Source organism: Nonomuraea sp. 3-1Str (assembly GCF_031570565.1).
GTDB lineage: Bacteria > Actinomycetota > Actinomycetes > Streptosporangiales > Streptosporangiaceae > Nonomuraea.
Genome location: NZ_JALHBK010000010.1, coordinates 56,617 through 278,362, shown reverse-complemented (window position 1 = coordinate 278,362; position 221,746 = coordinate 56,617). Strand labels below are relative to the sequence as shown.

Sequence of the window (221,746 nt, the reverse complement as noted above, 5' to 3'; positions counted from 1 at the left end):
GATCAAACTCTCCAAAAAAGGTCTGAACCTAACTGAAAAAAGGAATCCGTCACCGAAATGACGGGGTTGTGCATCATGCACTGGCTTTTAACACACTGTTGAGTTCTCAAGAAACGGACGCGTACTCCCCAGAACTGCGAGAGGCGCTTTTCGCTTCGGTCTTTCGTTGTGTCTTTATTCTTTCAGCGACCCGATTTACTGTCAAATTCGGCGCTTCCGGAATTCGGACTCCGCCCCGTCTCCGAGGCAACTCTCCAACCCTACTCCGACATCTGACCGATGTCAAAGCCGCTGTCCAGAGGCACCGTGCAGACGCACAGTGATCCGCCGGATGGCGATGGGACTGGGGAGAGGCCCTGAGCGAGGCCGGCGATCACCGCCGTCCTCGTGGGACTGGTGAACTCTATGCAGCCCTTCCCGAACCGTCAAATCAACGGATTCACGAGCCCTTTGCGGTGTTCCCGCCCAGCCCCGGGTAGGTACATGACGTGCGCGATCAACCTGCCCTACCCAGAGCGCTCATCGTCCTGCTGGGAATCGCCGGGGCGGTCATCGCCCTGTTCGGGATGCGTGAGGTCGCGTCCATCCTCGGCCCGGTCGTGCTCGCGCTCGTCCTCGTCATAGCCGTCTCGCCGGTGCGCCGGTGGCTGCAGCGGCGCGGCGCGCCCGGCTGGTCGCAGGTCCTCCTGCCGTTCCTGATCGTGGTGCTCGTCCTTCTCGGCATGGTCGCGGTCGCGACGTACTCGGTGACGCAGCTCGCCACGCTGCTCCCCACGTACGCCCCGCAGTTCCAGAAGCTCCTCAGCGACGCGCAGAGCTTCGCGGCGGCGCACGGCATCAGCAACAGCATGATGAACGACGCGGTCAAGGCCATCGACGTGGACAAGATCGTGGGCGTCGTGCAGAGCCTGCTGTCCAGCCTGGTCGGCGTCCTGTCCAGCCTGTTCCTGATCGTGGTGCTGCTGCTCGCGATGTGCCTGGACGCGCCCGTGACCGCGAGGATCCTGGCCGCCGGGCACGCCCACCAGCACCGGCTGGTGGCCGCTCTGGACACGTTCGCCGACAAGACCCGGCGCTACCTCATCGTCTCCACGGTGTTCGGACTGATCTGCGCGGTGCTGGACACGGCGGCGCTGTCGATCCTCGGCGTGCCGCTGCCCGTGCTGTGGGGCGTCCTGGCGCTGATCACGAACTACATCCCGAACGTCGGCTTCGTCCTCGGTCTCATCCCGCCCGCCCTGCTGGCCCTGCTCGACGGCGGCGTCAAGCAGATGCTGCTGGTCATCGCCGCGTACTGCGTCATCAACGTGGTGATCCAGTCGTTCATCCAGCCGAAGTTCCTGGGCGACGCGGTGGGGTTGTCGACGACGATGACGTTCCTGTCGCTGATCCTCTGGGCGTTCGTGCTCGGGCCGCTGGGGGCGCTGCTGGCGATTCCGCTGAGCCTGTTCGCGCGGGCCCTGCTGGTGGACAGCGATCCGCGCGCCACCTGGGCCTCCGCGCTGTTGTCCGGTACGCCGCCGGACGAACCGCCCGCCGCCGCGCCGCCCGGCACCCCACCTCCGACGGAGTCGCGCGCGCCGGCCGCGACCGGAGACCCGGTGACCGAGAACGCCAAGGCGGCCGGAAGTCCGGTCCAGCGGCGGCGATGACGCCGGGGCCGGGCGGACTCAGGTGAGAAGGCGGCCCAGCGGGACGCCGCTCAGCCGCTTGACGTCGTGGGACAGGTGGGCCTGGTCCGCGTAGCCGGACGCCGCCGCCACCTCCGCCAGGGCGACACCCGAGCGGGCCAGCCGCAGCGCGTGCTGGAACCGCACGACGCGCTGGAGCGTCTTGGGCGGGTAGCCGAACCCGGCCACGCTCCTGCGGTGGAGCTGCCGCTCGCTGAAGCCGAGCTCCCGGGCTGCCTCCCGAACGCTCGACCCCGACCGCAGCGCCGCGACCAGGGCGGGGGCCGCCGGGTCGGCGGGCGCCGTCTCCCGGATGCGGGCGGTGACGGCGGCCCGCATGAGGCGCAGGCGATCGGCGAGTGCGTTCTGCGGAGAGTCCGGTGACAGGACGGGGCGCCAGGCCGGGGCGTCCAGCGAGGCGAGGGTGACGCGCTCGTCGCGCAGCCAGTGGACGGGCACGCCGAACACCTCGCCCGTCGCGCCCGGCCGGAACCGGATGCCGGCGTACCTGTCGCCGGGCAGCATGGGCGCGGGCATCGGCCCCGTGTCCGGGCCCGCCACGAAGAGCCCGCCGGGCCCCCAGATGAGGTCGACGCAGCCGTCCGGCACCACGAGCTGTGTGCCTCCGGCCTCGCTGACGTGCGACCACTCGCACACGACCCGGCCGGCGAGCCCGGGCGCGGGCGGCCGTTCCTCGTACATCCCTCCACGCTAGGCCACGGCACCGACAGCGTGGAGTGAGGGCTCAGGCGTTCAGGCGGCCGTACGCGCGCAGGGTCTTGAGGCGTTCGACGGTCACGTAGCCGCCCCACTCGTGCTCGACCAGCGGCGTCCACATCGTCCAGTTGCCGTTCCACCCGCCTTCGGGCGACTGGGCGGCGGCCAGCGCGTCCAGGTGCCGGTCCAGCAGCCCGGCGTCGAACAGCGGCAGCCGCAGCGGCGACGGCGCGAAGTCCAGCGGGAAGTGCGCCTCGCCGGAGGCGTCCGGGTCGAGGGCGACGGTGTCCAGGATGGCGGGCCGCAGCCGGGCGAACTCGGCCTCCGCCCGCTCGCGGTCCGGCGCCTGCTCCAGGAAGGCGACGACGGCCCGCGCCTCGTACGGCGTGGTGCGCTCGACGGCGGCGATCCGCGTCCAGCAGAACCCGGTGGCCGGCTCCAGCCAGGGATGGCGGACGCGGTGCTTGTGCAGGAGCGCGACGATGGAGGCGGTCGGCACGAGGTTGCCCGGCGGGTCGTCGCCGGTCTCCCACCAGGGCGCGCGGGCCATGCCACGCACGCTGGGGAGCACGAACGGCACGCCGCCGTCCCCCGCCGTCACCGACAGCAGGTAGTCGCACGCCGGGGGCACCATCGGGTCGGCGAACGCGTCCAGCTCGTCGAGGATGTGGAAGGCCACCTCGACCGGCTCGGGCTGGCTGGCGGCGCCGCGCAGGTCGGGTTCGAGCGCGTTGCCGAAGCCGCCGTCGGCGTTTCGGTAGCAGCGCAGCGCGTCCAGCACCGGTCGCGCCTGTCCGCCGGCGAACAGCGCGGCGAAGCGCAGCCGGTCGATCAGCCTGCCGTGGAGCTCCAGGTAGGCGGCGGCACGGGCGAGCATGCCGTCGCCTGTCGTGTTCGTGTCCATGGGCGGACGCTATCCGGCACGGCACGCCCGGCTCTTGTAGGAAACGGACGTCCTAGACGGCGGAGGTGACGCGTGCCCTGCCTGTGGCCTCGTCCGGGGCGGCCGTCAGGCGGGACGCGACGCGGCGGCCCCACGGCATGGCGACGAACAGCAGCGGCAGCAGCACGATGGACGCCCGCGACCACTGCGAGTGCAGGAACCACCAGGTGTCGACGTCGAACTGGGTCATGTACAGGTAGCCGTAGGCGGCCCACGCCGACCCGCCGATGATCGCCGGCCACGCGAACCGGGTCGGCCGGGCGATCAGGAACGGCATGAACCACAGCAGGTACTGCGCGCCGAGCCGCGGGGTGACGACCATGAAGATCAGCAGGATGGCCGTGGTCATGTCGATCGGGTCGGCCCGCCGCCAGAGGAAGATCACGCCGACGACGCAGGCGTAGATGAGGTTGGTGCCGAACTTGGCGAGATCGGCCCGCAGCTCCCAGTTGCCGCCGGTGAACCACGGGGTCCAGCCCCATTCGCCGACGATCGGGCGGATGTCCTGGATGGTCTTGATGACCTCAGGGATCTGCTGGAGCGTGGTGCCCGCGAAGACGGGCAGGGTGACCAGGAAGAACAGCGGCACCAGGCCGGTCATGAACAGCGCCGCCACCCGCGCGCGCAGGTGCGGCAGGAGCAGCAGCATGCCGGGGACGAGCCAGATCGGCCAGCTCTTCGCGCACAGGGCGAGGCCCATGAGCAGGCCCGCCAGGCAGGCCCGCTTGAGGTCGGCGCGGTCGGTCGGGCCGGGCGTCAGCGCTCGCCGGAGCATGCCGCCGGGGCCGAGCACGCGGTACACGGAGGCGCGCCAGCCGTAGGCCGTCACACCACGGCGGACGCGGGCGACGACCCGGGTGGTGACGCCGGCGCGGTCGTGCGGGCCCGGCCCGCGCGCCACCACGAACGCGGCCACGCCGAAGACCAGCGCCACCGGCTCGACCTGGCCATGGATGCAGGCCACCAGCAGCGCGAGCGGGTTGAGCGCGTACTGCAGGGCGCGCAGCGACGCCTTGGGGCCGCCGGCCAGCTTGGCCACGAGCGGGATCAGGACGATGTCCGCGACGACGGTGACCAGCCGCCCGGCGTACTCCCACGGGATGCCCAGCCACAGCAGGATGCCGTAGACGTACGGGATCGTCGGCAGGAAGTGCCAGCCGCCCTCGCTGGCCAGCACGGGGTCCTGGCCGTTGAGCACGGCCTCGCCCGCGGGCTTGAAGCTCTCGACGAAGTCGACGGGCTGCCACGAGTCGTGCGCCGCGGTGAACAGCAGCAGCACGCGGACGGCGACGCCCACGACCACTGCGACGACGATCGGCGGCCGCCAGTCACGCCACTGGGCGATGACGGCGAACACGACTCCTGCGACGAGGACTGTCCCGGTGAGAAATGCGTATTCCATGGCGGGTCTAGCCTGCCGTACTCGCCTGGATGCTGCTACTTGCGAGGGCATTCTTATCCCCGACATGGCGGGTCGTACCGCGATAGACCGTGACCGTCTGTGTTGAACTCTTTCCATGGGGGGATCGCAGGTCAACCGGGCTCTGGCCCGGCTCTACTTCGAGGTGAAAGATGAGCTTCGCGACCCGGTCGCCGCCTGGGCGAAACTCACAGCAAATTCTGAGGTGTACCGTCGCGCCCGGGGCGGGCGGCGCGTGCCGCTGGACGACGGGACGGCGGCGGAGCTGACGGCCGCGGCCATCGTGCACACGGTCGCCGAGCACGGCGCGGACCGGGTGGCCGCGCTCGCGACCTCGCCGCTGGCGGGGCTGGTGGGCGCGCTGGGCGGCGCGGTCCTGACCGAGCAGCCGAGCGCGCCGCGGCAGGTGCTCGGCCCCGGCTTCCGCGGTCCGGAACCGGACGACTGGCCGCGTGTCGCGTACGTGATGCTCTGGGGTGAGAACAACCGGCTGACCCGCACGCCCGGCACGCCGTCGGTGATCGCCGGACGGTACAAGGGGCAGAAGGTCGTCGCGATCGGGCCGCATCCGACGCGGCTGTCGGACGAGACCCTGGTCGTGCGGCCGGGCACGGACGGCGCGCTGGCGATGGCGATGGGGCATGTGCTGCTCAGCGAGTTCCTGGTGGAGCGGCCGGTGTTCGCCGAGCACGCCCTGGACCACACCGACCTGCCGTGTCTCGTGCGGCTGCGCGAGGTGGGCGGGTCGTGGGTGGCGGGCTGCGGCATCGGGCGGCGCGCGGACCGGCTCAGCGTGTACGGCGGGCCGCGGGGCGAGGCGGTGGAGGTGCTGCTGCCGCGCTTCGACGACGGGCCGGGCGCGCTGCGGCGCGGGGTGCCGGTGCGGCGCTACGGGGATCTGCTGGTGACGACGGTGTTCGACCTGCTGCTGGCGGTGTACGGGGTCGCCAGGGAAGGGTTGCCGGGCTGCTGGCCGGGCGGCTACGACGACCGGGGCGAGCCGTACACACCCGCCTGGCAGGAGCCGCTGACCGGGGTGCCGGCCGCGCGGGCGGTCAAGGTGGCGCGGGAGCTGGGTGCGACGGCGGAGCGGACCGGAGGCCGGTGCGTGATCGTGCCGGGGCGGCTGGAGACGGCGCACGCCGACACCGCGTACCGGGCGATGCTGGCGCTGCTCGTGCTGGCCGGGTGCGGGCGCGGGTGGGCGCAGGAGGAACGGGGCGACGAGGTGGCGCTGGTGCCGTACCTGTGCCTGCACGCCCTGGGCGAGGACGGCGCGAACGTGGGGAAGCTGTGCTGGCCGCTCGCCGACGGCGTGCTGAGCGGGCGCACGGCGCGGTCGGTGCTGGTGGAGGCGGTGCGCGACGGGCTGCCGATGGCTCCCGCGCCGCGGGTGCTGGCGCTGCCGCGGCCGATCTACCCGGTGCCGCCCGAGCTGGACCTGCTCATCGGACCGGACGACAGGTGCGACGTGGCGCTGCCGGACGCGGGGCTGGTGGCCGACGCGGTGGCCAAGCTGGCGGTGGGGCGCGTGGACCCGGTCCCGGCGCGGGCGGAGAGTTCGTCCGCGCCGGGACCGATGCGGCTGATGGTGGACCACGCGTGGATGCACGAGTACGGGGAGGCGCTGCCGACCTACCGGCCGCCCGGGCCGGGGCTGCCGGTGAAGCCGACCGAGCTGGTGCCCTACCTGCCGCTGGTTCCGTTCATCCCCTGAGCTCTCTCAGCCCGTGAAACCTTTGAAGATGCCGGTGAACTCGTAGGCCGACTGGGCGATGCCGCTGCACGTCGGCGAGACGCCGCCGCCGGGGCAGCCGCCGTTGTCGCGGCCGGCGGACCAGAAGCCCATGAAGCCGATGTGGTTGGCGTTGGCCCAGTCGCGCAGTTCGCGGGCGTCGGCCTGGGTGGTGGTCATGCCGGTGTCGTTGCGGCCGATCATCGGGGTGACGCCGAGCATCCGCCTGAGCTGGGCGTCGGACCGGGACGGCCAGACAGTCCTCATCTGGGCGAGGGTGGCCCGGGCCGCCGAGATCATGGCGTCGCCCCAGTCGCCGGTGTGGCCGAAGTTCATGAGCATCGGGTTGACGACGACCTCCAGCCCGCGGGCGGCGGCGTCCTGGAGGATCTGCAGCGAGAACGGGTCCACGCCGTAGTCCTGGCCCTGCACCCGCAGCGTGTAGCGAACCGTCGTGCCCCGCTCGGCCTGGAGCTGCCTGAGCGCGGTGTTGACCTTGGTCACGTCGATGGACGCCTCGACGTCGACGTCCAGGTGGTTGGTGCCGACGGTGTCGAGCACCTTCTTGTACGCGGCGAGCAGCGCGGCCGCGCTGCCGCAGGCGTGCTCCAGGTAGGGGCCCATCGCGCCGCCGCTGGCCACGACGACCTGGCCGCCCTGGGCCTGGAGTGCCTTGACGTCGCCGATGATCCGCGGGTCGGCGAGCGGGATCGTGCCGCCCCAGGCGGGGTTGCAGCCGGTGCTGTCGCCGAGGACGAAGGCGAGCGTGTAGTTCTTGACGCCGGTGGCGGAGGCCGCGGCCGTCAGGGAGGGCGTGGTCATGGTGATGTCGATGTACGGGGCGTACCGGATGGCTCCCGTGGGCGGCGGCGTGGTCCCGGTCGTCCGGGCGGTGGCGGTGGCGCTGTAGGCGGAGCAGTTGCCGGCGGCGTCGCAGGCGCGTACGCGGAAGCCGTAGGCCGTGTCGGCGCTCAGGCCGGTCGCGGTGTAGGTGGTGGACGTGACGGAGGCCGGGGCGCCGTTGTCACGGGAGACCTCGTAGCGGGCGACACTGCCGGAGTCGTCGGTGGAGGCGTTCCAGGAGAGGGTGAGGCTGGAAGCGGTCGCGCCGGCGGCGGACAGGCCGGCGGGCACCGTGGGCGGCCGGGTGTCGGGGGCGCCGCCGGGGCCGTCGAGGACGACGTCGTCGGCCAGGTAGGCGGACTGGCCGTACCAGCCGTTGACGTACACCGTCACGGTACGGGTGCCGGCCGGGGCGGTGAAGGAGGTCGTGAGCTGTGCCCACTGCGAGCCGGGTGCACCCCAGGTGCTGACCTCCACGCCCGTGCCGGTGGCGCCGAGGAAGACGTACGAACCCTGGACCCAGGCGGACAGGCGGTAGGTGGTGCCGGGCTGGACGGTCACGGTCTGCCCGCAGCGGGCGTAGTCGCTGCCGGCCGGGGTGCCCTGGAGGGCGCGGGCGCCGCCGTGGACGGGCGAGGAGACGGCCGCGGCGGTGCCGGAGCAGGTCCAGCCGGCGAGGTCCGACTCGAAGCCGGGGTTGGGGAGGATGTTGGCGGCGGCGGCCGGGGCGGCGTTCAAGACGGTGAGGCCCGTCAGACCGGTGGCGAGCGCGACGGCCGCCACGAGTCCCCGGATGCGGAGCTTCATGGGGGGTGTCCTTTCGTGGGAGCGCCCCACCGCGCGGGGCGCGCGGTGGGGCGGTGGTACGGCGGGCTCCTGGTCCGGCGGGTCAGAAGCCGGCGGTGATCCGGGTGAACTCCCAGTCGGCCTGCGAGATGCCGCTGCAGTTGGACACGACGCCGCCGCCGGGGCACGGGCGGTCACGGTTGACGGCCCAGTAGGCGAGCCTGGTCAGGCCCTTGCCCTTGGCCCAGTCACGGATCTGCGTCCACGTGGCCGGCGAGGTCAGCTCCTGCTGGTCGGACAGTCCGTTCATGCCGGAGATGCCCATGTGCGCGTATGCCTGGGCGTCGCTCCAGCCGAAGGCGTTCTTGAGGGCGTTCTTCAGGCCCTCGGAGGCGTTGACGGTGTCCTGGTAGATGTTGGTGCCGCCGAAGTCGAACGGCATGATCGTGTAGTTGTCGATCGGCACGCCGAGGGCCTTCGACTGGTTGATCAGACGGACGCCATGCGCGTTGGGACCGGTCTTGGTCGTGCCGAAGGTGACGACGACCTTGACGCTCGGGTTGTTCTGCTTGACGATCTTCAGGCCGTTCAGGATGCGGTCCTGGACGGTGTAGTTCTCGAACTCGTCGGTGTTCTCGATGTCGAAGTCGACCACGGCGGGGCCGACGGCGTTGATGACCTGCTGCACCGCGCCCGCGAACGCCTGCGGCGTCGAGCAGTTCGGGCCGAGCTTGTTGCCCTGCCAGCCGCCGAAGGAGACCTGGACGCTGCCGCCCGCGGACTTGACGGCCGAGATGGCCTGCGCGTCGGCGCCGCCGGTCAGTGGGCGCTGACCGTCCCACGCGGGAGTGCAGCCGCCGCTGGACAGGATGAACGCCATCGTGAACGACTTGACGCCGGTCGCGCTCATCACCGAGGCGGGGGCGGGCGGGTTGCCCCAGCCCATGTAGAGGTAGGGGGCGCCGGGCATCTTGGTGCCGCCGCCCGTGCAGCCGCTGGTGGTGCCGGTCACCGAGGCGCCGGCGGACTCGCCGGCCGAGTTGTAGGCGCGGACCGTGTACGTGTGCGTGGTGCAGGTGCCGAGCGAGCCGATCGTGGCCGTGGTGCCGGTGACCGTGGCGCGCACCGTGGAGCCCTCGTAGACGCGGTAGCCGGTGACGGTGCCGGTCGAGGCGGTCCAGGACACGGCGATCGAGCTGCTGGTGGTCGAGGTCACCCGTGGGGAGCCGGGGGTGGAGGGGGCGCCCGGCGTGCCCGGGTCGCCGCTGACGGGCTTCCACAGGGCCGGCACGATGGGCGGCTCCCAGCCCACCTGCGAGGTGTGGGCCTGGATGCACTCGTAGTCGACGCCGTTGTAGGTGACGCGGGCGCCGACGGCGTAGGAGACGTTCGGCTGCCACTGGGCGGCGAACGCCGCGGAAGTGCTCGGGACGGCGGTGGCGCCGGCGGCGGGCACAGACGTGGCGGCTCCGGCGCCGATCATGGCTACGGCGGCGAGTAAGGCGAGGAACATGCGACGGAATCTCATGGCATTTCCCTGGAAGTGCGGCTTCACGGGTGGGGGGTGCGCGGGGCGCCCGGTCCGGCGCCTTCCGCCCGAGGTGCCGTACGGCTCGCACCGGGGGGTGAAAGCGCGAGCCGTACGGCACGGCCCGCACGGGTGGGGCGGGCTCCTGGAGAGGCGGGGTGGTGGCTCGCTGGGGGTGTCAGGTCAGGGCGGGGGGTGGCGGCGAGCGGGTCATGGCTCCCCGATTCAAGATTTCTTTTAGGAAAGTTTCCTAAGAGTTGGGGTGATCGTAGCCTTGACACCCGGTCCTTACAAGACCCAAAGAAGGACAGACATGCGAAGGCGCCGCGGCCCGGTCGGCCACGGCGCCGGTGGTCCCGCGCCCCAGGGGATCAGGGGCGGCGGGTGATGCGGACGTCGTCCACGCCCGCCTCGACCAGCGAGGCGCCTGAGACGTCCGCCGCGTCGATCACGACGCGGACCGTCTGGCCCGCGAACGCCGTCACGTCCGCCGTCGCCGCGCTCCACGAGCCGTTGCGGTTGGCCGCCGCTCCCGCCTGCTGCAGGACGGTCGCGGTGGTGTCGCCCACCACCCGCACGCGCAGGTAGTCCGCGCTGGAGCTGTTGGAGCCGTGCGCGAGGTACCACGACAGCGACAGGCTCAGCGTGCCGCCCGAGGGCAGCGCGATCGGCGGCGACTGGATCGAGGTGACGCCGCCGTCGACGTCGTGGTCACCGGCGGCGGTGCCGGCGAGCCGGCCCGTCACCAGGTCGTTGGCGCCGCTGACGGTGGTGCCGAGCTGCTTGGCCCCGGACGAGGTGGTGTCCGCGGGGTCGCCGCGCTCCCACTGCCCGGCCGTGGCCGTGTCAGTGCCGGACGGGTCGGCGGTCCAGGCCGTGGCCGACTCGAACGTGTCGGAGTACACGGTCTCCCCCGGGGTGCCGGTGCCGCAGTACTGGGAGTCCTTGCCGATGATCCGGTAGACGCAGTCGGAGTACTCCAGGAAGCGGAGCACGGCCTCGCGGTTGCGGGTGGTCTGCGGGCCGATCTGCTCGTCGGGCGGGTAGAAGCCCGGGCTGGTGCCGGTCGGGTACATCTCGAAGGTGAAGCTGAAGATCTTGTAGACGCCCCACATCCAGTCGTCGATGGTGCCGTCGGTGATGTAGAGGTCGCTGGCCTGCTCGGGCGTGTAGCCGTTGGAGGAGGTCATGCTCCTCCCCAGCGCCGCGTGGGCGTCCCGGTCGTCCTGGGTCAGGCCGGGCGCCGTGTCGGCGTAGGTGTAGCCGTACGGCCACAGCACCAGCTCGCTGTAGGTGTGCCAGTCGAGGTGCGCCTTGATCTGCTGGACACCGCCCACGACCCGGCCGCGCACCCAGTCGGCGACCGCCCTCACCTCGGTCGCCGACTCGCCGGACGAGCCGCGGTACGTCTCGCTGGACGTGGAGCCGGACGAACCGCCGCAGCAGCCCCAGTTGTAGGCCCAGTTGCGGTTGAGGTCGGTGCCCACGGCCGAGGAGCCGCCGTTCGGCTGCCGGTTCTTCCGCCAGGACCGGTAGGAGCCGGTCGCGATGTCGTACTCGCCGCCGTCGGGGTTGAGGTCCGGCATGATCCAGATCTCCCGGGTGTTCACCAGGTCGGTGATCCGGCTGTCACTGCCGTAGTTGTCGGCCAGCAGGTGCATGATGTACAGCGCCATCTCGACCGTGAGGTGCTCGCGGGCGTGCTGGTGGGCGGTGAAGAGCACCTCGGGCTCCGCCTCGTCCGTGCCCACGTTGTCGCTGATCTTGACACCGACGAGCTTCCTGCCCTCGTACGACGTCCCGTACGTGAACGTGCTGGCGATCCCGGGATGGGCGGCGACCAGCGCGTTCACGTCGGCGGTCATCTCGGCGTAGGTGTGGTAGCCGGAGTCCGACGGCGGGAAGTCGGCGGTCCCGGCGTCGGACCGGGGTGCGGGGCGCGGCACCTCCGTCACCCGGTAGCCGAGGCGCGTGATCGCGGTCACCTCGGCCTCCGTGGCCGTGACCAGGACCGAGTTCTTCGTCACCTCCTCGATCGCGGCGCCGGTGGCGGCGACGGCGCTGCGCTGCCGCGCGTCGGACGGGCCCTGTACGCGGTACTGCCGGTTCGGCGGCGGCTCGGCGGAGGCCCCCGCCCCGGTGGCGCCGGTCAGGCAGAGCAGTCCCAGGACGGCTAACAGGATGACAAAACGGCGTTGCACCTCGTCCTCCTCGGACGCGTGGGCTGGATGTTGACACGCGCCTGAACTGAGAGTGAGGACAGTCCCTTGCCAGGAGAAGGCCCAATTCTCCGCCCAGGGCCGCGCGCCTGCCGAAGCGGTGCGAGCATGGCAGACGCGCGGCGGCTGAGCTGGCGTCATTCCAAGAAGTTGACCGGTCAGAAGTCGTCGGCCGTCCGGATCCGGTCACGCACCCACACGCCCGCCGGCTTGAGCCGGAAGGTGCCGGTGAAGGGGCCGCCCGGGCAGGTGCCCTCGGTGAAGACCGCGCCGGAGCGCTCGTCGTCGGAGTAGTTCCAGTTGACCCAGCTGATCTTCTTCTGGGCCATCAGGTCGAGGTACTGCTGCGCCCGGGTGAAGTTGTTCGAGCCGTCGCCGGAGGCCGTCTGCGTGCCGTACTCGGTGACGAACATCGGGATGCGGTCGGCGGCCCGGCTCAGCGCGTTCAGGTACTCGGAGCCGTGGGAGGCCGCGTAGAAGTGGAACGTGTACATGATGTTGGTGGCGTTGACAGGGTTGTTGACGACCTCGCTCTCCGTCGCCCCGTCGGAGACGCCCAGCGAGGACCAGGCGCGGGTGCCGACCAGAATGGGCGCGTCGGGGTCGTACTGGCGGATGACCGGGATGATCTGGTGGGCGTAGTTGCGGATCGTGGACCAGGAGACGCCGCTCGGCTCGTTGGCGATCTCGTACAGGACGTTGTCCTTGGCGTTGTGCCGCTGGGCGATCTCGGTGAAGAACGTCTTGGCGCGTGACAGGTTGTAGGTGGGGTCGCCGGGGTCGAGCATGTGCCAGTCGACGATCGCGTACAGGCCGCGGGAGGTGGCCTGCTCGATCAGGTTGTGGACCCGGTCGGTGAACAGCCGGGGATCGGTCTCGTACCCGTCCTCCTGGATGTACATGGAGATGCGCAGGACGTCGGCCTTCCAGTCGGTGGCCAGGGCGTCGAGCGAGGCCGTGTTGAGGCACTGGTAGTACCACTGGAGGCCGTGCGTGCTCATGCCGCGCAGCTGGATCTGCTTGCCGTTCTTGTTGCACAGGCGCACGCCGCACACGCTGAGCCGGCCGTTGGCCTCGACCGGGGTGCCGGTGGCGGGCGGCGGGGCGCCGTCGGTGACGGTGAGGCGGTCGAGGTTCGGTCCGCCGTTGGCGGTGGTGGCCGAGGCGCGGACGGTGTTGGCGCCGGCCTTGAGCGTCGCGGCGACGGTGACGTCCTGCCAGGTGGTCCAGGCGCCGGTGCCCGGGAAGTCCCTGGAGACGGAGGCGCCGTTGACGGTGATGGACATGGGGCGGTTCGCGGTGGTGCCGTTGGCGAACCGGAGGACGAGGGAGGCGGCGCCGGCGGTGGCGGCGTTGACGGTGAACTCCACGGATGAGCCGGTGACGTTGTCGTAGTTGACGAAGCCCGTGCCGGTGTAGCCGGCGTGGTTGGACTCGACGACCCCTTGGGAGATCGTCGCGCTCTCGGCCTGGTACTCGGTGGCGGCCCTCGCCTGGGCCTGGGCGGGGGCGGCCTGGAGACCTGCCGCTATCAGCGGGATCAGTACGGCTGAACGTGCGAATCGGTGCATGGGGGGTGCTCCTACTCGTTTATTAGGAAACTTTACTAACGAGTATGGGGAGCATAGATCGGCCCCATTTCGCGCACAAGACCCAATCTGACTGGAGTCGTCAAGTCGCGTCACGCGAGCTCGAACGTTTGTACGTCACTCCGAGTACGGACGCGGTAGCTTTCCCGCAGCCCTGGACACCGTAGACACCCGAACCGCCGGATACTTCGCCGAGTTCACCGAGGTAGGCCTCGGTGACACCGACGCCCGATACCTGTGGAGAGACTTGATGTCCACGAAGACGTACCGCTACCAGTCCGAGTACGCCCAGCAGATCCGCGCCGAAGGTGTCGCCGTCGGCAAGGTCGAGGGTGAGGCTGTGATGCTCATACGCGTCCTCGAAGCGCGGGCCGTGGAGGTCACGCCGGCCGTACGCGAGAAGATCATGAGCTGCACCGACACCGACGTCCTCGAAGCGTGGGCCGCACGCGCCGTGAGCGTCACCACCGCCGACGAGCTCTTCGACTGAGGGGTCAGCCCAGAGACGTGGTCGCCAGTTTGGCGCCGAAGCCGAGGAAGAGGGCGCCGACGCCGGAGGTGAGGCCGGCGCTGAGGCGGCGGCGGGAGCGGAACTGGGCCGCCAGGAAGCTGCCGCCGAAGATCAGGAACGTCAGGTACAGCAGGCTGAAGACCTGGACGATCGCACCCAGGATGAGGAACGACAGCGCGGGCGTCCCGTAGTCCCGGTCCACGAACTGGATGAAGAACGAGACGAAGAAGAGGATGGCCTTCGGGTTCAGCAGGCTGATCGTCAGGGACTTGCGGAAGGGGCGCGGACGCCGGTCCGCCCGCTCGGCGAGGGCGGCGGTGCCGGTGCCGGCACTGGCGGCGGCGGTTTCCGGGGTGGTGGGTGAGGAGGAGGCGCGCCAGGCCCGCCAGGCGCCGCGGAGCATCTGGAAGCCGATCCACGCCAGGTAGCCCGCCCCCGCGTACTTCACCACCGCGAACAGCACCGGGTTCGAGCGCAGCAGCGAGGCCGCCCCGGCCGCCGCGAGGGTCATGAGCACCGTGTCGCCCACGAACACGCCCGCCGCCGCGCGGTACCCCTGCCTGACGCCCTGCTGCGCCGCGAGGCTGAGCACGTACAGGGAGTTGGGGCCGGGCAGGAGAACGATGAAGAACGCGCCGATGACGTAGGTCCAGACGTCGGTGATGCCGAAGAACATGCCGATGACTCCCGCGAGATGGTGACATATCACGGTATCGCGTGCTCAGCCGGTCGAGGGGCGCCTTGACGGTTACGGTGCCGCGTTCCGGATCGTGTACGTCCGGCCCGCCCGGGCGTCCCAGCTCAGGACGTCGCCGTCGCGGCGCGCGCCGGGTTCGTGGCCCCGCTCGTCGTGGACGCGGTGGCGCCCGGCGACGACGGACGACCTGACCTTGATCGGCCCGGTCCTGCCGGTCCGCACGGTGATCGTGTCGGGGGCGCCGTTCGTCCAGGTGGCGCCCACGGTGACGTCGCCGCGGGCGCGCAGTCCCGTCACCGAGCCGTCCTTCCACGCGGCGGGCAGCGCGGGCAGCACGTGGACCACGTCGTTCTGGCTCTGCACCAGCATCTCGGCGATCCCGGAGGTGGCGCCGAAGTTGCCGTCGAGCTGGAACGGCGGGTGGGTGTCCCACAGGTTGTCCAGGGTGGAGGTCTTCAGCTGCTCGGCGAGCATCCGGTGGGCGTGGTCGCCGTCCAGCAGCCGGGCCCAGAAGTTGATCTTCCAGGCCTTGCTCCAGCCGGTGCCGCCGTCGCCGCGCCCGGTCAGGGAGACCTCGGCCGCGCGGGCCTCCGGGGTGCCCGCGACGATCTGGTGTCCCGGGTGGAGGGCGTACAGGTGGGAGACGTGCCGGTGGGTGTCGGTCGTCGCGTCCCAGTCCTCCTTCCACTCCTGGAGCTGCCCCCAGGAGCCGATCCGGATTCCCGGGTCGAGCTTCGCCAGCGCGGCGGCCGTCTCCGCCTGGAAGCCCTCGTCCACGCCGAGGGTCTTCGCCGAGGCCAGCGCGTTGGTGAGGAGCTCCCGCACGATCTGCTGGGACATCGACGCCCCGGCCGAGAAGTCGCCGTGCTCGGGCGAGTAGCTGGGCGAGACGACGAGCCTGCCGTCACGCGGGTCGGTGTGCAGGACATCCAGCCAGAACTCGGCCGCCCCCTTGATGACCGGATAGGCGGTCTCGCGCAGGTAGTCCACGTCGCCGGTGAAGCGGTAGGTGTCGTAGAGGTGCTGGGTGGTCCAGGCGGCGGCCTCCGGGAACCAGAACGCGGTGGCCCAGTCGTGCACGCCGGTGAAGCCGAACGGGTTGGTCTCGTTGTGCACCACCCAGCCGCGCGCGCCGAACATCTCCCGCGCCGTCCTGCGCCCCGGCGCGACCAGGGCCGTGATGTAGCGGTCGTAGGGTCTCGTGGTCTCGTGCAGGTTGGTCTGCTCGGCCGGCCAGTAGTTCATCTGCAGGTTGATGTTGACGTGGTAGTCGGCCGACCAGGGCGGGCTCGTCGAGTCGTTCCACACACCTTGCAGGTTGGCGGGCAGGAGGTCGTTCTCGCGGGAGGAGGAGATCAGCAGGTAGCGGCCGTAGGCGAAGAACAGCGCCTCCAGGGCCCGGTCGTCGGCGGAGGAACCGCCGGTGTAGTTCGCGCGGAGCCGGTCGGTGGGGATCGCCGGGGCGGCCTGGCCGAGGTCCAGCCGCACCCGGTCGAACAGCTCACGGTAGTCCGCGACGTGCGCGGCCCTGAGCTCGTCGTAGCTCCTGGCGGCGGCCGCGTCGACCGCCGCGGTGACCTTGGCGTGCGGGTCCTCACCGCGGTACGCCGGGTGGACGTCGGCGTAGTCGGTGCCGGCCGACAGCACGAACACCGCGCTGTCGGCGCCGGTGACGGTGATCCTGTCGCCCGCGTCCGTACGGGTGCCGCCCTCGGCGATCACCTGCACCTGGGCCTCGAACCTCATCCCGTTGTCCGGCAGCCTGCCGCGGATGGTGAGCCGGCCGCACGAGGCGGTGACCGTCTTGTCCTGGTGGGGCGAGGTGTGGCGGAGCGTGAACGAGATGCCGCCGCCCCGGTCGGCCGAGAGGCGGCCGACGATCACGTTGCCCGGGTTGCCGGCGAAGTACTCGCGCGTATGGGCGACGCCGTCGGCGGTGTAGCCGACCCGGGCCACGGCCTCGCCCAGGCTGAGCTCGCGGCGGTAGCCGGTGGGGCTCCCGGGAGCGCCGGCCATGTCCAGGTACAGGTCGCCGAACGTCTGGTAGGCGCCGAACCCCGTCTTCGGCCGGCCGAGCGCGGCCGCCACCTCATCGGGCGTCACCCTGCCGTCGCGGTCGATCCGCCGCCGGACCTCCGCGACGGCGTCCGGGCGCGGGCTCGTCCAGTTGCCGGAGTCGTAGCCGCCGTGGCCGGGGCCGCCGGTCCACAACGTCTTCTCGTTGAACTGGATCCGCTCCGTGGCCACGCCGCCGAACACCATGGCGCCGAGCGGGCCGTTGCCGATGGGCAGGGCCTGGGTCTCCCAGTCGGTCGCGGGCTCGTCGTACCAGAGGGTCAGGCTTCCTGACGGGGGGTGGACCATCCCTAGGGAGTTAGCACCCCGAGGCGCCCCGCGGCAAGAGGCGGGAGTTCGAGGCCGAACGCGTCAAAAGAGGCGGTCCCATTCCGGTGCGTCAGGTACGGTAAGCCACCGGCGCCGGGTCGCGCGGCGCCGGGGTAAGCAGCAACTCACCCCGAACGGTCCATCCGGCACGCCTGGTCGCGCGAGGCGCGGGTAGTCGCCGGTCAACGGCCTACCTGCGGAGCAACCCGTGAACCATCCTGCGGTCACCCTGCCACGCCTCACCTCTCTGGCCCGCCAGGCGGTGCCCCGGCTGCTGGAGGGCGTGGTGGCGCCGCTCGCCGTGTTCTACGCGGCTCTCGCTCTGCTCGGGCTGACGGGCGCGCTGGTGGCGGCGGTGGCCTGGGTGTACCTGGGGGTCGCCTGGCGGCTGGTCCGCGGTGTCCGGGTGCCCGCCACGATGGTCCTCGCGGCCATCGCGATCACCGCGCGGGCCGCGGTGGGCCTCTGGACGGGGAGCTGGGTGGTGTACTTCATCCAGCCCGAGCTGGGCACGATCTGCATCAGCATGGCGTTCCTGGCCTCGGTGCGGCTCAACCGGCCGCTGGTGCAGAAGCTCACCCTCGACTACATCCACCTGCCGTCGGCCGTGCTCAAGCACGAGCGGATGCGCAGGTTCTTCGCCCGGATCACGCTGCTGTGGGGGTTCGTGCTGCTCGCCAACTCGACGGTGAGCATCTACCTGGCGCTGCACGAGTCGCTCGGCACGTTCATGCTGCTGCGCACCTCAGCCGTGGCCGCGATCAGCGGGCTGGCCGTCGCGTTCTCGATCTTCGCGTTCAAGCGGGTCCTCCGCCGCCTGCACGTGTCCCACGCCTGACCGCTCGGCCAGCAGGAACGCCCCGCACATCCCCATGACGAGACCTGTCAGCGTCTCGAAGAGCTGCACCAGCCCGAGCGCGCCGCCGGGCTCCCCGCCGAGCGGGGCACCCGTGACCGTGATGATCATCGCGTACAGGCCCCAGCCGAACATCGTGCCGCTGCCGAGCCAGGCCACCGCCACGGGCCGCCAGATCGGGCCGCGCCCCCGCGCCCGGACGACGACGAGCAGCGCCACGCCCGCGCCGATGGCGAGCAGGCCCTTCAGCCCGTCCTGGACGGCGCCGACGAAGGAGCTGGGAGCACCCGCCACGGCGGCCGGCAGCCCGGCGTCGCCACCGAACGCCCAGTACAGACGCGCCCCGCCGAGCAGGACCGTCATCCCCAGCGCCCCCACGGCCACGACCCGCTGGAACGACGCCGATGGGCCGGCGTGACGCCGGAGGGACGGGGCCGACAGCGGGTACGCCCAGCGGTCGCGGGCATACAGGGCGAACGCCGTCAGCAGGCAGACGCCCTGGCCGATGAACCCGCCGTACACCATGGCGTACACCCACGGCCGGATCGGGCCGCCGGTCTCCAGCAGGGACGGGCCCTCGACGAGGAGGGCGAGCGGCACCGTCGCGACGACGATGCCGAGCAGGCCGGACGCCACCCAGAGCGGCAGGAGCACCAGCCACGCGGGCAGACGCCTGCCCCAGCGCATGGTGAACGACAGGGCCAGCACCAGGGCGACGGCGTCCATGGCGAAGGTCATGGCGTTCAGCCCCACCATGGCCGGGTCGTCCAGGAACGCGGGGTCGTCGACGCCCACCGCACGGCCGGTCAGCCAGAGGGTCTTGATGGTCAGGTACGGCAGCGTGGCCGCCATGGCCACGATCGCGGCGGTGATCCGCCCGATCCCCGGCGTCCTGGGCCTTCCCGGCGCGCGGTGGTGATCGGTCGTGGGCTGTGTCATGGCTCCAGGCTCCCGGCCGGCGTGGGGCCGGACCTCCCGGTGTGAGGGGATCGCCCTCCCCCGCCCGGGGGAGCCGGTCAGACGGGGGGAAGCCGCTCAGGGCAGCTTGACGGTCAGCTCGAAGCCGGTGTCCTCGCGGGGCCCGGCCGTGAGGGTGCCGCCCGCCAGCCGTACACGCTCCCGCAGCCCCGCCAGGCCGAGGCCGCCCGGCACGGCGACGGGACGGGCCCGCGAGGGCCCGTTGCGCACGGTGACACGGCCGGGCGAGACCTCGACCGTCACCGGGGCGCCCGGCGCGTGCTTGGCCGCGTTCGTCAGCCCCTCCTGGACCACGGCGTGCGCCAGGGCGGGCGCCGCCCCCTCCGCCGGCCGCAGGGTGATCACCATGCCGGAGGCGCGGGCCCGCTCGACCAGCGCCGCCACGTCCTCCCCCACGGGCGTCAGCGGCGGCGGCCCGGCGTCGTCGCCGAGCAGCCCGATGATCTGGCGCAGCCGCTCGGTGGCGTCCGCCGCCGCGACCCGCAGCTCGCCCGCCGCCCTGACCTGGGAGCCGTCCAGGCCGGGCGACATCTCCAGCCCCGCGGCCCGCACCGCGATGAGCGCCAGGTCGTGGCCCAGCGAGTCGTGCATGTCACGGGCGATCCTGGCCCGCTCGCGCAGCCGCGCCTGCGCCGCGACCGACAGCGCCGCCTGCTCGCGCTGCTGGAGGAGCCGCCACCGCACCAGCCCCAGCGTGTACGGCAGGGCGTAGGTGCCGAGGAGCCCGCTGGCCATCGTGATCCATGTCGCCGCCCCGCTCCCCCGCGAGACCGCGAGCCCCGCGCCCACGAGCGCCACCACCGCGAACACGGCCAGGACGCGCCCCCGCCGCACCGGCCGCCGCCCGCACAGGTACGCGTACCCCATCACGAACGGCGAGGCCGTCACGAAGGGAAAGATCTTCACGCCCGGCAGCGCCAGCGGCCAGACGAGGTCGGAGGTGGCGAGCCCCTGCTCGAAGTGCCACGGCCCGAAGGGCAGCAGCAGCAGCACGGCGATCTCCGGCCGGCGCCTGCCGGCGGCCACGGCGAGGGCGGCGAGTGCCATCCGCGGCACGGTCTGGAGGCCGAACGCGCCCGCGTCCTCCAGCGGGTCGGGGCCCGCGGCGGCGAGCGCGACGGACAGCAGCGACCAGAGCAGCACGCTGGAGACGAGCCGGCGGCGGCTCTCGTGGCGCTGATCCTTCACGGGGACGACCGTACCCGCCGCGCCCGGGACGGCGGCCCCGCCGAAAGGCGCGCGGGCCCCCTGACGAAAGTCGGGGTAGGGCGCGGGCCCCCGCGGGGGTGGGGCTGGCACCACCTCGGATCCGGATACCCACCCTGCTGTCTTCCGGCCTCCCGGCCGCTTTGATCGTAGGTGTCAGCGGCGGTCGCACCACCGACCCCCACGAAAGTCGGGGGCCCGGTGTGCCGATCGTCGGATGTGCCGTGACCTGCGGGCTTCCTATCGTGCCTGGGGTGCGGGCCCTACCCCGTCCCAGGGACATGCCCGCGCCGGACCGGGGGTTTCCCCGATGTCCCACGGCTCCTCCCGCCACCAGGCTGTGAGGCACGACGATCGGAGTCCCACGCATGTCGCACGCCATCCTCGACCTGGTCCAGCAGGCGATGTCCTCACCCTGGCTGTACGCCGCGCTGTTCGCCCTGGCACTGCTCGACGGGTTCTTCCCGATCGTGCCCGCGGAGACGTCGGTGATCACCGCCGGGGTGTTCGCCGCGACGGGCGAGACGAACCTGGCGCTGGTCGTCCTGGTGTCCGCGCTGGGGGCGTTCGCCGGTGACCACGTGTCGTACCTGATCGGCAGCAGGGCCGCCGGCCGCCTGCGCGAGCGCAGGGCGCTCGTGTGGGCGCGGCGGGCGCTGGCCGAGCGGGGCGGGCTCGTGCTGGTGATCGCCCGGTACATCCCGGGGGGACGCACCGCGACCACGCTGACCATGGGAGCCGTACGGCACCCGCTGCGCTCGTTCACGTTCTTCGACGCGATCGCCGCCTCCTCCTGGGCGGTGTACTCCGCGCTGATCGGGTTCTTCGGCGGGATGGCGTTCGAGAACGACCCGGTCAAGGGGCTGCTGCTCGGCCTCGGGATCGCCCTGTCCGTCACCGGGGTGGTCGAGCTGGTGCGCTGGGCGCGGAAGCGACGCGCCATCCAGCCTTCCCCGGAACGCCTTCCGGTGGACACGTCCGTTTGACCCTGCCCAGTGACCATCCGAAGCGAGAGGTGAGGACATGACGCTTCTGGCCGCGGTGACAGCCCTGGTCGGTTCGCTGTTCTTCGCGCTGGGCGCCGCGCTCCAGCAGTTCGAGGCGGCCGGCGCGCCCGGCGCGCGAGGGCTGCTCGCGCTGCTGCGCAGGCCGCGCTGGCTGGCGGGCGGCGCGAGCATCCTGGTGGGCGGCGGCCTGCACATCGTGGCGCTCGGCCTCGGACCGCTGACCGTGGTCCAGCCCATGGGGGTGGCCAGCCTGCTGTTCGCGCTGCCCATCGCGGCCACGCTGCACGGCCGCCGGCCCTCGCGTGCCGAGTTGGGCGCCGCCGGCCTGGTGGCGGCGGGGCTCGTCGGCCTGGTGCTGCTGGTGCCGGAGTCGGCCGGGCCGACCGCGCTCAGCCCGGCCGGGGTGGTGACGCTGCTCGCGGTCTCCGGGCTGGCGGCGGCGCTGCTGTGGGCGGGCTCCCGGATCGCCTCTCCGGCGGGCCGAGCCGCCCTGCTCGCCACCAGCTCCGGAGTCCTGTACGGCGCCACCGCCACGCTCATGCGGGTGCTGGTGGACGGCGCGTGGAACTGGTGGTACCTGCTCGCGCTCCCGGTGCCGGCGCTGCTGGCACTGGCGATGCTCCAGCGGGCCTACGCCGTCGGCCACTTCGGCGTCTCGTTCGCCTCGTTGCAGATCGCCGACCCGCTCACCGCGGTGGCGTTCGGCGCGCTGCTGCTGGGCGAGCCGCTGCCGACGGGGCTCGCCCCGGTCGCCGCCGCCGCGCTGACCGCGGCGGGCACCGTCGCGCTGGCCAGGACCACTCCCCTGGAGGCGCGCCCCTGACGCACCTCGTCCCCTGCCCTTCCTCCTTCCCTCCCTCGACGACCGTCCCCCTGAAACGGAGCTTCTCCCCATGGCCATGCCCCTCTCCAACGCCGCCACCATCACCCACAGCGCCGACGTCGCCGAGGCCGGGCTCGCCCCCGTCGCCGAGCGGCCGCGCCGCGTCCTCATCTCCACCGACACCTATCCGCCCGACGTGAACGGCACGGCGTACTTCACCCACCGCCTGGCCACCGGCCTGGCCGCGCGCGGCAACGAGGTGCACGTGATCTGCCAGTCGGACGCGGGCCCCGCCGGCGCGGACGTGGTCGACGGCGTCATCGTCCACCGGCTGCGCTCCGCCCCGCTGGTCGTCCACCCCACGATGCGGGTCACGGTCCCCACGCGCCTGGACCGGTTGATGAACTCCATCGACCCCGACGTGCTGCACAGCCAGGGCCATTTCGTGGTGGGGCGCGCCGCCATCGCCGCCGCCCGCCGCCGCGGGGTTCCCGTCGTCGCCACCAACCACTTCATGCCCGACAACCTCTTCCAGTTCGGCCACGTCCCCGCCGGGCTGCGCGAGCGCGCGGGCCGGCTCGCCTGGCGCGACTTCAACCGGGTCTTCCGCCGGGCCGACCGCGTCACGACGCCCACGCCGCTGGCCGCCGGGCTGCTGCGCGACCAGGGCTTCACGGGCGACGTCGAGCCGGTGTCGTGCGGCATCGACCTGGCCCGCTTCCACCCTCACAGTGAGCCGAAGCAGTGGGCGCGCAGGCTGTTCGACCTGCCGGACCGGCCCACCGTGCTGTTCGTCGGCCGCCTGGACGAGGAGAAGCACCTCGGCGAGCTGGTGCGGGCGCTGCCGCACGTGCTCAACACCACCGACGCGCAGGTGGCGCTGGTGGGCCGCGGCAACCAGAGGGAGGTGCTGGAGCGCCTGGCCGGGCGGATCGGCGTGGCCGAGCGGGTGCGCTTCCTCGGGTTCGTGCCGGACGAGAACATGCCGCAGGCGTTCGCGGCGGCGGACGTGTTCGCGATGCCGGGCGTGGCGGAGCTGCAGAGCATCGCGACGCTGGAGGCGATGGCCTCCGGGCTGCCCGTGGTCGCCGCGAACGCGATGGCGCTGCCGCACCTGGTGAACGGCAACGGCTACCTGTTCGAGCCCGGCGACGTCGCCGGGCTGGCGAGCCACCTGACCGCCATCCTCACCGACGGCGAGCTGCGCGCCCGCCTCGGCCGGACCAGCCGCGAGCTCGCCCGGACGCACGACCACCAGGTGTCGCTGGCCCGCTTCGAGCAGATCTATGACGAGGTGACGCGATGAGCGAGCCGTCCCGGGCGACGCTCGGCGGTGCCGTGGCGGCCACGGTCGCCGCCGCCGGGGCGCTGGCCTACACGGAGGTGGCGCTGCCCGCGCAGCCGCTGGTCAGCGACTACGCCCTGGTGCCCGGGGGGACGATCCCGGTGCTGGGCGGCATGCTGGCCCTGGCCGTCGCCTGCGTCTTCCTGGCGTACGGGCTGGCGCAGCGCGAGCCGTCCCGCTCCGCCGCCGCCCGGGTGCTGCTGGTGGCCGCGGCGGGCGGCCTGATGCTGGGCGCGCTCTTCCCGACCGATCCGGCCGCCTCGGAGATCTCCTCGATGGCCGGCGAGATCCACCGGTGGGCGGCCGCCGTCGTCTTCACCGCCCTGCCGGTCGCCGGCTGGACCCTGGCCCGCGACGCCTCGGCGCCGCGCCGGCGCTCAGGCCCGCACGGCTCCGGCGCGTCCCGGTGGAACGCCGTCCGGGCCGTGAGCGTCACGTCCGCGCTGGTGCTGGCCGCGTTCCTGGCCGCCCACCCGGCCTCCTTCCTGTCTCCGCTGATCGGCGGCGACGCCTACTACGGGCTGCTCGAACGGGGGCTGGTGGTGTCGGAGATCGCCCTCGTCGCCCTCATGGCGGTGGCCGCGGCCCGCCGCGAGCGCACCGCCGTCCCGGACAACGCCTCCTCCCTGACCTCCTCACCGGCTGAGCCCACCCTTCCTGAGCCCGTCGTCCCCCGCGTCCCCGAGACCGGGCGTGATCGGGGCGGCAGCGTGGCGGCCTGACCTTCTCCGGCGTCCCCGGGCGCGCGGCATGCTTCGGCCGTGGTCGAAGGATTCCACGCCTAACGTGGAGCGCATGGTCATCACACGTCACGCCGAGGCCCGGGCAGTGCTCGCGGACACCCGGTACGTCCCGCCGCCCGTACGCCAGGACGCGCCGCCGTACACGCTGGGCTGGCTCAGGGCGCGGGTGTCGCGGTTCAGCAGCGGCGAGACGCACGCCGAGCGGCGCCGGGCCCTGGAGGAGCGGCTCGCGGAGCTCGACCCGGCCGCGCTGCGGAGGCGGGCCCGCGAGGCGACGCTGGAGCGGGGCGGCGAGTGGAGGGGCGTGCCCACGCGGGTGCTGGCCGCCGCCCTCGGAGTCCGCGCACCGGTCCCGCTGGTGGAGGCGGTCGCCGCCGGCTACCTGTCCGGCGAGGAGAGCCCCGCGGCGGACGCGGCGGTGGCCGAGCTGGCCGGGCTGCTCGGCGACGGGCCGTCCGTGATCACGGACCTGACGCTGTTGCTCCAGGCCCACGCCGCCACCGAGGGACTCATCGCGAACACCCTCACCCGCCGCGAACCCGCTGGCGTCGAAGGGCTGCTGCGCGAGACGCTGCGTCACGACCCGCCGCTCAGGGCGACCCGCCGGGTGGACCGGGCCACCGGTGAGGAGATCGTCATCGACCTCGTCGCCGCCAACCGAGACCCCGCCGTGTTCGCCGAGCCGGAGCGGTTCGACGCCGCCAGGGATGAGACCCCGCATCTGACGTTCGGCCACGGCGTGCGGCCCTGCCCCGCCTCGGCCCACGCGCTCGCGCTCGCGGCGGGCGTCCTCGACGCGCTCCGCCCCGCGCCCACCGCCCCGGCGGCGTCCCCGGCCCCGTTGCCCGCTTCCGCGCCCAAGGAGAACTCGTGAGCTTCCATGACCTGCACCGGCCCGGCGACCCGCTGCTGCTCCCCAACGCCTGGGACTACGGCTCCGCCGCCGCGCTCGCCGCCCAGGGGTTCGCCGCGATCGGCACCACCAGCCTCGGCGTGGCCGCCGTGCACGGCCGGCCGGACGCCGCGGGCGCCACCCGGGCGGAGACCGTCGAGCTGGCCCAGCAGATGTCGGGCCTGGATGTCATGGTGACCGTGGACATCGAGGGCGGCTTCAGCGACGACCCGGCCCAGGTGTCGGACCTGGTGGCGTCGCTGGCGGCGCTCGGCGTGGCCGGGGTGAACCTGGAGGACGGCCGGCCCGACGGGACGCTCCGCCCCATCGCCCTCCAGCAGGAGATCATCGAGGCCGCGCTGGGTCACGGGGTGTTCGTCAACGCCCGTACCGACACGTGCTGGCTCAAGACAGGCGACACGCGGGAGCGCGTGCGCGCCTACGGGCACGCGGACGGCGTCTTCGTCCCCGGACTGGGCGACCCCGGCGCGATCGCCGAGGTGGTCGCCGCCACGCCGCTGCCGCTCAACGTCCTTTACCAGCCCGGCGGGCCGTCGCTGGCGCGCCTGGCCGAGGCGGGCGTGGCGCGGGTCAGCACGGGGTCGCTGCTCTACCGCGCCTCCCTGCAGGGGGCGCTGGCCGCGGTGCTGGCCGTCCAGGGGCGGCCGAGCCCGGCCGTGCCGTCGTACGCGGACGTCACCGCGCTGCTCCCGCGGTCCTGACGCCCGTAGGAGACCGGCCACGGCGGTCGGCCGGTCCTGAGGGGCCCCGCCGTCGCCGGGTCCGGCCGCGATAATCGGGGTATGCGCTTCGAGATCCTTGGCCCGGCGCGGGTCCTGGGCGAGGACCGGGAGCCGGTCCCGCTCGGCGGCCCCCGTCTGCGGGCGCTGCTCGCACTGCTGGCGCTCGACGCGGGCCGGGTCGTCGGAGCGGACCTGCTGGTCGACGGCCTGTACGGCGAGCTGCCCCCGGAGGGCGTGGCGAACGCGCTGCAGTCCCAGGTGTCGCGGCTGCGCCGGGCCCTCGGCAGGGAGCGGGTGGAGTTCCACCCGGCGGGCTACCGGCTGGTGGCGGACCCGGAGGACGTGGACGCCCACCGCTTCGCGCGGCTCGCCGCCGAGGGCAGGCGGGCGCTCGCCGCCGGGGACGCCCGCGGCGCGGCCGGGCTGCTGCACGAGGCCCTGGGGCTGTGGCGCGGCAGGCCCCTGGCCGACGTCCCGCACGCCGGGCCCGCCGCCGCCGGGCTGGAGGAGCTGCGGCTGGCGGCCACCGAGGACCGTATCCAGGCAGACCTGGAGCTGGGGCGGCACCGGGAGCTGGTGGCCGAGCTGCGCCGGCTCACCGCCGCCCATCCGCTGCGCGAGCGGCCGCACTCCCAGCTCATGCGCGCCCTGTACGGCGACGGGCGGCAGGCGGAGGCGCTGAACGCGTACGAGCAGGTCAGACGGGTCCTCGATGACGAGCTGGGCGTCGAGCCCGGCCCGGAGCTGTCGGCCACCCACGTGGCCGTCCTGCGGGGCGACCTGTCCCTGACGCCGGCCGCGGGTCACCCCGTGGCCGGACAGGTGCGCGCCGGGGAGGGGGGCGAGGCCGGAGAAGGACGGCGGTACGGGGTGCGGGCGCAGCTCACCAGCTTCGTGGGCCGGGCCGAGGAGCTGCGCCAGGTCGGTGCGTACCTGCGGGAGACGCGGCTCGTCACCCTGGTCGGCGCGGGCGGCGCCGGCAAGACGCGGCTGGCCCAGGAGGCCGCCGGCCGTGCGGACGGCGACGTCTGCGTCGTGCAGCTCGCGCCGCTGGCGGTCGGCGGGGACGTGCCGAAGGCGGTGCTCACGGCCCTGGGCGTCCGCGAGCCGCTGCTGTCCGGCCCGGGGCGCCCGGCCGGTGACCCGGTCGCCCGGCTGGTGGCCGCGCTGGCGGGCCGGGACCTGCTGCTCGTCCTCGACAACTGCGAGCACCTCATCGAGGCCGCCGCCGAGCTGACCGACGCGCTGCTGGCCGCCTGCCCGGCGCTGCGGGTGCTGGCGACGAGCCGCGAGGCGCTCGGCATCACCGGCGAGCGGGTGCTGCCCGTGACGCCGTTGAGGCTGCCGCCGCCCGGCGCGGCCGGCCTGCTCGGCCACCCCGACGACCTGCTCGGCTACCCGGCCGTCCGGCTGTTCGCCGACCGGGCGGCGGCGGTGCGGCCCGGTTTCGCCGTGGACGTGGGCAACGCTGCGGTGGTGGCGGGCGTGTGCCGGGCGCTCGACGGGCTGCCGCTGGCGATCGAGCTGGCCGCGGCCCGGCTGCGCACGATCAGCCTGAACGACGTCGCGGCGCGGCTGGACGACAGGTTCCGTCTGCTGGCGAAGGGCAGCCGCACCGCACTGCCCCGGCACCAGACGCTGCGCGGCGTGGTCGCGTGGAGCTGGGACCTGCTCGGCGAGAGCGAGCAGCGGCTGGCCAGGCGGCTGGCCGTGTTCGCCGGAGGCGCGACTCCCGAGGCCGCCGAGCGGGTGTGCGGGGTGTCCGAGGAGGTGCTGTTCGCGCTGGCCGACAAGTCGCTGGTCGAGGTCGTGGACGGGCGCTACCGGATGCTGGAGACGATCCGGGCCTTCTGCGCCGAGCGGCTGGCCGCGGCGGGTGAGACCGAGACGGTGCGCGCCGCCCACGCCACGTACTACCTGGACCTGGCGCTCACCGCCGACCGGCACGTGCGCCGGGCCGAGCAGCTCGCCTGGCTGGCCCGGCTCGACGCGGAGAGCGGCGACCTCGACGCGGCCGTGCGCTGGGCCGCCGAGACCGGCCACACCGAGCTGGGCCTGCGGCTGCTGGCGGCCGCGGCCTGCTACTGGTGGATGCGGGGACACCGGCTGACCTGCGCGGAGCTGGCCCAGGCGGTGCTGGCCGCGGCGCCCGCGCGGGCGCCCGAGGGGCTGGAGGAGGAGTACGGGATGTGCGTCCTCGTCGCCGCGTGGGGCGGCGAGCCGGACACGTCGCTCCAGGCGCGGCTGGCGGAGCTGCGGCTGCTGCTGCCGCCGGACCTCCTGCCCGCGCGGGTGGAGTTCCTCGCCCTGGTGCTGCCGATGTTCGTCGGTCCGCCGGAGGACGTGGAACGGTTGCGGGAGCTCTGGGCCGGCGCCGGGCAGTCGATGACGCCCTGGTCGCGGGCGCTGTCGTACTGCGGGATGGCGCTGGTCGAGCAGTTCGCGGGCCACCTGGACGAGGCGAGGACGGAGTTCGAGCGGGCGCTGGCCGCCTTCCGGGAGCTGGGCGAGCGCTGGGGGACGACCCTGGTGCTGTCCGGGCTCGGGGACCTGGCGTTCGCTCAGGGCGACTACGCCACCGTGTACGAGCTGGCCGGGCAGGCGCTGGAGACGGCGCGTGAGCTGGGCGCCGTGCCGGACGTGGCGCAGAGCCTGTGCCTGCGCGCGGACGCGGCGGTACGCCTGGGCGACGCCGAGGGGGCGCGGGCCGGGTACGAGCGCGCGGACCAGCTGGCGCGGCGGGTCGCCTCCAGCGAGACGACGGCCCGGGCGCAGGTGGGGCTCGGGGAGGTGGCGATGCGGCGGGGCGACCTCGCCGAGGCGCGGGCCCGCCTGGAACAGGCGCTGGCCGAGTGCCCCCACGGCTGGTACAGCGCCGAGGACACCCGCGCCCGCATCCTCGCGAGCCTGGAGGAGCTGGGCGAGCTGGAGCGGTCGCCGGCCCCGCCGAGGCACGTGACGGAGGCCGCCGAGGCGGCGGGTGCGTAACCCGGGGTAGCTCATGGGGCGGCGCCGGCCGGGCAGGTGTGGGCGCGGAAGGGGGTGAGGAGGTGCAGGCGGCGGCCGATCGTCCGGGCCAGCCCCTCGATGGCCTGGATGCCCTGCCCCTCGCCGGCCTGCTGGTCGGTCTGCACGGACAGGAGCAGGTCGCGGCCGTCCCCGGTGATGCGGCCGTAGCTGGTGACGGCCCACGTGTCGTGCACGAACGGCCGCGCCGTCCAGCCGTTCTTGAGCGCCACCCGGTCGTGCGGACGGGCGGCGGCGCTGACGCCCCACGCCTGGTCGGCCTGGACGCGGCCCATCAGTCCGAGGATCGTCCGGCGGGCCGGCGGGGCGAGGTCCTTGCCTCCGTCGACGAGGAGCCTGAGCAGCCGGAGCCGGTCGGCGGGGCTGGTGGTCGTGCCGCCCCAGTACCTGCCCGGTCCCGGCACGGTCTCGCGCAGGCCGACCCGGCGGTAGAAGGCGCTCATGCCCTCGCCCGCGCCGACCCGCGCCCACAGCGCGTCGGCGGCCAGGTTGTCGCTCTCCCTGATCATGCGGGAGGCGAGGTCCTGCTCGGCGGCGTCCAGGCTCGGGCGGCGCAGCATCAGCGCGGTCAGGATGTCCACCTTGGCGCCGCTGGCCGTGATGATGTCGTGCTCGTGCTCGCCCTGGCCCAGCCGGACGCCCGTCACCAGGTCGTGCGCGGCGAACACCACCCGCCCCGGGCGTCCGGCCACGTGGCGGCGCGGGTCGGCCGTCAGCTCGGCGCGGGCCGCGGCGCCCGCCACGGGGTCGGGAAGCCTGAGCAGGCACCGCGCGGCCCGGACCCGCTCGCCGGCCGCCTCGACCACCGGCGGCAGAGTCCTCGCCGGCTGGTCCTCGCAGCCCGCGAACCACGGCGGACCGAGCAGCAGCATGGCAGCCGCGGACCATGTCACGCGCACGCGCCCCACCCCCTGTGAGATCACCGGGGGTTCAGCCGGTCTTCTCCCCGCGCGCCCGCCTCGCCACACCTCCACCTCGCCACACCTCCCGCCGCTCCACGGCAGGAGCGCTCAGAGGTGAGCGTCGAGGAACGCGGCGGTGGCCTCCACGGCCTGGGTGACGTAGGGCTCCTGGTCGTAGAGGTCGATGTGCCGCTTGGCGTCCAGCCAGACCAGCCGCTTCGGCTCGTCCAGCCTCCGGTACGCCTCCTCGGCGCCCTCGGGCGAGCAGAACCGGTCGACCACCCCGTGGACGATCAGCGCGGGCTTGGGCGACAGGAAGTCGGCGCCCATCATGTTGTCCACGGTGATCAGCTCCCGCACGCTGGCCCGCGTGACCTCGTTGGACCAGTGCGGGGAGGCGCCGCGCGGGCCGCCGTAGTAGGCGTACGGCTCGTCGCCGGGCATGGCGGCCTCCCCCTCCTCCGCCACAGCGGGGAGGTACTCGACCGGACCGCCGTGGTCCTGCCGCTCCAGGGTCTCCCCCAGAGTGGCCAGCGCCGCCTGGTAGTCCATGCCGGAACGCATCGTGTACGGGTTGTTGTACGCCCCGGCGATCCCGGCGAAGACCTTCACCCGAGGCTCGAAAGCCGCAAATTTCAGGGCATATCCGGCGCCAAGGCAGATGCCCACGGCCCCGATCCGCTCCCCGTCCACCTCCGGCCGCGACCGCAGCAGCGACACCGCCGCCCGCAGGTCGTGCAGCTTGCCTTGCGGGTCCTCGTGCCGCCGGGGCCGCCCGCCGGACTCGCCCCAGTTGCGGTGGTCGAAGGCCAGCGTGACGTACCCGAGGCGGGTCAGCCGCTCCGCGTACAGCCCGGTCACCTGGTCGCGCACCCCGGTGAAGGGGCCGGTGAGCACCAGCCCCGGACGCGGCCCCTCGGCCTCCGGCACCCTCAGCTCGCCGGCCAGCGTGACCTCGTCGGCCCGGAAGTCGATTCTCATGCCCCCAGTGTGCGGGCCGCGGGGATCGCCCGCGGCCCGCGCAGCGAGCGGATCAGGAGTCGAAGCCCAGCCCCATCCGGTCGAGGGCGCGCAGCCACAGGTTGCGCCGGCCCTCGTGCCGGTCGGCCTGCGCGATCGACCAGCGGGTGAACTGGATCACCCCCGACCGCATCGGCTCCGGCGGGAACGGCACCGGCTTCTCCTTGACCATGCGCAGCTCGGTCCGCTCCGTGCGCTCGCCCGACAGCAGGTCCAGCATCACGTTGGCGCCGAACCGGGTGGCTCCCACGCCCATGCCGGTGTAGCCGGCCGCGTACGCGAGCCGCCCGCCGTGCGCCTGCCCGTAGAAGGCGCTGAACCGGCTGCACGTGTCGATCACGCCGCCCCAGCGGTGCGTGAAGCGCACCCCGGCGAGCTGCGGGAACGTGGCGAAGAAGTGCCGCGCCAGCGTGGCGAAGGTCTCGTCGCGCTGGTCGTACTCCGGCTTGACCAGGCCCCCGTTGTAGTAGACGGCGTCGTAGCCGCCCCACAGGATCCGGTTGTCCTCGGTGAGCCGGTAGTAGTGGAACCGGTTGGCCGAGTCGCCGACGCCCTGCCGGTTGCGCCAGCCGAGGGCGCCGAGCTGGGCCGGGGTGAGCGGCTCGGTCATCAGCGCGTAGTCGTAGACCGGCACCACGAAGTGCCTGAGCCGCCGCAGCAGCGGCGGGAACACCCCGGTGCCGAGCGCGACCCGGCGCCCGGAGGCGACGCCGTGCGGAGTGCGCAGGCTGAGCGTGACGCCGTCGTCCTCCAGCGAGCGCACCGGGCTGCGCTCGTACACGCGGACGCCGAGCCGCAGGCACGCCTCGCGCAGCCCCCACGCCAGCCGGGCGGGGTCGAGCATGGCGCAGCCCCTGCGGTCCCACAGGCCGCCCAGGTAGGTGGGCGAGTCCAGCTCGGCCCGCACCTGGTCGCAGTCCAGCGGGACATGGTCGAGACCGAGGTCGGCGATGAGGCCGAGGTGCTCGTTCAGGCCCTCCAACTGCCAGGGCTCGGTGGCGACGTTCAGCTCACCGGTGCGCTCGAAGGCGCAGTCGATGCCGTAACGCCCCAGGGTCGCCTCGATCTCGTCGAGGTTGTCCACGCCCAGCCGTTCCAGCCGGGCGATCTCGTCCGGCCACCGCTCCAGCCCGTTGGCCAGGCCGTGGGTGAGGGTCGCCATGCAGAACCCGCCGTTGCGGCCCGAGGCCGCCCAGCCGATCCTGCGCCCCTCCAGCAGGACGACGTCCTGCTCCGGGTCCCGTTCCTTGGCCATCAGGGCGGTCCACAGCCCCGAGAAGCCTCCGCCGACGACGACCAGGTCGGCGCTCGTGTGTCCGAAGAGCCGCGGCAGCGGCTCGGGTCTGGCCGGGGTGTCCAGCCAGTACGGCTTGCGCTCCGCGTCAGCAAGCGCCTTCAGCGGATCCACAAATCCCACTTCCCTACGAAAGTCAGAGTTCTATGAAAAATTGCGGGATCTCAAAGGGTTGATCACCGCGCGGGTTCCCCCCGCCGGTATCCGATCTCGCCTCCCTGTTCTTGGCCGGAGTACGCCGAACCCCCCGCGGGACCGCGGGGGGAAGCCTGGTGAAATGGCAGGGTCAGGTACGGCGGCGGGCCGCGACCGCGTTGGCGATCGCGATGAGCACGCCGATCCCGAAGATCAACGTTCCCATGACGTTGACCTGGGGCGGGATGCCCGTCTTCACCGACCCGATGATCCACAGCGGGAACGTGATGGTGGAGCCGTTGACGAAGCTGGTCACCACGTAGTCGTCGATCGACAGCGCGAAGGCCAGCATGGCGCCCGCCAGCACGCCGGGCAGCACGGCCGGCAGCGTGACCTGCCGGAAGGTGCCCCAGCCCGTGGCGCCGAGGTCCCTGGCCGCCTCCTCCAGCGACGGGTCGAGGGTGACGACCCTGGCCCGCACGGTGACGGTGACGAAGGACAGCGAGAACAGCACGTGCGCGATGATGATCGTGCCGGCGTCACGCGGCAGGTTGGCGGAGACGAACAGCGACAGCAGCGACGCCCCCATGACCAGCTCGGGCGTGGAGATGGCGGCGAAGACGAGGAAGTTCGTCACCCCGCGACCGCGGAAGCGGTGGCGGCCGAGCGCGAGACCCAGCATGGTGCCGATGACGACGGTGATGACCGTGCTCACGACCGCGACGACGAGGGAGTTCTTCAGCGCCGTGGTCAGGTCGGAGATGCCGAACAGCTCGTGGTACCAGCGGAGCGTGAAGCCCTGCCAGCTCGTGTTCGACTTGCTCTTCTTGTCGTTGAACCCGAACAGGATCATTACGGCGATCGGCGACGACAGCCAGACGATGATCAGCCAGGTGTAGGCGTGCAGCAGGCGGTCGCCGATCCGCCGCCGTGGCCCGGCCGTCAGGGTGGCGCTCATCGGGCCGCCGCCTCGAGGACGTTCTCGGTGCCGAGCGCCCGGGCGTAGATGAAGATCCCGACCAGCAGCACCGCCATGAGCGTGAACGACAGCGCCGAGGCCGTCGGGTAGTCGAGGTTCGTGAGGTACTCGGTCTGGATGATGTTGCCGATCATGGTGTTGCCGGTGCCGCCGAGCACCTGGGCGTTGACCGGGTCGGCCGTGGCCGGCACGAACGTCATGAGCACGCCGGCGAACACCCCGGGCAGCGACAGCGGCAGCACCACCCGCCGGAAGGCCGCCGCCCGCGAGGCGTACAGGTCCTGGGCGGCCTCGACGACCCGGGGGTCCACCCGCTCCAACGCCACGTAGATCGGCAGGATCATGAACGGCAGGAAGTTGTACGTCAGCCCGCCCACCACGGCCACCGTGGTGGCCAGCACGTGGAACTCGGGCGGCAGCAGCCCCCAGCCCTTCAGGGTGCCGAAGACGATCCCGTCGTCGGCCAGCAGGAACCCCCACGAGATGGTCCGCAGCACGAACGACACGAAGAACGGCAGCAGCAGCAGGAACAGGTACACCGACTTGCGGCTGCCGCCCTTGAAGGCGATCCAGTACGCCACCGGGTAACCGATGACCAGCATCGCCGCCGTGGCCAGGCCGCCGTACCAGAGGGACCGGACGAGCTGGGTGCTGTACCTGCTCAACGCGTCGGTGTAGTTGGAGAAGCTGAACGTCATCGCGAAGCCGTCGATGGCGTTGCCGGTCTGCAGCGACACCGAGGCCATCGCGGCCAGCGGCACCACCAGGAAGACCGCCAGCCACATCCAGCTCGGCAGCGCGAGCAGGTAGGGAGTCAGCCGCTTCATCGTCTACGCCTGGGTGATCGACTGGAAGATCGGGTTGAACACCTGCTCCTGCTGGGTGGTGAGCTTGGTGTAGGTGCGGAGCTTGGTGTAGTCCGCCTCCGACGGGAACATGAGGGGGCTGTCCACCATCTCCTCCAGCGCCTTCTTGTCCTCGCCGGTGGCCTTGGCGGCCTTCTCCCGCAGGAGGTCCTGGACGGCGGGCACCGGGGTGACGAACTGGATGAACTCGTCCAGCTCGGCGGCGACGGCCGGCTGGTAGAGGAAGTCCATGAGCATGAGCGCGTCGACCGGGTTGGCGGCGCCCTTCGGGATGAGCATGTTGTCGGTCCAGATGGTGCCCCCCTCCTCGGGCACCACGAACTTGACGGGCTCACCGGCGAGCTGGCGCTGGAAGACGTCGCCGGACCACGCCATGCTCAGCCAGACGTCGCCCTTGGACACCGCGTCGATGTACGACTGGTCGTAGTACTTGCGGACGATCCCGGCGTCGCGCTGCGCCTTGAGCTTCTCCCCGGCCTTCTTCCAGTCGGCCTCGGAGGAGTTCTCCGGGTCGATGCCGAGGGAGATCATGCCGAAGTTGGCGATCTCCTGGGCGTCGCCCATCATGCCGACCCGGCCCTTGTACTTCGGGTCGAACAGCGCCTCGATGCTGGTGATGTCGTCCTTGACGTACTTGGTGTTGTACGCGATCCCGGTCACGCCCGAGGTGTACGGGACCGTGTAGGTGCTGCCCGGGTCGTAGGAGCGGTTCTTGTACTTGTCGCCGGCGTTGGCCGCGAAGTTCGGCAGCTTGGAGTGGTCCAGGGCGACGCAGTAGCCGAGGTCGATCATGTGCTGGAGCTGGACGCCGTTGGTCATGACGACGATGTCGTAACCGAGCGACTGCCCGGCCCGCAGCACCGGGTCGGCCTTGCCGAAGAACTCCGCGTTCTCCTGGATGACCTCCTTGTACTGGTAGGAGATCCCGGTCTCGCTCTGGAACTTCTTCAGCGGCGCCTGGTCCTCGGGCATGTACTCGGGCCAGTTGGCGAACACCACGCGGCCGTGCTTGGTCTGCTGCGACCAGTAGTCCTTGACCGCGTCGGCCTTCGGCGGGGCCGCCTTCTGACCCTGCACGCCGCAGGCGGCCAGCGCCAGGCCGGCGGCGGACAGGCCCGCGAGGCGGAAGGCGTCGCGGCGGGTACGGGGCCGGGTCATGCCCCTCAGCAGGGCGGGGTCGTGCTGGTGGTCCATGGGGTGGTTCAACTTCCTATCGCGTAAGAGTGCTGCGCCGGCCACGACAGCCAGACCGGGTCGCCCCGCTCGGCCGTGGTGGTCGCGTCGTGCGCGTTCTGCTGGAACACCGTGACCTCGGCCCCGTCCCCGACGCGCACGGCGTAGCTGTTGTACGTGCCCAGGTAGACCACCTCGCTGACGGTCCCCGGCACGACGCTCACGTCGCCGTCCGGCTTGTCCAGGGTGATGGTGATCTTCTCCGGCCGGACGGTGAGGGTGACGTCCCCGTCACGGTCCGGCACGAGGACCCGGCCCCCGCCGACCTCCAGGACCCCGCCGGCCGCGGTGCCGGTGAGCAGGTTGGAGGTGCCGATGAAGCCGGCGACGAACGCGGTGGCCGGCCGCTCGTAGATCTCCCTCGGCCCGCCGAGCTGCTCGACCAGCCCGTCGTTCATGACGGCGATCCGGTCGCTCATGGTGAGCGCCTCGTTCTGGTCATGGGTGACGTACACGAAGGTGATGCCGACCTCGCGCTGGATCCGCTTGAGCTCGATCTGCATGGCCTGGCGCAGCTTGAGGTCGAGCGCGCCGAGCGGCTCGTCGAGCAGGAGCGCACGCGGCCGGTTGACCAGGGCGCGGGCCAGCGCGACCCGTTGCTGCTGGCCGCCCGACATCTCGCGCGGCCGGCGCTTCTCCCTGCCGGTCAGGTCGACGATCTCCAGCATCTCGCCGACCCGCCGCCTGATCTCCTCCTGCGGCGTGCGCCGCTGCTTGAGGCCGAACGCCACGTTGTCCCACACGTTCATGTGCGGGAACAGCGCGTACGACTGGAAGACCATGTTGACGTCACGCTTGTTCGGCGGGACGTTCGTGACGTCGTGGCCGTGCAGCCTGACCACGCCGCTCGACGGCTCCTCGAAGCCGGCGATCATCCGCATGGTCGTGGTCTTGCCGCACCCGGACGGGCCGAGCAGGGAGAAGAACTCCCCTTCGGCGATGCCGAGCGTGACACCCTTCACCGCCTGAACGACCTCGCCGTGCGAGAGGTACTCCTTGACGACGCCGTCGAGTTCGATCGCGTTCAGCTCGGCCATGTTCCGGATCTGTCCTTGTCGCGCTTATTCGCCGATGTAGTGCATGACGTGCTTGACCCTCGTGTAGTCATGCAGACCGAACACCGAGAGGTCCTTGCCGTAGCCGGAGTGCTTGAAGCCGCCGTGCGGCATCTCCGACACGAACGGGATGTGCGTGTTGACCCACACCACGCCGAAGTCGAGCCGGTTCGACATGCGCATGGCGCGGCCGTGGTCGGAGGTCCACACCGAGCCGCTCAGGCCGTACCTCACGTCGTTGGCCTTGGCCAGCGCGTCGGCCTCGTCGGTGAACGTCTGGACGGTGATGACGGGCCCGAAGACCTCGTTCTGCACCATCTCGTCGTCCTGCCGCAGCCCGTCGACGATCGTGGGGGCGAAGAAGTAGCCCTTGTCGCCGACGCGGTGGCCGCCGGTCAGCACCTTGGCGTGCGCCGGGACCCGCTCGACGAAGCCCTGCACCTTGGCGAGCTGGTCGGCGTTGTTGAGCGGGCCGTACAGGGCATCCGCGTCGGACAGGTCGCCCGTGACGGTGCCGGCCGCGGCCTCGGCGAGCGCGGCCACGAACTCGTCGTGGACGCTCTCCTGGACCAGCACGCGGCAGGCCGCGGTGCAGTCCTGGCCCGCGTTGTAGAGGCCGGCGATCGCGATGTCCGAGGCGGCCTTGCGCAGGTCCTTGACGTCGTCGAAGACCACGACGGGCGCCTTGCCGCCGAGCTCCAGGTGGACGCGCTTGAGGTCGTCGGCCGCGCTCCTGGCCACCGACATGCCCGCGCCGACCGAGCCGGTGATGGCGACCATCGCGGCCGTCGGGTGGCCGACGACCAGCGCGCCGGTCTCCCGGTCGCCGGTGACGACGTTGAAGACACCGGCGGGCAGCACGTCGCCGAGGATCTCGGCCAGCTTGAGCGTGGAGGCCGGGGTGGTGTCGGACGGCTTGAGCACGACCGTGTTGCCGGCGGCCAGCGCGGGGGCGATCTTCCAGACGGCCATCATCATGGGGTAGTTCCACGGCGTGACCTGACCGACCACGCCGATGGGCTCGTGCCGGATGACGCTGGTGTGGTCGGCGAGGAACTCACCGGCGGTCGGCCCCTCCAGCGTGCGCGCGGCGCCCGCGAAGAACCGGAAGTGGTCGGCGGCGACCGGGGTCTCGTCCTCGGCCATGCGGGCGCGCGGCTTGCCGGTGTCACGGCACTCCGCCTCGTTGATCTCGTCGGCCCGCGCGTCGATCGCGTCGGCGACCTTGAGCAGCAGGTTCGCCCGCTCGCCCGGGGTGGTCCGGCCCCATGACTCGAAAGCGGCAGCCGCGGCGGCGTAGGCAGCGTCGACGTCCTCGGCTCCGGAGATCGGGGCCTGGACGTAGGCCTCGCCGGTGCACGGGTCGATGATGTCGGAGAATCGGCCGCTCTTGGCGTCCACGAACTCACCGTTGATGAAGTTCTGCAGACGGGTGGTCAAGGTGATGACCTCCTGGTGAGGTGGCTGAGATGCCGCGACTCTTACAGAGTGGTTGCATCCGGGACAAGGGATTTCGTGGCGAAGATACCAAATTGCTACGAATTCGCTTGACAGGGCGTCGAGAACTGACAACATGTCGCACCAGGACGGCAATGGAACGGGAACGCGCCCGTAACGCGCGCCGCTAGGAGGACTCGCTCGCGATGACGACCCCGCCACGCGCACGCCGCGGCAGTGACACGGCGCCCGGACAGTTCACGCTCGACGACCTGTCCAAGCGGATCATCGAGCAGCTCCAGATCGACGGGCGCATGCCGTACGCGGCGATCGGCAAGGCCGTCGGCCTGTCGGAGGCGGCCGTCCGCCAGCGGGTGCAGCGCCTCCAGGACTCGGGGGTCATGCAGATCGTCGCGGTGACCGACCCGCTGACCCTGGGGTTCCCGCGCCAGGCCATGATCGGCGTGAACATCGAGGGCGACCTGGAGTCGGTCGCCGACGAGCTGGCGGCCATCGACGAGATCGACTATGTCGTCCTCACGGCGGGCTCCTTCGACGTGATCGTCGAGGTCGTGTGCGAAGGCGACGGCCACCTCCTCGACATTCTCAGTAAAATTCGGGCAATTCCTGCGGTCCGCGCCACGGAGTCGTTCGTCTATCTGAAACTTCGGAAGCAGACGTACTCCTGGGGCACCCGCTGACCTTTTGTCACAGGGGTCCCAACCGCGCCACCGCTCTCACCGGTGCGCCGTCGGCCGCGGGCAGTCGCAGCGGCATGAGCCAGACCTCCACCGCCCTGCCCTCCACCTGAGCCGCCAGCACGCGGTCGAGCCCGGTCAGGTTCTCCGCGATGACGGCATGGGCGCCGCACAGCACCCGGTGCGCCGGGAAGTCCTCCGCGGGCGTCGGGTCGACGCTCAGCGCGTCCACCCCGACGGTCCTGACGCCCCGCTCCACCAGCAGCCGCGCCGCCTCCTCCGTCAGGTACGGGTGCGCCGCGTAGGCGCCGGTGCCCCAGTGGGCCGACCAGCCCGTCGCCACCAGCACGATCGGCGGGACCCCGCCGGCCGGCACCGCGCCGAACGCCGCCGGCTCGATGGCCGCGCGCGGCTCCAGTCCCCGGGCGTCCACCACGACGGCCGGGCCGGCGAACCGCTCCAGCGGCAGCTCGTCCAGCGCCGGCAGCGCGTCGTCGATGTGGAAGGGGGCGTCCACGTGGGTGCCCGACTGGGAGCCCAGGTGCAGCGCCAGCACGTTCACGCCGTCACGCGCGGCCGTGAGCGCCGGGCCGACCGTCACCTCGGGGTCACCGGGGTAGACCGGCATCCCGGTGACGATCGGCACCGACAGATCCACGAGTTCAGCGGTCATGGCGCCATCGTCACACGGGCCGCTCGGCCGCCGCGCCGACGATCGGGGACCGGGCGTGTCCGCCGCCGCCCGCACCAGGCGCGGCTCCTTCACATTCAGTTGCCGAGCTGGATCGTGGCGATCTCCCAGGGCCGGAGGGGGAGGCGCACGGTGCCGTCCGTGACCGGGAGCGGGTCGCCCGGGCGGCCGCGGAGGTCGGCGTGGCGGGCGTGGGTGAAGGAGCCCTCCACCACGGCCTCCGTCGGCTCCGGGGAGAGGGCGACGATCCGCAGCTCCCTCCAGTCGTCGCGCAGCCGCAGGGAGGTCATCACCACGCCGTCGCCCGTGACCGACAGGCCGGGGGCGGCCGGGGGCAGCGCGAGCGACGGGTCACCCGTGCCGGGCACCGGGAGCAGGTCATGGCGGAAGGTCTCCGCCGCCGGCGGCACCGCCTCCCAGCCTCCCTCCTCCCCGCCGCCCTCGTACGGCATGAGCGCCAGCGTGACGGAGCGCAGCCCGCGCGACTGGGCGGCGGGCGTCGGGAGCTGGGGACCGGCGGGCTCGGGGCGCAGGGCGTGGCGGTTGCGCGACAGGTAGCCGATGGAGCGGAGCAGGGTCAGCGCCAGCTCCGTGCCTTCGCCCTGTGCCGCGCCGCCCCAGGCGGAGCCGTCCACGAGCTCGTACTCCGTGACGTGCTCCAGCAGCGCCGCCACTCCCCCGGCGGCCACCCACGACGAGGCCGGGAAGGTGGGCAGCGGCTCCTCGCCGCAGCCGCCCTCGGCGGTCAGGCCGCGGGTGACGACCGCGAACTGGCCCTCGGCGTGCGAGGCCGTCGCCGGCGCGGGCAGCGGCACGTGCAGCCTGACCCGGTGGTCGTCGCAGCGGTTGTCGAATGCCACCCGCAGGCGGACGAACGGCTCGCCGGTCCGGAGCTCGACGCGGGTGTCCACGACGATCTCCTCGGTGGCGCCGGTCCGAGCGGGCGCGGGCAGCTCGGGCGTGCCCTCGATGCCGGCTCCCGCCGCGGGCCACCGGTACGTACGGCGCACGTCCAGGGCGGCGACCAGCGGGCCGGAGCAGACCGTGACGACCTCGACGGTCTCGGGGGCAGAGACGATCCGGTCCTGGGCGGGAGGCGCGTGGTTGTAGCTGTCGCCGACGTCGCCGCCGTCCACGACGCGGGCCGCGCCGGTGAGCGTGACACCGCCGGCGGAGGTCAGCGTCAGGGTTCCGTCCTCGGCCACCTCGACGCGGAGGAGCCCGTTGTCGAGCGCCCCGTCCTCGATCCGTACGCCGTCCGGCGCCTCGTGGGTCAGCGGGGCGACGGCGGAGCCGTTGGAGCCGGCCCGGACGGCGACCGGCGGCTCCGGGCGCAGGCTCGTGTGGCCGAGCGGCGGGACCTCCACCAGGGCGGCCACCTTGCGGCGGGGCTCGGCGACGATGCGGACCCGCGTCACTCCCTCGACCGCGTCCCGCACCTCGGCCACGTTGAAGGCGGTGCGCGGCTCCCGCGCCACCTCGAAGGTGAGCACCCCGTTCTCGACCGACCAGCCCGTGATGTGCTGGCCGTACAGCTCGGTCCCGTGGACGAACGTCAGCGCCGTGGCCGGGTCCATCTCCTCGTCGAGCAGCAGCGTGGGGGCGTACTCCAGCGGCTGGACGGGCACGGGGGCGCCCGTGGCGTCCACCAGCGGGTCGTGCCCGGCGATGTCCACGTGGACGACGCCGCGCCGGGTGGCGGGCGTGGGGTTGACGACGAGCACCCCGCCGGAGGGGACCGCGGCGGCCAGCTTGGCGGTCACCATGTCGCGGACGGCGTGCCCGAGGTGCTCGGCCTCGGCGATGCGCGCGGCGACCTGCTGGGCGGTCTCGTCCACGCCGCAGCCGGTGACGGAGTCGTGGCCGCTGGCGTCGACGAGCCGCCACCACGCCATGTCGAGGAACCGGCCGGGCCACGCGTCGCCCCAGAGGGCGGCCAGCGGCTCGGCGTAGCGCTCGACCATGCGCTCGGCGCGGCTCATGGCCTGCTTGACGTGAGCGCGGACGGAGATGACGCCGGGCAGGATGTTGGCGCGGGCGTGGGAGCGCAGCTCACCCTCGACGCGCGGCAGGCCCTCGACGGACCCGCCGTCGCCGTACGCCGTGACGTAGCCGGACAAGGTGTCCATGCGGGCCCCGATCGCGGACACCATGCCGGGCAGCCCGCGTACGGGCGCCGAGTGGTCGGTGCCGTACATCGCGAGCAGCGCGCCCTCGGGCCCGTGCCACTCGCGCATGCGGCGGGTGAACACGGCCGCCCGCTCGGCCAGCCGCTCCGGGTCCTCGAACAGGTGGGCACCGTTGCCGTAGCCGCCGATGGGCAGGTACTGGGCGCGCACCGCGGTGCCGTCGGGAGCCGTCCAGGCGAACGCGTCGGACACCACGGACGACGGCACCCCCCGGTAGACGCAGGCGTACAGGAGCCCGGCCTTTCGCAAGATCTGCGGCATCTGCGCGGTGTGGCCGAACATGTCCGGCAGGTAGCCCACGGGCATGGCGCCGCCGAGCTTGTCGGCCCGGTCCATGCCGAGCTCCAGGTTCCGGATGATGTTCTCGCCGGAGCACAGGAACTCGTCGAGCAGGATCTGCCACGGTCCGACGGCGAGCCGCCCCGACTCGACCAGTGCCGCCACGCGGTCGCGCTGCTCGGGCCGGACCTCCAGGTAGTCGTCCACGCAGGCGAGCTGCCCGTCGAGGGTGAAGTGGTAGCCGGGCTCGCGCTCCATGGTGTCGAGCACCTCGTCCAGCAGGGCCACGAGCCGCAGCCGGAAGCGCTGGAACGGCTCGTACCACTCGCGGTCCCAGTGCGTGTGCGGGACCACCACGATGTCGTTCGAGCCGGTCACGCTGCTTCCCCTCCGATCGGCAGTCCGTGCTGTACGGCGTAGCGGGCGGCGATCCGCTGGGCCGTGACGATGTCCTCCAGGGCGCCGGCCGCGCCGGTGAGCGGCGGCTCGCCCTCGGTGACGTAGGCGTGGAAGGCGGCGAGCTGCGTCTCGAACGCCTCGGTCACCTCCCGCCACTCGGTGCGTCCCTCACCGCCGGGATCTGCGCCCGGCGTGACGACGGTGAGCGTGGTGGGCGCGTTGACCAGGTACGGGGCGGGGAAGGCCAGCTCCAGGGTGCCCCGGTCGTGGTGGATGGCGACCGTCTCCCGGTAGGCGGGGTAGTCCTCCAGGTAGTGCCAGCGGATGGAGAAGCGCCCGGCGGCCGGGAGCGTGCCGGCGATCTCCACGGAGCCGGGGGCGGGGCCCCAGGTCTCGACGTGGGAGATCTCGGCCGGGGAGCCGGTGAACCTGCGCAGCAGCGACAGGTCGTGGCAGACGGAGCCGAGGGCCACGCCGTAAAGGGCGCGGACGGACTCGGGGGCCTGCTCGCCGAGGGCGCGGGAGACCAGGGCGTCCTCCTCGGCGCGCAGCGAGGCGAGCAGCGCGGGGTCCAGGTCGCCGGCCCGGGTCAGGCTCGCGAAGGCGAGCTGCGACCCGGCGCTCGGGTGCAGGACGGTCACCTCGACGGACCGGACGGCCTCGGGCCCGCCCAGCTCGGCCAGCAGCCGCTCGGCCCGCCGCACGGCGGGGTCGTACTGCTTCATGTAGCCGACCATGAGCCGCCCCTCGGGCAGCGCGGCCACCTCCGCCCGGGTCAGTGCCAGGGGCTTCTCGCACAGCACGGCGTGACCGGCGGCCAGCGCCTGCCGTACCGGCTCGCCGTGGGAGCCCGAGGCGAGCATGACCACGGCCTCGAACCCGCCGCCGGCGAGCATGTCCTCCAGGGACGTGTAGCGGCCGGGGGCGCCCAGGCGGTCGCCGACGGCGCCCGCGAGCGTGGGCGACAGGTCGCACACGGCGGTCACCTCGAACAGGTCGCGGCGCCTCGACAGCAGCGGCGCGTAGACCGCCTGCGTGACGGCTCCGCATCCGACCAGCGCGATCTTCAGAGTCACAGTCCCAGCTCTCTCAGCTTCTCCCGGTTGGCTGCCTGGTCGGCGATGTTGCGCTCGACCGTGCGGCGGCCGGGCAGGGTGTCCTGCTCGATGATCACCCAGCCCTGGTACCCGATGTCGTCCAGCGCCCGGACCACTCCGGGCAGGTCCAGCTCGCCCTCGCCGAGCTGGGCGAACCCGCCGCGGCCCATCAGCTCGCGCAGGTCCGCGCCGTCGGCGATCGCCTGGGCGAGGATCTCGGTGTCGCCGTCCTTGATGTGGACGTGCCCGACGCGGCCCGCCCAGTCGCGCAGCGCCGTCACCGGGTCGCCACCGGCGAGCAGCAGGTGGCCGGTGTCGAGGCAGAGCGGCACGTCGGTCAGCTCCAGCAGCCGCTCCACGTCCTCGGGGGTCTCGACGTACGTGCCGAGATGGTGGTGGAAGACGGGTTCGAGGCCGCGGTCGCGGCAGCGCTGGACCGCCTCCTGGACGCGGGCGGCGTACGCGGGCCACTCGGAGGCGGGCAGCCCTGGAGCGTTCCCGCCGGGGCGGGCGAAGCGCTCGGGCGAGCCGGAGCAGGCCAGCGTCGGCCGGGGCGCGAGGTGCGCCGGGGCGGGTGGCGCGGCGGCGAACACGTCGAGCGTGGCGTCGAGCGTGACCAGGCTGCGCCGGAACGCCTCCGCGTCGTGGTAGGCCAGGTCGGCCCAGCCGCCGGCGAGCAGCAGCCCGCCGAGCCGGTCGGCGATGTCCCCGGCGGTGCCGAGGTAGCCGAGCGGGCCCAGGTCGATGCCCTCGTAGCCGGCGTCGGACAGCGCGCGCACCATCTCGCCGGCGCTCAGCGGCGGCGCCTCGGTGGCCAGCTCGAACACCCCGAAGCTTACGGGGGCGTTGGCGACGCTGATCATTCGCGTGTTCATGGCTGCTCGTTCACTCGCATAGCGCGATCACCTCGTTCTCGTAGGTTTCCAGCCGGTGCCGGCCCTCGCCGGCGGGCACCAGGGTCCGGGGGCCGCGGATGACCTGCCGGGCGCCGCCGGGGCGGACCAGGACGAGGCCGTCGGCGTCCAGGGCGAGCAGTTCGTCGCCGAGCCGGAGCAGCAGCGGCTCCCCCGGCCCCGCCGAGATCGCGGTGCGGCCGGCGGCCACGGCGCCGAACGCGGCGGCCGGGTCCTCGGCCAGCACCCACGTGGTGGGCGAGCCGGGCAGGCCGTCGTCGCCCGGCCGGTGGAAGTCGCTGGCCCCGATCGCCACCAGGTCGTCGCGCCAGGCGTCGGCCCAGGCCAGGGGCGCGCCCCAGCGGCGGTCCCACCAGCCGGAGTGCCACACCTCGGCCACGTGCGGCCGCTCGGCGAGCGGCTGCAGCCAGGCGCAGTCGCCGCCGAGCGGATGGTTGATCGACATGAGGCCGCCGTGGTCGCGGGCGTGCCGGGCCCAGGAGTCGGCGGGCCGGCGGAAGTCGACCCAGCCGACGTCGCCGAACACGTTGGCGTGGCCGCGGTCGGTGGTGACCTCCTGGCCGGGCAGCAGGGCGATGCCCCGGTCGGCCGAGGTCAGCTCGGGGTGGTGGCTGACCGTGTTGTGGTCGGTGACGGCCAGGAAGTCGAGTCCCCGGCCGCGGGCCAGCGCGGCCAGCTCGCCGACGGTCAGCGAGCCGTCGCTGTGGACGGTGTGCGAGTGGAAGTCTCCGGCGTACCAGCGCAGGCCGTCCACGGCGGGGATGTCGCGGCGCGGCGGGCGTTCGGCGACGGGCGGCTCGGCCGTGACCGGGGCGGGCGGCGCCGTGTCCGCGACGGTGATCTCCAGCGTGTAGTCCAGGCCCTCGGGAGGGACGCGGTGCAGCCGCAGCCACACCTGCCACGGGCCGGGCTCCAGGGGGCCGGGCAGGTAGCCGGGCGTCGCCCACTCCTCCGTGATCATGTACGTGTCCCGGGCGCCGCCCGACCAGCCGCGGAACCCTCGCGGGCTCCCGCCGCCGAGGTCGAGCACGCCCCGGGACCGGTCGTAGGACAGCGCCACGGTCACCGCCGCGGCCCCGGCCGGCACCTCGAACGGCACTTCCCGGAGCATGCTCTCCAGCCGGTCGTCGAGGGTCCAGTGCCCCCGGATCACGCTCATCCCACCAGCTCCCCGTCGCGGTAGACCAGCGCCCGGTCGCGGCGCGGCACGGCGAAGCCCTCGTCGCCGACGGCCGGCTCGCTGCCCTCGGGCACGACGGCCTGCACGGTGACGTCGTTGACGTCGAGGGTCACCAGGTGGGAGGCGCCGAGGTTCTCCACGATCACCACCTTCCCGGCCAGCGAGCCCTCCGACGGGCCGTCCGCGGGCTTGGCCGCGTAGGCGTTGTACTCGGGCCGTACGCCGTAGACGACCTTCTCGCCGTCGGTCAGCAGCCCGGCGGCCGAGGTGGGCACGGGCACGGTACGGCCGGCCACCTCCAGCGTGTCACCGCGGACGACGGCGTCGAGCAGGTTCATGGGGGTGGAGCCGATGAAGGATGCGACGAACGTGTTGGCGGGCCGCTGGAACACCTCGGCCGGGGTGCCGATCTGCCGGATCACGCCGGCCTCCATCACGGCCATCCGGTCGGCCATGGCCAGCGCCTCGGCCTGGTCGTGGGTGACGAAGACGGTGGTGACGCCCAGCTCGCGCTGGAGCTTCTTCAGAAACGTGCGGGCCTCCAGGCGCAGCCGGGCGTCCAGGTTCGACAGCGGCTCGTCGAACAGGAACGCCTGCGCCTGGGTCGCCATGACGCGGGCCAGCGCGACGCGCTGCTGCTGGCCGCCGGAGAGCTGGCCGGGCCGCCGGTCCATCAGGTGCTCCAGGCCGAGCCGGGCCGCTACCTCGCCGGCCCTGCGGTGGCGCTCGGCCTTGGGGACCTTCTTGATGCGCAGCGGGTAGGCGACGTTGTCGGTGACGTCCATGTGCGGGAACAGCGCGTAGTCCTGGAAGACCATGGCGATGTCCCGGGCGCCTGGCTGCACCGAGGTCACGTCGCGCTCGCCGATGACGACCGAGCCGCCGGTGGCGGTCTCCAGCCCGGCGATCGTGCGCAGCAGGGTGGTCTTGCCGCACCCGGAGGGGCCGAGCAGCGCGAAGAACTCGCCGTCGGGGATGACCAGGTCCAGCGAGTCGAGCGCCTTGACGCCGCCGGGGTAGACCTTGGTCAGCCCTCGCAGTTCGATTGCCGCCATTACCGCTTGATCCCTCCGTGGAAGCGGAAGCCGTACTTCTTGCTGACGAACAGGTACATGAGCACCACGGGCACCGAGTAGAGCAGTCCGAACGTGGACAGCAGCCGCAGGTTCGCCTGGCCGCCCTCGGTGTAGAGCGTGTACATGATGACCGCCGCCGGCTGCTTCTCCACGTCGCTGAGCAGCAGGTACGGCATGAGGAAGTTGCCCCAGACGTTGGCCACGGCCCACACCGCGATCGTCGCCAGGCCGGGCCGTACCAGGGGGACGACCACGTGCGCGACGATCTGCAGCGGCGAGGCGCCGAAGACCCGCGCCGACTCCTCGTACGACTTCGGCGTGGAGTCCATGAAGTCCTTGAGCATGAAGATCGCCGCGGGCAGCAGGCCGCCGGCCAGGATGAGGATCAGCCCGAACTGCGAGTCGATGAGGCCGAGCTCGACCGCGAGCTGGAACAGCGGCACCATCGCGGCCGTGCCCGTGATGATCGACGAGAGCAGCAGCAGCGCGTAGAGCAGCGCGTCCCGGCCGGGCAGGCGCACGCGGCTGAGCGCGTAGGCGGCCAGCGCCGACAGCAGGACCACGAGCAGGGCCGTGCCGACGGACAGCAGCAGCGAGTTGTACAGCGACGGCAGCGCGTACGGGTGATCCAGGATGGCCTGGAAGTTGTCGAAGGTGAAGTCCGGCAGGCGGACCTCGTAGGTGGGGTCGCTGGTCAGCGGCGCCGACGCCAGCCACAGCAGGGGGATGGTGAAGAAGGCGAGCAGCACCGCGGTCAGCGTGTAGAAGCCGATCCGGCCCAGCACGAAGCGCGTCATTTCTTGCTCCTGAGCAGGCGCAGGTAGAACACCGCCACGACCAGGTTGATCAGCAGGATGGCCGTGGAGACCGCGGCGCCGTAGCCGAGCTGGCCGCCCTGCAGGGCGACCTTGTAGACGTGGACGGCCAGCACCTCGCTCTTCCCCTCGGGGCCACCCGCGGTGATCATGAACGGGGTGAAGTCGTTGAACGTCCAGAGGCTGATCAGCAGCAGGTTGGTGAGAATGTGCCCCTTGATGTGGGGGAAGACCACGTCCCTGAGCTGCTGCCAGCCGGAGGCTCCGGCCAGGCGGGCGCTCTCCAGGTGCGAGGGCGGCACGTTCCCGAGGGCCGCGCCGTACAGCATCATCGAGAACGCGGTGCCGCGCCAGGTGTTGAAGATGACGATGGACAGCATCGGGTGTTCGAGCAGCCAGGCGTAGTCGCCGGTGGCGAGCAGCGCGTTCAGCGTGCCGCCGTCGGCGTCGAGCAGGGCCACCCAAAGGAACGACACGACGGCGCTCGGCAGGATCCAGGCCAGGATGACCAGGCCCTCGACGATCCGCCTGAGCGGCCCGCGCCTGTCGCGCAGCAGCCAGGCGATCGTGAACCCGAGCCCCACCTGGCCGATCACCGCCGAGCCGAGCACGAACTGGACGGTCAGCCAGGTCGAGTTCCAGAACGACGGGTCGCCGATCGCCGACAGGAAGTTGTCGAGCCCGACCACCTTCGGGTCGGCGGCGGCGACGCCGGTCAGCCGGTAGTCGGTCAGCCCGAGATAGAGCACCCACAGCGCGGGGAAGACGAGGAAGACCGCGATGAGCAGCAGTGCGGGGGCCACGAAGGCGCCCGCACGCCACCGGCCCAGGCCCGCCGCGTCGACGCTGTAGCGGCGGGCCGTGGAGTCCGTGGCTTCCCCGGCGAGGTCAGGAGGAGACGTTACCTGCGCCACCGACGATTCCTTCGAGCTTCTTCTGGTACTCGGCGGCCGCCTCGTCCGGCGTCTTGCCGCTGACCACCGCCGAGGTGGCTTCCTGGAGCGCCACCGACACCTGCGGGTAGACGGCGACCGGCGGCCGGTAGGCCGTGAGCGGCAGCACCTTCTCCGAGATGAACGTCAGCAGCGGCTCGCCGGCCAGGATCTCCTTGTTGACGTCGGTGCGCGGGGTGATGCGCACGTTGCCATCCTTGGTCTCCTCCTTCAGCGCCTCGGGCGACAGCGTGAAGGCCAGCAGCTCGAAGGCCTCCTTCGGATGCTTGCTGTTCGGGTTGACCGTGCGCAGCGCGCCGCCGGACATGCTGACGAAGTCCTGGCCGCGGATGCCCTTGCCGGGCTCCATGGCGGGGATGAGGGCGTAGCCGACGCTCTGGTCGCGGTCGGCCATCTTGGCGACGCCGTCCTTGGGGTTGACGACGCCGCGCCAGAAGTAGTCGCCCTCCAGCAGGATGCCGATCTTGCCCTGGGCGAACTGCTGGAACGACTTGTCACGGCCCTTGGCCTCCTGCTGGAGCCGGGGGTCGCCGAGGCCGCTGCCGCCGTAGATCTTCTGGTAGAGGCCGAGGACGTCCTTGACCGGCTGCGAGGCGCCGGCCCACTTGCCGTCCTTCTGGACCTCGCCGCCCGCCCCGGCCAGCAGCGGCAGCACGCCCTGCATGGTGGTGGCCTCGCCCATCGCGGTGCCGGCGTTGACCTGGATCGGCACGGGCACGCCGGCCGCCTTCAGCTTGGCGCCCGCGTCGAGGATCTCCTGCCAGCTCTTCGGCTGCCAGTCGGCCGGCAGGCCGGCCTTCTGGAAGAGCGGCTTGCTGAAGTAGAGCACGCGGCCGTCGGTGCCGACGGGCAGCGCGTACTTCTTGCCGTTGAAGGTGGCCAGGCCCTGCACGGACTCGGGGATCTGGGCCCAGCCGTCCCAGCTCTCCGCCTCGGGCCCGACCAGCTCGGCCAGCGGCTTGATGTAGCCGGCCTCGGCGAACTCGCCGGCCCAGATGCCGTCGATGTCGATCACGTCGGCGCCCTTGCCGGACTTCAGATCGAGGGAGAGCTTGGTCTTGTACTGCTCGTCGTCGACACCGCTGGGGACGAACTTGACCTTGACGTCCTTGCCCTTGGCCTTCTGGGCCTCCTCGAACTTGGGAACCACCCAGTTGGCGACGAAGTCCGCCGCCTTCGCGTTCTTGCCGCCGGCGATGGCGTTCTGCGCGATCGTCAGCTCTATCGTGCCGCCGTCACCGCCACCGGACGACCCGCCGCACGCGGTCAGCGCCAGACCGGACGCGGCCAGAACCGCGACCACGCTCACCGATCTTCTCCGCAATCCCATCGATACCCTCCGACTCATCCGTAACGGAGCCCACGCCAATATGTCATGACATCTAGATGACGTAAAGGTTTGGCTATATTTCAGGGATGTGTCGACAGTACTCCGTGGCCCCGGCCCGCTGACCGGTGAAGACGGCCCGGGTTCGGACGATCCGGTGGTGGCACCTACCCAGCAGGGATTCGGACTGGCAGAATGCACGACTGAACGGACATCGGTATGTCAGGACAATAGATCATACTAGGGAGTGGGACTCTCACTGGAGGTGCGTTGTTCGACCTGATCACGATCGGCCGCTGCGGCGTCGACGTCTACCCCCTGCAAACAGGCGTGGGCTTGGACCGCGTCGAGACCTTCGGCAAGTTCCTGGGCGGCAGTCCGACGAACGTCGCCGTGGCGGCGGCCCGGCACGGCCTGCGCCCCGCGGTGATCACCGCCACGGGAGCCGACCCCTTCGGCGCGTACGTACGGCGGGCGATCCGCGACTTCGGCGTGGACGACACGTTCGTGGCCACGGTCGAGGGTTCGCCCACGCCCGTCACGTTCTGCGAGATCTTCCCGCCCGATGACTTCCCGATCTACTTCTACCGGGGCGAGCATCCACCCGACCTCCAGGTCGGCGCGGACTCGCTGGACCTGGACGCGATCCGCGCGGCCACGGTGTTCTGGTTCACCGCCACCGGCCTGAGCCAGGAGCCGAGCCGCTCGGCCCACGCCGCGGCGCTGGCCGCCCGCGGCTCCGGGTGGACCGTGTTCGACCTCGACTACCGGCCCGTGCTGTGGGAGTCGCCCGAGGCGGCCCAGAGGGGCGTGCGCGAGATGCTGCCCCACGCGAACGTGGCCGTCGGCAACCTCGACGAGGTCGAGAACGCGGTCGGCACACGCGACCCCGAGGCCGCGGCGCAGGCGTTGCTCGACGCCGGGATGCGGGTCGCCGTGGTGAAGATGGGACCCGAAGGCGTCCTGGCCCGCTCCGCGGACGAGCGGGCCGTGGTGGAGCCGGTCAAGGTCGAGGTGGTCAACGGCATCGGCGCCGGTGACGCCTTCGGCGGCGCCCTGTGCCTCGGGCTGATCCGGGGCTGGCCACTGGAGCGTACCGTCCGCTTCGCCAACGCGGCCGGCGCCTACGTGGCCGCCCGCCTGGCCTGCGCCGACGCCATGCCGACCACGGACGAGGTGCTTGCCCTCCTATGAGTGACGTGATCCTGCCCACCGACGCCGTGTCGAACGGCTCCCCTGCCACCACCGACTCCCGCTACGAGCAGCTCACCCGCATCCGCTCCACCCGGCCCGGCGAGATCGCGCGGGCCGCGGCGCGGCGACGCCGGCGCGGGCTGCCCGCCGAGGACGAGCGGCTGCTCGTCATCGCCGCCGACCACCCGGCCCGCGGCTCGCTGTCCGTACGCGACCAGCCGCTCGCCATGGCCAGCCGCACGGACCTGCTGGACCGGTTGTGCACGGCCCTGGCCAGGCCCGGCGTGGACGGCATCCTCGCCTCCCCCGACGTGCTGGAGGACCTGCTCCTGCTGGGAGCCCTGGAAGGCAAGCTGGCCTTCGGCTCGATGAACCGGGGCGGCCTCCAGGGATCGGTGTTCGAGGCCGACGACCGGTTCACCGGCTACGACGCCGCCTCCATCGACGCCATGCGGCTCGACGGCGGCAAGATGCTGTGCCGCATCGACCCCGACGACCACGCGACCGTGTCCACGCTGGAGTCGTGCGCCCACGCCATCACCGACCTGGCCCGGCGGCAGCTCGTCGCCATGGTCGAGCCGTTCTGGTCGAGGCGCTCCGACGGCGGGCCGCTGCGCAACGACCTGTCGCCCGACGCGGTCATCCGGTCGATCAGCGTCGCCCAGGCGCTCGGCGTCACCTCCGCCTACACCTGGCTGAAGATCCCCGCGGTCGCGGAGATGGAGCGGGTCATGGCGGCCACCACGCTTCCCGCGCTGCTGCTCGGCGGCGACCCGCCCGACATGGACGCCGCCTACGCCGATTGGGGGCGCGCGCTGCGCCTGCCCGGCGTGCGCGGCCTCGTGATCGGCCGCGCCCTGCTCTACCCTCCGGACGACGACGTCGCCACGGCCGTGGACGGTGCGGCCGCGCTGATTCGAGAGGTTGGCTGATGACATACCTTCCGTACGGCAAGGCCGCCAACGGGCCCTGGTCGGTGGAGATCACCCCGGACGTGGCCGGCTGGACGTACTCGGGGCTGCGGGTGGTCGAGCTGGGGGACGAGCCGGTGTCGTTCGCCACGGGCGGGGAGGAGATGATCGTCCTGCCGCTGGCGGGCTCCTGCACCGTGCGGTGCGCCCCCTCGGGCTCGGCCGAGGCCGTGTGGCGGCTGGAAGGGCGGGAGTCGGTCTTCCACGGCCCCTCGGACTTCGCCTACCTGCCGATCTCCTCGGAGGTGACGCTGGAGGGACGGGGCCGGATCGCGCTGCCCTCCGCCCGCGCCGGCCGCGCGCTGGAGCCGCGGTACGTGCCCGCCTCGCGGGTGCCGGTGGAGCTGCGCGGCGCCGGCCAGGCCAGCCGCCAGGTCAACAACTTCTGCGCGCCCGGCGTCTTCGACTGCGACAAGCTGGTGGCCGTCGAGGTGCTCACCCCGGGCGGCAACTGGTCGTCCTATCCCCCGCACAAGCACGACACGCCGGGCGAGGGCGAGGCCGTGCTGGAGGAGGTGTACTACTTCGAGGTGGCCGGCGAGGGCCAGGGCTACCAGCGGGTCTACTCCTCCGAGCGGGGCCGCGTCGACACCCTCGCCGAGGTGTCCTCCGGTGACGTGGTGCTCGTGCCCTACGGCTACCACGGCCCGTCGATGGCGGCGCCCGGCTACGACATGTACTACCTGAACGTACTGGCCGGACCGGCCGAGGAGCGGACCATGGCCTTCTGCGACGACCCACGGCACGCCTGGATCCGCGCCACCTGGCAGGACCAGGCCATCGACCCGCGCCTGCCGTTCGGGGGCGGGCGATGACGCGCCTGACCGTCGCCCAGGCGGTCGTCCGCTTCCTGGCCGCCCAGTGGACCGAGCGCGACGGCGCCGAGCACCGGCTGTTCGGCGGCTGCCTCGGCATCTTCGGCCACGGCAACGTCGCCGGGCTCGGCCAGGCCCTGGCCACGTCGGAGGAGGACCTGCCCTACCGGCTCAGCCGCAACGAGCAGGCGATGGTCCACACGGCCGCCGCCTACGCCCGGGCCGCCAACCGCCTGTCCACGCTGGCCTGCACCACCTCCATCGGCCCCGGCGCGACCAACATGATCACGGGCGCGGCGGGCGCCACCATCAACCGGCTGCCCGTGCTGCTGCTGCCCGGCGACGTGTTCTCCACCCGCGTGGCGAACCCGGTGCTCCAGGAGCTGGAGGACTCGCGCTCGTACGACGTGTCGGTCAACGACTGCTTCCGGCCCGTGTCCCGCTTCTGGGACCGCGTCAACCGGCCCGAGCAGCTGCCCTCGGCGCTGCTCGCGGCCACGCGGGTGCTCACCGACCCGGCCGAGACCGGCGCGGTGACGCTCGCGCTGCCGCAGGACGTCCAGGCGGAGGCGTACGACTGGCCGGACGAGCTGTTCGAGCGGCGCGTCTGGCACATCCCGAGGCAGCGGCCGGAGCGGGCCGCCGTGGCCAGGGCCGCCGAGCTGGTCAGGTCGGCCGCCCGGCCGGTCATCATCGCCGGCGGCGGCGTCCTCTACAGCGAGGCCGCCGAGCGGCTGCGCGAGTTCGCCGAGGCCCACGGCATCCCGGTGGCCGAGACGCAGGCCGGCAAGGGCGCCCTGCCGCACGGTCATCCGCTGGCGCTGGGCGCGGTCGGCGCGACCGGCACGACGGCCGCCAACACGCTGGCCCGCGAGGCCGACCTGGTCATCGGCGTCGGCACCCGCTACAGCGACTTCACCACGGCCTCCCGCTCCCTGTTCGGGGCCGGCACGCGGTTCGTGAACCTCAACGTCACCGCCTTCGACGCGGCCAAGCTGTCCGGGCTGCAGCTCGTGGGCGACGCCCGCGAGGGCCTGGCCGACCTGGGCGAGGCGCTGGCCGGCTGGGACACCGGCGCCGCGTACCGCGAGCGGGCCGCCGCGCTGATCCGCGCCTGGGACGCCGTGGTGGACGCCACGTACGGGCCGGACCGCTCCGGGCAGGACGGATCGCCGCTGCCGCAGGGCGCCGTGCTCGGCGCGGTCAACGCCGCCGCCGGCGACGACGGGGTGGTGGTGTGCGCGGCCGGCTCCATGCCGGGCGACCTGCACAAGCTCTGGCGGCCCAGCGGCCCCGGCTCCTACCACGTCGAGTACGGCTACTCCTGCATGGGCTACGAGATCGCCGGCGGCCTCGGGGTCAAGCTGGCGGCGCCCGAGCGGGAGGTGTTCGTCCTGGTCGGCGACGGCTCCTACCTCATGATGGCCCAGGAGCTCGTCACGGCCGTGGCCGAGGGGATCAAGCTGGTCGTGGTCCTGGTCGACAACTCCGGCTTCGCCTCGATCGGCGCCCTGTCGGAGAGCGTCGGCGCCGAACGGCTCGGCACGTCGTACGCCTACCGGGGCGCCGGCCGCTACGACGGCGGGCCGCTGCCGGTGGACCTGGCCGCCAACGCCGCCAGCCTGGGCGCCACCGTCCTGCGCCCCGACTCGGTGGAAGGGCTGCGCGAGGCGCTGCGGGAGGCGCGGGCGGCCACGGCCACCACGGTCGTGTACGTCCGCACCGACCCGCTCAGCCAGTCGCCCTCGTCGGAGGCGTGGTGGGACGTGCCGGTGGCGGAGGTCACCACGACGGCCGCCGGCGAGCAGGCGCGGCAGGCGTACGAGTCGGGCAAGAAGGAGCAGCGGCAGCACCTGGCGCCCCTGGAGTGAGTGGTTGCCCGGAGAGATCCGGGGAACGCCTCTGACCGAGCACGACGTCGGGAGGCGGGGATGGCCGGGAGCCGGGCATGAGGGTGTGGCGCGTGCTGGGATGGATCGCGCTCATCGCGGTGGGGCTCTACCTCTTCTCCGTCCTGCGCACCGTGGCCCTCTCGATCATCGTCGGCCTCCTCCTGACCGCGCTGCTGCACCCGCCGGCCGAGTGGCTGCGGCGGCGCGGCCTGAACCGCGCGCTGGCCACCACGGTGGTCTTCCTCGGCGGCTTCCTGCTCGCCGGGGCGTTCGTGGCGCTCGTCGTGCCGCCCACCGTGGCCAGCGTCGCGGAGCTGCACGACAGCGTGGGCAAGGCCGTCAACGACCTGAACGGCCTGGCCTCCCGGCTGGGCCTCAGAGGCGGGTCCCTGGCCACGCAGGTCAGGGACTACCTGTCCACGCAGGGGCGGCAGATCGCCAGCGGGGCGCTCACGGGCGTGCGGACGGCCGGGGAGATCGTCGTCGGCGCCGTGGTGGCCGTCGTCCTGGCCATCTACTTCATCCACGGCGGCGACCACCTGTGGCGGTGGCTGGTCGAGCTGCTGCCCGTCCCGGCCCGCCCGCGCGCCGAGCGGACCGGAGAGCTGATCTACGGCATCGTCGGCCGCTACATCCGGGGCGTCGCCCTGGTGGGGCTGGTGGACGGGTTCTTCATCGGGCTCGCGCTGTGGATCCTGGGCGTGCCCATCGCGCTGCCGCTCGCGGTGCTGACGTTCGTCGGAGCGTTCCTGCCGGTGGTGGGGGCGTTCGTGGCGGGGCTGCTGGCCGCGGTGGTCGCGTTCGTGGCCAAGGGCTGGGTGGTGGCGCTGATCGTCGTCGCGGTGACCGTGCTCGTGCAGCAGTTGGAAGGGCACGTGCTGGCGCCACAGATCTACGGCCGCGCGCTCGACCTGCCGGCCCCGGTCATCCTGATCGCCATCGCGGTGGGCAGCCTGGTCGGCGGGATCACCGGCGCGTTCCTCGCCGCGCCGGTCGCGTCGGTGATCGTGGCCCTGCTGCACGACCGCGGCCACGACGCCGCGCACGAGCCGCCCCCGGCTCTGCCCCCCGCTCCACCCCCAGCTCAGGCCGCCGCCCGGCCGGCCGAACCGGCCGGAGACGCCTGAGACGGGCCATGATGGTCACCATGCGATGGGTGACGTTCGACTGCTTCGGCACGCTGGTGGACTGGCGGCACGGCATCGCGACCAGCGCCGAGCTGGTCGCGCCCGGACACGGCGGGCGGCTGCTCCACGCGTACGGCCCGCACGAGCGCGCGGTCCAGCAGGAGTCCCCGCGCCTGCGCTACCGCGAGGTGCTGGCCGAGGCGCTGCGCCGCGCCTGCGCCGAGGAGGGTGTCGCGCTGCGGCCCGACAACGCCGGGATTCTGGCCGCCACGCTCCCCTACTGGCCCGTCTTCCCCGACGTCGGCGCCGAGCTGGCCCGGCTGCGGGAGGCCGGCTGGCGGATCGCGCTGCTGACCAACTGCGACCGCGACCTGATCGCCGGGACCCGGCGGCGGCTGCCCGTGCCGTTCGACGCGGTCGTGACCTCCGAGGACGCCGGCGCCTACAAGCCGGACCTCGCGCCTTTCACCGTGTTCAGGGACTCGTTCGACCCCGAGCGGTGGGTGCACGTGGCGCAGAGCTACGTCCACGACCTGGTGCCGGCGCACCGGCTGGGGTTGCGCCGCGTGTGGATCAACCGGCAGGGTGAGCGGCCCGCCGACCCGTCGGTGCCGCAGGACGTCCTGCCGGACCTGCGCGGCCTGGTCACCCTGCTCTGACCGGCCTCAGGGCTGCCCGCGCTGCTCCAGCACGTCGGAGATGCCCGCCAGGAAGGCGTCCACGTCCGAGATGAGGTAACCCGACCTCAGCAGCACGGTCGAGAACTTCGCCTCCCGCACCTCCTTGGCCGTCACCGGGTACTCGGTGGTGCCGCGCAGCGTGGCCACGATCCGGTCGAGGAACGCGTCCACCTCGTCCTCGTTGTAGCCGGTGCCCATCCGGCCCGGCCGGAACGCCACCCGCTCCACCCGCGCCGCCTGGGTCTCGAACCACTCCTCGCGCAGCATCTCCCCGGTCGGCTCCGCCAGGGCAGCCAGCCTGACGGGGCTCCTGGCCTGTGTCTCCAGCGCCACGACGAACGCCTCCAGGGCGAAGTCCACGGCCGTCTCGTGGTAGCCGCCGCGTCTGGGGCGGAACGTGGCCCGGCGAACGTCGTCGGCGGTCACGGGCTCCGCCTCACCCGCTCCCCGGCCCAGCGCCGACTCGATGCGCCCGATGAGGGCGTCGACCTCGGCCGGGTCATATCCGGAACGCATGCCCATGACGCGCGGAAAGCGGTTCAAGCCCACTCCTCCCGGAAGCTGCTGAGGGGTATCGATCTCTATTGTGGGGTTCTTTATCCCGATGATGCGAGCCGCCTTATACCGTTACAGCACCATGTGGCTCGCTCAGGTCTCATTCCGCTACCGAAGACACGACCGTTACGTCATCGAGGCCGCCGAGGCCCGCCTCGCTCCCGGTGACGTGGTGGAGCTCGTCGGCTCGAACGGCGCGGGCAAGTCCACGCTGCTGCGCCTGCTGGCCGGTCTCACCCGGCCCACCTCCGGGACCGTCACCGGACGGCCCGGCGTCGTCGGGTACGTCCCCGACCGCTTCCCCGCCGGTCAGCCGTTCACCGTGGCCGGCTACCTGGGTCACATGGCGCGCGTGCGCGCCGGCGCCCGCTGGGAGCCCTGGGCCGAGCGCCTCGGCCTGGACCGGTTCGCGGGGGTGCGGCTGGGCGAGCTGTCGAAGGGCACGGCGCACAAGGTCGGCCTGGTGCAGGCGCTCATGGCCGAGCCTGGGCTGCTCGTGCTGGACGAGCCGTTCGCGGGCCTGGACCGGGACACCCGCGACGCGCTGCCGGGCATCGTCACGGAGGTGGCCGAGCGGGGCGGCGTCGTCGTGGCGAGCGACCACCAGGGCGGGCTGCGCGCGCTGGCCGGGCTGCGCCTCTGGTCGTTACGCGACGGCCGCCTGAGCGAGCACGCCGGCCCACCGCCCGTGCCCTCCCCCGATGCCGCTTCCTGGAACGGGGACGAGGAGAGGACGGTGACCGTCGAGGTGAGCGTGCCGGCCCGCGACCTGGAGGCGTTCCTCCGCCGGACCCGCGACGACGGCTACCGGGCCCGCGCCCTCACCGGCGAGGAGGCCCCGTGATCGCCCTGGTCGTCTTCCGCCTCGCCGCCTACGTGCGCTCCCACCGCGTTCACCAGGCCCTGCTGCCCATCATCATCACGCTCTCGATCGTCTACGCCAGCCGCGCGCCGCGCGGCTCCGAGGCGGCCGCGCTGACGGACGGGGCCGTGCTCATCATCCCGTTCCTGGCCTGGGCGGCGCGGAGCCTGCTGGACACCGAGCCCGACGAGCAGCGCGCCATCTCGGCGACCGCCGTGGGCGGGCGCGGGCGCGAGACGGCCGCCGGGCTGCTGGCGGCCCTGGTCGCGTGCGGCGCGTTCGCGACGCTGGCCCTGGGGTGCGGGCTGGCGCTCGGCCTGTCCGCCGCTCCTCCGCCCGGGGTCTCCGTCGCCGGCGTGGTGGTCCACGCCCTCGCCGCCCTCGCCGGGGTCACGCTCGGCGCTCTCACCAGCCGGGCCGTCGTGCCGTCACCGGCGTTCTCGATCATGGGGCTCGTGGGCGGGTTCCTGGTGATGCTCGTGCTCAGCGTCTCTCCGGCGTACTGGCTGACAGTGCCGGTGGCGGCCTGGATGAAGGCGGCGGCGGCGGGTCGGCTGGTGGCCGAGCTGCCGGGGCTGAGCGCCATCTCGCTGGCGTGGTGCCTCGTGGGGCTAGGCGTGTACGGGTACCTGCGGCGCACGCGGCCTTGAGGACCCCGGCCGGGGCGCCCCTGGACTGAGGCGCCTCGGGTCCATCCGGTGACGCGGACGTCTGGGACGGGTGAGTCAGGCGTCCGCGGCGGCGAGCTGGCCGCAGGCGCCGTCGATCTCGCGCCCGCGCGTGTCGCGGACCGTCACCGGCACCCCGTGGAACTGCAGCCGGCGCACGAACGCCCGCTCGTCCTCCGGGCGCGAGGCCGTCCACTTGGAGCCCGGCGTCGGGTTGAGCGGGATCAGGTTGACGTGCACCAGCTTGTTGCGCACCAGCTTGCCGAGCAGGTCGGCCCGCCACTCCTGGTCGTTGATGTCCTTGATCAGCGCGTACTCGATGGACACCCGCCGCTTCGTCCTGGCCGCGTACGCCCACGCCGCGTCGAGCACCTCGGCGACCTTCCACCGGGTGTTGATCGGCACCAGCGTGTCGCGCAGCTCGTCGTCCGGCGCGTGCAGCGACAGCGCGAGCGTCACCGGCAGCCCCTCCTCGGCCAGCTTGCCGATCGCCGGCACCAGGCCGACCGTGGACACCGTGACCCCGCGCGCCGAGATGCCGAGCCCGTGCGGCGCCGGCTCCACCATGCGGCGCACCGCGCCGATCACCTGCTTGTAGTTGGCCAGCGGCTCGCCCATGCCCATGAAGACCACGTTGCTGACCCGGCCGGGCCCGCCCGGCACCTCGCCGGCCGCCAGCGCCCGAGCGCCCGACACGACCTGCTCGACGATCTCGGCGGTCGACATGTTGCGGGTCAGCCCGGCCTGGCCGGTGGCGCAGAACGGGCAGTTCATGCCGCAGCCGGCCTGTGACGACACGCACATCGTGACCCGGTCGGGGTAGCGCATGAGGACCGACTCCACCAGCGCCCCGTCGAACAGCCGCCACAGCGTCTTGCGGGTGGTGCCGGCGTCGGTCGTCAGCTCCTTGACCGGGGTGAGCAGCGACGGCAGCAGCGACGACAGCTTCTCGCGCGAGGCCGCCGGCAGGTCCGTCATCGCGTCCACGTCGGCGGTGAGCCGCTCGAAGTAGTGGCGTGACAGCTGGTCGGCGCGGAACGCCTTCTCCCCCAGCTCGGTCACCGCCGCCCGCCGGTCGGCCATGGACAGGTCGGCCAGGTGCCGGGCGGGCTTGGCCCTGCGCGGCGCGACGAACGTGAGCTGACCTGGCTGCTGGGACACGGGACTGCCTTCTGCTAGAGGGGGTTACCGACCAGGGTAATGAACGCTCGGCGTGAAGGCGTCATTCCAGGGGTCATCTGTTCTGGCGCGGTGCGCCGAGGGGAGCTCCCGGTCGCGGTACCGCTCGCACAGGGGCACTCCGCCGATCTACAGTCGTCTCGTATGACGATTTTCCGGTCGGCGTCTGGCGAGGGGCGGGCCGAGGTCGTCCTCACCGCCGTCAACCCGTACGGCAGCCGCGAGCTCGTGGTCGAGCGCGACGAGGGCGCCTCGGTGGCTTACCTGCGCGCGCCCGGCGGCACCGTGCACGGCGCGGTGTGGCTGGCCAACCACCGCGCCGCCCCACCGGTCATGGACCTGGCCCGCGTCAACTCCGGCCGGCCGCCGCTGATGCCGAGCCCCGGCACGACGCACCCCGCCGGGCGCGGCCCGCTCGGCAGGCTGGCCGTCCTGTGGTTCGAGGAGGGGGACGGCGTGGCCCTCTACGAGGACGACGACCTGCTGGCCGTCATCCCGGGCTGGGCCGACATGAGCAGGGGCATGCCCGGCTACGCGCGCGACGCCGTGGGCGAGTCACCGTTCGCGTGGGCGCTGTCGGAGGCGCTGGAGGGTCTGGCGCCGCGCATCTCCAACGCCCGCTCCTACTGGCTGTGGCGCCACTCGGAGGGGTCGTGGCCGTCGTTCCAGCAGTTCGCGATGAGCCACCTCGACGCGGTTCTGGGCCGGGCCGGGCGCTACTGGGAGGCGAGCGGCGACCGGCTGCCGACCGTCGGCATCACCGAGCGTCCGCCGCGCGAAGGTCGGCCGTTCAGCGTGCTGTCCACGGTCGGCATGAGCTGCCAGCGCATGCCCACGGTCGAGCAGTGGATCGACCAGCCCGGCGCGTACGCCCGGATCGAGCTGGCCGTGGCCACCCGCGACGACCCCCGCGAGGCGGCGCTGCTGCTCGTCTGGCTGGCGCAGTACCCCTGGCACTCGGTCACCTGGCTCGGCCACGGGCACACCGCCAAGTGGTACCACGAGCCGGCCACGTTCCCGCTGGGACCGCAGTACGCGGGAGTGCTTATGCTCGCCGATCCCCCCGACATGCCCGCCTTGTCGGGATTCACGTTCGGGGGTGAGGCGGTGCGCTGGCTCTGGCTCACGCCCATCACGGCCGGGGAGCTAGAAGAACACCGTCATTAGCAGCCACACCGGCACCAGCGTGGTCACCAGCGAGTCGAGCCGGTCCATGAGGCCGCCGTGGCCCGGCAGGATGGTGCCGAGGTCCTTGATGCCGAGATCCCGCTTGATCATCGACTCGATCAGGTCGCCCACGGTCGCCAGCAGCGCGGCCAGCGCGCCGATCAGCGCTCCCTGCCAGAGCCGCCCGTCGAAGAGCCAGGTCACCAGCCACGCCCCGACCACCGTGCAGGCCACCACCGACCCGGCCAGGCCCTCCCAGGTCTTCTTCGGGCTGATGACGGTCAGCTGGTGCTTGCCGAACAGCACACCCGCGATGTAGCCGCCGATGTCGCTGGCCACGGTCACCGCGATGAACACGATCACCCGGTCGCGGCCGTCGCCCGGCGCCAGCAGCAGCGCCACGAAGCCCGCCAGCAGCGGCGGGTAGACGAGCAGGAAGGCGGAGCCCGTCGCGTCACGGACGTACCCCGCGGTGCGCCCGCCCTCGCCCTCGCCGTCCCCGCCCGTGAACATGCGCCAGATCAGCAGGACGAACACCGACACCACGAACACGCCGAGCAGCCAGACCGGCCCGCCCCAGTACGCCCCGGCCTGCATGGCGGCCATCGAGACCAGCACCGGCACGACGGGCACCCGGATGCCGCGGGACGCGAACGCCTGCGTCATCTCGACCACGCCGACACCCACGGCCGCCACGACCACGACCAGGAACAGCTCCTTGACCGTGTAGAGGGAGGCGATGACCAGCGCGCCCAGCCCCACGCCCACCGCGATCGCGGCGGGCAGGTTACGTCCCGTACGGCCGCCGCCGCTCGGGCTGCCGCCAGCCGTACGTTCTTCCACAGAGACTCTCCATAAGCCACGGCCCCCGCCATCGGGCGAGGGCCGTGCGGCGGGCGCCGCTCAGACCTCGAGCAGCTCGGCTTCCTTGTGCTTGAGCAGCTCGTCGATCTTCGCGACGTGCTTCTGCGTCACGTCGTCGAGCTCCTTCTCGGCGCGCCGGACCTCGTCCTCGCCCGCCTCGCCATCCTTGATCATCTTGTCAAGGGTCTCCTTGGCGGAGCGGCGGATGTTGCGCACCGACACCTTGGCGTGCTCGCCCTTGTTACGGGCCACCTTGATGTACTCCTTGCGGCGCTCCTCCGACAGCTCGGGGAACGACACACGGATCAGCTGGCCGTCGTTGCTCGGGTTGACGCCGAGGTCGGAGTCGCGGATCGCCTTCTCGATCGCGGCCATCGAGCCCTTGTCGTAGGGCTGGATGATGACCATGCGGGCCTCGGGCACGTGGAACGAGGCCAGCTGCTGGATCGGGGTGGGCGAGCCGTAGTACTCGGCACTGATCTTGTTGAACATCGAGGGGGTGACACGGCCCGTGCGGATGGCCGCGAAGTCCTCCTTCGCGACCGACACGGCCTTGTCCATCTTCTCCTCGGCTTCGAGGAGGGTTTCGTCGATCACAGCGGCTCCCTGTCTTCTGGCTGGCGGATCGGGCTCGCTCACTTGCCTGCGGGACTCACCAGCGTGCCGATTTTCTCACCGCGGACCGCTCGCAGGATGTTGCCCTCACCCATGAGATCGAAGACCACGATCGGGAGGTCGTTGTCCTTGCACAGGCTGATCGCGGTCGCGTCCATGACCTGCAGGTCCCGGATCAGCACCTCGCCGTAGTCGAGGTGGTCGAACCGCACCGCGTCCGGGTTCTTGCGCGGGTCGGAGTCGTAGACGCCGTCGACCTGGGTGCCCTTGAGCAGCGCCTCGGCGCCGATCTCCAGGGCACGCTGCGACGCGGCGGTGTCGGTGGAGAAGAACGGCGAGCCGAGCCCCGCCCCAAAGATCACCACGCGGCCCTTCTCCAGGTGCCTGATCGCCCGGCGCGGCAGGAACGGCTCGGCCACCTGCTGCATGGTGATGGCCGTCTGCACCCGCGTCTCCACGCCGCGCCGTTCCAGGAAGTCCTGCAACGCCAGGCAGTTGATGACCGTGCCCAGCATGCCCATGTAGTCGGCGCGGGCCCGGTCGATCCCCTGCTCCGACAGGGCGGCCCCGCGGAACATGTTGCCACCGCCGACCACGACCGCGACCTGCACGCCCTCACGGACGGCCTCGGCGATCGAGTCGGCCAGGTGGTCGACCACGAGCGGGTCGATCCCCAGCGGGTCACCGCCGGCGAACGCCTCACCCGACAGCTTCAGCATCACCCGTTTCCAGCGCAGCGGACTCTGCGGCGAACCCGGACGCGAGGAAGCCGCCGGCGTGGCTGGCTCCTGATTGTCCTGCACGGCGGCGGCCTCCTTCTTAGAAGTTTCGGTGAGCTGAGGGTTCGCTCAAGCCTAAGCCTGACCGACCTTGAAGCGGACGAACGAGAGCACCTCGGCACCGTTCTCCTCGGCGTACTTCGCCACGCTCTTCTTGTTGTCCTTGACGAACGCCTGCTGGAGCAGCGTGAAGTCCTTGTACCAGCCGTTGACGCGACCCTCGACGATCTTGCCGATGGCGGCCTCGGGCTTGCCCTCCTCGCGGGTCATCTCCTCGAAGAGCTTGCGCTCCTTCTCGACGACCTCGGCGGGCACGGAGGCGGGGCTCAGGTACTGCGGGGCCATCGCCGCGGCGTGCTGGGCGATGTCCTTGGCGACCTCGGCGTTCGGCTTGTCGAGCTGCACGAGCACGCCGACGGCCGGCGGCAGGGCCGGGTCGGTGCGGTGCATGTAGGCGCCGATGTAGCCGCCCTCCAGCACCGCGAAGCGGCGGACCTCGATCTTCTCGCCCAGCGCGGCGTTGGCCACGTCCAGGTGCTCCTTGACGGTCTTGCCGTCGAAGGAGGACTCGAGCAGGGAGGCCACGTCGGCCGGCTTGGTGGCCAGCACGTGGTTGACGACCTGGGCGGCCAGCTCCTGGAAGCGCTCGCCCTTGGCGACGAAGTCGGTCTCGCAGTTGAGCTCGAGCAGCGCGGCGGCGGAGTCGCCGTCCTGCTTGAGGGCGACCAGGCCGTTGGAGGCGGTGCGCGCCTCGCGCTTGCCGACGTCCTTGGCGCCCTTCAGGCGCAGCAGCTCGATGGCGCGGTCGAAGTCACCCTCGGACTCCTCCAGCGCCTTCTTGCAGTCCATCATGCCGGCAGCGGTGATCTCGCGAAGCCGCTTGACGTCGGCCATGTTCACGGAAGCCATTGCTTTTTCCTCGTGGGATTTCGTCGTGGATCGGATGGGCGCCGGGTCCGGCACCCACCCTGGGGTGGAACGGCCGGCGCGTGCCGTGCGGAAGCTTGGCCTTGCTCGGTGTGTAACCCGAGCCGGTGGGCGCTAACCCGGGCGGCGGGCCCGGTTTGGCGTCCTTGTGCTGCTGGCCAGGTGCGGTGCCTCAGGCGCTCTCCCGGCACGTCGCCCGGAGGCGCTTCCTGGGAGAGGTGTCCCCGGCGGTGCGGCGGCGGTGCGCCGGCACTGCCCCGGGGAGGCTCGCATCTCACCGAGGCGATGTCCGGAAACCTCGCCCCTCACCGAAGCGACGTCCTGAAACCTCGTCCCGACCGGAGTGACGTCCGAAGAGACGCCCAGCCGGAGCGGCGGCGTCCGGCGGTGCGATGCCGGCCGGAGTGGCGTCCGGCGGCTCGGCCCGGCCGCCTCGATCGGTTCGCCCGTCGAGGTGCCCCGGCCGAGCTGCTGCCGCTTCGTGACGCAGGGGGCGTGGATCTCCCCCCGCGTCGCCATCGCACCGACGAACACGCGCTCACCGGCGACGCCACCTGTGGCCCTCACCCCGTCCGCCCCGTGGAGACGGCCGGGGTGGGAGCCAGGCGACTCGGTCGGTCAGGCCTGCGGCTGCTCGGTGCCGGCCTCGGGCGCGTCGGCCTCAGCCTCAGCAGCGGCCTCGGTCGCAGCGGCCTCAGGCGCGGCGGCCTCAGCCTCAGGAGCGGCCTCAGCCTCGGGCGCGGCCTCAGCCGGGGCGGCGGCCTCGGCGGGAGCGGCCTCGGCCTCAGGAGCTGCCTCGGTCGCGGCGGCCTCGCCGGTGCCCTGCTCGATGAGCTCGCGCTCCCACTCGGCCAGCGGCTCGGCGGCGGCGGGCTTCTCGTCACCACGGGCGGCGCCCGAGCGGGCCATCAGACCGGCGGCGACACCGTCGGCGACGACCCGGGTCAGCAGGCCGACGGCGCGGATCGCGTCGTCGTTGCCGGGGATCGGGTAGTCGACCTCGTCGGGGTCGCAGTTGGTGTCGAGGATCGCGACGACAGGGATGCCAAGCTTCTTGGCCTCGCTGATCGCGATGTGCTCCTTCTTGGTGTCGACGATCCACACCGCGCTGGGCACGCGGCCCATGTCACGGATGCCGCCGAGCGTGCGCTCGAGCTTGTCCTTCTCACGCCGGCGCATGAGGAGCTCCTTCTTGGTGAGCCCCGAGGCGGCGACGTTGTCGAAGTCGAGCTCCTCGAGCTCCTTCAGGCGCTGAAGCCTCTTGTGCACGGTGGAGAAGTTGGTGAGCATGCCACCCAGCCAGCGCTGGTTGACGTACGGCATGCCGACACGGGCGGCCTGCTCGGAGATGGCCTCCTGAGCCTGCTTCTTGGTGCCGATGAACAGGATCGTGCCGCCGTGGGCGACCGTCTCCTTGACGAAGTCGTAGGCACGGTCGATGAACGACAGCGACTTCTGCAGGTCGATGATGTAGATGCCGTTGCGCTCGGTGAAGATGAAGCGCTTCATCTTCGGGTTCCACCGGCGAGTCTGGTGTCCGAAGTGAACGCCGCTCTCGAGCAGCTGTCGCATGGTGACGACGGGGGCCATCTGCTGGTCCTCCAGGTCAGGGCGCCCGGCAGGCGGGCGCGATTCTCGGTTGTGACGCGGCGGCCAACGGCCACCGCCCTGATGCCCCGAATCACGCCAGCCGGGCCAGGCCCGGACCGATGGTGTGATCCGTGACGGGGCATGCGAAGTCGGCCTGTGGTGACAGGCCACCGGAAAGTCTACCTTGCATGCCGCCCCCGCCTGACCGCCCCCGGTCAACCGGTCGCCTCACCCGGCTCCGTGGTCCTCCGTGGGGAGACCCGGCACCGGCCTCCGCACATGCGGAAACAGGTTGAACTGCGCCTCCGCGACCCGGGCCCCCGCCGGCGCCGCCTCGGGCGGCCGGTGGCGGGCGACGTACGGCCGAAGCAGCTTCTCGATCTCCTGCGCGAGCCGGGCGAGCTCCGCGGCGTCGACACGGAGAATGGTGCGCGCGAAGGTGGTGGCGTCACGCCACTCCGGCGGCTCCTGGTCGTGGTTGGCCAGAGCCCGCCGCGCCTCCTCGTCCGCCTCCTTGCGCAACGCCTCGATCAGCAGGTCCTTGGCCTCACGCACCTCCGGCCGGTCGTCGGGCAGCCGGCCGATGGCGAAGGACTTGTCCACCGCCTTCCACAGGCGCTCCCTCCCGTCCCCCCGAGGCGGCGCGTCCTCCACGAATCCGTACTTGGCCAGCATGCGCAGGTGATAGCTGGCCGCGCTGGGCGTGATACCCGCCCCCTCGGCGACGTCGGTGGCCGTGACGCTGCCTCCGGCGCCGAGCCGGTTGAGGATCGCCAGCCGTGCCGGATGCGCCAGAGCCCGCATCGCCCTGGGATCGCTGAGGCTCTCCATCTCCCGCGTCATGGGCACAAGGTACCCGGATCTGATGTGAAGCATTGCCTTCAGGACTGTGAAGCGTTACTTTCACATAGTATGAAGCGTTCCCTTCACACTTTTCCCGCTGTGACGCCCCTCCGGAAGCAGCGCGACTACCGCTTACTGTGGGGCGCCCGGACCGTCTCGGTCACCGGCTCGGAAGTGTCCAAGCTGGCGATCCCCCTCACCGCCGTCACGCTTCTCACGGCCTCTCCCGCCGAGATGGGCCTGCTCACGGCCGCCGCCTCGGTCCCCGCCCTGGTGTTCGGCCTCCAGACGGGCGCGATCGCGGACCGGCTCACCCGGCACCGCCCGGTCATGATCGCCTGCGAGCTGGTGGCGGGCCTGGCGGCGGCGACCGTTCCGGTGGCGTGGCTGCTGGGAACGCTGAACGTGATCTGGCTGATCGCCGTCGCACTCGTCGTCGGCACCGCGTCGGTGCTGTTCCGAGCCGTGAACTTCCCGCACCTGGCGGTCATCGTCTCCCCGGACCAGCGCACCGAGGCGATGGCGGGACTGCAGGCGTCCTACTCCGTCGCCTCGGTCGCCGGCCCCGGCCTCGCGGGGCTGCTCGTCCAGCTCGTCACGGCCCCGCTCGCCGTACTGGCCGAGGCCCTGTCGTTCCTGACGTCAGCCGTGCTGCTGCGCTCCATCCGCACCCCGGACCGTCACGAGCCGGCCCCGTCACGGGGCATGTGGCGTGACGTGACCGAGGGACTCCGCGTCAGCGCCACCCACCCCGTGCTCCGTGCCCTGCTCGGCGCGGGGGTCACGATCAACTTCTTCGCGATGACGTACATGGCCGTCCACATGCTCTACATGGTCAACACCCTCGGCATCCCCCAGGGCCTCATCGGGGCCCTCATCGCCTTCAGCGGTCTCGGCGGCCTGCTCGGCGCCTGGGTCACGACCCGCTTGGCCGGCCGCTACGGCGCGAACCGCGTCCTGCTCGTGTCCGTGCTGTTCTTCCCGGCGGAGGTCCTCATCGTCGGCCTGCTGAGCGGTCCGCTGTGGTGGAAACTGGCGGTGCTCGCCGTATCGGGAACGGTCACCGGCGGCATCGTGGTGGCTTTCTCCACCTGCATGGGCGCCATCATGCTCAACGAGGCCACGCCCGAGCTGAGGGGCCGCGTCAACGCCACGACGACGTTCGCGGTGCAGGGCGTCATGGCGCTGGGCGGGCTGGCGGGCGGCCTCCTGGCGGAGTGGGTGGGCCTCCGCGCCGTCATCCTCATCTCGGCCGCGGGCATCGCCCTCAGCACACTGTGGATCTGGGCCTCCCCTCTACGCCCGAGCCGTCGCGGCGCCCCCCACGGATCACATGACGCCACCTCGTCGACGGCCCGCCTGGACGGGCCTGCTGTGTGAGCGCCCGGGCCGGCGGTGAAGGCCCGCCCGGCTGCAGGCGCCCACTCCGCAGTGGTTCCGGCGGCGGCGCCACCACCTGGCCCGCATGCGCGACTGGCCCGCATGCCGCGCGTCTCACCGGCGGCGGCAGGCCGCACGAGGGCCGATCCGCTCTCCGGCCGCAGACCTCAACCCGGGCGAGCGCCCAGCGGTGTTCTCAGCCCGGCGCCTGTGCATAACCCACAGCCATCCACAGAACCACGTTCACCAGCTCGAACCGCGCCGTGCCCCCGCCAAACTGCCGGGCATGCCGACGCCTCCTCCCTCACACACCTCGCACCACACCGCCTCCAAGAGCGCACACCACAGGGGACCCAGTACGGCCGCCGCCGCTGCCGCCCCCCACCGCAAGACTGACGCACATCCCCAGCAGCGCAATGTCCGGCCAACCCGCGAACGCCACCTTCGCCACCTTCGCCCTCTTCGCGCCGTTGGCCCCCTCCGCCCCATGAACCGAAAGAGCACCGACCCTCCACGCCGATCAGGTGCCACGCCCATCCCCAGAAGCGACCACCCCCTGTGGCAGTACGAGATCTCGCGCGCCTCCGGAGCACCGGAGCACGAAGAGCCGCTCCACGACACGACCGGGCCTTCCCATGCTCACTTCGCTCCTGCGCAGACCCGGAACCGCGGCATACCGACCCGCCCGTTCCGGATATCCGGCAGGACCATGACCTCCGGCCGGATGGCCATGACCCTGGTGCTGCTCATCGTCCTCGTCTTCGTCCCGCTCCTCCCGGCGTCGCCCGCGGCAGCCGCTCCTGCCGTCTGGCGCTGGCCCCTGGACGGTCGCCCGCGGATCGTGCGCCACTTCGCCCCGCCCCTCGAACGCTGGCTGGCCGGCCACCGCGGCATCGACCTCGCCGCTCCACCCGCGGCCCCGGTCCTGGCCGCCGGCGCCGGCACCGTCCGTTACGCCGGCCGTCTCGCAGGCCGAGGCGTCGTGTCCGTCGAGCATCCCGGCGGCCTGCGCACGACCTACCTCCCCGTCACTCCCTCGGTACGGCGCGGCGAACACGTCTCCGCAGGGGATCCGCTCGGCGTATTGGAGGCTTCGGCGGAAAGCCATTGCGCAGAATCCTGCCTGCACTGGGGCCTCCTCCGGCCGCCCCACTACCTGGACCCCCTCCTGGTCCTGGGACAGGCCCGCGTTCGACTGCTCCCGTTCTGGGATCCCGCAGCACCGGGGGTGAACGTACGGTTCCCGCCCGACGCTCCCTCCGGAGCACGCCCGGAGACTCTCGACATGGGAGGAGAAGACACGCACGACGGATTGCCCCGTGCGACGCCGCCGCGCACCACCACCATGGGGCCGACCTGGCCGCACGACACCACTCACACCGAACCAAGCGGCCCGGCCGCCCTGCAAGCCCTCACCACCACACCGAGGGCCAACCGGGGAAGCAGTTCCCCAACGAGAACCCGCGCTGCCGCCGCCTCTCAGACCCTCATCACCCTGGCGCATCGGGAGCAGAGACGCACAACAACCACCAAGAACCACAAGCACACCGACACCCCCACCGAGGCGCACACCGCCACCCATGCCGTCACTGATCCAGTCGCCTCCACCGCCACCGACGCAGAGACTGACACCGGCACCGTCGTCGCTGAGACCGCCGCTGAAGTCATCCGGAGCGCCGACGAGGTCCGGGATAGCGCGGAGGACTCAGAGAGCGCGGAGAACTCGGTCAGCGCTGAGGTCGCCGACGGTGGGCGAGTCCGTAGCGCCGGGGCCGGCGCGTCCCCGTTCGTTCCCGAGCATCCCCGCCTGCTCTTCACCGCACTGGACAACCCGTTGCCGTGCACATCACCACACAACACACCTCAAACGCCGAGTTCGGCCTCCACCGTGTGGTCTCTACGGTTCCCGCACGGTCCCGCCGCAGCCCCCGCCGCGGCCGCCCTGGGCACGGCCATGTTCCTCGCCTGCATCCTCCTGGTCGTACTGCTGCGTCATCGCAAACCAAGCCGCCAAAGGAAGCCACGGCAGAGACCGGCACGAGGCACTCACCGAAAGCCTCAACGCGCGCGAACGAACAGCACCGCACGAAGGTGAGGCAACATCCCGCTCACCAGCAACGCTGCGAGCGACCCCCATGCCAGCGGAATGGCCATGGCCGGCCCTCGACTCCCCTCCCATGCGCTGTCCCCAACATGGCTCCGCACGCCGCACACCCCGTGGACGCAACCCTCGGGCGGCTGCCGGCGGCCTCCCGTACCCGTTTCCACCGCCTGCCGCAACGCTGCCTCCGCCACAACACCACCGACGCCACCTGCCCGAAACCCACCCCCACCCACCGCGAGCGGTGAGGCGGAGAGGCGGTGAAGCGATCGACGCAAGCAGGTCGGCGCGGAGCTGGCCGACCTGGGTGTACGGATCTCCAGGATGATGGGGAGTCCCGCGCTCAAAGATCAGGCGGGGAAGGCGTTCGCGAGCCTGCAGCGCGACGGCGCGATGGTGTTCCGGCTGGTCAGGGACACCCCCGAACACACAGCCGCGCTCCAGCTGGCCGGGGCGTCCCTGTTCGACCCCTCGGGACAGGGCAGGACGGTGAAGGACTGTGTGGTCGCGCCCCACTCCTCGGCCGGAGAAATGGACGGATCTGGCCGAGGCCGCCCTCAGCCGCCCACGCTGATCAGTAGGCCACCTCGACAGTGTGGCGGTGGGTGCCTGCTTCGGGCAGGACGCGGAGCACGGCGTCGGCGAGCCAAGGTAAGCCCAAAAGCCGCGGCCGTCATGAGACTGGCCTTGCTGGACGCAGGCTAACCGCGCGCGGGAGCCCAGATCGAAAGTCGAGGCGGACGCGCCCGTTCGATCAAGGCCGCCTTCTCACCGGGTAGCCCCGTGCGGCCTTCCAGCGATCGGCCGGGCTAACGCCGCCTGAGGAAGAACGCCTGCGCATTGTCTGTCTTTCCGTTGATGGTGCCCACCGACCACAGGTCAGATGTTCCCGGGATCGTGGTGGTGTTGACGTTGCTTTCAGCAGCGCCGCGGCGGTCCTCGCGCGTCCACTTCTCGCCGTCGTAGTGAAGGAAGACGATCTCATCGGCCGGGCCGATGCCGCTTGCCCACATATTGTTCTTGCCCCCGGCTGTGACGCTGGTCAGGGAGACGTTCCAGGCGGGCAGTTTCACGCGCTTCCAGGCGACGCCGTCCCAGTGCATGACGAGCGGAACAGCAAGGACATTACTTCTGGTCTTCTCAATACATTCGCCCGACTGGCGGTCCCGCTCTTCTTCGCTTGGGGAGATCTCTCCGACGGCCCACACGTCCTCGGGGTCGGTCTGCCAGACGCTCTTCAGTACCCCGCCGCGTATGTGGGGGATGTTCCCGTCGTTCATGTTCCAGTTCGTGTGCGCCGGACCCGTGTGCCAGATCTCCGGTGTGACCCCCTCGCATTTCAAGTGGTCTGTGGCGCCGACGATCCACTCGTGACCGCTCTTGAACGAGACCGCGTTCATCCTGGTGCCGTCACCAACCGAGTCCATCGAGAACTTCCTGCCGTCCCAGTGGACGACGAAGGGGAGTTCGGGGCCGTCACCGAGCAGCACCGCACGGCCTTTGTCTACGGCGATGTCCCTGAAGAAAAAGTTCTCGGCGATTCCGAACGGCTCGAAGGTCGTCCAGCGGCCGCCGCTTCGTCGGGCGAGCTTGGAACCAGCGGAAATCCATACGTCATCCTGGCCGTCCACGTCGAGCGCGCTGAGGAATTCCAACTTGTGCCACGGCAACGGAATGCGGGCCCAGGTCGAGCCGTCCCACCGCATGAGGACGCCCCAGCCCAACTCGTCGTCCGCGCTGTCTTCGAACCCGATGGCCCACGCGTCACGCGATCCAAGCGCCTTCACCTCGATCATCCCCGAGCCCCGCGTGAGCGTTGGGACCTTGATGTCCTTCCACCGCCTGGACTGCTCGATCGGGTTACCCAGTGTTGGCGATGTGATGGGCGCGGCAGAAGCGGTGGCCGCCGGAGAGATGGGAGGAGTGGGGGACAGAACGGCCCCGGGCGTCTCACCCGAACATGCCGCCAGCACGCCCAGGAAGGCAACCATCGCCGCCATACGCCACATGATCGTCATGCTCGGGCATTCTTCCTGCCCGCGATGACGCTCGCCCCGCATTAGGCGCGTGGGTGGGCCTGACGGTAGGCGGCGCGCAAGCGGTCGATGGAGACATGGGTGTAGATCTGCGTGGTGTTGAGTGACGCGTGGCCGAGCAGTTCCTGGACACTGCGGAGGTCGGCGCCTCCTTCCAGCAGGTGGGTGGCTGCACTGTGTCGAAGGCCGTGGGGGCTCAGGTCGGGCGTGCCCTCCAACATTCTCAGCCGTCCGTGTACGGCTCTGCGGACTGTGCCGGGGTCGATGCGGCCGCCTCGGATTCCCAGGAAGAGCGCCGCCCCCGAGTGGGTGCGGATCCACAACGGCCGACCGTGTACGCACCAGCGATCCAGGGCCCGCAGGGCGGGGCCGCCGAAGGGTACCGACCGCTCCTTGCGACCTTTGCCGAGCACCCGGATGACATTGCGATCGCGGTCCACGTCGTCCACGTCCAGCGCGCACAGTTCGCTCACCCGTACACCCGTCGCGTACAGCAGCTCCAGGATCGCCTGGTCCCGGAGTTCTTTGGGGTCGTCGGTCGTCGGCAGGTCCAGAGCGGTCCGCGCTTGGCTCTGGTCGAGCACCGCGGGGAGGGTACGAGGCGCCTTGGCACTGCCGAGCAGCAGACCCGGGTCATCCGGCAGCCAGCCTCGGCGGTGACAGTAAGCGGTGAACGTACGGGCGCACGCGGTACGCCGCGCGAGAGTCGCCCGCGCCTTTCCCTCGGCGTGCTGGCCGGCCAGCCATTCCCGCAGCGTGGCGATGTCCAGACAGTCGAGCCGGCCGTCGAGGTGCGCCATCAAGGAAGCGACATCCGACAAGTAGGCCCTGACCGTGTGCGGTGAAAGGTCTCGTTCGAAGCGCAGGTACCTGTCGAATTCGGCGACGACTTCGTCGAGGTTCGCTTCCTGACTCACTTCATCCCCATGGTCAGCATCGGACGCATCGGCAGCTATGGCACCCATCATCGCGCCTCGTGCCCGATCCGGGCCAATACTCACCGACCCGGCGACCCAGCTGAGACAGCGCTCGACTCGTCGCCCCCAGGGTGGCTCAATCCTGGTGGGCCGATCCTGGCGGGCCGATCCTGGCGGGCGGCCAACACGGGAGAGGACCCGATCCTGGCGGGGGACCAACACGGGAGAGGACCCGATCCTGGCGGGAGACCAACACGGGCGAGGACCCGATCCTGGCGGGAGACCAACCCTGGCGAGGAACCGGTCGTGATGGATGGCTCGATCCCGGCCGGCCCCAACCCTCACCGAGCCCCACCCTACGAGCCTGAATCCCCGGCTCAGCCTGACTTGGGGACCTGCATCCTGGCGGATGGCTCGGAGTTGTGTCAGCGGGAGTGGCCTACGAATTTGGCCTGGTGGCAGCCGTGGCGTTGTGAAATGAAGACGGCCATCGCGTGATCCTCCGAAGGGCAAAGTGAAGATCGAAGGAGACGGCGATGGCCGCGGACACCAGTGTGACGCCTGAGCGATGGCCGCCCAGGCAGAACGAGACCGGGGACCCCCACTTGTTGCGATCCAGGGTGAAGCCATGGGTGCGTTGATGTCGGCCGAGGCCGAAAGCCTGCGCGGGGCCGCACGTGGCTGGCGCAGCAACGAGCTAGCCAAACAGCCGCAACAGATACAGGGGCCGGAAGTGGACACCCGCACCTCCACGATGGCGTCCGCAATCTGAACACTGCGCCAGGGCTCCTACGCGTCAGTGCTCAACCTGCGGGCAGGCTCGCCTCACACGAGTCGCTCAACCCTCGGGAACGGCTCAACCTTCCCGAGCAACCCCACTTTCGCGCGGAGGCGCGCCCCTTGGGGTGGATTCGACATTCGGGGGCAAATCAACACGCGCGGCCAGTTCGACGCTCGTGGGTGGCTCGACGCCCGATGCCGGTGCGACGCTCGACATCGGTACAACGCTCGACATCGGTACGACACTCGACGCCGGTACAACGCTCGACGCCGGAACGACGCTCGACGGTGGCTCGATGAAAGTGTCTGCGCCTGTGGAATCGGCCGGGTCGGGGAGGGTGGTGTCCGCTTTGCGGTACGAGGCGGAGGCTCGGCGGAGGCGCCAGCCCTTCTCCACGCGTTCGATGTAGCCTGCTGCGGCCAAGCCGCCGAGGGCGCTGAGGGTCGCGTCCAGCGAAACGCCCGCTGACAGGGCGATGCCGGCCGGGCCGGTGCCGCCCCTGGACGGGACGGCGTCCAAGACCTTTCGGGTGACCTCGCTCAAGGCGTCTCTCGGAACGGCTGGGCCGCGCGCGCAGGGAGCGAGGTCGCCTCCGATCGTGCCCACCAGCTCGATCACTTCCTCGGGCGTCGTGACGCAGGTCGCCTTACGTTCGCGCAGGAGATGGTGGCATCCGGCGGACAGCGTGGACGTGACCGGGCCGGGCACGGCGGCGAGGTGGCGGTTCAGCCCGAGGGCATGGGTGGCCGTGTTGAGGGCGCCGCTTCGGAGCGCCGCCTCCACGACCACGGTGCCGCGTGAAAGCGCGGCGATCAGCCGGTTGCGGATCAGGAAGCGGGCACGCGTGGGGTGTACGCCGGGCGGGCACTCGCTGACGATCACCCCTTGGTCACGGACGGCCGCGAACAGCTCGTGGTGACCGCGGGGGTACGAGATGTCGACACCGCAGGCCAGGACGACGACCGTCGGGGTGTCCGAGGCGAGCGCCCCCGGTGGGCCGCGCCGTCCACGCCGTAGGCGCCTCCGGAGACCACGGTCCAGCCGTCCTCTCCCAGTCCGAGTCCGAACTCGGCTGCCACGTGCACCCCGTACGGCGTCGCCGCCCGGGCGCCGACGATCGCCACGGAGCGCAGGCAGGAGAACCGCAGATCCACCGTGCCGTGCAGCCACAGACCCAGTGGCCTGGCGGCGCCGAGCTGGTCAAGTTGGGTGGGCCATTCCGGGCTCCCGGGCACGATCAGCCGCGCTCCGAGCCGCTCACCCGCCACCAGGTCGGCCTCCGGCGCCCCCGCCGCATCCGCCGCGGCCAGGCGGGCATGCCAGGTGCTCAGCCGTTGATCGAGTTTGGCCGGGGGCTGATGCTGTGCCTCCTGCGCCGCAAACTCCGGAGGTATCGTCCGCTCGCGGATGGCACGGACGGCCGCTGGTGTGCCGGAGTGGGCCACAAGGCGGCCCATCATCGTGTCTCCGGCGTCGGCGACACGCATGAGTGCGGCCCTCGCCTCGAGTTCGGCACTGTTCATGATCGTGGTGTGACCTTGCCTGCGCTGGTGGGACAGGGAATCGCCTGCGCCGATGGGATGAGGAAATGGGTCGAATGTTCTAGGGGGAGCCGGTGGTGGTCCTCTGCCGTTCCCATGCCCATGGTGTGGATGTCGCCGGTCTCAGCATGAGGAGGGGACGCTGGTGTCATGAGTTCAACCCCATCCACAGGGCCAGGGCGGTGCCGGTTTCGTCGGGGCCTGGTTGGGGTTTGCCGGCGAGGTCGGCGAGGGTCCAGGCGACTCTGACGACGCGGTCGAGGCCGCGGGCGCTGAGTGCGCCTGAGTCGAGGCAGGACGCGACCTGCTTCATCGCCTCGTCATTGGGCCGATAGTCGGCGTGCAGGGCGGCGGACGGGATCTCGGCGTTCGTCCGCCATGGAGTGCCGGACAGGCGTTCGGCCGCCCGTTGCCGGGCGCCGAGGACGCGGGCCGCCACGGTCGCGCTCGACTCGACGAACTGACGGTCTGCCATCAACTCGCGCCGGGACGAACGAGCCACGGTGACCTTCATGTCGATGCGGTCGATGAGGGGGCCCGAGAGCCGGCCGAGGTAGCGGCGCTTGATCGTGGGGGTGCAGGTGCAGCTGCCGGCTTTGTCCTGCGGTTGGGCGCATGGGCAGGGGTTGGCGGCCAGGACCAGGATGAACCTCGCGGGGAACGTCACCGACCCGGCGGACCGCGACACCGTCACTTGACCCGACTCCAGGGGCTGGCGGAGTGCATCGAGCACATGGCGCGGGAACTCCGGAGCCTCGTCCATGAACAGCACTCCCCGATGGGCCAGGGAGACGGCGCCCGGTCGCACGATGGTGCTGCCTCCGCCCACGATGGCGGCGGAGGTGGCCGTGTGGTGCGGGCTCACGAGCGGCGGTCTGTTGACCATGGGGCTGTTGGACGGCAGGACTCCGGCCACGGAGTGGATGGCCGTCACCTCCAGCGCGTGGTCGAGCTCCAGATCCGGCAGAAGGGTGGGCAGGCGCTCAGCCAGCAGCGTCTTGCCGGTGCCGGGCGGACCGAGCATCCAGAGATTGTGCCCACCGGCCGCACAGACCTCCAGGGCCCGGCGCGCGACAGGCTGGCCGACGACGTCCGACAGGTCGACGGCCGGGGAGACCGTGGGCCGTACCGGGTCCGTGAGATCGAACGGGAGGGGCTCCGGTGGCGGGTCTCCCTTGCGCAGCCACTCCACGAGCTGTCGCAGGTCGGACACAGGCATGATCTTCACGTCGGGGACCAGGGCGGCCTCCGCAGCGTTGGCCGAGGGGATCACGACAGTGACCTCGCCGTGCTTGGCGGCGCCCAGAACGGACGGCAGCACGCCGCGTACGGGCCTGAGCCGCCCATCGAGGCCGAGCTCCCCCAGGAAGAACGGCTCGGCGATGCGCTCGGCCGGTATCACACCCGCGGCGCCGAGGATGGCGACGGCGATGGCGAGGTCGAACTGGCTGCCTCGTTTCGGAAGGCTGGCCGGGAACAGGCTCACCGTGATGCGAGCGTCGGGCCAGGGGTAACGGCTGTTGACCATGGCCGAACGGACCCGCTCCCGGGCCTCGAACAGCGCCGTGTCGGGCAAGCCGATGAGGTGGATGCCGGCCAGACCGTTGCCGACGTCTGCCTCCACCTCGACGCTGCGGCCGGACACACCGACCAGCGCCACGCTACGGGTACGTGCCACGGCCATCTAGACCGCCCCCCGGACATGGAGAAGGGAGTAGTCGCCCGCGAAGCGCTCCAGCGCGATCACATCGACCCGCACGGTCTCGAATCTGCGCGGCTGGCCCGTCAGCCATTGGGCCGCGAGCATTCTGAGCCGGCTCAGCTTGGCCGGTCGTACGGACTCCAGGGCGGTGCCGTGGGAGCGGCCCGATCGGGTCTTGACCTCGACCACGACCAGGGTGGGGCCGTCTTCGGCGATGATGTCGATCTCGCCGTGACGGCATCGCCAGTTGCGGTCGATGATGGTGAGTCCCTCGGATGTGAGGTAGTCGGCGGCGAGTTGCTCGCCGTGTCTTCCGAGCTCGTTCTTCGTGGCCATGTGGCAGCACCTCCGGGCACCGACTTTCGCGGATGGGAGGTGGCGGGGTGGGGCCGAACGGGGTTCTGGGGATAGGGGGCAGGCGGGGGATAACGGCTGTGGACAAGGGGCCGGAGGTGGCGGACGCTGGCGAGCGGCGGAGCTGGGGGAATCCCCCTGAAGGAGCCTGGGGGAATCCCCCTGAATGAGCCTCCGGTCGCGAGTGAGCACGTGAATGAGCGGCCGGTGTCGGTCGGCGTGGAAGCGAGCGGCCCGTGAGGCGAGCAGGCCACCGGGGCGGGCGAGCGTGGGGGCGAGCGGCCCGTGGGGGCGAGCGCCCATGGGAGCGAGCGGCCCATCGGAGCGAACTGCGCAATACATAGACGAAAGGGGCGCCACATGTACGAAAGGGGCGCCCCAATCCAGGGACGCCCCGTGTGATCACCCGGCGGTCGCACCCGCACCGCCGTCGAGGCAGCGGCAGGTGCGGGCGCAGGGCCCGGTGCAGGTCAGCCGGAGGAGAAGCCCTCCTTGGGCATTTCCAGGTCGGCCTTGGCGAGTTCCTCCACGTTGACGTCCTTGAACGTGACGACGCGGACGTTCTTCACGAACCGCGCCGGCCGGTACATGTCCCACACCCACGCGTCCTGCATCTTCACGTCGAAGAAGACATCCCCGTTCTCCGCGGTGCGGACGTCGAGGTCGACCGAGTTGGTCAGGTAGAAGCGCCGCTCCGTTTCCACGACGTAGGTGAACAGCCCGACGACATCGCGGTATTCGCGGTAAAGCTGCAGCTCCATCTCGGTTTCGTACTTTTCGAGATCTTCTGCGCTCATCGCGGTCCTCCTGTCGTACCGGTCCCCCGGTGTGCCCGGTCAGACAACCCCGGCCCCCCATTCATTCTCGCCCATCTCCCTGGCCACCGTGACGAACGAGTAACGGTGGTGCGGACATGGGCCATGCGTCTCCAGAGCCCTGCGGTGGCCGGGCGTCACATACCCCTTGTGGTCGGCGAACCCGTACACCGGGAACTCGCCGTCCAGCTCCACCATCATCCGGTCCCTGGTCACCTTGGCCACGATCGACGCGGCCGCCACGCAGGCGGCCACCTGGTCCCCCTTCCACACGGCCAGCGACGGCGCCGGCAGCCCGGGAACCGGGAAGCCGTCGGTCAGGATGTACTCCGGGTCACAGGTCAACCGCGCGACGGCGCGCCGCATTCCGGATATGTTGCTCCGGTGCAGCCCCCGCGCGTCGATCTCGGTAGGCGGGATGACGACGACGCCCACGTGGGCGGACCGTACGATCTGCTCGTACAACCGCTCTCGTACGGCCGGCGACAGCAGCTTGGAGTCGCCCAGCCCGTCGATCTGTTTGCGCAGGACGACCGCGGCGACGACCAGCGGTCCGGCGCAGGCTCCCCGACCTGCCTCGTCGACTCCCGCGATCGGGGTCAGGCCGCGGCGCGCGAGCGCCCTTTCGTAGGCGTACAGTCCGGAGTCACGCCGGATGACGCTGGGCCGGGGGCGGAACGCAACTGTCATGACAAGAGGCAGCGTACGCCCCAATGGCCGCGAACCGCGAGCGGAACCCCGGCCCTACTTGACGTTGCCGAAGGTGTCGGGCTTGGTGAAGATCAGCCCGCGCGACAGCGGCCAGTAGCGGACGACCGCCGTGCCGATGACCGCGTCCTCGGAGATGAACCCGCCTCCGGGCTCTTCCACATGGGCGCGCGAGTCGCGTGAGTTGCTGCGGTGGTCGCCCATCAGCCAGAGCTTGCCCTGCGGCACCGTGTACTTGAACGATTCACCGGAGGGGTTGTCACCCGGGTAGAGGTAGGACGACTCCTCCAGGGGTGTGCCGTTGACCGTGACGCGCCCCTTGGAATCGCAGCAGGCCACCTTGTCGCCGCCGATGCCGATGACCCGCTTGATGGTGTCCTCGTTGCCGTCCGCGTCCCAGCCCTTGAAGACGACGATGTCGCCCCGCTCGGGCTTGCCGGCGAGCTTGTTGACGAAGACCCGGTCGTTGATCTCCAGGGTGTTCTCCATCGAGCCGGACGGGATGTAGAACGACCCGATCACGAACTGCTGGAGCACCAGCGCGATGCCCACGCCGAGGATGAGCAGCAGGACGGTCTCGCGGAGGCCGCCGCCCTTCTTCTTCGGCTTGTCGCGCCCGGCCTCCGACTTCTTGATGCCGACCATCATCGTCTCCAGGGGAGCTCGGCGCCGTCGTCGGCGCGGCGCGGACGACGAAGCCGCAGGGCGCCGGGCAGCCGTCGCCGGCGGATCAGGAACAGGGGTGTGGCCAGCGCGAACCCGGCGAGCAGCGGAGCCGAGTCGCCCAGCGCCTGCAGGGCCGGCTGCGCGAAGGTGGCGGGGATGTCGAGCGTGGTGGCGCGGGGGAACGGCCAGACGATGACGAACGCCCGTCCGATGACCTGGCCGACGGGGATGGAGCCGCCCCCGGGGTCGCCCGTGTGCCACCGCGAGTCCAGCGAGACGGACCGGTGGTCGCCCATCACCCACAGGCGCCCCTTGGGCACCGTGATGTCGAACGGCTCGTTGGAGGGCTTGACCCCCGGGTACAGGTAGGAGCCCTCGTCGATCGCGACGCCGTTGACCGTGATCCGGCCCTTGTCGTCGCAGCACTTGACGTGGTCGCCGCCCACGCCGATGACCCGCTTGATGTAGTCCTTCTCGCCGGGCACCACGCCGAAGGCGGTGCCGACCCAGCGGAAGAAGGCGGCGATCGGGTTGGAGGGCTCCTCCATCTCGAACTCGCCGTCCCAGGAGTCGACGCCGGAGAAGACCACGACGTCGCCGCGCTCGATGTCGCGCGTGTGGTAGACGAGCTTGTTGACCAGGACCCGGTCGTTCTTGAGGAGAGTGTTCTCCATCGACTCGGACGGGATGTAGAAGGCCTGGATCACGAAGGTCTTGATGATCAGGGCCAGCACCAGCGCCACGACGACCAGGACAGGCAGTTCTTTCCAGAACGACCCTTTTTTGTCCTTTTTATCGCCTTTTGCTGGCTTCTGTGTCTCTTCCGCGACCACGTCCACCTCGTCCTCGACAGGGCGGCGCGACGCGCCGTGCTCCTGGCTCTCACTACTCATCGCTGACGAGCCTAGATGATGCGCCGGCTCGACAGGCCTCGACCGACGTTACACCCGGGCCCGAGTCGCTCCGCATAAGGAAACGCCCCGGTAAAGCCGAATGGCCCGCGGAGAACGCGGGCCATTCGGCTGAAGCTGGACTTACTTGGCGGGGGTCGCGTCACGCTTCTCGCGGATGCGGGCGGCCTTGCCGCGAAGGTCACGCATGTAGTAGAGCTTCGCACGGCGGACGTCGCCGCGGGTCACGAGCACGATCTTCTCGATGACCGGGCTGTGCACCGGGAAGGTGCGCTCGACGCCGACGCTGTAGCTGACCTTGCGGACCGTGAAGGTCTCGCGGGCGCCGCTGCCCTGGCGGCGCAGGACGAAGCCCTTGAAGACCTGGATACGGGAGCGGTTGCCTTCGACGACGCGCACGTGCACCTCGAGCGTGTCACCGGGACGGAAGTCCGGCACGTCGCTGCGCAGGGTCGTCTTCTCGAGCTCCTGGATCTTCGTGTGCATGAGAGATGTCCTCAAAGTCTCGCGAGCACGCGGAGGTCCACCCGGCCTGAGCTCGCGGCGGACACGCTTGCTGATGTGATCGACGCCCAGGAGTCTCTCCCGGGCATGGCAGACCAACCACGTGATGGTTGGCAACGCTTCAGTGTGCCATATCTTCCGGCCCGACGCGAAACGCCAGGTCATCGAGCAGCTTGCGATCGTGCTTGTCGAGGGTCGCGGGGTCGATCGCCGCCGCCAGCTCGGGCCGGTTGGCGACGGTACGGCGCAGCGCCTGGTCGCGGCGCCACCGGGCCACCTTCCCGTGGTGCCCCGACAGGAGGACGTCCGGGACCTCGTGGCCGCGCCACACCGGCGGCTTGGTGTAGACGGGGCCTTCGAGCAGGTTGCGCATGGCGCCCGGGGCGAAGGAGTCGTCCACGGCCGAGTGGGCGTTGCCGAGCACGCCCGGCAGGAGCCGGCCGACCGCCTCGACCATGACCAGCACCGCCACCTCGCCGCCGGCCAGCACGTAGTCGCCGATGCTCAGCTCGTCGACGCGCATCCTGGCGCCGTACTCGTGCATGACCCGCGAGTCGATGCCCTCGTAGCGGCCGCACGCGAACAGCAGCCACGGCTCGGCCGCGAGCTCCTGCGCGATCTCCTGGGAGAACGGCCGGCCGCTGGGCGTCGGCACGATCATCCGCGGTGTCCCGTGGGAGGCCGCGCCGCCGCCGACGACCGCGTCGATGGCCTCACCCCATACCTCGGGCTTCATGACCATGCCGGGTCCGCCGCCGTACGGGGTGTCGTCGACGGTCCGGTGCACGTCGTGCGCCCAGTCGCGCAGCTGGTGGACCCGCACGTCCAGGGTGCCGCGCTCGCGCGCCTTGCCGATGAGCGAGACGTCGAGCGGGGAGAAGTACTCGGGGAAGATCGAGATGATGTCGAGCCGCATGCCCGGAGGCGTACGCCCGTCGTGCGGATCCGTGGTCATGACAGCAGCCCCTCGGGGGGATCGATCACGAGCCTCCCGCCACGCACGTCCACCTCGGGCACGAGCGCGCGCACGAACGGGACGAGCGCGTCGTCCTGGCCCGGCCGGGCGATGACGAGCAGGTCCTGGCCGTGGTGGAGGACGTCGGTCACCTCACCGACCGGCTCTCCCGCGGCCGTCACCACGGCGAGACCGATCAGCTCGTGGTCGTGGAACTCGTCGGGGTCGTCGGACGGCTCCACCTCGGCCGAGTCGATGACCAGCATGGTGCCGCGCAGCCCCTCGGCCGCGTCGCGGTCCTCCACCCCGGCGAAGCTGATCAGCAGTCCGTCCTTGTGCCAGCGGCGGCCCTCGATGACGAGCGGCCCTCTGGCGGGCGGGTCGGTGGCGATCGCCGCGCCGACGGCGAAGCGCAGCTCGGGATCGTCGGTGCGCACCTCCACGGTCACGTCACCACGGATGCCGTGCGGGCGGCCTATCCGGCCGACGACGAGCTGCACGAGTACCTGCCTTCTCTCACGCGAGCGCCCCCATCGGAACGAGACCGATGAGGGCGCGAATTCCTGACGCTAACGGACTGCTTCGTCCAGGTCGAGCAGATCGACCCGTACGTACTTCCCGTCGGCCAGGGCGTTCACCACGGTGCGCAGCGCCTTGGCGGTGCGCCCGCCGCGACCGATGACCTTGCCCAGGTCCTCGGGGTGCACCCGGACCTCCAGGACGCGCCCGCTGCGGATGCGGCGTGCGCGGACCCGGACATCGTCGGGATGTTCGACGATGCCCTTCACGAGGTGCTCGAGAGCCTCCTCGAGCACGTCAGGCCTCGCCCTCGGTCTGGGTCTCGGCGGCGGCCTCGGCGTCGTCCTTCTTCTTGGCCTTCTTCGGCGTGGTGGCGGCCGTGCCGGTGTCGCCACCGGACAGGGTCTCCTTGGCCGCGGCCTCGTAGAGCGCGTGGCGGTCGGGCGCCGGCTCGGCGACCTTCAGCGGCGCAGGGGCGGGCTCGCCCTTGAACTTCTGCCAGTCACCGGTGAGCTTGAGCAGCTTCAGCACCGGCTCGGTCGGCTGCGCGCCGACACCCAGCCAGTAGGCCGCCCGCTCGGCGTCGATCTCGATGCGCGAGGGGTTCTGCTTCGGGTGGTACAGGCCGATCTCCTCGATCGCCCGGCCGTCACGCTTGGTGCGGCTGTCGGCGACGACGATACGGTACTGAGCGTTGCGGATCATGCCGAGCCGCTTGAGCTTGATCTTGACTGCCACGGGTGTGGTCTCTCCTGCTTTAGAGCGCGGGTGAGCGACGCCTCGTCGAGTGGGGCACGACAGGACGCTCGCTCCAGGGACAGGCGTGGCCGCCGGGAGGTGAGAGGGCACCCGACTGGTCACGATGTTCCAACATGTCATTCTGCCAGATCCAAGACACTGCCAGCGACACGACGCGCACGTCCCGGCCACGCTCGCCCTGCGAGGGGCCTCCCTCGACCGGTGGCATGGAGAAACCCGCGGGCGCCCCTCGGGTGGCCCCGGCGACCCGGACGGGAGCGAAACGCCGGACGCGAGAACGGGGCCGCATCGGCGGACGGGCGGCGGGCGCCGGACGCGAGGACCGCGGCGGCTCCCCCGGCGCCGCGGCTCCGGGTCGGAGGTGGCCCGCCGTCCGCGCACATGCCGGCGCCGCTCCCCGAGGCGATCCGGGGAGCGGCGCGGAGGCGCTACTTCTGGCGGGGCAGGTTGAGCTTGGTGGGGTCGAAGCCCGGCGGGAGCTCCATCCCCGGCGGCAGCTTGCCGCCGAGGTTGCCCAGCAGGCCGCCCGGCTTGGGCGCGGCGGCCGGACCGTCGGTGTCGGCGGCCTGGGCCTTGCCCAGCGCGGCCTTGCGCGGGTCGCCGCTGACCCGGCGGCCCTTCTTGGCCTTCTTCTGCCCCTTGGCGGCCTTGCCCCGGCCGCCCGGCATGCCGGGGATGCCCATGCCGCCGGCTACCCGCTTCATCATCTTCTGGGCCTCGAAGAAGCGGGTGACGAGGTTGCTGACGGCGGTGACCGTGACGCCGGAGCCGGCGGCGATGCGGGCGCGCCGCGAGCCGTTGATCATCTTCGGGTCCTGGCGCTCGGCCGGGGTCATCGAGCGGATGATGGCGGCGATGCGGTCGAGGTCGCGGTCGTCGATGGCGTTGAGCTGGTCACGCATCTGCCCCATGCCGGGCATCATGCCGAGCAGGTTCTTGATGGGGCCCATCTTCTGGACCATCATCATCTGCTCGAGGAAGTCGTCCAGGGTGAAGTTCTCGCCCGAGGTGAGCTTGCCCGCCATCTTGGCGGCCTGGTCCTCGTCGAACGTCTTCTGCGCCTGCTCGATCAGGGTGAGGATGTCACCCATGTCGAGGATGCGGGACGCCATCCGGTCGGGGTGGAAGGCGTCGAAGTCCTCGAGCTTCTCACCGGTGGAGGCGAACATGATCGGCCGGCCGGTGATGTGCCGGACCGAGAGGGCGGCGCCGCCGCGGGCGTCGCCGTCGAGCTTGGTGAGGACGACTCCGTCGAAGCCGACGCCCTCCATGAACGCCTGGGCGGTGGTGACCGCGTCCTGGCCGATCATGGCGTCGACCACGAACAGGACCTCGTCGGGCGAGACCGCGTCGCGGATGTCGGCGGCCTGCTTCATCATCTCCTGGTCGATGCCCAGGCGACCGGCGGTGTCGATGATGACGATGTCGTACTGCTGCCGCCGGGCCTCGTCGATGGAGCGGCGGGCCACCTCGATGGGGTCGCCGACGCCGTTGCCCGGCTCGGGCGCGTAGACGGCGACCTGCGCGCGCTCGCCCATGACCTGGAGCTGCTGGACGGCGTTGGGCCGCTGGAGGTCGGCGGCGACCAGCATGGGCACGTGGCCCTGCTCGCGCAGCCAGCGGGCGAGCTTGCCCGCCAGCGTGGTCTTTCCGGCGCCCTGGAGGCCGGCGAGCATGATGACCGTCGGCGGCGTCTTGGCGTAGCGGAGCCTGCGGGTCTCGCCGCCGAGGATCTCGATCAGCTCGTCATTGACGATCTTGACGACCTGCTGCGCCGGGTTGAGCGCCTGGGAGACCTCGACGCCGCGGGCGCGCTCCTTGACCTGGGCGACGAATGCCTTGACCACCGGCAGCGCGACATCGGCCTCGAGCAGCGCGATGCGGATCTCGCGGGTGGTGGCGTCGATGTCGGCGTCAGACAGCCGACCCTTGGATCGGAGGGAGGAGAAGACCGATGTCAGCCGGTCGGAAAGCGTCTCGAACACGTGGTTGGCCAGTCCTCGAAGCGAATGTAGGTCTGAACTCAGCCTAGCCGCTCCGTCAGCCGCTCCAGCCTGGCACGGCCATCCGTACCGTGAGCGCGTGTTCGACGAGGTTGATCAGCGCGCTCTTGACCGAGTCCTTGGAGCGCGCGTCCAGACGCACCAGCGGGATGTGCGGCGCCAGCGTCAGCGCATCCCGCACCTCCGCATCGGCATGCCCGTACTGACCGTCCCAGCCGTTGATGCCGACGATGAACGGGAGCTGGGCCTCCTCGAAGTAGTCGATCGCCGGGAAACTGTCGGCCAACCGGCGGGTGTCCACCAACACCACCGCCCCGATCGCCCCCCGCACCAGGTCATCCCACATGAACCAGAACCTGTGCTGACCCGGCGTCCCGAACAGATACAGGATCAAATCCCGATCCAACGACACCCGCCCGAAATCCATCGCCACCGTCGTGGTCGACTTCAACGGCGTCATCCCCAGATCATCGATCCCCACCGACGCATCCGTCATCACCGCCTCGGTCGTCAACGGCATGATCTCCGACACCGCACCCACGAACGTCGTCTTACCCACACCGAACCCACCCGCCACGACAATCTTCGTCGACGTGAGACCCGGAGACGACACACCAGGACTAGAGCCTGCGAAGTCCACTGAGCACCCTTTCCAGCAGGTTGACATCCGGCCGACCCGCATCCAGCTGCGGCTGATGCACCCGCACCAACCCCTCCGCCGCCATATCCGCGATCAGCACCCGCACCACACCCAACGGAATACGCAACAACGCCGACACCTCAGCCACCGACCGAACCTGCCGACACAACTGACTAATCGCCTGATACTCCGGCGTAATATGCGAAAACTCCCTCGGCTCAGCCGTCGCCGACGACACCAACGCCTCCATCGCCAACTTCACCCGCGGCGCCGTCCGCCCACCCGTCACCGCATAGGGACGGACAGGGGATGCCGGGTCCGAGTGGTGCTGCTGATGATGCTGCTGCTGATGCGGGGGGAAGGGAGGCTCCCAGCCGCCGCTGTTCCATCTTGGGTCTGTCACTCACATCACCTGGACTGACTCGCACGCAACTCCGCGCGTACCGCCGGAGTAAGCACCTGACCGGCACGATCCACCATCAGCGTCATCTGATACGCCACCAACCCCATGTCGCAGTCCGGGGCCGCCAGAACCGCCAGACACGAGCCGTCACTGATCGACATGATCAGCATCAGCCCCCGCTGCATCTCCACGATCGTCTGGTTGACCACACCACCCTCGAACACCCGCGCCGCACCCTGCGTCAGGCTCACCAACCCCGACGCGATGGCCGCGAGCTGGTCCGCCCGGTCCGGCGGGAAACCCGCCGAGGCGGCCAGCGGCAGACCGTCGGACGAGACGACCACCGCGTGCGCCACCCCGGGAACGGTGTTGACGAAGTCCGTGATCAGCCAGTCGACACCGCGTGCCCCATGACTGAAGTCGTTCATGCGCCCTCCTCCCTGTTGTCGACGGGCCCGGTGCCGGACGAGTAGGTCTTGCCTTCGCTGATGTCGTCACGCGCGGCCCGGAAGCCCTGCTGGAAGCTGGACAGCCGGCTGCGCACCCGGTCCGGGGAGACCGCGGGCATCGGGGCCACCGCCTTGGGCGCCGACGCCGAGTCGGCCGAGCCCGGCACGAGGTTGGCCTTGGGCACCCGCTTGGGCAGACCGGACGCGGTCGCCCCGTCACGCACCGGCTCCACCACCGCCTCGGCGGCGCTCCACCCGGCGTCGGCCTTCGAGGAGCCCCAGCTCGCGCCGGACTCCCCGTGGTCGAACCAGGCCGACTCGACCGAGGCGAAGATCGGCAGGAACTCGTCGCCCGCGGAGGCGGGCTTGACCGCCGGCATGGGGCCGGTGGCCGCGGCCTCGGTCTCGGGGAAGTCGTACCTGGGGCGGGGGGCGACGCTCGTCTCGCCCCGGTCGGCGAAGCTCCAGGTGCTCTGCTGCTCCCCGCTGTTCCAGCTCGGCTGGTGGTCGCCGCTGTTCCAGCTCTGCGGCTGGTCGGCGGTGGGGCGCTTGGGCAGCCCGCCGCCGGTTCCGTCGCTCGGCCAGGAGCCACCGGTGTTGCGGGCGGGGACCCAGACGTCCGAGGTGTCGTAGCCGGCGCCCATGCCCGCGCCCTGGGACGCGCCGGCGCTCGTGGCGCGCGGCTCGGAGGGCCAGCCGCCGACGTCGGAGGGCCACTGCGGCATGGAGGGCACGGAGGGCCAGGCGCCGCCGGAGTCACCGGGGCCGGACGGGTAGTTGCCCGAGGAGTACGACGGGTGGCCGGGTCCCGGCTGGTAGCCGCCCGCGGGCCACTGCGCCATGGGCGGGGCCGTGGGGACGGGGGCGGCCGAGGCGTACGCCTCCTCGCGGACACCCCCGGCGGCGCCGGCTCCGGGGTAGGCCGGAGGCTGGTTGCCGAGCAGCGACTCGGGGATCAGGACCATGGCGGTCAGTCCGCCGCCGCCGTGCGGGCGGAGCTGGACGCGGATGCCGTGGCGGTGGGCCAGGCGGGCGACCACGAACAGGCCCATGCGGCGGGAGACGGAGACGTCCACGGTGGGGGCGTCCACGAGCCGCTCGTTGGCCTGGACGAGCTCGTCCTGGGTCATGCCGATGCCGGAGTCGGTGACGGAGAGCATGACGCCGCCGCCGTCGATGCGGCTGCCGGAGACGGTGACGCGGGTCTCGCGCGGGGAGAACGACAGGGCGTTCTCGACCAGCTCGGCCAGCAGGTGGATGACGTCGTTGACGGCCTGACCGGCGACGGAGACGCCGTCCGGCACCTGGAGGACCACCCGCTCGTAGTTCTCCACCTCCGACAGCGAGGCGCGGGCCACGTCGACGAGCTTGACCGGCTGGCTCCAGCGACGCGGCGGATCCTGCCCCGCCAGCACCAGCAGGTTCTCACTGTTACGCCGCATACGAGTGGCCAGATGGTCCAGCTTGAACAGGTTCGCCAACCGGCTCTCATCCTGCTCACCCTGCTCCAGACCATCGATCAACGTGATCTGCCGCTCCACCAACGTCTGACTACGCCGCGACAGGTTCACGAACATCGCATTCACATTGCTGCGCAGCCGCGACTCCTCACCCGCCAACCGCACCGCCTCACGATGCACCTCATCGAACGCCCGCGCCACTTCACCGATCTCGTCGCTGGAGGAGACCGCGATCGGCGGCACGCGGATCGACTTCGCGTCGACCTCGCCGTCCCGCAGGTTCCGGACGAGCTCGGGCAGCGTCCGGCTGGCGACCTTGAGCGCGTCTCCGCGCAGGCGGCGGAGCGGCCGGACGAGCGAACGGGCCATGATGGAGGTCATCGCGAGGACCATGAGCAGCAGCACGGCGACGATGACGATGTTGAGTCCGGCCAGCTGCTTCTCGCCGCCCTGGATGTCGGCGCTGCGCGTGGCGATCTGCTCCGACAGCGACTTCTGCACCGCGTGGAGCCGGTCGATGGTCTCCGTCATGGAGTCGAACCAGCGGTTGACGTCGCTCGCCGTCGCGGGGTCCAGCCGGCGCAGGGACACGCCGGTGCTGTGGAGCAGCACCGCCCTGCTCGCGTACAGCTCGCTTCGGCCGATCTTCTGGCTGGCGACCGTGTTGTCGTAGAACTGGCGCTGGGCCGGCGTGGCCACGGCGCGGAAGGCGGAGCGCTCGCTGAAGCGCCGGGAGCGGGCGTCGAGGAAGGCGTTGAATTCGGTCTCCAGGAAGGAGCCCCGGACGAGGGCGATCGTCAGCAGACCCCGCTGCTGGGACGCCTCCTCCTCCGTGCGCGCGACGGCGCGCACGGCGGCGCTCGCCGCGATGAGCTGCTCGTCCGTCGAGCCGTTGCTCAGCTCGTCGAACAGCTGCAGGATTTCGGCGATGGTCTCCGAGTACTTCTCCATGGTGGGAAGCGGCGGGAGCTGCGACTTGGTCACGGTCTGGCGCAGGGAGGCCAGCTGGCCGAGCCGGGTGCGGGTGTTCGTCAGCGTCTTCTTGCCCAGCTCCGACAGCGACGGCTCGGCCACCGTGGCGACCGGGAAGACGCGTTTCACGCTGGCGTCCACGACCAGTTGCTGGCGCCTGAACTGGTCGCCCTCCTGTGACCTGCGGCCCGAGGCGACGAAGCGCGCCGCCATGTCCCGTTCGAGCGCGAGGTCGCGCGACAGCTCCCCGAGCTGGGACACCAGGGCGCCCACGTCGCTGTACCGCTGGTACTGCTCGGCGCTGCTGATCGACCCAGTGACCCGCAGGGCGCCGAAGAGCACGGCGACGATGGTCGGGACGGCGATCAGCGCGATGAGGCGGGTGCGGACACGCCAGTTACGCAGGGCGAACGCGCTGCCCGGGTTCGGCAGCTCCGCCGGCACGTCATCGGCCACGGACGGTCCCGGGACGTCGGGATCCCTACGACCGGGCTCGGTCGTTGTCGTCGTCACTGGTGGCAACCTCTCGCCATGGGCCTGCTTGGGTATGAGCGGCATCGTCACGCCAACGAGATGATCGCAGGCTAGTTCGCCCCAATTTGAGCACAAACCTCAGTGATGAGCCAACGCCTCAGGCTTTCCATCGTTCCAACGGCGACTCTGCGTGTCCGACTACCGGACTAGGAACACACGGCAGGGATATATCGGATTTGCCAGGATATTGTTCTCAAATCTGACATATAGCGGATATCACCATATAGGGGGTATAGCGCTTCAGCTCTGATCTTCTCTCCGGTACGCTTCACGCCCGGCATCCAAAGGTGCCCATCTCCAGAAGCTTCCCCTGGTAGGAGAACCCCCCATGAGACGCATACTGCGCTGTCACGCCGTCGCCCTGGGCGTAGCAGCCGCACTTACCCTTGCCGGTTGCAGCGGGGCCAGTGATGCCCCCACCACGGCCTCCGGTGGCAAAGGGTTAGAGAAGACCACGATCAAGGTCGGGGCCCTGCCCATTCCGGACGTCGCGCCGCTGCACATCGCCATTGCCAAGGGATATTTCAAGGACGAGGGCCTCACGGTCGAGCCAGTGGTCATCACCGGTGGCGCTGCGGCCATCCCGATGATCAAGAGCGGCGCCCTGGACATCTCCCAAGGTAACTACGTCTCGGCCTTCCTCGCGACCAGCAAGGGCGAGAAGCTCAAGATGATCGCCGACATGTACCAGGCCGGCCCCAACACCTTCAACATCATGGTCCCCAAGAACTCGCCGATCAAGACGGTGGCGGACCTCAAGGGCAAGACCGTCCTGGTCAACAACCTCAAGAACGTCGCCCAGCTTGCGGTGACGACGCAGCTGAAGGTGGCCGGGCTCAGCGAGACCGACGCCAAGTTCGCGGAGAAGCCGTTCCCGGAGATGGCCAACGCCATCAACAGCGGGCAGGCCGACGCCGGCTGGATGACCGAGCCGTTCATCACCGCCACGCAGACCCAGCTCGGCTTCCGCAAGCTCGCCGACACGATGACGGGCCAGATGGAGGACTTCCCCATCGCCGGGTGGATGGCCACCGACGAGTGGACGCAGAAGAACCCGAAGACCATGGCGGCCTTCCAGCGGGCGATCGCCAAGGCGCAGACGCTCGCCTCCAGCGACCGCAAGGAAGTGGAGAAGGTGCTGCCGACCTACACGAAGATCGACGCCCAGACGGCGTCCGTCATCACCCTGGGCAGCTACCCGAGCGAGCTGAACGAGAACCGGCTGCAGAAGGTGGCCGACCTGATGCTCGAGTACAAGTACCTGGAGAGCCCGGTCGCCGCCAAGTCGATCATCGTGACGGCTGCCAGCGGATGATCGGAGCACGGCTGCTCCGCGGCCTCGCCGGCGCCGCGGGGTTCCTCGTCGCCGGCGAGCTGGTCATCCGTTTCGCCCTGAGCAGTGATCTGATCTTCCCCCCGCCCTCGGTGGTGCTGTACGAGGCGGCGCGCCTGCTCGGCGACGCCGACTTCCTGGCGGGGGCGGTCATGACCCTCCGGAACTGGGCGCTCGGTCTGCTGATCGCCGTCGTGGTGGCCGTCCCGCTGGGAGTGCTGCTGGGCGCTCTCTCCCCCGTGGAGCGAGCGGTACGGCCGCTGCTGGAGTTCATGCGGCCGATCCCCTCGGTCGCGATCATCCCCCTGGCGATCCTGCTGATCCCGCTGGACATGGCGATGAAGGTCTCCGTCATCGTCTACGCGTCCGTCTGGCCGATCCTCATCAACACCCTGTACGGCATGCGCGACGTCGACCCGGTGGCCAAGGACTCGCTGCGCAGCTTCGGGTTCGGGCCGCTGGCGGTGCTGCGCCGGGTCAGCCTCCCCAGCGCCGCGCCCTTCGTCGCGACCGGTGTCCGGATCGCCGCGGGGATCGCGCTCATCCTGGCCATCAGCGCCGAGCTGCTGGCCGGAGGCACCGGTGGGATGGGGGTCTTCGTGATCCAGGCCGGAACGGGGAACAGAACGGACCTGATGCTGGCGGCGACGTTCTGGGCGGGTGCCCTGGGGCTGACCGCCAACGCGATACTGCTGGCCGCGGAGCGCCGTCTGTTCCACTGGCACCGGATGCGGACGGGGGCGCGAGCGTCGTGAAGGTACTGTCCAGGCTCTGGTTCGTCCCCGCGGTGATCGTCGTGTGGGAGATCGTCACGCGGATGATCGGAGACACCGACTTCCCGCCGCCCTCGGCGATCGTGCTGCGCATGCAGGAGATGTGGTTCTCCGGGCCCGCGTCCCGGCTGTTCCTCACCGATGACGCGATCGCGAACATCGTGCCCAGCCTGCAACGCATGTTCGGCGGCTGGCTGCTGGCCGCTGTGATCGGCATCACGGTGGGAGTGGTCCTCGGGCGCTCGCGCGTGGCGGCCGACTATTTCGACCCGCTCTTCGAATTCGGTCGCGCCATCCCGCCGCCCCTGCTGCTGCCGCTCTTTCTCGTGCTGTTCCACGCGGGTCTGCAGATGCACCTCGCCACGATCGTGTTCGGGGTGATCTGGCCGGTGCTGCTCAACTCCATCGACGGCGCCCGCGCCGTGGACCGCACCTACACCGAGACGGGCGTGGTCTTCGGCCTGTCGAGGGCCCAGCGCCTGCGGGTGATCGTCATTCCGGCCGCGTCCCCCAAGATCTTCGCGGGGCTGCGCCTCAGCCTGTCGCTGGCGCTGATCCTCATGGTCATCTCGGAGCTCTTCGGCAGCACCGACGGCATCGGCTACCAGCTGCTCCAGGCTCAGCGCGGATTCGACACCCCGGCCGTCTGGGCGACGATCGCCCTGCTCGGACTTCTCGGCTACCTCGCGAACGCGCTGTTCGTGCTCATGGAGCACCGCGTGCTGGTCTGGCACCGGCAGGCCGGCCGAACCATGTGAACGCCGAGCCCCGCCAACCCGCAGATCCACGTACCTCTTCTCCGCTGAACTCATAGAAGGCAAGAACACATGCCCCATTCGGACGATCTCCTCTGGGACGCGGTATCCGGCCTGTCCCGTTTCGCGGCTCTGCTGACCATGGCGGAGCTGGGTGTGGCCGACCACCTGGCGCACGGTCCGGTCACGACCGAAGAACTGGCCGAGCGTTGCGGAGCCGATTCCCACGCGCTGCGCCGGGTCCTGCGTGAGCTGGCCGGCATGGGCCTGATCCGCGAGGCCGGGGCGGACGGACACGACCTGACCGAGCGGGGAGCCGCCCTCCGCTCGGACGCCCCGGACTCGATCCGTTCCTCCATCCGCATGCTCGGTGAGGAGGGTTTCTGGTACGCCATGGGCAATCTGCCGACGACGGTCCGCACCGGCAGGTCGGCGTTCGCTGCCCAGTACGGCCACCTGTACGAGCATCTGGCCGCCCGTCCGGAGACGAGCCGGCTGTTCGACGACTACATGCGGGCCAGAGCCGTCACGTTCACCGACGGCCTGGCGAAGCGGTACGACTTCTCGCGGGCCGGCACCATGGTGGACATCGCCGGGGGCAAGGGGCACATCCTCGCCACGGTCCTTCAGGCCAATCCGGGGATGCGGGGTGTCCTCTTCGACCTCGAACACGTCGCCGAGAGCGCCCGGGAGTGGCTGAGCGGCGAGGGCCTGGCCGACCGGTGCGACGTCGTGGCGGGAGACTTCTTCGCCGAGGTGCCGGCCGGCGGCGACGTGTACCTGCTGGCCAGCGTCCTGCACAACTGGGGCGACGACGACGCGGTCAGGATCCTGCGCAACGTCCGCCGGGCGATGGCCCCCACCGGCCGCGTGCTGCTCCTCGAAGTGGTCCTGCCCGACGACGAGGCCCCGCACCTCGGCAAGGATCTCGACATGCGGATGCTGGCCATCTTCGACGGCGCCGTCGAGCGCAGCCGTCAGGAGTACGCGGTGCTGCTGGACCAGGCCGGCCTGAAGCTCGCGGACGTGGTCGAGCTGGGCGCGGGCGCCTCGCTCATCGAGGCCGTGCCGAGCTGACGATCGTCTGCTAGTTGCTCCAGCCCGGCACGGCCATGCGCACGCTGAGCGCGTGTTCGACGAGGTTGATCAGCGCGCTCTTGACCGAGTCCTTGGAGCGCGCGTCCAGACGCACCAGCGGGATGTGCGGCGCCAGCGTCAGCGCATCCCGCACCTCGGCATCGGAATGTGGATAGGCGCCGTCCCAGCCGTTCACCCCGACGATGAACGGGAGCTGGGCCTCCTCGAAGTAGTCGATCGCCGGGAAACTGTCGGCCAACCGGCGGGTGTCCACCAACACCACCGCCCCGATCGCCCCCCGCACCAGGTCATCCCACATGAACCAGAACCTGTGCTGACCCGGCGTCCCGAACAGATACAGGATCAAATCCCGATCCAACGACACCCGCCCGAAATCCATCGCCACCGTCGTGGTCGACTTCAACGGCGTCATCCCCAGATCATCGATCCCCACCGACGCATCCGTCATCACCGCCTCGGTCGTCAACGGCATGATCTCCGACACCGCACCCACGAACGTCGTCTTACCCACACCGAACCCACCCGCCACGACAATCTTCGTCGACGTGAGACCCGGAGACGACACACCAGGACTAGAGCCTGCGAAGTCCACTGAGCACCCTTTCCAGCAGGTTGACATCCGGCCGACCCGCATCCAGCTGCGGCTGATGCACCCGCACCAACCCCTCCGCCGCCATATCCGCGATCAGCACCCGCACCACACCCAACGGAATACGCAACAACGCCGACACCTCAGCCACCGACCGAACCTGCCGACACAACTGACTAATCGCCTGATACTCCGGCGTAATATGCGAAAACTCCCTCGGCTCAGCCGTCGCCGACGACACCAACGCCTCCATCGCCAACTTCACCCGCGGCGCCGTACGCCCACCCGTCACCGCATAGGGACGCACGGGAGACCCCGGGTCGAAGGACGACATCGGTCTCGGCTCGGGACCGCCGTTCCATCTGGGGTCTGTCACTTACCTCACCTGGACTGACTCGAACGCAGCTCCGCGCGGACCGCCGGAGTGAGTACCTGACCGGCGCGTTCCACCATCAGCGTCATCTGGTACGCCACCAGCCCCATGTCGCAGTCCGGGGCCGCCAGAACCGCCAGACACGAGCCGTCACTGATCGACATGATCAGCATCAGCCCCCGCTGCATCTCCACGATCGTCTGGTTGACCACACCGCCCTCGAACACCCGCGCCGCACCCTGCGTCAGGCTGACCAGGCCGGAGGCGATGGCCGCGAGCTGGTCGGCCCGGTCCGGCGGGAAGCCGGAGGACGCGGCGAGCGGCAGGCCGTCCGAGGAGACCACGACCGCGTGGGCGACCCCGGGTACGGTGCTCACGAAATCGGTGATCAGCCAGTCGACACCGCGCGCCGCGTGACTGAGATCCTTCATGCGCCCTCCTCGCTGCTGTCGGCGCTCCGGGGACCCGCCGGATACGCCTTGCCCTCGTTGATGTCCTCGCGAGCGGCCCGGAAGCCCTGCTGGAAGCTGGACAGCCGGTTGCGCACCCGGTCCGGGGAGACCGCCGGCATCGGGGCCACCCCCTTGGGCGCGGCGGAGCTGTCCGCGGAGCCGGGCACCAGGTTGGCCTTGGGTACCCGCTTGGGCAGACCGGACGCGGTCGCCCCGTCACGCACCGGCTCCACCACCGCCTCGGCGGCGCTCCATCCGGCGTCGGCCTGTGAGGAGCCCCAGCTCGCGCCGCCGGCGAACCAGGCGGACTCCACGGCGGCGAAGATAGGCAGGTATTCGTCACCGGCGGAGGGCTGGCTGTTCACCCTCGGGATGGGGCCGGTGCTGGCCGAGTCGGTCTCCGGGAAGTCACGCGGCGGCCGGGGGCGGCCGAGCGGCCTGTCGAAGGGGCGGTCGGGCTGGACACCGGAAGGTCCCCAGGGCTGGGGCTCCTCCAGCGGGGGGCGCCGGGGCAGCCCGTTGCCGCCGCTGGACCAGCCCGGCTCCTCGGGCGGCAGCCACGAGTCGTTGGTGTTGAACCCGGCTCGCGGCTCCGACGGCCAGCCGCTGGGCTCGGACGGCCACTGCGGCATGGCCGGCCAGCCGTTCTGCTGGGCGGGCGGACCGGACGGGAAGGACGGGTGGCCGGGGCCCGGCTGGTAACCGCCCGCGGGCCAGTTGGGAGTGGGGGCCGGCGCCGGCGCGAGCTGCGGGCCGTTGTAGGCGTCCTCGTGCGCGGGGCTCGGCGAGCTCGCGTACGCGGGCGACGGGTTGCCGAGCAGGGAGTCCGGCAGCAGGACCATGGCGGTCAGTCCGCCGGAGGCGTGCGGCCGGAGCTGGACGCGGATGCCGTGGCGGTGGGCCAGGCGGGCGACCACGAACAGGCCCATGCGGCGGGAGGCCGACACGTCCACGGTGGGCGCGTCGGTGAGGCGCTCGTTGGACTGCGCCAGCTCGTCCTGCGTCATGCCGATGCCCGCGTCGGTGATGGACAGCATGACGCCGCCGCCGTCGATGCGGCTGCCCGACACCGTCACCCTGTTCTCGCGCGGGGAGAACGACAGGGCGTTCTCGACCAGCTCGGCCAGCAGGTGGATGACGTCGTTGACGGCCTGACCGGCGACGGAGACCCCGTCCGGCACCTGGAGGACCACCCGCTCGTAGTTCTCGACCTCCGACAGCGAGGCGCGGGCCACGTCCACCAGCTTGACCGGCTGGCTCCAGCGACGAGGCGGATCCTGCCCCGCCAGCACCAGCAGGTTCTCACTGTTACGCCGCATACGAGTAGCCAGATGGTCCAGCTTGAACAGGTTCGCCAACCGGCTCTCATCCTGCTCACCCTGCTCCAGACCATCGATCAACGTGATCTGCCGCTCCACCAACGTCTGACTACGCCGCGAAAGGTTCACGAACATCGCATTCACATTGCTGCGCAGCCGCGACTCCTCACCCGCCAACCGCACCGCCTCACGATGCACCTCATCGAACGCCCGCGCGACCTCGCCGATCTCGTCGTCGCCGACCACGCCGATCGGCTCCACCTCGGCCAGGGCCGCCGCCGATCCGGACGTGTCCGAGTCCCGCAGCCGCTGGACCGTTTCGGGCAGGCGGCGGCCGGCGATCAGCAGCGCCTCGCGCCGGAGCCGGCGCAGCGGACCGCTGAGGGAACGTGCCATCAACACGGTGACGATCAGCACGAGCACCAGGAGCACGGCGATCGCGATCGCGAAGATCATCGCGCCCTGCTGCTCGGCGACCTGCACGGTACGGCTGCGCAGCATGATCGAGTCGGCGACCCGCTGCTCGACCTGGCGCATGCCGTCGATGGTCTCGGTGACCGCGGTGAACCACGCCTGCCCGTCGCTGGCGAGGTCGAGACCCCGGTCGGTGAGCGGCTGCCCGGCGTCCTGGAGTGCCAGGGCGCGGGCCTGGATCAGCTCGGCCCGGTCGACGGCCTGGCCGCTGACCGTGTCGTCGTACGCCTGGCGCAGCGCCAGCGGCACCTGTGCCCGGAACGCGGCGAGCTCGCTGTTGCGCTGGGCCCGGGCGGCGATGAAGTCGTCCAGCTCGTCCTGGCTGAAGCGGCCGACGGCCAGCGCCGAGACCAGCAGCGCCCGCTGCCGGGAGACGTACTGCTTGGCCCGCGACAACGCGGCGAACCCGGCGACGGTGTCGGTGAGCTCCTTGTCCGCCGCGCCCTGGTCGATGGTGTCGTTGAGGGCGAGGAAGTCGGAGATCGACTGGTCGTACAGCTCGATGACGGAGGAGACGTTCAGCCGGGACTCGACCGCGGTCCGGCGGGAGTTGGCCAGCTCGTCGAAACGGTTCTTGACCCGCACGGCCTCGGCCCGAAGGGGGCTGTCGGAGGCGCCGAGCGCGGTGACGTCGGGCCGCGCCTCGGCGACGAGCCGGTCCACGGCGGAGTACTGGGCGGTGATGGCATTGCGGTCACCCCTGCGGTCCTGGGCGACGAAGGTGGCGGTGAGATCGCGTTCCAGCTCGGTCTCGTGGGCCAGCTCGGTCAGCTTTCCGGCCAGGACGGCCGTCTGGTAGACGCGCTCGTACTCGGAGGCGCTGGTGACGGAGGACGCGACCCGCAGGCCGCCCAACGCCAGCGCCGCGACGGTGGGGATGACGATCAGTACCAGCAGCTTGGTGCGCACCCGCCAGTTGCGCACGATGCCGCCCGGGCCCCTGGCATGCCCGGGCTGGGCCGGCGGCCCTGTCCTCGCATGGGATGACGGAAAGGCGGACGCCTCAGCAGGTAAGCCGGAATCGCCGTTCGCAGGGGGCAATGTCTTTCTCACTGGCCTCCGCAACCTCTCCTTGGATGGCCTGGTGCAAGAGATCAAATTCGTGCCCGTGCTAACCGTGTGCCGCCCCCGGCACCCGTGGTCCGAAAACCTATTTATGTACAACAGATAAATCGGCCGCCGGTGTGGCCACACCGGCAAGTCGATCATCTTGCATATGTCTCCACGTCCAGACAGTAGACACACGTCCCCGGTGAACGCCAGCCATATCATCACCTATATCTGGACATAGCTCCAGAAAACCAGTGTGATCATTTTTCTGCCATATATATTGATAATTTCCAGAATCGGGGGACCATGCGCAAGGGTTGCCTGCGCTTTGGGGTGTGTCGAGGTGTCGGCCACCCCCGTTCAAAGGAGACGCGACATGAGGCTCGCTGCGGCAGGGCGCATCGCCCTGATCGGACTGGTGGCCACCCTTGCCATGACGAGTTGCTCCGGCACGGAGGCCAAACCCGGAGGTGGGAGCAACGCCAACGGGCTGGAGAAGACCGACCTGCTCATCGGGCAGTACCCGGGAGCCGACTCCGCCCCCCTGTTCATCGCCATCGAGCGAGGCTTCTTCAAGGAGCAGGGGCTCAACGTGAAGACCGAGGCCATCCAGGCCCCCCAGGCCGTGCTGCCCAAGCTGTCCAACGGCAGCATGGACGTGGTCCTCGGCAGCTATGCCACCATCCTGACGATCCAGAGTGAGGGCCTGGAGAAGTTCAAGTACATCGCGGACTCCTACCAGGGCGCCACCGGCGCCTTCGGGATCATGGTGGGGCGCGACTCCCCCATCAAGAAGGTCGCCGACCTCAAGGGCAAGAAGATCGGCGTGAACGCGCTCAAGGGCCTCGGCGTGCTCACCATGAACCCGCACCTCAAGATCGCCGGCCTTGACCCGAGCCCCGGCAAGGACATCCAGTACGTCGAGGTGCCCACCACGAACTGGCTCCAGGCGCTGGAGAAGGGCGACGTGGACGCGGTCTGGATGACCGACCCCTACGTCAGCGAGGCCAAGAACAAGCTCGGCGCGACGATGCTGGTCGACACCATGTCCGGCCCCACGGAGAGCCTGCCGATCACCGGCTGGGCGGCGACCGAGAAGTGGGTGAGCAGCAACCCCAAGACGATGGCCGCCTTCCAGCGCGCGATGGCCAAGGCCCAGAACATCGCCGCCACCGACCGCAGCGCCGTCACCAAGATCCTGCCCACCTTCACCAAGATCCCCGCCGCCACCGCGGCCACCATCAACCTCGGCAACTACCCGACCACGCTGAGCGCCCAGCGCATCCAGCGGGTCGCGGACCTCATGCAGGAGTACGGCTTCATCAAGGCCAAGATCGACGTCGCGCCGATGATCGTCACCTCCCAGGGATGACGTCCACGGCCACCCTGGCGCGGGCGGAGCGCACCACCCCCTCCCGCGCCCGGCTCGGAAGACTCCTCCGCCACGTCGCCGGCGTGGCGGTCTTCCTCCTGCTCTGGGAGCTGGCCGGCCGCACCGGCCTCGTCTCCTGGCTGCCGGCCGCCTCGACGTCCCTGGCGCGGGCGGCGGGGCTCGGCGCCGACCCCGCGTTCCTGACCGACCTGGCCTCCACCCTCACCGCCGCGGTCGTGGGCCTTCCGCTGGCCGTGCTCGTCGCGGTCCCGATCGGCCTGCTGCTCGGCACCGTCCCCGTGGTGGAGGAGATGACCCGGGCGATCGTCGAGTTCCTGCGGCCGATCCCGTCGGTCGCGCTGATCCCGCTCGCCCTGTTCTTCTTCCAGCCCGAGATCAACGCCAAGGTGGCGCTCATCGTCTACGCCGCCTCCTGGCCGATCCTCATCAACACCCTGTACGGCGTCCGCGACGTCGACCCGGTGGCCACCGAGACGCTGCGCTCGTTCGGCTTCGGCTCCGGCGCGGTCATCCTGCGGGTCAGCCTGCCGAGCGCGGCGCCGTTCATCTTCACCGGCATCCGGCTGGCGGCCTCCGTCACGCTCATCCTGGCCATCAGCGTGGAGTACGTCGTGGGCGGCGCCGGCGGCATCGGCGCCTTCCTCATCCAGGCGAGCACCGGCATCGGCGCCGACGCGATGGTCGACGTGATCGCGACCCTCATGTGGGCCGGGCTGGTCGGGCTCGTCGTCAACACGCTGCTCCTCCGCGCGGAGCGGCGCCTGTTCAGGTGGCGGCACGTATGATCGCGACCATCGTACGGCGGCTCTGGCTGGTGCCCGTGGTCCTGCTCGGCTGGGAGCTGCTGGCCCGGTCCCAGGCCAGCCCGTACCTGCCCGCGCCGAGCCGGATCGCCTCCTGGATGTACGAGCGGTGGTTCTCCGGCCCGTACCTGCTGACCGACGAGGCGGTGGACAACTTCGTGCCCAGCCTCGTCCGGGTCGTCGGCTCGTGGAGCATCGCCGTGGTGGCCGGGGTCGCGCTCGGCGTGGCGATCGGCCGGGTGGCCTGGCTGGCCGACTACGTCGACCCGCTGGTGGAGTTCGGCCGGGCCGTGCCGCCGCCCGCGATGCTCCCCGTCTTCCTGGTGCTGTTCACCATGGGCACCCAGGTGCAGGTGGCGACCATCGTGTTCGGCGTCGTCTGGCCGATCCTGCTCAACTCCATCGACGGGGCACGCAACGTGGACGCGCTCCAGCTGGAGACCGCCACCGTCTTCGGCGTGCCCGCCCGCCTGCGACTGTTCCGGATCATCCTGCCCTCGGCCGCCCCGAAGATCTTCGCGGGGCTGCGGCTGAGCGTCTCGCTGGCGCTCATCCTCATGGTGATCTCCGAGCTGAAGGGCAGCACCGACGGCATCGGCTACCTGCTGAGCGTGGCCGGCAACAACGCCGACATGGCCGGGCTGTGGGCCGGCGTGGTGGTGCTCGGGGTGCTCGGCTACGTCCTCAACTCCCTGTTCCTCATGGCGGAGCGCCGCGTGCTGACCTGGCACCGGGGCGCCCGCCGTACCGTCTAGGAGGCGGATGTGACAGACCTGCTGCTGAAGAACGTGCGGGTCGTGACGCATGACCGGAGCGAGCCCGTCATGGCCGACATCGCCGTGACCGGGGGCCGCGTCGACCAGGTCACGCCCGGCCTGCCCACCGAGGGCGTCCCGGAGGTGATCGAGGGCGCGGGGCGGCTCGCGTTCCCCGGCGTCGTGGACGCCCACCAGCACTGGGGGATCTACAACCCGCTGGACGAGGACGCCGGCTCGGAGAGCCGCGCCTCCGCGCAGGGCGGGGTGACGACGGCCCTGACGTACATGCGCACCGGGCAGTACTACCTCAACCGGGGCGGCGCGTACGCGGACTTCTTCCCCGAGGTGCTGGCCCGGGCCGAGGGCCGGGCCTACATCGACTACGGCTTCCACCTGGCGCCGATGTCGCGGGGCCACATCGAGGAGCTGCCCGACCTGGTCGAGCGGTTCGGCGTGCCGTCGTTCAAGATCTTCATGTTCTACGGCGGGCACGGGCTGCACGGGCGCTCGGCCGACCAGAGCGCGTTCCTCATGCTGCCCGAGGGCGAGCGTTACGACTACGCCCACTTCGAGTTCGTCATGCGGGGCGTGCAGGCGGCCAGGGAGCGGTTCCCCGAGCTGGCCAGCGAGATCTCGCTGTCGCTGCACTGCGAGACGGCCGAGATCATGACGGCGTACACGCGGCTGGTGGAGGAGGCGGGCGACCTGAGCGGCCTGGCCGCCTACAGCGCCTCGCGACCGCCCCACTCCGAGGGGCTGGCCGTGTTCATCGCCTCCTACCTGGCCCACGAGACCGGCCTCGGCAACGTCAACCTGCTGCACCTGTCCTCCCGCAAGGCCCTGGACGCGGCGGTGCGGATGGCCAGGACGTTCCCCCACATCGACTTCCGCCGCGAGGTCACGATCGGGCACCTGCTGGCCGACATCGAGACGGCGAGCGGCATCGGCGCCAAGGTCAACCCGCCGATCAGGCCGCGCGAGGACGTCGAGGCGCTGTGGGGGCACGTGCTCGACGGCACGGTGGACTGGGTCGTCAGCGACCACGCCTGCTGCCGGGAGGAGCTGAAGTTCGGCGCGCCCGCCGAGGACGTGTTCCTGGCCAAGGCCGGCTTCGGCGGCGCCGAGTACCTGCTGCCCGGCCTCATCACCGAGGGTCGCCGGCGCGGCCTGCCATGGGGGCGCATCGCCGCGCTCACCTCATGGAACCCCGCCCGCCGGTACGGCCTGCGCACCAAGGGCACGATCGCGCCGGGCTTCGACGCCGACATCTGCCTGGTGGACCCGGACGCCACCTGGACCGTGCGGGCGGCCGACTCGGACTCGGCCCAGGAGTACACGCCGTTCGAGGGGTTCGAGCTGACCGCGAAGGTCACCGACACGTTCGTGCGGGGTCACCACGTGCTGGACACCGGCAAGATCGTCGGCCGTCCCCTGGGGCGTTTCGTCCGCCGGCCGGTGGCCTGAGCCCGGCCCCTGCCGGAATGGTCATCTTCATGTCCAACGATCACTGACTTCGGTAGAGTCAGCCTGTTATCTCCCGGCTTCGCCTGTCCTAGGACGTCACTTGCTCGAGATAGACAACCTCACGCACGTTTACGGTCCCGGCAGCCCCAACGAGCACCGCGCGATCGAAGGGCTCAAGCTGAGCGTCGCCGAGGGCGAGCTGCTGTGCATCGTGGGTCCCTCCGGATGCGGCAAGTCCACGCTGCTCCGCTCCATCGCCGGGCTGATCACTCCCACGGGCGGCGAGATCCGGGTCGACGGCAAGCTGGTGCGCCAGACGCCCGACAACCTGGCCGTGGTCTTCCAGGACTACAGCCGCTCCCTGTTCCCCTGGATGTCGGTGGCCGAGAACGTGGCACTGCCGCTGCGGCGCCGGGACATGGACAAGCGGGCGCGGCGGGAGGCGGCGCAGGAGGCGCTGGAGTCCGTGGGCCTGCTCGGCGCCGCCCAGAAGTACCCGTTCCAGCTGTCCGGCGGCATGCAGCAGCGCGTCGCGATCGCCCGCGCGCTGGCCTACCGGCCCAGCCTGATGCTCATGGACGAGCCGTTCGGCTCGGTGGACGCCCAGACCCGTGAGGACCTGGAGGACCTGGTCCTCAAGGTGCGCGGCCACCACCGGATGACGATCGTGCTCATCACCCACGACATCGACGAGAGCGTGTACGTCGGCGACCGGGTCGTGGTGCTGTCCAAGGCGCCCGCGCACGTGGTGGGCGACCTCCGGGTGGACCTGCCGGGGCCCCGCGACCAGATCACCACCCGCGAGAACCCCGACTTCGTGCGCCTGCGCGGCGAGGTCGGCCGCCTGGTGCGCGGGGTGGACGTCCCCGCCTCCGCCTGACCGCCCTCGCGGCCCAGCTCCTCGATCCCGCCACCTGAACGATCCCGCCAGCTGAAGGGGGCGGACAACGACGAACGCCGCCGGACCGATGGTCCGGCGGCGTTCGTCGTGCGGGCGTGTGCCGCGCCAGGCGTCAGGCGGGCAGGTGGGAGTGGCGCGTCAGCGCGTGCTCCACCAGCGTGATGAGCGTGCTCTTCACCGAATCGCGCACCCGGGCGTCCAGGCGGACGATCGGCGTGTGCGCGTTCAGCGACAGCGCCTCGCGGATCTCGTCGTCCTGGTGGGCGAACTGCCCGTCCCAGCCGTTGATGCCGATGACGAACGGCAGCTTCGCCTCCTCGAAGTAGTCGATGGCGGGGAAGCTGTCGGCCAGGCGCCGCGTGTCCGCGAGCACCACGGCCCCGATCGCGCCGCGCACCAGGTCGTCCCACATGAACCAGAACCTGTGCTGTCCGGGCGTGCCGAACAGGTAGAGGATGAGGTCCCGGTCCAGCGAGACGCGGCCGAAGTCCATGGCGACGGTCGTGGTGGTCTTGTTCGGGGTGAGCGAGACGTCGTCGACCCCTGCCGACGCGTCCGTCATCACCGCCTCCGTGGTGAGCGGAAGGATCTCCGAGACCGCACCCACGAACGTCGTCTTGCCCACGCCGAATCCGCCGGCCACGACGATCTTCGTCGAGGTCAGCCCGGCGCTAGAGCCTGCGAAGTCCACTGAGCACCCTTTCGAGCAAGTTGAGGTCCGGCTTTCCCGCGTCCAGCGCAGGCTGGTGCACGCGGATCAGGCCTTCGGACGCCATGTCGGCGATCAGCACCCGGACCACACCCAAAGGCTGTCGTAAGAGGGCCGAGATCTCAGCAACCGACCTGACGTTCCGGGTCAGTTGAATGATCGCCTGATACTCCGGACTCAGCAGAGATATGTCTTGGTATTCCGACGTCACGGAGGACACCAGCGCCTCCATGGCGAACTTCATCCGCGGCGCCGTGCGCCCTCCGGTCACGGCATATGGCCGCACCAGAGAGCTCGGCTTCTGCGGACGTGGAGCCGCCGGATGCGGCGGAGTGCTATCACCAGCCCAACCCTGACCTGACACCATGTTCTCCTGTCACCGCCCTTAGCGGGGGCGGGCCGCCTGCAGTTCGGCACGTACGGCAGGCGTGAGCACCTGACCCGCGCGCTCGACGAGCAGCGTCATCTGGTAGGCCACCAGGCCCATGTCACAATCGGGCGCAGCGAGCACGGCCAGGCAGGAGCCATCGCTGATCGACATGATCATCAACAGACCGCGCTGCATCTCGATGACGGTCTGGGTCACCAGGCCGCCCTCGAAGACACGGGCAGCGCCCTGCGTCAGGCTGATGACACCCGAGGCGACCGCGGCGAGCTGGTCCGCCCGGTCCTTCGGGAAACCCTCGGAGAACGCCAGCGGCAGACCGTCCGACGAGACCACGACGGTGTGCGCGACCCCTGGCACGTTGTTGACGAAGTCAGTGATCAGCCAGCTGATGCCACGCGCTCCCTGGCTCAGTTCTCTCATTTCTCCTCCTCGTTCTCTTCTCCGCGGGTGAACGCGCGGCCTTGTCGAACACCCTGCTGGAAGCTGGAGAGCCGGCTCCGCAACCTGTCGGGAGAGATCTGCGGCGCCGGTGACGTGGCCTGGGGCTCGGCCAGGCTCGCCGTACCGGGCACCAGGTTGGCCTTGGGCACGCGCCGGGGCAGGCCCGAGGACGTCACGCCGCCCTGCGCGGGCTCGGCGGCGGCCTGCGCGGCCTGGAAGCCGCTGTCGGCCGGCGAGGACCACGCGGCGCCCGCGCCGGACTCGCCGGGACGGCGCCGGGGCAGGCCGGACGGGCTGAGGCTTTCCTGCGCGCCGTCCTGGACGCCGAGCTGCGCGCCGCGCTGCGGGAGCGGCGGCGGACTGTCGAGCCGCACCGCGGGCTGGACGGCCGTCTCCGACTCCTGGTCGGGCTCCGGCTCACGGGGCCTGAGCACTTCGGGGTCGGGCTTGCGGAACCAGTCGGAGCCCACCGAGGAGAAGATGGGCAGGAACTCCTCGCTCGGCGGCTCCATCGGCGAGCTGCGCACCACGGGCAGCGGGCCGGTCAGATCCTGCGAGGAGTACTCCCCCGGGCCGAACGGGTCGAAGCCGTGCTGCCCGTTGGGGGCGAAGGCGTCGGCCGGCTTGACCGTCTCGGCGAAGGAGGGCCAGCGCTGCTCCTCGCCGAACGGCGCACGGGACGGCTCGTCGCCGTAGGGAGAGCGCGCGGGCTCGTCGCCGTAGGGCGAGCGGAGGTCGTCGCCGTAGCGGACCTCCTCGCCGAAGGACGGGCGGGCGGGCTCGTCGCCGTAGGGCGAACGGGGCGGCTCGTCGGCGTAGGGCGACCTGGCCGGCTCGGCGGGGGTGAACAGCGACGAGGCCGGCTGCTCGCCGAACGACGGCCAGCGGGTCTCCTGCTCCTCGCGCATCGGAGGCGGCTCGGTCGCGAACGACGGCCAGTTGGGCACGTCCTGGGCGGGCGCCGCCGGGTCGGCGAACGACGGCCAGCGGTCCTCCTGGGCAGCGGCCGGTTGCTCCTCGCCGAACGACGGCCAGCGCTGCTCGTCCTGGCGCGGCTGCTCCTCGGCGAACGAGGGCCAGTTGCCGGTGCCGGGGACGGGCAGCGAGCCGGGCCACTGCGTGTCGACCGGGGCGTCGTCGCGAGGGTCGGCGAGGGCGGCCGGCGAGGCGTAAGTGCCGTTGCCGTGGCCGTTGGAGGCGGCCTCCTCGAACGGCGCCTGGCCGAACATGCTCGGGTCGAAGTCGGTGAACGCGTCGTACTGGCCGCGCTGCTGCGGTACGCCGGCCGGGCCCTGCGCGCCCACGATCAGCGTGTTCGGCAGCATGACCAGGGCGCTCAGGCCACCGGTCTCGCGCATCCGGAGCTGGACGCCCACGCCGTGGCGCAGCGCCAGGCGGCCGACCACGAACAGGCCCATGCGGCGGGAGACGGCGACGTCCACCACCGGCGGGTTGGCCAGGCGCCAGTTGGCCTCGGCCAGCTCGTCGGCCGACATGCCGATGCCCAGGTCGCTGATGGTCACGAGCACCCCGCCGTCCATCGGGGCGCTGGTGACCTGAACCTTGCTCTCGCGCGGGGAGAAGGAGATGGCGTTCTCGATCAGCTCGGCCAGCAGGTGGACGGCGTCGGTGACGGCCGGACCGGCGAGCTGCACGCCCGAGGGGATCTGGATCTGGACCCGCTCGTAGTTCTCGACCTCGGACAGCGAGGCGCGGGCGACGTCGACCAGCGGCACCGGCTCGCTCCACTTGCGCGCGGCCTCCTGGCCGGCGAGGACCAGGAGGTTCTCGCTGTTGCGCCGCATGCGGGTGGCCAGGTGGTCGAGCCGGAACAGGTTGGCGAGCCGGTTCTCGTCCTCCTCACCCTGCTCCAGGCCCTCGATGAGCTGGAGCTGCCGTTCGACCAGCGTCTGGGTGCGGCGGGAGAGGTTGACGAACATGGAGTTGACGTTGGCACGCAGCTTGGCCTCGTCGCCGGCCAGCCTGATCGCCTCGCGGTGGACCTCGTCGAAGGCCCGGGCCACTTCCCCGATCTCGTCGCGGGTGTTGACGCCGATCGAGGGGACCTCGGGCAGCGCCGCGCCGTCGCCCGACTCGCGCAGCGCGCGGACGGTCTCGGGCAGCCGGGTGGTGGCCACCTGGAGCGCCTCGGCGCGCAGGCGGCGCAGCGGGCGCACCAGCGAGCCGGCCACGCGGGTGGTGAAGACCAGGACGAGGAGCAGCAGGACGAGGATCATGGCGCCGGAGATGACGGCGCTGCGCTGCTCGGAGTCGCTCAGGTCCCGGGCCTCGGTCACGACGCGGGTGGTCAGGCCGTCCTCGACCTTGCGCAGGCCGCTGACCTGGAGCGAGGTGCTCTCGTGCCACAGGTTGAGCTCGCGGCGCGGGGTGGCGGTGATGTCGAGGTCGCGGATCGTCTTGTACTCGCGCAGCTGGGCGAGCGCCCGCTGGCGCATGGCGTCGGCGCGGTCGATCTGCAGGCCGCGCATGTTCTTGCGGTAGGCCTGGAGGTCCGCGGTGCTCGCCTCCTCCTCGAAGGTGGCGAGCTCCGCCTGCTGCCGGTTCCAGGAGCCCAGGAAGTCGGACAGGTCGTCGTAGTCGAGCTTCCGCTCCACGAGCGCGACGACGAGGATGCCCTGCTGGCGGGAGACCTCTTCCTTGGCCCTCTGCAGCGCTCCGAGGGTGATGACGTCCGAGCCGAGCGCGTCGTCCTGGGTGCCGCCGGCCAGCTCGTCCTGGAGCTTGCTCATGACTTCGATCATCGAGCTGAACGTGCGCAGGGCGGCTCGGGGCGGGGCGCTGCCGGTCTGGACGATCGACTGGCGCAGGCCGTCGAGGCCGGTCAGCCAGCGGCGGATCTCACCGGCCTCCTCCAGGGTGCGCGGCGAGTGGGTGGCGTCGAGCGCCCCCACGGCGGCCAGCACGCGCTTGCGGACGGCGTTGACCGCGTCACGCTGGGTGTTGAGCTGGGCGCGGCGGGAGGCGCGGCGGCCCTCGGCGATGTACCACGCCGTGAGCGTCCGCTCCTTGCCGAGTTCGTCGGACATCGCGCCGACGGTCTGCACCAGCTCCGCGATCTGGGTGAGCCGGCGGTACTCGGCGCTGGTGGCGATCGAGTTGGCCAGCTGGACACCGGCGAGGAGCACGCCGACGACGGTGGGGATGAGGATCAGCGCGACCAGCCTGGTGCGCACACGCCAGTTCCCCAGCCGGAACCGGCCGCCTGCGTACTCCTCCGGCCTGGTGTGCCTGGGGTTATCGGTCCTCACTGACTCTCGCAACCTCTCGCCGTACGTGCTCGATAAACCTGACACGCTTGGGGCGCATGGGATTCGTGCGGGCTGGGTAATTGGAACACAACCCGTACCAGATCAGCCAACCGGACATATCCCATCAAATGCGACCAGACGTGCCGTTGGAGTCGCATATCACCGCGCGTCTTTCTCAGGCGGGCCGGAACGAGTCTCGCTCCGCCGGCGCCGCGTGCTTGACCATCAGGTGACGGGTCACCGAGTATTCCTGCACCGCCTCCTGGCTCATGTCCTTGCCGAACCCGCTGCCCTTGACCCCGCCGTGCGGAGCCTCGCTGGCGATGGGCAGGTGGTCGTTCACCCACGTCACGCCCACGTCGAGACGGTGCGAGACCCGCATCGCCCGGGCGACGTCGCGCGACCACACCGAGGAGGCCAGGCCGTAGCGCGTGTCGTTGGCGAGCCGGACGGCCTCGTCCTCGCCGTCGAAGGGGAGGACCACGAGGACGGGGCCGAAAAGTTCTCCTTGTACGATATCGCTCTTCTGATCTACCCCGGTCACCAGAGTCGGCGGGTAGTAGAACCCGGAACCCTCGGCGGGAGCGCCGCCGTGGAGCACCCGACCGCCCGCACGCTGCACGAACCCGTGCACGCGGTCGCGGTGCGCCGCCGAGATCAGCGGTCCGATGTCGGTGGCGGGGTCCCACGGATCTCCGGTCACGATTTCGGCAAGAGTCGCCCGAATCGCCTCGACCGCCTCGTCGTGGACGCGCCGGTCGACGTAGACACGCGTGGCCGCCGTGCAGTCCTGGCCCGTGTTGTACGTCGCGCCCATCGCCACGCCGGTCGCCATCGCGGCCAGGTCGGCGTCGTCGAACACCAGCGCGGGCGCCTTGCCGCCGAGCTCCAGGTGCACCCGCTTGAGCGTCCGGGCCGCGCCCGTCATGACGGCCCGGCCCGTCTCGGTCGATCCCGTGACGCTGACCATGTCCACGCCCGGGTCGGTGACGAGCGCCTCCCCCACCTCGGCGTCGCCCGTGACGACCTGCACCAGGCCGCGCGGCGCGCCCGCCTGGGCGAACAGCTCGGCCAGCCGCAGCGTGGAGCGCGGCGTCTGCGGGGCGGGCTTGATCACCACCGCATTGCCCGCGGCGATGGCCGGGCCGAGCTTCCAGACGGCCATGACCAGCGGGAAGTTCCACGGCGCGATCGACCCGACGACGCCGACGGGCCGGCGCACCATGATCGAGGTGTAGCCGCGGCTGAACACCCCGGCGCCCGTGCCCTCCAGCGAGCGGGCCGCCCCCGCGAAGAAGCGCAGGTTGTCCACCGCGAACGGCAGCTCGCCGTCGCGTACGACGGCGGCCGGCTTGCCGGTGTCCTCCACCTCCAGCCGGGTCAGCTCGTCGGCGTCGGCCTCGACCAGGTCCGCCACGCGCAACAGCAGCCGCGCGCGCTCCGCCGGGGTCGCCTCGGCCCACTCGGCGAAGGCGGCGCGGGCCTCGCCCACGATCCGCGCCACGTTCTCGACGGAGGTGTCCGGGACGCGGTCCGTGGGGGCGCCGGTCGCCGGGTTGATCAGTTCGCGCATGGTTCCTGTTCCTGGCCGGTCGTTCCTGACCGGCCGTTGTTCCTGACCCGCCGTTGTCCCTGGCCGGTCGTTGTTCCCGACCGGCCGTTACTGCTTGCCGGTCGTCGTTCCTGGCCGAGCCGTTATTCCTGGCCGAGCCGCTCGATGAGGTCGGCCGCCTTGCGCAGGCCGTCGCGGCGGCGGATCTCCTCGCCCGCGGCCTCCAGCCGGGCGCGCAGCTCGGTGTCGCCGAGCAGGCGGTCGAGCGCGCCCGTCAGCTCCTCGTCGCCGAAGGCGTAGGTGGACAGCCGGACGCCGTAACCGAGCTCGTGGACGCGCTGGGCGTTGTCGTACTGGTCCCAGAACAGCGGCAGGAGGATCATCGGCTTGCCGAAGTGCAGCGCCTCGGTGGTGGTGTTGTTGCCGCCGTGGGTGATGACCAGGTCGCAGAGCGGGATGATCTTCGTCTGCGGCACGAACTCGGCGCCCCACATGTTGTCGGCCAGCTTGATCTCCTCGTGCAGCGGGCCCTTGGAGACGATGAACTGGTGCGGCGTGGTGGCCAGCACGTCGATCACCCGCTGCATCAGCTCCACGTCGGAGGAGCCGAGCGAGCCCAGCGAGAAGTAGACCAGCGCGCCCTCGCCCCGCGGGAAGGGCAGCTCGAACGGCTCGTCGGTCTCCCGGACGGACGAGTCGAGCCGGTGCCACGTGGGGCCCAGCGGACGCTCGGCCGTGTAGTCGAGGATCTCCGGGAAGACGTAGAGGTTCAGGTCGCCCTCGTGGATGAAGTCCAGGTCGGGCAGCGGCTCGGTGCCCTGCTCGACGCTCCACTCGTTGAAGGCGCTCCACAGCTCGCGGTGGGTGCGCTCGTACTCCGCCCGGAAGGCGTCCCACTCGCCGCGGTCGTCCGCGGGCAGGCCGGAGAAGACCGGCGCGACGTTCTCGCCGCGCACCTCCAGCGGGTTGCAGGAGACGATGCGGACGAACTTGCGGCCCGCGGTGAGCAGGGCCGGGAACGTGATGACGTTGTCCTCGACGATGACGTCCGGCTGGACGCGCTCGATGATCTCCTTGAGGCGCGGCTCGCAGTACTTCACGCCGTCGATGAGCGACTCCCAGATCGGCTTGGTGACCGTCTCCAGCTGCTCCAGCGTGCTCTTGCGGTACTCGGGCGCGGTCTCGCGGATGAAGTCCTTCCAGAACTGACCCGCGTCCTGCTCCTCCTCGGCCGGCGGCGCGAGGTCGACCAGGTCCTCCTCGAAGCCGAGGGCCTCCAGCTTGCCCTTCCAGGAGGCCTCCGCGGCGAAGACGACGCGGTGGCCGCGGCGGCGCAGGATGTCGCCGATGCCGATGCAGTTGTTGGTGGGCCCGTAGGCGCTTTCTGGCATGAACAGGATCGTGAGAGACATCACGTTACTCCGGAGGGGGCGAACTAGTTGAACGTGAATTCAAATACTCATCTAGCGTAGGGGTCAACTTCAAGGCACTATGGTCACGGCTTCCTGAATGGGAGGCGAACAGCTCGGGGGAACGAGGTGGTGAGCATGGCCCAGCGCAAGAGCCGCACCGACCGGCGCATCGACCTGATCGAGGCGGCGCGCCGCGCCATCATCCGCCACGGCATCGACGGCGTCCAGCTCTCGCACGTCGCCGAGGAGGCGGGCCTGACCTCGGGCGCCGTGCTCTACCACTACCCCGACCTCAGCGAGCTGCTGGTCGAGGCGCAGCACGCCGGGATGGAGCGCTTCTACGAGCAGCGGCTGCGCCGGCTCTCCACCGTGACGGACCCGGTCAAGAAGCTCGTCATGACGATCCGCTCCGGGCTGCCCACCGGGCCGCTCGACCCCGACGTGCGCCTGCTCAACGAGCTCGGCGGCGCCGCCGGCCGCAACCGGGTCTACGGGGTCCTGCTCACCTCCCTGTACGACCGGCAGGTGTCGATGTACCAGTCGATCCTGGACACCGGCTCCGCGCTCGGGGTGTTCCGGCTGAGCGGCGACTCGCAGTCGCTGGCGCGCAACCTGGTGGCCCTGGAGGACGCCTACGGCTACCGCATCACGGCCAGGCACCCGGTGATCGGCCCCGAGGAGGCGGCCGAGCTGATCCTGTCCTACGCGCGCACCGCGACGGGCAACGACCTGGTGCACTGAGCCCGTCGCGATGGGGCGGGTTCCCGGGTGGCCGGTTCTCGCGTGGCCGGTTCTCTGGGGGGCGGTCATGGCGTGGCGGGGATGACGACGGCGTCACCGGCGTCCCAGCCGAGCCGCACCTTGGCGCCCGGCTGCACGGCGCTGGCGCCCTGCACGGCCACCAGCACCGGCTTGGCGTGGCCCGGCACCTCCACCGAGAGGTGCGAGACGCCCCCGTAGAAGCTGACGTCCAGCACGCTGCCCTCAAGCCCCTCGACGGGCTCCCCGGACTCGCCGTCGCCGGCGTTCTCGTCGGCCGGGTCGCCGGACCGGTGGAGGACGATCTGCTCGGGCCGGACGCACAGCAGCGCGGCGGCGCCCTCCTCCAGCTCCTCCAGCGGGGTCCCGGCCAGCTCCCCGAGCTCGCCCGCGTCCACCCCGCCCGTGCGGGCCGTTCCCCGGAACAGGTTGTTGGCGCCGACGAAGCCCGCGACGAACGGGCTGCGCGGCCGCTCGTAGAGGGCGACCGGCTCGTCCACCTGGCGGACGCTGCCGCTGTCGAAGACCGCGATCCGGTCCGCCAGCGACATGGCCTCCTCCTGGTCGTGCGTGACGACCACGAACGTGATGCCGACCTCGTGCTGCAGCCGCTTCAGCTCCAGCTGCATGTCGGCGCGGACCTTCTTGTCCAGCGCCGACAGGGGCTCGTCGAGCAGCAGCAGGCGGGGCCGCTTGACGATGGAACGGGCCAGGGCGACGCGCTGGCGCTGGCCGCCGGACAGCTGCGCCGGCTTGCGGTCGCCGTGCGCCGACAGGCCCACGGTCTCCAGCACTTCGCCGACGCGCCGCCGGATCTCCTCGCGGGGCAGCTTCTCCCGCTCCAGGCCGTAGGCCACGTTCTTGGCCACGGTCATGTGCGGGAACAGCGCGTACGACTGGAACATGAGGCTGATCGGCCGCCGGTTCGGCGGCAGCGCGAGCAGGTCGTCGCCGTCGAGCGTCACCGTGCCGTCGTCGGGCGTCTCGAACCCCGCGATGATGCGCAGCAGCGTCGTCTTGCCACAGCCGGAGGGCCCGAGCAGCGCGAAGAACTCGCCCTGCCCGATCTCCAGGGACACGCCGTCCAGCGCGGTGACCTGGCCGAACCTGCGGGTGATGCCGTCAATCTTGAGCACGTGCTTCGCCGATCTTGGTCATGCGCTGGCCCGCGATCACCGCGGTGAAGCTCACCAGCAGGAGGATCGCGCCGAGCGCGTTGATCTCGGGGGTCACCCCGAACCGGATCATCGAGTAGATGACGATCGGCAGCGTCTGCTGGAGGTTGCCGATCGTGAAGAAGGCGATCACGAACTCGTCGAGCGACAACGTGAACGCCAGCATCGCGCCCGCCACGATGCCCGGGGTGAGCTGCGGGAGTGTGACCCTCATGAAGGTGGTGACCGGTCCCGCGCCGAGGTCGCGCGAGGCCTCCTCCAGCGACGTGTCGGTGTTCGTCAGGCGGGTGCGGACCACCGCCGCGACGAACGCCATCGCGAACACGCTGTGCGCGAGGATCACCGAGTACAGGCCCAGCGTGAGTTGAATCAGACCGTAGAAGAGCAGCAGGCCGATCGCGAGCACGAGGTCCGGCAGGACGGCCGGCATGAGCGCGACCGCGTCCAGCGTGCGGGAGCGGGTGTGCCGGGCCAGGCCGACGGCCAGCAGCGTGCCGAGCACCGTGGCGATCACGGTGGAGCCCGCTGCCACGATCAGCGTGTTCAGCAGGCCGTCGAGGACCCGCTGGTCCTGGGCCAGCACGCCGTACCACTTGAGGCTGAAGCCCTCGTAGGTGTAGGCCGACTTGCCGGAGTTGAACGACATCGCGACGACCACGGCGATCGGCGCGTACAGGAAGACGATCGTCACCCAGAACGGGACGTACAGGAGCCTCGACCTACGCACGGCGCGCCGCCCATGCCTGCACCAGGAGCAGCACGATGAGCACCGCGACCAGCGCGAGCGTCAGCGCGGAGCCGAACGGCCAGTCACGCGCCTTGAGGAACTCCGTGCGGATCAGGTTGCCCACCATGATCGACTTGCCGCCGCCCAGCATCTCCGGGATGACGAAGTTGCCGAAGCTCGGCACGAACACGAACAGGCACCCCGTCATCACCCCCGGCACGGTCAGCGGCAGCGTCACCTTGCGGAACGTGGTCAGCCGGGACGCGCCGAGGTTCGCCGACGCCTCGCGGAGCTGCGGGTCGAGCTTCTCGATGGCCGCGTACAGCGGCAGCACCATCAGCGGCAGGTACGAGTAGACCAGACCGACGACGATGGCGCCCTTGTTGTAGAGCAGCTCGAACGGGCCGAGGCCGAGGCTCTTCAGGGCCGAGTTCACCAGGCCGGGGCCGTTGAGCAGGATGATCCAGGCGTACATGCGGATGATGAAGTTCGTCCAGAACGGGAGCACGATCGCGACGAGCGCGACCGTCTTCCACTTCCGCGGCAGCCGGGCGATCAGGTAGGCCGTGGGGTAGCCGAGGGCGAGCGCTATGAGCGTGGCCAGCGCCGCGATCTCCAGCGACTGGCCGAGCACCCGTAGGTAGAGCGGGTCGATCAGGCGGGAGAAGTTCTCGGTGGTGAACTCGTAGACCACCCCGCCGAAGCGGCCGCGCTGGAAGAAGACGTAGCTCAGCACCAGCGCCAGCGGCACCAGCAGCAGCACGACGAGATAGGCGAGGCCGGGGGTGAGGAAGACGAACGCGCCCAGCCGGCGCCGGCCCCTGAGGGCGGTCGCCGGCCGGGTCCTGACCGGGGACATCACTGCGTCACTGCGCCGTGACCTCGGTCGACAGGCGCGTGTACTTGGTCGACGCCTGACCCAGGTCGATGATCGACTCACCGTTGAGCAGCTCGGCGGGCTTGATGCCGAGCAGGGAGCCCTTGGGCGGGTTCACCCGGTCCATGGCGGCCTTGTTGGGCACCTTGTAGTTGATGTTCTCGGCCGCCCAGCTGTGGATCTCGGGGTCGAGGATGTAGTTGATGAAGGCGTGCGCGGCCTCCTTGTTCTTGGAGGACTTCATGATCACCATGGTGTCCACCCAGAGGTCGCTGCCCTCCTTCGGCACGACGAACTTGATGTTCTGCTTCTCGTCGGTCGTCGGGCACCAGCCGTCCCACGCCTCGACCATGATGGCCTCGCCGCTGGTGAGCTTGTCGCCGAACGTGGTGTCGTCGTACCCGAGCAGGTGCGGCTTGGCCTTGACGAGCAGCTCCTTGGCCTTGGCGATCTCGTCGTCCTTGTCGGTGTTGACCGAGTAGCCGAGCGACTTGAGCGCGGGCAGGGCCAGCCAGCGCTCGGTGGTCATCATGGTGACCTTCTTGTCGGCCCAGGACGGCGGGTTCAGGATGTCGTTCCAGCTCTTCGGCTCGGCCTTCACCAGGTCGCTGCGGTAGCAGATGCCGGTCGTGCCCCAGGTGTAGGGCACGGAGTACTTGTTGCCCTTGTCGTAGGAGAGCTGGGTGGCCTCGGGGTAGAGGTTCGACAGGTTGGGGATCAGCTCGGGGTGGATCGGCTCCAGCAGGCCCTGCTCGTTGAGCGCCTGGGCGTACTGGCCGGACACGAAGGCCACGTCGATGCCGCTGTCGCCGCCGGCGGTGAGCTTGGTCATCGCCTCTTCGTTGGTGGCGTGCAGGGTGACCTTCAGGTCGGTGACCTTGAGCTTCTCCTTGACCTTGACGGGCAGCTCCTTCGGCGTGTAGCCGTCCCACACCGTGATGCTGACCGACTGCTTGCTCAGGTCCGCGTTGGGGTTGAGCTGGTCGGCCTCTGCTTTCGCCGCCGAACCCGCGCCGCTGCTCGACGACTCACCACCGCACGCCGCCACGGCGAGCGCGAGGCCGGCCACCGCTACGACGGCCGGAAGACGACGGGTGAACCGGAATCGGGACAAGGCCGCTACTCCTTCTGATGACAAGGGACGAGGGGTCGCGCGACCAACGGACACGGCAGACCAGAGCAGGAGTGTTGCAGCAGAAATCAACATGAGCAAGACTTTTGCGGACATTGCCACCTGGAAGTTTGGTCATGCTGTTGAATCCCGATTCAATATGGGACCGGTTGATCTCCGTGGGTGAGAATCCCCTCACCCAGCGGGACCGCGGCCTCACAGCTGCGCTCGTCGCGTCGTTGGCGGACGACGTGCCCGCACCCTTCGCCGTACGCCGGCTCGGCCCGCTGCCCAGCCTCTCGCACCGCGAAGCCGCCGCCGACACCGGGGTCCCGGTCGAACGCGACTTCGGAGAGCACGTCGATCAGACAAACTATTCGGTGGTGGTGAGTGATCGGGTCGTCGTCAAGTGGCTGACACCCCCGGCGCCGATGCCGCATCCCGCCCCTGATGTCCTCGCACACCTGGCCGCGACCGGTTTTCGGGAGATCGCCCCGCCGTTCGCCGCCCTGACACTTCACGAAAAGTCCGGCCAGGTGCTGCTGCTGGCACTCGTGACCGGCTACCTGCCGGGGGCGCGCGACGGGTGGGAGTGGTGCGTGGACGAGGCCGAGGCGGGACGCGCCGCGTTCGCGGCGGAACTCGGCCGCCTGACCGCCGACCTGCACACGGCCCTGTCCACCTTCCACCCCGGCGACCCGTCCGCCCTCCATCCTCCGGACCTGGCCGGACGCGTGCTTGAGGCGTCTCGCGGTCCGGCGGCCGGACCCGTGCCCGAGGCGTCTCGCGGTCCGGCGGCCGGGTACGGGGCACGGGCGGAAGGGGCGCTGCGGGAGGCGCTGGAGCTGACCGGCGGCGAGGACGGCGCGTGGCTGGCCGCGCGAGAGGCCGATCTGCGCCGCGAACTGGAGCCCCTGCACCGGCCCGCCGGCTCCGCACCGCTGATCCGCATCCACGGTGACCTGCACGTGGGCCAGATCCTGCGCTGGCGTGACGGCTACGCCGTGATCGACTTCGACGGCAACCCGACCGTGACCGGCGCCGAGCCGTACCAGCCTGCCGCCCGCGACGTCGCCCAGCTCGCCACCAGCCTCGAACACGTCGCCCAGGTCGCCGTCAGGAGGCGCGGCACGCCGCCCGCGGCCGCCGCCCGCTGGGCCGGCGAGGCCCGCGACGCCATGCTGGCCGCCTACCGCCTCCGCCTGGCCGAGCGCGGACGGCCGGAGCTGCTCGACGAGACGCTGCTGCGGCCGTTCGAGATCGAGCAGGAGTGCCGGGAGCTCGTCTACGCGGCCCGCCACCTGCCGCGCTGGCGCTACGCCCCGATGGGCGTCCTGCGCACCTGGTACCCATGACCTCCCACGACCACCCCGCCCAGGCGGCGCCCGAGACACCCGGCGGACGCCGCTCCCACGCGGTGTCCGTGACATCCGCGAGACCCGACCCTTCCGAGCATCACCTGGAGATCCGTTGAACCCCGAGCTGTTCCTGGCTGACCTGGAGGCCAAGCCCGCCGCCCTGGAGGCGCTGGCCGGCGAGCTGGCCGCCGGCGACCCGTTCGAGGGCCTGCCGGGCGACGTCGAGCGGGTGCTGTTCCTCGGCATGGGCAGCTCCCGGTACGCCGCCGGCGTGGCCGCCCTCCGGCTGCGCGCCGCCGGGATCGACGCCTACGCCGACTACGCCTCGGCCGCCGCCACCTACCCCGCCGCCCCCGGCACGCTGGTCGTGCCGATCTCGGCCACGGGCGGCAGCCGGGAGACGCTCGACGCGCTCGCCCGCTACACCGGCGCCGAGGTGTTCCTCGCGGCCCTCACCAACGCCCCCGGCTCCGCCGTGACCGAGGGCGCCGGCCTGGTGGTGCCGATGCGGGCGGGCGAGGAGCGCGGCGGTGTCTCCTGCCGCACGTTCCAGCACACGCTGGCGCTCCTGCTCGCACTGGAGTCGCGTCTCACGGGCACCTCCCGCGACCTGCCCGCCCTCGTCCGCCGCGCCGCCGAGGCCACGGCCGACCTGCTGGACCGCAGGAAGGAATGGCTGCCCGTGGCGCTGGAGCTGCTGGAGGGCCCGCACGGTGTCTACGCCGTCGCCCCCGCCGAGCGGCTGTCGTCGGCCGAGCAGTCGGCGCTCATGGTCCGTGAGGGCCCGCGCCGCCCCGCCGACGCCTGCGAGACCGGGGACTGGGCGCACGTGGACGTGTACCTGACCAAGACCCTCGACTACCGCGCCCTGCTCTTCCCGGGCTCCCGCTACGACGAGCAGGCCATGGACTGGGTGCGGCAGCGCGGCTCGACGGTGCTGGCGGTGGGCGGCGACGTGCCGGGGGCCGCGGCGTCGATCCGCTACCGGCACGACGACGACCCCGAGGTCGCGCTGCTGACGGAGACGCTGGTCGCCGAGCTGGTCGCCGCCCGCTGGTGGGCCGCGGCCTCGTGACCGTCGCCGAGAGGGCCGCCGGCCTCGTCCTGGGCCGCGACCCGCTGCCGACGGAGCCCGTCCCGTTCCACCGCCGCACACCCTCGCTCCGGGGGTGGGGTCTCCGGAGCGTCCGTTAACGTACGGTGTACCGTACGGAGGGTGACGACCGAGTACGTCGGCAGGGGTGACCCCGCGCGCAGCCTCGCGCTGCTGTGGCGGACCAGCGAGCGCGCCAGCCGCAAGGGCAAGCCCGACCTGAGCGTGGACCGGATCGTGCGGGCCGCCATCGAGGTGGCGGACGCCGAGGGGCTCCAGGCGCTGTCCATGCGCCGCGTGGCCGAGCGGCTGGGCGTCGGGACGATGTCGCTGTACACGTACGTGCCGGGCAAGCCGGAGCTGTTCGACGTCATGCTCGACACCGTGTACGGGGAGATCGACCGGTCCGAGGACCTGCCCGGCGGGTGGCGGGAGCGGCTGGAGCACATCGCCCGCCAGAACTGGACGCTCTACCTGCGCCACCCCTGGCTGGCCCAGGTGGCGACCAGCCGCCCGGTGCTCGGGCCCAACGGCACGGCCAAGTACGACCACGAGCTGCGCGCCGTCGACGGGATCGGGCTGACGGACGTCGAGATGGACGCGGTGGTCACGCTGGTGACCGGGTTCGTCCACGGCACGGCCCGGGGGGCGGTGGAGGCGTCGCAGGCCGAGAGCGAGACCGGCATGTCCGATGCCCAGTGGTGGGCGGCGCACGCGCCGTTCCTCAACCGCGTCGCCGACGCGAGCCGCTTCCCGACGGCCACCCGGGTGGGTCAGGCGGCGGGCGAGGCCATGGGGACGGCCTACAGCGCGGAGCGCGCCTTCGAGTTCGGCCTCCAGCGCGTCCTGGACGGCATCGAGGCCCTGGTGGCCCGCCGCGCGTCCGCCCCCTGACCGAGCCGCCGGGTCAGCGCAGGGCCGCGGGGGCGGTGGCGGCGGACAGGAGGACCTCGTGCTGCCCGGCGGTGGGCGGCCGGGTCCAGGTGAGCCCGGGGCCGCCGGAGGCGACCACGTGGGACACGACGGCGCGCAGCAGCGCCTCCGCGGGCGCGCCCGCCTGCTCCTCGCGCGCCTCCCGGTAGCGGTCCAGCACCCGGGCCAGGTCGATCATGACGGTGTTCTCCGCGTCACCGGCTGTGTCGCCCCCGGCCGGGGCCCGCACGGTCAGGAGCAGGAGGCCGGTCTCGTCCTCGGCCTTCCAGGCGGTGATGCCGGCCGAGGGCGGGGCGCACACGATCTCGCGGACCGCCTCGGCGAAGCGCCGGCCGTCCATGCCGTCCGCCGTTCCGCTCAGCCAGCCGGCGCGCAGGTGGAGCACGCCCGGCCCCTCCGCGGCGCCGTGCTCGGCGACGAGGTCGCGGACCGTGCCCTCCGGGTCGTGCAGGGCCGCCTCGCCACGGGCCGCGAAGGCCTCGGCCATTAGATGGAGCGAGATGGCCCGGGGCGGCCCGGCGGTGACGACCACGGCCTGGGCGATCTCCAGGAGCGGGGCGTCGGCCTCGTCGTGGAAGGCCCGCAGGCCCTCCGTGAACGCGGTCCCGGCCTCCGCGTCGAGCACCGGGCCCCACGCGTGCCCAGGGGCCTCCTGGGTCCCTCCAGAGCCGCTCTGAGCGGCGGAACGATCACGGCGCAGCCACCAGGTGAGCGCAACGGCCACGGCGACGGCCGAGACGGCGAGCGCGATCCACACCATACGGTCCACTCCCCTCCCCATCGAAGCCCCCGTCGGGCTCCTCATCGGACAGGGCCTAGCAGCGTAATGGCGATCACGACCCGCTCACCTCCTATTTCCCGAAATGTCGTGAAATAGGAGGTGAATGGGGGGTTTCCGGCCGGAAGGCCGGCGTGGTGGTGGGCTAGGAGACCGGCGCGGCGCGGAGCCGTACGACGTGCTCGACCAGCGAGATCAGCGTCGCCTTCACCGAGTCGCGGTTACGCGCGTCCGTGCGGACGATCGGCACGTGCGGCGAGAGCGCCAGCGCCTCGCGCACCTCGTCCTCGGAGTGCAGGAACTGCCCGTCCCAGCCGTTGACGCCGACCACGAACGGCAGCTTCGCCTCCTCGAAGTAGTCGATCGCCGGGAAGCTGTCGGCCAGCCGGCGCGTGTCGAGCAGCACGACGGCACCGATGGCGCCGCGCACGAGGTCGTCCCACATGAACCAGAACCGGTGCTGCCCGGGCGTGCCGAACAGGTACAGGATCAGGTCGCGGTCGAGCGACAGGCGGCCGAAGTCCATGGCCACGGTCGTCGTCTGCTTGTTGGGGGTCATGCCGAGGTCGTCGATGCCCGCGGACGCGTCGGTCATCACCGCTTCCGTGGTCAGCGGAAGGATCTCGGACACCGCCCCCACGAACGTCGTCTTGCCGACGCCGAACCCGCCCGCGACGACGATCTTCGTCGACGTGAGGCCGGGGCTAGAGCCTGCGAAGTCCACTGAGCACCCTTTCGAGCATGTTGAGGTCTGGCTGTCCCTGGCTGAGGCGTGGCTGGTGCAGGCGGACAAGCCCTTCGTCGGACATGTCCGCCACAAGCACCCTCGCCACGCCCAGCGGGACCCGGAGCAAGGCCGAGATCTCGGCGACCGACCGGAACGTACGGCAGAGCTGCATGATGGCCTCCTGCTCGGGAGTCAGCAAGGCCATCTCGTCGTCCGGTATGGACATGGACGAGATCAGCGTCTCCATCGCGAGGTGGTAGCGAGGCTCCGAACGGCCGCCGGTCACCGCGTACGGACGGAACAGGGGCTCGTCGTCCCCGTTGCCGTCAGTGCCGTACACGACCCTCTCCCATCAGTGTCATCGCCTCACCGTGTCCTGGCAGCCTGGAGCTCCGCGCGCAGGGCCGGCGTCAGCGCCTGGCCCGCCCGGTCGACCAGCAGCGTCATCTGGTACGCCACCAGCCCCATGTCGCAGTCGGGCGCGGCCAGCACGGTGATCACCGAGCCGTCGCTGATCGCCATCACGATGAGCAGCCCGCGCTGCATCTCGACGACCGTCTGCGTGACGGAGCCGCCCTCGAACACGCGGGACGCGCCCACGGTGAGGCTCAGCAGGCCGGCGGACACCGCCGCGAGCTGGTCCGCACGGTCCGGCGGGAAGCCCTCGGAACTCGCCAGGCAGAGACCATCGGCCGAGACGACGACCGCGTGCGCCACGCCCGGCGTGTTGCGCACGAAGTCCGTGATCAGCCAGTCGAACCGATGCGCCTCATGGCTCAGCGTCGTCACGCGTCCTCCCTGGAAAGACGCTCGCTCACTCTTGTTCCTCCTGTTCGCGTACTTCCGCCCGTCCCCGGCGCACTCCCTGCTGGAAGCTGGCCATCCGGCTGCGCATCCGGTCAGCGGAGACCGGTGGCGCCGGCGCCTGCCGCTGCTGCCGTTGCGGCTGCGCGGCCTGCGAGCCGGCCGTACCTGGGACCAGGTTGGCCTTGGGGGTGCGCTTGGGCAGCCCGGCGGCGGTGATGCCGCCGAGACTGGGGTCGCTGGCCGCGGCCGCCGCACGCCAACCGGCGTCCGCGGCCGTTCGCCACGCTTCCTCCCCAGAGACTACGGCTTGCGATGGGTTGTGCTCATCACGGCCGGGCGCCGAGGTCGCCTGCTCGCCCGGCGGGCGGCGGAACCAGGCCGACTCCACCGAGGCGAAGATCGGCAGGTACTCCTCCTGGCCCTTGTCCATCGGGGACACGTCCACCGAGGGCGGCGACTCGGGTCTGCGCACGTCAGCGGTGCTGTACCCCGAGGCGGCCGGCGCCGGCGGCGGCGTCTGGAACGCGCCATTACCACTTCCGGCTCCCGGGAAGCCCTCACGGCTGGGGAAGCTCTCACGGCTGGCAAATCCGTCGCGGCTCGGGAACGCGTCGCGGCTGGGGAGGGGCTCCCGGCTGGGGAAGGGGTCCCGGCTCGGCATGTCCTCGCGGCCGGGGAGGTCCTCCCTGCGGGGCAGGCCCTCCCTGCGGGGTCCCCGGGTGCCGGGGGCCGGCGGGGCCGACGGGAAGCCGCCGGCGCCCTCCTGACCGGGATGGGACGGGAAGCCGCCGGGCGCGTCCGGGCTCGGGTACGAAGGGAAGCCACCGGGCGCGTCCGGACTCGGGTACGACGGGAAACCGCCGGGCGCGTCCGGACTCGGGTACGACGGGAAGCCGCCGGTGTCGTACGACGGCTGCCGCAGGGCGCCGCCGTCGGTGTCGGCGGTGAAGGGCGGCCCGCCGGGCCGGCCCGTGCCGTTGCCGGCGGTGCCGAAGGAGTCGAGGCTGCCGAAGGAGCGGAAGGAGCCGTTCTGCGCGGGCGTGCCGTGCCGCCCGCCGGCCCCGCTCGCGCCGGGCCCGCCGGCGCCACTGCCCGCCAGAGCGGGTCCGCCGAGCCCCGGACCGGCCAGGCCAGGACCGGTGAGACCCGTACCGGCCAGGCCAGGGCTGGTCAGGCTGGAGCCGCCGAGGCCGGGCCCGCGGCCCGGGGCGACGCCGGCCGGGTCGCCGCTGCCCGCGAACGCGGGGCGCTGCGGCAGCGGCGGCTGGGAGCCGTCGGCGACGAGCGCCGGAGGCAGCAGCACCATGGCGATCAGGCCGTTGCCGTCGCCCTTGCGGAGCTGGACGCGGATGCCGTGGCGCAGGGCCAGCCGTCCGACCACGAACAGGCCCATGCGCCGCGAGACCGACACGTCCACGACGGGCGGCTCGGCGAGGCGGCGGTTGGCCTCGGTCAGCTCGTCCTCGGTCATGCTGATGCCGGCGTCGGTCACCGACAGCAGCGCGCCGCCGCCCTCGATGAGGCTGCTCGTCACGGAGACCTGGGCGTTGCTCGGGGAGAACTGCAGGGCGTTCTCGACCAGCTCGGCCACGAGGTGGACGAGGTCGTTCGCGGCGCTGCCGACCACCGAGGTGCCCCGGTGGACCTTCACCTGGACGCGCTCGTACCCCTCGACCTCCGACAGGGCGGCGCGCACGACGTCCACGAGCTTGGCCGGCTGGCTGCGCCGGCGGGAGGGCTCGTGGCCGGCGAGGACCAGGAGGTTCTCGGAGTTGCGCCGCATGCGGGTGGCCAGGTGGTCGAGCTTGAACAGGTCGGCCAGCCGGCCGCCGTCCTGCTCGCCCTTCTCCAGGCCGTCGATGAGGGAGATCTGCCGCTCGACCAGCGTCTGGGTGCGGCGCGAGAGGTTGACGAACATCGAGCTGATGTTGCCGCGCAGCTCGGCCTCCTCGCCCGCCAGCCGGACGGCCTGCCGGTGGACCTGGTCGAAGGCCTTGGCCACCTCGCCGATCTCGTCGCTGCCCTCGACGTCGATCGGCCGGACCTCCGGCACCACGTCGCCGTTGAGGCGCAGCTTGCGGACCACGTCCGGCAGCCGGAAGCCGGCGATCTCCAGGGCCTCGGTGCGCAGCCGGCGCAGCGGGGTGACCATGGAGCGCGCGATGGCGACGGTGAGCAGCGCGACGAGCAGCAGCAGGGCCAGGATGAGGACACCGGCGATGACCGCGTTGCGCACCTCGGCGTCACGCAGCTCGGTGCCGCGCAGGGCCAGCTTCTTGTTGATGTCCTCCTCCACCGAGTGGAGGGCGCTGATCGTGGTGGCGTTGTCGCTGAACCACTGGTCGGCGGCCGAGATCTTGCCGGGGTCGGTCGAGGCGAGCAGGTTCTGCCGGATGCGGACGCCCGGCTCCTTGCCGCTGGCCAGCGTGATGGCGCGCGACTTGATCAGCTCGGTGTTGTAGTACTCCGGCCTGGTCAGCGCCTTCTGCAGCTGGATGGCGACCTGGGGGCCGGCCTCTTGCCCGACGGTGGTGATGTCGGAGCGCTGGGCGGCGTTGGAGGCGATGAACCGCTCGACCTCCTTGGCGTCCATGCTCCCCGGGTTGTAGTAGCCCTTGAGGAGCTGGACGCGCTGGCGGGAGATCTCCTCCTTGGCGCGCGCGATGGCGCCCAGCGCGCGGAACTGGCCGATGATCTGCGAGTCGTCGGTGAGCAGGCTCAGCTCGTCGTGCAGGCGGAGCAGCGTGTCGAGCAGGGTGTTGTAGCGCGTGGTGTCGCGCTGGCCCTCGGTGCGGGTGCGGGGCAGCTGGCGGATGTCGAGCCGGGCCCGCTTGACGACGTCGAGGACGCGGACGCCGTACGAGTCGTCCATGGCGTTCATGTCGGCCTGGACGGTCTTCACGAGCTGGTCGACGGCGGCCTTGCGCTCGGCGTACGGCTTGGCGAGCTTCCTGCGCAGGGCCCTGGTGGCGTCGACCCAGCCGCCGCCCGTGTCCCGCTCCAGGCCCACGGCCTGGACGAGGTCGCGGATGTGGCCCGCGTCCTCGGCGGCGCGGATGGTGCGCTCGTAGTCGCTGATGCTCTGGATCGAACCGACCACGCGGGCGCCCCCCAGCGCCACGCAGACGACGGTGGGAACCAGGATGAGGGCGGTCAGACGCCATCTCACGCGCCAGTTGCGCAGCCCGAGCCGAGGCGATGGGGATCGCCCCTCGCGGCCCCGCCCGGCGGCCTGGCCGCTGTCGGAGTTCCCCGTAGTCACTGCTTCCGCAACCCCTCAATCAATCCCGCGCTCCACGGGCCGTAGGACGTCCACAAGGTATCCGCAGCATGGGACTACCTACGCAAATCGGATGCAATCGTTACATATGTGACCAGTCCCGTCGTGAGTGGTTCAGCGCAGTGCCGCCAGCACCAGATCGCGGACCTGGCCCCGCTGCGCGTCGTCACTGAGGGGACGTCCGGCGCGATCGACCACGTAGAAGACGTCCACCGCCTCCGCGCCGAGAGTCTCCACGCGAGCCGCTCTCACGTCAAGACCACACTCACCGAACGCCCGTCCGATGCGCCACAGGAGTCCCGGCCTGTCATGGGCTCTGACTTCCACCACCGTGGCGGTCGCCGAGGCGTCGTCCACCAAGGTCACACGGGGTGGCGCGACCGGAACACGAGAGGGCCTCACGTACCGGCTCCGGCGGGCCAGCCGTTGCTCGATGTCAAGACGGCCGGCAAGGACGAGACGGAGGTCGGCTTCCAGCGTGGCGGGGTCCGGGGGTGAGCCGTACTCGGGGACCACCGAGAACTCGATCACCGCGGTGGATCCCGCGGAGGCCGAGGCGGCCGAGCGGACGATCAGCCGATGGGCGGCCAGCACCCCGGCCGCGTTCCACAGCAGGCCGATGCGATCGGGGGCGACGACCGTGACCGCGCCGCCGTTGACGCGGACCGCTCCGCCGCCGTGCCGGGCCAGGGCGGCCTGCTCCGGGGACAGGGTGGGCGCCTTGGGCGGCGGCGAGCCCGACAGGACCGACCGGACGCGGCGCACGAGATCGGCGACCAGACCGGCCTTCCAGGCATTCCAGGCCGCCGGGCCGGTGGCGTGGCCGTCGGCCACCGCGAGCGCCGCCAGCAGGTCCAGCACCTCCCGCGTGCCGACCGTGCCCGCGACCTTCTCGATCGTCACGGGGTCGTCGAGGTCGCGCCGGGTCGCCGTCTCCGGCAGCAGCAGGTGGTGGCGCACCACGGTGGCCAGGACCTCCACGTCCGCCGGCGGCAGGCCGATGTGGGCGGCGATGTCGCGCACCACGACCTCACCCGTCGCCGAGTGGTCGCCGGGCCAGCCCTTGCCGATGTCGTGCAGCAGCGCCGCGATCAGCAGCAGGTCGGGGCGGGACACCTCACGGGTGTGGCCGGCGGCGTTCGCGGCGGCCTCGATGAGGTGTCGGTCGACGGTGAAGCGGTGGATCGGGTTGCGCTGGGGGCGGTGGCGCACGCGCTCCCAGTCAGGAAGCATCTTGACAAGGATGCCCGCCTGGTCGAGCTCCTCCCACACGGGCACGGCGGCGCGGCCCGCGCCGAGGATCGACACCAGCGCGTCGCGGGCCTCGTCCGGCCAGGGGACCGGCAGCGGAGGGGACTGAGCTGCGAGGACGGACACCGTCGCGGGCGCCAGCGGCAGCCCGGAGTCGGCCGCCGCGGCGGCGGCGCGCAGCACCAGCAGGGGGTCCTTGCGGGGGTCGGCGCCCCGGGCCAGCACCACCTCACCGCCGTGCTCGACCACGCCGTCGGCCAGCGGACGCCGGCCGCGCGGCGCCGGCCCTGACACCAGCCTGTCAACCGTGCGCCAGGTCACGTCGAACGCGTGGGAGATCGTCCGGCCCGCCTCCGCGAGCCGCCGCATCAGCGCCTCCGCGTCGAGCAGGCCGAGCAGCCCGGCGACGGCCTCCTGCTCCTGCAGGACGAGCCGGTCGGCGCCCCGGGCGGTGACGACGTGCAGCGCGTGCCGCACGTCCAGGATGAACTCGTACGCCTCGCGGGCCCGCGGACCGGGGGCCGAGGCCACCCAGGCCGCGGCCACGGCCTGCATGGCCTGGAGGTCGCGCAGCCCGCCGCGGCCGTCCTTGAGGTCGGGCTCCAGCAGGAAGGCGACCTCGCCGCTGACCTGGGCCCGCTTGTCGGCCGCCTCACGCAGCTCGCCGAGCCTGCGCCGGGAGTCGGCCCGCCACTCGGCCAGCACCGACTCCCTGACCTTCCTGGTCAGCTCCGGGTCCCCGGCCACGTGCCGGGCCTGGATGAGGCCGAGGACCGCCTTCAGATCGTCCCGGGCCACCGCCACGGCCTCGTCCACGGTCCGCACCGAGTGGTCGAGGCCGATGCCGGAGTCCCAGATCGGGTACCAGATGCGGTCCGCCACCCTGCCGACGTCGCCCCGGCCGCCGTGCAGCAGCACCAGGTCGAGGTCGCTGCCCGGAGCCAGCTCGCCGCGCCCCAGGCTGCCGACGGCGACCAGGGAGACGTTGTCGCCGTCGCTCGCCGTTCGGAAGAGGTCCTTCAGCCAGCGGTCGGTGTCCGCGGCCCGCTCCTTGCGGGCCGCGGCGTACGAGCGAGCTTCTCCCCTCAAGACGTCCCCTCGCCGGGCTCCGTCCGGACGCCCTCGTCTCGCTGCCGATCCATCTGCCATGCCTCGCCGATCCGGCGCGGACGCCGTCGTCCACGCCGGATGGTCCTTCCGCCCGTGCCTAGAGGGCCTCCAGGCCGCGCTCGCCGGTGCGGACGCGGATGACCGTGTCCACGGGCACCGACCAGACCTTGCCGTCGCCGATCTTCCCGGTCTGCGCCGCCTTGACGATGACGTCGATCACGTCCTCGGCGTCGTCCTCGTCCGCCAGCACCTCCAGGCGGACCTTGGGCACCAGGTCGACCTGGTACTCGGCGCCCCGGTAGACCTCGGTGTGGCCGCGCTGCCGGCCGTAGCCGCTGGCCTCGCTGACCGTCATGCCCTTGATGCCGAACTGCTCCAGGGCGGCTTTCACGTCATCGAGCTTGAAGGGCTTGATGACCGCGGTGATGAGTCTCATGCGTCCACCTTCTTAGGCGCCGGGCTGACGGCGGGCCCGCTGGGGGATGCCACGCCGGAGGCGTGGACGGTGCCGAGGTCGTAGCCGGTCTCGGCGTGGGTGGTGATGTCGATGCCGGTGACCTCCTGGTCCTCCGGCACCCGGAAGCCCATCACCTTGTCGATGATCTTGCCGAGCACCCAGGTGACGATGAAGGAGTAGCCGCCGATAGCGACCGGGCCGAGCACCTGGAGGCCGAGCTGGGTCAGGCCGCCGCCGTAGAACAGGCCCTTGTTCTGCTGCTCAAGGAAGGGGTAGGCGGCCAGGAAGCCCAGGGAGACGGCGCCGATGACGCCGCCCACCAGGTGGACGCCGACCACGTCGAGCGAGTCGTCGTAGTTGAGCTTGTACTTCAGGCCGACGGCGTAGGCGCAGACCGCGCCGGCGATCAGGCCGATGAGCAGCGCGGCCCACGGGTCCACGAAGCCACAGGCGGGCGTGATGGCCACCAGGCCGGCGACCGCGCCGGAGGCGACGCCGAGGCTGGTGGCGTGGCCGTCGCGCATCTTCTCCACGACGAGCCAGGCGCCGGCCGCGACGGCGGTGGCGATCTGCGTGTTCATGAACGCCAGGCCGGCCGTGCCGTCCACCGCGAGCTCGGAGCCGGCGTTGAAGCCGAACCAGCCGAACCACAGCAGACCGGCGCCGAGCAGGACCAGCGTCAGGTTGTGCGGGCGCATGGGCTCCTTGCGCCAGCCCTTGCGCTTGCCGAGGACCAGGGCGAGGGCGAGGGCCGCCGCGCCGGCGTTGATGTGGACGACCGTGCCGCCGGCGAAGTCCTCGATACCGAGGGTGTTCAGCCAGCCGGTGCCCCAGACCCAGTGGGCGACGGGGAAGTACACGATCGTGGCCCAGATGAAGCTGAACAGCACCCAGGCGCCGAACTTCGCGCGGTCCGCGATCGCGCCGCTGATCAGGGCGACCGTGATGATGGCGAACGTCAGCTGGAAGGCCGAGAAGACCAGGCTGGGCATGCCCGTGCCGTCGTCCTTCGTCGCCGTGTTGACGAGGCTCTGCAGGCCGACGTGGTCGAGGCCACCGACGAACTGGTTCAGCCACGACATCGAATTGTCGCTGAACGCCAGCGAGTGCCCGTAGAGCACCCAGGCGATCGTCACTGTGATGATGGCGACGAACGACATCATCATCATGTTCAGGACGCTCTTGGCCCTGGTCATGCCCCCGTAGAAGAACGCGAGGCCCGGAGTCATCAGCAGCACCAACGCGGTGGCCGTGAGCATCCAGGCAGTCGTGCCGCTGTCGATCTTCACGACGCGACCCTCCTTACATATGACGTGTGGCCACAGCGTGTTCGTCCGGAGTTTCATGGCTCGACCAGGTGTGTTTCGCGTGCGTGAATCTCGCCACAGTGGTGTTTCGAGGGTGTTTCGGCCTTTTCACACCCGGCATTTGGGGCGCGGTGACCACTACACTTAGGTTTGCCTTACCTAAACGATCAAGGAATGCCCATGCGTCTCCGCCTGGCCGCCGCGGCCTTGCTCCCCCTTCTCGCCCTCGCCGCCTGCGGCACCTCCACGGCGCCGCAGGAGGCCGGCCCGACCCGAACCGTCAAGCACGCCATGGGCGAGACCAAGGTGCCCGCGGAGCCCAAGCGGGTCGTGGTGCTCGACACCGACAAGCTCGACACGATGGTGTCGCTCGGCCTGGCGCCGGTGGGCGCGGCGCAGGCCGCCGAGAACCAGGCGTGGCCGAAGTACCTCGGGTCCGCGCTGTCGGCCACCAAGCCGGTCGGCACGCTCCAGCAGCTCAACCTCGAAGCGATCATGGCGCTGAAGCCGGACCTGATCCTGGGCTCCAAGTTCCGCCAGGCCGCCTTCTACGACAAGCTCAGCAAGATCGCGCCCACGGTGTTCACGGAGAAGGTGGGCGTCACCTGGAAGCAGAACTTCCTGCTCGACGCCGAGGCGCTGGGCAAGAAGGAGAAGGCCGCCGAGCTGCTGTCGGCCTACGAGGCACGGGCCCGGCAGGTGGGCGCCACGTTCACCTCGCTGAAGGTGAGCATCGTCCGCTTCATGCCGACGGAGATCCGCATGTACGGCCCGGAGTCGTTCAGCGGCATCGTCGTCGGCGACGCGGGCATCCCCCGGCCCGAGGCGCAGATGCTGGCGAGCCAGGCCGACAAGCGCTTCGGCAAGCTCAGCCAGGAGAACATCGCCCAGGCCGACGCCGACGCCGTCTTCTACAGCGCGTACGGCGACGCGGCGGCCAAGAGCCAGGCGGCGGTGACGGGCGGCCCGCTGTGGAAGAACCTCGCGGCCGTCAAGACGGGACACGCCTACAACGTGGACGACGAGATCTGGATGCTCGGCATCGGCGTCACGGCGGCCGGCAAGATCCTCGACGACCTCGACCGCTACCTGACCCCCCTGGCCTGAGCGCCTGTCCCGTCCCGCCTCGGCGGCGCTTCAGCCCGCGCGGCCGGTGGGCCTATGAGCGCCGCGTGCGGAGCTTCTGGCGGTTGCCGCAGCGGCTCATCGAGCACCAGCGGCGGGCGCCGGGACGCGAGGTGTCGAGGAAGATCAGGTGGCAGTTGTCCCCCGCGCACATCCGCACCCGCCCGGCCCGGGGGCCGCTGAACAGCTCGATCGCGTCGCGGGCCACCGCCGACAGGAACTGCGGCCCCGTCACGGGGTAGGCCCACCCCCTTTCCAGGTTCCCCCCGATCACCGGGGCGGGTGGCGGCGCCGCGGCCGCCTCGTTCAGCACCTGAAGGTCGTCCCCCGCCTTCCCCGCCACCTCGTCGTACGGGTCCTCGATCGGGGGCGGGACGCCCGGGAGACCCTCGGCGCCGGCGGCCCGTACAGCCAGCCGCCAGATCGCGGCCCGCAGCCGCCTGGCCGCCGGCAGGTCGCCGGGCCCCGCCAGCACCGGCCCCTCGATCCCGAGCCGCGTCCGGGCGATCCACGCCGCCAGATCCCCGGGCTCGCGCAACTGCTCCCACGGCTCCACCGCCCCGCTGAGCAGGAACTCCAGGCAGAGCGTGCCCGCGTCGAACCGGAACCGCTGCCCGTCACCGCCCGTCAGCGTCATCCCGCTCGCGCTCGCTGTCGTCCCGCTTGCGCCATCCACTCCAGCACTGTAACACTGACACCGGTTAAACCGGTGTACCCCGACCCGAGGAGATGCCCCATGGAAGAGCTGATCGCCCTGACCGAGAAGGCGTGGGAGGCGAACAGGAACGGCGACGCCGCCTTCTACGACCGTTTCCTCACCGCCGACGTGGTGAGCGTCTCCCCCTGGGGCGTGGTGACCGATCGCGACGCCACGCTCAAGGGGTTCGCCGAGAACCGGAACCCGTACACCCGCACCGACCAGTCCGACCACAAGGTCGTGATGCTCACCGAGGACAGCGCGGTCCACACGAGCACGGTCGAGATCGACATGCTCGTGGGCGGCACCACCGAGCGGACGATGCGCGTCTACGCGACGACGGCGCTGGTGCGCACAGACGGCGAGTGGAAGGCGGCCTTCTTCCAGATCACCCCCGCGCCCGAGCGCTGAGCGGCGCTCACCCCTCCGACTCCCAGAACGCGCGCAGATGGGGGACGAGCTCGGCGGCCCGCTCCTCGGGGAAGAACAACCGACCGCCCTCGATCTCGACCACCTCGCGCACGCCGGGGAGCGTGTCGCGCAGCCACCGCGCCCACTTCACGTCGAAGAAGACGTCCCCGGTCCCCCACACCACGAGCGCGGGCACGGCCAGCACGGTCAGCAGCGGCTCGATGGCGATCATGTCCTTGGCGTCGACCGAGGTCAGCATCCGCGCGAACGCCTCGCCCCCTCCGGGCTTGGACAGGATCGGCCGCAGGTACGCCTCGACGACCGCCGCCGGGTCCTCGACATGCTCGTAGCTCACGCCGTACGCGGTGACCGAGAGCAGGTCGGGCCGGCCGAGGAGCGTCTCGAGGAGTGGCACGAGCTCGCCGCGCGCGGCCAGCTCGACCGTAGGCACGAACGCCGGGGGCGGCGTGTCCTCGTGGACGTCGCAGTTGGTCAGGGTGAGCGTACGGAGCCGTTCGGGGTGCCGGACGGCGAAGATCTGGGCGACGGCGCCGCCCGTGTCGTTGGCGACCAGGTCGACCTCGCCGAGCCCCAGCTCCGCGCAGAACTCCTCGATCGCCTCCGCGAGCGCCGGCAGCGACAGGTCCTCGCGGATCTCGCTGCCGCCGTGCACGGGCAGGTCCGGCGCCACGCAGCGGCGCTCGCCGCGCAGCTCGGCGATGACGTTGCGCCACAGGTGCGAGCCGGTCCCCACGCCGTGCAGGAACAGCGTCACGGGCCCGTCGCCCTCGTCCACATAGGTCAGCCCGGCGGCCTTGGCCATGGTGTCCTCCACTCTAGACATACCGACTGTCGGTCTGGAAAATAACCGACCAAGAGTCGGTATGTCTAGAGTGGAGGGATGAATCTCAGGGCAGAGCGCGGCGCCGCCACGCGCGAACGGGTCGTCGCCATCGCCCGCCGCCTGTTCGCCGAGCACGGCTACGAGGGCACCTCGATCGAGGCCGTGCTGCACGAGTCGGGCCTGAGCCGGGGCGCGCTCTACCACCACTACGCGGGCAAGGACGCGCTGTTCGAGGCGGTGCTGGAGGCCGTGGAGGCGGAGGTGGGCCGGGCGATCATCGCGTCGGTGCGGGGCGTCGACGATCCACGGCGGGCCCTCGTGACGGGGTGCCTGGAGTGGGTGCGACTGGCGGGCGACCCGGTCGTGCGACGCATCGTGCTGATCGACGCGCCCTCGGTGCTGGGCTGGGAGCGCTGGCGGGCCATGGAGGAGCGCTACGCGTTCGGCATGCTGAAGGCGGCCCTGCAGGCGACGAAGGCGGTCCCGGAGGAGTTCGCCGACCTGCACGCGCACATGCTGCTGGCGGCCATCAACGAGAGCGCGCTGCTGGTGGCGCGCGGCGGCGACCCCGAGGCGGCGGCGGCCGAGGCGGCCGTCGAGGACTTTCTCCACCGGGTCCTCGGCCCCGCCACTGCATGAGGACGCCTGGAGCGCGCCGGTCGGCGCGCTCCGTGAAGGGGTGCGTCAGGCGGCGGCGGTGGCCATGCGGCGCAGGCGGGCCAGCGCGTCGCGCTCGATGCGGCGGGCGCGGTCGCGGCCGATGCCGTAGCGCTCACCCACCTCCGTCAGCGTGTGCTCGCGCCCGTCGACCAGCCCGTAGCGCCAGCGCAGCATGTCGCGCGTGTCGCCCTCCAGGCCGGTCAGCCACTCGTCGAGCCGCTCGCGCTCCAGGATGTCGATGGCCTGCTGCTCGGGGTCGGCCCACGTCTCGTCGGCGATCATGTCGCCGAGCTCGGTCTCGTCCTCGTCGCCCACCCCGAGCTGCAGCGACACCGGGTCGGAGGCCCAGCGGCGCAGCTCGCGCACCCGCTCGATCGGCAGCTCCAGGATGCCGGCGAGGTCGTCGTCGGTCGGCTCGACGTCGAACTCGGCGAGCAGGTCGCGCCGCACCCGCATCAGCCGGGTCATCTGCTCACCGGCGTGCGTGGGCAGCCGCACCGGCCGCGCCTGCTCGTGGATGGCCCGCCCCACCGACTGCCGGATCCACCACGTGGCGTACGTCGAGAACTTGTAGCCCCGCTTGTAGTCGAACTTCTCCACCGCCCGGACCAGCCCCAGGTTGCCCTCCTGGACCAGGTCGATCAGTGGCATGCCCCGTCCCGAGTACTTCCGCGCCACCGCGACCACGAGCCGCAGGTTGGCCTGGATGAACTCGTCCTTCGCCCGACGGCCGGACACCGCCAGCCGCTCCAGCTCCTCGTCCGCCGCGTCCCCGATCCGCGGCTCCGAGCCCCCTCTGTCGAGCAGTTGCTCGGCGAAGAGTCCCGCCTCGATGCGCTTGGCGAGCTCCACCTCTTCCTCCGCCGTGAGCAGCGGGACCCGGCCGATCTCGGCCAGATAGGTCCCCAGCAGATCGCGCTCGGCGACGTGCTGCTCCTGCGTGCGACTCCCCGTAGGCCTTGCCATCCCCAGGCACCTCGTTCCGCAGCTGCGTGTATAAACCGCCAACGTCCGGCGAGATGCAAAGATTCCCTAAAGGGATACGACCAGCGGACGGTTCTGCGGGTCCTCCTCAAGGAGGAGACCGGCCTGGAACACCTGGTGAACGAGGGGGACGCCGGGCCGGTAGGCGAGGTGTACGTACGAGGGGGCGTCGAGGACGACGAGGTCGGCCCGCGCTCCGGGACGGATCCAGCCTACGTCCGAGCGGCGCAGCGCGCGCGCCCCGCCGTACGTCGCGGCGCGCACCGCCTCCAGCGGCGTCATCCCCATCTCCCGCACGGCGAGCGCCACGCAGAACGGCATGGAGGAGGTGAACGACGAGCCGGGGTTGCAGTCGGTGGCCAGCGCGACGCTCACCCCGGCGTCGAGGAGCCGCCGGGCGTCGGGGTACGGCGAGCGGGTGGAGAACTCGGCCCCGGGCAGCAGCGTCGCCACCGTGCCGGAGGAGGCGAGCGCGTCCACGTCCTCGTCGGTGAGGTGCGTGCAGTGGTCGGCCGAGGCGGCCCCCAGCTCGCAGGCGATCCGCACGCCCGGGCCGGGCCCGAGCTGCCCGGCGTGCACCCGGGCCTGGAGCCCGGCCGCGATCCCGGCGCGCAGGATCTCGCGCGTCTGGTCGCCGTCGAAGGCTCCCCGGTCGCAGAAGACGTCCACCCACTTCGCGTACGGCGCGCAGGCCGCCAGCATCTCCCCGGTGACCAGCCGCACGTAGTCGTCGGCCGACGTCCCGGCCGGCACCACGTGCGCCCCGAGGAACGTCGTCTCGTCGGTCAGCGCGGTCGCGATCTCCAGCGAGCGCCGCTCGTCCTCGACGCTCAGGCCGTAGCCGCTCTTGATCTCGACCGTGGTCGTGCCCTGCGCCAGCATCTCGGCCACCAGGGCGGCGGCGTGGGTGGCCAGCTCGGCGTCGCCGGCGTTCCGGGTGGCCTCGACCGTGGTCCTGATGCCGCCCGCGGCGTACGGGCGGCCCGACATGCGGGCCTCGAACTCGGCGGTCCGGTCGCCGGCGAAGACCAGGTGCGCGTGGCTGTCGACGAACCCGGGGACGACGCACCGGCCGCCGGCGTCGAAACGCCGGTCGGCCTCGGGCGCACGGGCCGCGGGGCCGACCCAGACGACGCGGCCGTCCTCGGCGACGAGCGCCGCGTCCTCGATCTCCTCGCGTTCGGGGTCGGCCGTGTAGAGCAGCCCGATCCCGTCGATCAGCGTCGTGGTCATGGTGTGCCTCCCCTGGCGGCCCCGCGGGGGGCGGCTCTCGTCATCACGGTCGTTCCGTCGCCCGGCCGATCGCGCGGGCCAGCATCGCGCCCACGTCGCCCAGCACGTGCCGGCCCTCGCTCACCACGCGGCGGCCTCCTGAGATCACCGAGTGGACGTCGGCCGCCGTCGCCGCGTACACGACGGCCTCCACCGCGGCCTCCCCGCCCGCGCCGGCCGTGCGGACCGAGTCGAGGCGCACCGACACCAGGTCGGCCCACGCGCCCGGGACGAGCATCCCCGCGTCGGGGAACCCGAGCGAGGTGTGGCCCGTGCCGGTGGCGGCGGTCAGCAGCTCGTCGGCCCGCCAGTGGCCGCGCCGGTGGGTGGCGAGCCGCTCGTCCAGCTCCACCGCCCGCGCCTCCTCGAACAGGTCGATCACGGCGTGGCTGTCGGAGCCGAGCGTGATCGGCGAGCCGCGCTCGCACAGGGCGCGGGCGGGGCCGATGCCGTCGGCGAGGTCGCGCTCGGTGGTGGGGCACATGCAGACGTGGGTGCCGGAGCGGCCGAGCAGCTCGACGTCCACCTCGGTCAGGTGGGTGGCGTGGACGGCGGTGGAGCGCGGGCCGAGCGCGCCGTGCTCGTGCAGGATCCGCACGGGGGTGGCGGCGTACATCTCGACGCACGCCGCGTTCTCGGCGGGCTGCTCGGAGACGTGGGCGTGCAGCGGGACGGCACGCCGGTGGGAGAACTCGGCGACCACCGGCACGTGCTCCGGCGGCACCGCGCGCACGGAGTGGACGGCGACGCCGATCTCCACGTCGGGCCGCCCCGCGTAGGCGGCGGCCAGGGCCTCGGCCCGGACCGCCCACCGCTCGGAGTCGCCGTCGCCGAACCGGATCTGCGCCCCGGCCAGCGGCGCGCCGAACCCGCCCGTCAGATAGCAGGCGTCGAGCAGCGCGATCCGCAGCCCGGCCTCGCGGGCCGCCTCGACCAGCGCGTGACCCATGATGTTGGGCTCGTCGTACGGCCGCCCGTCCGGCCCGTGGTGCAGGTAGTGGAACTCCCCGACGCAGGTGATCCCGGCCAGCGCCATCTCGGCGTAGACGGCGCGGGCCAGGTCGAGGTAGGACTCGGGGTCGAGGCGGGCCGCCACCTGGTACATCTGGTCGCGCCAGGTCCAGAAGTCGCCCGTGCCTGTCTGGGTGGCGCCGCGCAGCGCCCGGTGGAAGGCGTGGGAGTGGGCGTTGGCCAGGCCCGGGATGGTGAGACCGGCGAGCCGCTCGGCGCCTCCGGGCTCTCCGCGGGTGACCCGGGCGATGCGGTCGCCCTCGATCTCGACGAGCACGCCGTCGGTGACGCCCTCGGGCAGCCAGGCGCGCTCGCACCAGTACGTCAGCGGCACAGGTCCTCCAGGACGCTCGCGAGCGCGGTCACCCCAGCCTGGCAGTCGGCCGGGTCCGCGTGCTCCTCGGGCGAGTGGGACACGCCGGTGGGGTTGCGGACGAACAGCATCGCGGTCGGCACCCCCGCCGCGGCCAGGATGCCGGCGTCGTGCCCGGCCCCCGTCGGAAGCACCGGCACCGGCGGCCCCTCCGCGCCGGCGTGGCCGGCGAGGGCGTGGCCGGCGACGGCGGCCAGGCGGTCGCGCAGGCGCGTGTCGAAGTCCACGACCGGGGTCCACGACTCCTCCCGGGCCGCCACGCCCGCCTGCTCGGCCAGCTCCGCCACCAGGGCGCGCACGGCCGGCTCCTCCGCTCCGCGCGCGTCGAGCCAGGCCGACACCAGCCCGGGGACGGCGTTGGTGTTGCCCGGCGAGATCCGGGCCCGGCCCACGGTCGCGACGACGCCGTGCCGGCCGGCCGCCTCCCGTGCGGCGAGCACCATGCGGGCGAACGGCAGCATCGGGTCGTCGCGGTCCTCCAGCCGGGTGGTGCCCGCGTGGTCGGCCCGGCCGCGGAAGTCGAAGCGCCACCGGCCGTGGGGCCAGATCGCGCTGGCCACCCCCACCGGGCTGTCCGTGCCGGCCAGCCCCCGGCCCTGCTCGACGTGGAGCTCCACGAACGTGCCGACCGTGGCGAGGGTCTCGTCGTCCTTGCCCAGGTCTCCGGGCTGGCGGCCGGCCCGGGTGAGGACGTCCGCGAGCGTGTCGCCGGAGTCGTCGGTGAGCCCGAGCGCCCGGTCCGGCGCGAGCACCCCGGTCAGCAGGCGTGACCCGACGCAGGGCACGCCGAACCGGGCGCCCTCCTCGTCGGTGAAGCAGGCGACGCCCAGCGGCCTGGCGGGCCGTACACCGCGCTCTCGCAGCAGGTCGAGCGCGGCGAAGGCGGAGACCACGCCGAGCGGGCCGTCGAAGGCGCCGCCCTGCCGTACGGAGTCGAGATGGCTGCCCGTGACGACGCCCGGCGCGCGCGACGGGTCGCCCCACCACGCCCACAGGTTGCCGTTGCGGTCCTCGCGCGTGTCGAGCCCGCGCCGGCCGGCCTCGCCCCGGAACCACGCGCGCAGCTCCAGGTCGGCGGCCGACCAGGCGTCCCTGACATATCCGTTGGTGGCGGGGTCGCGTCCGATGCGCGCGAGGTCGTCAAGCATGGCCCCACTGTAGTGAATGAAGCCATTCAGCGGATCGGGAGGGGGATCAGGTGACGGGCCCGGCGCTCGGGCGCAGCGTGATCTCGGTCAGGTGGGCGTCGGGACCGGCGTTGACGGCGGCCAGCACGGCCCGCGCGACGGTGCCGGCCCGCAGGTAGCGGTCCGTCTCGTACGCGCCGCCCTCCTGCTCGCGCACGCTGCGCTGCATGTCGGTGTCGACGCGGCCCGGGTAGACGGTCGTCACCCGCAGCTCCGGCTCCTCCAGGCGCAGCGCGTCGGCGAAGGCCCGCAGGGCGAACTTGCTGGCCGCGTACGCGCCCCAGTTGGGGTTCGCGCGCTGCCCCGCGCCCGAGTTGACGCAGACGACGTGGCCGCGGGCGGCCCGCAGCGCCGGCAGCAGCAGCCGGGTCAGCTCGGCCACCGCGACGACGTTGAGCTCCATCGTCCGGCGCCAGGCGTCGGCGGGCAGCTCGGCGACGTGGCCGAGCAGGGCGATGCCGGCGCTGTGGACGAGCAGGTCGAGCCGCTGCACGCCCTCGACGTCGGCGGGGCCGACCGCGGTGAGCTCGACGGGCCAGGGCCGCGCGTCGGGCAGCTCGCCGGCCAGCCTGCCGAGGGCCTCGGTGTCGCGGCCGCCGAGCAGGACGTGGTGCGTGGGCGCGAGCGCCCGGGCGACGGCCTCGCCCACGCCCCGGGAGGCGCCGGTGACCAGCGCCGTTGGTCGTTCGGTCATGCGGAGCAGTTTACGACCTTGACAGATGCTCAAATTTGAACACAAACTTGAGCATGTCGACGTCGACCCGCATTCTCATCCTCGGCACGTTGCTCGACGAGCCGATGAACGGTTACCAGGTCCGCAGGCGACTGGAGGTGATGGGCGCAGATTCCTGGGCCAACGTGGCATTCGGCTCGATCTACCACGGCCTGGCCAAGATGGCGGAGGAAGGGCTGCTGGAGATCGTGACGGAGCCGGAGAGCACCGGCGGCCGTTCCAAGGGCGCCAAGGCCGTCTACCGGATCACCGAGGCCGGCCGGACGGAGTTCCACCGGCAACTGCTCGTCTCCTGGCACGAGGTCAAGCCGATCATCGACCCGTTCCAGGTGGCGCTGTCGTTCATGGACCGGCTCAGCAAGGAGGAGCTGCTCGACGGCCTGCACAGCAGGATCCAGCAGCTCCGGGCGAACATCACCATGATCGAGCACATCTTCGGCGCCAAGCAGCGCTACGGCGCGCCCCAGCACGTGGACGAGAACCTCCGCCTCACCTCCGCCATGTACGCCGCCCAGCTCGCCTGGGCCGAGAAGGCGATCCCGCAGGTGGAGGCCGACGAACTACCTTGAGGAACCATCAGATGATCATTGACGCGCACGGCTTACGCAAGACCTTCACCACCCGGGGCCGCCGAGGCGCCACCCGGACCGTCGAGGCCGTCCGCGGCGTCGACCTCGCCGTCGAGACCGGCGAGATCTTCGGCGTCCTCGGCCCCAACGGCGCCGGCAAGACCACCACGATCAGGATGCTCGCCACGCTGATCAGCCCCGACGCCGGCACCGCCACGGTCGCCGGGTTCGACCTGCTCAAGGAGCCCGGCAGGGTGCGCGGCCGGCTCGGCTACGTCAGCCAGGCCGGCGGCGTCGAGGAGACCGCGACGCCGCGCGCCCAGATCACGATGGCCGCGCGCATCCACGGGGTCGCCCGCGCCGCCGAGGCGACGGCCGGGGTGCTGGACCGGTTCGACCTCGCCGAGGTGGCCGACCGGCCAGCCCGCACCCTGTCCGGCGGCCAGAAGCGGCGGGTGGCCATCGCGCTCGGCCTCGTCCACAGCCCGCCGCTGCTCTTCCTCGACGAGCCCACCACCGGCCTCGACCCGCAGAACCGGGCCAACCTCTGGGACCGCATCCGCCAGCTGCGCGAGCGCGGCACGAGCGTCCTGCTCAGCACCCACTACCTGGACGAGGCCGACGCGCTCTGCGACCGGCTCGCCATCGTCGACCACGGTCTGATCGTCGCCCACGGCACCCCGGCCGAGCTGAAGCGCGAGGTGTCGGGCGACGTGGTGACGCTACGGGTGAGCGACCCGGGGCGGGCCGCCGAGGCGCTCAAGCCGTACGCCCGCGAGACCCGCGTGGACGACGACGTCCTGCGCGTGTACGTGGACGACGGCGAGCACGCCCTGCCCGCCATGCTGCGCGACCTGGAGGAGCACGGCCTCGGCCTGGCCTCGATCGCGCTCGACCGGTCCACCCTGGACGACGTCTTCCTGGCCAGGACCGGCCGCTCGCTCCGGGACACGGGAGCCGCCGCGTGATCCGCCACACCCTGCTCTTCCTGGGTTACGAGCTGCGGAACACCTTCCGCAACCCGATCTGGCCGCTGTTCGGCATCGTCCAGCCGGTCGTGTACCTGCTGCTGTTCGGTCCCCTGGTGGCCGGCTCCGCCCGGCGGTCGACGGCCGCCGCGCTGACCTCCTTCACGCCGGGCATGCTGGTGATCACCGCGCTGTTCGGCGCGATCGGCGTCGGCTACGGCATGATCTACGAGCTGCGCAGCGGCGTGCTGGAGCGCATCGCGGTCAGCCCCGCCTGGCGCCCGTCGATCGTGCTCGGCCGCACCCTGCGCGACGGGGTGGTGCTGGTGGCGCAGTGCGTCGCGGTCATCCTCATCGCCCTCGCCATGGGCATGCGGGCTGACCTGCCCGGCCTGGCCGTCATGGTGGTGCTCATCGCCCTGACCGGGCTGTTCGCCTCCGGCATCGGCTACGGCCTGGCGCTGTCGCTGCGCGACGAGAACGGCATGGCCCAGACCATGCAGTTCTTCGCCCTGCCCGTCATGCTGCTGTCGGGGGCGCTGCTGCCGATGACGCTGGCCCCGGAGTGGATGCGGACGGTGGCCCTGTTCAACCCGATGTACCACCCGGTGGTGGCGGGGCGGGCGCTGTTCGCCGGCCACCTCACCGACCCGTCGGTCCCGCTCGCGTTCGGCATCATGCTCGCGCTGTCGGCGCTCACCGTCACCTGGTCCGTACGCTCCCTGCGGGCGATCGCCGGCTGACGGGATCCCTACGGCAGGTCGCCCTGGACGAACGTCCCGGTCTCGTCGGTCATCCGCTCGTACTCCTCCAGCCGCGCCTGGGTGCGCAGCGGCGCCGCGTCGGCCATGGCCTCCACCAGGGCCATGGCCAGGGCCAGCGGCGCCGCGTGGGAGTCGAACACCAGCCGGTCCCCCACGGGGGCGTCCAGCACGATCTCGGCGGGGACACCCGGCTTGTCGGTGATGACCGCCGTCCGCAGGCCCAGCTTGTCCGCGTACTCCAGCGCCTGGACCGCCTCCACGGGGTAGCGGGGCAGCAGTACCGCCACCACCCACTCGGCCCCGGCGCGGCGGGCGGCGTGCAGCCCGTCGGCGAGCTCCGAACCGCCGTGGGTGAGCAGCCGCACGTCGGGATGGATGCGGCGCGCGTAGTAGGCGAACGTGGTGGCGAGCCCCGAGGAGACGCGCAGCCCGAGGACGACCAGCGGCTCGGTCGCGGCCAGCGCCTCCCCCGCCTCCTTCAACGGCATCGACGACAGCCGCTCGCGCAGCAGGGTGAGGTTGCGGATCTCGTTGTCGACGGCGCCGCGCAGCAGGCTGCCCTGCGGCGCCTCGGCGGCGCCGCCCATCACCATCGGCCGCAGCGCCTGCCGCAGCTCCGGGTATCCGGCGAACCCCAGCACCATGGCGAACCGGGTCACGGACGGCTGGCTGACCCCGGCCCGCTCGGCCAGCTCCACGCTGGACAGGAAGATGGCCTCGTCGAGATGCTCGGACAGGTAGTGGGCGATCCTGCGCTGCACGGGCGACAGTCTCCGGCCGCCCAGCAGCAGCTCCATCGCCCCGTGATATCCACCCACCACGCCACCTCTAACACCACGGGTGCCACATCTTCATCCCAGGTCACCGGATCAGCGGTGCCCGGCGCGGGCGCAGAGCCGTCCGCCCGCCACGCGCCGGGACGCCTTCACGACTCCCGCATCGGGACGCGCACCCCCCGGGCCTGCGCCACCTCGGCCGCCTCCTCGTATCCCGCGTCCACGTGCCGCATCACGCCCGTCCCTGGGTCGTTGGTCAGCACGCGGTTGAGCTTCTCCCCCGCCAGGGCCGTGCCGTCCGCGACCGTGACCTGGCCCGCGTGGATCGAGCGCCCGATGCCGACCCCGCCGCCGTGGTGGATCGACACCCAGGCCGCGCCGGAGGCGGTGTTCAGCATGGCGTTCAGCAGCGGCCAGTCGGCGATGGCGTCCGAGCCGTCCGCCATCGCCTCCGTCTCCCGGTACGGCGAGGCGACCGACCCGCTGTCGAGGTGGTCGCGGCCGATGACGACCGGCGCCTGGAGCTCCCCGGAGGCCACCATGTCGTTGAACCGCTCGCCCGCCAGGTGCCGCTCACCGTAGCCGAGCCAGCAGATGCGCGCCGGCAGCCCCTGGAAGGCGACCTTCTCCCCGGCGGCGCGGATCCAGCGCGCCAGCGGCTCGTTGTCGGGGAACAGGTCGAGGATGGCGCGGTCGGTGGCGGCGATGTCGGCCGGGTCGCCGCTCAGCGCCGCCCACCGGAACGGCCCCCTGCCCTCGCAGAACAGCGGCCGGATGTAGGCCGGCACGAAGCCCGGGAAGTCGAAGGCCCGCGCGTAGCCGGCCAGCCGCGCCTCGCCCCGGATGGAGTTGCCGTAGTCGAACACCTCGGCCCCGGCGTCCTTGAAGCCGACCATCGCCTCGACGTGCCGGGCCATCGACTCGCGGGCGCGCCGGGTGAAGGCGGCCGGGTCCTTGTCGCGCTCGGCCGCCATGTCCTCGAAGGCCACGCCGAGCGGCAGGTACATGAGCGGGTCGTGCGCCGAGGTCTGGTCGGTGACGATGTCGATCTCGGCGCCGCGGGCCAGCAGCTCGGGGACGGCCTCGGCGGCGTTGGCGACGACCCCGATGGACAGCGGCCGGCGGGCGTCGCGCGCCTCGTAGGCCAGGCGCAGCGCCTCGTCCAGCGACGACGCCCGCACGTCGAGGTAGCGGTGCTCGATGCGGCGCGACACCGAGCGCGGGTCGCAGTCGAGGCAGATGGCGACGCCGCCGTTGAGGGTGACGGCGAGCGGCTGGGCGCCGCCCATGCCGCCGAGGCCCGCCGTGAGCGTGACCGTCCCGGCCAGCGTCCCGCCGAACCTCTTCTCCGCGACCGCCGCGAACGTCTCGTACGTGCCCTGCAGGATGCCCTGGGTGCCGATGTAGATCCAGGAGCCCGCGGTCATCTGCCCGTACATGGTGAGCCCGGCCGCCTCCAGCCGCCGGAACTCCTCCCAGTTCGCCCAGTCGGGCACCAGGTTGGAGTTGGCGATGAGGACCCGCGGCGCCCACTCGTGCGTGCGGAACACCCCGACCGGCCGGCCGGACTGGACGAGCAGCGTCTCGTCGCCCTCCAGCGTCGTCAGCGTCCTGACCAGCGCGTCGAACGAGGGCCAGTCGCGCGCCGCCCGGCCGGAGCCGCCGTAGACGACCAGCTGCTCGGGGTGCTCGGCCACCTCCGGGTCCAGGTTGTTCTGGAGCATCCGGAGGGCGGCCTCCTGCGGCCACCCCTTCGCGGTGAGCGTGGTGCCTCGCGGCGCGCGCACGGTCCGGGTCATACGACCTCCTGAATGAAGGCATTCATACATGTCTCTGGCAGGGTACAACGGGCCGCGTCCAGCGGCCCGTTGCAGGTAGCGGAGTCTGCACCCACAAGGGGTCAGCTCACCAGGAACTGGGTGGCGGCCAGCTCCCGGTAGAGGTCGTCGTGGCCGACCAGCTCCTCGTGGGTGCCGGACGCCCGTACGCCGCCGCCCTCCATGACGATGATGCGGCCCGCGTTGGTCACGGTCGAGAGCCGGTGCGCGATGACGAGCACGGTCGTCTCGGTGGCGACCTCGGCGATGACCTCGCGCAGCCGCAGCTCGTTGACCGCGTCGAGCTGCGAGGTGGCCTCGTCCAGCAGGAGCAGTCGCGGCCTGCGCAGCAGCGCCCGCGCGATCGCGACCCGCTGGCGCTCGCCGCCGGACAGCAGCACTCCGCGGTGGCCGACGGGCGTCTCCAGCCCCTCGGGCAGCCGGGCCACGAGGTCGTCGAGGCGGGTGCGGGCGATCGCGCTCCACAGCTCGTCCTCGGCGGCGCCGGGGGCGGCGAACAGCAGGTTCTCCCGCAGGGTGCCGGCGAGCACGGGCGCGTCCTGCTCGACATAGCCGAACGCGGCGCGCAGCTCGCCGAGCGGCCAGTCGCGGATGTCCCGCCCGCCGACGAGGATGGTCCCGGCCTGATGGTCGTAGAAGCGTTCGAGCAGGGCAAACACCGTGGACTTGCCGGCCCCCGATGGCCCGACGAGCGCGGTCAGGCCGCCGGCCGGTACCTCGAAGGTCACGCCGTCGTGGACGGCCGGCCGGTCCTCGCCGTACCGGAACGCCACGTCCTCGAACCGCACCCCGACAGGCTCCGCCGCCGCCGCGGTGGCCGCGGGGGGAGCCGGCACGGCGACCGGCTCGGCGGGCAGGTTCTCGATCTCCTTGATGCGCTTCATCGCGGCCAGGCCCTGCTGGAGCTGGACGGCCCCCTCGACGAGCTGCCCGATGGGCGCCACCAGGTAGAACAGGTACAGCAGGAACGCGATCAGCGAGGAGATCTCCAGCGTCCCGGACGCGACCCGGGCGCCGCCCACCGCGAGCACGCTGAGGAACGCGAGTTGCACGGCCATCCACGTGGCCACCCCGGCCAGCGAGGTCCACCCGGCCACCTGAAGCCCTCGGTCGCGAGCGCGCTCGGCGGCGTCACCGACGACCGCGATCTCGCGCTCCTCCGCCCCGCTCGCCTTGACCGTCCGGTACGCCTGGAGCGCCCGGTCGAGCACGGCGCCCATGTCGCCCACGGCGGCCTGCGCCTCCTGCTGGGCCCGCCGGATCTTCGGCATGATCAGGCCCGTCATGCCGCCGACCACGACGATGACGAGCAACGTGACGAGCAGCAGCACCCCGTCCATGGCGGCCATCATGATCACGGCTCCGACGAGCATGAAGACCGAGCCGATGGAGTTCACGATGCCGTTGGTCAGGACGGAGCGCAGGAGCGTCGTGTCGCCGGTCACCCGCGACAGCAGGTCGCCGGGCTTGAGCCGGTCCACGTCGGCCACCCGGAGGCGGAGCATCCGGTCGACGAGCCCGCGCCGGGCGTCGAGCACGATGCCCTCGCCGGTGCGCTCCATGAGGTAGTTGCCCCCGGCCGACACCACGGCGCCAACCACGACGGCCACGGTCAGCCCGATGAGCGGGCCGGCGATCGACCCGCCACTCCCGAAGGCGTCCACCACGTACTTGGCCAGCAACGGCATGGCCAGTCCCGCCACCGAGCCGACCAGGCCGACTAACGCGCCGATGACAAGGATCTTCCGGTGCGGGCGCACGTAGGCGAGCAGGTCCTTGATCACTACGCCTCCTTTCACGACACATCTCGATTCATCCTGAAGCGCCCAACGAACAGCCGCGGGCGTTCCGCACCCGTCAACCTAAATTGACGACCAAAGTATGTCAACTTTGATTGACGCCTCCTTCCTGAGGAGGAGACCGTCGCCGGACTCCGAACGCGCCAAGGACCTGGCGTGCCGGCGGCGCCTTCCCTATAGTCATGTCCGTGACTAGTCATCGACATGACCATCTGAGATAGCCGATGGCATTGCGACACGCCGTCCTGGCGGCGCTGCTCGACGGGGAGTACAGCGGCTACCAGCTCGCCAAGATCTTCGACGTGGGCGTCGCCAACTTCTGGTACGCCGCCCCCCAGCAGCTCTACGGCGAGCTGACCAGGCTGGAGGCCGACGGCCTGGTCAGCGGGCGCGAGGTCGTGCAGCGGGGCCGCCCGAACAAGAGGGTCTTCACGGTCACCGAGGCCGGGATCGGCGAGCTGGCCGCCTTCGCCGCCGCGCCCGGCAAGCCGCTGCTGATCCGCTACGACCTGACCGTCAAGGTCCACGCCGTGGACCGGCTCGACGCGGCCCCCGTGATCGCCCAGCTCCGCGAGCGGGCGGAGGAGGCCGCGGCCAAGCTGGAGCTGTTCGAGCAGACGCTGCGCCATCTGCGGGGCGACACGGCCGAGGAGGAGTTCCTGCGCCACGGCGACCGCGTCGGCCCGTACCTTTCGTGCCTGGCGGGCTGCCGGCTGGAGCGTGAGGTGCGCGACTGGTGCGTGTCCGCCGCCCGCGTCCTCACCGAGCGCGCCTCCACCACCGAGCACGCCTCCACCGCCCACTGAGAGCACCCCCGGACGAACACCCCCGGACGGCCACCCCCGCCACCATCCAGGCCGCCACCCCACCGACCACCGTCCAGGCCGCCATCCCACCCCCGCGCCCCCGCCGGCGACCCCCCGCAGGGCCATGAGCCGAGAGGACTCCGCGATGAGCACCGACAGGAAACCCCGATGAGTTATGCGCGTTACGTCGCCCTGGGCGACAGCCAGACCGAGGGCCTGGGCGACGGCGACGACGCCGGCGGCCTGCGCGGCTGGGCCGACCGGCTAGCCGAGGACCTCGCCCGCGAGGAGCCCGGCCTGCTGTACGCGAACCTGGCCGTGCGCGGCCGGTTGGCCGCCCAGATCCGTGACGAGCAGCTCGCCCCCGCCCTGGCGCTCCGGCCCGACCTGGCGACCGTCATGGCGGGCATGAACGACCTGATCCGGCCCCGGTTCGACGCCACCGCCGTGGCGGGCGCGCTGGAGGACATGTTCGCCGCGCTCACCGGCGCGGGCGCGACCGTCGTCACCGTCACCTTCCCGGACTTCGGCAGGCTCGTGCCGCTGGCCCGCCCGCTGCTGCCCCGGGTGGTCGACCTGAACGCCCGGATCGTGGCCGCCGCCGCGCGCCACGGCGTCCTGGTGGTGGACTCGTTCGCGCACACGGCGATCACCGACGCGCGGCTGTGGGGCAGCGACCGGCTGCACGCCAATCCGCTCGGCCACGCGCGCATCGCCGCCGCGATGGCGCACGCGCTGGGGCTGCCCGGCAGCGACGACTCGTGGACGGTTCCTCTGCCCGCGCTCCCGCGGCCCGCGCCGTGGCGGGCGGCGGGCGCCGAGCTGCGCTGGGTGACGGGGTTCGCGGCGCCCTGGATCCACCGGCGCCTGCGCGGCCGCTCCTCCGGCGACGGCCGCACGGCCAAGCGCCCCGCGCTCCTGCCGGTCATCCACACCGAACAGCCGCACACCCGGCCTCCGGCGCATCAGCCGGAGACCGGGTGATCCTCCCGTGACCCGGGCAGCGGCGGGCGTACCCGCTCGGTCGGTGCGGGACCTCCTCCCCCGGGATCGGGGGAGGAGGTCCGAGGTCAGGGCAGCCGCCGCCCGCGCCGGGTGGACGGCAGGTCGTGACGGCCCGACAAAAACTCCTGGAAGGCGATCTTGGCGGTGATCGCCGGGCGCCGCCACCGCTCCTCCCGGTGGACCGCCTTGGCCATCTTGCGCGGCGAGCGCCCCGCGAAGAACCAGTGCGCCCACGGCGACCCCGGTCGCGCCAGCCGCACGGCTCCGACCACCAGCAGCACCGGGACGAACAGCCCCACGAGCCCGGTCCAGATCTTGCCCTTGAGCAGCGTGACGACGGCCAGCGCCAGATTGGCCACGATGAGCAGCGCCGGGTTGACCGGCGTACCGTAGTCCCAGGTCAGCGGCCGGAGCCCGGTGAGCAGCAGCCCCGCGACCGCGACCGCGACGAACACCGCGTCCACCGACGTGCGGCCCTCCTCCTCCCAGTACACGTCGTGCAGATGGAGGATGAGCGCGAACTCGTCGAGCACGAGCGCCGAGCCGATCCCGAAGATCGACGCCGCGGCGGCGTAGCCGACCTGCGACGCCGAGGAGACGATCAGCCCGCTGACCCCGCCCACGAGCATCAGCACCACGCCGAAGACCACGTGGTGGATGTGCATCTCCCCGACGTTGACGTCGCGGAACCAGCCGACCTTCGCCCTGATCAGGCGCACGTTGATGCGGGTGGCGATGAACGAGACGATGAGCGCGACGAAGTAACAGAACAGCGGCAGCCGTCCCGTCGCGATGATGCTCTGCTGGAACCAGTTCCCCATGACCTTCGTCCTCGATGCTACGGGTCTGCCGCCTTGGGCGGGCTTGTACCCCATCGGGCACCCCGGAAGGGCATCGGGCACCGGCGTCAGGAGAGGAACGCGCGCAATAGCGCGGCGGTGCCCTCCAGGTGCTCGGCGACGGCTCGGCGGGCCGCCTCGGGATCGCCCGCGAGGATGGCGGCGACGATCGCCTGGTGCTGGCTCGCGGAGTGCTGCAGGTTGACCTGGAGCATCGGGATGGCGTTGAGCAGGTCGCCGACCCGCAGGCGGGCGTCCGCGCAGGTGGCGGCGAGCAGCGCCGAGCCGGTGAGCTCGGCGATGGACAGGTGGAAGGCGGTGTCGAGGCGGCGGTAGTCCTCGGCGCGGGCCTCGTCGAGGTCGGCCAGCCGGCGGCGCAGCACCGCCCGCCGCTCGTCGGTGAGCTCGCTCGCGGCGAGCACGGCCGCGGCGCCGCACTCCACCGCCATCCGGAACGTCAGCGCGTCGGTCAGGTCGGCGGTGCCCATGTCGGCCACGACGCGGCGCAGGTCGCCCGTGCCGGGCTCGGGCGGGACGTAGGTGACGAACGCGCCGCCGTAGCGGCCCCGCCGTACGTCGAGATAGCCGGCTTCCTGGAGCGCGCGGATGGCCTCGCGCAGCGTCACCCTGCTGATGCCGAGCCGGACGGCCAGCTCCCGCTCGGGCGGAAGCTTGGCGCCCGGCGGGACCACGCCGAGCTTGATCGCCTGGAGCAGCCGTTCCACGGTCTCCTCGAAGGCGTTGCCCGCCCGTACCGGGCGGAGCACCGTCATCAAACGCGCAGACTCGTCCAACGTGTCCTCGGGTCTTGACAATTCATCGCATCATGCACATCAATGGTCTGACACTAGCCCAATCAACGGGAATGCGCGGCGGCCGGACGGGAGTGAGCACGTGAGCGAGCCGAACACGCCCGGCAGGCCCAGTGGCAGACCCGGTTACACGCCGGGCCTCCTCGGAGTGCGGGAGCTGCGCGAGGAGGTGGCGGCCGGGCGGATCGACACCGTGCTGCTGGCGATCGCCGACATGCAGGGCCGCCTGCAGGGCAAGCGGCTGTCCGCGCGCTTCTTCCTGGAAGAGGTCCTGAACCACGGCTCCGAGGGCTGCAACTACCTGCTGGCCGTGGACGTCGACATGAACACGGTCTCCGGGTACGCCATGTCGTCCTGGGAGCGCGGCTACGGCGACTTCGTCATGCGGCCCGACCTGTCCACGCTGCGCCGCGTCCCGTGGCAGGAGGGCACGGCCATGCTCATGGCCGACCTGGTGTGGGAGGACGGCGCGGACGTGACCGCCTCGCCCCGGCAGATCCTGCGCCGCCAGCTCGCCCGCCTGGCCGAGCGCGGCCTGGCCGCCTACGTCGGCACCGAGCTGGAGTTCGTCGTCTACGACGACACCTACGAGGACGCCTGGAGGCGCGGCTACCGCGACCTGACGCCCGCGAACCTCTACAACGTCGACTACTCCCTGCTCGGCACCGCCCGCGTGGAGCCCCTGCTGCGCCGGATCCGGCGCGAGATGGAGGGCGCCGGCCTGTACGTCGAGTCGGCCAAGGGCGAGTGCAACCTGGGCCAGCACGAGATCGCCTTCCGCTACGCCGAGGCGCTGCGCACCTGCGACAACCACGCGATCTACAAGAACGGCGCCAAGGAGATCGCCGCCCAGGAGGGCCGCTCGATCACCTTCATGGCCAAGCCCAACCAGCGGGAGGGCAACTCCTGCCACGTCCACATCTCCGTGCGAAGCCTCGACGGGGAGCCGGTCATGGCGGGCGACGGGCCGTACGGGATGTCGCAGCTCGGCGCCCGCTTCGTCGCCGGGCAGCTCGCCTGCCTGCGGGAGCTCACGCTGCTGTTCGCGCCCAACATCAACTCGTACAAGAGGTACGTGCCGGGCAGCTTCGCGCCGACCGCGGTCAAGTGGGGCCTGGACAACCGCACCTGCGCCCTGCGCCTGGTGGGCCACGGGGAGTCGCTGCGCGTGGAGAACCGGGTTCCCGGCGGCGACGTGAACCCGTACCTCGCCGTGTCGGCGCTGGTCGCCGCCGGGCTGTACGGCATCGAGAACGAGCTGCCGCTGGAGGAGCCGTTCGAGGGCAACGCCTACGCCTCGGACGCCGAGACCGTGCCCCACACGCTGCGCGACGCGCTGGCGCTGTTCGAGCGCTCGAAGCCGGCCCGCGAGGCGTTCGGCGAGGACGTGGTGGCGCACTACGCGAACGGCGCCAGAGTGGAGCTGGCCGCCTTCGACGCGGCGGTGACGGACTGGGAGCTGTTCCGCGGCTTCGAACGGATGTGACGGACTGTGACGGACACGATATGAAGATCATCAATCCGGCGACCGAGGACGTCGTCGCCGAGGTCGAACTGGCCGACGCGGCCGAGGTGGACCGGGCTGTGGAGCGTGCCAGGCGCGCCTACGCGTCCTGGCGGGAGGTGGCGCCCGGTGACCGGGCGCGGCTGCTGCGCCGCTTCGCCGACCTGGTGGACCGGCACGGCGAGGAGCTGGCCCGGCTGGAGACGGCCAACGCCGGCCACCCCATCGGCAACTCCCGCTGGGAGGCGGGCGCGGTCCGCGACGTCCTCCACTTCTACGCGGGCGCGCCCGAACGCAACCACGGCAAGCAGATCCCGGTGCCCGGGGGCGTGGACGTCACGTTCCAGGAGCCGCTGGGCGTCGTGGGCGTCATCGTGCCCTGGAACTTCCCGATGCTGATCACGAGCTGGGGCGTCGCCCCGGCGCTCGCGGCGGGCAACACGGTGATCGTCAAGCCCGCCGAGTGGACCCCGCTGACCGCGCTGCGGCTGGCCGAGCTGGCCCTGACGGCGGGCCTCCCCGAGGGGGTGCTCCAGGTCCTGCCCGGGGCAGGGGAGGTCGCGGGAGCCCGGCTGGTCGAGCACCCGGACGTGGCCAAGATCGTGTTCACCGGCTCGACCGAGGTGGGCAAGGAGATCGCCGCCAAGGCCGCGGCCCACGTGAAGCGCATCACCCTGGAGCTCGGCGGCAAGTCGGCCAACATCGTCTTCGCCGACGCCGACCTCGACAAGGCCGCCCGGGCCGCCCCCTACGCGGTCTTCGACAACTCCGGCCAGGACTGCTGCGCCCGTTCCCGGCTGCTCGTCCAGGCCGAGGTCTACGACGAGTTCCTCGAACGCCTCGCGCCGGCCGTGCTCGGCGTCAAGGTGGGCGACCCGCTCGACGAGAGCACCGAGATGGGGCCGCTGGTCAGCGCCGAGCACCTCGAACGCGTGCGCGGCTTCGTGGACGGCGAGCCGCACCTGCGGGGCACGTGCCCGCAGGGCAAGGGCTACTGGTTCCCGGCGACGGTGCTGACCTCGAAGGTCACCGACCGCGCCTTCACCGAGGAGATCTTCGGCCCGGTCGTGTCGGTCGTCCCGTTCGCCGACGAGGCGGAGGCCGTCCGGATCGCCAACGACACCCGCTACGGCCTGAGCGGGTCCATCTGGACCCGCGACGTCGGCCGGGCGCTGCGCGTGGCCCGCGCGGTCGAGGCCGGCGCCCTGTCGGTCAACTCCAACTCGTCGGTGCGCTACTGGACGCCGTTCGGCGGCTTCAAGCAGTCCGGCCTCGGCCGCGAACTCGGCCCCGACGCCCTGTCCGCGTTCACCGAGACCAAGAACGTCTTCATTTCATCGGAGTGAACCCGACGCAGTGAGCGGAGTGGAGGCCCGACGAAGGAGGGACTCCGCGAAGCGAATGAGGAGCGGTGAGCGACCAATCAAGCAGGGAGTGACATCTATGCAGCGTTTGCAGGACCGGGTCGCCGTCGTCACCGGCGCGGGCAGCGGCATCGGACTGGCCACGGCGCGCCGGTTCGCCCAGGAGGGCGCGCGGGTCGTGTGCGTGGACGTCGACGAGGAGGCGGGCACCAAGGCCGCGGCCGAGGTCGGCGGGTTGTTCGTGCGGGCGGACGTGACGAGCGAGGACGACGTCGCGCGGATGTACCGGACGGCGTTCGAGACGTACGGCAGCGTGGACGTGGCGTTCAACAACGCCGGCATCTCGCCGCCCGACGACGACTCGATCCTGGAGACCGGGCTCGACGCCTGGCGGCGTGTGCAGGAGGTGAACCTGACGAGCGTGTACCTGTGCTGCAAGCACGTCATCCCGTACATGCGGCGGCAGGGCAAGGGCTCGATCATCAACACGGCGTCGTTCGTGGCGGTCATGGGGTCGGCCACCTCGCAGATCTCCTACACGGCCTCCAAGGGCGGCGTGCTGGCCATGTCGCGGGAGCTCGGCGTGCAGTTCGCCCGCGAGGGCATCCGGGTCAACGCCCTGTGCCCCGGGCCGGTCAACACGCCGCTGCTCCAGGAGCTGTTCGCCAAGGACCCGGAGCGGGCGCAGCGCAGGCTCGTGCACGTGCCGGTGGGCCGGTTCGCCGAGGCGTCGGAGATCGCCGCCGCGGTGGCGTTCCTGGCCAGCGACGACGCGTCGTTCGTCACGGCGTCGGAGTTCCTCGTCGACGGGGGCATCTCCGGCGCGTACGTGACGCCGCTGTAGGGGGGCTGATCGTGTCCCGTCCGGTCATCGGCATCACGACGTACGTGGAGCCCGCGCGCTACACCGTCTGGGAGCTGGACACCGCGCTCCTGCCGTTCATGTACGTGGAGCAGGTGGTGCGGGCCGGCGGGCAGCCCGTGCTGCTGCCGCCGGCCGGCGAGCCCGGCCCGGTGGCGGCGCGGCTGGACGGGCTCGTCCTGGCCGGCGGGGGCGACATCGACCCCGCCCGCTACGGCGAGGAGCCGCACGAGCGCACCGGCTACGTGCGCAATTTCCGCGACGACGCGGAGTTCGCGGTGCTGACGGCGGCGCTGGAGCGGGGGCTGCCCTACCTGGGCGTCTGCCGCGGCCTGCAGGTGCTGAACGTGGCGCTCGGCGGCAGCCTCCACCAGCACCTGCCGGACGTGGTCGGCCACGCCGGGCACTCCCCCGGGCCGGGCGTGTTCGGCCACCTGCCGGTACGGCCGGCGCCGGGCTCGCGGCTGGCCAAGGCGCTCGGCGCCGAGCCGGTGGAGGTGCCGCACTACCACCACCAGGCCGTGAACCGTCTCGGGCGGGGGCTGACCGTGACGGCCACGGCCGGCGACGGCACGGTGGAGGCGGTGGAGCTGGACGGGCACCCGTTCGCCCTGGCCGTCCAGTGGCATCCGGAGGCGGCGGCCGACTGCGCGCTGTTCGAGGCCCTGGTGGCCGCCTGCTGAGACGGACCCGGCGATCCCGAGGGGGCACACGCGACAACAGCCCCGTCACGGCACTAGGCTTGCGGGCATCACCGGCGAACCCGTGCGGGAGAGCGCCCTGACAGCCATCCAGGGTCCCTGAAGGAGCAAGCCCTCCCCGCGAACCTCTCAAGGCAAAGGACCGCACGGACGAGGTGACCTCTGGAAAGCAGGCCCCCGGGCCTCGCCGAAGGTGAAAGTCCGGCAAAGCCCGGGCGAAGCTCTCAGGCAACCATGACAGAGGGGGAGGATCCTGGCATCCGACCCTGCCCTGAGGTGCGAAATGTCCCGACCCACACCGTTGCGAGACGTTCACGAGAGTCTCGGCGCCACGCTCACCGACTTCGCCGGCTGGCTGATGCCGCTGCGCTACGGCAGCGAGTCCGCCGAGCACAACGCCGTCCGCGGCGCGGCCGGGCTGTTCGACCTCTCGCACATGGGCGAGATCTTCGTCACCGGGCCGCAGGCGGGCGAGGCGCTCGACTACGCCCTGGTCGGCCACCTGTCGGCCCTCGTGCCCGGCCGCGCCCGCTACACCATGATCGTCAATGAGCGGGGCGGGGTGCTCGACGACCTCATCGTCTACCGGCTGGGCGACGAGGAGTTCATGGTCGTGGCCAACGCCTCCAACTACGAGAAGGTCGCCGCCGAGCTGGGCGGGCGCGCCAAGTCGTACGACGCGGTGGTCGAGGACCGCTCCGAGCAGTACGCGCTGATCGCCGTGCAGGGGCCGCACGCCCAGGAGATCCTCGCCACCCTCACCGACGCCGACCTGCCCGGCCTCAAGTACTACGCGGGGCTGCCCGGCGTGGTCGACGGGCGGCAGGCGCTGATCGCGCGCACCGGCTACACCGGCGAGGACGGGTTCGAGCTGTTCGTGGCCAACGAGGACGCCGTGCCGCTCTGGCACGCCCTCACGCGGGCCGGCGAGCCGTACGGGCTGCGCCCCGCGGGCCTGTCCAGCCGCGACACGCTGCGCCTGGAGGCCGGCATGCCGCTGTACGGCAACGAGCTGAACGCCGAGCTGACCCCGTTCGACGCGGGGCTGGGCAGAGTGGTGAAATTCGACAAGCCGGGCGACTTCGTCGGCAGGTCGGCGCTGGAGGCGGTCAAGGACACGCCGCCGCGGCGCCGGCTCGTCGGTCTCGTCGCCCGGGGCCGCCGGGTGCCCCGCCACGGGTTCCCGGTCACCAAGGACGGTGCCGTCGTCGGCGAGGTCACCAGCGGTGCCCCCTCCCAGACCCTGGGCAGGCCCATCGCGATGGCCTACGTCGACACCGGGGCGGACGAAGGTCTGGCCGTGGACATCCGGGGCAGCCATGAGGCCATGGACCTCGTGGAGCTGCCCTTCTACAGGAGGAACAAGTGAGCAACATCCCTGACGAGCTGAGCTACACCAAGGAGCACGAGTGGGTGGCCGGCCTTGACGAGGCCATCACGGTGACCGTCGGCGTCACGGCGTACGCCGCCGAGGCCCTTGGCGACGTGGTGTACGTCCAGCTCCCCGACGTGGGCGCGACGGTCGCGCCCGGTGACTCCGTCGGCGAGGTGGAGTCGACCAAGTCGGTGAGCGAGATCTACGCCCCCGTCGGCGGCGAGGTCGTCGAGGTCAACCAGACCGTGGTGGACGACCCCTCGCTGGTCAACAGCGACCCGTACGGCGAGGGCTGGATGTTCCGCGTGCGCGTCGAGGGCGACCCCGAGGACCTGCTCTCGGCCGAGGAGTACACGGCCCTCACCTCGGGCGAGTCCTGACCCATCCGCCGGGGCCCACCGGGCCCCGGCCCTGCTGAAGGGCGCACATCAATGGCGATCAGCGTCTTCGACCTCTTCAAGATCGGCATCGGCCCGTCGAGCTCCCACACCGGCGGCCCGATGGCCGCTGCGCACAAGTTCGCGCGCGGCCTGGACGAGGACGGCCTGCTCGACCAGGTGGACCGCGTCGAGGCCATCTTGTACGGCTCGCTCGGCCTGACCGGCAAGGGCCACGGCAGCGACAAGGCGGTCCTGCTCGGCCTGTCGGGCGAGAAGCCGGAGCTGGTCGACGTGGACACGGTCGACGAGCGCCTGGCCGCGATGCGCGCCTCCGGCACGGTCAAGCTCTACGGCACGCGCGAGATCCCGTTCGTCGTGGGCGAGGACCTCGTCTTCGAGCGGAAGATCTCGCTGCCGGGCCACCCCAACGGCATGCGCTTCACCGCCCGCGCCGATGACGGCTCGGTGCTGCGCGAGAAGGTCTACTACTCCGTCGGCGGCGGCTTCGTGGTGGACGAGACCGCGACGGGAGCCGACCGGATCAAGCCCGACGACACCATCCTGCCGTACCCGTTCACCACCGGCGAGGAGCTGCTCAAGCACTGCTCGGCCTCGGGCCTGTCGATCTCGGCGCTGATGCTGGAGAACGAGAAGGCGTTCGGCCGCTCCGAGGAGGAGATCCGCTCCGCCATCCTGAACCTGTGGCGCGTCATGGCCGAGTGCGTGCGGCGGGGCATCGCCAAGGAGGGCGTCCTGCCCGGCGGCCTGAAGGTCAAGCGCCGGGCCAACCAGCTCCACCGCCGCCTCCAGGCGGAGGCGTCCGGCGACGACCCGCTGCGGGCGATGGACTGGGTGTCGCTGTTCGCCCTGGCCGTCAACGAGGAGAACGCCGCGGGCGGCCGCGTCGTCACCGCTCCCACCAACGGCGCCGCCGGCATCATCCCGGCCGTGCTGACCTACTACTCCAAGTTCGTCCCGAGCGCCGACGACGAGGGCGTGATCCGCTTCTTGCTCACGGCCGCGGCGATCGGCGTGCTGTTCAAGGAGAACGCCTCCATCTCGGGGGCCGAGGTCGGCTGCCAGGGCGAGGTCGGCTCGGCCTGCTCCATGGCCGCGGCCGGGCTGACCGAGGTGCTCGGCGGCACCCCCGAGCAGGTCGAGAACGCGGCCGAGATCGGCATCGAGCACAATCTCGGGCTGACCTGCGACCCGATCGGCGGACTGGTGCAGATCCCGTGCATCGAGCGCAACGCGGTCGCCTCCATCAAGGCGATCGCCGCGGCCCGCATCGCGCTGCGCGGCGACGGCCGCCACTTCGTCGCGCTGGACAAGGCGATCAAGACGATGCGGCAGACCGGGGCCGACATGCTGGACAAGTACAAGGAGACCTCGCGCGGCGGCCTGGCCGTCAACGTCATCGAGTGCTGAGGCCGCCGGCGGGCTCAGCGGCGGACGTGGAGGCGGACGACCGTGCCGGTGTCGTCGTCGCGGACCTCGCGGCGGATGCGGCCCACGATCTCCTTGTCCAGCTTGCCGACCATCGCGCCCACGTCCGCCGACGGTGCGCAGGTGACGGCGATGCGCAGGTGGTCGCCGTCACCCACGACGCGCACCCCCGTACGGCTCAGCCCGTCCACGTCCTTGAGCCCCACGCACAGCATGGCCGTGCCCGTGCCGGAGCGCACCCCGCGGCGGCCCCATCCCAGGCAGAGCAGCAGCCACCGGAGTGAGACCAGGCCGAGCAGCATCAGCCCGAGGGCCGCGGCCCACAGCGTCCACGACTGGGCGGCGACGATCTGCGCCGTCTGCTCGGGCAGCACCTTGGCCCGCGGCGACAGGCCACTGAGCCTGTCATCGGCGCGCAGCCACGCGTACACGCCCAGGAGCACCAGCACCGCGCCCACGACGGCCAGCCCGACCCGGTTGCCGGCGTACTGTCTCACCCTTGCCCCTCTCGGCTCACCAGCGTCTTCCTCGGCTCATCACTTCGCTCGCCATCGCCCCTTGTGATTCACCAGCGCCTCCTTCTGCGCAGCCGGACCACGACCTCTCCCGTGCCGAGCGTGCCGACGCCCGCCAGCCGGTCGCCCACGGCCGCGCCCACCTGGCGGAGCATGGCGCCCGTGCTCTCCGCGCCGGTCGTCACTGTGACCTCGATGGTGCGCCGGCGCAGCCGTACACGTGCCCGTGACACGCCCTCGACCTCCTGCGCCACGGCGCGCAGCGTGCGGCGCAGACCGACGCGCGTGATGCCGATGACGATGTTCGGGTCGGACGTCTCGACCGGCACCAGGTGGCAGCGGCCCGGGACGACGGCGAGCAGCAGCAGGGCGGCGCCCGCGCCGGCGATCCAGAGCGCGCCCGTGCGCAACTCGGCCCAGGCGTGCCGGCCCGCCAGGTCGATCAGGCGCTCCAGCGGCAGCAGGCCGAGTGGCTTGCCCACCAGCGCCGTCACGATCTCGGCGGCCGACAGGCCGAGGCAGACGGTGAGCGCCAGCGCGACCACCGCCCCGGCGGGGGTGCGCGCCGGTTTCAGCGCACGGGTGGAGCGGAGGAGGGGGCTCTCCTGCGCCGGCAGGAGGGCTCCGGGCAGAAGCTGCTGGAGCGTGCTCATCACACCGACCACAGGTACACGGGCCGGGCATCGGATGGATCATGCCCTCGCCGCCGGTTTGCCCGATCATTACAAGGGTGTCCGGGCAACATGAACTTCACTCATGTTCAATTGCCCGATATGCGGTTACGCTGCTGGTATGGACGCCCGCCCGCGTTACGACCGCGCCACCGCGACGCTGGACCCGCCGTTCGCCGTCCTCGACCTCGACGCCCTGCGGGCCAACGCCGCCGACCTCGTACGGCGCGCGGGCGGCAAGCCGATCCGCGTCGCGACCAAGTCGATCCGCTGCCGTCCCGTGCTCGAACGCATCATGGCCATGGACGGCTTCCGCGGGCTGATGGCCTTCACGCTGCCGGAGGCGCTGTGGCTGGCGCGCTGCGGGTTCGCCGACATCCTGGTGGCCTACCCTACGGCGGACCGGGCGGCGCTGGCGACCCTGGCCGGTGATCCGCGCCTGGCGCGGGAGATCACGGTGACCGTGGACTCGGCCGAGCACCTGGACTACGTGGACGACGCGGTGGCGGCCATCCACCCCCGCCCCGAGATCCGGATATGTCTCGACATCGACGCTGGATATGTCGCCCTCGGTGGGAAATTTCGGGCGGGAGCGCTGCGCTCCTCGATCCGCGAGCCCGAGGAGGCCGCCGACCTGGCCGCCGAGATCGCCAAACGGCCCGGGTTCCGGCTGTCCGGCCTCATGGCGTACGAGGCGCAGATCGCCGGGGTGGGCGACGACCCGCCCGGCAATCCCGCGATGGCCCGCGCGATCCGCGTCATGCAGCGACGCTCGGCCCGCGAGCTCATCCTGCGCCGCGGCCGCGTCGTCAACGCCGTCAGCCGGCTATGCGACCTCGACTTCGTCAACGGCGGCGGCACCGGCTCCATCGAGCGCACGGTCCGCGAGAAGGCCGTCACCGAGGTCGCGGCCGGCTCCGGGTTCTTCCACCCGCGCCTGTTCGACTTCTACCGGGCCTTCACCGGCCGTCCCGCGGCGCTCTTCGCGCTGCCGGTGGTCCGCCGGCCGGCCCCGGACACGATCACGGTCCTCGGCGGCGGTTACCTGGCCTCCGGGCCGCCCGGCCCCAGCCGCCTCCCCCAGCCGTACCTGCCGCCGGGCCTGCGCTACGCGCCCGACGAGGGCGCCGGGGAGGTGCAGACCCCGCTGCTCGGCGAGGCCGCGGAGGACCTGCGGGTGGGCGATCGCGTCTGGTTCCGCCACGCCAAGGCGGGCGAGCTGTGCGAACGCTTCGCGGAGCTCCACCTCATCGACGGCGACGAGGTCGTCGGCACGGCCCCGACGTACCGGGGCGAGGGCAAGACCTTCCTCTGACCCTCTCGGCCCTCGGACGCTCTGGGCCTTCCTGACCCTCTCGGCCTTATGCCCTCTGGATCCTCTTGGCCGTCTTGACCCGTTGGACCCCTTAACCCCCTGGTCGTCTTGGCCGTCCTGGCCCGATCCCGCCGGGCATCCCGGGGGCGGTGGCCGGGCGGTCCGGAGGCGGTGGCCAGGCGGGCCGGGGGCGGTGGCCGGGCGGCCCGGGGGCGGCGGTCCCGCCCCCGGGCGACGCCCAGGTCTCAGCGGCGGCGGCGCCGCCCCCGCGCGATCGCGGCGCCCAGCACCAGCACGGCCCCCACCCCGATCAGCACGGGCCCCAGCTCGGGCGGCTCGTCGTCCCACAGCCGCTCGGAGTCCTCGCCCGGCGCCGGCCGTTGCGTCACTCCCAGCGCGTCGCCCACGGACGCGACGAACAGCCCGGCCCGCGCCTTCACATCGGCGACCGTGCGCTCCTTCACCCGCTTGGGGCTCACGCGGTCGGCGATGGCGTCGACCGTCTGCGCCAACTCCGCGCGGGTCCGCGCGATCCGCCGCTCCAGCTCGTCGGGATCGGTGTCTGCCATGGCTCTCCTCTCGACCACGCTCCGGTCGGCCGGCTCATGTCGGCGCCCACTTCGTGGGTCACGGACGAGCACTCCGGCTCCGGTCGTGATCAGTCTGTCAGGTCGGCACCCCGCGCGGCACGGCGGGCGGCCCGGCGTACCGGCCCGGTAGGTTTTGCTGGACGAACTCAGGAGGGCCCATGACCGAAACCAAGCTCGCGCCCGGCGACGCCGCGCCCGAGTTCACGCTACCCGCGGCGGGCGGAAACACCGTCTCCCTGGGCGATTTCCGCGGCAAGCGCGTGATCCTCTACTTCTACCCGGCCGCCATGACGCCGGGCTGCACCAAGCAGGCGTGCGACTTCCGCGACAACCTCGCGCAGCTCACCGGGGAGGGGTTCGCCGTCCTCGGCGTGTCCAAGGACAAGCCCGGCAAGCTGGACAAGTTCGTCGAGCGCGACGCGCTGACGTTCCCGCTGCTGTCCGACCCGGAGCTGGACGTCCACAAGGCGTACGGCGCGTACGGCACCAAGAAGCTGTACGGCAAGGAGGTCGTCGGCGTCATCCGCTCCACCTTCGTCATCGACGCGGACGGCAAGATCGAGCAGGCGCTCTACAACGTGAAGGCGACGGGCCACGTCGCGTCCCTGAAGAAGAAGCTCGGCCTCGCCTGACCGCCACCCGCGGGCTCTCACCGGGGCCCGCACGGGGGCTGGACCCCCGCGGGGCATGGCGCGAACACGTATGCCCACGCTCGCGCGGGGACGCTAAACTGTCCGGAGCCCGCCACGGCGGGACTTACGCGGGCGTGGCGAAATGGCATACGCGGCAGGTTTAGGTCCTGTTGGTGGAGACACTGTGGGGGTTCGAGTCCCCCCGCCCGCACATTCATCGACGCGTTGAGCCGCGATTCCTGCCCGCAAATGTCGGGGTCTGCGAATGACAGTTCGGGCACAGCAGCCGAAGGTTATCGCTACGGTTATCCAAGGGATCGCCGTTGACGTGATCCACCTCCAACGTCAGGGGCTGCCCCTGCCACGTCTCTCCACCGCCGCATCGCGCGCACACCGCAGGCACCCCCAGCGCCCGCAGGGCACGGCGGAGCCTGGCGCCGGGAGTTCGGCTCGCGCCAGGCGGACGCACCACCAGGACGGCGGTCGGATCGCGGTACGAGCCGTCGAGCGCGACGCTGGTGGGCTCGCGCCTGAAGTGCGACGTGTCGATGCCGTGACGCCCCAGGCATCGCAGCACGCGCCTCCGGTTCGCCTCGCCGGAGGCGAGCCCCAGTCGCCGCATCAGCTCCGCGACGGAGTGCACATCCCTGACGACCGACCGGACCTCCGCCTCGTCGAGAGCGAGCCGCCGGTAAGCGGTCGGCTCGGGGATCCCCGCCGCCCGCAACCGCCGCCGGACCCGCTCGCGTGCCGCACTGCTTCCGGACAGGCCCAGCCTCCGGAGAATCTCTCGCATGCTCTTTGCGCCGCGAGCCGCCTCAGCCAGGGCGTCGTCGCCGAAATCGGCCACCGGATTCAGCTCACCCGAAACACCTGCGAAATGGGACGTGCTGATACCGGCGGCCTTGATGCGCCTGCTGATGTGCGAATGTGCGCCACCGCTGCGCGTGATGCCGAGATAATCCAGAACTCCGTTGACACTCGTCGACGCGGCGACCGCCCCGGCGAGGATTTCCGGTGTGTACGTGACTGCGGCGCCTCGCCGGAAATGTGTCGTGTCGATGCCCAACCGGTCCAATGTCCGCCGCATGCTGGCCCGGCGGCCACCCGAATTGTTCAGCCCCAACTCGGCGAGGACGCCGGCCACGGACGTGACGCGACCCACCAGGCGGGCCAGCTCCTCCGGAGATGGATACGCGGATGGCATGGAAGCACCCTAGGAAATCCCACCGACATTCCCGGCCGCCGTGGTGGCCCGGTGCTCTGCGCTCAGCCCGTGCGGGTGGGGGTCGGGGTGATGGGAGGCGGTGCTGTGGGGGGCGAGGTGGGGGGAAGCGACATGGTGGGGACGGGCGTCGGCGGGATCATGGGTGCGGTGGGGCCCGGCGGGAACGGGGCGGCGTCGCGGCAGTACGTGCCGCCGGGGACCGGGCGGCAGTTCGGGTGGACGCCCGGGTGGCGCTCCCAGTCGCGGTAGGGGCCCCAGCGGGGCCGGTCGTCCCAGTGGGAGGCGCGGTCGTGGTGGGTGACGCCGGCGACGAGCGCCACCGCGGTGCCGCCCAGCAGGCCGCCGATGACCAGGCCGATCAGGCCCGCGCCGATGATCTGGGCCGGCTTCTGACGCACGAAGTCGCGGAAGGAGGGGTCCTGTCGCGGAGGCGGAGGGGGCGGAGGCGGTCCCCAGCCGGGGCTCGTGTGCGCCGCCGGCGGTTGCTGCCGCGTACGGTCCGTTCCTGAAGCCGGCGGCCGGTCCTGCGTGGCGTCCGTCCCTGGAGCGGTGGGCTGGTGCTGCGTGGCGTCCGTCCCTGGAGCGGAGGGCTGGTCCCGCCTGGCGTCCGCTCCTGGAGCGGGAGGTCGTTCTACTGAGACCGGGTCGCGCGGCGCTTCCTCTTCGCCGCGCGACCCAGCTCCGCGATCATGATCCGCCATCACGATCTCCCTTTACTGCCCCATAAGGGGGCACTCCCAAGGTCAACTATGCCCATACCGTCGTAAGGCGGGCGTAAGACCTGGGTCGTACACCGACTTCCCCCTTGAGGCGGACAAACTCCCGGCAGGCCCTACGTATCGTAAGGATGTGTTCGGCAGGGTACATGCGTGGTCGAAGCGCCATGCGAAGGTCATGGATGCCCTCCGGGGCGCGCCGCTCGCGGTGCTGACGTTGATCACCGTCCGGCCGTACGCGGACGACACCGTCCAGGGACCCGGCGCCACGCTCCACCTGGCCGGGTACCTGGTGCTGTCGGGGCTGCTCATCGTGCCGCTGCTGTGGCAGCGGCGCAGGCCGCTGACGGTGTTCGGGGCCGTGGCGCTGATCTGCTTCGTCCAGTGGGCGCTGGGTTTCGATCCCGTGCCGGCGAACCTCGCCGTGCTCCTGGCACTGTGGTCGGTGGCCTACCAGTGCGCGTTCTGGTGGGCGCTCGCGGCGGGGCTGGTGGCCGAGCTGGGCGTGTACCTCGTGCTGGTGCACTGGAGCCAGGTCTCGTTCAGCATGTTCTTCAGCGGCTCCATCTTCGTCGTGACCACCTGGCTGACCGGCCTGTACGCCAACACGCGCCGCCGCTACCTGGAGGGCCTGGAGGAGCGCGCCGAGCGGGCCGAGCGCGAGCGCGACCAGCAGGCGCGGCTGGCGGCGACGGCCGAGCGGGCACGGATCGCCCGGGAGCTGCACGACGTGGTGGCCCACCATGTGAGCGTCATCGTGGTCCAGGCCGACGGCGCCGGCTACGCCATCGACCGCGCCCCCGAGCAGGCCCGCCAGGCCGTGCGGAACATCTCCAGGACCGGCCGGGAGGCGCTGGCCGAGATGCGGCGGCTGGTCGGCGTGCTGCGCGAGGACCGTGAGGGCGGTGCGACGGGAACCGACTACACGCCCCAGCCGGGGCTGGCCCAGCTTGAGGAGCTGGTGCGCGGCGCGGGCGTGCCGGCGCGGCTGCGGGTGTCGGGCGTGCCGAGCGACCTGCCGGAGGGGCAGCAGCTCGCGGTGTACCGGATCGTTCAGGAGGCCCTGACGAACGCGCTCAAACACGGCGGGCCGGGGGCGCGCGCGCTGGTGGAGCTCACGTACGGAGGGCCGGAGCTGGTGGTGCGGGTGAGCGACGACGGGCGGGGCGCGGCGGCGCCGCGCAGCCACGACGGCCACGGGCTGGTCGGGATGCGCGAGCGGGTCGGCATGTACGGCGGGGCGGTGTCGGCGGAGCCGCGTCCCGGCGGCGGGTTCGAGGTGCTGGCCCGGCTGCCCGTCCCCGCGACCAGGGCCGCCTGATGAGCGGCCAGGAGGGCGCCCCCATCCGGGTGATGCTGGTCGACGACCAGGAGCTGCTGCGCGCCGGGTTCAGGATGGTGCTGGCGGCGCAGCCCGACATCGAGGTGGTCGCCGAGGCGGGCGACGGCGCGCGGGCGCTGGAGGTGCTGCGCGGCACCGACGTGGACGTCGTCCTCATGGACGTGCGCATGCCGGGCATGGACGGCGTCGAGGCGACGGCCCGGATCCAGGGGCCGAAGGTGCTCATCCTCACGACGTTCGACCTGGACGAGTACGCGTTGGCGGCGGTGAAGGCTGGCGCGTCAGGGTTCCTGCTGAAGGACGTGCCGCCGGACGACCTGCTGAACGCGATCAGGGCGGTGCACGCGGGCGACGCCGTCATGGCGCCGAGCACGCTGCGCCGGATGCTCGACCGGTTCGCCGCGAACCTCCCGGACCAGGACCTGCCCGACGGGGCCGGGCTGACGCCGCGCGAGCGCGAGGTGCTGCTGATGGTGGCGCGCGGCCTGTCGAACCTGGAGATCGCCGCCGCGCTGGAGGTGGCGGAGGCGACCGTGAAGACGCATCTGGGCCGGGTGCTGGCCAAGCTGGGGCTGCGGGACCGGGCGCAGGCGGTCGTGTACGCGTACGAGGCGAGGCTGGTCGTGCCCTCCCACCGGCCGCGAGCCTGACGCGGGTGCATCGGCCGAAAGGCTGACCGGCGTCATCGCACGGCCTAGACGAAATCCCTCCTCAGGGCCCATTTTTTCCGCACATCTCGCTCGTAGCGTGAGTCGCGTTCCCCAACCCCTTGAAGGAGTGGACGTGACCATCACCGAGACCGAGACAGGGAGCCGCCGCAGGGCCGCCCCCGCCGTCGTGGCGCGCGGCCTGACGAAGGTGTACGGCCAGGGCGACGCGAAGGTGTACGCCCTGCGCGAGGTGGACGTGGCGTTCGAGACCGGCGCGTTCACGGCGATCATGGGCCCGTCCGGTTCGGGCAAGTCCACGCTGATGCACTGCCTGGCCGGGCTGGACACGGCCACGTCGGGCACCGTGCGCATCGGCGACGTGGAGCTGACCGGCCTGAGCGACAAGCGGCTCACGTTGCTGCGCCGGGAGCGGATCGGGTTCGTGTTCCAGGCGTTCAACCTGCTGCCGACGCTGACCGCCGAGCAGAACATCCGCCTCCCCCTGGAGATCGCGGCCCGGCAGCCGGACCAGGTGCTGTTCGACCGGGTCGTGGAGACGGTCGGCCTGCGGGACCGGCTCGGGCACCGGCCGACGGAGCTGTCCGGCGGCCAGCAGCAGCGCGTGGCCGTGGCGCGGGCGCTCATCAGCAAGCCGCAGGTGATCTTCGCGGACGAACCGACCGGCAACCTGGACTCGCGCAGCGGCGCCGAGGTGCTGTCGTTCCTGCGCACCTCGGTGCGGGAGCTGGGGCAGACGATCATCATGGTCACCCACGACCCGGTCGCCGCCGCGTACGCGGACCGCGTGGTGTTCCTGCGGGACGGCGAGCTGGTCACGGAGCTGGCCGCGCCCACGCCGCAGTCGGTCCTCGACACGCTGATGAAGCTGGAGGGCTGAGATGACGCACCCCGCTGAGACGACCCATGCCGCTGAGACGACCCATAACGGAGGCGCGGCGTGCTGAGGACGACGCTGGCCGGGCTGCGCGCGCACCGGCTGAGGCTGCTGCTCACGTCGCTGGCCATCACGCTGGGCGTGGGCTTCATCGCCGGCACGTTCGTGCTGACGGACACCGTCCAGGCCGGGCTGGCGCAGAAGGTCACGGCCGACGCGGGCAAGGTGGACGTGGCCGTACTGGCCGAGGGGCCGGACGGCCGGCTGCCCGCGGCGCTGCTCGACAAGGTGCGGGGCCTGCCGGGCGTCACGGACGCGCAGGGCGTCGTACGCGGGCCGGCGCCGCTGATCGGCAAGGACGGCAAGGCGGCGGGCGACGCTCCGACGACGGGCCTGTCGATCTCGTCCGGCCCGCTCAGCCGCGCCGTGATCGTGTCCGGTACGGGCCCCGGCTCCGACGACCTGGCGGCCGTGCTCGACGAGAGCACCGCCAAGGCCCAGGGCGTCAAGGTGGGCGGCACGATCACCGTGCTGGATCCGCAGCGGCGGGGGCGGATGTTCAAGCTGGTCGGCCTGCTCGATCCGGGCGTGGACCAGGAGCTGGCCTACACCGGCGTGGTGGGCTTCACCCCGGCCATGGCGCAGCGGATGACGGGCGAGAAGGGGTTCCGCGAGATCGACGTCGCGGGGGCCGACCCTGACGCGCTGCGGCGGACGGTCGCCGCGGCCGCGGGCGGCGAGGGCCGCCAGGTGCTCACCGGAACGCAGCTCGCCGACCGGCTGGCCCGGCAGGCCGGGGTGGAGATCAAGGCGGTGACCGTGGGGCTGCTCATGTTCGGGCTGGTGTCCATGCTGGTGGCGGCGCTGGTCATCTACAACACGTTCACGATCCTGGTGGCGCAGCGCACCCGGGAGATGGCGCTGCTGCGCTGCATCGGCGCGACGCGGGGCCAGGTGTTCGGGTCGGTGCTGCTGGAGTCCGTCGTGATCGGCCTGCTGTCGGCCGTCCTGGGCCTGCTGGCCGGGTACGGGCTCGGCGCGGGGACGCTCGCGGTGCTCGGCGCGCTGGACGCGCCGCTGCCGACGGGGGCCGCCGTCCGGCTGACGCCGGGCACCATCGGCCTCGGGCTGGCCGTCGGGCTGCTCGTCACCATTGGCTCGGCGGTGCTGCCGGCGCGCACGGCCACGCGGGTCGCGCCGGTGGCCGCGCTGCGCACGCAGGTGGAGGAGCAGGCGTTCCGCACGGGCCTGCTCCGGATGGTCGCCGCCGGGGTGTTCCTGCTGGCGGGCCTGGGCACAGCCGGTGTCGGCGCGCTGGTGCTGGAGCCGGGGCAGCAGGTGTCTTTGTTCGTGGTCATGGGCGGTGGCGTGCTCACGTTCCTCGGCGTGCTCATCCTCGGGCCGGTGCTGGTCAGGCCGCTCAGCGCGCTGGTCGGGGCGATCCCGGCCCGGCTGTTCGGCGTGCCGGGACGGCTGGCCGTGGACAACTCCGGCCGCAACCCGAGGCGGGCCGCCACCACGACGGTCGCCCTGACCGTGGGCGTGACGCTGATGACGCTCATCTCCGTGCTCACCGCCTCGACCCGGGTGACGCTGACCGACAAGCTCGACGACCAGTTCCCCATCGACTACATGCTGGCCACCCAGGAGCGCGACTCGGCCATTCCCCGCTCCGTCGGCGAGGAGCTGCGGCGGCGGCCGGAGCTCGCCTCGGTGGTGCAGATCCGCGACACCGAGGCCAAGGTCAGCGGGCCGAGGGGCAGGGCGAGCCGCGTGGACGTGGGCGCGTACGACGGCCCGATGGACCCGCCCGTCACGGCGGGCTCCATGCGCGGCCTGGGCGACGGCCAGGTCGCGGTCGAGGACGACGTGGCCGCCAAGCTCGGCGTCCGCCTGGGTGACTCGCTGTCGCTGACGACGAAGGAGGCGGGCGTGGTCACGCTCGCCGTCGTCGCGGTGCTGGACGGCTCCGACTCGGCGCTGCCGGACCTCACCGTGGCCACGACCGCCTTCGACCGGTATTTCGGCGCGCTGCCCGACTCCAGGGTGATGGTCGACGCCAAGGACGACGTTGCGGCGGACAGGTCCCGGGCGGTGGTGGACGCGGCGACGGCCGCGTACCCGACGGTCAAGGTGTCGAGCTCGACCGAGGTGCGCGGCGAGTTCGACGAGGCCCTGGACATGCTGCTGATGATCGTCACGGGGCTGCTGGGGCTGGCCATCCTCATCTCGCTGCTCGGCATCGCCAACACGCTGTCGCTGTCGGTGCACGAGCGGACCCGGGAGTCGGCGCTGCTGCGGGCCCTCGGCCTCACCCGGCCGCAGTTGCGGCGCATGCTGTCGGTGGAGGCGCTGGTGCTCGGGCTGATCGGCGCGCTCGTCGGGGTGGTGCTCGGCGCGGTGTTCGGCTGGGCCGCGGTGCGGGCGATGATCGACGGGGCGGTGTACGTGGTGCCGTACGGTCAGGTCGCGCTGTTCGTGGTGCTGTCGGGGCTGGCGGGGGTGCTGGCGGCGGTGCTGCCGGCCCGGCGCGCGGCCCGCGCCTCGATCGTCGGCGCCCTGGCGAGCGGCTGACGACCTGTCAGCCCCGGGACGCCCTCAGCGGCAGGTGCGGCCTCGGCCCGGCTCAGCGGGGAGTGCGGCCCGGCCACAGCTCGGCGACCGTCTCCGGGTCGAGCAGGGGGCGGCTGACGATCTCCCCGGTCACCCGGTCGATCACGATGCAGCCGCCGCCGACCGTGGCCGGCAGCGTGGCCGGGTCGTCGGAGTCGGGCTCCCTGACCCAGGCCACGTACCCCTCGCCGAACCCGTGGACCCCCACCCGCACCGGGTCGTCCACCGGCCGCACCCCGTTGAAGTACTCCTCCGCCACCGCCCTGGCCTGGTCGAGGTCCACCGCGCTCACCTCTGCCCGTCGCGACTCATCGTGGTCTCCCGTACCGGTCGACGACGACGCAGAACACCCCGGTCACCGTCGTGTAGGGAGGATCGACCGCCATGTGGCCGCGCTGGGCGTCGATCCAGATGACCTCGCCGCCGAAGTTGACGGCGTTCCAGGCGTGGGAGCCGCCGCCGGGCCAGCGCACGACGATGACGGCCGCGGCCCCGTGGCCGGCCTCGATCAGCCGCCGTTCCACCAGCGGGTAGGCGTGCCGCCCGTGACCGGCGTACTGGAAGCGCTGCCCCACCCACCGCTCGATCCTGGCGGCCCCGCCCGTCTCGCCCCTCAGCACCGGCCTGCCGAGCCGGTCGTACTCGGGGTGCCGGGCCGCCGCGGCGGCGGGCTCGCCGTGCCACGTGGACAGCACGGCCAGGGCGCAGTCGGCGGCGTTGGAGGCCCGGAAGGGGTCGTCCGCCGGGCCGCCGCCGTTGATCAGCCTGACCCAGGTGCCGCGCGGGTCGGGGAAGCGCGTGCCGGGCGGCACGGCGCGCCGCAGGTCGTGCTCGACCTGCGGGTCGGGACGCGCCAGCCCTCCTGCCATCCCGTACGGCCGGCAGTCGGCGAGCCGCGGCGGCCTGGCGGGACCGTCGAACCAGTCGGCCGTCCTCGCCCGCCGGCCGGCCGCTCCCCCGGCGCGCACCGCCCAGCCGGCCCAGCCCGGGGCCTCTCCCCGGGCAGGCATGATCCATCCGGCCTGTCCTCCGAGCGTGGAGTCGTCGCCGCGTTCCTCCACCACGGGCGCCGGGGCGGCAGCAGGAGGCGGGGCGGTGACATCCAGCGGCCCCGGGGGCGCCGAGGCCGCCTCACCGGGGGCCGCGGGCACGCCCGGCCGTCCCTCTGATGGCGCATCGGCCGGACGAGCGGATGGGCGCCCGTCCGGGACCGGGTCCGGAGGCGTGGGCAGGAGACCGCCGCCTACGCGGACCGCCGCGGGACCGCTGTCGGGCGGTGCGGAGCCGGGGGCGGAGGTGGGCATGGAGGTGAGGGCGGAGACGTGCCCCGGGGCGACGCCACCTGCCGCGTCCGCCGCGGGAGACCGGTGCCTCGCCGTCGTGACACCCGCCGTCGTGACACCCGCCGTCGTGGCACCCGTTGGCATGGCACCCGTTGGCATGACGGCACTCGGCGCGGCGGAACGCGGCGCGGCGGCACTCGCCCGCCGCTCCTCTCCGGACCGCTGCTCCCCCGCCGGCCGCCCGGATGCCGGTGGTCGTGGGGCGAGAGGAGTGGGGTCGGGCGGGCCGGGGTCCGGCGGGTCGGCGGCGCGCTCGTAGTCGCGCCACCGCACGCCGTCGCCGACCACCGGGTCGTAGCGCCCTCCGGGAAGGACCCACCGGACGCGGGGCTTGCGGTCGCGGGTCACGTCCTGCCTCCTGTCGTGCTCGACGCCGATCGTAGGGCCGCCGCCCCGGCCAGGAGGGCCACTCGGCAAGTTCGGGCACCACGATCCACCCGCTGTACCTGCACAAACGCGGAGAAAGGGTACGACGGAGCGTTACGAGACCTGGACCGTGATCGTGTGCCAGCCGGTCGCGCCGTCCGGTGCGGGAGGCGCCTCCTGCTCCGCCTGGGTACGGCCGGCGGCGTCGGTCGCGCGTACCTCGATCGTGTGGCGGCCGGGTGTGGCGTCCCAGTCGAGCGCCCACTGCCGCCACGTGTCGGGCCCCGGCACCGCGGCGAGGCGCGCCTGCCGCCACTCGCCGCGGTCCACGCGCACCTCCACGGCGTCGATCCCGGTGTGCTGCGCCCAGGCGACCCCGGCGACCGTCGTGCGGCCCGCCCGCACCGTCGCGCCCTGCCGGGGCAGGTCGATGCGCGACTGCGTCTTGATCGGCGCCTTGGCGGCCCAGCCGCGCGGCGTCCAGTACGCCTCGTCCCGGTCGAACCTCGTCACCTTCACGTCCACCACCCACTTGGTGGCCGAGACGTACCCGTACAGCCCCGGCACCACCTGACGCACCGGGAAGCCGTGGTCCACGGGCAGCGCCTCCCCGTTCATGGCCACGGCGAACAGCGCGTCCCGCCCGTCCATGACCACGTCCACCGGGGTGCCGCAGGTGAAGCCGTCGGCGGAGGTGGACAGGAGCATGTCGGCGCCGGACTGGAGCCCGGCCTCGCGCAGCACGTCGGCCATGCGGACGCCGAGCCAGCGGGCGTTGCCGATGTACTCTCCGCCGACCGGGTTGGACACGCAGGTGAGCGTGATGTCGGCCTCGGTGAGAGGCCGCTTGAGCAGGTCGGCGAAGGTCATCTCGATCGGCCGGTCGACCATGCCGTGGACGCGCAGCCGCCACGTCCGCGGGTTCACCTGGGGGACGACGAGCGCGGTGTCCACCCGGTAGAAGTCCCGGTTCCTCGTGGTGAAGGGGGACAGGCCGCTGATGCGGAAGTCCGTCCCGGCGGGCAGCGGCGCGGCGGGCGTGGCGGGCGCCGGCAGGGCCAGGCCGCCCCTGGCGGTGTCCACGGCCTGACGGTCCGACAGGACCCGCCCGAGCACGGTGGCCGCCCCCGCCACCACCACCCCGCTCGCGACCCCGGTCAGCAGCCTGCGCCGGTCGAACCCACCGGCCGCGGACGCCCCGGGCCGCATCACCACGGGCCGCTCCGCCCCGGACGGCCGCCCGTCCTCCCCGGCACCGCCCTCACCACGGAAGCCCGCCTCCCCGGCACCGGCCTCACCACGGAAGCCCACCTCTCCGGCACCGGCCAGGACCGCGGGCTCCTCGGCGGGCGCCGGGTGGAGACGCGCTCGCCGTTCGAGGAGGCGCAGCGTCCAGACGCCCGCCGCCACGCCCACCACCGTCGGGAGCACCCCGGTGATCCCGGCGCCCGGCCGGGTCAGCACCGCCAGCACCCCCACGGCCCCGAACGCCAGCAGCCCCGCGTCGCCGGCCACCGGCCGCCGCCGGGCCGCTATCCCCAGGGCGGCCGCGATGACGGCCAGCACCACGAGCACGCCCCCGACGAGAACCGTCTTGTCGTTGGCGCCGAACGCGTTGATCGCGAAGTCCTTGACCGGTGGGGGCGTCAGGTCGACGACCACGTCGCCCACGGCCACCACCGGGAACGTCTCCGGCCCCGCGATCCCGGCCACGAGCCGGGCGACGCCGAGCGCCACCGCCCCGGCCGTCAGCCCCGCCAGCGCGCCCGCCCAGGCGGGCGCCATGTCTTGCCTCTGCACGGTACCGACGCTACGCCCGCGGCACCCGCCCGGTTCTTACGCGCCGGTTACGGGACTGCCACGCCAACGTCAGAACCGCCACGCCAACGTCAGGACCCCACACACACGTCAGAACCGCACGCACACGTCAGGACCCCACACACCTCAGGGCTCCACGCACACGTCGGAACCGCCACGCGAAACGTCAGGACGCCGGTGACAGCAGGTCGCGGACCTGCGGGGCGAGGGCGCGGAACGCGCGGCCCCGATGGCTGATCGCGTCCTTCTCCTCGGGCGCCAGCTCGGCCGTCGTCCGCGTCTCACCGTCGGGAACGAAGATCGGGTCGTACCCGAACCCGTTGGACCCGCGCGGAGCGGAGATCAGCCGGCCCGGCAGGTCGCCCTCGACCACGCAGGTCTCCCCCGACGGCAGCGCCAGCGCCGCCACGCACGCGAAGTGGGCGGTCAGCCGCTCGGCGGGCACGTCGGAGACCTGGGCCAGCAGCAGGTCGAGGTTGGCCTGGTCGTCGCCGTGGCGGCCGGACCAGCGGGCGGAGAAGACGCCGGGCATGCCGTTCAGCACGTCGACGCACAGGCCGGAGTCGTCGGCCACCGCGGGCAGCCCGGACCCCTGGGCGACGGCGTGCGCCTTGAGCAGGGCGTTCTCCTCGAACGTGACCCCCGTCTCGGCGACCTCGCCGATCGAGGGGAACTCCTCGAGCCCCAGGATGTCGAACCCCGACAGGATGCGGCGCAGCTCCGCGATCTTGCCCTGGTTGCGGGTGGCGAGCACTATCTTCATCGGCCGAGCGCCTCCATCTGGATCAGCGTCAGCTCCTCGCAGCCGCCGGCGGCCAGGGCGAGCAGCTGGTCGAGCGTCCCGCGGTCGAACGGCGCGCCCTCGGCGGTGCCCTGCACCTCGACGAAGCTGCCGGAGCCCGTCATGACGACGTTCATGTCCGTCTCGGCGGCCACGTCCTCGGTGTAGCAGAGGTCGAGCATCGGCACCGCGCCGACGACGCCGACCGAGACGGCCGCGACCGAGCCGACCAGCGGGTCGCCGGGGCACATCTTGCGCTCGCGCATCCACGCCACGGCGTCGGCCAGGGCGACGTACGCCCCGGTGATCGCGGCGGTCCGGGTGCCGCCGTCGGCCTGGAGGACGTCGCAGTCGAGGACGATGGAGTTCTCGCCGAGGGCCTTGTAGTCGACGCAGGCCCGCAGCGACCGGCCGATCAGCCGGGAGATCTCGTGGGTGCGCCCGCCGATCTTGCCGCGGACCGACTCGCGGTCGTTGCGCGTGTTGGTGGCGCGCGGCAGCATGGCGTACTCGGCGGTCACCCAGCCCTGGCCGCTGCCCCGGCGCCAGCGCGGCACGCTGTCCTGCACCGAGGCGGCGCACAGCACGCGCGTGCCGCCGAACTCGACGAGCACCGAGCCCTCGGCGTGGGCGAGCCACTGCCGGGTGATGGTGATCGGGCGTAGCTGGTCGGGAGCACGGCCATCCTGTCGAGACATGCAGTTCACCCTATCTCCGCACCGTGACGCTCTTGACCGAAAGTGTCCGCCACAGCGATCCTTACGCAATGACAACGGGGGTGTTGCGGAGCCCTGACTTCATCAGGTTCCTCAGCTCACATGTGGCCGACGAGCTCGGGGTCAACATCTCCCGAGTCGCGCTCCCGCTGGTCGCCGTCCTGGTCCTCAACGCCGGCGCGCTGGAGGTCGGCCTGCTTTCCGCGTTACAGACCGCGGCGTTCCTGGCGATCGGGCTACCCGCGGGGGTGTGGGTGGACCGCATGTCGAAGCGCCGCGTGATGATCACCGCGGATCTGGTCCGGTGCGCGCTGCTGGCGAGCATCCCGCTCGCGTACATGCTGGGACTGCTGTCCATGGGGATGATGCTGGCGGTGGCGCTGCTGGCGGGCATGGCGCAGGTGTTCGACGACGTGGCTGATCAGACCTACCTGCCCGAACTGGTCAGCAAGCAGAGCCTGAGCAGCGGCAACTCCAAGCTGGAGTTCGTGCGCTCCGGCGGCGCGCTGGCCGGCCCCAGCCTGGGCGGGCTGCTGGTGCAGGCCCTGGGCGCACCCCTGACGGTGTTCGCCACCGCGCTGGCCTCGCTCGGCTCGGCGATCCTGCTCACCTCGATCAGGACGCCCGACCGGCGGGCTCCCGCGGGCGGCCGGCGCACCGGCATGCTGCGGGACATCCGTGAGGGGCTCGTGTTCGTCTGGCGCGACCGGCTGCTGCGGGCGATCGTCACCACGACCGCCGGCACCAACCTGTGCGTCAGCGCCGTGCTCGGGCTGTCGGTGCTGTTCCTCGCCGACGAGGTGCGGCTGGCGCCGGGGGTGATCGGCGTGCTGCTCATGTCCGGCGCGGTCGGCGGGCTGCTCGGCGGGCTCACCGGGACGTGGCTGTTCACCCGGTACGGCACGGCCCGGGTGACCTGGCTGGCGATCGCCGTGACGTCGCCGTTCGGCCTGCTGCTCCCGATGACGCAGGCCGACTGGCGGGTGGCGTTCTTCAGCGTCACGTCGATCGCGCTGTCGTGGGGGGCGATCCTCTACAACGTGGGCCAGATCACCTACCGGCAGATGGTCGCGCCGGAGCGCATGCTCGGCCGGATCAACGCCACGGTCCGGTTCCTGGTGTGGGGCACGATGCCGCTGGGCGCGCTGCTCGGCGGGCTCGTGGCCCAGCAGATCGGCGTGCGGGAGGCGTTGTGGCTGTTCATGGCCGGCCGGCTGGTGTCGTTCCTGCCGCTGCTGTTCTCGCCGCTGCCGCGGATGCGCGACTTCACCCAGGTACGCACCGACCCCTGAACCAGCCGGCCCGACGAGGTCAGGCCAGCTCGTAGACGGCGCCGCTCCTGGCCAGCTCGATGGGGCCGTCGTAGCCGCCCCGGGAGGCGTCGTCGAGCACGGTCGCCTGGTCGTTCCAGGGCACCAGGTGGGTGAGCACGAGCCTGCCGGCGCCGGCCTTGGCCGCGTGGACGGCGGCCTGCCGGCCGGAAAGGTGCAGATCGGTGGGCAGCCCCGGCCGGTCCACGAAGGACGCCTCGCACAGCATCAGATCGGCGTCCTCGGCGAGCTTCACCAGCTCGGCGCACTCGCCGGTGTCGCCGGAGTAGGCGACCGTCCGCCCGCCGTGGGAGACGCGGAAACCGTACGCCTCGATGGGGTGGTTGACCAGGCGGGCCGTCAGCGTGAACGGTCCCACCTCGAACGTGCCGGCCGTCAGCGGCCGGAAGTCGAAGGCCGTCTCCAGCGCCGGCTCGTCGGGCATGCCGTACGCGGCGGCCAGCCGCTTCGACGCGTCGGCTGGCGCGACGACCGGCACGCGCGGGTACGGCGCCTCGGGGCCGTACGTGCGGGCCACGTGGTAGCCGCACATGTCGAGGCAGTGGTCGGCGTGCAGGTGGGACAGGCAGATGGCGTCCACGTCGTACAGGCCGATGTGCCGCTGGAGGGCGCCCAGCGCGCCCGCGCCGAGGTCGAGCAGCATCCTGAAGCCCTCGGCTTCGAGCAGGTAGCACGACGCGGGGCTGTCGGGGCCCGGGAAGCTACCCGAGCAGCCGATGATGGTCACCTTCATGTGGGCCTCCGTTGCAGGTAGTACCCCCGACCGGTGTGACTTCGACCGCGTCGATCTCCGGGCCCAGGAAACGCCGTCCCAGGTGGGCGAACAGCGTGGAGTCGCCGGTGGCGCGGAAGCGGTGCCGGGGGGTGACGTCGCTTCCGGCCGCCAGGCCACGGTCGTGCAGGATCCGATAGACGTCCTTGGCCGTCTCGTCGGCGCTGGAGACCAGCGTGACCTCGTCGCCGGCGACATAGGAGATGGCGCCGGTGAGGAGCGGGTAGTGGGTGCAGCCGAGGATGAGCGTGTCGCACCCCGCCTCCCGGATGGGCGCCAGGTACTCCCGGACCGCCTGGATGACCTCCTCGCTCGTCGTGTCCCCCCGCTCGGTGTACTCGACCAGGCGCGGGGCGGCCACGCTGGTCAGGCGTACGTGGGGGGCGGCGGCGAAGGCGTCGTGGTAGGCCATCGACGCGATGGTGGCCCGGGTGGCGATCACGCCCACCTCGCCGGTGCGGGTGGCCCGCACCGCGCGCCGGGTGGCGGGCTGGATCACCTCGACCACCGGGACGTCGTAGCGCTCGCGCGCGTCGCGCAGCACGGCGGCGCTGGCGCTGTTGCACGCGATCACGAGCATCTTCACGTCGTTCTCGACGAGGTGGTCCATCACCTCCAGCGCGTAGGCGCGCACCTCGGCGATGCTTTTCGGCCCGTAGGGCTGGCGCGCCGTGTCGGCCACATAGGTGATGGACTCATGGGGAAGCTGGTCGATGATCGCCCGGGCGACCGTCAGGCCGCCCACCCCGCTGTCGAAGATCCCGATGCTCGCGTCCTGCACGTTTCAGAGGGTAGGGGACCCGCGACCTGCGCACTGCGTAAGAATACTCACAGTGCGTTCGTGTCACCCCCGTCCCACGCGTGCCAGCTGGCGGGCCTGGGCGACGAGGCGGCCCTGGGAGTCGCGCACCTCGACCTCCTCGTCGAACCAGCCGCCGGAGACCAGCCGGCCGCCGCCGATGAGCGTGAGCCAGCCGGGGGCGGGCAGCGCGCGCAGGTGCCAGGTCAGGTCCACGGTGGGCGCCCAGCCGCGCGCCCCCGTCGAGAACACCACGGGCGGCAGCGCGTCGACCGCGAGGGCCAGCACGTACGGGTCCGGGTCCTGGGTCTCGGCCATCCGGAAGTACGCCCGCGACTCGGGCCGGCCGGTGGGACGGCCGCTCAGCCAGCCGATCGTGGGCGGGTCGAAGAGCAGGTCGAGCTGGGCGTTGAGCGTCATGCCGGACTCGGGCTTGGGGTCGGGCAGCCGGACACAGTCCTCGGGGCGCGGCATGACATATCCCGATTCATCGGCATACGTGGGCTCCGCGTCGTGGAGCGTGGCGGTCGTCACCAGTGCCGCGATCTGGGCGACGTCGTTCTGGACGAGGGTGGCCCGGGTGAAGGCGGCGGTCTTGCCCGCCTTGAGCTGCTCGACCCGGACCCGCGCCGGACCGGCCGCCGGCGACCGGAGGAACTGGACCGTCGTGCTCACCGGGTGCTCGAACGGCGAGGAGTCCACCACGGCTCGCAGCACCACGGCCATCAGGTAACCGCCGTTGAGCGGCCCGCCGATGGCGTAGCCGGGGTCGAGGCAGACGTCGTAGGTGGTCTCGTCGACCCTGATCGCCTGCGTGGCCTCGTCGAACTTGGTCATCAGTCCCGCCTCACAAGGTACCGAACTATATTCTAGTAGCCCGCATACTCTACGCGACCGGGGCAGGAGCCGGGGCAGCCGGACGATCCACGGCCTTGTCGTCTTCAGTGCATTGCAAGCGCCCGTACAGCAACATCCGTTACCTTTCCTGTGGTCATAAGTCCACATTGTGAGTTGAGTGATGTCTGCGAATAATCCCCCTCCTGGCCAGGATCCTGATCGGACGACGGCTTACCGCTGGAGCTCGGAGCAGTCCCCCAACCCGCCTACCGCGCCGCACGGCCAGCCGTACCCGCCGCAGCAGCCCTACGCGGGCCAGCAACACGGTCAGCCGTACGGCGAGCAGGCGTCGTCGGGTCAGCAGCCCGGGTACGGGCAGCAGGCGTCCTACGGCCAGCCCGCGTACGGCCAGCCGGACCACGGTCAGGCGGCCTTCAGCCAGCAGGCCGGCTATGGCCAGCAGCCGTACGGCCAGCAGCCCGGCTACGGCCAGCCGGACTTCGTCCAGCAGGGCTATGGGCAGCAGGGCTACGGGCAGCAGTCCCAGGGCCAGCCGGGCTACGGCCAGCAGAGCTACGGCCAGCAGGGCTACGAGCAGCCCGCCTACGGGCAGCAGCAGTACGCGCAGCAGGGTCACGGGCAGCAGCAGGGCTGGCAGCAGCAGGGGCCCGACGGGTTCGGTCCCGCCCAGCCGGCCGGCAAGGGCCGCAAGAGCTGGATCATCGCCATCGCCGCCGCCCTGGCCGTGGTGCTGCTCGGCGGCGGCGCTGTCTGGGCCGTGGGCGCCATCGGCGGCGGCGGCACGCAGCCGCACGAGGTGCTGCCGCCCAACGCGATCGCCTACGTCCGCCTGGACCTGGACCCGGCCGCCAACCAGAAGGTGGCGCTGTTCCAGATCGCCCGCAAGTTCTCGGTGACCAAGGACGCGTTCACCGGCGAGGACCCGCGCCAGGCGCTGTTCAACGCCCTGAAGAAGGACGACGAAAGCCTGGCCAAGATGGACTTCGCCCGCGACGTGGACCCGTGGCTCGGCAGCCGCATCGGTGTGGCCGTGATGCCGCCCGCGGCGGGCGGCAAGGAGCCGGAGTTCGCGGTGACCGTCCAGGTGAAGGACGAGGCCGCGGCCAAGGCCGGCATCGCCAAGCTGATGGGCGACGACAAGTACGGCATCGCCTTCCGCGACGACTACGCGCTGCTCACCGACGAGCAGGCCAAGGCCGACACGTACGCGGCCGAGACCGCCAGCCTGGCGAGCGCCGCCGACTTCTCCGACGACCTGGACGCCGTGGGCGAGCAGGGCGTGCTGTCCTTCTGGGCCCGCCTCGGCGAGGTCGGCAAGCTGGCCGCCGAGGACATGGACGCCGAGGAGGCCAAGGCGCTGGAGCAGGTGAAGAACGCCCGGTTCGCCGGCGCGCTGCGCTTCGACAGCGCGTACGCGGAGCTGGCCGGCGTGGTCCGCGGCGCGGAGGGCCTCGTGGACGGCGACCTGGAGGGCGCGAAGCTGAGCACGCTGCCCGCCTCGACGGCCGGCGCGCTGTCCGTCTCCGGCCTCGACCAGATGCTCACCAAGAAGTGGGCCGACATCGAGAAGTCCATGACGGCGGCCGGCGGCGGCGAGTTCAAGCAGTTCATCGACAAGGCCAAGCAGACCTACGGCCTCCAGCTCCCGGACGACCTGGCCACGTTCTTCGGCAAGAACCTGACGGTGGCCGTGGACAGCGAGGGCCTCGACAGCGACCAGGTCAAGGGCGGCGTCCGCATCGTCACGGACCCGGCCAAGGCGCAGGCCGTCTTCGACAAGGTCCAGAAGGCCATGACCGCTGAAGGTCAGCCCGCGCCCAAGGTCGCCAAGGTCGCCGGTGACGGCACGTTCACGCTGGCCACCACCGACGAGTACGCCAAGAAGCTCGCCGAGGAAGGCGCGCTGGGCGACAGCGAGACCTTCACCATGGCCGTCCCGGACGCCGACAAGGCCACGTTCGCGGTCTTCGTCGACCTGGACAAGGTGGAGAAGTACTACCTGCAGAGCCTGAGCGGCGAGGACAAGACCAACGCCCAGGTGCTGCGCGCGGTGGGCCTGAGCGGCACCCAGACCGACTCGGACGCCACGTTCTCGCTGCGGCTGCTGTTCAACTGATCGGCTCAGGACGTGAAAGAAGGCGGCCGGCTCCACGCCGGCCGCCTTCTTTCGCGCTCGTGCGTCAGGGGCGTCACGCCCAGAGCTGGCCTTCCAGCCGCTCCTCCGCCTCGTCCAGCGTGCCCTCGTACGCGCCCGTCGACAGGTACTTCCACCCGCCGTCGGCCACCACGAACACCACGTCGGCCCGCTCCCCCGCCTTGGCGGCCTTGGCCGCCACCCCGAGCGCCGCGTGCAGGGCGGCGCCCGTGGACACGCCGGCGAAGATGCCCTCGGTGGCCAGCAGCTCGCGGGTGCGGCGCAGCGCGTCGGCCGAGCCCACCGAGTAGCGGGTGGTCAGCACCGACTCGTCGTACAGCTCGGGGATGAAGCCCTCGTCGACGTTGCGCAGGCCGTACACCAGCTCGCCGTAGCGCGGCTCGGCCGCGACGATCTTCACCTCGGGCACCCGCTCCCGCAGGAACCGGCCGACGCCCATGAGCGTGCCGGTCGTGCCGAGCCCGGCCACGAAGTGGGTGACCGTGGGCAGGTCCTCGAGGATCTCCGGGCCGGTCGTCTCGTAGTGGGAGCGCCAGTTGGCCGGGTTGCCGTACTGGTAGAGCATCACCCACGACGGGTTGGCGGCGGCGAGCTCCTTGGCGCGGCGGACGGCCTCGTTGGAGCCGCCCGCGGCGGGCGAGGAGATGATCTCCGCGCCCCACATGCGCAGGAGCTGGCGGCGCTCCTCGGAGGTGTTCTCCGGCATCACGCAGATCAGCCGGTAGCCCTTGAGCCTGGCGGACATGGCCAGCGAGATGCCGGTGTTGCCGCTGGTCGGCTCCAGGATCGTGCAGCCCGGGGTGAGCAGCCCGTCCTTCTCGGCCTGCTGGATCATCCACAGCGCCGGACGGTCCTTGATCGAGCCGGTCGGGTTGCGGTCCTCCAGCTTCGCCCAGACGCGGACGTCAGGCGCGGGCGAGAGCCGGGGCAGGCCGACCAGAGGAGTGCGGCCGACCGACTCGATCAGCGAATCGAACCGCATGTCACCCGCCGGCGACGGCCGGGAGGACGGTCACCGTGTCGCCGTCGGAGACGGGGGTGCCGAGACCGCCGAGGAAGCGGACGTCCTCGTCGTTCAGGTACACGTTGACGAACCGGCGCAGGTTGCCCTGGTCGATCAGGCGGTCCTTGATGCCGGGGTGGGCGGACTCCAGGTTGCTGATCAGCTCGTCGAGGGTGGCGCCCTCGGCGGCGACCGCCTTGGCACCGCCGGTGTAGTTACGCAGGATGGTCGGAATGCGAACCTCGATGGCCATCTCGCTCAGTCTCCTCAGGTCAGGTCGTCCCATCGGCGGCAACGCCGACGGCTGGATGCGAATTCCAGGTCAGCGACAGTCGTAGACGACGACAGCCGGGGTGTGGGCGAAGAGAAAGCTCTGCACCGGCCGGACCATCATGGGATGAACCTTACCTCTTCCTCGGTGACGACACCGTCGACGATCCGGAAGGAGCGGAACTCCACCTCCTGCTCGTCACGGGTCGAGACGAGCACGTAGTGGGCGCCCGGTTCGGAGGCGTAGGAGACGTCGGTGCGCGACGGGTACGCCTCGGTGGCCGTGTGCGAGTGGTAGATCACGACCGGCTCCTCGTCACGGTCGTCCATCTCACGCCAGACGCGGAACTGCTCCATCGAGTCGAAGCGGTAGAAGGTCGGCGAGCGCTCGGCGTTCTCCATCGGGACGAACCGCTCCGGCACACCGTCGCGTCCCGCGATCACACCGCACGCCTCGTCGGGGTGGTCGGCCCGCGCGTGGGCAACGATCCGGTCCACCAGTTCCTGCGAGATCGTCAGCATGCCCGGAAGCTACCAGAGGGCCCGGACCAGGGTGTCCTGGAGGTAGGTGAGCCAGTCGTAGGTCACGTAGGCCGGGTAGCGGGGGTCGTCCTCGGACATCGTCGCGATCTCCTCGTGGATCTCCTCGGTCACCTCCAGCTTGGTGCCGAGGGCCAGCCGCACGTCGTTGAGCGCGCGCAGCCACGCCTGGGCCTGCTCGGGCGTCAGCTCGGTGCGTCCGGGCCGGGCCGTGTCGAGCATGGTGCGCGCGTCGGCGCGCTTGCCGTCGCGCAGCGTCGCCTCGGTGTAGCGGCGGAACTCCGCCGCGTCGCCCGCGTCCTCGTACGCCGACGGGAACAGCCGCGCCAGCACCGGGTCCGACGGCACCTCGCCCCCGCCGCCGATGCCGAGAGCGCGCTCCAGCGGGTCGTCGCCGGTCTCCCCCGGCTCGACCAGGCCCAGCACCTGTGACACCAGCGAGCGGAGGATCGCCACCTCCGGCGCCTCGAACTGGGCGATGACCACGCCGCGCTTCGACGAGAACCCCGAGCTCACCCGTACCGCCTCACTTGACCGAGTCCGGCTGGACCGTCGCCCACAGGCCGTAGGAGTGCAGGATCTGCACGTCGCGTTCCATCTCCTCGCGCGTGCCGCTGGACACGACGGCCCTGCCCTTGTGGTGGACGTCCAGCATGAGCTTCTCGGCCTTCTCGCGGGTGTAGCCGAAGACGGTCTGGAAGACGTACGTCACGTACGACATGAGGTTCACGGGGTCGTTCCAGACGATCGTCACCCAAGGCAGATCGGGGCGGACGTCCGATGACGGACGCTCGACGGCGATTGGAGCGGTGCTACCCACATTCCCCATCCTGCCCTACCTCCGCCGTAGTCTTCGAGTCGTGACATTGAGCATGAGCACCGCGTTGCTGACAGATCACTATGAGCTGACGATGTTGCAGGCGGGTCTGCGAAGCGGCGCCGCCCACCGGCGCGCCGTTTTCGAGGTGTTCGCGCGGCATCTCCCTGGGGGCAGGCGTTACGGGGTCGTCGCGGGGACGGGCCGCGTCCTGGACGAGCTGGAGAACTTCCGTTTCGGTGAGGAACAGCTCACCTTTCTGCGGGAGAACCGCGTGGTCGACGCGTCCACCCTGGAGTTCCTGGCGGAGTACCGCTTCTCGGGCGACATCTGCGGCTACGCCGAGGGCGACCTCTACTTCCCGGCCTCCCCGATCATGGTCGTCGAGGGCACCTTCGCCGAGGCCGTGCTGCTCGAAACCATGATCCTGTCCATTCTCAACCACGACTGCGCGATCGCCTCGGCCGCGTCCCGCATGCGCAACGCGGCGGGCGGCCGGCCGCTCATCGAGATGGGCTCGCGCCGCACCCACGAGCGCGCCGCGATCGCCTCGGCCCGCGCCGCCTACCTCGCCGGGTTCGCCTCCACGTCCAATCTCATGGCCGGCCACGTGTACGGCGTCCCCACGGCCGGCACGGCGGCGCACGCGTTCACGCTGCTGCACGACTCCGAGCAGGCCGCGTTCGAGGCGCAGATCGCCTCCCTGGGGCCCGAGACCACGCTGCTCGTCGACACCTACGACGTGCCGGATGCCGTGCGGACCGCCGTCGAGCTGGCCGGCACCAAGCTGGGCGCGGTCCGCATCGACTCGGGCGACCTCGCCGCCGCCGCGCAGGAGGTCCGCGAGCAGCTCGACGCGCTGGGCGCCTTCGACACGCGCATCCTGGTCACCTCCGACCTCGACGAGTACGCCATCGCCGCGCTCGCCGCCGCCCCCGTGGACGGCTACGGGGTCGGCACGTCCCTGGTGACCGGGTCCGGCGTGCCGACGGCCGCGCTCGTCTACAAGCTGGTGGCCCGCGAGACGGCCGCGGGCGAGTTGGAGCCGGTCGCCAAGCGCTCGGTCGGCAAGCCGTCGCGCGGGGGGCGCAAGCACGCGTACCGGCTGTTCGACGGCCAGGGCCGGGCGGAGACCGAGCTGATCACCACCTCGGGCGAGGCGCCGGAGGGCGGCGTGCCGCTGCTGCGGCAGCTCGTGCGCGGCGGCGAGCCCGTCGGCAGGGAGCCGCTGGCGGACGCCCGAGCGCGCCACGCCGAGTCGGTCGCGACGCTGCCCCAGGAGGCGCTGCAGATCGGACGCGGGTACGCGGCGATCCCCACCGAGTTCGCCTGACGTATCGTGCCTCTATGGGCACCGCGTTAATCATCGTCGACGTGCAGAACGACTTCTGCGAGGGCGGCAGCCTCGCCGTGGCAGGAGGCTCGCAGGTGGCCGCGGCGATCACCCGCCACGTGGCCGACCACCCCTACGACCACGTCGTGGCCAGCCGCGACTACCACGTCGATCCGGGCGACCACTTCTCCGACCACCCCGACTACGTCGCGACCTGGCCCCGCCACTGCGTCGCCGGCACCCCGGGTGCCGACTTCCACCCGGCGCTGGACGTGGCGGCGGTCGAGGAGGTGTTCAGCAAGGGCGCCCGCACGGCGGCCTACAGCGGCTTCGAGGGCGCCTCGGGCGACGGGGTGAGCCTGGGGGCGTGGCTGGCGGAGCACAAGGTGCACGAGGTGGACATCGTGGGCATCGCCACGGACCACTGCGTGCGCGCCACGGCACTGGACGCGGTCAAGAACGGCCTGGCCGTACGGGTGCTGCTGGACCTGACGGCCGGGGTCGCCCGCCACACCACGGACGCGGCCCTGGCCGAACTCGACGCCGCCGGCGTCACCCTCAAGGGCGCCCCCGCGCTCGGCTGACCCCGTGACGGCCTCTCAACGGCCGTCGGCGGGAAGGACCGTGAAGGCGTCACCCCGGAGCGGCTTCATCGTGCGGAAGTGCCGGTGGTCCAGCGTCAGCACCCGAGTGGTGCCATGCCGGGCCGCGACCAGCGCGACGGACGCGTCGGTCAGCCCGATCCGCATGTCGGCGTACTGCTCGGCGATGTTCGCCGCGCGTCTCACGTCGTCCGCCGACATGGCCACCAGTTCGTAACCGCCCGCACCGATGTCCCGGAGGAATTGCAGCTCTCGCCGGACGCCGGCGAGCTTGAGGATCATGTAGTCCGTCTCAGCGAGGACGAACGGGGAGAGGAGCAGTGGCCCCTCCTCCGTCTCCAACACATGACGCGCTTCCTTGTGAAACGGCTGCTCGGGACCGATGGCGGCGAGCAGCCCGCTGGTGTCGAGGACCAGCATCAGGCGAGCCCGTCCTCGCCGAAGCCCTCGGTGAGGATCTCATCGACGCGTTCGGCCGTGAGCGTCTCGCCGCCGAGCTCGAAAACGGGAAGCCTGGGCCGAGGACGCTCAGCGAGGGCCTCCTCCACCAGCGCCCGCCGGATGGCGTCACGCATGTAGTCCTCTTCGGTCATCCTGTGCACTCGGGCCGCCTCCGCGACCCGCTGCTGGATGTCCTCCGGAAGGTACAGGCTCACTTCAGGCACCCCTCCAAGGTAACCCGGCGTCCCTTCGACGCCTCTCGCCACGCAACGTACACGATCGACAACGGAAAGTTCAGGGGATCGTCAAGCCGGAGCGGCCGCGCCGAGGGAGAAGTAACACGGAGAGTCACGTGTCTCATCCCGGTGTGAGGTCTCTTCATGCTCGCCTTCTCTCTCGGACTGGCCTGGCTCGTCCTCGGCCCGTTCAGCCTGTGGGTCCTCGTGTCCGGCCGGGCCTGGGCCCGGGCCGGCGCGGTGCTGGCGCTGACGATGCTGGAGGTGGCGACGATCGCCACGAACGCCGTCCGCTTCCCCTTGCCCGATCCCCACGGCGGGGCCGTTGCGGCGCCCCCTGAAGCGCGGGCGGAGTGCGCCGAGCGGGAGCCGCTGCCCCGGACGGGCCGGGTGGAGGGGCGGCGCGGCGGGCTCGTCCTGTCCTGGCCGGCGGCGGCCGGGGAGTGCGCCACAGCCGACGTGGTGCTGCGGGCCGAGGGGCGCAGGCTCAAGGTGTGGCTCCACGAGGGGCCCGCGCCGGGCTCGGCACCGGGCTCGGCCGCTCCGGGCGCGAGCGGCGACGCCGGCTCAGTGGGCCCGGGCGGCACACGAGGCTCCCATGGCGCGAGCGGCTCAGTCTCGGGCGCCCCGGGCTCGGGGGGCGCGGGCTCGGGGGGCGCGGGTGGGCGGAGTGTGCCTGTGCGGGTCGAGGAGGGTGAGGCGTCGCTGCGGGTGCCGCTCACGGCGGCGGGGGTCCGTCCGGCCCAGGCCTCCGGCGACGCGGGGCACGGACACGGGCACCTCGGCCGTTACGTGCTGATCGACGGCCGGACCGGCCACCGCATCCCCGCCCCCGACGGCTCCGACGGCTCCGACGGCTCCGACGACCTGAACGCCCCGGACGCCGCCACCAACCACGGAAACACCGGCGCCCACGACGCCCCTGACGCCTCGAAGGCCCCGGGCGCGGATCACCGGCGCGCCACCTGAGGTCCGGGCCAGGACGCCACGCGCCCGGCCCGCCCGCCGGGCCGGGCGCGCTCACCAGACACACGGCCGCCCGTACGTGAGACGGCGGACGGCCGCTCGCTGAGACGGCGGACGGCCGTACGTGAGACCGCGGACGGCCTCCCCCATCGTGGGACTGCGGGCGGCCGGACAGGTCAGCGGCGCTGGGTGGCCCAGTGGCGGATCTTGTCGATGCGTTCCTGGATCTGCTCGGCCGTCGCCTGGGCGATCGGCGGGCCGCCGCAGGCGCGGCGCAGGTCCGAGTGGATGACGCCGTGCGGCTGGCCCGTGCGGTGGTTCCAGGCGCCCACGAGCCCGTTCAGCTCCCGCCTCAGCTCCGCGATCCGCTCGTGCGGCGCCAGCTCGGGCGGCGCCTCGTCCTTGGGCTCGCGGCGCCTGGCCGCCTGCTGGTCCGACTGACGCTTGCGCAGCAGCGTGGCCACCTGGTCCGGCTCCAGCAGCCCCGGCAGGCCGAGGAAGTCCTCCTCCTCGGCGGAGCCGACCGCGGCCCCCGTGCCGAACTCGCCGCCGTCGAACAGCACCCTGTCGAACGTCGCCGACGTCTCCATCGTCTCGAACGGCAGCTCGTCGCCCAGGACGTCGGGGTTGTCCTGCTTGCGGTTGGCCTGCTCCAGGAGGCTGTCGTCGAGGCCGTCCTCGGGCGGGCGGCGGTTGAGGACGTGGTCGCGCTCCACCTCCATCTCGTTGGCCAGCCCCATGAGGGTCGGCACCGAGGGGAGGAACACCGAGGCGGTCTCGCCGCGCTTGCGGGCCCGGACGAAGCGCCCGACCGCCTGGGCGAAGAACAGCGGGGTCGAGGTGGAGGTGGCGTAGACGCCGACGCACAGGCGCGGGATGTCGACGCCCTCCGACACCATGCGGACCGCCACCAGCCAGCGGTCCTGCGAGGCGGCGAACGCCTTGATCTTCTTGGACGCGCCCGGGTCGTCGGAGAGCACGACCGTGGCGCCCTCGCCGGTGATGGCGCGCAGGTGGCGGGCGTAGGCGCGGGCCGTCTCGTGGTCGGTCGCGATGACCAGGCCGCCGGCGTCGGGCACGCCGCGCCGCACCTCGGTCAGCCGCCGGTCGGCGGCCTGCATGACCTGCCTGATCCAGTCGCCCTTGGGGTCGAGCGCGGCCCGCCACGCCTGCGAGAGCTGGTCCTTCGTGAGCGGCGTACCGAGCGTGGCCGCGATCTCGTCACCGGCCCGCGTGCGCCACTTCATCTCGCCGGAGTACGCGAGGAAGATCACGGGACGGACGACGCCGTCGTCGAGGGCGGGGCCGTAGCCGTAGGAGTAGTCGGCGACGCTGCGCTTGAGACCCTCGGCGTCCTCCTGGTAGCCGACGAAGGGGATGGGGTTGTCGTCGGAGCGGAACGGCGTGCCGGTGAGCTGGAGCCGCCGGGTGGCCGGCTCGAACGCCTCACGGATGCCGTCGCCCCACGACTTGGCGTCGCCGGCGTGGTGGATCTCGTCGAAGATGATCAGCGTCTTGCGGGCCTCGGTGCGCGCCCGGTGCAGGGCCGGATGCATGGCGACCTGGGCGTAGGTGACGGCGACGCCGATGTAGTCGCGTGAAGTGGTGCCCTGGCTGTTCTTGAACTCGGGGTCGATGCCGATGCCGACCCGGCTCGCGGCGTCGGCCCACTGCCGCTTGAGGTGCTCGGTGGGGGTGACGACGGTGATCGCCTTGATCACTCCCCTGGCCAGCAGGTCACTGGCGATCCGCAGGGCGTAGGTCGTCTTGCCCGCGCCCGGGGTCGCCACGGTGAGGAAGTCACGCGGCTCAAGCCTGGTATAGAGGTCGAACGCCTCCTGCTGCCATGCCCGGAGCTTCTGGGCGGTGCCCCACGCGGCACGGTCGGGATAGGAAGGCGATAGGTGGGACGCGGCGAAGGTGCTCACCGCATCACCTCTGGGGTTCGTGTGCTTCGCTCTCTCACAGTGACCCAAGGGTAATCGGGCACACCGACAAGACGTGCCGTGCACCGCGGATCCTGGCCAAGGTCGTCCTTGCGTGCTAATGGGCGTCAGGTGGCTTTCAGGTGGCTTATCGCACGCTCGCCAGCAGCGCGTCCAGCGCCTGTCTGCGTGCGGGTTCCTCGGGTTGGAGCAGCCCGACGACGAGCACCGCGCCGCCGTCGCGGGTGAGCAGGATCACTCTCAGGTACGCGGGCCGGTTCACGACGTCCTGGTACTCGGCGCGCAGGGCGCGGGTGTGCCCGCCGGTCAGGTTCCTGTCCTCGACGACGCCGACCCGGTCTCCCTTGAGCAGGAGCCGGGAGTACAGCTCGGCGGCCTGGGCCGCGGCCTTCCTGGGGTCGCCCACCGGTTCGCCGACCGGCCTGGCCATGACGAGGGCGCCGTCGCCGTCGCGGGCGACCGAGGTGAACCCGGTCACCGGCGGCACCGCCCCCGCGTGCCACCCGTCGGGCAGCGGGATGACGACCTTGGCCCGGGTGTCGGCCAAGGTCTCCTGCCGGGCCTCGGGGCCGTCCGTCCGTCGCAGGGCGGTCACGCCGAGCAGGGCCACGGCGGCGACGGTGGCCAGCAGCGCGAGCGCCGTGCCGGCCCGCCGCCAGAGGTGGCCGCCCACTCTCCCGGGCGGGCCGGGGTCGGCGGGCGCGCCGTACATGCGGGCGGAGGGCGGCAGGGAGTCCCACGGGCGGCGCCCGTCGTCCCTTCCGTGCTCCTGCCAGTCGTCCTCCTGGTCGTCGAGGTCTTCCGGGCCGTCCCAGGCGTCGGTCCCAGGGGGCTCCTCGCGGCGGGGCCGGCCCGTGAGCCAGTGGGAGAGGCCGCCGCGGCCCGGGGCCGGAAGGGCGTCCTCCGCGGCCCGTACCGTCCTGGGGCCCCACGGGCGTTCCGTGGAGTCGTCACCCGCTCCCGGCTTCCGGCGGAAGACGGGTGCCCAGGTTCCGTGCTCCAGGTCCGGATCGTCGTCCTCCGGGCCCCAGAACTCCTCGTCCGGCTCCTCCTCCCGGACGGCGCGCACGTCCCTCCGGGCGGCGGGCGTCGTCTTCCGGGGAGCGGGCGCTTCGTCCTCAGCCTCGGACTGAGGGTCCCGGGGCGGGTCCGGTACGGCTCTCACGGGCGGGTACGGCGGCCGGCTCCGCCCGGAGCCCCCGGCAGGGCCCGGCACGCCCGTCACCGGAGGGTACGGCGGCTCGCCCGCGCGTCCCCGGGCCGGGGCGCCCGTCCAGTCCTGGGGAGCGGTGCGGCGGTGCCTGGCCCCCGTGCTCGGCGGCCAGACCAGGTGGTCGTCCTCCATGGCACCTCCTGGCGCTGTCCTATCACTCCTCGCGCTCGAGATCTGGCGAACCGTGACCGCTGTGACAGGTGGGGCGGAAAGAGTCGGACGGCGGCGTCAGCGGACGCGGGAGGCGAGCAGGGTGGTGCAGAGCGCGAGGGCGCCCATGAGGCAGCAGATGACGATGTACCCGCGCGCGATCTCCGCCGGGCTGTGCCCGATCACGTTGATCAGCGCGCCGCCCACCCCGAGCGCCAGGGCGGACCCGAGCATGTCCGTCACCGACAGCGCGGCGCTGTTGGCTCCCTGCTCGTTGAGCGGCGACTGCTTCAGCGCGGTGACGCTGACCGTGGTCATCCCGAGGCCCATGCCGAACCCCGCGATCACCCACGCCGGCACCGCGACCCACCCGGTGACGCCCGGCACCGCCGCGAGCAGCGCCAGCAGCACCCCGGCCGTGACGCAGGCCGCGCCCAGCCGCAACCGCCGGTGCGGCTCGGCGGTGCGCCGGCTCTGCAGGAACGATCCGGCCGACCAGCCGAGCGCGCCGATGGTCAGCGCGATGCCCGCGGCCGTGGGGTCGAACTTCTTGACGGACTGGAGGGCGAGCGGGATGAAGGCGTTCACGCCGAAGAACGGCGCCGAGAACATGCCCCGCATCATGATGGTCGTGGGCAGCCCCCGGCCGAACCGCAGCGCGCCGGGCGGCAGCAGCCTGCTCAGCCCGTACCCGAGGAGGGCGAGGCCCGCGACGGCGGCGACCGCGCTGGGCAGCGGCATGACGTGCAGCCCGTTCACCCCGTACAGCAGCACGCCGGCGCCGCCCGCGGCCGAGGTGGCGGCGATCGTCATGGGGAGCGGACGCGACCGCGGGCCCTCCGGCGGCGCCGTCTCCTCCTCCGCGGTCCGCGGGCGCAGCGCGGGGATCAGCATGACGAGGGCGGGCACGACGAGCGGGACGATGCCGTAGAACACCCACCGCCAGCCCCACTGGGCGGCGACGAACCCCGCCACGGCGGGGCCGACCATGGCGGGCACCACCCAGGCGGCCGACAGCGCCGCGAAGACCTTGGGCCGCATCGCCGCCGGGTAGACCCGGGCGATCATCACGTAGAGGGCGACGATCGTGGAGCCCGCGCCGAGCCCCTGCACGGCCCTGGCGACCAGGAACATCGTCTTGCCGTCCGCGGCCCCGGCCAGCACCATGCCGGTGACGAACAGCACGAGGCCGAGCAGGAACGGCGCCGTGTAGCCGCGCCGGTCCGACCACAGGCCGGACACCACGTTGGCGAACAGGCTGGCGATGAGGAAGGCCGAGAAGCTCACCCCGTACAGGTCGAGCGCCTGGAGCTGGCGCGAGACCTCCGGCATGACGACGCCGACCGACATGCCCTCGAAGGCGACGAGCGTGACGACGAGCAGGATGCCGACGGTCGGTGCGCGGTAGGCGGCGCCGAGGATGCCGGTGCGGGAGTCGTATGGAGTGTCGAGTGCCTTCGGTCCTGTCACCGGGACATCCTAAGTGTGCGGCGATCGCCCGGCGAGGCGGCCTCCGCTTCCGACCCGGGCCGCCGCCTGGGCGGGCGCGGGCTCCCGGTAGACGGCCCACATCTCGCGCATCCGCGCGGCCTGACCCTGGGTGAACTCCCACATGCAGGGATCTTTGGCGTAGTCCATGAAGTTGTGGAACGGGTCGGGCCGCCCGTCGGGCAGGCAGGTGTCCTTCGACTCGGGGCATCCCTCGGTGGGCCTCGCCTCCGGCGCGGTGTCCTCGATGCCGTCGCCGGGGGTCTCGCAGCCGTTCTCGAAGGTGTGGAAGAGGCCGAGCCAGTGGCCGATCTCGTGGACGGCGGTGTAGCCGCGGTCGTAGTCGGCGAACGTGCCGCCGGGCAGCGTGCGCCAGTCGATGACCACGCCGTCGATCTGCGGGTTGTCCTTGTACCAGTACGGATACGTGGAGAAGCCGAGGACCTGCCGGTCGAGCTGGGCGATGTAGAGGTTGAGCGTCTCGGGGCCGCCCCTGCGCAGCGCCTGCTTCATGGCCTGCTCGTTGGTGGTGGGGTCGGCGAACCAGTCGGCGTTGCGCACGAGCCGCGCCCCGGCCAGGCGGAAGGTGACGCCGGAGTCCGCGCCGCCGAACCGGCCGGAGTAGGCGTCCCTGAGTGTGGCGAACTGGGCCTTGACGGCGGCGGTGGACGCGCGGGTGACGCCGTCGGTGAGGACGTGCACCCAGACGGGCACGGTGACGTGCTCGGGCGCCCGGGTGCCGGCCAGGCCCTTGTCCAGCTCGGTGAGGACGCGGCCAACGTCCTGGGGGCGCGGCTGGCGCGGCTCGGGGCCGCGCCGGGTGTCACGGCCGAGCCGGGCGGCGGGCTCGCAGCCCGCCTGGCCGCCGGTGTCCGGCGCCCGGGCGGGACGGATCGCGGCCTCGCCGCGGTGCGGCGGCGCCAGACCGGCCGCCAGCAGGCATGCCAAAGTGACGGCGGTCGCGCGCCGGGCCATGCAATCCCCCGTTACTGATCGAGTTGGTCAGATCACCGACCGTAACTCGACGGGAGAGGATCACACGTGAGCAACACTCACTGGTTCTTGTCGTCGCCCGGGCCGCCGCCCGGCGGGAGACCCTCGTAGATCTCCTTGCACTCCGGGCACACCGGGTACTTCTTCGGGTCGCGGCTGGGCACCCAGACCTTGCCGCACAGGGCGCGGATCGGCGTGCCGGTCACCATGCTCTCGGTGATCTTGTTTCTGTCCGCGTAGTGCGAGAACCGCTCGTGATCGCCGTCGCCGTGCGACGTCCGCGGCGTCGTTTCCTGCTCGGGGAGGATCTTCGTACTCACCCCACCGAGTCTATGCCCCGCGTCCTCCTGCACCGGGCAGCCGTACGGCCCCCGCCAGGAGCCGTTCTCCTTGCGGGGGCCGTACGGGACAGGCGGGGACGTCGTCAGCCCACGTGGACCGGCGCGCCCGGCTCGGACTTGCGGCCCGCCTTGACGAACAGCGTGAGGGCCGCCGTCAGCAGCGCGACGCCGGTGCTCACGAGGAACGCCAGGTGCATGCCGTCCATGAACGCGTTGTGGATGGCCGGCCCGAGCGTCTGCTGCAACTGCGCGGGCGTGCCCGGCGGGAGCCCGCCGAACGCGGCGGCCTTCTCCAGCAGCGACATCTGCTCGGCCGGGATCTTCTGGGCGGCCGGGCCGAGGTAGCCGGGCAGCTTGCTGGAGATCTCGGCGGCCATGACGGCGCCCAGGATGGCGGTGCCGAGCGCGCCGCCCACCTGCATGGCCGACTGCTGCAGACCGCCCGCGACGCCGCTGAGCTCGATCGGGGCGTTGCCCACGATGATCTCCGTGGCGCCGACGAAGACCGGCGACAGGCCGAACGCCAGCAGGACGAACGGGATGCCGCTCTCGATGAACGAGGCGTCGATGCTGAGCTGCGACATGAGGAACATCGCCGACGCGGTGATCACCAGGCCGATGGCCATCGTGATCTTCGCGCCGAGCCGGCCGATGAGCATGCCGGCCAGCGGCGAGGCGACGATCATGCCGGCGCTCATCGGAAGCATGCGCAGGCCGGCGTCGAGCGGGCTGAGGCCGTGCACGCCCTGGAAGAAGAAGCCCAGGAAGAACATCGCGCCGAACATGGCGAACGCGACCATCATCATGAGCACGGTGCCGATCGAGATCGACACGTTGCGGAACAGGGAGAGCGGAACCAGCGGCTGCTTGGCCTTGCTCTGCCAGAAGATGAACCCGGCGACCAGCACGGCGAAGCCGACGAGGAAGCCGATGGTCTTGGTGTCGCCCCAGCCCCACTCGGGGGCCTTGATGATCGACCAGACGAGGGCGAACATCGCGCCGGACAGCAGCACCACGCCGAGCCAGTCGATGCGGGCGAGCGTCTGCGAGCGGTTCTCCTTGATGAGGAGCAGGCCCATCAGCAGCGCCACGATGCCGACCGGCGCGTTGATGAAGAACACCGACTCCCAGCTGACCTTCTCGACCAGCACGCCGCCCACGATCGGACCGGCGGCGCTGGACAGGCCGATGATGGCGCCCCAGGCGCCCATCGCCTGGTTGAGCTTCTCGCCGGGGAAGGCCCCGCGCAGCAGCGCCAGCGCGGCCGGCTGGAGCAGCGCGCCGAACAGGCCCTGCAGGACGCGCAGCCCGATCAGGGCGCCCACCGGGGACAGGCCCGGGACGACGTCGGCCAGCTCCTGGCTGAGGCCGATGCCGACCGACGAGAGCGCGAACCCGGCCACGCCGATGAGGAACACCCGCTTGTGGCCGAACAGGTCACCGAGCTTGCCGGCGGTGATCAGGAAGACCGCCAGAGCCAGCAGGTAGCCGCTGGTGACCCATTGCAGGTCGGACAGCGAGGCACCCAAATCGTGCTGGATGACCGGGTTGGCGATGCCTACCACGGTCCCGTCGAGCATCACCATGATGACGCCGAGGCTGACCGCCAGCAGCACGAGCCATGGATTGCTCCCCGCCCCCGTGGCACCGGACTCCGGTGCCGGCGGCGCGTCAACCGCCTTCGTGTGCGCCATGAAACCCCCTCAAACACATGTGTCCCACACCGGGACATAGATCTCTTTAGCCTCGGGTAATCTATGTCAGTCGATGAAAGATCACAAACCGTTTAAAAAAGTCAGGCCGCGACTTATGACACAATGTGACACGAAGATGTCGAGGGAGTGACGTGCATGGGTCTGCGGGAACGCAAGAAGGAGAAGACGCGCCTGGCGATCCTGGACGCCGCGCTGGACCTCTTCCTCGAACAAGGGTACGACTCCACCACCGTGGAGCAGATCGCGGGGTCGGTCGACATCTCGCCCCGGACCTTCTTCCGCTACTTCACCAGCAAGGACGCCGTCGCCTTCTGGTTCCACGAGCACGGCGAGGAGGTCATGCTGGAGGCCCTGCGTTCCCGGCCGGCCGGAGAGCCCCCGTTCGCCTCCATGACGCACGCGCTGCGCGCCGTGCTGCGCGACATGCAGGACTCAACTCCCGAGGACGCCCAGAGATTCCTCAAGCTGCGCAGGCTGCTGGACGACCACCCGCACCTGGTCGGCCTGACCGTGGCCAGGGGCGCCGAGACGGAGCGGCACCTGGCCGCCGAGATCGCCGCGCGCCGGGGCGCCGACGTGACCACGGACCGGGTGTCGCACCTGGTCGTGGCCATCGCCATGTCGTCGCTGCGGGTCGGGTTCGAGTGCCCGCCGGGCCGGCGGCCCGAGCTGTCGCAGGTCGTCCAGCAGATGGAGGAGACGCTGGAGCTCGTGGAGAGCATGATGCGCCCCGGCTGGGACACGGGCGATCCGGCCGCTCCGGCGGATCGACCCGAATCGGGGAACGCCTAGCAGGTCAGTTCATCGTCGGGTCGTCCGGGCAGTTGGCCACGAACGCCAGCTCGCCGCGCTGCCGCCGCAGCACGTGGCGCCAGAGCGAGCGCGGGTCGGTGTGGAAGGTGTCGCCGACCTCCGAGTCGACGACGTACCACGCCCCCTCGGCGATCTCGCTCTCCAGCTGGCCGGACGTCCACCCGGCGTACCCGGCGAAGATCCGCATCTGCGAGATCTCGCCCTGGAGGATCTCGGGCGGCGCGTCCAGGTCGACGGTGCCGAGCCGCGAGACGGACGGCGTCCCCGCGTGGAGGCGGCGCCATCCCAGGGGCTCCTCGCCGCTGGGGACCGCGGCGAGGGCCAGCGCGCTGTCGGTCTGCACCGGGCCGCCCTCGAACAGCACCGGCGGCCCCGTCACCAGGGGGTCCCACACGGGCAGCACCTGGGTCACGGAGATCTCGCTCGGCCGGTTGAGCACCACACCCAGGGTGCCGCCCTCGCTGTCGTGTTCGAGGATCAGCACGACGCTACGCCGGAAGTTGGGGTCATCGAGAAGCGGCGTCGCCACCAACAGACCGCCGACGTAGATCGCTTCCGCCATACATCCATCATGAAGGGTCACCCGCGTATCTCGCTCCCCTGGTCCGGCGTTGTGACGTTTTGCGGCTCCACGAACACGCGACGTGCGGGGCGTCCGCGTCTGAAACCACGCGGACGGCGGCACGGCGGAGGCCGGGTCCCGGCTGCTCGAACCCGCCCGGCTCGGCGCCTTGGACCTGCCCGACCGCCTCGTGATGGCGCCCATGACCCGCAACCGCGCCGGGGCCGACGGCGTCCCCGGGGAGCTCATGACCGCCTACTACGCGCAGCGCGCCTCCGCCGGGTTGATCATCGCGGAGGCCGGCACGCCGAACGCCGTGGGCCAGACGTATCCGAACATCCCCGCCATCCACCGCCCGGCGCACGTGGCCGGGTGGCGGCGGGTCACCGGCGCCGTGCACGCGGCGGCCGGCGACAACCCGGCTCGGGTGACGGGCAGCGGTCACGGAAGGTCCGGTCAAGGGGGCGGCGTTACGGCGGCGCGCCCCCATCCGGTCAGCGGCTGTCTCCCTGGAGGCCCCCAGCCCCGTACGGCGACCGGGGCCTGCCAGGCTGTGCCGTGGAAGACGATCGCCTCTATGCCTCGGTGAAGCCGCGCGCGCGGCCGCCGGCGGACTCGCGGACCGCCGCCGCGACCGCGCCCGCCACGTCCGGGTGGAACACGCTCGGGATGATGTAGTTGGGACCCAGCTCCTCGGGCGTCACGACGGCGGCCAGCGCCCCGGCGGCGGCCAGCAGCATCTGCGTCGACACCTCCGTGGCCTGCGCGTCCAGCAGCCCCCGGAAGACGCCCGGGAAGGCCAGCACGTTGTTGATCTGGTTGGGGTAGTCGGAACGGCCCGTCGCCACCACGGCCGCGTGCTCGCGGGCGTCGTCCGGCGAGACCTCCGGCTCCGGGTTGGCCAGGGCGAAGACCACCGCGTCGCGCGCCATCGTGGCGACGTCGTCGCCCGTCAGGATGCCCGGCGCCGACACCCCCACGAACACGTCCGCGTCCTTGACCGCGCCGCGCAGGTCGCCGGAGTAGCCCTCGGCGTTGGTGTGCTCGGCGATCCACCTCAGCGACTCGTCGAGGTCGTCGCGGCCCTTGTGGACGGCGCCGAGGTAGTCGCAGACCACGACGTTGCGGGCGCCGGCCGCGAGCAGCAGCCGCAGCACCGCGTTGCCGGCCGCGCCGGCCCCCGCCATGGTGATCCGCACGTCCTCGATGGACTTGCCCACCACGCGCAGCGCGTTGGTGAGCGCGGCGAGCACGCAGATGGCCGTGCCGTGCTGGTCGTCGTGGAAGACCGGGATGTCGAGCAGCTCGCGCAGCCGCCGCTCCACCTCGAAGCAGCGCGGCGCCGAGATGTCCTCCAGGTTGATGCCGCCGAAGCCGGGCGCGATGAGCTGCACGGTCCGGACGATCTCGTCGACGTCCTGCGTGTCGAGGCAGAGCGGCCAGGCGTCGATGCCGGCGAAGCGTTTGAACAGCGCCGCCTTGCCCTCCATGACCGGCAGCGCCGCCTCCGGGCCGATGTTGCCGAGGCCCAGCACCGCCGAGCCGTCCGTGACGACCGCGACCGTGTTGCGCTTGATGGTCAGCCGGCGCGCGTCCTCCTTGTTGCGGGCGATCGCCAGCGAGACCCGGGCCACGCCCGGCGTGTACGCCATGGACAGCTCGTCGCGGTTGCGCAGCGGCACCTTCGACACCATCTCGATCTTGCCGCCGAGGTGCATGAGGAAGGTCCGGTCAGAGACCTTGTGGATGACGACGCCCTCGACGGCCTCCAGCTGGTCGACGATGGCCTGGGCGTGGTCGGTGTCGCGCGCCGCGCAGGTGACGTCGATGCGGAGCTTCTCGTGGCCCGCGTTGGTGACGTCGAGGGCGGTGACCACGCCGCCCGCCGACTCTACGGCGTGGGTGAGCTGGCTGACGGCCTTGCCGCCTGCCGGCACCTCCAGCCGCACAGTGATGGAGTACGACACACTCGGGACGGTCGCCACGTCAATCGCTCCTTCGGGCCTGACCAAGAAGTTCTCCTATGGTAGGGGGAACACGGTCAGGCCGACGCCCCGGCCGTCGTCACGGGTGTGCGGAGCCCGTCGTCACCGGTGGGGAGAGCGCGGTCAGGACAGCGCTTCGGCCGCCGTGACGATCAGATCGACACAGGCCGGCACGGGGATGCTCGTGCTGTCGATCACGAGGTGGTAGAGGCTCGGGTCGGCCGCGTCGGCCCGGTAGAAATGGCGCACGTAGGCGGTGCGGGCGCGGTCGTTGCGCTCGATCATCTTGAGGGCCTCGCGCTCGTTGAGGTCCCTCAGCGTGGCCGTCTGGAGCACCCGTCGCCGCAACGGCGCGTCGAGCCGCACGTGCAGGGCGCCGGGATGGTCGGCGAGCACGATCGCGCCGGCCCGGCCCAGGAAGACGCCGCCCTGGGCGCGGGCCATCTCCTGGAGCACCTGCTCGGTGCGCCGGACGAACTCCTCGGGAGCCAGGGGCATGGCGCCCGCCATGTACACGTCCACGCCGCCGAAGGTCACCGTGGGCAGCCGCATCGCCCCCGCCAGCAGCCTGGCCAGGCCGTGCGCGGCGCGGTCGTCGTGGGCCAGCGCCTCCTCCAGGGTGCAGCCGAGCTCCTCGGCCACGGCGCCGGGGATCGCCCGGTCGACGAACGGCACGCCGAGGCACTCGGCCACGGCGGGGCCGATGTGGCCGCCCGCCGTGCCGTACGTCGCCGAGATGGTGACGACCCGCACACCCTCAGGTTAGAACAGCTCGAAGGTCAGAACAGCGCGTTGGCCAGGGCCCTGCGCGCTTTGGCCAGGGACGGGTCCTCGGCCGGGAGCGTCTCGAACAGGCCGAGCAGGTGGCGCCGCGCCCTGTCGCGCTCGTCGCCGGAGGTGCGCTTGACGACGGCCACGACGCGGGCGAACGCCTCGTCGACCGAGCCGGACAGCATCTCCATGTCGGCGGCGAGCAGGTGGGCGTCGATGTCGGCCGGGTCGGCCAGCCGCCGCTGCACGTCGGCCGGGTCGGCGCCGGTGGTGCGCTTGATCAGCCGGACGCCCGCCAGGCCCATCTTGGCGTCCTCGTCGCTGGGCACGCGGGCCAGCAGCCGCTCGTAGGCGGTCTCGGCCGCGTCGAGGTCGCCCTGCTCGATGGCCTGCTCGGCGGCCAGCAGGTCGGGATCGGCCGGAGGCGCCTCGGGCGCCTGCTCGCCGTCGCCGTCGCCCTGGGCCGGCCTGGCGTCGGGGTTGGCCTCGTAGAACTGCTCGACCGCGCCCATCAGCTCGTCGAGCCAGCGGCGCACCTCCTGCTCGGGCAGCACCTGCTGGAAGCCGGTCACCGCCTGCCCCTGGAAGACGGCGAGCACGGTCGGCACCGCCTGCACGCGCAGCGCCTGCGCGATCTGCGGGCTGGCGTCGACGTTGATCCTGGCCAGGACGGCCCGGCCACCCATGGACCCGACCACCTTCTCCAGCACGGGACTCAGCTGGGCGCTGCCCGGCGCCCGCGGCGACCACAGGTCGAGCACGACGGGCACGCTCATCGAGCGGTCGATGACGTCGGTCGTGAAGGTCTCCTCGGTCACGTCGACGATCGAGGCCGAGGAGGCCGCCTGCGGGCCCGCGGTCTCCCGCCGGGCCTGCGCGTCCAGAGCCTGCTTGCGCGCGCCCAGGTCCACCGCTCCGTAGAGCGACCCGGGCCTAGAGAAGTCCGCCATGCTCCTCATCTTGCCGCATGCCACGACGCGGGAGCGCCAGCGAGGGCCGCCGTCCGCCACGGGCCGAATCCGGACGCCGCGCGCCCGCACCGCCGATCACTCCCCGAAGTCGCCCGCGGCCACCCGGAGCGTGCGCAACTGGTCGAACATGGCGTGCAGCTCGTCCTCCCCGTACATCGACAGGCCGAAGTCGCCCGCCATCAGGTCGGCCGTGGCGCGGCGCACGACGTCGCGGCCCGCGTCGGTGATCTCCGCCAGCACGCCGCGGCCGTCCTTGGGGTTGCGCATGCGGCTGACCAGTCCGGACCTCTCGAGCCGGTCAACGGTGTTCGTGACGCTGGTCGGATGCACCATGAGACGCTCTCCGATCTTCCACAGCGGGAGCGCCCCCGTCCTGCTGAAGGTCAAGAGCACCAGCGCCTCGTACCTCGCGAAGGTCAAGTCGTACGGCTTCAGGAGCGAGTCAAGTTGCGACAGGAGGATCTGATGCGCTCTCATGATCGAAGTGACGGCGGCCATGGCGGAAGAGGGTCCGAAGTGAACACGCCAGGTCTGCGCGGCGCGTTCGATGGGATCGAACGGCAGGTTGAGCGGCTTCGGCTGCGACACAGCGCTACGGTAGCGCGCCGCTCGTCCCCATTCGTCTGGTTACTCTGAGCTATCGCATTCACTGCTTGGCCAAGAATCCGGACGTCAATCATCACGCTCAGTTATGGTTCTCGCATCAAACGGTGACGCGGACACCAAGTCCATCGGCGGTGGGGACCTGCCGGACTGCTGACGTTCCGCGTTCGCCTACGGGGCACGGGGGGTGCTTGATGGACTTCAAGGGGAGATCGCGTGCGTGAGCACGCGGGCGTCACACGTGAGGAACTGAAACAGAGCGCGGCCGTCACCGTCGCCGTGCTCATGGCGCTCGGTCTGGCCGCGGCATGGAGCGTCCTGATCCCTGGCGTGGACGCGTGGGAGAACATCGTGGCCGCGGTCATCGGCTCGCTCCGGCTGACCGGGCCCGTGGCGGCCGGTTTCGCCGCCTGGGTGGCGCTGCGCAAGCGGAAGGCGCTGCGCGGCCGGACGATCGGCGCGTGGCGGGCGCTCAAGGCACCGCTGGCGATCGTGGTGGTGGTGCTCGGGTCGTTCGCCGCGACCGTGCTGGTGCTGGCGGTCAAGACGGTCCTCACCGAGCAGGCCGGGCCGCTCGGCCTGCCGGGGCTGGGCGTGGGCATGGCCGGGCTGGCGCTCTACTCGGTGATCGGGTGGGTCGCGGGCTGGTTCGCGCCCGTGGCGATCATGCCGCCGCTGGCGGGGCTGGGCTGCTACCTGCTGTTCAGCCGGCTCGCCGCCGGCGGTGGCTGGACCGACCGGCTCACTCCGAGCGCCGGCCGGCCGTACGACCTGTTCCAGATGAGCGGCGGCGCGGCGTTCCTCGACCAGACGATCTGGCTGCTCGGCATCACGACGGCGCTGCTGCTCGGCTGGGCCGCGATGGTGACCCGGCAGGCGCTGGTGCTGGCCTGCGCGCTGCTGGCCGTGCTCGCGGCCGGCACCGGGGTGGCGCGGCTGCTGGGCGCGCCCAAGCCGGCCGCCGCGCAGGACATCGCCTACTCCTGTCAGGAGTGGCCGATCACCGTCTGCCTCCATCCGGCCATGCGGGCGGGCCTGACCGAGCTGGGTGCGGCGTTCACCAAGATCGCTTCGCGGCTGGCGGGCACCCCGGCGGCGTTCACGCGGGTCGAGCAGCGGCCGCTGGAGGACGAGCTGAGGCCGGTGCCCGGACTGGCGCCCATCCACGTGCGCGACCTGTCGGCGGGCTTCGCGGACGAGGCGTCGTACGAGTACGTCGAGTCGCTGGCGGCCAAGTGCACCGGCACCCCGGCCGACGGCTACCGGGAGATCGTGATGGCGTGGCTGCGGGGCGAGCCGCTGCCCGGAGGGCCGCTGCCGGAGCACGAGTACGCGGCGGCGTGGTTCTCCGGGCTGAGCGAGCACCAGCGGCGCGAGTGGCTGCGCATGTTCTTCAGCGACTTCCAGTCGTGCAGGCTGTCGAGCACCCACTTCGGCGGCGGCCCCGCCGAGACGCCGCGGGGCCGGTCGGGGGCGGCCCGGGTGGCCACGACCGCGGGCTCCCCCCAGCAGGTGTATCCGGTCTATCCGGACGCGGGCGACGCGCCCGTGACCGACTGGAGACCGTAGATGTCACCAAACGGCTGGCAATGATGATCCACGTCCGGGTAGTCAACACCGTATGACGACATCCCGTACGGCGCCCGCCACGGTCTCACCGGGGCGGCGCCGCAGGTGGCGATACGTGGCCGGCCTGCTGGTCCTCGCGGTCCTGCTCGTGGTCGGCGGCCGGTTGGCGTGGACCTGGCTGGACCCCACCGGCGAGCGGACCATCGACCGCAGCCAGCCCGTCCTGCTCCAGTCCATCAAGGACCTGAGCCGCTTCGAGGCCGCGACCGGCAGCTTCCAGGTCGTGGTCGACCTGGAGAAGGACGCCAACTTCCTGCCCGACGCCGTCAAGGGCACCCGGACGCTGTTCGTGGGGGCGGGCGGCGTCGACGCGTACGTGGACTTCTCGGGGCTCGCGGCCGACGCCGTGACGGTGTCGCCGGACCGGACCCAGGTCACGATCCGCCTGCCGCGCTCCCAGTTGGAGAAGCCCAACCTGGACAACAGCCGCTCGTACGTCTTCGCGCAGCAGCGCGGGCTGCTCGACCGGGTGCAGGACTTCCTGTCGTCCTCGCCGGGCGACCAGAGGGAGGTGTACGTGCTGGCCGAGAAGAAGATCGCCGAGGCGGCGGCCGCCAGCGACCTGCGCAGGCGGGCCGACACCAACACCAAGGCCATGCTGGAGGGGCTGCTGAAGTCGCTCGGGTTCACCAAGGTGACGGTGAAGTTCAGCGACGAGCCGTGACCTAGGCACCCCTAGGTACCTCAGGCCGTGCCCGTCCGTCCATGGGTGTCCAGGGATAAGGCATCCGCCCGATGTGGGCGGACGGGCCTTAGGACGAGTCTTGAGAGTGCAGGCAACAAGCACCTCAAGATCTGGGAGCCGGACTGATGCACGCCGAACTCGAGTACCTCGTCATGAAGAACCGCGCGGAGGAGCTGCGGCGCGTCGCCGACGACCACCGCCTCATCCGTCAGGTGAGCGGCCGCCGGCGGTCGCTGATCTCCAAGCTGTTCTCGTGACCCTCTCCCACGACTGTTAGCTCTCGTCCGGGGACGGGACGCGGATGATCAGGGCGTCGCCCTGGCCGCCTCCGCCGCACAGGCCGGCCGCGCCCAGCCCGCCGCCGCGCCGGCGCAGCTCGTGGGCGAGGGTGAGCACGATGCGCGCCCCCGAGGCGCCGATGGGATGGCCCAGCGCGATGCCGCCGCCGTTGACGTTGACCTTGTCCAGCGGCAGGTCCAGCTCCTTGGCCGACTGGAGCACCACGCTGGCGAACGCCTCGTTGATCTCGACCAGGTCCAGGTCGGCGACCGTGAGGTCCTGCTTGAGCAGGGCCTGCTTGATGGCGTTGGCCGGCTGGGACTGGAGCGAGGCGTCGGGACCGGCGACGTTGCCGTGCCGGCCGATCTCCGCCAGCCACGGCAGGCCCAGCTCCTCGGCCTTGGCGCGCGACATGACGACGACCGCGCAGGCGCCGTCGGAGATCTGCGAGGACGACCCCGCCGTGATCGTGCCGTCGGCCGCGAACGCCGGGCGCAGCTTGGCGAGCGTCTCCGCCGTGGTGTCGCCGCGCACGCCCTCGTCATCCTTGACGACCAGCGGCTCGCCGCGCCGCTGCGGGACCTCGACGGGCACGATCTCGTCCTCGAGGACGCCGTTCTTGACGGCCGCGGCGGCGAGCTGGTGCGAGCGGGCCGACAGGGAGTCCTGCTCCTCGCGGCCGATGCCGAGGCGGGCGTTGTAGCGCTCGGTGGACTCGCCCATCGCGCACTGGTCGAACGCGCAGAACAGGCCGTCGTGGGCCATCGAGTCGACGATCTCGGAGCCGCCGTACTTGACGCCCCTGCGCAGCCCCGGCAGCAGGTGGGGGGCGTTGCTCATCGACTCCATGCCGCCCGCGACGACGATGTCGAACTCGCCCGCGCGGATGAGCTGGTCGGCCAGCGCGATGGCGTCGAGGCCGGACAGGCACACCTTGTTGATGGTGATCGAGGGGACGGTCATGGGGATGCCGGCCCGGACGGCGGCCTGGCGGGAGGGGATCTGCCCGGCGCCGGCCTGGAGGACCTGGCCCATGATGACGTACTCGACGTCCCCGGGCGCCACGCCGGCACGCTCCAGCGCGGCCTTGATGGCGATGCCTCCCAGCTCCACGGCCTGCAGCCCGGACAGCGCCCCGAGGAGCCTGCCGATCGGGGTGCGCGCTCCGGCGACGATGACGGAACCAGACATGGCGACGGCCTCCTGTGCGGGCAAGGGGTTCTTTGACACCATACCCACGGGTGCACGCTCGACGGCTATGGAGGCTGACCACACATGTTCATGCGGATCGACCACATCGGGATCGCCTGTCACGACCTGGAGGAGAAGATCGCGCTCTTCTCCGAGACGTTCGAGCTCAGCGTCGTCGCGCGGGAGGTGAACGAGGAGCAGGGGGTCAAGGAGGCCATGCTGCACATCGCCGACGGCGAGGGCGGCGGCTCCTACATCCAGCTCCTGGAGCCGCTGTCGCCCGACTCCCCCGTCGGCAAGTTCCTCGCGAAGCGCGGCGAGGGTGTGCATCATGTGGCGTTCGGGGTGCCTGATGTGGTTGAGGCGATCGATAGAATCGGCGGGAAAGGCGTACGTGTCCTGGACGAGCGGCCCAGGCACGGCTCGATGGGCTCGCAGATCGCGTTTCTGCATCCGAAGGACGTGGGAGGAATGCTGACGGAGTTGGTCCAGGCGACCAGGTCGTAACAAACGCAAAAAACGTTCATATGTAACTAGTCGCGCAGAAAGTTGGACGGGGCTTCAGACTCGGCACCGGCGGAGTACTCTGGCCTTCCACCGGACATGGGGCCTGCCGTGAGGCACAGGCTCCCGGCTCGGCTGCCCCGAACCCCCCGTCCGGCCCGTGTAGCCGTCTCGACAACCCAGGATCGAGCCTCCATGCAGTCCGACATCGACGCCCAGCTCAACAACTTCTTCGAGGACGCCCCCGCACGCGAGTTCGACGTGGTCCTCCGTGGTTATGACCGTCACCAGGTTCATGATCACCTGAAGCAGCTCGACGGCGAGTTGCGCCAGGCTCGGGAGCAGGTCTCCACCCTGCAGCGCGATCTGTCCGACTCCCAGCGCCAGCTGCAGGAGCAGGAGCGCCCCACCTACTCCGGTCTGGGCGCCCGTATCGAGCAGTTGCTGCGGCTGGCCGAGGAGCAGGCCACCGAGCTGGTTCAGGCTGCGAGATCCGAGGCCAACGAGATCAAGGCGGCGGCCAAGGTCGAGGCCGCCGACATGAGGGCGGCCGCCGAGGCGGAGGCGGCCGAGAAGCGCGCGCAGGCCACCCGCGAGAGCGACGAGATGCGCACCACCGCGGAGCGCGAGGCGGAGGACATCCGCTCGACCGCGCGCCGCGAGGCCGACGAGCTGACCAGCACCACCGAGCGCGAGGTCGCCAAGCTGCGGGCCACCGCCGACCACGAGGTGGCCGAGAAGCGGGCCGACGCCGAGCGTGAGATCGCCAAGCTGCGCACCACCACCGAGCGCGAGGTGGCCCAGCTGCGGGCCTCGACCAAGCGCGAGCGTGACGAGGTGCTGACCACGGCCAAGCGGCAGGCCGACGAGATGCGGGCGCAGGCGCAGCGGGTCCTGGAGGAGTCCGAGGCCAAGCGGGCGCAGGACGAGGCGGAGTTCGAGATCCAGCTCGCGTCCCGGCGTGAGGAGGCGGAGCGCCAGGAGGCGGAGCGCCACGCCACCGCGCAGGCCGCGACGCAGAAGCTGGTCGCCGAGGCCGAGCAGCGCGCCGCGACGGCCGAGTCCCGCGCCACCAAGGCCACCCAGCAGGCCGAGCAGACCCGCCGCGAGGCCGACCTGCACGCCAAGCAGCTGGTCGCCAACTCCCGCAAGAACGCCGACCAGATCGTGTCCGAGGCGAAGTCGAGCGCCGAGACGATCGTCACCGAGGCCAAGAACGAGGCCGAGCGCACCCGCTCGTCCATGCAGCGTCAGGTGGACGAGCTCACCCGCCAGCGCGACAGCATCACCAGCCACCTGGCGCAGCTGCGCCAGCTGCTGGGCGGCGCCGCGCTGCCGGGCATGGAGCCCGAGCCCGCGGTCACGGCGGCCCCGCCGAAGCCCGCGCTGTCGGCGCCGGTCAGCGACAAGCCGCTCGCGCCCGCCCCGGCCGCCAAGCAGGAGGCCAAGGCCGAGGACGACGCGGAGTGGTGGCAGGAGTAGCCCGCATCACCTGGGGGTGAATGACGGCTGAGAGAGCCTGGCGACCGGGTGGTCGCTAGGCTCTCTTTCTGTTGCCGGCCCCTTCCGGGCTCCGGCGCCTGGTCCGCCGCCCCCCGACCTCCAGGAGCCCTCCTTGTCCGCAGACGTCGCGTCCGACGCCGCCCAGGACCCGGCAGCCGACCGGCCGCCGTCCTCCGCCTCCACCCTGCCACCCGAAGGCCCGCCACCCGAAGGCCGGTCGCCCGAAGGCCGGTCGCCCGAAGGCCCGGCTTCTGAAGGCCGGTCACCCGAAGGCCGGTCGCCCGAAGGGCCGACGGCGTACGGGCTGCCGGGCAAGCCGCTGGCTCGCGGGCCGTTCCTGTTCGGGCTGGTCGGCGGGCTCGGTGTGCTGACGGCGATCGCCATCGCGCAGATGGTGGTCGCCTCGCTCAGCGTCATCGTCCTCGTCGTGGTGGCGATGTTCCTGGCCGTGGGGCTGAACCCGGCCGTCGAGGCGTTGCAGCGGCGCGGCCTGGCCCGGCGGGGCGCGATCTCGATCGTGTTCGCCGGCGTCATCGTGGGCTTCGTGCTGTTCGGGCTGGCCGTGGTGCCGCCGGTGAGCAAGGAGCTGGCCGACTTCGTCGCGGCGGTGCCCGGCTACGTGAGCGAGCTGAGCAACCATCCGACCCTGCGCCGGCTCGACGCCGACTACCAGATCCTGCCGAAGCTGGCCCAGTTCGTCACCGGCACGGTCGGCCCGTGGCTGGCCAGCGGCGTCGTCGGGGCGGGGCTGGTGGTGCTCGACGGAGTGTTCACCACGGTGACGCTGCTCGTGCTGATGCTGTACTTCCTCGGCTCGCTGCACACGATCAAGGCGTACCTGCTCAGGCTCGTGCCGGCCTCGCGGCGGGAGCGGACGGCGGCGCTGTCGGAGCAGATCCTGGCCGGCATCGGCGGCTACGTCGCGGGCAACGTGATCATCTCGATCATCGCGGGCGCGCTGACGTGGATCTTCCTGTCGATCCTCGGCGTCAGGTACGCGCTGGCGCTGGCGCTGGTGGTGGCGCTGACGGACCTGATCCCGCTGGTGGGCGCCACCATCGGCGCGGTGCTGGTCTCCGCGGTGGCGCTGCTCCAGTCGCTGCCCCTGGGCATCGCGTGCGCGATCTTCTTCGTCGTGTACCAGCAGATCGAGAACTACCTCGTCTACCCGCGGGTGATGAAGCGCTCGGTGGACGTGACGCCCGCGGTGACGGTGATCGCCGCGCTGGTCGGCGGCGCGCTGCTCGGCATCGTCGGCGCGCTGCTGGCCATCCCGGTCGCCGCCGCCATCGCGCTGATCATCCGGGAGATCGTCCTGCCTCGCCAAGCCGAGGCCTGATCATCCCGTCGTCCCTGATCATCCGGGCGATCGTGCCGCCTCGCCGAGCTCGGACGTGAGGAACTCGGTGACCGCCGCGTTGAACGCCTCGGGCTGCTCGACCGCGCTCAGGTGACCGGCCTTCGGGATGACCTCCAGCCGTCCGTGCGGCGCGGCGCGGACCATGGCCTCCGCCTCGGCGGGCGGCGCCAGCTCGTCCTCCTCCCCCACGATGACGAGCAGCGGCACCTTGAGGGCGGCCAGGGTGGCGGCGGAGTCGGGGCGGGCCGCCATGGCGCGCTGCGCCCAGGCCACCGCCCCGGGCGGCGCGGACTGGACGAGGCCCTTGACCCGGCCCACGACCATGGCCCGCCGATCCTTGGTGGTCGGCCCCATGAGCGCGGGCAGCACGTCGGTGAGGAGCACGTCGGTGCCGCCGGACAGCACCGCCTGGGCGATGCGCTCGCGGTTGTCGCGGGCCGGCTGCGGGTCGGGGCCGGCCTTGGTGTCGGCCAGGACGACGCCGAGGACCCGGTCGGGGTGACGCCGGCAGAAGGCCATCGTCACGTACCCGCCCATCGACAGGCCGCCGACCACCGCCTGGTCGATGCCCTCCTGGTCGAGCAGCGCGGCCACGTCGTCGGCCATCGCGTCCACGGAGGGCTCGTCCTCGCCCAGCCGCGATCCCCCGAAGCCGCGCAGGTCGGGCGTGATGACGCGGCAGGTGGCCGCCAGCCCTTCGCGCTGCGCCAGCCACATGGCGGAGGAGAGGGGGAAGGCGTGGAGCAGTACGACCGGCAGGCCGGTTCCCGCTGATCTCGTGTAGAGCTGCACGATCACACGGTAGACCGGTTCCCTTGGACAATCACTTCACGTCACATACCGATATACCCGGTTATAGACGACCGTTTCCCCGGGTCTACCGGAAAACGACAGGTCAGCTCGCGCCGATGGCCGTGGACCCTCCGTCCACGAAGAGCACCTGACCCGTCACGTACGCCGACGCGTCCCCGGCCAGGAACACCGCCGGATGCGCCATCTCCTCCGGCGTCCCCCAGCGGCGCATCGGAACCCCGCCGACCGTGGCGCGGCTCGCCGCCTCGTCCTCCCACAGGTTGCGGTTGAGCTCGGTGGCCGTCCAGCCGGGGCACAGGGCGTTGACCCGGACGCCCGACTGCGCCCACTCGACCGCCAGCGTCCTGGTGAGCGCCACCAGGCCGGCCTTCGCCGCCGCGTACCCGGCGAGGAAGGGGGCGCCGAGCGCGGCCACCGACGCGACGTTGATCACCGAGCCGCTGCCGCGTTCGAGCAGGTGCGGGGCGATCGTGTGGCAGACGACCATGGCCGAGTCGAGGTTGAGCCGCATGAGCTTGTCCCACCCGGACAGCCGCAGGTCCTTGAACTCGACCATGAAGTTCGAGCCGCCCGCGTTGTTGACGACGATGTCGACGTGCCCGAGTCCCTCGACGGCCTGCCGTACGGCGTCCGCGGCGGCCTCGCGGTCCGTGAGGTCGGCGGGGATCACCAGGGCACGCCGGCCACGGGCCTCGACCTCCTTGGCGACCTCGGACAGGGAGTCGGCCGAGCGGGACACGAGGGCCACGTCCGCTCCCGCCTCGGCGTAGGCGAGCGCGATGGCCCGTCCGATGCCCTTCGACGCCCCGGTGACCAGAGCCTGCTTGCCAGTGAGATCGAACGCGCCCACGCCGCCTCCTCGAAATCGAAACCGAATAAGATTCTATGGACTCGGCGCCCAGGAACGCCACCGGCGCGGGACCACGAGGGTCCCGCGCCGGCGTCCTGTCACAGGCTGGTCAGCCTCCCAACCCTCCGAAGATGATGTCGAGAGCGTCGGCCAGACCGCTCTTGTCCATGTATTGCGTCACCTTGAAGCCGGTCTCGGCGATCGTGCCCGTCCTGGTGTTCTCCGGCTCGATCTTCTCCGGTCTGAAGATCTGCCGCTCACCCTGGCCGGAGCCGCCGGGCCGGGCCGCGGGCGGCGGTCCGTCGGGGTACATCCGGCCGTCGCGGTAGACGGTGTAGGACTGGGTCGGCTGGGTCGAGCCGTCGTTGCGGTAGATCTGGCTCGGCCGTGGCTGCATCGGCTGCCGGCTGTCCCTGGGCGGTGCCTGCCGCTGCTGCGCCCTGTGACTCGTGGGCCGCTGCGCCGGACGCTGCCGGGCCTGCTGGATTCCCCTGGGGACGTGGCCGGAGCGCCTGTTGCGGGTTCTGGCCGCCGCGGAGGCCCGGCGCTTCGCCGCCGCGTCGGCGGCCTTTCTCCTCGCCTCTCTTCTCGCCGCGGCCGCGGCCCGCCGCTGCGCCCGTGCCGTCGCCGCCTTCCTCGCTCTCTCGGCCGCTCTCTTCTTGGCCTGTTCCTGGAGCTTCTTCCTGGCCGCGGCCGCGGCCTTCTTCTTCGCCGCCTCCAAGGCCCGCTTCTTGGCCTCGGCCGCGGCTCTCCGCCTGGCCTCCGCCAGCGCGCGGCGCTTGGCCGCCGCGATGGCGGCCCGCCTGGCCGCCGCACGCGCCGCCGCGATGGCGGCCCGCCTGGCGGCGGCCATCGCCAGCCTCCTGGCGATGATCTGCGCCGAGACCCTCACCACGATGATGGCGACGACCCAGAACAGCTGCCCGTCGGGGTCGCTCATGGTGACGGGGCTGTTGTTGGCGTAGGCGTAGGCGTTGAGCTGCTGCGGGTTCTGCTCCTCCATGACCGGGTCGACCGACAGGAAGCGCCCGAGCTTGGGGTCGTACTCGCGGGCCCCGAGGTGGACCAGGCCGGTGGTGGCGTCCTGCGTGCCGCCCACGAACCCGCGCTGCCCCGGCCAGAACGCCGGGGGCGAGCCCCGGTTCTCGCCGAACGGCGTCGTCCTCCGTACGGCCAGCTCACCGGTCGCGGCGTTCACCGCGGCCTGCGAGGTGCCCTGGTGGTCGTTGGCCAGGAAGTAGACCTGGTTGTCCGGCGTGCGCACCGCGATGGGCTCGCCGCCGATGGTGTAGTAGCGGGTCTGCTCGACGGCGTCCTTGGCGAAGTCGAAGCGCAGCTCCATGTCGTCGATGTAGAGCGTGGAGTCGGTCGGCGTCTTGCGGATCAGCCGGTCGCCGTCCGCGTCGTACACGAAGGACGTGGTCTTGCCCGCCTCCGTCACCGACTCCAGGTTGCCCTCGGCGTCCCAGACCAGGCTCTGGTCGGAGTTGCCGACCTTGCGCCTGGTGGTGTTGCCGGCGTCGTCGTACTCGAACAGATCCTGCCCGACGGTCTGCAGCGCGTGCGGCTGCTTGCCGCCCGCGGCCGGGTAGGTGTAGTCACGCGTGCTCGCGCCCCCGCCGCCGAAGGCGTGCTTGGTCTCCTTGAGCCGGTTGCCGGTGGAGTCGTAGGCGTAGCTGACCGCGTACGGGGCCACGCCGCCGATCTTGTCCGACTGCGGGGTGCCGCTGGCGCAGTCGTCGTTGGCCGTCCACGCCGAGGTCAGCCGGCGCAGATGGTCGTAGGTGAAGCACTGCGTGTCGGGGCCACTGGCGCCCTTGTCGGCGATCTTGGTGATGTTGCCGATCGCGTCGTAGCTGTAGTTGAGGTCCAGGTCGGTCGCCGGGGCGCCCTCCCTGTCCACCCGCATCCGGGACAGCCTGCGGGTCGCCTCGTCGTGGGTGTAGGTCAGCCAGGTCTTCTTCGTCCCGGAGCCCAGCTCGTACTGCAGGGTCTCGCCCAGCTTGGAGTAGCGGGTCGCGTTCACGTACGTCGACAGGCCGGTGACCTTGGTCGGCTGGCTGAGCGCGTCGTAGCTGTAGACGACGGACTCCTCCTCCAGCCCGCCGGCGGCCGGGAAGCTGACGGACTGCACCTGGTCGTCGATCGTGTAGCGGGTGTTGAGCACGTACGAGCCGGCCAGCTTCCCCTCCCGCTCGGGGATGGTGACGGTCTCGCGCAGCGGGCGGTAGTCGGTGTCGATGGCGTTGATCTCGGCCTTGTACGCCTGCCCGCCCACGTAGCGGACGCTGGCGTTCATGTGGCCCTTGGCCAGCGCGTCGTACTGCCACTCGGCCAGCAGCGGACCGGTCGCGGAGCCCTCGTGCAGCTCCTTCTTGCGGCCCAGCTCGTCGTAGACGTAGTACAACGTCTTGCCGCGCGAGTCGGTCGTGGTGACCAACTCGTCGGCGTCGTTGTACGTCATCGTCGTGACGCCCTTGTCCGGGTCCTCCATCTTGATCTCGCGGCCGCGCATGTCGTAGTGGTGACGCCACACGTTGCCCGCCGGGTCGGTCACCGTGGACAGGCGGCCGGCGTGGTCGTAGGAGTACTTGGTGGCCTCGTACTCGCCCGTCGGGGTGGCGCCCTTGTACTGGCGCAACTCGATGAGCCGGTCGTCGGCGTCGCCGATGCGGGTCGTGGCGGTGCCTCCGGGCGGCGGCGTCACGTGCATCCGGTCGCCCTGCTGCGTGGTGCTGACCCGGTACTTCTCCTGGCCCTTCGCCTTGAGGATCTGGGCGTTGACGTCCCCGCTGCCGTCGAAGGTCACCACGACCTGGTTCGGCACATCCGCGTCGGCGACGCCGAGCAGGTCGGTGGAGGGCGCCCCGGTGGCGAAGTAGCCGGTGTTGGACTTGGCCGCCTCGCCCAGCGAGTTGTAGAAGATGTCGGTGATCGTGCGCCCGTCACGCAGCGCCGGGTCCTGCGTCTGGTCGTCGCGGGGGGCGGGCTCCTGGGTCTGGCGCTTGCGCATCAGGCCGTCGTACAGCTCGTGGCTGGCGCTGTAGGTGCCGTCCGCGTTCAGCGTCTTCGTGGTGACGACGCTCGGGCCGTCGGTGCGCATGGTGTAGGAGAACTCGGTGCTGGGCGTCTGCCCGGCCGCCTTGCTGCGGTCGGGCTGCCAGACCTTGATCAGGCGGCCGAGCGCGTCGTACTCCATGTCGGTGCGGCGGTTGTTCGCGTCGATCTCGGCGTACGGCTCTCCCCAGGCCGGTTCGAGCAGCGTGCGATCGACGTGGCCGAGCTGGTTGACCTCCTTGACCTCGGTCGGGGGCGCGCCTGCCGCCGGGACGTAGGTGGTGGTGGACTTGGTGCCCACCGCGTCGGTCTCGCTGGTCTCGCGGCCGTAGGCGTCGTAGGTGTGGGTGCTCTCGACGATCGTCGCGCCGTCCCCGGAGACGGTGTGCTCGACCGTGGTCACGTCGCCCTTGCTCGGCGCCTGGCCGTACGCCTTGTTGTCGTACTGGACCTTCTCGTCGGAGATGATCTCACCGGCGGCCAGCGTGGACACGGCGGTGCCGCAGCCGGCGGCGACCTTCTGGATCCGGCTGGTGTAGTCGAGCATCCAGCTCGTGTCGTTGCGGGCGTAGGTGTAGCGGGTGCACTGGTCGTCGTCCGTCGTGGCCAGGTCGCCCTTCTCCTCCACCTGGGTGAGCAGGCCCTTGGTGTCGTACGCGCGCTCCTCGCCGGTACGCCGCCACTTGCCCCCTTCCAGCGCGGTGCGGGTGACCATGGACTTGGGCTCGACCACGTACGCGGCCTTGGTGACGCCGTCCTGCGTGGACTCGGCGGTCTTGACCGACCAGGGCTCCTCCAGCGTGGCGGTCAGGACGGCCCCTCCGTCGCCGTCGTAGAGGATCTCCTCCCGCTCGAAGCCGGCGAGCTGGTCCAGGTCGTCGAGCTTGCCGCCCTCGGTGTCCGTGACCTGCGCGCTGCGCTTGGAGCCGTCGGCCTGCTTGTCGCCGTGCATGCCGCGGAAGTACCGGAACTCCGTCAGCGTGCGCTTGGCGTCCTGCCCGTCACCCTGGCGCACCCGTACGCGGCCGTATCCCCGGAAGTCGGCCCACGTGCGGTGCTCGGCCTTGACGAGGACGTTGTCGGCGTAGTGCCAGGCGGCGCCGTCGAGGTACTCGTAGTCGGTGACGACGTTCGGCGCGCCGCCGACGCGGTCCACCTCCATCGTCTGCGTGACCACGTACTTGTGGAACCAGTCGGTGACCTCGGCCTCGTTCGGCGGTGACCACCGCTGCGGGAAGCAGCGCCTGGTGTTCTTGTCGGCGGTGGGCACGTCGCCGGGCTTGCAGTCGGCGGCGGAGTAGTTGACGCGCAGCTCGCCGCCGGACTCGTTGTTCACGGCCTGCACGCGCCACTTGACCAGCGGGGCGCGGCCCTCGTTGGCGTCCACCCGGTTGGGCAGCTGGACGCCGGTGAACGTGACCTTGGGCAGCGTGATCGTGCCGCCCACGTGGCCGCTCTGCTGGATCGACGCCAGCCACAGCGCCGGGCTCATGCCGTCGCCGGAGGCGGGGAACTGGTGTGTCAGCGTCCAGGAGTCCACCGGGGTGTACTGGCCCGAGGCGTTGACGATCTGCGTGGTGACCTTGGTCAGGCGCTTGCGCGTGAAGAACGTCGGCGCCAGACGGTCGGTGCACTTCACGCCGGAGTCGCAGATCTGGTCGAACGGCACGTCCGGCCAGGAGCTCGCGGTCTCCTTCTTGAGCTGGTCGGCGGCGCAGGTGATCGTGCCGCTGGGCAGGCAGCGCTCGGCGACGTCGAAGACGACGCGGGCGGCGGGAGCCTTGGTGAACAGCTCGTTCTGCAGGTAGCCGTAGTCGATGCGGGTGAGGTACCCGGCGCGGTCGTACACGGTGCCCTGTTCGGGCTTCATGTTACGGCCGTAGTAGTTCTTCTCCTGGGCGTACCAGTACGTGGTGGCGTTGCCGTGGGTGTCCACCGCGTAGTCGAGGTTCCACCGGTACGCCTGCTGGCACCAGGCGTTGGCCGGGGTGCTGTTGTAGCAGGGCTCCCCGCTGTTGTTGCCGAACACCGGAACCGTCTGAACCGACTTCGTCTCCGGCTTGCCGGTGGCCCAGCCGGGCAGGCGGTTCAGGCCGAAGGTGTACTGGGTGCCGTCGGCGCCGGTGACGCGCCAGTACTCGCCGTTGTTGTCGCCGTTGGTGGCGCCGGTGAGGTACTCGATGCGGGTGCCGTCGTCGCGCTTGGGCCGCCACTGCTTGGTGGTGGCGTCCTTCACCAGCTCGATGGCCGAGTTGCCGAGCGACAGGGTGACGTTCTCCCCGCTCCAGCACAGGTCGCCGGTCTTCTTGCCGTCGACCATGCAGGACTTGTAACGGCGCTCGACGTAGCCGCTGGGGTTCAGCTCGAAGCCCTCACCGACCCAGGACGTCTGGTTGTTGGTGGAGGCGGTGCGGCCGTCCACGCTCTGCGAGGAGTAGTCGATCGACAGCTCAGGCTCGTCGCCGCCCAGCGCCGGTGGACTTCTCAGGTCGTAGTCCCAGTTGAAGTCACCCGACTGGGCTCCGACGCTCCAGCTCGCCGACGGGGCGAGGGAGGTGGCGGCGTGGTCGCCCGCCGGTCCCGACGACGCCGCCGTCACCGCGTACAGGGCGGGGGTGTCGAGCTCGGCGGTGATCGTGCCGGCCTTCGTGTCGTTCTTGGAGGGCACCGGCTCCGGCAGCGGGCAGTTCGCTCCTGTGGTGGCCGTCAGCGCGCAGTCGGGCAGCTTGACCATGCGCAGCCGGGAGCCGTAGTCGCCGCCGAACGCGTAGCGGAAGCCCGAGTAGTCGAACTGGAGCCGGGTCTTGCCGGCCTTGGCCGCGACGCCCTGGCCGGGCGAGACCCGGAGGGCGACGCCGAGCAGGCCGGCGCGCTGGGTCTGCGCGGTGTCGAGCAGCTCCACCCGTACCGGACCGGCGTCGGCGGCCTTGGCCGTCTTCGCGTCGCCGCTCGCGGGTTCGGCCAGCCGTACGGGGAAGGACGAGTCGGCGGCCTTGAGCTGGGCGGCGCCACCCAGCTCGACGGCCTGCGGCTTGGGCCAGGTCACGCCTGGCGGCGCCTTCCACGCCTGTTTCTCGGTCGGGTCGGCCAGCTCGGGCAGCACCGGCACGGGCTTGCCGGTGACGGGCTTCTCCTTCTGCACCGCCGGTGCCGTGCGGGGCGCGGCGCTCGCGGGCTGGGCGGGCGCCAGGGGTGCGAGGACGAGGACGGACAGCACGGCCGCCAGTCGGCGTGGCCACGCCGACTCGCGCATCGCGCCCTGTAAACGATTCCAGTAGGACTCGGACAGATCTGACTCGGACGGTGTATCCATGATCACCCAATCGGTAAGGGGGGTTATTGGGCGGATTCGGCGAGATCTGAGGGGTCGTGGAAGGGGCCGGGGGCCTCGGTCGAGGCCCCCGGCGGATTCATTGGGCGGCGAGCTGGGCAATCTGCTCGACGCTGAGGGGTCCGTCGTAGAGGCGTACGTCGTCGATCGTCCCGGGCCAGTAGCCGGTGAAGGCCCCCGCGCTCTTGGTCCGGCCGAGCTGGAGGGCGCCGACGGCGCTCCACGCGCTCGCGTGGCTGGTGACGCTGGTGGTGGTGAGCTGCCCGTTGACGTAGACGCGCAGCTCACTCCGCAGGGCGTCGTAGACGCCGGCCACGTGCGTCCATTCCAGGGGCACGGCGACGGCGTCCGAGCGGGCCCGCACCAGCGCGGCGGTGTCGGCGTCGGAGGCCGCCATGCCGAGCGTCCACCTGCTCTGCTCCTTGTCGAAGCCGAGCTGGAAGCCCGCGGCCCGGCTGCCCGGCTGGGAGACGGCTGAGGCGTCCCGGGCCGGCAGGTAGTCGAGCTGCGTCCAGACCGCGACCGTGAACCCGGCCTTGGTGTTCACGGCCGGAGCGGCGGCCTGGGCGTAACCGTTGACGCCGTCGAGCGCCAGCGCGCCGTCCAGCCAGCCGGCGGTCCAGGAGGCGGCGCCGCCGAGGGTCGCCGCCGTGCCGCGGCCGGAGGAGTCGGCGGCCGTCACGCCGGTCTCCTCGTCCAGCTCCCAGTGCCCGACCAGGGTCGCGGCGCTGTTGACCAGGTCGGCCACCTCGTCGGCGAACATCGCCCGGCCGTAGACGCGGACCTCGTCCACGTCGCCCGGCCAGAACTCCGCCGCGGCGCCGTTGACCTTGCCGCGGCCGATCGTGAGTGGCCCGGTGGCGTTCCACGGCTTCGTCCAGGCGACCGTGGACTCCAGCTTGCCGTTGACGTAGAGCGAGATCTGGCCCGCCGCGGCGTCGTAGACGCCGGTCAGGTGAGTCCACTCGTTCAATCTCGGGGCCGCCGCGGAGAGGGCGCGAACCGTCGCGGCGCCGTCGGCGTCCGTTCCGGCGCGGGCCAGCGCCCAGCGGTCGTCGGGCTTCGAGTACTGGAGCGCGAAGCCGCCGGTCCTCGCCCCTTCCTGGGTGAGCACGGTGGCGGTGGCGGTGTTGGCCGTCAGGCGGGCCCAGGCGGTGACGGTGAAGTTGCGGCTCGTGTCGATGACGGGGCTGGAGGTCTGCGCGTACGCACTGGCCAGGCGCAGCCCCGACCCGGTCTTGCCGGCCGTCCACGTCGCGCCGTTCAGCGTCGCGGGGTGGGCGTCGGCCGCGTCGGCGGCCACGGTGCCCTGGCCCTCGTCCAGCGCCCAGTGGCCGCTGGGCGCCCGGCCCGAGTTGACGTTGAAGACGTACGTGCGGATCGGGCCGGACTGGCCGGCGCGGTCCTTGCTGCGCACCGACAGGACGTTGGGCCCGTCATGGCGTGGGGTGAGCGCGATCGTGGCCGTGCCGTCGGCGCCCGGGGCGACCTCGGTCTTGGGCGTGGTGTCGAGTCCGTAGACATACGCGGCCACGTCCGGCACGCCGTTGGGCTCGAACCTGAACGTGCCCGCCAGGCCGACGCCGTCGCTCCAGCCGGTCTCGGCGTACTCGGGCGAGGTCACGACCGGCTCCCTGCCGGGGGCCGTGGCGTCCACGGTGGCCTCACACCAGGGACTCCAGGCGCTGGTGGCCTTGCCGTCCTCGGCGCGGACCCGCCAGCGGATGAGCGCGCCGTCGGCGTACAGGCTCGTCGGGATCGTCGCATAGTAGGCGCCGCCGGACGAGCCGGTCGCGGTGACGTACTCACCGGTCTTCGTCCCGGCGGCGTTGTACCACTCGAACCGGCCCTTGACCGAGTTGTCGGCGTCCTTCAGCTTGGCCCACAGCTTCGGCGTGGCGGTGGGGATGACCGGCCGCCCTTCGCCGGAGGTACAGGCGCCGCCCGGGTCGGACCACGCGTCGGCGGCCACGGGGTCGGACGGGATGGAGTTGTACTCGATGACGACGGTCGGGTTGTTCTTGAACTTCTTCCAGGCGTAGACGTCGGTCTCGCTGGTGGCGCGCAGACCGATGGTCATGGAGTTCCACTTCTTGGCGGCGGCGTCCGCGGCCCACGAGGTGACGTCGAACTCCACGCCACCGGGCAGGCAGGAGGAGCCCCAGCCCTTGGCCACGTTCACCGTGGAGAGCAGCCTGGTCCACGACGGCTGGTTGTTCCAGGTGGTGCTCTTGCTGATCGCGCCGGTTCCCCAGGCCTCCACCTTGCGGGCGCTGCACGAGTACGACCACGTCTCGTAGGTGCGCAGCGTCGCCTTGATGATCTGCTTGCCGTGGATCGTCGTCCCGGACGACATCTGGAAGAAGGACCGGTTCTTCTGCGACTCGACGTGGCCGACCCTGGCGACGTCGCTGGAGTTCAGGTAGTTGGAGCTGGGCCAGTTGCTCCAGACCGCCGTCCACGAGCCGCGCGCGGCCGAGAAGTACGGGTCCAGGTAGACGGGGAAGCGGGTCTTGGGGTCGGCCAGCATCTTCCTGTCCGGCTTCAGCCGGAGCCGCCTGCCCGCCAGCTCCACGCCCATCGTGGCCTGCCTGGCTTCCGGGGAGCGGCCTTCCTTGAGCGCCTGCGGGCTGGTGATGCCCTCGGAGTCCCACATCGTCGGCGTGGGCGCGATGAACACCGTCCCGCCGCCACCGTCGAGGGCCTCCAGGTTGCCCGCCTTGTCCGCCTTCAGCGACAGGTCGCTGGTGGTCAGCGGGTACGTCAGGTCGGTCAGGCTCGCCGCCGCCTCACGCGACTTGACCACCAGGATGTGCGAGAAGCCGTCCACGTCCGCGGTGACCTGGAGGTCCACTCCCGGCATGACCTCGGCGTAGGTGGCGGTGTCGCCGTTGAGGGTGGGCTTGGGGAGGGTGCCCTGCCAGCCGAGCTCCAGGGCCTTGGCCCCGCGCGACAGGCGGGCCAGCGGGCCGGGGCCGCCGCCGGAGAACCTGAGACCGGCCGCCGCGGCGACCGGCTCCACCGCGCCGTCGGGGCGCAGGCGCAGCGTGGTGTCCACGGGGACCCAGGCGTCGGCCTTGCGGACGCGTACCGGACGGGCGTACTGCTCCAGGGTGAACGTGCCGTCGGGCTTGGCGAAGACCTGGCGGGTCTCCGTGCGCAACGACTCGACCTCGACCCGCTTCCCGTCGCGACGGGCCAGCGCCAGCGCGGAGGTCTCGGCCGGGTCGGCGCCCGTCCCCCCGGGGGCCGGCCCGCGGAGGGTGTCGTGGGAGGGAACCTGTTGTCGGAGTGCGGCGGCCGAAGCCGGTTCATCCAGGGGCGCCGCCGCGACCGCCCCTGCCAATATCATCACGACGAGCCCACGACCAACGCGCATCCGCCCTCGCAAGCGCCGAGGCGGGACGCCGCGCGGTCAGCCCGCCCGGCGCCTCCACGATCTTCAGTTGCTCGGATTGTTAATCATGATGTGGCTTTCGTCCAGATCTTCTGACAGATTTCATCAGAACAATCTTCGGAGTGAAGAAAATCTCCACAGGCGTGTCCGCCTGTGCGCTCAGACGTGCGTGGGGAGCGGGTACGCGGCCGGGTTGACCCGCTTGACGATCTCGTCCAGCACGATCCGGACGTACGGCTCCCCCACCCACAGGTGCTTGGCCCCGTCCACCCCGATCACCTCGGCCTGCGGCACCCGCGCGAACCGCTCCCGCGCCTCCTCCGGCCGCAGGTAGTCGTCGAACTCCGGCACCAGCACCGTCAGCGGCCGGCCGAAGCGCGCCCACGCGTCGAGGTCGTCGTCCTTGGCGCGGTGCAGCGGCGGCGAGAGCAGGATCGCCCCCTCCACCAGCGGGTCGTGCGCCCACTTCAGCGCCAGCTCCGTGCCGAACGACCAGCCGAGCACCCACACGCGGGGCAGGTCGTGGTACTCGGCGTACTCCAGGGCGGCGGCCACGTCGAAGCGCTCGCCCTCGCCGCCGTCGAAGTCCCCCTGTGAGGTGCCGCGCTCGGAGGACGTCCCGCGCGTGTTGAAGCGCAGCACCGCGAGGTCGGCGAGCGCGGGCAGCCGGTTGGCCGCCTTCTTGAAGACGTGGCTGTCCATGAAGCCGCCATGGGTGGGCAGCGGGTGCAGGGTGACCAGCGTGGCCACCGGGGGGCGGTCGAGGGGCTGGGCCAGCTCCCCCACGAGGGTCAGGCCGTCGCCGGTGTGCAGTTCGATCGGCTCACGCCTGGCCGGCAGCTCGGTGCCCGCGCGGATCTCCACTTCGGTCCCTTCGAGAGTTCGTGCGCCTGTGGTTCGTGCGCCTGTGGTTCGTCTGCGGAAGGAGGGGTCAGGCGTCAGTAGCGGCTGCGGCCCGGACCGCGGTCGAGCCGCTTGCGCCAGCACGCCGTGTGCCAGTGTCGCCGCTCCTCGTCGCCGCCGGGCCAGTTCGGCCAGCTCACCACGTGCGGCTTGGCACCGGGGATCTCCTGGTCGCAGCCCGGACAACGGTAGCTCTTGCCGGACGACGCGCCGGTGAGCATGCGCACCTTCCACTCGCCGTCGGGCCATTCCTCGACACGGTCCGTGCCCCGGGGGAAGCCGGCAGGGCGGGGCGGGGGCTCCCTGCGGCGGGCTCTGCGCGGGCTCATGTCATCCCGGCCACCCGGATGGGGAGTGCCGTCGCTCCCACGCTGTCGAACGCCATGCGTCCAGTTTTCCAGAGCCGCTAAGGTGGACCGTCATGCGGTTGGTCATCGCGCGATGCAGCGTGGATTACATCGGACGGCTCACGGCGCACCTGCCGATGGCTCCCCGGCTCGTTCTCATCAAGGCGGACGGCAGCGTGTCCATCCACGCCGACGACCGTGCCTTCAAGCCTCTCAACTGGATGAACCCGCCGTGCAAGCTCAAGGAGGACGGCGGCACCTGGACGGTCACCCACGGCAAGACCGGCGAGAAGCTGGTGCTGACCATGGAGGAGATCCTGCACGACTCCAGCCACGAGCTGGGCGTCGACCCGGGCCTGATCAAGGACGGCGTCGAGGCGCATCTGCAGGAGCTGCTGGCCGAGCACATCACGACGCTCGGCGACGGCTACTCGCTCATCCGCCGCGAGTACATGACGGCGATCGGCCCCGTCGACATCCTGTGCCGTGACGCGGGCGGCGCGACCGTGGCGGTCGAGATCAAGCGGCGCGGCGAGATCGACGGCGTCGAGCAGCTCACCCGCTACCTGGAGCTGCTCAACCGCGATCCGCTGCTCGCGCCGGTGCGCGGCGTGTTCGCCGCCCAGGAGATCAAGCCGCAGGCGCGCGTGCTGGCCGCCGACCGGGGCATCGACTGCGTCACCCTCGACTACGCCGCGCTGCGCGGCATCGAGCCGGAGAACCCCACCCTCTTCTGACGCTCCCCCCATCAGGACGCGCAGGCGGTGGGTGGGCAGTCGGCGTTTCGCACTGCCCGGCATGAACCTCACCTCGTTCGCCTGCCGGCCCGAGGAGCTTGAGCGGCCGATCAGGATTGTCACGTTCTTGGTCGGCCGACGTAAGAGGTAAACTCCGCGCCCTTTCCCAAAGCGGATCATCCGTCCATAATTGTGTGCTCTGGGGGCCACGATCATGTTGGACGGGTGGAATGTGAACCGGTCTTACCGGGGAATGTCAGCCGAGCAAAGGCTGGCAGACAGACGCGAGCGGCTGATGACGGCCGCGTACACGCTATACGCGAAGCCGGGTTTCGCGGCGACGACCATCGAAAGGCTGTGCTCGGAGGCGCGGATCTCCAACCGCGCCTTCTACGAATGTTTCGGGGGGCGCGAGGAGCTGCTTCAGGCACTGCACGAACGCTGCGTGGAGGAGAGCCTCTCCCACGTGGCCAAGGTCCTGCAGGAGGCCCCGCACAGCCTTGAGGGCAAGGTGGAGGCCGGGATCCGCGCGTATATCGAATTCGCCACGGCGGACTGGCGGCGGGCCCGGATCATGCATCTTGAGGTGCGCCGGTCGGGTGACGTTCTGACGGCCTCGCGGCAGCGCGCGGTGGACGCGTTCGCCCGGCTGATCGAGGAGGCGTCGGCCGAATTCCCGGTGGGCGGCGGCCTCAATCGGCGGCTCGTGGCGCTCGGCGCTATTGGAGCGCTACAAGAGTTGCTCATCGAATGGATCCTCTCGAGCCCTTCGCCGGACATCGGCGAACTCGTCGAGGTGGCCTCGCACATCTTCCGCAGATCGCTCGGTGACCCGTGAAGCGTTGATTACGGATTGTGCTTACTTTGCGGTGCGAGACGGGGATAAAACACCCCTGCCAATCGGTATTTAGGCTGTTGTTTTTTCGCGAACGCCGGTTTCCGGACACGAAGAGAGCGGGCCACGGCATCGTCGTCGCCCGCTCCGCGATGAGCCGCCGCCCCGTCAGGCCACCGCGGCTTCCTCCGCCTCGACGCGCAGCACCCGGTTCAGCCGGGTCACCGCCAGGACGCGCATGATCCGCGGCGGCACTCCCCGGAGGACGAGGCGGCGCTCCCCGGCGGATGCGCGCCGATGCGTGCCCACGAGAACTCCCAGGCCGGTGGCGTCGATCATCTCCAGCTTGGACAGGTCGAGGATCAGGTCTCCCTCACCGGAGTCCACCGCGTCGTGCAGCCGGGCGCGGACCCCGGCCGACGTTCCGGCGTCGAGCCGGGCGCCGATCTGCACCACCTGGGCTTTCGGATTGCCCCGGACTCGCATGCCACCTCCTCATTCACACCGCGCGACCGCACGCGATGCCGGCTTACCCTGTGGCAGGGCGTTCGGGAGGGCCGAAACTCCCTCCGATTCTTTACCCCTACCCAGGAATCGGCAGTGACACGACCGCTTTGAGAATGAAGTGCCCGTCTGTCCCCTGCCGGGCCGTGATCTCGCCGCCCAGCGACGCCATCCGCTCCCGCATCCCGTGCAGCCCGTGCCCCGTCTCACCGTCCGGCTGCCGGGTCTGCGCGCCGTCGTTGCGCACCTCCAGCTCGGCCCGCTCGGCGGTGAAGCTCAGCGTGATCGCGCAGTACGTCGCCGCGCTGTGCTTGAGCACGTTCGTGACGGCCTCCCGCACGGCGTAGGCGAACACGGCCGCGACCTCCTCCGGCGGCTCCCGGTACGGCAGGCGCAGCTCGCACCGGACGCCGGCCGCCTCCAGCACCCCCCGCACGCTGGCAAGCTCGGCGCCGAGGTCCAGCCGCCGGTAGCCGCGCACCGCCTCGCGCAGCTCGCGCAGGGCCGTACGGGTCAGGCCGTTCACCGCGGCCATCTCGTCGCGGGCCGCCCCCATGTCGGCGTCGGACAGGCGCACGGCCAGCGCGGTCTTGACGGCGATGGCCGACAGCCGGTGCCCGACGAGATCGTGCAGGTCCCGGGCGAAGCGCAGCCGCTCCTCCGCGACGGCCAGCCGGGCGTGCGCCTCCATGCCCTCGTGGGCCCGCACGGCCAGCCGGTAGATCCACACCCAGAGCCGGTTGGACACGACGCAGGCCAGGCACATCACCACGTACATGAAGGTGTTCGAGACGGCCACGGCGCCGAGCCACACCGGTCCCCGCGCGTCCGGCATGTCCAGCAGCTGCCACCACCCGGTCGCCGCGGCGGCGACGCTCAACGCGACCCCCAGGAGTGTCGTGCCCGCCCCCAGCGCGAACGCCCGCCGGCGCGGGACACCGACGGCGACGACGGCCAGCCAGGCCACCAGCGCCAGCCCCGCCCCGAACGGCTGCGCCCCGCCCGTCCCCGCCGCCACCACCGCCAGGATCCCGCTCGCCACGATGGACCGCACCGGGTACCTCGACTCGATCACCGCGTTCACCAGCCGCAAATAGAGCGCCGTGAACCCGGCCGCGGCGGCCACGGACACGGCCGGCAGCGGCCACGGCTGAGCGCCCCGGCCGGCCTCGGCCAGGGCGCTCAGCGCCATCCCGCCCCACAGCAGCCCGAGGAACGAGTTCAGCATCCACCAGCACAGGCGGCGCGCCTGCGCGATCTCCCCCACCTACGCCCGCGCTACTTGGTGCGCAGCACGTCGCCGAGCCGGACCCGGGCACCGGTGCGCAGGACGGCCCGCTCGTAGACCCTCGCGCCGAGGGCCAGCACGGCCACCACGGCCGCCGCCATGAGCGCGAGCGCCAGCCCGATCTGCCACAGCGGCACCTCGGCCGCGGCGGTCCGCACCGGCATCACCATCGAGGAGAACGGGGGGATCATCGACATCACGGTGGCCAGCGTGCCGGTCGGCTCCGCGGTCGCGTAGAAGGCGACGCCGTAGGTCACCATGATGAGCATCGTCAGCGGCGACATCACGTTGCCGACCTCCTCCTGGCGCGAGACCAGCGAGGCCAGCGCCGCGGCCAGCGTCGCGAAGAACGCGTAGCCGAGGACGAACCAGACGACGACGCCGGCCACGATGCCCGGCATGCCCGGCGGGAAGTCCGTCGCCACCCCTGAGCCGACGGCCGCGGCGACGCCCACCACGAGGATCGTGACCAGATTGACCAGCCCGAGCACGCCCAAGCCGAGGATCTTGCCGCCGAGCAGCTGCCAGGGGCGGATCGAGGTCAGCAGGATCTCCACGATCCGGCTGCCCTTCTCCTCCACCACGCCCATCCCGACCATCGTCGCCTGGCCGATCAGCAGCATGAACAGCACGAGCACCAGCACCACGGCGATGCCCGTGCGGGCCGCCTGGTAACGGGTGTCGGCGCCGACCGACTCGATCTGCAGCGGCGCGATCCGCACCCCTGAGGCTCCGAGCTTCACCTCACGATTCGTGCTCTGCAGGAGCACGCCGAGCTCCTGGTCGATCTCGCCGTCCGTGAGCACCTTGGCGTCGCCGACGAGCACCGCGTCCACGTCGCCGCCGAGCAGCGCCTTCCTGGCGGCCGCCTCGTCGGGGAACGCCTTCCAGGCGAACTCCGACTCCGGCGCCGCCGCCTCCAGCGGCAGCCGCTGCGCGTTCACGGTGCCCAGCGTGTACGAGTCGGGGCCGCCCATCAGCTTGGGCGCGAACGCGGCGGCGCCCACCAGCACCGCGGTGACGAGGAGGCTGACGAGGAACGCCCTGGTCCTGATCCGGGTGGCGATCTCCCGGCGCGCCACCAGTGCCAGCCCGTTCATGCCACGGCCTCCTTGAAGATCTCGGTGAGGGTCGGCTGCTCGACCCCGAAGTGCTCGACCTGCCCGGCCTTCATGGCCCGGCGCAGGATCTCCTGGTCGTCGCCTGGGTCGCGGCCGGCGGCGGCGTTCACGAGTAGGACGTGCCGCCCGTCCACGACGCTCAGCTCGCCGGGCAGGCCGTCGGCCCAGGCCGGAGCCGGGTCGCGCACCACGACGCGCAGCGTGCCGCCCTCGGCGGCCCGCAGGCCGGTGACCGTTCCGCTCGCCACCATCCGGCCGGACGACACGATGCCGACCGAGTCGCACAGCCGCTCGACCAGGTCGAGCTGGTGGCTGGAGAAGATCACCGGCACGCCGCCCCGGCAGC

Annotated in this window: 203 protein-coding genes, 1 tRNA gene, 1 pseudogene and 1 riboswitch (1 of these 206 cut by a window edge); of the genes and pseudogenes, 74 read left to right on the top strand and 131 right to left on the bottom strand. The window is 71.6% G+C overall.

Going from position 1 to position 221,746, the window contains the following annotated elements:
- Positions 1–488: 488 nt before the first annotated feature.
- Complete coding sequence (locus MTP10_RS18875; RefSeq protein WP_310710782.1) at positions 489–1,652, top strand: AI-2E family transporter; 1,164 nt, start codon at positions 489–491, stop codon at positions 1,650–1,652.
- 18 nt (positions 1,653–1,670) lie between these two features.
- Here MTP10_RS18875 and MTP10_RS18870 read toward each other — a convergent pair whose 3' ends face one another.
- From MTP10_RS18870 to MTP10_RS18860, 3 genes are read right to left on the bottom strand one after another with little or no spacing between them, the layout of a single operon-like run.
- Complete coding sequence (locus MTP10_RS18870) at positions 1,671–2,372, bottom strand: helix-turn-helix transcriptional regulator (protein ID WP_310710781.1); 702 nt, start codon at positions 2,370–2,372, stop codon at positions 1,671–1,673.
- Positions 2,373–2,415: 43 nt separating this feature from the next.
- Positions 2,416–3,291, bottom strand: a complete 876-nt coding sequence (locus tag MTP10_RS18865; protein ID WP_310710780.1) for a hypothetical protein — start codon at positions 3,289–3,291, stop codon at positions 2,416–2,418.
- 52 nt (positions 3,292–3,343) lie between these two features.
- Complete coding sequence (locus MTP10_RS18860) at positions 3,344–4,732, bottom strand: hypothetical protein (protein WP_310710779.1); 1,389 nt, start codon at positions 4,730–4,732, stop codon at positions 3,344–3,346.
- Positions 4,733–4,847: 115 nt separating this feature from the next.
- Here MTP10_RS18860 and MTP10_RS18855 point away from each other — a divergent pair, with 115 nt between their 5' ends.
- The gene (locus tag MTP10_RS18855; RefSeq protein ID WP_310710778.1) at positions 4,848–6,467 is read left to right on the top strand and encodes a molybdopterin-dependent oxidoreductase; all 1,620 of its coding nucleotides are present in this window, start codon (positions 4,848–4,850) and stop codon (positions 6,465–6,467) included.
- 6 nt (positions 6,468–6,473) lie between these two features.
- Here MTP10_RS18855 and MTP10_RS18850 read toward each other — a convergent pair whose 3' ends face one another.
- From MTP10_RS18850 to MTP10_RS18835, 4 genes are all read right to left on the bottom strand, one after another.
- Positions 6,474–8,135 (bottom strand): carbohydrate binding domain-containing protein, encoded by a 1,662-nt coding sequence (locus MTP10_RS18850; protein WP_310710777.1) that lies wholly within the window; start codon positions 8,133–8,135, stop codon positions 6,474–6,476.
- A gap of 82 nt (positions 8,136–8,217) precedes the next feature.
- The gene (locus tag MTP10_RS18845; protein WP_310710776.1) at positions 8,218–9,642 is read right to left on the bottom strand and encodes a carbohydrate-binding protein; all 1,425 of its coding nucleotides are present in this window, start codon (positions 9,640–9,642) and stop codon (positions 8,218–8,220) included.
- A gap of 371 nt (positions 9,643–10,013) precedes the next feature.
- Positions 10,014–11,843, bottom strand: a complete 1,830-nt coding sequence (locus MTP10_RS18840; protein ID WP_310710775.1) for a M14 family metallopeptidase — start codon at positions 11,841–11,843, stop codon at positions 10,014–10,016.
- Positions 11,844–12,019: 176 nt separating this feature from the next.
- The gene (locus tag MTP10_RS18835; RefSeq protein WP_310710774.1) at positions 12,020–13,432 is read right to left on the bottom strand and encodes a cellulase family glycosylhydrolase; all 1,413 of its coding nucleotides are present in this window, start codon (positions 13,430–13,432) and stop codon (positions 12,020–12,022) included.
- Positions 13,433–13,700: 268 nt separating this feature from the next.
- Here MTP10_RS18835 and MTP10_RS18830 point away from each other — a divergent pair, with 268 nt between their 5' ends.
- Entirely contained in the window at positions 13,701–13,940 is a 240-nt protein-coding gene (locus MTP10_RS18830) for a hypothetical protein (protein ID WP_310710773.1), read from the top strand.
- Between the two features lie 4 nt (positions 13,941–13,944).
- On the opposite strand, the gene leuE is transcribed toward MTP10_RS18830, so the two are convergent.
- Both leuE and MTP10_RS18820 read right to left on the bottom strand, forming a co-directional pair.
- Positions 13,945–14,637: a leucine efflux protein LeuE gene (leuE, locus tag MTP10_RS18825; RefSeq protein ID WP_310710772.1), complete on the bottom strand. Its 693-nt coding sequence runs from the start codon at positions 14,635–14,637 to the stop codon at positions 13,945–13,947.
- A gap of 72 nt (positions 14,638–14,709) precedes the next feature.
- Positions 14,710–17,022, bottom strand: a complete 2,313-nt coding sequence (locus tag MTP10_RS18820) for a glycosyl hydrolase family 95 catalytic domain-containing protein (protein ID WP_310710771.1) — start codon at positions 17,020–17,022, stop codon at positions 14,710–14,712.
- 229 nt (positions 17,023–17,251) lie between these two features.
- On the opposite strand from MTP10_RS18820, the gene MTP10_RS18815 reads away from it, so the two are divergent.
- Positions 17,252–17,881: a VC0807 family protein gene (locus MTP10_RS18815; protein WP_310710770.1), complete on the top strand. Its 630-nt coding sequence runs from the start codon at positions 17,252–17,254 to the stop codon at positions 17,879–17,881.
- Here MTP10_RS18815 and MTP10_RS18810 read toward each other — a convergent pair.
- Together MTP10_RS18810 and MTP10_RS18805 are read right to left on the bottom strand one after the other, a co-directional pair.
- Positions 17,789–18,838 carry a DUF3995 domain-containing protein gene (locus MTP10_RS18810; protein ID WP_310710769.1) on the bottom strand — a complete coding sequence of 350 codons (1,050 nt, stop codon included), beginning with the start codon at positions 18,836–18,838 and terminating at the stop codon, positions 17,789–17,791. The genes MTP10_RS18815 and MTP10_RS18810 overlap by 93 nt on opposite strands.
- Before the next feature lie 96 nt (positions 18,839–18,934).
- The gene (locus MTP10_RS18805; protein ID WP_310710768.1) at positions 18,935–20,065 is read right to left on the bottom strand and encodes a histidine kinase; all 1,131 of its coding nucleotides are present in this window, start codon (positions 20,063–20,065) and stop codon (positions 18,935–18,937) included.
- A gap of 386 nt (positions 20,066–20,451) precedes the next feature.
- Between MTP10_RS18805 and MTP10_RS18800 the strand changes: the two genes are divergently transcribed.
- The 7 genes from MTP10_RS18800 to MTP10_RS18770 all read left to right on the top strand — a co-directional run bounded on the left by MTP10_RS18800 (position 20,452) and on the right by MTP10_RS18770 (position 28,624).
- Positions 20,452–21,069, top strand: coding sequence for a DedA family protein (locus MTP10_RS18800; RefSeq protein ID WP_310710767.1), 618 nt, complete (start codon positions 20,452–20,454; stop codon positions 21,067–21,069).
- A gap of 37 nt (positions 21,070–21,106) precedes the next feature.
- Positions 21,107–21,913, top strand: a complete 807-nt coding sequence (locus MTP10_RS18795; RefSeq protein WP_310710766.1) for a DMT family transporter — start codon at positions 21,107–21,109, stop codon at positions 21,911–21,913.
- Positions 21,914–21,983: 70 nt separating this feature from the next.
- Positions 21,984–23,219 (top strand): glycosyltransferase, encoded by a 1,236-nt coding sequence (locus MTP10_RS18790; protein WP_397334476.1) that lies wholly within the window; start codon positions 21,984–21,986, stop codon positions 23,217–23,219.
- Entirely contained in the window at positions 23,216–23,980 is a 765-nt protein-coding gene (locus MTP10_RS18785) for a DUF998 domain-containing protein (RefSeq protein WP_310710765.1), read from the top strand. The genes MTP10_RS18790 and MTP10_RS18785 overlap by 4 nt, the downstream gene beginning before the upstream one ends.
- Before the next feature lie 73 nt (positions 23,981–24,053).
- Positions 24,054–24,875: a cytochrome P450 gene (locus tag MTP10_RS18780; protein WP_310710764.1), complete on the top strand. Its 822-nt coding sequence runs from the start codon at positions 24,054–24,056 to the stop codon at positions 24,873–24,875.
- Positions 24,872–25,615, top strand: a complete 744-nt coding sequence (locus MTP10_RS18775) for an isocitrate lyase/phosphoenolpyruvate mutase family protein (RefSeq protein ID WP_310710763.1) — start codon at positions 24,872–24,874, stop codon at positions 25,613–25,615. Before MTP10_RS18780 ends, MTP10_RS18775 begins: the two co-directional genes overlap by 4 nt.
- A gap of 81 nt (positions 25,616–25,696) precedes the next feature.
- Complete coding sequence (locus MTP10_RS18770; protein ID WP_310710762.1) at positions 25,697–28,624, top strand: BTAD domain-containing putative transcriptional regulator; 2,928 nt, start codon at positions 25,697–25,699, stop codon at positions 28,622–28,624.
- Between the two features lie 11 nt (positions 28,625–28,635).
- On the opposite strand, the gene MTP10_RS18765 is transcribed toward MTP10_RS18770, so the two are convergent.
- The 8 genes from MTP10_RS18765 to MTP10_RS18730 form a co-directional block, all read right to left on the bottom strand.
- On the bottom strand, positions 28,636–29,562 hold the full coding sequence (locus MTP10_RS18765; protein ID WP_310710761.1) for a serine hydrolase: 927 nt from the start codon (positions 29,560–29,562) through the stop codon (positions 28,636–28,638).
- A 111-nt stretch (positions 29,563–29,673) separates the two neighbouring features.
- The gene (locus MTP10_RS18760) at positions 29,674–30,546 is read right to left on the bottom strand and encodes an alpha/beta hydrolase (protein ID WP_310710760.1); all 873 of its coding nucleotides are present in this window, start codon (positions 30,544–30,546) and stop codon (positions 29,674–29,676) included.
- A gap of 52 nt (positions 30,547–30,598) precedes the next feature.
- The gene (locus MTP10_RS18755) at positions 30,599–31,993 is read right to left on the bottom strand and encodes an FAD-dependent oxidoreductase (RefSeq protein WP_310710789.1); all 1,395 of its coding nucleotides are present in this window, start codon (positions 31,991–31,993) and stop codon (positions 30,599–30,601) included.
- 172 nt (positions 31,994–32,165) lie between these two features.
- Positions 32,166–32,972, bottom strand: coding sequence for an ABC transporter permease (locus tag MTP10_RS18750; RefSeq protein WP_310710759.1), 807 nt, complete (start codon positions 32,970–32,972; stop codon positions 32,166–32,168).
- A complete protein-coding gene (locus MTP10_RS18745) occupies positions 32,969–33,820 on the bottom strand; it encodes an ABC transporter permease (RefSeq protein ID WP_310710758.1) in 852 nt (283 codons plus the stop codon). Before MTP10_RS18745 ends, MTP10_RS18750 begins: the two co-directional genes overlap by 4 nt.
- 3 nt (positions 33,821–33,823) lie before the next feature.
- Positions 33,824–35,053: a spermidine/putrescine ABC transporter substrate-binding protein gene (locus tag MTP10_RS18740; RefSeq protein ID WP_310710757.1), complete on the bottom strand. Its 1,230-nt coding sequence runs from the start codon at positions 35,051–35,053 to the stop codon at positions 33,824–33,826.
- An 8-nt stretch (positions 35,054–35,061) separates the two neighbouring features.
- A complete protein-coding gene (locus MTP10_RS18735) occupies positions 35,062–36,129 on the bottom strand; it encodes an ABC transporter ATP-binding protein (protein WP_310710756.1) in 1,068 nt (355 codons plus the stop codon).
- 24 nt (positions 36,130–36,153) lie between these two features.
- Positions 36,154–37,587 carry a gamma-aminobutyraldehyde dehydrogenase gene (locus MTP10_RS18730; RefSeq protein ID WP_310710755.1) on the bottom strand — a complete coding sequence of 478 codons (1,434 nt, stop codon included), beginning with the start codon at positions 37,585–37,587 and terminating at the stop codon, positions 36,154–36,156.
- A gap of 203 nt (positions 37,588–37,790) precedes the next feature.
- On the opposite strand from MTP10_RS18730, the gene MTP10_RS18725 reads away from it, so the two are divergent.
- Complete coding sequence (locus MTP10_RS18725; protein ID WP_310710754.1) at positions 37,791–38,285, top strand: Lrp/AsnC family transcriptional regulator; 495 nt, start codon at positions 37,791–37,793, stop codon at positions 38,283–38,285.
- A 7-nt stretch (positions 38,286–38,292) separates the two neighbouring features.
- On the opposite strand, the gene MTP10_RS18720 is transcribed toward MTP10_RS18725, so the two are convergent.
- From MTP10_RS18720 to MTP10_RS18680, 9 genes are all read right to left on the bottom strand, one after another.
- Positions 38,293–38,955 carry a cyclase family protein gene (locus tag MTP10_RS18720; RefSeq protein WP_310710753.1) on the bottom strand — a complete coding sequence of 221 codons (663 nt, stop codon included), beginning with the start codon at positions 38,953–38,955 and terminating at the stop codon, positions 38,293–38,295.
- Positions 38,956–39,050: 95 nt separating this feature from the next.
- On the bottom strand, positions 39,051–41,819 hold the full coding sequence (locus MTP10_RS18715; protein WP_310710752.1) for a glycoside hydrolase family 38 C-terminal domain-containing protein: 2,769 nt from the start codon (positions 41,817–41,819) through the stop codon (positions 39,051–39,053).
- On the bottom strand, positions 41,816–42,916 hold the full coding sequence (locus MTP10_RS18710; RefSeq protein WP_310710751.1) for a Gfo/Idh/MocA family oxidoreductase: 1,101 nt from the start codon (positions 42,914–42,916) through the stop codon (positions 41,816–41,818). Before MTP10_RS18710 ends, MTP10_RS18715 begins: the two co-directional genes overlap by 4 nt.
- Positions 42,913–43,812 carry a TIM barrel protein gene (locus tag MTP10_RS18705; RefSeq protein ID WP_310710750.1) on the bottom strand — a complete coding sequence of 300 codons (900 nt, stop codon included), beginning with the start codon at positions 43,810–43,812 and terminating at the stop codon, positions 42,913–42,915. Before MTP10_RS18705 ends, MTP10_RS18710 begins: the two co-directional genes overlap by 4 nt.
- A 10-nt stretch (positions 43,813–43,822) precedes the next feature.
- Positions 43,823–45,010 (bottom strand): CehA/McbA family metallohydrolase, encoded by a 1,188-nt coding sequence (locus MTP10_RS18700; RefSeq protein ID WP_310710749.1) that lies wholly within the window; start codon positions 45,008–45,010, stop codon positions 43,823–43,825.
- Positions 45,007–46,086: an ABC transporter ATP-binding protein gene (locus tag MTP10_RS18695; RefSeq protein WP_310710748.1), complete on the bottom strand. Its 1,080-nt coding sequence runs from the start codon at positions 46,084–46,086 to the stop codon at positions 45,007–45,009. Before MTP10_RS18695 ends, MTP10_RS18700 begins: the two co-directional genes overlap by 4 nt.
- Positions 46,086–46,904, bottom strand: a complete 819-nt coding sequence (locus MTP10_RS18690; RefSeq protein WP_310710747.1) for a carbohydrate ABC transporter permease — start codon at positions 46,902–46,904, stop codon at positions 46,086–46,088. The genes MTP10_RS18695 and MTP10_RS18690 overlap by 1 nt, the downstream gene beginning before the upstream one ends.
- Positions 46,901–47,836: a sugar ABC transporter permease gene (locus tag MTP10_RS18685; RefSeq protein WP_310710746.1), complete on the bottom strand. Its 936-nt coding sequence runs from the start codon at positions 47,834–47,836 to the stop codon at positions 46,901–46,903. The genes MTP10_RS18690 and MTP10_RS18685 overlap by 4 nt, the downstream gene beginning before the upstream one ends.
- Positions 47,811–49,184, bottom strand: coding sequence for an extracellular solute-binding protein (locus MTP10_RS18680; RefSeq protein ID WP_310710745.1), 1,374 nt, complete (start codon positions 49,182–49,184; stop codon positions 47,811–47,813). The genes MTP10_RS18685 and MTP10_RS18680 overlap by 26 nt, the downstream gene beginning before the upstream one ends.
- Positions 49,185–49,472: 288 nt before the next feature.
- Between MTP10_RS18680 and iolC the strand changes: the two genes are divergently transcribed.
- The 6 genes from iolC to MTP10_RS18650 all read left to right on the top strand — a co-directional run bounded on the left by iolC (position 49,473) and on the right by MTP10_RS18650 (position 55,860).
- Entirely contained in the window at positions 49,473–50,396 is a 924-nt protein-coding gene (gene iolC / locus MTP10_RS18675) for a 5-dehydro-2-deoxygluconokinase (RefSeq protein WP_310710744.1), read from the top strand.
- Entirely contained in the window at positions 50,393–51,328 is a 936-nt protein-coding gene (locus MTP10_RS18670; RefSeq protein ID WP_310710743.1) for a deoxyribose-phosphate aldolase, read from the top strand. Before iolC ends, MTP10_RS18670 begins: the two co-directional genes overlap by 4 nt.
- Positions 51,328–52,182 carry a 5-deoxy-glucuronate isomerase gene (iolB, locus tag MTP10_RS18665; protein WP_310710742.1) on the top strand — a complete coding sequence of 285 codons (855 nt, stop codon included), beginning with the start codon at positions 51,328–51,330 and terminating at the stop codon, positions 52,180–52,182. Before MTP10_RS18670 ends, iolB begins: the two co-directional genes overlap by 1 nt.
- Entirely contained in the window at positions 52,179–54,053 is a 1,875-nt protein-coding gene (gene iolD / locus MTP10_RS18660; RefSeq protein ID WP_310710741.1) for a 3D-(3,5/4)-trihydroxycyclohexane-1,2-dione acylhydrolase (decyclizing), read from the top strand. The genes iolB and iolD overlap by 4 nt, the downstream gene beginning before the upstream one ends.
- A gap of 77 nt (positions 54,054–54,130) precedes the next feature.
- Complete coding sequence (locus tag MTP10_RS18655) at positions 54,131–55,201, top strand: AI-2E family transporter (protein ID WP_310710740.1); 1,071 nt, start codon at positions 54,131–54,133, stop codon at positions 55,199–55,201.
- Between the two features lie 20 nt (positions 55,202–55,221).
- Positions 55,222–55,860, top strand: coding sequence for an HAD family hydrolase (locus tag MTP10_RS18650; protein ID WP_310710739.1), 639 nt, complete (start codon positions 55,222–55,224; stop codon positions 55,858–55,860).
- 6 nt (positions 55,861–55,866) lie between these two features.
- Here the strand turns inward: MTP10_RS18650 and MTP10_RS18645 are convergent, their stop codons facing one another.
- A complete protein-coding gene (locus MTP10_RS18645) occupies positions 55,867–56,424 on the bottom strand; it encodes a DivIVA domain-containing protein (RefSeq protein ID WP_310710738.1) in 558 nt (185 codons plus the stop codon).
- A 94-nt stretch (positions 56,425–56,518) separates the two neighbouring features.
- On the opposite strand from MTP10_RS18645, the gene MTP10_RS18640 reads away from it, so the two are divergent.
- A complete protein-coding gene (locus MTP10_RS18640) occupies positions 56,519–57,280 on the top strand; it encodes an ATP-binding cassette domain-containing protein (RefSeq protein WP_310710737.1) in 762 nt (253 codons plus the stop codon).
- Entirely contained in the window at positions 57,277–57,948 is a 672-nt protein-coding gene (locus MTP10_RS18635; protein ID WP_310710736.1) for a hypothetical protein, read from the top strand. Before MTP10_RS18640 ends, MTP10_RS18635 begins: the two co-directional genes overlap by 4 nt.
- A gap of 75 nt (positions 57,949–58,023) precedes the next feature.
- On the opposite strand, the gene rlmN is transcribed toward MTP10_RS18635, so the two are convergent.
- A complete protein-coding gene (gene rlmN, locus MTP10_RS18630; RefSeq protein ID WP_310710735.1) occupies positions 58,024–59,127 on the bottom strand; it encodes a 23S rRNA (adenine(2503)-C(2))-methyltransferase RlmN in 1,104 nt (367 codons plus the stop codon).
- A gap of 162 nt (positions 59,128–59,289) precedes the next feature.
- Here rlmN and MTP10_RS18625 point away from each other — a divergent pair, with 162 nt between their 5' ends.
- Positions 59,290–60,312, top strand: coding sequence for a suppressor of fused domain protein (locus MTP10_RS18625; RefSeq protein WP_310710734.1), 1,023 nt, complete (start codon positions 59,290–59,292; stop codon positions 60,310–60,312).
- On the opposite strand, the gene MTP10_RS18620 is transcribed toward MTP10_RS18625, so the two are convergent.
- The 6 genes from MTP10_RS18620 to MTP10_RS18595 form a co-directional block, all read right to left on the bottom strand.
- Positions 60,292–61,155, bottom strand: a complete 864-nt coding sequence (locus MTP10_RS18620) for a phosphatidate cytidylyltransferase (RefSeq protein WP_310710733.1) — start codon at positions 61,153–61,155, stop codon at positions 60,292–60,294. The genes MTP10_RS18625 and MTP10_RS18620 overlap by 21 nt on opposite strands.
- A 60-nt stretch (positions 61,156–61,215) precedes the next feature.
- Complete coding sequence (gene frr / locus MTP10_RS18615; protein ID WP_310710732.1) at positions 61,216–61,773, bottom strand: ribosome recycling factor; 558 nt, start codon at positions 61,771–61,773, stop codon at positions 61,216–61,218.
- A 38-nt stretch (positions 61,774–61,811) separates the two neighbouring features.
- Complete coding sequence (gene pyrH, locus MTP10_RS18610; RefSeq protein WP_217709034.1) at positions 61,812–62,510, bottom strand: UMP kinase; 699 nt, start codon at positions 62,508–62,510, stop codon at positions 61,812–61,814.
- Between the two features lie 135 nt (positions 62,511–62,645).
- The gene (tsf, locus tag MTP10_RS18605; RefSeq protein WP_310710731.1) at positions 62,646–63,479 is read right to left on the bottom strand and encodes a translation elongation factor Ts; all 834 of its coding nucleotides are present in this window, start codon (positions 63,477–63,479) and stop codon (positions 62,646–62,648) included.
- Positions 63,480–64,115: 636 nt separating this feature from the next.
- Positions 64,116–65,087, bottom strand: a complete 972-nt coding sequence (gene rpsB, locus MTP10_RS18600) for a 30S ribosomal protein S2 (protein ID WP_310710730.1) — start codon at positions 65,085–65,087, stop codon at positions 64,116–64,118.
- Between the two features lie 228 nt (positions 65,088–65,315).
- On the bottom strand, positions 65,316–65,930 hold the full coding sequence (locus MTP10_RS18595) for a winged helix-turn-helix domain-containing protein (protein WP_310710729.1): 615 nt from the start codon (positions 65,928–65,930) through the stop codon (positions 65,316–65,318).
- A gap of 99 nt (positions 65,931–66,029) precedes the next feature.
- On the opposite strand from MTP10_RS18595, the gene MTP10_RS18590 reads away from it, so the two are divergent.
- Together MTP10_RS18590 and MTP10_RS18585 are read left to right on the top strand one after the other, a co-directional pair.
- Positions 66,030–67,310: an MFS transporter gene (locus MTP10_RS18590; RefSeq protein WP_310710728.1), complete on the top strand. Its 1,281-nt coding sequence runs from the start codon at positions 66,030–66,032 to the stop codon at positions 67,308–67,310.
- A 730-nt stretch (positions 67,311–68,040) separates the two neighbouring features.
- Positions 68,041–69,405, top strand: a complete 1,365-nt coding sequence (locus tag MTP10_RS18585; RefSeq protein WP_310710727.1) for a peptidoglycan DD-metalloendopeptidase family protein — start codon at positions 68,041–68,043, stop codon at positions 69,403–69,405.
- Between the two features lie 815 nt (positions 69,406–70,220).
- Here MTP10_RS18585 and MTP10_RS18580 read toward each other — a convergent pair.
- The gene (locus MTP10_RS18580; RefSeq protein WP_310710726.1) at positions 70,221–71,429 is read right to left on the bottom strand and encodes a hypothetical protein; all 1,209 of its coding nucleotides are present in this window, start codon (positions 71,427–71,429) and stop codon (positions 70,221–70,223) included.
- 41 nt (positions 71,430–71,470) lie between these two features.
- A complete protein-coding gene (locus MTP10_RS18575; RefSeq protein ID WP_397207694.1) occupies positions 71,471–72,412 on the bottom strand; it encodes a tyrosine recombinase XerC in 942 nt (313 codons plus the stop codon).
- A 580-nt stretch (positions 72,413–72,992) separates the two neighbouring features.
- On the opposite strand from MTP10_RS18575, the gene MTP10_RS18570 reads away from it, so the two are divergent.
- Positions 72,993–73,136, top strand: a complete 144-nt coding sequence (locus MTP10_RS18570) for a hypothetical protein (RefSeq protein ID WP_310710724.1) — start codon at positions 72,993–72,995, stop codon at positions 73,134–73,136.
- An 84-nt stretch (positions 73,137–73,220) separates the two neighbouring features.
- Here the strand turns inward: MTP10_RS18570 and dprA are convergent.
- The 17 genes and pseudogenes from dprA to MTP10_RS18485 form a co-directional block, all read right to left on the bottom strand.
- Positions 73,221–74,602: pseudogene (gene dprA / locus MTP10_RS18565) on the bottom strand (DNA-processing protein DprA).
- A 232-nt stretch (positions 74,603–74,834) separates the two neighbouring features.
- Positions 74,835–76,370, bottom strand: coding sequence for a YifB family Mg chelatase-like AAA ATPase (locus MTP10_RS18560; protein ID WP_310710723.1), 1,536 nt, complete (start codon positions 76,368–76,370; stop codon positions 74,835–74,837).
- Entirely contained in the window at positions 76,371–76,724 is a 354-nt protein-coding gene (locus tag MTP10_RS18555) for a YraN family protein (protein WP_310710722.1), read from the bottom strand.
- A gap of 488 nt (positions 76,725–77,212) precedes the next feature.
- Positions 77,213–77,539: a DUF2469 domain-containing protein gene (locus MTP10_RS18550; RefSeq protein ID WP_310710721.1), complete on the bottom strand. Its 327-nt coding sequence runs from the start codon at positions 77,537–77,539 to the stop codon at positions 77,213–77,215.
- 39 nt (positions 77,540–77,578) lie between these two features.
- On the bottom strand, positions 77,579–78,247 hold the full coding sequence (locus MTP10_RS18545) for a ribonuclease HII (protein WP_310710720.1): 669 nt from the start codon (positions 78,245–78,247) through the stop codon (positions 77,579–77,581).
- A 54-nt stretch (positions 78,248–78,301) separates the two neighbouring features.
- Positions 78,302–78,913 carry a signal peptidase I gene (gene lepB, locus MTP10_RS18540; protein WP_310710719.1) on the bottom strand — a complete coding sequence of 204 codons (612 nt, stop codon included), beginning with the start codon at positions 78,911–78,913 and terminating at the stop codon, positions 78,302–78,304.
- Positions 78,910–79,824: a signal peptidase I gene (lepB, locus tag MTP10_RS18535; protein ID WP_310710718.1), complete on the bottom strand. Its 915-nt coding sequence runs from the start codon at positions 79,822–79,824 to the stop codon at positions 78,910–78,912. Before lepB (MTP10_RS18535) ends, lepB (MTP10_RS18540) begins: the two co-directional genes overlap by 4 nt.
- A gap of 141 nt (positions 79,825–79,965) precedes the next feature.
- Positions 79,966–80,328, bottom strand: coding sequence for a 50S ribosomal protein L19 (rplS, locus tag MTP10_RS18530; RefSeq protein WP_310710717.1), 363 nt, complete (start codon positions 80,326–80,328; stop codon positions 79,966–79,968).
- A 139-nt stretch (positions 80,329–80,467) separates the two neighbouring features.
- On the bottom strand, positions 80,468–81,262 hold the full coding sequence (gene trmD, locus MTP10_RS18525) for a tRNA (guanosine(37)-N1)-methyltransferase TrmD (protein WP_310710788.1): 795 nt from the start codon (positions 81,260–81,262) through the stop codon (positions 80,468–80,470).
- A 35-nt stretch (positions 81,263–81,297) separates the two neighbouring features.
- Positions 81,298–81,801 (bottom strand): ribosome maturation factor RimM, encoded by a 504-nt coding sequence (rimM, locus tag MTP10_RS18520; RefSeq protein ID WP_310710716.1) that lies wholly within the window; start codon positions 81,799–81,801, stop codon positions 81,298–81,300.
- A 69-nt stretch (positions 81,802–81,870) separates the two neighbouring features.
- A complete protein-coding gene (locus MTP10_RS18515) occupies positions 81,871–82,116 on the bottom strand; it encodes an RNA-binding protein (protein ID WP_020546537.1) in 246 nt (81 codons plus the stop codon).
- 1 nt (position 82,117) lies between these two features.
- Positions 82,118–82,558 carry a 30S ribosomal protein S16 gene (rpsP, locus tag MTP10_RS18510; protein WP_310710715.1) on the bottom strand — a complete coding sequence of 147 codons (441 nt, stop codon included), beginning with the start codon at positions 82,556–82,558 and terminating at the stop codon, positions 82,118–82,120.
- Positions 82,559–83,007: 449 nt separating this feature from the next.
- The gene (ffh, locus tag MTP10_RS18505; protein WP_310710714.1) at positions 83,008–84,564 is read right to left on the bottom strand and encodes a signal recognition particle protein; all 1,557 of its coding nucleotides are present in this window, start codon (positions 84,562–84,564) and stop codon (positions 83,008–83,010) included.
- 55 nt (positions 84,565–84,619) lie between these two features.
- Complete coding sequence (locus MTP10_RS18500) at positions 84,620–85,222, bottom strand: ATP/GTP-binding protein (RefSeq protein ID WP_310710713.1); 603 nt, start codon at positions 85,220–85,222, stop codon at positions 84,620–84,622.
- The gene (locus MTP10_RS18495) at positions 85,203–85,511 is read right to left on the bottom strand and encodes a DUF742 domain-containing protein (RefSeq protein WP_310710787.1); all 309 of its coding nucleotides are present in this window, start codon (positions 85,509–85,511) and stop codon (positions 85,203–85,205) included. Before MTP10_RS18495 ends, MTP10_RS18500 begins: the two co-directional genes overlap by 20 nt.
- Positions 85,512–85,630: 119 nt before the next feature.
- On the bottom strand, positions 85,631–86,053 hold the full coding sequence (locus MTP10_RS18490) for a roadblock/LC7 domain-containing protein (protein ID WP_175595890.1): 423 nt from the start codon (positions 86,051–86,053) through the stop codon (positions 85,631–85,633).
- Positions 86,050–88,962, bottom strand: coding sequence for a nitrate- and nitrite sensing domain-containing protein (locus tag MTP10_RS18485; protein ID WP_310710712.1), 2,913 nt, complete (start codon positions 88,960–88,962; stop codon positions 86,050–86,052). Before MTP10_RS18485 ends, MTP10_RS18490 begins: the two co-directional genes overlap by 4 nt.
- Before the next feature lie 406 nt (positions 88,963–89,368).
- Between MTP10_RS18485 and MTP10_RS18480 the strand changes: the two genes are divergently transcribed.
- The 4 genes from MTP10_RS18480 to MTP10_RS18465 all read left to right on the top strand — a co-directional run bounded on the left by MTP10_RS18480 (position 89,369) and on the right by MTP10_RS18465 (position 92,978).
- Complete coding sequence (locus MTP10_RS18480) at positions 89,369–90,355, top strand: ABC transporter substrate-binding protein (protein WP_310710711.1); 987 nt, start codon at positions 89,369–89,371, stop codon at positions 90,353–90,355.
- Complete coding sequence (locus MTP10_RS18475) at positions 90,352–91,128, top strand: ABC transporter permease (protein ID WP_310710710.1); 777 nt, start codon at positions 90,352–90,354, stop codon at positions 91,126–91,128. The genes MTP10_RS18480 and MTP10_RS18475 overlap by 4 nt, the downstream gene beginning before the upstream one ends.
- Positions 91,125–91,904 (top strand): ABC transporter permease subunit, encoded by a 780-nt coding sequence (locus tag MTP10_RS18470; RefSeq protein WP_310710709.1) that lies wholly within the window; start codon positions 91,125–91,127, stop codon positions 91,902–91,904. Before MTP10_RS18475 ends, MTP10_RS18470 begins: the two co-directional genes overlap by 4 nt.
- Positions 91,905–91,973: 69 nt before the next feature.
- Positions 91,974–92,978 carry a methyltransferase gene (locus MTP10_RS18465; protein WP_310710708.1) on the top strand — a complete coding sequence of 335 codons (1,005 nt, stop codon included), beginning with the start codon at positions 91,974–91,976 and terminating at the stop codon, positions 92,976–92,978.
- A gap of 10 nt (positions 92,979–92,988) precedes the next feature.
- Here MTP10_RS18465 and MTP10_RS18460 read toward each other — a convergent pair whose 3' ends face one another.
- Genes MTP10_RS18460 through MTP10_RS18445 form a run of 4 tightly spaced genes read right to left on the bottom strand, consistent with a single transcriptional unit; the run spans position 92,989 to position 97,130 of the window.
- Positions 92,989–93,591 (bottom strand): ATP/GTP-binding protein, encoded by a 603-nt coding sequence (locus MTP10_RS18460; RefSeq protein WP_310710707.1) that lies wholly within the window; start codon positions 93,589–93,591, stop codon positions 92,989–92,991.
- On the bottom strand, positions 93,572–93,922 hold the full coding sequence (locus tag MTP10_RS18455) for a DUF742 domain-containing protein (protein WP_310710706.1): 351 nt from the start codon (positions 93,920–93,922) through the stop codon (positions 93,572–93,574). Before MTP10_RS18455 ends, MTP10_RS18460 begins: the two co-directional genes overlap by 20 nt.
- Positions 93,923–93,969: 47 nt before the next feature.
- Positions 93,970–94,392, bottom strand: a complete 423-nt coding sequence (locus tag MTP10_RS18450; protein ID WP_310710705.1) for a roadblock/LC7 domain-containing protein — start codon at positions 94,390–94,392, stop codon at positions 93,970–93,972.
- Complete coding sequence (locus tag MTP10_RS18445) at positions 94,389–97,130, bottom strand: nitrate- and nitrite sensing domain-containing protein (protein WP_310710704.1); 2,742 nt, start codon at positions 97,128–97,130, stop codon at positions 94,389–94,391. Before MTP10_RS18445 ends, MTP10_RS18450 begins: the two co-directional genes overlap by 4 nt.
- Before the next feature lie 502 nt (positions 97,131–97,632).
- On the opposite strand from MTP10_RS18445, the gene MTP10_RS18440 reads away from it, so the two are divergent.
- The 5 genes from MTP10_RS18440 (at position 97,633) to MTP10_RS18420 (ending at position 102,554) form a co-directional block, all read left to right on the top strand.
- The gene (locus MTP10_RS18440; RefSeq protein ID WP_310710703.1) at positions 97,633–98,628 is read left to right on the top strand and encodes an ABC transporter substrate-binding protein; all 996 of its coding nucleotides are present in this window, start codon (positions 97,633–97,635) and stop codon (positions 98,626–98,628) included.
- Positions 98,625–99,434 carry an ABC transporter permease subunit gene (locus tag MTP10_RS18435; protein ID WP_310710702.1) on the top strand — a complete coding sequence of 270 codons (810 nt, stop codon included), beginning with the start codon at positions 98,625–98,627 and terminating at the stop codon, positions 99,432–99,434. The genes MTP10_RS18440 and MTP10_RS18435 overlap by 4 nt, the downstream gene beginning before the upstream one ends.
- A complete protein-coding gene (locus MTP10_RS18430) occupies positions 99,431–100,207 on the top strand; it encodes an ABC transporter permease (RefSeq protein ID WP_310710701.1) in 777 nt (258 codons plus the stop codon). The genes MTP10_RS18435 and MTP10_RS18430 overlap by 4 nt, the downstream gene beginning before the upstream one ends.
- A gap of 9 nt (positions 100,208–100,216) precedes the next feature.
- Positions 100,217–101,674, top strand: a complete 1,458-nt coding sequence (locus MTP10_RS18425) for a dihydroorotase family protein (protein ID WP_310710700.1) — start codon at positions 100,217–100,219, stop codon at positions 101,672–101,674.
- A gap of 100 nt (positions 101,675–101,774) precedes the next feature.
- Positions 101,775–102,554 carry an ABC transporter ATP-binding protein gene (locus MTP10_RS18420; protein WP_310710699.1) on the top strand — a complete coding sequence of 260 codons (780 nt, stop codon included), beginning with the start codon at positions 101,775–101,777 and terminating at the stop codon, positions 102,552–102,554.
- 133 nt (positions 102,555–102,687) lie between these two features.
- Here the strand turns inward: MTP10_RS18420 and MTP10_RS18415 are convergent, their stop codons facing one another.
- From MTP10_RS18415 to MTP10_RS18390, 6 genes are all read right to left on the bottom strand, one after another.
- Positions 102,688–103,239, bottom strand: coding sequence for an ATP/GTP-binding protein (locus MTP10_RS18415; protein ID WP_310710786.1), 552 nt, complete (start codon positions 103,237–103,239; stop codon positions 102,688–102,690).
- Between the two features lie 7 nt (positions 103,240–103,246).
- Positions 103,247–103,651, bottom strand: a complete 405-nt coding sequence (locus tag MTP10_RS18410) for a DUF742 domain-containing protein (protein ID WP_055507219.1) — start codon at positions 103,649–103,651, stop codon at positions 103,247–103,249.
- Positions 103,652–103,669: 18 nt separating this feature from the next.
- On the bottom strand, positions 103,670–104,092 hold the full coding sequence (locus MTP10_RS18405; RefSeq protein WP_101790364.1) for a roadblock/LC7 domain-containing protein: 423 nt from the start codon (positions 104,090–104,092) through the stop codon (positions 103,670–103,672).
- Positions 104,089–107,307, bottom strand: coding sequence for a nitrate- and nitrite sensing domain-containing protein (locus MTP10_RS18400; protein ID WP_310710698.1), 3,219 nt, complete (start codon positions 107,305–107,307; stop codon positions 104,089–104,091). The genes MTP10_RS18405 and MTP10_RS18400 overlap by 4 nt, the downstream gene beginning before the upstream one ends.
- 250 nt (positions 107,308–107,557) lie before the next feature.
- A complete protein-coding gene (locus MTP10_RS18395) occupies positions 107,558–108,955 on the bottom strand; it encodes an aminobutyraldehyde dehydrogenase (protein ID WP_310710697.1) in 1,398 nt (465 codons plus the stop codon).
- Between the two features lie 122 nt (positions 108,956–109,077).
- Positions 109,078–110,346, bottom strand: coding sequence for a glycosyltransferase (locus MTP10_RS18390; protein ID WP_310710696.1), 1,269 nt, complete (start codon positions 110,344–110,346; stop codon positions 109,078–109,080).
- 135 nt (positions 110,347–110,481) lie between these two features.
- Here MTP10_RS18390 and MTP10_RS18385 point away from each other — a divergent pair, with 135 nt between their 5' ends.
- The gene (locus tag MTP10_RS18385; protein ID WP_310710695.1) at positions 110,482–111,087 is read left to right on the top strand and encodes a helix-turn-helix domain-containing protein; all 606 of its coding nucleotides are present in this window, start codon (positions 110,482–110,484) and stop codon (positions 111,085–111,087) included.
- 65 nt (positions 111,088–111,152) lie between these two features.
- Here MTP10_RS18385 and MTP10_RS18380 read toward each other — a convergent pair whose 3' ends face one another.
- Genes MTP10_RS18380 through MTP10_RS18365 form a run of 4 tightly spaced genes read right to left on the bottom strand, consistent with a single transcriptional unit; the run spans position 111,153 to position 114,998 of the window.
- A complete protein-coding gene (locus tag MTP10_RS18380; RefSeq protein ID WP_310710694.1) occupies positions 111,153–112,241 on the bottom strand; it encodes an ABC transporter ATP-binding protein in 1,089 nt (362 codons plus the stop codon).
- Positions 112,228–113,007, bottom strand: a complete 780-nt coding sequence (locus MTP10_RS18375; protein WP_310710693.1) for an ABC transporter permease — start codon at positions 113,005–113,007, stop codon at positions 112,228–112,230. Before MTP10_RS18375 ends, MTP10_RS18380 begins: the two co-directional genes overlap by 14 nt.
- A complete protein-coding gene (locus MTP10_RS18370; RefSeq protein ID WP_310710692.1) occupies positions 113,000–113,866 on the bottom strand; it encodes an ABC transporter permease in 867 nt (288 codons plus the stop codon). The genes MTP10_RS18375 and MTP10_RS18370 overlap by 8 nt, the downstream gene beginning before the upstream one ends.
- 7 nt (positions 113,867–113,873) lie before the next feature.
- On the bottom strand, positions 113,874–114,998 hold the full coding sequence (locus tag MTP10_RS18365; RefSeq protein WP_310710691.1) for a spermidine/putrescine ABC transporter substrate-binding protein: 1,125 nt from the start codon (positions 114,996–114,998) through the stop codon (positions 113,874–113,876).
- A gap of 176 nt (positions 114,999–115,174) precedes the next feature.
- Here MTP10_RS18365 and MTP10_RS18360 point away from each other — a divergent pair, with 176 nt between their 5' ends.
- The 3 genes from MTP10_RS18360 (at position 115,175) to MTP10_RS18350 (ending at position 118,340) form a co-directional block, all read left to right on the top strand.
- Entirely contained in the window at positions 115,175–116,350 is a 1,176-nt protein-coding gene (locus MTP10_RS18360; RefSeq protein ID WP_310710690.1) for a hypothetical protein, read from the top strand.
- Positions 116,351–116,465: 115 nt separating this feature from the next.
- Complete coding sequence (locus MTP10_RS18355; protein ID WP_310710689.1) at positions 116,466–117,428, top strand: SIS domain-containing protein; 963 nt, start codon at positions 116,466–116,468, stop codon at positions 117,426–117,428.
- A 141-nt stretch (positions 117,429–117,569) separates the two neighbouring features.
- The gene (locus tag MTP10_RS18350; RefSeq protein ID WP_310710688.1) at positions 117,570–118,340 is read left to right on the top strand and encodes a TetR/AcrR family transcriptional regulator; all 771 of its coding nucleotides are present in this window, start codon (positions 117,570–117,572) and stop codon (positions 118,338–118,340) included.
- 13 nt (positions 118,341–118,353) lie between these two features.
- Here MTP10_RS18350 and MTP10_RS18345 read toward each other — a convergent pair whose 3' ends face one another.
- From MTP10_RS18345 to MTP10_RS18310, 8 genes are all read right to left on the bottom strand, one after another.
- The gene (locus tag MTP10_RS18345; RefSeq protein WP_310710687.1) at positions 118,354–119,139 is read right to left on the bottom strand and encodes a hypothetical protein; all 786 of its coding nucleotides are present in this window, start codon (positions 119,137–119,139) and stop codon (positions 118,354–118,356) included.
- A gap of 163 nt (positions 119,140–119,302) precedes the next feature.
- Complete coding sequence (locus MTP10_RS18340) at positions 119,303–119,881, bottom strand: ATP/GTP-binding protein (RefSeq protein WP_310710686.1); 579 nt, start codon at positions 119,879–119,881, stop codon at positions 119,303–119,305.
- Positions 119,862–120,224, bottom strand: a complete 363-nt coding sequence (locus tag MTP10_RS18335) for a DUF742 domain-containing protein (protein WP_310710685.1) — start codon at positions 120,222–120,224, stop codon at positions 119,862–119,864. Before MTP10_RS18335 ends, MTP10_RS18340 begins: the two co-directional genes overlap by 20 nt.
- Positions 120,225–120,250: 26 nt before the next feature.
- Complete coding sequence (locus tag MTP10_RS18330) at positions 120,251–120,673, bottom strand: roadblock/LC7 domain-containing protein (RefSeq protein ID WP_175595573.1); 423 nt, start codon at positions 120,671–120,673, stop codon at positions 120,251–120,253.
- A gap of 25 nt (positions 120,674–120,698) precedes the next feature.
- Positions 120,699–123,860 (bottom strand): nitrate- and nitrite sensing domain-containing protein, encoded by a 3,162-nt coding sequence (locus MTP10_RS18325; RefSeq protein WP_310710684.1) that lies wholly within the window; start codon positions 123,858–123,860, stop codon positions 120,699–120,701.
- Positions 123,861–124,085: 225 nt separating this feature from the next.
- The gene (locus MTP10_RS18320; protein WP_310710683.1) at positions 124,086–126,311 is read right to left on the bottom strand and encodes a [protein-PII] uridylyltransferase; all 2,226 of its coding nucleotides are present in this window, start codon (positions 126,309–126,311) and stop codon (positions 124,086–124,088) included.
- 118 nt (positions 126,312–126,429) lie between these two features.
- On the bottom strand, positions 126,430–126,768 hold the full coding sequence (locus MTP10_RS18315; protein WP_310710682.1) for a P-II family nitrogen regulator: 339 nt from the start codon (positions 126,766–126,768) through the stop codon (positions 126,430–126,432).
- The gene (locus MTP10_RS18310; RefSeq protein ID WP_310710681.1) at positions 126,765–128,078 is read right to left on the bottom strand and encodes an ammonium transporter; all 1,314 of its coding nucleotides are present in this window, start codon (positions 128,076–128,078) and stop codon (positions 126,765–126,767) included. The genes MTP10_RS18315 and MTP10_RS18310 overlap by 4 nt, the downstream gene beginning before the upstream one ends.
- 198 nt (positions 128,079–128,276) lie before the next feature.
- On the opposite strand from MTP10_RS18310, the gene MTP10_RS18305 reads away from it, so the two are divergent.
- On the top strand, positions 128,277–129,203 hold the full coding sequence (locus tag MTP10_RS18305) for an iron-siderophore ABC transporter substrate-binding protein (protein ID WP_310710680.1): 927 nt from the start codon (positions 128,277–128,279) through the stop codon (positions 129,201–129,203).
- Between the two features lie 52 nt (positions 129,204–129,255).
- Here MTP10_RS18305 and MTP10_RS18300 read toward each other — a convergent pair whose 3' ends face one another.
- On the bottom strand, positions 129,256–129,897 hold the full coding sequence (locus tag MTP10_RS18300) for an ABATE domain-containing protein (RefSeq protein WP_310710679.1): 642 nt from the start codon (positions 129,895–129,897) through the stop codon (positions 129,256–129,258).
- A gap of 60 nt (positions 129,898–129,957) precedes the next feature.
- On the opposite strand from MTP10_RS18300, the gene MTP10_RS18295 reads away from it, so the two are divergent.
- On the top strand, positions 129,958–130,329 hold the full coding sequence (locus MTP10_RS18295; protein WP_310710678.1) for a nuclear transport factor 2 family protein: 372 nt from the start codon (positions 129,958–129,960) through the stop codon (positions 130,327–130,329).
- Between the two features lie 7 nt (positions 130,330–130,336).
- Here the strand turns inward: MTP10_RS18295 and MTP10_RS18290 are convergent, their stop codons facing one another.
- Positions 130,337–131,173 carry an alpha/beta hydrolase gene (locus MTP10_RS18290; protein ID WP_310710677.1) on the bottom strand — a complete coding sequence of 279 codons (837 nt, stop codon included), beginning with the start codon at positions 131,171–131,173 and terminating at the stop codon, positions 130,337–130,339.
- Positions 131,174–131,230: 57 nt separating this feature from the next.
- Between MTP10_RS18290 and MTP10_RS18285 the strand changes: the two genes are divergently transcribed.
- Entirely contained in the window at positions 131,231–131,812 is a 582-nt protein-coding gene (locus MTP10_RS18285) for a TetR/AcrR family transcriptional regulator (protein ID WP_310710676.1), read from the top strand.
- Positions 131,813–131,857: 45 nt separating this feature from the next.
- Here MTP10_RS18285 and MTP10_RS18280 read toward each other — a convergent pair whose 3' ends face one another.
- The 5 genes from MTP10_RS18280 to MTP10_RS18260 all read right to left on the bottom strand — a co-directional run bounded on the left by MTP10_RS18280 (position 131,858) and on the right by MTP10_RS18260 (position 137,354).
- Positions 131,858–132,799, bottom strand: coding sequence for a sigma-70 family RNA polymerase sigma factor (locus MTP10_RS18280; RefSeq protein ID WP_310710675.1), 942 nt, complete (start codon positions 132,797–132,799; stop codon positions 131,858–131,860).
- A 66-nt stretch (positions 132,800–132,865) separates the two neighbouring features.
- On the bottom strand, positions 132,866–134,050 hold the full coding sequence (gene hutI, locus MTP10_RS18275) for an imidazolonepropionase (protein WP_310710674.1): 1,185 nt from the start codon (positions 134,048–134,050) through the stop codon (positions 132,866–132,868).
- A gap of 43 nt (positions 134,051–134,093) precedes the next feature.
- Positions 134,094–135,434, bottom strand: coding sequence for a formimidoylglutamate deiminase (locus MTP10_RS18270; RefSeq protein WP_310710673.1), 1,341 nt, complete (start codon positions 135,432–135,434; stop codon positions 134,094–134,096).
- Positions 135,425–136,621: an allantoate amidohydrolase gene (locus MTP10_RS18265; RefSeq protein WP_310710672.1), complete on the bottom strand. Its 1,197-nt coding sequence runs from the start codon at positions 136,619–136,621 to the stop codon at positions 135,425–135,427. Before MTP10_RS18265 ends, MTP10_RS18270 begins: the two co-directional genes overlap by 10 nt.
- Positions 136,622–136,667: 46 nt before the next feature.
- Positions 136,668–137,354: an SDR family oxidoreductase gene (locus MTP10_RS18260; protein WP_310710671.1), complete on the bottom strand. Its 687-nt coding sequence runs from the start codon at positions 137,352–137,354 to the stop codon at positions 136,668–136,670.
- 53 nt (positions 137,355–137,407) lie between these two features.
- Between MTP10_RS18260 and MTP10_RS18255 the strand changes: the two genes are divergently transcribed.
- The 3 genes from MTP10_RS18255 to MTP10_RS18245 are packed head-to-tail and all read left to right on the top strand — an operon-like array spanning position 137,408 to position 139,673.
- Positions 137,408–137,962: a PadR family transcriptional regulator gene (locus tag MTP10_RS18255; RefSeq protein WP_310710670.1), complete on the top strand. Its 555-nt coding sequence runs from the start codon at positions 137,408–137,410 to the stop codon at positions 137,960–137,962.
- 11 nt (positions 137,963–137,973) lie between these two features.
- Positions 137,974–138,930 carry an ATP-binding cassette domain-containing protein gene (locus MTP10_RS18250; RefSeq protein ID WP_310710669.1) on the top strand — a complete coding sequence of 319 codons (957 nt, stop codon included), beginning with the start codon at positions 137,974–137,976 and terminating at the stop codon, positions 138,928–138,930.
- Positions 138,927–139,673, top strand: a complete 747-nt coding sequence (locus MTP10_RS18245) for an ABC transporter permease (RefSeq protein WP_310710668.1) — start codon at positions 138,927–138,929, stop codon at positions 139,671–139,673. The genes MTP10_RS18250 and MTP10_RS18245 overlap by 4 nt, the downstream gene beginning before the upstream one ends.
- Before the next feature lie 8 nt (positions 139,674–139,681).
- On the opposite strand, the gene MTP10_RS18240 is transcribed toward MTP10_RS18245, so the two are convergent.
- The 3 genes from MTP10_RS18240 to MTP10_RS18230 all read right to left on the bottom strand — a co-directional run bounded on the left by MTP10_RS18240 (position 139,682) and on the right by MTP10_RS18230 (position 144,092).
- The gene (locus MTP10_RS18240) at positions 139,682–140,512 is read right to left on the bottom strand and encodes a MurR/RpiR family transcriptional regulator (protein ID WP_310710667.1); all 831 of its coding nucleotides are present in this window, start codon (positions 140,510–140,512) and stop codon (positions 139,682–139,684) included.
- Between the two features lie 107 nt (positions 140,513–140,619).
- Entirely contained in the window at positions 140,620–142,269 is a 1,650-nt protein-coding gene (gene hutU / locus MTP10_RS18235; RefSeq protein WP_310710666.1) for a urocanate hydratase, read from the bottom strand.
- 101 nt (positions 142,270–142,370) lie between these two features.
- Positions 142,371–144,092 (bottom strand): ABC transporter ATP-binding protein, encoded by a 1,722-nt coding sequence (locus MTP10_RS18230; RefSeq protein ID WP_310710665.1) that lies wholly within the window; start codon positions 144,090–144,092, stop codon positions 142,371–142,373.
- Positions 144,093–144,331: 239 nt separating this feature from the next.
- Here MTP10_RS18230 and MTP10_RS18225 point away from each other — a divergent pair, with 239 nt between their 5' ends.
- On the top strand, positions 144,332–144,913 hold the full coding sequence (locus MTP10_RS18225; RefSeq protein WP_310710664.1) for a PadR family transcriptional regulator: 582 nt from the start codon (positions 144,332–144,334) through the stop codon (positions 144,911–144,913).
- Positions 144,914–145,081: 168 nt separating this feature from the next.
- Complete coding sequence (locus MTP10_RS18220) at positions 145,082–145,897, top strand: SGNH/GDSL hydrolase family protein (protein ID WP_310710663.1); 816 nt, start codon at positions 145,082–145,084, stop codon at positions 145,895–145,897.
- Between the two features lie 86 nt (positions 145,898–145,983).
- Here the strand turns inward: MTP10_RS18220 and MTP10_RS18215 are convergent, their stop codons facing one another.
- Positions 145,984–146,739: a hypothetical protein gene (locus MTP10_RS18215; protein WP_310710662.1), complete on the bottom strand. Its 756-nt coding sequence runs from the start codon at positions 146,737–146,739 to the stop codon at positions 145,984–145,986.
- 86 nt (positions 146,740–146,825) lie between these two features.
- Complete coding sequence (locus MTP10_RS18210; protein ID WP_310710661.1) at positions 146,826–147,530, bottom strand: FCD domain-containing protein; 705 nt, start codon at positions 147,528–147,530, stop codon at positions 146,826–146,828.
- Positions 147,531–147,651: 121 nt separating this feature from the next.
- Here MTP10_RS18210 and MTP10_RS18205 point away from each other — a divergent pair, with 121 nt between their 5' ends.
- The 7 genes from MTP10_RS18205 (at position 147,652) to MTP10_RS18175 (ending at position 155,183) form a co-directional block, all read left to right on the top strand.
- Positions 147,652–149,055, top strand: coding sequence for a glutamine synthetase family protein (locus MTP10_RS18205; RefSeq protein WP_397334475.1), 1,404 nt, complete (start codon positions 147,652–147,654; stop codon positions 149,053–149,055).
- Between the two features lie 20 nt (positions 149,056–149,075).
- Positions 149,076–150,419: an aldehyde dehydrogenase family protein gene (locus MTP10_RS18200; RefSeq protein ID WP_310710660.1), complete on the top strand. Its 1,344-nt coding sequence runs from the start codon at positions 149,076–149,078 to the stop codon at positions 150,417–150,419.
- Between the two features lie 97 nt (positions 150,420–150,516).
- Positions 150,517–151,281 (top strand): 3-oxoacyl-ACP reductase, encoded by a 765-nt coding sequence (locus tag MTP10_RS18195; RefSeq protein ID WP_310710659.1) that lies wholly within the window; start codon positions 150,517–150,519, stop codon positions 151,279–151,281.
- A gap of 11 nt (positions 151,282–151,292) precedes the next feature.
- Positions 151,293–151,982: a gamma-glutamyl-gamma-aminobutyrate hydrolase family protein gene (locus tag MTP10_RS18190; protein ID WP_310710658.1), complete on the top strand. Its 690-nt coding sequence runs from the start codon at positions 151,293–151,295 to the stop codon at positions 151,980–151,982.
- A gap of 75 nt (positions 151,983–152,057) precedes the next feature.
- Positions 152,058–152,155: riboswitch (glycine riboswitch) on the top strand.
- A gap of 128 nt (positions 152,156–152,283) precedes the next feature.
- Positions 152,284–153,369, top strand: a complete 1,086-nt coding sequence (gene gcvT, locus MTP10_RS18185) for a glycine cleavage system aminomethyltransferase GcvT (protein ID WP_310710657.1) — start codon at positions 152,284–152,286, stop codon at positions 153,367–153,369.
- Positions 153,366–153,755, top strand: a complete 390-nt coding sequence (gene gcvH, locus MTP10_RS18180; RefSeq protein WP_310710656.1) for a glycine cleavage system protein GcvH — start codon at positions 153,366–153,368, stop codon at positions 153,753–153,755. The genes gcvT and gcvH overlap by 4 nt, the downstream gene beginning before the upstream one ends.
- 51 nt (positions 153,756–153,806) lie before the next feature.
- Positions 153,807–155,183: an L-serine ammonia-lyase gene (locus MTP10_RS18175; protein WP_310710655.1), complete on the top strand. Its 1,377-nt coding sequence runs from the start codon at positions 153,807–153,809 to the stop codon at positions 155,181–155,183.
- 14 nt (positions 155,184–155,197) lie between these two features.
- On the opposite strand, the gene MTP10_RS18170 is transcribed toward MTP10_RS18175, so the two are convergent.
- Both MTP10_RS18170 and MTP10_RS18165 read right to left on the bottom strand, forming a co-directional pair.
- A complete protein-coding gene (locus tag MTP10_RS18170; protein ID WP_310710654.1) occupies positions 155,198–155,698 on the bottom strand; it encodes a hypothetical protein in 501 nt (166 codons plus the stop codon).
- 68 nt (positions 155,699–155,766) lie between these two features.
- Positions 155,767–156,369 (bottom strand): DUF6286 domain-containing protein, encoded by a 603-nt coding sequence (locus tag MTP10_RS18165; RefSeq protein WP_310710653.1) that lies wholly within the window; start codon positions 156,367–156,369, stop codon positions 155,767–155,769.
- 139 nt (positions 156,370–156,508) lie between these two features.
- Here MTP10_RS18165 and MTP10_RS18160 point away from each other — a divergent pair, with 139 nt between their 5' ends.
- Positions 156,509–157,702: an amino acid deaminase/aldolase gene (locus MTP10_RS18160; protein WP_310710652.1), complete on the top strand. Its 1,194-nt coding sequence runs from the start codon at positions 156,509–156,511 to the stop codon at positions 157,700–157,702.
- A 245-nt stretch (positions 157,703–157,947) separates the two neighbouring features.
- Here the strand turns inward: MTP10_RS18160 and MTP10_RS18155 are convergent, their stop codons facing one another.
- Positions 157,948–158,271: a DUF3618 domain-containing protein gene (locus MTP10_RS18155; RefSeq protein WP_310710651.1), complete on the bottom strand. Its 324-nt coding sequence runs from the start codon at positions 158,269–158,271 to the stop codon at positions 157,948–157,950.
- Between the two features lie 179 nt (positions 158,272–158,450).
- Here MTP10_RS18155 and bcp point away from each other — a divergent pair, with 179 nt between their 5' ends.
- Positions 158,451–158,924: a thioredoxin-dependent thiol peroxidase gene (gene bcp / locus MTP10_RS18150; RefSeq protein WP_310710650.1), complete on the top strand. Its 474-nt coding sequence runs from the start codon at positions 158,451–158,453 to the stop codon at positions 158,922–158,924.
- A 128-nt stretch (positions 158,925–159,052) separates the two neighbouring features.
- Positions 159,053–159,135 (top strand) — tRNA-Leu (locus MTP10_RS18145).
- Between the two features lie 3 nt (positions 159,136–159,138).
- Here MTP10_RS18145 and MTP10_RS18140 read toward each other — a convergent pair.
- Both MTP10_RS18140 and MTP10_RS18135 read right to left on the bottom strand, forming a co-directional pair.
- Positions 159,139–160,131: an HNH endonuclease gene (locus MTP10_RS18140; protein WP_310710649.1), complete on the bottom strand. Its 993-nt coding sequence runs from the start codon at positions 160,129–160,131 to the stop codon at positions 159,139–159,141.
- A gap of 62 nt (positions 160,132–160,193) precedes the next feature.
- Positions 160,194–160,550, bottom strand: a complete 357-nt coding sequence (locus tag MTP10_RS18135; RefSeq protein WP_310710648.1) for a hypothetical protein — start codon at positions 160,548–160,550, stop codon at positions 160,194–160,196.
- A 496-nt stretch (positions 160,551–161,046) separates the two neighbouring features.
- Between MTP10_RS18135 and MTP10_RS18130 the strand changes: the two genes are divergently transcribed.
- From MTP10_RS18130 to MTP10_RS18115, 4 genes are all read left to right on the top strand, one after another.
- Positions 161,047–162,189 (top strand): sensor histidine kinase, encoded by a 1,143-nt coding sequence (locus MTP10_RS18130; RefSeq protein ID WP_310710647.1) that lies wholly within the window; start codon positions 161,047–161,049, stop codon positions 162,187–162,189.
- Entirely contained in the window at positions 162,189–162,860 is a 672-nt protein-coding gene (locus MTP10_RS18125) for a response regulator transcription factor (protein WP_310710646.1), read from the top strand. Before MTP10_RS18130 ends, MTP10_RS18125 begins: the two co-directional genes overlap by 1 nt.
- 133 nt (positions 162,861–162,993) lie before the next feature.
- Complete coding sequence (locus MTP10_RS18120; RefSeq protein WP_310710645.1) at positions 162,994–163,758, top strand: ABC transporter ATP-binding protein; 765 nt, start codon at positions 162,994–162,996, stop codon at positions 163,756–163,758.
- Between the two features lie 60 nt (positions 163,759–163,818).
- A complete protein-coding gene (locus MTP10_RS18115) occupies positions 163,819–166,329 on the top strand; it encodes an FtsX-like permease family protein (protein ID WP_310710644.1) in 2,511 nt (836 codons plus the stop codon).
- A gap of 52 nt (positions 166,330–166,381) precedes the next feature.
- Here MTP10_RS18115 and MTP10_RS18110 read toward each other — a convergent pair whose 3' ends face one another.
- The 5 genes from MTP10_RS18110 to rph all read right to left on the bottom strand — a co-directional run bounded on the left by MTP10_RS18110 (position 166,382) and on the right by rph (position 171,374).
- Positions 166,382–166,651, bottom strand: coding sequence for a hypothetical protein (locus tag MTP10_RS18110; protein WP_310710643.1), 270 nt, complete (start codon positions 166,649–166,651; stop codon positions 166,382–166,384).
- A gap of 25 nt (positions 166,652–166,676) precedes the next feature.
- Entirely contained in the window at positions 166,677–167,519 is an 843-nt protein-coding gene (locus tag MTP10_RS18105) for a toxin glutamine deamidase domain-containing protein (RefSeq protein WP_310710642.1), read from the bottom strand.
- A 672-nt stretch (positions 167,520–168,191) separates the two neighbouring features.
- Entirely contained in the window at positions 168,192–169,877 is a 1,686-nt protein-coding gene (locus MTP10_RS18100; protein WP_310710641.1) for a molybdopterin-dependent oxidoreductase, read from the bottom strand.
- Positions 169,878–170,061: 184 nt separating this feature from the next.
- A complete protein-coding gene (gene rdgB, locus MTP10_RS18095; protein WP_310710640.1) occupies positions 170,062–170,658 on the bottom strand; it encodes an RdgB/HAM1 family non-canonical purine NTP pyrophosphatase in 597 nt (198 codons plus the stop codon).
- Positions 170,655–171,374, bottom strand: a complete 720-nt coding sequence (gene rph, locus MTP10_RS18090; RefSeq protein ID WP_310710639.1) for a ribonuclease PH — start codon at positions 171,372–171,374, stop codon at positions 170,655–170,657. The genes rdgB and rph overlap by 4 nt, the downstream gene beginning before the upstream one ends.
- 68 nt (positions 171,375–171,442) lie before the next feature.
- Between rph and MTP10_RS18085 the strand changes: the two genes are divergently transcribed.
- The gene (locus tag MTP10_RS18085) at positions 171,443–172,684 is read left to right on the top strand and encodes an MFS transporter (protein WP_310710638.1); all 1,242 of its coding nucleotides are present in this window, start codon (positions 171,443–171,445) and stop codon (positions 172,682–172,684) included.
- A gap of 19 nt (positions 172,685–172,703) precedes the next feature.
- On the opposite strand, the gene MTP10_RS18080 is transcribed toward MTP10_RS18085, so the two are convergent.
- The 3 genes from MTP10_RS18080 to MTP10_RS18070 form a co-directional block, all read right to left on the bottom strand.
- Positions 172,704–173,456, bottom strand: a complete 753-nt coding sequence (locus tag MTP10_RS18080; protein ID WP_310710637.1) for an MBL fold metallo-hydrolase — start codon at positions 173,454–173,456, stop codon at positions 172,704–172,706.
- Positions 173,425–174,276 carry a glutamate racemase gene (murI, locus tag MTP10_RS18075; protein ID WP_310710636.1) on the bottom strand — a complete coding sequence of 284 codons (852 nt, stop codon included), beginning with the start codon at positions 174,274–174,276 and terminating at the stop codon, positions 173,425–173,427. The genes MTP10_RS18080 and murI overlap by 32 nt, the downstream gene beginning before the upstream one ends.
- A gap of 63 nt (positions 174,277–174,339) precedes the next feature.
- On the bottom strand, positions 174,340–175,131 hold the full coding sequence (locus MTP10_RS18070) for a thioesterase family protein (protein ID WP_310710635.1): 792 nt from the start codon (positions 175,129–175,131) through the stop codon (positions 174,340–174,342).
- Positions 175,132–175,312: 181 nt separating this feature from the next.
- Here MTP10_RS18070 and MTP10_RS18065 point away from each other — a divergent pair, with 181 nt between their 5' ends.
- Positions 175,313–177,268, top strand: coding sequence for a DUF3352 domain-containing protein (locus MTP10_RS18065; RefSeq protein ID WP_310710784.1), 1,956 nt, complete (start codon positions 175,313–175,315; stop codon positions 177,266–177,268).
- A 73-nt stretch (positions 177,269–177,341) separates the two neighbouring features.
- Here the strand turns inward: MTP10_RS18065 and MTP10_RS18060 are convergent, their stop codons facing one another.
- The 5 genes from MTP10_RS18060 to clpS all read right to left on the bottom strand — a co-directional run bounded on the left by MTP10_RS18060 (position 177,342) and on the right by clpS (position 179,949).
- On the bottom strand, positions 177,342–178,289 hold the full coding sequence (locus tag MTP10_RS18060; RefSeq protein ID WP_310710634.1) for a cysteine synthase: 948 nt from the start codon (positions 178,287–178,289) through the stop codon (positions 177,342–177,344).
- Between the two features lies 1 nt (position 178,290).
- The gene (locus MTP10_RS18055) at positions 178,291–178,563 is read right to left on the bottom strand and encodes a MoaD/ThiS family protein (RefSeq protein ID WP_310710633.1); all 273 of its coding nucleotides are present in this window, start codon (positions 178,561–178,563) and stop codon (positions 178,291–178,293) included.
- A gap of 137 nt (positions 178,564–178,700) precedes the next feature.
- Positions 178,701–179,102 (bottom strand): M67 family metallopeptidase, encoded by a 402-nt coding sequence (locus MTP10_RS18050; protein ID WP_310710632.1) that lies wholly within the window; start codon positions 179,100–179,102, stop codon positions 178,701–178,703.
- A 9-nt stretch (positions 179,103–179,111) separates the two neighbouring features.
- Positions 179,112–179,636: a DUF2017 domain-containing protein gene (locus MTP10_RS18045; protein WP_310710631.1), complete on the bottom strand. Its 525-nt coding sequence runs from the start codon at positions 179,634–179,636 to the stop codon at positions 179,112–179,114.
- Positions 179,637–179,646: 10 nt separating this feature from the next.
- Entirely contained in the window at positions 179,647–179,949 is a 303-nt protein-coding gene (gene clpS, locus MTP10_RS18040; RefSeq protein ID WP_310710630.1) for an ATP-dependent Clp protease adapter ClpS, read from the bottom strand.
- Between the two features lie 43 nt (positions 179,950–179,992).
- On the opposite strand from clpS, the gene MTP10_RS18035 reads away from it, so the two are divergent.
- Both MTP10_RS18035 and MTP10_RS18030 read left to right on the top strand, forming a co-directional pair.
- Positions 179,993–181,270 (top strand): nicotinate phosphoribosyltransferase, encoded by a 1,278-nt coding sequence (locus MTP10_RS18035; RefSeq protein ID WP_397334477.1) that lies wholly within the window; start codon positions 179,993–179,995, stop codon positions 181,268–181,270.
- A 14-nt stretch (positions 181,271–181,284) separates the two neighbouring features.
- Complete coding sequence (locus MTP10_RS18030) at positions 181,285–181,854, top strand: isochorismatase family protein (protein ID WP_310710628.1); 570 nt, start codon at positions 181,285–181,287, stop codon at positions 181,852–181,854.
- Positions 181,855–181,869: 15 nt separating this feature from the next.
- Here MTP10_RS18030 and MTP10_RS18025 read toward each other — a convergent pair whose 3' ends face one another.
- Together MTP10_RS18025 and MTP10_RS18020 are read right to left on the bottom strand one after the other, a co-directional pair.
- Positions 181,870–182,292, bottom strand: coding sequence for a PIN domain-containing protein (locus MTP10_RS18025; protein WP_310710627.1), 423 nt, complete (start codon positions 182,290–182,292; stop codon positions 181,870–181,872).
- Positions 182,292–182,537, bottom strand: coding sequence for a hypothetical protein (locus MTP10_RS18020; RefSeq protein WP_310710626.1), 246 nt, complete (start codon positions 182,535–182,537; stop codon positions 182,292–182,294). The genes MTP10_RS18025 and MTP10_RS18020 overlap by 1 nt, the downstream gene beginning before the upstream one ends.
- A gap of 156 nt (positions 182,538–182,693) precedes the next feature.
- Here MTP10_RS18020 and MTP10_RS18015 point away from each other — a divergent pair, with 156 nt between their 5' ends.
- A complete protein-coding gene (locus tag MTP10_RS18015; protein ID WP_310710625.1) occupies positions 182,694–183,518 on the top strand; it encodes a hypothetical protein in 825 nt (274 codons plus the stop codon).
- 173 nt (positions 183,519–183,691) lie between these two features.
- Here the strand turns inward: MTP10_RS18015 and MTP10_RS18010 are convergent, their stop codons facing one another.
- The 6 genes from MTP10_RS18010 to MTP10_RS17985 all read right to left on the bottom strand — a co-directional run bounded on the left by MTP10_RS18010 (position 183,692) and on the right by MTP10_RS17985 (position 191,340).
- Positions 183,692–185,443 (bottom strand): DEAD/DEAH box helicase, encoded by a 1,752-nt coding sequence (locus tag MTP10_RS18010; protein ID WP_310710624.1) that lies wholly within the window; start codon positions 185,441–185,443, stop codon positions 183,692–183,694.
- A 145-nt stretch (positions 185,444–185,588) separates the two neighbouring features.
- Entirely contained in the window at positions 185,589–186,806 is a 1,218-nt protein-coding gene (locus tag MTP10_RS18005) for a hypothetical protein (RefSeq protein WP_310710623.1), read from the bottom strand.
- Positions 186,807–186,902: 96 nt separating this feature from the next.
- Positions 186,903–188,294, bottom strand: a complete 1,392-nt coding sequence (locus MTP10_RS18000) for an MFS transporter (RefSeq protein WP_310710622.1) — start codon at positions 188,292–188,294, stop codon at positions 186,903–186,905.
- Between the two features lie 9 nt (positions 188,295–188,303).
- A complete protein-coding gene (locus MTP10_RS17995; protein WP_310710621.1) occupies positions 188,304–189,287 on the bottom strand; it encodes a zinc metalloprotease in 984 nt (327 codons plus the stop codon).
- A 77-nt stretch (positions 189,288–189,364) separates the two neighbouring features.
- Positions 189,365–189,625: a DUF3039 domain-containing protein gene (locus tag MTP10_RS17990; RefSeq protein ID WP_310710620.1), complete on the bottom strand. Its 261-nt coding sequence runs from the start codon at positions 189,623–189,625 to the stop codon at positions 189,365–189,367.
- Between the two features lie 104 nt (positions 189,626–189,729).
- Positions 189,730–191,340: an MFS transporter gene (locus tag MTP10_RS17985; protein WP_310710619.1), complete on the bottom strand. Its 1,611-nt coding sequence runs from the start codon at positions 191,338–191,340 to the stop codon at positions 189,730–189,732.
- 156 nt (positions 191,341–191,496) lie between these two features.
- Between MTP10_RS17985 and MTP10_RS17980 the strand changes: the two genes are divergently transcribed.
- On the top strand, positions 191,497–192,153 hold the full coding sequence (locus MTP10_RS17980; protein ID WP_310710618.1) for a TetR family transcriptional regulator: 657 nt from the start codon (positions 191,497–191,499) through the stop codon (positions 192,151–192,153).
- A gap of 4 nt (positions 192,154–192,157) precedes the next feature.
- On the opposite strand, the gene MTP10_RS17975 is transcribed toward MTP10_RS17980, so the two are convergent.
- Positions 192,158–192,736, bottom strand: coding sequence for a YqgE/AlgH family protein (locus MTP10_RS17975; protein ID WP_310710617.1), 579 nt, complete (start codon positions 192,734–192,736; stop codon positions 192,158–192,160).
- 202 nt (positions 192,737–192,938) lie between these two features.
- Here MTP10_RS17975 and MTP10_RS17970 point away from each other — a divergent pair, with 202 nt between their 5' ends.
- On the top strand, positions 192,939–193,325 hold the full coding sequence (locus MTP10_RS17970; protein ID WP_397334474.1) for a hypothetical protein: 387 nt from the start codon (positions 192,939–192,941) through the stop codon (positions 193,323–193,325).
- On the opposite strand, the gene MTP10_RS17965 is transcribed toward MTP10_RS17970, so the two are convergent.
- The 4 genes from MTP10_RS17965 to MTP10_RS17950 form a co-directional block, all read right to left on the bottom strand.
- Entirely contained in the window at positions 193,312–194,721 is a 1,410-nt protein-coding gene (locus tag MTP10_RS17965; RefSeq protein WP_310710616.1) for an NAD-dependent malic enzyme, read from the bottom strand. The two genes, MTP10_RS17970 and MTP10_RS17965, sit on opposite strands and share 14 nt — an antisense overlap.
- A gap of 123 nt (positions 194,722–194,844) precedes the next feature.
- On the bottom strand, positions 194,845–195,474 hold the full coding sequence (locus tag MTP10_RS17960; protein ID WP_310710615.1) for a cytidylate kinase-like family protein: 630 nt from the start codon (positions 195,472–195,474) through the stop codon (positions 194,845–194,847).
- A gap of 26 nt (positions 195,475–195,500) precedes the next feature.
- A complete protein-coding gene (locus MTP10_RS17955; RefSeq protein ID WP_310710614.1) occupies positions 195,501–196,442 on the bottom strand; it encodes a tetratricopeptide repeat protein in 942 nt (313 codons plus the stop codon).
- Between the two features lie 96 nt (positions 196,443–196,538).
- The gene (locus MTP10_RS17950) at positions 196,539–197,051 is read right to left on the bottom strand and encodes a MarR family transcriptional regulator (protein ID WP_310710613.1); all 513 of its coding nucleotides are present in this window, start codon (positions 197,049–197,051) and stop codon (positions 196,539–196,541) included.
- A gap of 231 nt (positions 197,052–197,282) precedes the next feature.
- On the opposite strand from MTP10_RS17950, the gene MTP10_RS17945 reads away from it, so the two are divergent.
- From MTP10_RS17945 to MTP10_RS17935, 3 genes are all read left to right on the top strand, one after another.
- A complete protein-coding gene (locus tag MTP10_RS17945) occupies positions 197,283–198,635 on the top strand; it encodes a hypothetical protein (protein ID WP_310710612.1) in 1,353 nt (450 codons plus the stop codon).
- Between the two features lie 52 nt (positions 198,636–198,687).
- On the top strand, positions 198,688–199,359 hold the full coding sequence (locus tag MTP10_RS17940) for a DUF4230 domain-containing protein (RefSeq protein WP_310710611.1): 672 nt from the start codon (positions 198,688–198,690) through the stop codon (positions 199,357–199,359).
- A 146-nt stretch (positions 199,360–199,505) separates the two neighbouring features.
- Positions 199,506–199,637 carry a hypothetical protein gene (locus tag MTP10_RS17935; RefSeq protein ID WP_310710610.1) on the top strand — a complete coding sequence of 44 codons (132 nt, stop codon included), beginning with the start codon at positions 199,506–199,508 and terminating at the stop codon, positions 199,635–199,637.
- A 16-nt stretch (positions 199,638–199,653) separates the two neighbouring features.
- Here MTP10_RS17935 and MTP10_RS17930 read toward each other — a convergent pair whose 3' ends face one another.
- The gene (locus MTP10_RS17930; RefSeq protein WP_310710609.1) at positions 199,654–200,850 is read right to left on the bottom strand and encodes an acetyl-CoA C-acetyltransferase; all 1,197 of its coding nucleotides are present in this window, start codon (positions 200,848–200,850) and stop codon (positions 199,654–199,656) included.
- A gap of 84 nt (positions 200,851–200,934) precedes the next feature.
- Between MTP10_RS17930 and mce the strand changes: the two genes are divergently transcribed.
- The 3 genes from mce (at position 200,935) to MTP10_RS17915 (ending at position 204,196) form a co-directional block, all read left to right on the top strand.
- The gene (mce, locus tag MTP10_RS17925) at positions 200,935–201,357 is read left to right on the top strand and encodes a methylmalonyl-CoA epimerase (RefSeq protein WP_310710608.1); all 423 of its coding nucleotides are present in this window, start codon (positions 200,935–200,937) and stop codon (positions 201,355–201,357) included.
- A 192-nt stretch (positions 201,358–201,549) separates the two neighbouring features.
- Positions 201,550–202,836 (top strand): DivIVA domain-containing protein, encoded by a 1,287-nt coding sequence (locus tag MTP10_RS17920; RefSeq protein ID WP_310710607.1) that lies wholly within the window; start codon positions 201,550–201,552, stop codon positions 202,834–202,836.
- A gap of 133 nt (positions 202,837–202,969) precedes the next feature.
- A complete protein-coding gene (locus MTP10_RS17915) occupies positions 202,970–204,196 on the top strand; it encodes an AI-2E family transporter (RefSeq protein WP_310710606.1) in 1,227 nt (408 codons plus the stop codon).
- An 18-nt stretch (positions 204,197–204,214) separates the two neighbouring features.
- On the opposite strand, the gene MTP10_RS17910 is transcribed toward MTP10_RS17915, so the two are convergent.
- The 6 genes from MTP10_RS17910 to MTP10_RS17885 form a co-directional block, all read right to left on the bottom strand.
- The gene (locus MTP10_RS17910; RefSeq protein ID WP_310710605.1) at positions 204,215–205,009 is read right to left on the bottom strand and encodes an alpha/beta hydrolase; all 795 of its coding nucleotides are present in this window, start codon (positions 205,007–205,009) and stop codon (positions 204,215–204,217) included.
- Positions 205,010–205,112: 103 nt separating this feature from the next.
- Positions 205,113–205,880 (bottom strand): SDR family NAD(P)-dependent oxidoreductase, encoded by a 768-nt coding sequence (locus MTP10_RS17905; protein WP_310710604.1) that lies wholly within the window; start codon positions 205,878–205,880, stop codon positions 205,113–205,115.
- Positions 205,881–205,989: 109 nt separating this feature from the next.
- Positions 205,990–212,250: an RHS repeat-associated core domain-containing protein gene (locus MTP10_RS17900; RefSeq protein WP_310710603.1), complete on the bottom strand. Its 6,261-nt coding sequence runs from the start codon at positions 212,248–212,250 to the stop codon at positions 205,990–205,992.
- A 97-nt stretch (positions 212,251–212,347) separates the two neighbouring features.
- Positions 212,348–215,620 carry a LamG-like jellyroll fold domain-containing protein gene (locus tag MTP10_RS17895; RefSeq protein WP_310710602.1) on the bottom strand — a complete coding sequence of 1,091 codons (3,273 nt, stop codon included), beginning with the start codon at positions 215,618–215,620 and terminating at the stop codon, positions 212,348–212,350.
- Positions 215,621–215,824: 204 nt separating this feature from the next.
- The gene (locus MTP10_RS17890) at positions 215,825–216,529 is read right to left on the bottom strand and encodes an alpha/beta fold hydrolase (protein ID WP_310710601.1); all 705 of its coding nucleotides are present in this window, start codon (positions 216,527–216,529) and stop codon (positions 215,825–215,827) included.
- 74 nt (positions 216,530–216,603) lie between these two features.
- Positions 216,604–216,897, bottom strand: coding sequence for an ATP/GTP-binding protein (locus MTP10_RS17885; protein WP_310710600.1), 294 nt, complete (start codon positions 216,895–216,897; stop codon positions 216,604–216,606).
- Positions 216,898–216,989: 92 nt separating this feature from the next.
- Here MTP10_RS17885 and nucS point away from each other — a divergent pair, with 92 nt between their 5' ends.
- Complete coding sequence (nucS, locus tag MTP10_RS17880; RefSeq protein WP_310710599.1) at positions 216,990–217,652, top strand: endonuclease NucS; 663 nt, start codon at positions 216,990–216,992, stop codon at positions 217,650–217,652.
- Positions 217,653–217,947: 295 nt separating this feature from the next.
- Complete coding sequence (locus MTP10_RS17875; protein ID WP_310710598.1) at positions 217,948–218,490, top strand: TetR/AcrR family transcriptional regulator; 543 nt, start codon at positions 217,948–217,950, stop codon at positions 218,488–218,490.
- A 165-nt stretch (positions 218,491–218,655) separates the two neighbouring features.
- Here the strand turns inward: MTP10_RS17875 and MTP10_RS17870 are convergent, their stop codons facing one another.
- From MTP10_RS17870 to MTP10_RS17855, 4 genes are all read right to left on the bottom strand, one after another.
- The gene (locus MTP10_RS17870) at positions 218,656–218,973 is read right to left on the bottom strand and encodes an STAS domain-containing protein (RefSeq protein ID WP_310710597.1); all 318 of its coding nucleotides are present in this window, start codon (positions 218,971–218,973) and stop codon (positions 218,656–218,658) included.
- A 97-nt stretch (positions 218,974–219,070) separates the two neighbouring features.
- Positions 219,071–220,258, bottom strand: coding sequence for a histidine kinase (locus MTP10_RS17865; protein WP_310710596.1), 1,188 nt, complete (start codon positions 220,256–220,258; stop codon positions 219,071–219,073).
- 11 nt (positions 220,259–220,269) lie between these two features.
- On the bottom strand, positions 220,270–221,379 hold the full coding sequence (locus tag MTP10_RS17860; RefSeq protein WP_310710595.1) for an ABC transporter permease: 1,110 nt from the start codon (positions 221,377–221,379) through the stop codon (positions 220,270–220,272).
- On the bottom strand, positions 221,376–221,746 hold the 3' portion of the coding sequence (locus tag MTP10_RS17855) for an ATP-binding cassette domain-containing protein (protein WP_310710594.1). It continues 544 nt past the right edge of the window; 371 of the gene's 915 nt are visible here — the last part of the coding sequence; the start codon falls outside the window, past its right edge — the gene reads right to left on this strand; its stop codon occupies positions 221,376–221,378. Before MTP10_RS17855 ends, MTP10_RS17860 begins: the two co-directional genes overlap by 4 nt.

Excerpts from the sequence above, each read along its gene's own strand:
- MTP10_RS18870 (WP_310710781.1), bottom strand. The coding sequence starts at position 2,372 with ATGTACGAGGAACGGCCGCCCGCGCCCGGGCTCGCCGGCCGGGTCGTG.
- MTP10_RS18865 (WP_310710780.1), bottom strand. The coding sequence starts at position 3,291 with ATGGACACGAACACGACAGGCGACGGCATGCTCGCCCGTGCCGCCGCC.
- MTP10_RS18860 (WP_310710779.1), bottom strand. The coding sequence starts at position 4,732 with ATGGAATACGCATTTCTCACCGGGACAGTCCTCGTCGCAGGAGTCGTG.
- MTP10_RS18855 (WP_310710778.1), top strand. The coding sequence starts at position 4,848 with ATGGGGGGATCGCAGGTCAACCGGGCTCTGGCCCGGCTCTACTTCGAG.
- MTP10_RS18850 (WP_310710777.1), bottom strand. The coding sequence starts at position 8,135 with ATGAAGCTCCGCATCCGGGGACTCGTGGCGGCCGTCGCGCTCGCCACC.
- MTP10_RS18845 (WP_310710776.1), bottom strand. The coding sequence starts at position 9,642 with ATGAGATTCCGTCGCATGTTCCTCGCCTTACTCGCCGCCGTAGCCATG.
- MTP10_RS18835 (WP_310710774.1), bottom strand. The coding sequence starts at position 13,432 with ATGCACCGATTCGCACGTTCAGCCGTACTGATCCCGCTGATAGCGGCA.
- MTP10_RS18830 (WP_310710773.1), top strand. The coding sequence starts at position 13,701 with ATGTCCACGAAGACGTACCGCTACCAGTCCGAGTACGCCCAGCAGATC.
- leuE (WP_310710772.1), bottom strand. The coding sequence starts at position 14,637 with ATGTTCTTCGGCATCACCGACGTCTGGACCTACGTCATCGGCGCGTTC.
- MTP10_RS18820 (WP_310710771.1), bottom strand. The coding sequence starts at position 17,022 with ATGGTCCACCCCCCGTCAGGAAGCCTGACCCTCTGGTACGACGAGCCC.
- MTP10_RS18810 (WP_310710769.1), bottom strand. The coding sequence starts at position 18,838 with ATGACACAGCCCACGACCGATCACCACCGCGCGCCGGGAAGGCCCAGG.
- MTP10_RS18800 (WP_310710767.1), top strand. The coding sequence starts at position 20,452 with ATGTCGCACGCCATCCTCGACCTGGTCCAGCAGGCGATGTCCTCACCC.
- MTP10_RS18795 (WP_310710766.1), top strand. The coding sequence starts at position 21,107 with ATGACGCTTCTGGCCGCGGTGACAGCCCTGGTCGGTTCGCTGTTCTTC.
- MTP10_RS18790 (WP_397334476.1), top strand. The coding sequence starts at position 21,984 with ATGGCCATGCCCCTCTCCAACGCCGCCACCATCACCCACAGCGCCGAC.
- MTP10_RS18785 (WP_310710765.1), top strand. The coding sequence starts at position 23,216 with ATGAGCGAGCCGTCCCGGGCGACGCTCGGCGGTGCCGTGGCGGCCACG.
- MTP10_RS18780 (WP_310710764.1), top strand. The coding sequence starts at position 24,054 with ATGGTCATCACACGTCACGCCGAGGCCCGGGCAGTGCTCGCGGACACC.
- MTP10_RS18770 (WP_310710762.1), top strand. The coding sequence starts at position 25,697 with ATGCGCTTCGAGATCCTTGGCCCGGCGCGGGTCCTGGGCGAGGACCGG.
- MTP10_RS18760 (WP_310710760.1), bottom strand. The coding sequence starts at position 30,546 with ATGAGAATCGACTTCCGGGCCGACGAGGTCACGCTGGCCGGCGAGCTG.
- MTP10_RS18750 (WP_310710759.1), bottom strand. The coding sequence starts at position 32,972 with ATGAGCGCCACCCTGACGGCCGGGCCACGGCGGCGGATCGGCGACCGC.
- MTP10_RS18745 (WP_310710758.1), bottom strand. The coding sequence starts at position 33,820 with ATGAAGCGGCTGACTCCCTACCTGCTCGCGCTGCCGAGCTGGATGTGG.
- MTP10_RS18740 (WP_310710757.1), bottom strand. The coding sequence starts at position 35,053 with ATGGACCACCAGCACGACCCCGCCCTGCTGAGGGGCATGACCCGGCCC.
- MTP10_RS18735 (WP_310710756.1), bottom strand. The coding sequence starts at position 36,129 with ATGGCCGAGCTGAACGCGATCGAACTCGACGGCGTCGTCAAGGAGTAC.
- MTP10_RS18725 (WP_310710754.1), top strand. The coding sequence starts at position 37,791 with ATGACGACCCCGCCACGCGCACGCCGCGGCAGTGACACGGCGCCCGGA.
- MTP10_RS18720 (WP_310710753.1), bottom strand. The coding sequence starts at position 38,955 with ATGACCGCTGAACTCGTGGATCTGTCGGTGCCGATCGTCACCGGGATG.
- MTP10_RS18705 (WP_310710750.1), bottom strand. The coding sequence starts at position 43,812 with ATGAACACGCGAATGATCAGCGTCGCCAACGCCCCCGTAAGCTTCGGG.
- MTP10_RS18700 (WP_310710749.1), bottom strand. The coding sequence starts at position 45,010 with ATGAGCGTGATCCGGGGGCACTGGACCCTCGACGACCGGCTGGAGAGC.
- MTP10_RS18695 (WP_310710748.1), bottom strand. The coding sequence starts at position 46,086 with ATGGCGGCAATCGAACTGCGAGGGCTGACCAAGGTCTACCCCGGCGGC.
- MTP10_RS18690 (WP_310710747.1), bottom strand. The coding sequence starts at position 46,904 with ATGACGCGCTTCGTGCTGGGCCGGATCGGCTTCTACACGCTGACCGCG.
- MTP10_RS18670 (WP_310710743.1), top strand. The coding sequence starts at position 50,393 with ATGAGTGACGTGATCCTGCCCACCGACGCCGTGTCGAACGGCTCCCCT.
- iolB (WP_310710742.1), top strand. The coding sequence starts at position 51,328 with ATGACATACCTTCCGTACGGCAAGGCCGCCAACGGGCCCTGGTCGGTG.
- iolD (WP_310710741.1), top strand. The coding sequence starts at position 52,179 with ATGACGCGCCTGACCGTCGCCCAGGCGGTCGTCCGCTTCCTGGCCGCC.
- MTP10_RS18655 (WP_310710740.1), top strand. The coding sequence starts at position 54,131 with ATGAGGGTGTGGCGCGTGCTGGGATGGATCGCGCTCATCGCGGTGGGG.
- MTP10_RS18650 (WP_310710739.1), top strand. The coding sequence starts at position 55,222 with ATGCGATGGGTGACGTTCGACTGCTTCGGCACGCTGGTGGACTGGCGG.
- MTP10_RS18640 (WP_310710737.1), top strand. The coding sequence starts at position 56,519 with ATGTGGCTCGCTCAGGTCTCATTCCGCTACCGAAGACACGACCGTTAC.
- MTP10_RS18625 (WP_310710734.1), top strand. The coding sequence starts at position 59,290 with ATGACGATTTTCCGGTCGGCGTCTGGCGAGGGGCGGGCCGAGGTCGTC.
- pyrH (WP_217709034.1), bottom strand. The coding sequence starts at position 62,510 with ATGCTGAAGCTGTCGGGTGAGGCGTTCGCCGGCGGTGACCCGCTGGGG.
- tsf (WP_310710731.1), bottom strand. The coding sequence starts at position 63,479 with ATGGCTTCCGTGAACATGGCCGACGTCAAGCGGCTTCGCGAGATCACC.
- rpsB (WP_310710730.1), bottom strand. The coding sequence starts at position 65,087 with ATGGCCCCCGTCGTCACCATGCGACAGCTGCTCGAGAGCGGCGTTCAC.
- MTP10_RS18595 (WP_310710729.1), bottom strand. The coding sequence starts at position 65,930 with ATGACGCGGGAGATGGAGAGCCTCAGCGATCCCAGGGCGATGCGGGCT.
- MTP10_RS18585 (WP_310710727.1), top strand. The coding sequence starts at position 68,041 with ATGACCCTGGTGCTGCTCATCGTCCTCGTCTTCGTCCCGCTCCTCCCG.
- MTP10_RS18580 (WP_310710726.1), bottom strand. The coding sequence starts at position 71,429 with ATGACGATCATGTGGCGTATGGCGGCGATGGTTGCCTTCCTGGGCGTG.
- MTP10_RS18575 (WP_397207694.1), bottom strand. The coding sequence starts at position 72,412 with ATGGGTGCCATAGCTGCCGATGCGTCCGATGCTGACCATGGGGATGAA.
- MTP10_RS18570 (WP_310710724.1), top strand. The coding sequence starts at position 72,993 with ATGGGTGCGTTGATGTCGGCCGAGGCCGAAAGCCTGCGCGGGGCCGCA.
- MTP10_RS18560 (WP_310710723.1), bottom strand. The coding sequence starts at position 76,370 with ATGGCCGTGGCACGTACCCGTAGCGTGGCGCTGGTCGGTGTGTCCGGC.
- MTP10_RS18555 (WP_310710722.1), bottom strand. The coding sequence starts at position 76,724 with ATGGCCACGAAGAACGAGCTCGGAAGACACGGCGAGCAACTCGCCGCC.
- MTP10_RS18550 (WP_310710721.1), bottom strand. The coding sequence starts at position 77,539 with ATGAGCGCAGAAGATCTCGAAAAGTACGAAACCGAGATGGAGCTGCAG.
- MTP10_RS18545 (WP_310710720.1), bottom strand. The coding sequence starts at position 78,247 with ATGACAGTTGCGTTCCGCCCCCGGCCCAGCGTCATCCGGCGTGACTCC.
- lepB (WP_310710719.1), bottom strand. The coding sequence starts at position 78,913 with ATGATGGTCGGCATCAAGAAGTCGGAGGCCGGGCGCGACAAGCCGAAG.
- lepB (WP_310710718.1), bottom strand. The coding sequence starts at position 79,824 with ATGAGTAGTGAGAGCCAGGAGCACGGCGCGTCGCGCCGCCCTGTCGAG.
- rplS (WP_310710717.1), bottom strand. The coding sequence starts at position 80,328 with ATGCACACGAAGATCCAGGAGCTCGAGAAGACGACCCTGCGCAGCGAC.
- trmD (WP_310710788.1), bottom strand. The coding sequence starts at position 81,262 with ATGCGGCTCGACATCATCTCGATCTTCCCCGAGTACTTCTCCCCGCTC.
- MTP10_RS18490 (WP_175595890.1), bottom strand. The coding sequence starts at position 86,053 with ATGAACGACTTCAGTCATGGGGCACGCGGTGTCGACTGGCTGATCACG.
- MTP10_RS18480 (WP_310710711.1), top strand. The coding sequence starts at position 89,369 with ATGAGACGCATACTGCGCTGTCACGCCGTCGCCCTGGGCGTAGCAGCC.
- MTP10_RS18475 (WP_310710710.1), top strand. The coding sequence starts at position 90,352 with ATGATCGGAGCACGGCTGCTCCGCGGCCTCGCCGGCGCCGCGGGGTTC.
- MTP10_RS18465 (WP_310710708.1), top strand. The coding sequence starts at position 91,974 with ATGCCCCATTCGGACGATCTCCTCTGGGACGCGGTATCCGGCCTGTCC.
- MTP10_RS18455 (WP_310710706.1), bottom strand. The coding sequence starts at position 93,922 with ATGTCGTCCTTCGACCCGGGGTCTCCCGTGCGTCCCTATGCGGTGACG.
- MTP10_RS18450 (WP_310710705.1), bottom strand. The coding sequence starts at position 94,392 with ATGAAGGATCTCAGTCACGCGGCGCGCGGTGTCGACTGGCTGATCACC.
- MTP10_RS18440 (WP_310710703.1), top strand. The coding sequence starts at position 97,633 with ATGAGGCTCGCTGCGGCAGGGCGCATCGCCCTGATCGGACTGGTGGCC.
- MTP10_RS18435 (WP_310710702.1), top strand. The coding sequence starts at position 98,625 with ATGACGTCCACGGCCACCCTGGCGCGGGCGGAGCGCACCACCCCCTCC.
- MTP10_RS18430 (WP_310710701.1), top strand. The coding sequence starts at position 99,431 with ATGATCGCGACCATCGTACGGCGGCTCTGGCTGGTGCCCGTGGTCCTG.
- MTP10_RS18410 (WP_055507219.1), bottom strand. The coding sequence starts at position 103,651 with ATGGTGTCAGGTCAGGGTTGGGCTGGTGATAGCACTCCGCCGCATCCG.
- MTP10_RS18405 (WP_101790364.1), bottom strand. The coding sequence starts at position 104,092 with ATGAGAGAACTGAGCCAGGGAGCGCGTGGCATCAGCTGGCTGATCACT.
- MTP10_RS18395 (WP_310710697.1), bottom strand. The coding sequence starts at position 108,955 with ATGCGCGAACTGATCAACCCGGCGACCGGCGCCCCCACGGACCGCGTC.
- MTP10_RS18390 (WP_310710696.1), bottom strand. The coding sequence starts at position 110,346 with ATGTCTCTCACGATCCTGTTCATGCCAGAAAGCGCCTACGGGCCCACC.
- MTP10_RS18385 (WP_310710695.1), top strand. The coding sequence starts at position 110,482 with ATGGCCCAGCGCAAGAGCCGCACCGACCGGCGCATCGACCTGATCGAG.
- MTP10_RS18370 (WP_310710692.1), bottom strand. The coding sequence starts at position 113,866 with ATGTCCCCGGTCAGGACCCGGCCGGCGACCGCCCTCAGGGGCCGGCGC.
- MTP10_RS18345 (WP_310710687.1), bottom strand. The coding sequence starts at position 119,139 with ATGGTGTGGATCGCGCTCGCCGTCTCGGCCGTCGCCGTGGCCGTTGCG.
- MTP10_RS18315 (WP_310710682.1), bottom strand. The coding sequence starts at position 126,768 with ATGAGACTCATCACCGCGGTCATCAAGCCCTTCAAGCTCGATGACGTG.
- MTP10_RS18305 (WP_310710680.1), top strand. The coding sequence starts at position 128,277 with ATGCGTCTCCGCCTGGCCGCCGCGGCCTTGCTCCCCCTTCTCGCCCTC.
- MTP10_RS18295 (WP_310710678.1), top strand. The coding sequence starts at position 129,958 with ATGGAAGAGCTGATCGCCCTGACCGAGAAGGCGTGGGAGGCGAACAGG.
- MTP10_RS18290 (WP_310710677.1), bottom strand. The coding sequence starts at position 131,173 with ATGTCTAGAGTGGAGGACACCATGGCCAAGGCCGCCGGGCTGACCTAT.
- MTP10_RS18285 (WP_310710676.1), top strand. The coding sequence starts at position 131,231 with ATGAATCTCAGGGCAGAGCGCGGCGCCGCCACGCGCGAACGGGTCGTC.
- MTP10_RS18280 (WP_310710675.1), bottom strand. The coding sequence starts at position 132,799 with ATGGCAAGGCCTACGGGGAGTCGCACGCAGGAGCAGCACGTCGCCGAG.
- hutI (WP_310710674.1), bottom strand. The coding sequence starts at position 134,050 with ATGACCACGACGCTGATCGACGGGATCGGGCTGCTCTACACGGCCGAC.
- MTP10_RS18265 (WP_310710672.1), bottom strand. The coding sequence starts at position 136,621 with ATGCTTGACGACCTCGCGCGCATCGGACGCGACCCCGCCACCAACGGA.
- MTP10_RS18260 (WP_310710671.1), bottom strand. The coding sequence starts at position 137,354 with ATGACCGAACGACCAACGGCGCTGGTCACCGGCGCCTCCCGGGGCGTG.
- MTP10_RS18255 (WP_310710670.1), top strand. The coding sequence starts at position 137,408 with ATGTCGACGTCGACCCGCATTCTCATCCTCGGCACGTTGCTCGACGAG.
- MTP10_RS18250 (WP_310710669.1), top strand. The coding sequence starts at position 137,974 with ATGATCATTGACGCGCACGGCTTACGCAAGACCTTCACCACCCGGGGC.
- hutU (WP_310710666.1), bottom strand. The coding sequence starts at position 142,269 with ATGACCCGGACCGTGCGCGCGCCGCGAGGCACCACGCTCACCGCGAAG.
- MTP10_RS18225 (WP_310710664.1), top strand. The coding sequence starts at position 144,332 with ATGGCATTGCGACACGCCGTCCTGGCGGCGCTGCTCGACGGGGAGTAC.
- MTP10_RS18220 (WP_310710663.1), top strand. The coding sequence starts at position 145,082 with ATGAGTTATGCGCGTTACGTCGCCCTGGGCGACAGCCAGACCGAGGGC.
- MTP10_RS18215 (WP_310710662.1), bottom strand. The coding sequence starts at position 146,739 with ATGGGGAACTGGTTCCAGCAGAGCATCATCGCGACGGGACGGCTGCCG.
- MTP10_RS18210 (WP_310710661.1), bottom strand. The coding sequence starts at position 147,530 with ATGACGGTGCTCCGCCCGGTACGGGCGGGCAACGCCTTCGAGGAGACC.
- MTP10_RS18200 (WP_310710660.1), top strand. The coding sequence starts at position 149,076 with ATGAAGATCATCAATCCGGCGACCGAGGACGTCGTCGCCGAGGTCGAA.
- MTP10_RS18195 (WP_310710659.1), top strand. The coding sequence starts at position 150,517 with ATGCAGCGTTTGCAGGACCGGGTCGCCGTCGTCACCGGCGCGGGCAGC.
- gcvT (WP_310710657.1), top strand. The coding sequence starts at position 152,284 with ATGTCCCGACCCACACCGTTGCGAGACGTTCACGAGAGTCTCGGCGCC.
- MTP10_RS18175 (WP_310710655.1), top strand. The coding sequence starts at position 153,807 with ATGGCGATCAGCGTCTTCGACCTCTTCAAGATCGGCATCGGCCCGTCG.
- MTP10_RS18165 (WP_310710653.1), bottom strand. The coding sequence starts at position 156,369 with ATGAGCACGCTCCAGCAGCTTCTGCCCGGAGCCCTCCTGCCGGCGCAG.
- MTP10_RS18160 (WP_310710652.1), top strand. The coding sequence starts at position 156,509 with ATGGACGCCCGCCCGCGTTACGACCGCGCCACCGCGACGCTGGACCCG.
- MTP10_RS18155 (WP_310710651.1), bottom strand. The coding sequence starts at position 158,271 with ATGGCAGACACCGATCCCGACGAGCTGGAGCGGCGGATCGCGCGGACC.
- bcp (WP_310710650.1), top strand. The coding sequence starts at position 158,451 with ATGACCGAAACCAAGCTCGCGCCCGGCGACGCCGCGCCCGAGTTCACG.
- MTP10_RS18140 (WP_310710649.1), bottom strand. The coding sequence starts at position 160,131 with ATGCCATCCGCGTATCCATCTCCGGAGGAGCTGGCCCGCCTGGTGGGT.
- MTP10_RS18130 (WP_310710647.1), top strand. The coding sequence starts at position 161,047 with ATGGATGCCCTCCGGGGCGCGCCGCTCGCGGTGCTGACGTTGATCACC.
- MTP10_RS18125 (WP_310710646.1), top strand. The coding sequence starts at position 162,189 with ATGAGCGGCCAGGAGGGCGCCCCCATCCGGGTGATGCTGGTCGACGAC.
- rdgB (WP_310710640.1), bottom strand. The coding sequence starts at position 170,658 with ATGAAGATAGTGCTCGCCACCCGCAACCAGGGCAAGATCGCGGAGCTG.
- rph (WP_310710639.1), bottom strand. The coding sequence starts at position 171,374 with ATGTCTCGACAGGATGGCCGTGCTCCCGACCAGCTACGCCCGATCACC.
- MTP10_RS18085 (WP_310710638.1), top strand. The coding sequence starts at position 171,443 with ATGACAACGGGGGTGTTGCGGAGCCCTGACTTCATCAGGTTCCTCAGC.
- MTP10_RS18080 (WP_310710637.1), bottom strand. The coding sequence starts at position 173,456 with ATGAAGGTGACCATCATCGGCTGCTCGGGTAGCTTCCCGGGCCCCGAC.
- MTP10_RS18070 (WP_310710635.1), bottom strand. The coding sequence starts at position 175,131 with ATGACCAAGTTCGACGAGGCCACGCAGGCGATCAGGGTCGACGAGACC.
- MTP10_RS18065 (WP_310710784.1), top strand. The coding sequence starts at position 175,313 with ATGTCTGCGAATAATCCCCCTCCTGGCCAGGATCCTGATCGGACGACG.
- MTP10_RS18060 (WP_310710634.1), bottom strand. The coding sequence starts at position 178,289 with ATGCGGTTCGATTCGCTGATCGAGTCGGTCGGCCGCACTCCTCTGGTC.
- MTP10_RS18055 (WP_310710633.1), bottom strand. The coding sequence starts at position 178,563 with ATGGCCATCGAGGTTCGCATTCCGACCATCCTGCGTAACTACACCGGC.
- MTP10_RS18050 (WP_310710632.1), bottom strand. The coding sequence starts at position 179,102 with ATGCTGACGATCTCGCAGGAACTGGTGGACCGGATCGTTGCCCACGCG.
- clpS (WP_310710630.1), bottom strand. The coding sequence starts at position 179,949 with ATGGGGAATGTGGGTAGCACCGCTCCAATCGCCGTCGAGCGTCCGTCA.
- MTP10_RS18035 (WP_397334477.1), top strand. The coding sequence starts at position 179,993 with ATGAGCACCGCGTTGCTGACAGATCACTATGAGCTGACGATGTTGCAG.
- MTP10_RS18030 (WP_310710628.1), top strand. The coding sequence starts at position 181,285 with ATGGGCACCGCGTTAATCATCGTCGACGTGCAGAACGACTTCTGCGAG.
- MTP10_RS18025 (WP_310710627.1), bottom strand. The coding sequence starts at position 182,292 with ATGCTGGTCCTCGACACCAGCGGGCTGCTCGCCGCCATCGGTCCCGAG.
- MTP10_RS18015 (WP_310710625.1), top strand. The coding sequence starts at position 182,694 with ATGCTCGCCTTCTCTCTCGGACTGGCCTGGCTCGTCCTCGGCCCGTTC.
- MTP10_RS18005 (WP_310710623.1), bottom strand. The coding sequence starts at position 186,806 with ATGGAGGACGACCACCTGGTCTGGCCGCCGAGCACGGGGGCCAGGCAC.
- MTP10_RS17995 (WP_310710621.1), bottom strand. The coding sequence starts at position 189,287 with ATGGCCCGGCGCGCGACCGCCGTCACTTTGGCATGCCTGCTGGCGGCC.
- MTP10_RS17985 (WP_310710619.1), bottom strand. The coding sequence starts at position 191,340 with ATGGCGCACACGAAGGCGGTTGACGCGCCGCCGGCACCGGAGTCCGGT.
- MTP10_RS17980 (WP_310710618.1), top strand. The coding sequence starts at position 191,497 with ATGGGTCTGCGGGAACGCAAGAAGGAGAAGACGCGCCTGGCGATCCTG.
- MTP10_RS17975 (WP_310710617.1), bottom strand. The coding sequence starts at position 192,736 with ATGGCGGAAGCGATCTACGTCGGCGGTCTGTTGGTGGCGACGCCGCTT.
- MTP10_RS17970 (WP_397334474.1), top strand. The coding sequence starts at position 192,939 with ATGACCCGCAACCGCGCCGGGGCCGACGGCGTCCCCGGGGAGCTCATG.
- MTP10_RS17955 (WP_310710614.1), bottom strand. The coding sequence starts at position 196,442 with ATGGCGGACTTCTCTAGGCCCGGGTCGCTCTACGGAGCGGTGGACCTG.
- MTP10_RS17940 (WP_310710611.1), top strand. The coding sequence starts at position 198,688 with ATGACGACATCCCGTACGGCGCCCGCCACGGTCTCACCGGGGCGGCGC.
- MTP10_RS17935 (WP_310710610.1), top strand. The coding sequence starts at position 199,506 with ATGCACGCCGAACTCGAGTACCTCGTCATGAAGAACCGCGCGGAGGAG.
- MTP10_RS17930 (WP_310710609.1), bottom strand. The coding sequence starts at position 200,850 with ATGTCTGGTTCCGTCATCGTCGCCGGAGCGCGCACCCCGATCGGCAGG.
- mce (WP_310710608.1), top strand. The coding sequence starts at position 200,935 with ATGTTCATGCGGATCGACCACATCGGGATCGCCTGTCACGACCTGGAG.
- MTP10_RS17920 (WP_310710607.1), top strand. The coding sequence starts at position 201,550 with ATGCAGTCCGACATCGACGCCCAGCTCAACAACTTCTTCGAGGACGCC.
- MTP10_RS17900 (WP_310710603.1), bottom strand. The coding sequence starts at position 212,250 with ATGGATACACCGTCCGAGTCAGATCTGTCCGAGTCCTACTGGAATCGT.
- MTP10_RS17895 (WP_310710602.1), bottom strand. The coding sequence starts at position 215,620 with ATGATATTGGCAGGGGCGGTCGCGGCGGCGCCCCTGGATGAACCGGCT.
- MTP10_RS17885 (WP_310710600.1), bottom strand. The coding sequence starts at position 216,897 with ATGAGCCCGCGCAGAGCCCGCCGCAGGGAGCCCCCGCCCCGCCCTGCC.
- nucS (WP_310710599.1), top strand. The coding sequence starts at position 216,990 with ATGCGGTTGGTCATCGCGCGATGCAGCGTGGATTACATCGGACGGCTC.
- MTP10_RS17875 (WP_310710598.1), top strand. The coding sequence starts at position 217,948 with ATGACGGCCGCGTACACGCTATACGCGAAGCCGGGTTTCGCGGCGACG.
- MTP10_RS17870 (WP_310710597.1), bottom strand. The coding sequence starts at position 218,973 with ATGCGAGTCCGGGGCAATCCGAAAGCCCAGGTGGTGCAGATCGGCGCC.
- MTP10_RS17860 (WP_310710595.1), bottom strand. The coding sequence starts at position 221,379 with ATGAACGGGCTGGCACTGGTGGCGCGCCGGGAGATCGCCACCCGGATC.